Origin of the sequence: Demequina lutea, from assembly GCF_013409005.1 — a bacterium.
GTDB classification, from domain to species: Bacteria; Actinomycetota; Actinomycetes; order Actinomycetales; family Demequinaceae; genus Demequina; species Demequina lutea.
In genome coordinates this window covers 1,546,572-1,775,736 of sequence record NZ_JACBZO010000001.1, presented here as the reverse complement: position 1 = coordinate 1,775,736, position 229,165 = coordinate 1,546,572, and the positions used below count along the sequence as shown (strand labels likewise).

Sequence of the window (229,165 nt, the reverse complement as noted above, 5' to 3'; positions counted from 1 at the left end):
GAGGCCGTGGTCAACGCCGTGGACGCTCCCAGCATCTACGACATCCCCAAGGTGTTGCACTCCGAGGGCCTCGACGCCTACGTGGTGCGTCGGCTCGACCTGCCGTTCCGCGACGTGCAATGGGGTGCGTGGGACGACGTCTTGCGTCGTGTCCATCACCCGGCCGGGCACGTCGAGGTCGCTCTGGTCGGCAAATATATTGACCTGCCGGATGCCTACCTGTCCGTGAGCGAGGCGCTGCGAGCTGGTGGTTTCCACCACAACGCGAAGGTCAACATTCGCTGGGTGGCTTCGGACACGTGCCAGACCGAGGAGGGCGCCAACAAGGCGCTCGGTGGCGTCGACGCGGTGCTGATTCCCGGCGGCTTTGGCGTGCGTGGAGTCGATGGCAAGATCGGCGCGGCCAGGTGGGCACGCGAGAACAAGGTGCCGACGCTGGGCATTTGCCTCGGCCTGCAGGTCATGGTCATGGAGTATGCGCGCACGGTTCTGGGGTTGGCTGGGGCGTCGAGCTCTGAATTCGATCCCGAGACGCCGTACCCCGTGATCGCCACCATGGAGGAACAACTGGAGATCGTCGACGGCAGGGGCGACATGGGTGGCACGATGCGTCTCGGCTCCTATCAGGCCGTTTTGCAGCCCGGTTCCGTGGTTGCAGAGACGTATGGCGCCACGACAGTGGGCGAGCGTCACCGCCACCGCTACGAGGTCAACAACGCCTACAGGGCGCGGCTCGAGGACGCTGGCCTGGTGGTCTCCGGCGAGTCACCCGACAGGCAGTTGGTCGAGTTCATCGAGCTGCCGCGCGACGCACATCCGTATTACGTGGCCACGCAGGCGCACCCGGAGTTCCTGTCGCGACCGACCAAGGCGCACCCCTTGTTCGCTGGCCTCATTGCCGCGGCGATTGAGCGCCAGCGTGCGACGGCCGACGCGGCCCAGACAGCGACCGACGCTGCCGCCGCCGCATCCGCCTCTCTCGCGTGACGGAACTTCTCACGTGAGAGAACTTCCCGGTGGTGGTCCGCTGGCCGATGTGGTGGCGCCGCTACCCATATTGGCTCGGCACGAGCGCTTCAAAGGCCGCGTGTGGAATCTCGTCAGTGACGAGGTGGACCTGGGTCACTCTCAAGTGACGCGCGACTTTGTGCAGCACACCGGCGCCGTGGTGATCGTCGCGCTCAACGAGAACGACGAGTTGTACCTGGTGAGGCAGTACCGCCACCCCGTAGGGGTCGAGTGCTGGGAGCCGCCTGCAGGGTTGCTCGACGTTGTGCACGAGCCGCCGGTCGAGGCCGCCAAGCGTGAGCTTCATGAGGAGGCGGACCTTACCGCTGCGACGTGGCACGTACTGGCCGACTTCTTCCCTTCGGGCGGCGGTAGCTCGGAGGCGGTGAGGGTCTTCCTCGCGAGGGATTTGACCGAGGTGCCCGAGGCCGATCGACACGTGCGTACCGATGAGGAAAGAGACATGGTGGGCGCGTGGGTGCCTCTCGATGAGGTGTTGGTCGCAATCGCCGCCGGAAGGGTGCACGCGTCATCCCTCGTGGTCGGCGCTATGGCCGCAGACCTCGCGCGTCGATCAAACTGGTCGACCTTGCGCCCAGCAGACGCCAAGTGGTTGCTTGCACCAGAAGACCGGCGCCGCCACAACGTCTAGCGAACCCGCGCCTCGCGAACCTACGCGGGCCCCGACCGCAGGCCTGTGAGAGCTCCTTCCGCGAGCACGTGGCCCCTCATCGCGTCCTTGAGGTCCGCCAGCGAGAAGCCCTGCTCGAGGTTGAGCGGCGCATCCAGCGCGTACAGGGTGAACACATAGTGGTGATCGGGGCCGGGAGGGCAGGGTCCAAAGTACGTGCCGTCATACGTTGAGGACAGGGAACTCTTGCCGCCCACGCCGCTCACGGCATCGGATCCGCCGCGGGCGATCGCTGTGGTCGACGCCGGAATGTCGGCCAGCATCCAGTGCACAAAGTTGTGGGCGTCGGGGTCGATCAGGGTCAATGCAAAGCCTTCAGTGGCGGCGGATGGTGACTCCCACGTCAGTTCGGGGTTCGTGTTGTCCCCGGTGCACTGACCGCCGAGGGCGTTGGCCGTCGCCCAGGCCGGCAGCTCGGTGCCGTTCGCGAAGTCGTCGCTCGTGACGGTGAGGGAGGCCTGGACTCCGCCCGCGTCATCGGCGGTTGTGCCGCACCCGGCGACCAGCAGTGTTATGACGAGAGCCGATCCGATGTGACGCCTCATGGCTTCAGAGTGGCTTCGCGTGGAGCGATCCGCAAGCGGGTCGCTCGCAGCGCCTACGAAGTAGCCTGGGCGCGGACCTTTGACCGGTCCCGCTTGAGGAGGTAGTAGGCAGCGGAGTGGGCGGCAGTCAACGCGGCAGCCCCAGCGAGGTGCATTCCCACGATGAGTTCCGGCAGACCGGTGAAGAACTGGATGTAGCCGATAGCCGCTTGGGCCAGCGTCACCGCGACCAGGACCACCCACGCCTTGCGCACCTCGTCGTGGGCTCCCTCCGAGCGGTCTTTGCGCACCTTCCAAATCAAGTAGGCAAGCACCGCGATGAAGACCCACACCACTCCGGCGTGCGCCTTCGCGACCTCGGTGGGGTCGAGGCCCAGGCGTTGGGTGGCCGCGGCATCGCCCGAGTGCGGGCCCGCGCCAGTGGTCAAGGTGCCGAAGACGAGTACAGCGCCCAACAGCAACACGCTGGTGCGCAAGGCCTTCTTGATGCAGATGCGGCTTTCGCGGCGGGGTGCGTCGCGGAACCTGAGCGCGAGCCACACGGCTTGCCATACAAGACCCATCGAGAGCAACAGGTGGGGAGAGACCAGGACCGGGTTGAGTTTGGCGAGCACGACGATGCCGCCAAGGATCGCCTGGCCGATGACACCCAGCAGGGGGAGAAGGCCCCACCAGCGCAGCTCGCGCCTGCTATTCCACATCGCGATGGCAAGCGCGACGGTGACTACGCCCAGGACCCCGGTCAGGGTGCGGTTGCCGAACTCGACGTAGGGGTGGATGTTGGAAGCGTTGAAGGCCTCGGGCGTGAAGTGGCCCGGCTCGCATTCTGGCCACGTGGAGCAACCGAGTCCGGAACTGGTGAGGCGCACGGCGCCGCCAGTCACGATGATGCCGCCTTGGGCGAAGATGTTCGCGATCGTGAGCCCGCGCGTATGGCGCCCCAGGAAGTTGCGGAAGCGGGCGAGTCGGCGGACGGTGGTTGCGGGAGCCTCGATAGTCACGTGGCCAGTCTATGAGGGACGAAGGTTTGTCTCGTGTGCCTTGCCGTCCCATAGTGGGTCACCACGTACCCGCAACGGTGCGGCATCGCGCCCCAGTGGGTCAACGCTTGCCCACGGTCGCGTACGTCGCGCCACATGGGGACGCCGCGTACCCCATACGTGTGCTGAGGCGCCTTCAAGAGGACGTGACGTACCCGAAGCGGCCCGCGACTTCCCCGCCATCGTCCTTCGGGCCCACCCCAAGTAAGGCTTACCTTGCTTGCGCGCGGGCATTTTCGGCACGACACTGTTGTTTAATCTTTTAGACCCACCCGAGGACGTTCTTTTGAGCGCTCGGAGGTGCGGAACAACAGCCGGAAGGAGACGCAATGGCGACGGACACCACGCGTGAGCGAGTGCTCGGCCTGATCGTGTCCGCAGGCCCCATCACGGCTGCGACCATCGCCGAAAAGTTTGAACTCACGCCCGCCGCCGTGCGCAGGCACCTCTCCGCGCTCACCGACGACGGACTCATCGCCGACCATGAGGTCGCAGGCCCGATCGAACGCGGCCGCGGCAGGCCGGCCAAGGCCTTCGTTGCGACCCCCGAGGGCCAGCGCGCGCTCAAGTCCGCATACTCGGACGTGGCTCAAGACGCCATGGAGTTCCTCAAGGCCAGGGGAGAGCTCGCCGCCTTTGTCGCGGAGCACGGCGTCCGGCTCGAGAACAAGATCACAGGGGCGGTCGACAAGACCGCGCCGGTCGCCGCCCGCGTCGGCGCGCTGTCCGATGCCCTTGCGGCCATGGGCTACGCGACGTCAGTTCGCCCAGGTCCGGGCGGCTACACCCTCCAACTGTGCCAGGGACATTGCCCCGTTCAAGAGATCGCCCAGGCCACCCCCGAGTGGTGTGAAGAGGAGACCAAGGCCTTCTCTCGCGTGCTCGGAGTTCACGTTCAACGCTTGTCAACGCTCGCCCAGGGCGCGCACGTCTGCACGACCACCATCCCGCTCACACCCGCCCTCAAGGAAGGATGACGATGAGCACCCCCACTGACACCCCCATCGCTACCCCCATGACTCAAGACGAAACCATCGCCTCGCTCGGAAACTACGAGTTCGGTTGGCACGACTCCGACGCGGCGGGCATGAGTGCCCAACGTGGACTGAGCGAGGCCGTCGTGCGTAACATCTCGGCGCTCAAGAGCGAGCCTCAGTGGATGCTCGACATCCGCCTCAAGGGTCTGAGCCTCTTTGGCAAGAAGCCGATGCCCACGTGGGGTAGCGACCTCACCGGCATCGACTTCGACAACATCAAGTACTTTGTGCGCTCGACGGAGAAGCAGGCCACCAGTTGGGACGACCTGCCCGACGACATCAAGCGCACGTACGACAAGTTGGGCATCCCCGAGGCCGAGAAGCAGCGCCTCGTCTCGGGCGTCGCGGCGCAATACGAGTCCGAGGTGGTCTACCACCAGATCCGTGAGGACCTCGAGCAGCAGGGCGTCCTGTTTCTGGACACCGACACCGCGCTGCGTGAGCACCCGGACATCTTCGAGGAGTACTTCGGGACGGTCATCCCCGTGGGAGACAACAAGTTCGCTGCTCTCAACACGGCCGTCTGGTCGGGCGGGTCGTTCGTCTACGTCCCGCCGGGCGTCCACGTCGACATCCCGCTGCAGGCATACTTCCGCATCAACACGGAGAACATGGGCCAGTTTGAGCGGACTCTGATCATCGCCGACGAGGGCTCGTACGTGCACTACGTCGAGGGCTGTACGGCGCCCATCTACACGTCGGATTCACTGCACAGCGCCGTCGTCGAGATCATCGTCAAGAAGAACGCACGCGTGCGGTACACGACCATCCAGAACTGGTCGAACAACGTGTACAACCTCGTGACCAAGCGTGCCGTCGCCCACGAGGGCGCGACCATGGAATGGGTCGACGGAAACATCGGCTCCAAGGTGACAATGAAGTACCCGGCCATCTTCTTGGTGGGCGAGCACGCCAAGGGCGAGACCCTCTCGATCGCCTTCGCCGGCGAGGGCCAGCACCAGGACGCCGGCGCCAAGATGGTTCACGCCGCGCCCAACACCTCGTCGAGCATCGTGAGCAAGTCGGTCGCCAGAGGCGGGGGGCGCACGTCGTACCGCGGACTCGTGCAGGTGCTTGAGGGTGCCAAGGGCTCGAAGTCCAACGTGCTGTGTGATGCCCTGTTGGTCGACCAAATCAGCCGCTCCGACACGTACCCATACGTGGACGTGCGCGAGGACGACGTCAGCATGGGTCACGAGGCGACGGTGTCTCGCGTGAGCCAGGAACAGCTGTTCTACCTGATGTCGAGGGGAATGGCCGAGACCGAGGCCATGGCCATGATCGTGCGCGGGTTTGTGGAGCCCATCGCGCGCGAACTGCCCATGGAATACGCGCTCGAGCTGAACCGTCTCATTGAAATGCAAATGGAAGGATCAGTCGGTTGAGCACGACGGAGCAGTCATTAGTGACAGACCACTCGCAGGCCACGGCCGACGCTGCCCACGTTCACGGGCAGAAGTACAACGGCACCATCGTGCCGGACAAGTCGCGCGCCGAACGCCTCATGTCCTTTGACCCCGAGGCCTTCGGAGTGCCGAACGGTCGCGAGGAAAACTGGCGCTTCACGCCCATGCGCACGATCGCCCCGCTGCTCTCTCTCGATGGCGGCGAGGGTGGCCTCGTGTGGGACGTTCCCACCCTTCCCCAAGGCGTGACCTTCACCAACGTCCCCGCAGGTGAGGCGTCGCTCCGCTCCGTGCGCGCACCGGGCGACCGTGCGTCGGCCGTGGCGGTGGCCCGATCAAACGGCGCCATGTCTTTGGGCATCGCCCCTGGTACACAGGTTGCGGAACCGATCGTCATCGGCATGTCGGGCAAGGGCGAGGACGTTCGCGGCCACCTGCTGTTCGAGATCGGCGCGGGCGCGGAGGCCACCGTCGTAGTGACGCGCACCGGCTCCGGCAACTACGGCGAATTCGTTTCGGTTGACGTGGGCGAGAACGCGGGACTCAACCTCGTGCTCGTCCAGCAGTGGGAAGCCGATGCCATTCACGTGAGCGAGGTCGTCGCCAAACTCGGCCGCGACGCCAGGCTACGCGGATCCGTCGTGACCCTGGGCGGCAAGGTCGTGCGCCTCAACACGTCCGTCGCCCTCGCGGGCGAGGGTGCGCGCGTCGACCTGTTCGGCTTGTACTTCGCCGACTCGGGCCAGCACCAAGAGCACCAGCTATTCGTCGACCACGTGGCGCCGCATTGCACCTCGCGCGTGACCTATAAGGGCGCGCTCGCAGGTGCCAAGGCGCACACCGTGTGGATCGGCGACGTGCTCATTCGCGCCGCGGCGGAGGGCACCGATACCTACGAACTCAACCGCAACCTGGTGCTCAGCGACGGCGCCCGCGCGGACTCGGTCCCCAACCTGGAGATCGAGACGGGCGAGATCGCTGGCGCAGGGCACGCGTCGGCCACCGGTCGCTTCGACGATGAGCAGATGTTCTACTTGCGTTCGCGTGGAATCAGCGAGGCGCAGGCCCGCAGGCTCGTGGTGCGTGGATTCTTCGCGGACCTCATCCGCGAGATCGGCGTCGAGTCGGTCGAGAAGGGCCTGATGGTTGCGATCGACGCCGAGCTCGAGCAAGTTGCAAGCGAGCAGCGTGCGGCGGGGGAGGAGTGACGTGAGCGAACAATTCGCGTGCAACGTCTCCGACCTCAAGCCAGGCACCTTGGTTCAGTCGTACCTCACCGCCGCCGACGGCAGCGAGGTCGCTGTCGCGGTCGCCCGCTCCGATGACGGCGAGTTCTATGCCATCAACGACATCTGCAGTCATGGCGAGGTGTCGCTAGCCGAGGGCGAAATCATCGGCTGCGAGGTTGAATGCTGGGCCCACGGAGCGCGATTCGACCTGCGCACGGGGGAGGCAACAGAACTCCCCGCAATCGACCCAGTCGACGCCTACCCCGTCCACATCGACGGCGAGCGTGTGCTCGTAGACGTCGACAACCCCATTACTTCCGGCATTAAGGAGAACGCATGAGCACCCTGGAGATTAAGAACCTGCACGTCACCGTCGACACCCCCGAGGGCGTCAAGGAGATCCTCAAGGGCGTCGACCTGTCGATCTCGTCGGGCGAGACCCACGCGATCATGGGGCCAAACGGCTCCGGCAAGTCGACCCTGGCCTACTCGATCGCGGGTCACCCCAAGTACACCGTCACCGAGGGCACCATCACTCTTGACGGCGCCGACGTGCTTGCCATGACGGTCGACGAGCGCGCCAAGGCGGGCCTGTTCCTTGCGATGCAGTACCCCGTCGAAGTTCCGGGCGTCTCCGTGTCCAATTTCCTGCGTACCGCCAAGACGGCCATCACGGGCGAAGCACCGAAGTTGCGCACGTGGGTCAAGGACGTCAAGGTGTCGATGGAGGCCCTACGCATGGACCCCACATTCGCCGAACGCAACGTCAACGAGGGCTTCTCCGGCGGCGAGAAGAAGCGCCACGAGATCCTGCAGATGGAACTCCTGAGCCCCAAGATGGCGATCCTCGACGAGACCGACTCAGGTCTCGACGTCGACGCGCTGCGCATCGTGTCCGAGGGCGTCAACCGCGTCAAGGACAACACGGGCCTTGGCATCATGCTCATCACGCACTACACGCGGATCCTGAACTACATCAAGCCCGACTTCGTCCACGTGTTCGTCAATGGCCGGGTGGCGGAAGAGGGCGGCCCCGAGTTGGCCGACCAGCTCGAGGCAGAGGGCTACGACCGCTTCCTCGTGGAGGCGTAACTCTTCCGATGCGCGCGCTCACCGATATCAGGGCCGACTTCCCGATTCTCACCCGCACGGTGCGGAACGGGAAGCCCCTGGTGTACCTCGATTCGGCCGCGACGTCGCAGCGCCCCCAGCAGGTGCTTGACGCCGTCGCCGACTTCGAGACCCATCACAATGGCGCGGTCCAGCGCGGCGCGCACCTCCTCGCCGAGGAGGCCACCGAGCTCTTCGAGGGCGCTCGTGCGTCCGTGGCGCGCCTCGTGGGTGCGACCGAGGACCGCGAGATCGTGTGGACGGGAAACGCCACGGCGGCCGTGAACCTCGTGGCAAACGGCATGGCAAACGCATCGGCAGGGATCGGCGGCGCGGAGTCGGCCCGCTTCCGGATCGGCCCGGGCGACTCGATTGTGGTCACCGAGACCGAGCACCACGCCAACCTGATCCCGTGGCAGCAGTTGTGCGCTCGCACCGGCGCGACCCTCCGGTGGATAGAGGTCGGCGACGAGGGGCGCATGCGGCTCGAGCAGCTCGCCACGGTCGTGGATGAAACGACCAAGCTCGTCGCCTTCACCCACGCCTCGAACGTCACGGGCCTCGTCACCGACGTTGCGCCCATCGTGGCTCGGGCCCGCGAGGTGGGTGCGCTCACGTTCTTGGACGCTTGCCAGTCCGTTCCGCATATCCCTGTTGACTTTGCCGCGCTCGGCGTCGACTTTGCCGCGTTTTCCGGGCACAAGATGCTCGGTCCCACCGGCATCGGCGCCCTATGGGGGCGTGGAGCCCTCCTTGATGCGTTGCCGCCATCGATCTTTGGGGGAGGGACCGTTCAGGTCGTGACCCTCGAGGAGACCACCTGGACGCAAGCGCCCACCCGTTTCGAGGCCGGCTCGCAGCCGGTCGCGCAGGCGGTGGGCATGGGCGTGGCCGCCGAATACCTCATGGCACTTGGCATGGACAACGTGGCCGCGCACGAGCGCCGCATTGGGCACATCCTGCGCGGGGGCGTCAGCGAGCTTCCTGGAGTGCGACTCTTGGGCCCCGTGGGGGATCCAGACACCCTCGACGTGCTCGGTCTCGCGGCAGTTGTAGTCGACGGAGTGCATTCTCACGACGTGGGCCAGGTGCTCGACGATGCTGGCATCGCCGTGCGCGTCGGCCACCACTGTAACCAGCCCCTACACCGGCGACTCGGCGCACAGAGTTCGACCCGTGCGAGCGCCCATGTGTACACGACCGAGGACGAGGCTAGGCTCTTTGTCGAGATCCTCGCCACGGTGCGACCCTTCTTTGGAATGAGCTCATGAGCGACCTCGAACAGATGTACCAGCAGGTCATCCTCGACCACGCGAGGGCGCGTCACGGCAGCGGCCTCGTGGTCCTCGATGCCTCCTCAGTGGGGGAGTCACACCAGGTCAACCCCACGTGCGGCGACGAGATCACCGTGCGTGTCGCCCTCGATGGCGACAAGCTCGCGTCGGTCTCGTGGGAGGGCCAGGGTTGTTCGATTTCCCAGGCGTCGGCGTCGATCCTCACTGAACTGATGGATGGTGCGGATCTGCGCCGCGCGGATGAGACCATGGAGGCCTTCATGGCGCTCATGCACCACAGGGGAGAACTGCTCGGCGACGAGCGGGACGACCTCCTCGATGATGCCACGGCCTTGGTCGGCGTGGGAAAGTACCCGGCGCGCATCAAGTGCGCGCTGCTCAGTTGGGTGGCATTGCGCGACGCGATCGTGCGTGCCACCGTCGGCACGGAAGGATCGTGACTATGGCAGAAACGACGACCCCCGCGAATGTGGCGGACATCGAGGAGGCTCTCCGCGATGTCATCGACCCCGAGCTGGGTATCAATGTGGTGGACCTGGGGCTCGTGTACGGCGTGCAGCTTGACGAGAACCAGCACGCCGTGATCGACATGACCCTGACGTCGGCCGCGTGCCCGCTCACGGACGTGCTCGAGGACCAGACGCGCGAATGCCTTGAGGGCCTCGTGGACGGCTTCAGGATCAACTGGGTGTGGATGCCGCCGTGGGGCCCGGACAAGATCACCGACGACGGCCGCGAGCAGTTGAGGGCACTCGGCTTCAACGTCTGATTTCGTGAGCGCGCCCACGCACGTGGTGCTCATCCGCGGCATCAACGTGGGTGGCAAGAACCCCGTGCCCATGGCGCGCCTGCGCGACGCCCTTAGCGCACGCGGGTACGGCGGGGTCAGCACCTATATTCAATCCGGCAATGTGGTGCTGGCGGCGCCCGGCGAGGACGAGTCGCGCGTGTCGCGAGCCGTAGAGGGAGTCCTCGCCGACGAGTATGGCGTCAACACCGTGGTCCTCACGCTTTCCTCCGAGACGTTGCGGGCCGCAGTCTCCGATGCCCCCGAGGGCTTTGGTGCGCAGCCGGACGCTTACCACTACGACGTCGCATTCCTCATGCCAGGACTCACAGGCGAGCAGGCGCTGCCCGAATTCGGCATCCGCGAGGGTGTCGATACGGCGTGGGCGGGAACAAACGTCGTCTACTTCAGGCGCTTGTCGGCCGAGCGCACCAAGAGCAAGCTCTCCAGAGTCATGAGCAGCCCGCTCTACAAGGGCATGACCATCCGCAACTGGCGCACGTGCACCACGCTGGTCGGAATGCTTGTGGAGCCCTAGCTGCCCACCACTCCAAACGTGTCGCATGCCGCCACGGTGCCGTTGGTGTAACCGGTCGTGAACGCGTCCGTGCGCTGCTGGGACGTGCCGTGCGTGAACGTGTGCGGGGTGACCTCGCCCTGGATTGTCTGCTGAATCCTGTCGTCGCCAACGGACGCCGCGGCCGCGAGGGCGTTGTCGAGCTGATCCTGCGTGACGGGCTTGAGGAACGGCACGCCGGTATCGGGATCTGGCGTGGTGGCGGCGTGGCCCACCCAGACGCCCGCGAGGCAGTCCGCCATGAGCTCGACCTTGACCGAATCGGAGTTCGCGCCGGAGCCCGAGCGATTCGCGATATCGAAGATGCCGAGCTCGTTCTCGATGTGGTGACCGTATTCGTGTGCCACGACGTATGCCTCGGCAAGATTGCCGTTTTGGTAGCCGAACTGGGACAACGAGTCAAAAAAGGTCGTGTTGACGTACAGGGTTTGGTCGGGAGGGCAGTAGAACGGACCGGTGGACGACGACGCGGTTCCGCACGTGGTGGGCGTGGACCGGTCGAAGACCACGATTCCAGGGAGTTCGTGCGAGAAGCCCGCGGCCGGAAGAGCATCGGCCCAATACGCGTCGAGCGACTCGACGACGGCGAGCACGCGGCAGTCCGCATACTTGTTTGCTGAAGCGCCCGTCATGCAACGGTCGTTGAAGTCCTGCTGAGCGGTCACGTCTTGGACGCCCTGGTTGCCCCCAGTGCCGGAGGTGCCCGCATCCAGGTTGAATAGCGACGGGTCAAAACCGAGGATCAGCGCGAGGATCACGATGATGAGGCCGCCAACGCCGCCTCCGATCGCCAGGCCGCCCGTGGCACCGCCTGGGCCCCTGCGCTGAACACGGTTGGGGTCGAGCCTGGTTCCCTCGTTGAAACTCATGATGCCTCCTCGCGCCTCAACTTACTCGGTGCTTGCGGGGGCCGTCAGGCGGATGCGTCGGCGCTTGGGAGCGTCAGCCAGGGCCTCGTCTCCGATGCCGCGCGCGTGCAGAGCCGCGCCGAGGTCGAGGGCAAATCCGACGGTGCGAGTTGCGGTGGGAATCATGAGCGCCGTCATGTTGCGCCGTATTCCGCGCGCCCTGGCGGCGTCTCTCGACTCGCGCATGATTCTCGAAATTTCCGGAATGGTGCGAAGCATGATGGCGAACATGAGGCCGGGAATCGTGGGCGGAACGATGCGTCGGAACGGGCGCGCGAGACGGGTCGCGAAGTCGAGCATGTCGTTCATCGACGTCGAGCCGGTGACGGCGAGGGAGAGAGCAAAAAGCCCGACGAGGTCGGCGGCGATGTCGATGCCGGCGTCAACGTATCCCCGATACACCTGGTAGAACGCTGTCATGGCCGCAACGAACAGGATGAAGCCGAGTGCTTTGAGCGTCGGCTTTGGTGGAGGGAGAATGCTGATGAGTAGCAAAAGTGCCGCCACACACAGGCCGATGGCGGTCACCGGATCCGTGATGATCATGGTCACCACGGCCCACGCAAACAACGCGAGAACCTTGGACCAGGCGGGCAGGCGGTGCAGGGGCGAGGCACCCGCCCTGTAGGACCCGACGGCCGGATTCACGCGTTTGGCTCCCTCGTCTTACGGAACATCAGGTTGCGATAGTGGGCGACCGCGTCGGAGGGATCCCCGTCGAAGACGACCGATCCCTCGTCGATCACCAGAGTGCGCTGGGCCTTCGTGGCCGCCTCCAGGTCGTGAGTGACCTCGATGAGCTGGATAGGGAGGGCCTGCAGCAGGGCGCCAACGTGGGCCTTCCAACGCAAGTCCAGAAGCGTCGTCGGCTCGTCGGCGACCACCACCAGGGGGGTCGCGGTGAGCACGCCCGCAAGCGCAAGGAGCTGCCTCTGGCCACCCGAAAGGGCGTTGACGGACACGTCGCCCTTGTCGCCAAGGCCGATGTCCTCAAGCGCCGCCATGGCGGCCTTGACGCGTTCGTTCTTGGATCGGATGACGCGCCGGAGCGACAGCATGACGTCCTCGAGCGCGGTGGGCATGATGAGCTGCGCCGAGGGATCCGTGAAGAGGAAACCCACCTTGCGCCGCACGAGAGCCCCGTGCTTGCGGGTGTCGAGGCCGTCGACATGCACCGATCCGGAAACGGGAAGCGCCAAACCGTTGATGAGGCGCGCGAGCGTCGACTTGCCGGACCCATTCGCGCCGATGATGGTGATGCGTGGTTCATCGAGCGTGAGTGTCGTCGGGTGGAGAATGGGAACGCCCGTATCGGGCGCGACGACGGCCGCTTCCTTGAACTCAATCATGGGGTCAAGGCTAGGCGCTACGCGCCCGACTTACTGCCAGCGCTCGTTCCAGTGGCCACGAGGGCCGAGGAGTCGGCCGCGGAGGGAGTGGAGCGTACCGAGCCGAGGAGTTGCGGGTAGGCGCGATGGACGGCCGCCGCGGCGCTGCCCGCAACGAACACCTTGATGATGTCGCCCGCGAGGAACGGAGAGGCGAAGGTCACAGTGTCCGCGAGCGAGGTGTGGAGACGCAACGAGAAGAATCCCCAACCGATGAGGTTGAGCACCACGAGCGAGCCGACGGCGCACGCGCCGATGATTCCCGTGGTGGTGAGCTGGCCGCGAAGTCGCATTCGGCGCACGAGCCAGCCGGTCACGAAGGCCGCGAGCACGAATCCGCCGAGGAAGCCAGCGGTGGGACCCGCCCAGGCCGCGAAGCCTCCGACGCGGCCGGCGAAGATCGGCGCTCCCGCGGTGCCGACCACGAGGTAGAGCGCGACGGCCGCGGCTCCTCGCCACGGCCCGAGGGCGGCGCCCGCGAGCAAGATGGCGAGCGTTTGGAGCGTGATCGGCACGCCGGATACGAGTTCGGCACCCGGCCACAGCGTCGACGCGGCAACCAAGCCGGCGAAGACCGCGATGAGCGCAATATTGGTGGTTGAAAGGGCGTGACGAATGGGCATGGGGACTCCCTGGGATAATGGCTTGGCGGCTACGATACTCGACCCGTCCCTCTACCCCCTCTCTCGTAAGGATTTATTGTGATTGTCGCCCAGCAGGTCGAGATGCGAATCGGCGCTCGCGTGCTGCTCCACCCAGCCACCTTCACCATCGGCAAGGGTGACCGCGTAGGCCTCGTCGGGCGTAATGGTGCTGGTAAAACCACCCTAACCAAGATTCTTGCGGGTGAGAGTCTCGCTTCTCATGGCTCCGTGACCCACAAGGGCACGGTCGGATACCTTCCTCAAGACCCGCGCACAGGAGACCTCGAACAACGAGCGCTCGATCGCATCCTGGCCGCAAGGGACCTCGAGGAGATCATTGCGAAACTGCGCGACGCCGAGAACGGCATGGCCAGCGGGGACCCGAAGGTCGCGGAGAGGGCGATGGACCGCTATCCGAAGGTTGAGGAGAGATTCAGGGCCGCTGGTGGGTACGCGGCGGAGTCCGAGGCCGCGCGAATCGCCGCCAACCTCGGCCTCGATGAGCGCGTGCTCGGCCAGCCCGTTGGCACCCTCTCCGGCGGCCAACGTCGGCGCGTAGAGCTCGCGAGAATTCTCTTTTCCGACGCCGAAACGCTGCTGCTTGACGAGCCGACGAACCACCTCGACGCCGATTCGATCGTGTGGCTCAGAAACTTCCTCTCGAACTACCCTGGCGGCCTCATCGTGATCTCTCACGATGTTGAACTCGTGCGTCAGGTCGTCACCAAGGTGTTCCACCTCGACGCCAATAGGGGAGAGCTCGACCAGTACTCGCTGGGATGGGACCTCTACCTGAAGCAGCGCGAGGACGATGAGAAGCGCAGGCACCGCGAGCGCGACAACGCCGAGAAGAAGGCCGCGGCGCTCATGGAGCAGGCCAACAAGATGCGCGCCAAGGCCACCAAGGCCGTCGCGGCCCAGAACATGGCCAAGCGCGCCGAGCGGCTGCTTGCAGGCACCGAGGCCCAGCGTGTTCAGGACAAGGTCGCCGCGTTGCGTTTCCCCAAGCCTGCCCCTTGCGGAAAGACCCCGCTGCGCGCGTCTGGCCTGTCGAAGAATTATGGCTCGCTCGAGGTCTTCACGGATGTCGACCTAGCGATCGACAAGGGCACGCGCGTCGTCGTCCTCGGCCTCAACGGCGCGGGGAAGACGACGTTGCTCAAGCTTCTCGCCGGCGTCGAGAACCCCGACACCGGCCAGGTCGAGCCCGGCCATGGTCTCAAGATGGGCTACTACGCGCAGGAGCACGACACCCTGGACCTGGATCAAACGGTGCTCGAGAACATGCGTCACGCCGCTCCCGACCTCAATGACTCGGAGGTGCGGGGGACGCTTGGCTCGTTCCTGTTCCAGGGAGACGATGTCGACAAGCCAGCGCGCGTGCTGTCGGGCGGAGAAAAGACGCGACTCGCGCTCGCGACTCTCGTGGTGAGCCAAGCGAACGTGTTGCTGCTCGACGAGCCGACCAACAACCTTGACCCGGCGAGCCGCAGGGAGATCCTGAACGCCCTCAAGACGTACGAGGGTGCCGTGGTGCTCGTGACCCACGATGAGGGCGCCGTCGAGGCCTTGCAGCCCGACAAGGTGCTGCTTCTGCCCGACGCGGTCGAGGACCTGTGGAACCCGACGTACGGCGATCTCGTGTCGATGGCCTGACGGTCGGGACACGGAAGGGCGCTAGAGCGCGTCCTCGATATCTTCGTCGCTCGGGCGAGTGCGTTTCGCAGGGCGGCGGAGAGCCTCGACCTCGACATCCTTCTTTTGCTCTTCGGGAACGGGCGCACCGTTACCGCCGAGGCGTTCGCGTTCGAGGTGCGCGTCGCGGACCGTGAGCCACACGCCGACGGGGGCCGACGCCACGAGCAAGAGCCACCATTGCATGGCATAGCTCAAGTGGGGGCCCAAGGACAGCTCAGGAAGTGGCACCGGCGCTACGCCGTCAAGGCAGCCGCTGCCCCCGCAAGCGGAATCGACCATCAGGTATGCGGCGAGGATGTTGCCGTTGGCGCCGCTCATTTGCGCGGGGGTGATGCGGGTGCCTGGCCTGCCGTTGTCTGAATCAAACGCGCGCACGGTTCCGGTCACGGTGACCACCCCGGAGGGAATGCTGGGAGCGGTCGGCTCGGTCCGGGACGTCCATCCGAGATTCAGCAACACCGCCTGACCCTTTGGGGACGTGTGAATCCAGGCGAGATACTGGATCGTCGCGTTGGTGTCGATCGTGCGGCCGCGCAACTGCACCAGATCCTTCTGATCAATCACTCCCGTGACCGTCACCTTGCGCCAGTCGGCAGCTCCCGGACCCGTGTCGGCAGTCGTCATGATCGACTCGAGCGGAACCGTGGGCAGTCCGGTCGCCGCCTGCTGGGCGTGAAGAGCGTGCGACTTCGTTTCGTAGCGGCCCCACTGCCACCGCCCCGCCACCAAGCCGATTGCCATGAGCGCAAGAACGATCACAACGGTCAGCGCGATTCGGCGCGGCGCGTAAGCGGCGGGACGCACGGTTGGGTGTGTCTCGCGGTCGGAAGTGGCGGTCACACTCCCGATGGTACGGGCGTCGCGAGGCGCTCCTTGCGCGGGGCATCCGCTAGTTTGGGCGCATGACTCGACACGTGGTAGTGACAGGAGCAAACCGCGGCATCGGCCGTGCCATCGCCGAGGCCTTCGTGGCGAATGGCGACACGGTCTCGACGATCTACAGGGGCGGGGACCTTCCCGACGGCGTGACGGGAGCCGTCGCGGACGTGACGGACACCGCTGCCGTCAATGCGGCATTCGACGAACTCGAGGCGGCGCACGGACGGGTGCGGGTGCTCATCGCGAACGCGGGCATCACGCGCGACGGGCTGCTCATGCGCATGTCCGACGAGGATTTCGAGTCCGTCATCGACGTCAATCTCACGGGCACGTTCCGCACCGTCCGCCGCGCCGTCAACTCGATGATGCGCGAGAAGTACGGCCGCATCGTGCTGATCGGCTCGGTGGTAGGTCTCATGGGAAACCCCGGTCAGGTCAACTACTCATCGTCCAAGTCGGCGCTCGTCGGGATGGCGCGGTCGATTACCCGCGAGGTGGGATCCCGCGGGATCACCGCGAACGTCATTGCGCCAGGCTTCATCACGACCGATATGACGGCGGAGCTTGCCGCGGACGTCGTCAAGCAATACGAGGCCACGATCCCGGCCAGGCGTTTCGGCGCGGCAAGCGAGGTCGCTGCGGCTGCGGTCTTTTTGGCGTCCGATGCGGCAGGCTATGTCTCCGGCGCGGTGTTGCCGGTCGACGGCGGCCTGGGCATGGGCCACTGAGTTCTTTCACGGGTAGCTTGACCACGTAGTCTTTCGCACGGAGGAATCATGGGCATTCTTGAAGGCAAGAACATTTTGGTCACCGGAGTACTCACGGAGGGGTCGATCGCGTTTGACGTGGCGCGCTTGTGCCAGGAGCAGGGCGCGACCGTGCTGCTGACCGGCGTCGGGCGCACGCTCAAGGTGACGCAGGCGATGGGCCGCAGGCTTCCCGTCGAGGCGCAGGCCGTCGAGTTGGATGTGACCAACCCCGAGCAGCTCGCGACCCTCGCCGATGCGGTGCGTGAACACGTTCCTCACCTCGACGGTGTGGTGCACTCGATCGGCTACGCGCCCGGATCGGTTCTTGGCGGCAACTTCATGACGGGCCAATGGGACGATGTCGCCGTCGCGATGCACATCTCGGCGTACTCCCTTAAGGCCCTGGCCGGCGCGACGCTGCCGCTCATGACTGGCGGCGGATCAATTGTCGGTCTGACGTTCGACGGCCGCTATGCGTGGCCCGTGTACGACTGGATGGGTGTGGCCAAGTCGGCGTTCGAGGCCGTCAGCCGCTACCTTGCACGCGACCTTGGCCCTCTGGGCATTCGGTGCAACCTCGTTTCAGCGGGCCCGCTCAAGACCACGGCCGCCCTGCACATCCCAGGCTTCGACCAGATGGAGGGCAAGTGGGACGGCCGTGCGCCGCTTGGTTGGGACTCGAGTGACACGGTTCCCGCAGCGAAGGCTGTCACGGCTTTGCTCAGTGACTGGTTCCCCGCCACCACTGGCGAGATGATTCACGTCGATGGCGGCGTGCACGCCATGGGTCAGTAGTGCCTCTGCTCGTGCTGGTGCGCCACGCGAAGGCGGAGGCGCCGCAGGCCGGGCTTGACGATCACGGACGTGCCCTGACACTCGAGGGCCGGGAGGCGTCGGTGCGGTTAGCCGAGCGGCTCGTCGAGGCGGGCGTCGTGCCGGATCTCGCCCTGGTGTCATCGTCCAACCGCACGGTGCAGACGTTTAAGCGCATGGCGACCGTCTTTGGCGATATGCCCATGCGCGTCGAAGATGACCTGTATGAGTCCGCAGGGGAGCGCTACCTCAGCGTGCTCACGCGCGCGGGGGACGCGAAGGTGGTTCTGGTCGTCGGCCACGAGCCCACGACGTCCCACGTGGCCGCGTGGCTCGCAGGGCCGGGTTCCCTGAAGCGTCCGCTCCAGAAGGTTGCCCAAGGGATGACGACGTCGGGTGCCGCGATCCTCGAGTTCGACGGCACGTGGGCGGGGCTCGACCACCGTACCGCTCGACTCGTCGACGTCGTCGACGGCAAGCCCGCTTAGCGGCCGATGTCCGAGTCGCCCGCCGATCGCGCCGAGTTGCGCGAACGATTGTGGTCGGCGCTGCTGGCGATGCAGCGTCTCGCGTGGGAGCAGGGAGCCGCTTCTCAGGCGGCGCTCGACGAGGGCCGGCTCGACCTGGCCCGCGCGATAGCGCGTGACGCGGTCACTCACCAGGACGCCGAAGGGCGCCTCGGCGCCACTGGGGATTCAGGGCTGGTCAACGGTGGTGCTCTCGGCGAGGCCGTGGCTCTCCTTGCCACGGACGGCGACGACGAGGCGGCAGTTGCCCTCGAGCGGCAGCGGTGGTGGTTTCTTCGGTGGTCCCCACGCGACGACGAGGGCGTCGTGTGGCATCTTCGGGACTCGCAGGAGGTCTGGGTCGATTCGATCTACATGGTGGTGCCGCTGCTCATCCTCACGGGTGACGTGGCACCCGCCGACATGCAGTACCGGATGCACCGCGAACACCTGTGGGACGAGGCGACGGGCCTCTACAGGCACCGCGTCAACACCGTGACAGGGGAGCGTGTGCGCGGCGCATTCTGGGCGTCGGGCAACGGGTGGGCCGCCGCGGGAATCGCTCGCGCGCTACGCATCGGCGGGGATGGTGTGCCCACCGACATGCGGGGCCGTTGGCAGGCCCAGACGCGCGGGCTTGTCGACGCAGTCGCGGCGTGGGAAACACCAGACGGCAGGTTCCACAACGTGCTCAACGATCCCGCCACGTTCACGGACGGCACCGCGGGGCTCATGCTCGCCTACGCGGCCCTCACGGGCGTTGCGGATGGCTGGCTCCCCTCGACCTACGCAGACTCCGCCAGGCGGTGGATGATCTCGGCTCTGGCGCTCGTGGATGCGGCTGGCGTGTTGCGGGGTGTCGCCGGAGCGTCAAGCTTTGATCGCGAGGGGACCTCGGCGGAGGCTCAGGCCTTCGCTCTCTTGGCGCTCACCGCGAGCGACGCCGTCATATAGCCGCCGCGCACGTCACCTAGGCAACGGAACGCGCAGCGATCAACGGCCAGGCGACATCGAGCCGGGGCCCATCAATCGCGATATCCGCTCGATCCCTCACCACGGGCTTGGCCGAGAACGCGACCGAGAGTCCGGCGACGTCCATCATGCCCAGATCATTGGCGCCGTCGCCGATGGCGACAGTGTCCTCGATCGCGACGCCTGCGGCACGTGCGAATGCCAAGAGCGCGACCGCCTTGGCGTTGCGGTCGATCACGGGGCCCACGGTGCGCCCCGTCAAGACGCCGTCCAGCACCTCAAGCCGATTGGCCACGAAGTGGGTCACGTTCACGCGTGAGGCAATGGTCGAGACGACCTCTTCGAATCCTCCGGAGACAAGCCCGACCGTCCAGCCCGCCTCCTGGGCGGTCGCCACGAGTTCGGCGGCGCCTGGAGTGAGGGCGACCTCCGCCGCGACGTCGGCGAAGACCGTGAGAGGCAGACCCTTGAGGGTCGCGACGCGCTTCTTCAGGGACTCGGCAAAGTCGAGCTCGCCGCGCATCGCCCGATCGGTGATCGCGGCAACCTCAACGAGCGAGCCCGCCCTCGCGGCAAGTAGCTCGATGACCTCTTGCTGAATGAGGGTCGAATCGACGTCGAGGACGAGGAGACGACCTTCGCTCATGCAGTGATCACGGTGCCCTTGGCAACGACGGTCAAACCGGACTCGGTCACGGTGAAACCGCGGGCGATGTCGGCGTCGCGGTCGATGCCCACGCGTGCGCCCTCGTCCACGAGCACGCCTTTGTCCAGGATCGCGCGGTGGACCTGGGCGTGCCTGCCCACAATGACGTCATCGAGCAGAATCGAATCCGAGACGGTTGACCACGAGTGAAGACGCACGCCTGGCGACAGAATCGAGCCCGTGACCGTTGCCCCAGACACGATCACGCCGGGCGAGACCACGGAGTCCGCGGCGTGGCCGAGTCGTCCCTCTTCCGAGTGGATGAACTTTGCAGGAGGCTGCGTGATGAGTCCCTGGTGCACGGGCCACTTGTCGTTGTACATGTTGAAGACGGGCAGGACGGCGATGAGGTCCATGTGTGCGTCGTAGTACGAGTCAATCGTTCCGACGTCGCGCCAGTAGTCGCGGTCCCTGTCGGTTGATCCGGGAACGTCGTTGTAGACGAAGTCGTACAGTCCGCACGTGCCCTTGTTCACGAAGTACGGCACGAGGTCGCCACCCATGTCGTGCTTGGAGTCATCATTGTCAGCGTCGGCAGCGAGGGCCTCGAGTAAGGCGCCAGCCGAGACGACGTAGTTGCCCATCGACGCCAAGATCTCGGTGGGACTGTCGGGAAGGCCGTCGGGGTTCGTCGGCTTCTCTAGGAATGCGCGCACGCGGCTGTGATCGTCGGGGTCGACGTCGACCACGCCAAACTGATCGGCCATTTCAATCGGCTGTCGAATTCCAGCGACGGTGAATTCCGCACCCGACTCGATGTGAGCATCGACCATCTGAGAGAAGTCCATGCGATAGACGTGGTCGGCGCCGACGATGACGATGATGTCCGGCTTCTCGTCCTCGATGATGTTGACGCACTGGTAGATCGCGTCCGCGCTTCCCAAATACCAATGCTTGCCGCGACGTTGTTGCGCGGGCACGGGCGCGACATAGTTACCGAGCAAGGGCGACATCCGCCACGTGCGCGCAATGTGCGTGTCGAGCGAGTGCGACTTGTATTGGGTCAAGACGATGACCTGCAGATATTGCGAGTTCACCAGATTCGACAGGGCAAAGTCCACGAGTCTATACGTGCCGCCAAAAGGGACGGAGGGCTTGGCGCGGGCTGCGGTCAAGGGCATCAGGCGCTTGCCCTCACCTCCTGCGAGGACGATTGCAAGTACCTTCGGCGCTGACATGGGTCCAGCATACGTGCCGCACCGCCGCGTCGCGGAGGCCACGCCATCGCGAAAGCGATTACGGTGGGACCATGCGCGTCGATATCCTCAGTCGTGAATACCCTCCCCACGTATACGGGGGCGCAGGCGTTCACGTCAGCGAACTTGCCAGAGTATTGCGCGAGCACGTCGACGTACGCGTGCGCGCTTTTGATGGCCCCCGTGACGAGCCGGGCGTCACCGGATACACGGCGCTTGGAGGAGGAGTCGGCGATGCCTCGCTCGACGTGCTCGCCCATAACCTCCCGATGGCGAAGGATTGCGAGGGTGCCGACCTGGTCCACTCGCACACGTGGTACGCGAACATGGCCGGGCACTTGGCCAAGACGTTGCACGGGATGCCGCACGTCCTGAGCGCCCACTCGCTCGAGCCCCTGCGGCCGTGGAAGGCCGAGCAACTCGGCGGTGGCTATCGCGTGTCCAGTTGGATTGAGAAGACCGCGTATGAGGCGGCCGACGGCATCATCGCGGTGAGCGCGGGCATGCGTGCCGACGTGCTGCGTTGCTACCCGGACGTCGACCCCGCAAAGGTGCAGGTGGTTCACAATGGCATCGACGTCGATGCATGGGCGGCGCCCAGCACTGACGAGGAACGCGAAGCGGCGGCCGCAACGGTCGCGAGGCACGGCATCGACCCCACCCGCCCGGCGATCGTCTTCGTCGGCCGCATCACCAGGCAGAAGGGGTTGCCATACCTGTTGCGCGCGGTCGAGAGGCTGCCCAAGGACGTCCAGGTCGTGCTGTGCGCGGGGGCGCCGGACACCAAGGAGATTGCCGTGGAGGTCTCGTCGGCCGTGGCAACGCTGCAAGAGACCCGCGACGGGGTCACCTGGATCGAGCAAATGCTGCCGAGGCCCGAACTGGTGGCCGTGCTCGACGCGTGCACCGCGTTCGTCTGCCCGTCAATCTACGAGCCCTTGGGGATTGTCAATCTTGAGGCGATGGCGGTGGGCCTTCCAGTCGTCGGCACCGCAACGGGAGGGATCCCCGAGGTGATAGTCGATGGCGTGACAGGCGCCCTGGTGCCGATCGACCAGGCCACGGACGGCACCGGAACGCCTACCGATCCCGAAACCTATGTTGCCGACCTCGCGGCCGCCATGACGGCGATGGTGTCCGATGCCGACGCCGCCAGAGCGATGGGGGTCCGCGGCCGAGCACGCGCAACTGAGCACTTCTCGTGGGACGCTATTGCCGAGCGCACCCTTGCCGTCTACGACGCCGTTCTCGGTTAGGGTTATCTGACATGAACGATGTCCTGCGGCTCACTGACGTCACTCTTCGTCGCGGAGAAAACCAGGTCCTCGACGGTGTCACGTGGAGTGTCGCTCCGGCGGATCGGTGGGTCATTCTTGGGCCCAATGGCGCGGGAAAGACGTCGCTCGTCACGCTGTGTTCCGCTCGAGCCCACCCTACGACCGGGAGCGTCGAGATACTCGGCGAACCTCTTGGCGAGACAAATACGCAAGAACTGCGCATTCGCATCGGCTTGGCTAGCGCTGCGCTTGCCGACCGGATCCCGCCAAGCGAGACCGTGCGCGACTTGGTCATGACCGCTGCGTATGGAGTTACTGGTCGGTGGCGCGAAGAATACGAGAGTGTCGACGAAATGCGGGCCGATGATCTTCTTGCGGCCTTTGGAATGCATGCCTTTGCGGATCGCACGTTTGAGACGTTGAGCGAGGGAGAGCGCAAGCGGGTTCAGATCGCTCGGGCGCTCATGACGGACCCTGAGTTGTTGCTGCTCGACGAGCCTGCGGCGGGATTGGACCTGGGCGGGCGCGAGGAGCTCCTCGGCGCTCTCACCGAGCTCGCCGGCGACCGTCGCTCGCCTGCCATGGTCATGGTCACCCACCATGTCGAGGAGATTCCGGCGGGATTCACTCACGTGCTGCTCCTGAGAGACGGCAAGGCGGTCGCTCAAGGGCCGCTCGCCGACAGCTTGACCAGTGCCAACCTATCCGCCGCCTACGGGCTACCCATCCAGCTCTTCGCCCATGAGGGACGCTGGACGGCAAGAAGCGTGTGACGAGTCGTATCGGCGTGTAAAGGACCCGCTGAGGGCCGAATCCGAGCTGCCTGACGCGACCCTCATTCGTGGAGTCCATCGCAGGGACTATTGCCGGGTAAGGACGTCATTCGCACGGCCGATGCGCGCCCCGAATCGCCCTGCTAGGTTGATATGAGAAGGGAGAACCCATGGAATTCATGTGGTGGTTCATCGTGGCTGCGGCGTTGGGTGTTTTCGAGATTTTCACGCTCGACCTCACGTTGCTCATGCTTGCGGGTGGCGCGCTCGCCGGAGGCACGGTGATGCTCCTGAACGGTCCGATCCTCCTCGCGGTTGTCGTCGCTTGCGTCGTCGCATCGCTGTTGCTATTCGCCTTGCGGCCGTGGTTGTTGCGCTCGATGCGCAAGCGTGGGGTCGCATTCGTCGAGACCAACTCGGCGGCGCTCGTCACCATGCACGCCAAGGCGCTCGATGACGTGACCGCCACTGGCGGTCGCGTCAAGTTGCGCGGAGAGGTGTGGTCGGCGCGCATCGAAGAGGGCGCCGACGTTATTCCCGAAGGCGCCGACGTCGTCGTCGTCAAAATCGACGGAGCGATGGCAATCGTCGCCCCAGCAAAGGAGAACACGTCGCTATGACGCCGGTACAAATAGCAGGACTCGTCGTTCTGGGTATAGTCGCGATCTTTGTGATCTCGGCCATCGCCCGATCCATCGTGGTCGTGCGCCAGACCAAGGCCTACCTCGTTGAGCGCCTCGGCCGGTATAGCCGCACGCTTGACGCGGGACTTCACCTTCTGGTGCCGTTCCTCGACAGAGTGCGCGCTCAGGTCGACCTCAAGGAGCAGGTGTATCCCACTCCGCCTCAGTCGGTCATCACGTCTGACAACCTGGTGGTCGACATCGACTCGGTCATCTATCTGCAGGTCACCGACGCCCGCGCGGCTGTCTACGAGATCGCCAACTACTGGATCGGTGTCGAACAGCTCACGGCCACGACTCTGCGTAACATCGTCGGCACCATGGACCTTGAGCAGGCGCTCACCGGCCGCGACCACATCAACGGCCATTTGCGCGGAGTGCTTGACGAGGCGACAGGCAAGTGGGGTATCCGCGTGAACCGCGTCGAGATCAAGGCCATCGAGCCGCCGGTCTCGATCAAGGACTCGATGGAGAAGCAGATGCGCGCCGAGCGTGACCGACGTGCCGCGATCCTGACCGCGGAGGGCGTCAAGCAGTCCGCGATCCTCATGGCCGAGGGCGAGAAGCAGTCCGCGATCCTCATGGCCGAGGGTGACGCGCAGTCCAAGATTCTGCGTGCAGAGGGCGAGGCTCGCGCCATTTTGCAGGTGTTCGACGCGATCCACGAGGGTGACGCCGACAGCAAGCTGCTCGCGTACCAGTACCTGCAGATGCTGCCCGAAATTGCCAAGACGGACTCGAACAAGATCTGGTTCGTGCCCACAGAGTTCACGGGTGCGCTCAAGGCGGTCGCCGCAGGCTTCGGTGGCGCGGAAGAGCCTGAGCCCCTCAACCGTGACCCCGAGCGCGCCAAGCGCAGGACCCCGCTCACTAACGTTCTCACCGATCCACGCGTTGCCCTCGAAGAGGCGCGCCGCATGGCGGAGAGCGTGAGCGCTGACGCGGAGTCGGCCGGTTCCGCTAGTGGTGCAACGTTCGACCCAAACGTCTCGAAGGGTCAACAGCCAGGCTAAGCACCATACCGAACGGCGCGGGGCCCCCAGAAACCGGGGGCCCTTCGTCGTTCCTGCAAATGGCTTGATCCGTACCGTGTCACGGCGCATTCCACCCGCTGGTGGCTGAATTCGTACCGCTTAGCCGGAGGCCTCAGAGCTTGGGTCTCACCGGCTGCGGTACAGATTCGACCACCTTGGGTCGCACGAGCCTCAAATCCGGTACGAATTGAGCCACTGCGCATGGGGGGCGTCGCGCTGCGGGCTTCGAGGCTGGGAGACTGGTGCGGTGCCCGTGATCAAAGTGACCGATCCCGCCGACGAGCGGCTCGCCGACTATCGCGGGCTCACCGACGTCGCGTTGAGGCGCCGCATCGAGCCGGCCGCGGGCCTGTACATGGCGGAGGGCGCGAAGGTCATCTCGAGGGCTCTCGCCGGCGGCCATCGGCCGCGGTCCCTCCTGGTCACCGAACGCTGGCTTGAGTCGGTCGAATCGCTGGTTGACGCTGATACCCCCATCTACGTGGCCCCCGCTGAGGTGCTCGAGTCCGTGACCGGCTACGACGTCCATCGCGGAGCCCTAGCGGCGATGCATCGCCCCGAGCTCGCCTCGGTGGAAGACATCGTCAGGGGTGCCCGGCTCGTCGTGGTGCTCGAGGGCATCGTGGACCACACCAATGTGGGCGCGATTTTCCGGTCCGTTGCGGGCCTGGGGGCGGATGCCATTCTCGTCTCGCCCACATGCGCCGACCCGCTATACCGGCGATCCGTGAAGGTCTCCATGGGCACCGTGTTTCAGGTGCCGTGGACTCGCGTCGAGCCGTGGCCCGCTGCTCTGGACGAATTGCGCGATGCCGGATTCACCGTCGCAGCCTTGGCGCTGGCCGACGATGCGGTGTCCCTGGCGGACTTCGCGGGGGCGGGCCACGAGCGGGTCGCACTCGTTATGGGGACCGAAGGCGACGGGTTGTCACACGCCGCCCTGTCCGCAGCGGATCACGTGGTCACTATCCCCATGGCTGGGGGAGTGGACTCTCTGAACGTGGCTGCGGCATCGGCCGTCGCCGTGTGGGAGCTGCGCCGCCGCTAGGCCGCTCCGGGGGCGACGGACTCAGTGGCTGGGGCTCAATCACGATACTGGGGGCCGTTAAGGACGCCAATCCTCGGGAGGCTGTGCTCCGACATGCTGGACGGTCAGCGCACTTGCTTGAATTCCACTCCTGACCGCGTCGTCGAGCCCGGCGCCTGCGACCAGTGCCGCGGCGAGGGCCCCCGCGAACGAGTCCCCAGCTCCGGTGGTGTCGACCACGGGAACCGTCTCACCAGGAAAGTGCCTTGCAGGGGCGCCATCGGCCACGACCGCACCGTCGCCCCCAAGGGTCACAACGACGGAACGGCAACGCGCCGCGAGTGCCTGGGCGACATCATGAGCGTCTTGGACGGACTCGCACCGGGACTCCGCAAGTGTGGCGGCCTCACCCGCGTTGACGATGAGCGGGTCACAAGCGGCCAACACGGCCTCGGCGACTGGCTGCATGGGGGACAGGTTCAATACGACTCGCGCACCCCGCTCGTGCGCGACCAAGCATGCCCGTTCGACCACTGGCAGCGGAAGCTCCAGTTGTGTGAGGAGGACGGATCCGGGCTCCACCAGGTCGGCGACGGTGCCGCTCACCAGTGCGGGATCCAGTGACGCGCTTGCGCCAGGGGCCACGATGATCGAATTCTCGCCGTCGGCCGAAACCGTGATGAGCGCCACGCCGCTTGGCTGGCCATCGACGCGCGTCACGTGTGAAACGTTGACGCCCTTGGCGGCCAGGTCTGCGAGCAGCTCGGCTCCTGCGGAGTCGTCGCCCACGGCGGACACAAAGGTCACGGCGGCGCCGGCGCGAGCTGCGGAAACGGCCTGATTTGAGCCCTTGCCGCCCGTCCCCGTCTCGTAGGAGTGGCCAAGGATGGTCTGGCCGGGCAGCGGGTGGAGGTCGACGAACACTACGTGGTCGCGGTTGACCGTGCCGAGGACGATCAGCGGCCCGCGCGTGAATAGCGAGTCGGTCCGTGGATCGGTATTCATTCGTTACCCATTTTCCTCTGTATTGACACCGCGCCGCCTTGACATGGGCGAAAGCTTGATGCGATTCGAGGCGCCGCCTTGGGCGGGTGGATCGACGTGCTGATCACCGACCTAGGGACTGCTCACCGGCTAGTTGAGGGTGACTGACGCCCAGACGTGGCGGCTACGGGGCGTCGGGGAAGATGACGCCCTTGTGCAGGATGAAGCAACCATACGGTTGGTCCTCCAGCGTGTGAACCACGGCGAAGACCTCCTTGGCGCGTTCATAGAACCACAATCGCGGCACGATGCCGAACTCGAGGGGCTCGGGGTGGTGAGCGCGCGCGATCTCAAGAACGGCCGCCTGTACGGGTGCGACGATTGAGGGGTCGCCGTCGACCTCCATGCGCTCGAGCGGGTGGTCAAGGAACGTATCCAAAGGCATGACGCTCAAGATGGCGCGGGCCGCGCGCTCCACCCCAATTTCGCCCAGCCTCAAGACGGGCTTGCCCGATGCTGCGGCCGGGTAGTTGCGATCGACGAGCAGGAGTTGGTCACCGTGACCCATGTCGTCCAGGATGTGCAAGAGCTCTCCGTGGAGCACGGGGTCGATTCCCTTGAGCATGCCGGCCTGCCTTCATCGCCATCGTCGTGGACATGACCCATTGTCCTCGCACTCACATCGCGTGAGGTAATGCTGTGCAGGGTTTCGCGAGGTTGAATTTCTAGGCGGAAACTGCGGCGACACCGTCGCGTGCCGCGATGAGCCAGTCGACGAGGTCTTTGATCGCAATGACGGGAACGTCGTCGCGCTCGCCGAGAGCGAGAAGCCCCTCGAGGCGGAGCATCTCACCGTCGTCGCCGACCACCTCGCAAATCGCCGCTGCGGGTTCCAGCCCGGCAAGCAACAACAAATCGATGGCCGCCTCGGTGTGGCCGTTCCTCACAAGGACTCCCCCGTCGACCGCGCGCAAGGGCACGATGTGTCCCGGCCTGGTGAGGGCGCTTGGCGTTGACGTGGGGTCGGCCAGGATACGAAGCGTGTTGGCGCGGTCGGCCGCACTGATGCCGGTCGTGAGGCGGTTCGCTGCATCCACCGTGACGGTGTACGCGGTCCCGCGAGGGTCTTCGTTGTGTTCGACCATGGGAGGCAGCGCCAACCGGTCGGCAATCTCGTTCGTGAGAGGTGCGCAGATGAAACCCGAGGACACGCGCACGGTCCACGCAATCCACTCCTGAGTGGCGTACTGGGCGGCCAGCACGATGTCGCCCTCGTTTTCGCGGTCCTCATCGTCGACGACGATGACGGGGCGTCCCTCTTTAAGTGCCTCGAGGGCGTCGGGAATGGTAGCGAGGCTGATGGCCCGCTCCTCTCGTGGCGTGGTGAAACGTGCTCAACGTTGGCTTTTGCGGCCCAGGCAGGCACAGCCGTGGCCAAGCCCGAGGGAGCGCTTCTGCTCCCATGATATCGGATTGATACGGGGCGGTCGGCGGAGTACTGACGTGTGACGGATGCGGACTGAGTGGGTCTCGCGCATGTCCGCCATCCATGGCAGAATCGAACAAGTGTTCGAATGGCGTGCGGGTTCTCCGCCGCCCTGTCAGCGACCGCTTGGGAGGTGATCGTGGAGACGCAAGGGACTCGCCTGGCCGCCGCCCGCGCCGCCTTGAGAGCGGTCGAAACCCGTATGGGTGCCGACCGCGAGGCGACGGAAGGGCCCCTCCTCGCGCTTGACGACGCTCTCGTTCCGCTCTTACCTCGCGGCCTACGCAAGGGGCAGGTCATCGCGGTTGAGGGTTCCACGTCGCTTGTGCTTGCCCTTGTGGCGCGAGCTTCCCTGGATGGTGCGTGGACGGCGATGGTGGGGATGCCGAATGTGGGCGTGCTCGCGGCGGCGCGGCGCGGCATCGACCTGGCTCGAGTGGCGCTTATCCCGTATCCGGGAGTTCAAGCGCCCGCCACGCTGGGTGTATGCATCGACGACGTGGACGTGGTGATGGTGGGCCAGGGGCTCGCCATTTCTGATGCCGATCGCAGGCGGTTGGCCGCGCGCGCCAGGGAAAGCGGCTGCGTGGTGGTGGCTGCGGGTCGATGGCCTGGGGCTCACATCCAACTGACAGTAGACGGGGTCAGATGGTGTGGCCTTGGCGCGGGCGAGGGCCGGCTGCGCGAGCGGGACATGACCGTGGCGGTCACCGGCCGGTCGACGGGGACCGCCAGGCGGGTCGTTGTCTGCCTTGACGTGGACACCCAGTCGGTGAGGGTCGGAGCCGCCGTCAGGCTCGCAACCTTGGAAGACAGGGCGCTTGGAACGGGTGCCGCATGAGAGTCCCTTTGCGCGATGCGACGGTCGCCACCGTGCGCCGCGTCGTCCTGTGGGTGCCCGACTGGCCAGTGGTTGCTGCCATGGCGCAAGCGGGCATGGGGGCCGATGCCCCCGCCGCAGTACTGCACGGAAAGGGGATGCTCGCCGTCTCTGCGGCGGCCCGAGCGGCGGGGGTGCGTCGCGGGATGCGTAAACGCCTGGCGCAGCGGGCCTGTCCGGAGCTCACGATCCTTTCTCATGACGAGGGTCGCGATGCCCGTGAGTTCGAGGCCGTCGCCGCGGCGGCGGAGAACGTGGTGTCTGGGGTGGAGATATCGCGTCCAGGGCTACTCATGATTCCCTCGGAGGGGGCTGCGCGCTTTCACGGCTCCGAGGAGGCGCTTGCGGAGGCGCTCGTGACGCGAGTGGTGGAGGAGGCCGGTTACGAGTCGTCCGTGGGCATCGCGGACGGTCTGTTGGCCGCCGTGATGGCCGCGAGAGCGAACTCCCTGATTAGGCGGGGTCAGTCCCACGACTTTTTGGCACCCTTGCCGGTCGACACCTTGGTACACGCCACGATGGAGCGCACCCAGCGCGCCGAGGTCGAGCAGCTCGTCAGCGTTCTAGTGCGGCTCGGCCTGACCAGGCTTGGGGACTTCACGGCGCTTCCCTCGGCCGATGTCATGGCGCGCTTTGGACAGGTGGGCGCATGGGCGCAGCGCATGGCGAGGGGCGAGGACGTGGCGCCTCCCGTATTGCGTAGGGCCGAGGGAGACATCGCCGTCGAGTATGTGTTCGAGGAACCCGCCGAGAGGGTCGAACAGCTCGCGCTCGTGGCAGTCCACGTTGCGGGGCAACTCGATGCTGCCTTGTTGGCCGCCGCATCGAGATGCGCACGCGTGCGGATCGGGGCGAGGACCGTCACGGGAGGCGAGTTGGTGCGGGTGTGGCGCACCGACGTGGGAAGCCGCTCGGGGGCCTTCACCAAGCACATGGCGGACAGGGTGCGTTGGCAGCTCGAGGGATGGCTTTCGGGTACTGGCACAGGCACGGCGTCGCCGCAGCCCGCGCCGCTCACGGCGCTGACTCTCACGGCCGAGGACGTGGTGCCGCTCGGGGCCGAGCAGTCGTTCCTGTGGGGAGGAACCTCGGGCGCCGATGCCAGGGCGCATCGGGCCATGGAAAGGCTGCAGGGGCTGTTGGGGCCCGAGGGCGTGCTGGCCGTGAGCGAGCAGGGTGGCCGCACACCTCGCGACAGGGTTCACGCTCTCGCCTGGGGACAGGAGGGAGAGCCTGCGAGGCGAGTCAGCCATCCGTGGCCAGGCCGCGTTCCCGACCCCGCCCCCGCGACGGTCCTCGCGTCTCCGCTCGAGATTCACGTTCTCGATGCGGGCGGGAGTCCTGTGCGGGTGGACAGGAGGCTCGCAGTGAGCGCCCCTCCCACGTGGGTGCGGCTGCAGGCGAACCCAGGGGACAGGGTGGCTCGAGCCGCGCATCGTCACCCGTCGTCCGGTCACGTGGGAGGCAGCGACGGGCCGGTGTGGGGGACGCCTCTTCCCGTTGAGGCGTGGGCGGGCCCATGGCCCATTGTCGAGCGCTGGTGGTCGTCAGAGGCCTCACGGCGAGCATTCCTGCAGGTCGCGTTGCGCGACGACGCCGGGAACAGTGGCCCCGCGCTGCTGATCGCCCTTCACCAGGGGCGTTGGATGCTTGAGGCCGTCTATGACTGAGCGGCAGCGATGAGTGGGCCGAGCGATGAGTGGGCCGAGCGATGAGCGGGCCGAGCGATGAGCGGGCCGAGCGATGACTGAATGTGTCGAGTACGCGGAGCTGCACGCACACTCCGCCTTCAGCTTCCTCGACGGCGCGAGCCAGCCCGAAGAAATGGCCGCCGAGGCGGGGCGCTTGGGTCTGTCTGCCATGGCGCTCACGGATCACGATGGCCTGTACGGCGTGGTGCGCTTTGCCAACGCCGCGCGGTCGGTGGGTCTACCGACGGTGTTCGGCGCTGAACTGCACCTGCCGGCCCCCGAGGGCAAGGCCGGCGCCCCCGTGCTGGATGCGCCCACGGGGATCCCAGACCCGCGCGGCACTCACCTGGTGGTCCTCGCACGGGGGGCGGGCGGTTATGCGAGACTCTCGCGCACCATCGGCATGGCGCACCTTGCCGCGGGCGAGAAGGGGTTGGCCCACTACACGCTCGAGGGCATTGCCGAGGCCGGATCGGGCGAGTTTCTGGTGCTGACGGGGTGCCGCAAGGGATCCGTGAGGAGGGCCCTGGCCGGTATCGGGGTGCCTGGGGTGGCCACGGCGAGCCATGCGCGAGGAGTGACACGTGAGGGCGTGGTCGCGGCGAGGTCGGAACTAAACAGGCTTGTGGCGCTCTTCGGGCGCGAAGGCGTCGCCGTCGAAATTACCGACACGGGGCAGCCCTACGATTCCGAAATCGCCGACGCCTTGGCGGACCTCGCCTTCGACGCGGGCCTACCGCTCGTCGCGACAACGAACGCCCACTATGCGACACCTCGAGACGCCGACCTCGCGTCCGCGCTCGCTGCGGTGCGCGCACGCTCGTCCCTGGACGACATGGACGGCTGGCTGCCGGGCAGCCCAGGGGCGCACCTGCGCAGCACGGGGGAGATGCTGTGGAGACATCGGCGCCACCCGCAGGCGGTCACCACGGCGTCGAGGCTGGGTGCGGAGTGCGCCTTTGACCTGCACCTCGTGGCGCCACACCTGCCGCCGTATCCCGTTCCCGAGGGCCACACAGAGGCGTCGTGGCTGCGGGAACTCACTTATCAGGGTGCGCGCGAGCGGTACGGCCCGCCGGATAGGGAGCGGGTTCCCGGCGCCTGGAGGCAGATCGAGCACGAGCTGACGGTGATCGAGGCGCTGGACTTCCCCGGCTACTTCCTCATCGTTCACGACATCGTGAGCTTTTGCAGGCGCTCCGACATTCTGTGTCAGGGACGGGGGAGCGCCGCTAACTCCGCCGTCTGCTACGCGTTGGGGGTGACAGCCGTCGACGCGGTGACGCACGGGCTCCTGTTTGAGCGCTTCCTTGCTCCCGAACGCGACGGCCCGCCCGACATCGACGTTGACATCGAGTCGGACCGGCGCGAGGAGGTCATCCAGTACGTATTCAGGCGCTTTGGACGCATTAACGCCGCGATGGTCGCCAATGTGATTCAGTACCGGCCGCGATCTGCGGTCAGGGACGCCGCGAGGGCTCTCGGCTACGACGTCGGCCAGCAGGACGCCTGGTCGAAGAGCATCGACAGGTGGTCGACGCTGCGCACCGACCAGGCCGCTCAGCAGGCATGGGCCGCGACGCAGCGCGATGCGATGTGGCCGGAGCCTACGCCCGTGGCCGAGCTCGATCACATACCCACGCCGGTGCTTGACCTGGCGGAGCGGTTCTTGCGCCTGCCTCGCCACTTGGGGATTCACCCGGGCGGAATGGTGCTGTGCGACCGCCCCGTCATCGACGTCTGCCCCGTCGAATGGGCGCGCATGCCCGGTCGCACGGTGCTGCAGTGGGACAAGGACGATTGCGCCGACGCGGGGCTCGTCAAGTTCGATCTGCTCGGGCTCGGCATGCTCTCCGCGTTGCGATACGCCTTCCAGTCGGTGTGGGAGACCGAGGGCCAGGAGATCGGGCTACATTCCCTTCCCCAAGAGGATGAGGCCGTCTATGACCTGTTGTGCGCCGCCGATACCGTCGGCGTCTTCCAGGTCGAGTCGCGTGCCCAGATGGCCACGCTGCCGCGCCTCAGACCCCGCCGGTTCTATGACATCGTCATCGAGGTGGCGCTGATCAGGCCTGGCCCCATCCAGGGCGGGTCGGTACACCCGTATATCAATCGCGCGCGCGGCCGCGAAGAGGTGACGTACCTGCATCCGCTGCTCGAGAAGTCGCTCGGCAAGACACTCGGAGTGCCGCTGTTCCAGGAGCAGCTGATGCAGATGGCGATGGACTGCGCGGGCTTCGACGGATCGCTTGCCGATCAACTGCGGCGCGCGATGGGTTCCAAGCGCAGCCCAGAACGCATGGAGGCACTGCGGGCGCGTTTCATGGTGGGGGCGAACGAGAAGGGCGTCACCGCCGATGTCGCGCACCAGATCTTCGACAAGCTCAAGGCGTTTTCCGACTTCGGCTTTCCCGAGTCCCACTCGTTCTCGTTTGCCTACCTGGTGTACGCGTCGTGCTGGCTCAAGGTACACAAACCCGCCGCCTTCTATGCGGGTTTGCTTGCCGCGCAGCCGATGGGCTTCTACAGCCCGCAGTCCCTCGCGGCCGATGCCAGGCGCCACGGCCAAGTGGTGTTGCGGCCGTGCGTGTCGCGCTCCGACGCACTTGCCCGCGTCGAAAGGCTCGATGCGCCTTTCGATGCCCCGGCGGAGGTCCGCGCCGACCTGAATGCGCTCGTGCACATCGAGCCCCAACTGGCCGTTCGCATGGGCCTTGCCGCGGTCAAGGGCCTTGGCGCCGATGCCGCTCAGGCGATCGTCGACGCGCGAGCGGAGGCGCCCTTCGTCTCGCTTCCGGATATGGCGAGGCGCGTGAGGGTGAGGCAAGGGGGCTTCCAAGGGGCGGTGCAAAGGGCACAGGCACAAGCGGTTGAGGCAACCCTCGAGAGGGTGGGGGTTGGCGGTAGCGAGGCCGGGAATGGCGGCGCTGGGACTAGCGACGCGGCGACGGCCGTTGCGCCGTTCGCCTCGGTGGCAGACGTGGGAACCAGGCCGCTCACCAAGACCCAATGGGAGGCTCTTGCCACGTCGGGAGCGCTTGAGACACTCGGGGTGAGCAGACGCGAAGGGCTCTGGGCCGCAGCACTGATCGCGCTTGAGGGGCCTGACACACTCCCGGGAGTGGTCCCCGGCGTGGAGGCGCCCGTGCTGCCCGTGATGTCCATGGTCGAAGAGGCGATAGCCGACGTCTGGGCGCACGGAGTGTCAGTTGATAGGTATCCGACTGTCTTTGTTCGCGAGGGGCTCGACCGTAACGGGGTGCTCACCGTCGCGGGGGTTCTTGAACACGAGGCGGAGCGGCGCGTGAGTGTGGCAGGAGTCGTGACCCACAGGCAACGGCCGGGCACCGCCAAGGGGGTGACATTCATCTCGCTCGAGGATGAGACGGGATTTCTCAACGTTATCTGCTCGCAAGGTGTGTGGAGGCGCTACCAAGCGGTTGCGCGGCGGGCTCAAGCGCTGGTGATCAGGGGGCGCATCGAGCGTGCCGACGGCGCCACGAACCTCGTCGCGGAGCACCTCGCACCGCTGAGCCTCAAGGTCGCGTCAACGAGCCGCGACTTTCAGTAGCGCGCAGGCTTCAGAGAACGAGAAGGGGCGCCCTCATGGAAGGAGGCGCCCCAAACTCGGTCCGACACACTGGGCCGCGTTACTTAACCTGGCGACTAGACCAGGCTGATCGCGACCGTGACGCCTGCCACGACGATCGCCTCCATCGCCATGAGCTTCACGAGGATGTTGAGTCCCGGGCCCGCGGTGTCCTTGAAGGGGTCGCCGACGGTATCGCCGATGACGGCCGCCTTGTGTGACTCGGAACCCTTGCCTCCGTGGTGGCCCTCCTCGATGTACTTCTTCGCGTTGTCCCACGCGCCACCGGCATTCGCCATGAACATCGATAGCGAGAATCCGGCTGCGGCCGCTCCCGCCAAGAGGCCGAGCACTCCTGGCACGCCGAAGATGAATCCCATGACGACGGGGGCCGCGATCGCGAGGATCGACGGGAGCATCATTTCCCTCTGCGCGGCCTTGGTCGAGATGGCGACGCAGCGTGCGTAGTCGGGGTCCTGCGTGCCCGCCATGATGCCTGGCATCTCGCGGAACTGGCGGCGCACCTCGTCGACCATCTGGCCTGCTGCGCGGCCCACGGCCTTCATCGTGATTCCGGAGAACACGAACGCGAGCATCGCGCCCGTGAACATGCCGATGATGACCTTGGGGTTGATCAGCACCACCTCGTAGTGCGTCATCATTTGCATGAGGTTGAGGCTCTGGAGCTGGTCAGTGGCGGTCGACGCCAGGTGGAAGTGATCGGGGAACGTGTAGCCAAGGCCACGATCGAGGATGTGCTGGATGCCGATCTTGACCTCTTCGAGGTACGAGGCCATCAGGGCGATGCCGGTAAGCGCCGCGGAACCGATGGCGAAACCCTTGCCCGTTGCTGCGGTCGTATTGCCGAGCGAGTCGAGGGCGTCGGTGCGCCGACGCACCTCGGGGTCGAGACCGCTCATCTCGGCGTTGCCGCCAGCGTTGTCCGCGATGGGCCCGTAGGCATCGGTGGCCAACGTGATGCCCAGCGTGGACAACATGCCCACTGCCGCCATACCGATTCCGTAAAGGCCGAGGCTCAGGGTGTCGGTCCCAAAGGAAAATCCAGAACCGAAGAAGTAGGCAAGCCCGATACCGGTCACGACGGCCATGACGGGAATCGCCACCGACATCATGCCCTCGCCGAGGCCGCCGATGATGACGGTGGCTGGGCCCGTCTTCGTGGCCGCGGCGATGCGTTGAGTCGGCGCGTAGCCCTGCGACGTGAAGTACTCGGCCGCCTGACCGATGGCGATACCGGTGAGGAGCCCGGCGAGGAGTGCGAGCCACAGCCCCCACATGTTCTCCAGGCCCATGGCCCGCATGACGAAAATGGATGCGACCGCGATCATGACGGCGGCTCCGTTGACGCCGCGTCCGAGAGCGCCGAGTAGCTGCTTCTGTGTGGCCTTCTCGCCGGTGCGTACAAAGAACACGCCGACCACGGAAAGCAACGTGCCGAGCGCGCCGATCACCATGGGTGCGATGACGGCCTTGAGCTGGATGGTGGCACCCGAGCTGGCATAGGCCGCCGCACCCAGGGCGGCTGACGCCAGGATGACGCCCACGTACGACTCGTAGAGGTCCGCGCCCATTCCGGCAACGTCGCCGACGTTGTCGCCGACGTTGTCCGCAATCGTCGCGGGGTTGCGCGGGTCGTCCTCGGGGATGCCAGCCTCAATCTTGCCGACAAGGTCCGCGCCGACGTCGGCCGCCTTGGTGAAGATGCCGCCGCCCACGCGAGCGAAGAGCGATTGGACTGCGGCGCCCATACCGAAGGTCAGCATCGTGGTGGTGATGACAACCACCTGGTGAGCGTCGTTCGTGCCGTAGAAGTGAGTGAGCACGAAGAACCAGATCGAGATGTCGAGCAGGCCAAGACCCACGACCGTGAGGCCCATGACAGCGCCCGAGCGGAAGGCGACGCGCAAGCCAGCGTTAAGCGATCGACGTGCCGCGTTGGCTGTACGGGCCGAGGCGTACGTGGCCGTGCGCATGCCGATGAAGCCTGCGAGGCCGGAGAACATGCCGCCGGTGAGGAATGCGAAGGGAACCCACGGGTTCTGCATGTGGAAGACGTAAGCCACCACGCAGAAGATAAGAGTCAAGGACACCAGGACGGTGCCGACGACCTTGTATTGCTGCTTGAGGTAGGCGATCGCGCCGGCACGCACGTGCGCGGCGATGCGAGCCATCGTTTCGGTGCCTTCCGACTCCTTCATCATTTCGCGGAAGAAGCCATAAGCGGCCCCGAGCGCCACGACGGAAGCGACTGGGACCAGCCAGAACCAGGCGGGCATTTGAAGACCTTTCGGTGGAACGTGTGGAGAGTGTGGACTACTGGCCGAACGTCGATTGTGCCGAGCGCCACCACGCGAGGTGTTCGCGTTCGAGCGTGTCTCGAGTGGGCAGAGGGAACGCCGTGATGCCGGTGGAGTCTCCGATGAACACGCCGTTGCGGATGGTGCGGAAGAGCACCTCTTGAGTCATTTGCCGCAGCACCGTCTTGTTGGCCTTATCGGGCGCCTTGGCGAGTTCACGCAGGCAGTCACGCAAGTGGCCGATGTTCGGGTACGGAAGATTATCAATGTCGTGATGGTCGGGGTCGTTCTTCAGGTTGCCGAGGGTGAGTTCGGTGAACGCGATGCGTGGCACGTGCACATTGCGGTCTGTGTCGGTAATGAAGCCAGCAAACTCCGCTGGGTTCAGGTGCGAAACGATGCGCGGAGTGACAGGGCAAATCTCCTGGTAAAGGTGGGTTCGTTCCTCGCCGTCCGCGACGAACTCTTGCGGCTGGATCGTGAGCACGCGACCGTCGTCGGTGGCCAGGTGGAGCGCGGTGAGCGCGTCACGCGGAATCCGCTCCAACACACGGTAGATCGACAAATACAGCGAACTCTTGGGCCGTCCGTCGGAGTGCGCGACGCACCTGGCTTCGACGTCGGCCAAAGGGAATCCTGCGTCGGCGATCTTGTCTCGGTCGACGGAAAAGAAGATGGCTTGGCCCCTGGATCGCTTGGCGGATCCGATCGCGTAATAGAGACCGAAGTCATCCGGCGCGAGCATTGACGCCACGAGGGCCTCAGGGATCAATGAGAGATAGAGGTACGTGGACATGTGTGCTCCCGTCGACGGTGACGCCTAATGTGACGGTAAGGCAAGTGGGGCCGTGCGCGCGGGGCCTTTGGTCCGTGGGCGCTCTCGCGCCAAGGGCGGCGGGAGGCCAGGTGGGTCCGATCCGAGGCCGTAGGGAGAGCCTTGGGACGTGCATCAACGTTCGGAAAGTGCCGATCCATCGTGCTAGCATTGCGCTCGCGCTCGGGAGCCCACCACGGCTTCCGAGACCACTCGTCCGGGTGGCGGAATTGGCAGACGCGCTAGCTTGAGGTGCTAGTGCCCGAAAGGGCGTGGGGGTTCAAGTCCCCCCTCGGACACCGAAGTTGATCAATGCATTCCCTGTGGCGCGGCAGGCGCAAACGCAATAACGTGACCGGGGAGGCAGTGTGGCAACCGAGAGCCGTCTAGAGGTCCGCGAGTGGATCCACGGCCGAGTCATTCTTCGCCTGGAGTCGCTAGCGGCACGGTTTGACGACTCGACACGCAGCCGCACCATCCTGGCGCTGATTTACTTGGCTATAGCGACCGCCATTGTGATTCCCGTGATCTTTGGCGGCGGCCAAGCGATGTCACGAATCGACGAGCCGACTCATGCGGACTTCGCCTATCAAATCGCCCACGGCCACATCCCCGCAAAGGGCGATGTCATCGCACCCGAGATCCGCTCCATTTGGGCCTGCATGGGCGAAGAGCGGTATTCCCTGCCTCTGTGTGGCGCCGAACCATGGCCCTGGCTCTTCCCGTACAACGCAGACCAGTACAACTTCTCACACCCTCCGCTGTACTACGTCACGGTGGGATTTCCCGCTCGGGCAGTCTCGGCGGTGACGCCTCTCAATTTTGTTGAGGCCGGAAGGCTCACTGGAATATTGTGGCTCACCGCGGGCATGTTCATGCTCTACGTCGCCTTGCGCCGATGGAAGGTCGACCCGGCGATCGCGATGGTGGCACCCCTGCTTCTCGTGTCGTTTCCCAGGGTTCTCCACGCCTCGACCACCATCAACCCAGACGCCACCGCAGCACTCGGCGGTGCCCTTGCGTTGTGGCTCGCGGCGAAGATTTTTCTTGAGGATGACCACGACTGGGTGCTTCCCGTGGTGCTCACCGGCCTTGTCGGGACGCTGAAGTTCATCAACACGATCCCGTTCGTGGCCTTGGCTGTCTTGGCAATCGCAAGGGCGCTTCGTGATCACGGGTTCAAGGGTCTGAGGAGGGCCCATTGGATACTTCCCTTCGCCGTGGCGGCGTCGATCCTCATCCCTTACGTCGCGTGGGTGCTGTTCCAGGCGCCGAGAGGGGACATGTCCTGGGTCAACCCCCTCATCGGGATTAACACGCGCACAGTGCTTGGGTTGCCCGGCTCCGAGTGGATCGAGACGCTATTTATTGGTTTCAATCTCGCGTCTGACTACTACATACAACCGCCGCTGAATGTGGCGGCGTTGGTGGCGTGGACTCGATTGCTCAACGTCCTGGTCATCGGGGCGATGATGGCCACCGTGGTCGCCTTTGCGAAGGATCCGGCGCGCAGATCACTCGGTTGGCTGCTCGGTACAGGAGCCGTGCTGTACCCATTGGCCGTGCAGATTCAGGCGTACACGAACTCGACGGTGCCGCAGTACTTCCCCGACCCCACGGGGCGCTATGGACTCGCCTTGATCCCCGGCGCCATTGCATGCTTGGTGATGGCGGCCATCCAGGCGGGCTACCGAAGGTTGATCTACCTGGTGACGGTGTCCGGCCTCGTCGTCATCGTGATCGTGATCGCGGCGGGTATCCAGAGGTCCTGACGGGAGCCAAAGGCGCTGGTACTGGCGCGCATCTAGGCCGGTAGCTCGGGCTCCCTATCTGGACTCGGACTCCTGCCGATGGCGGCCGATGGCGCGTCGGGGATGGCGCGTGCGGATGCCGCCAGCGCGGTCAGGGCCGTGACATGGAGCACCGTGCCTGCGAGCATCGGGCCAGGGAGGACTTCTGCCTGAGTCAACGAAATCATCGCTCCGCTGACACCGAGTGCCGGGAGGGCTCGTCGATCCCGGGTGCGCAAGAAGTGCGCGGAGGCGGCGAGCACGATGGCCGCGGTCGTTGCGAAGAGCGGTAGCCGGTAATAGGGGTACGTCTGCGCGTCGGTGATCACCCGCGACCAAGCCACGACGGCAACAGCCACAGTGGCGGCATCTGTGACACCTCGGCCGAAGAACCACGCGGCGATGCTCGCTGCGACAATCACCGTAGCCTGCACCAATCGGGTCTGCCAGGTGATTGTGGTTGGATCGCCCAACAGGGCCTCAATTGGTGTGCGAATGGTGTTGGGCCACGTCATGTCGAACATCCGAAACTGGCCGCTGAAAACGAAGGGAGCCCACACGGCGGCGGTCGCTACGAACGAGATGCCGCCCGCTCGGACCCGCGAGCGCCACGACGGAAGCGCCAGCAGGAGTACCGGCACGGCGAGCACGGCCCAGGTTTCCAGACCGCACGCGGTGCCGAGCAGCAACGCCGTGATCACAGGACGGTCTTGGCGCGCGAAACCTGCGGCAATCAACCACAGCGCAGGGACCCAAAGGTACGTTGGATGCTGATACACGATCAGGTCCGAGAGCTGCCAGGGGATGAGAAGCACGACCAACGCGCCGCTTGCGACCGCGTAGAGCCATCTTGGGGGGGTGTGGCGGGACGCCCAGAGCGGCACGGCGTAAAAGGTCGGCGCCAGCATGGCAATCGCGGATACCGCATAGCCGACGCTCGACGTCGCGTGGAACACGTGCAGAGTAAGCGCAAATAGGCCGGCCCACATCAGTGCGAGCGGGCCGGTCTGCACGGTAGCGGCGTCGTACGCGTGGCCCAGATCGCCCGAGAGGATCGCATGCCCCGCTCGGACAAACAGGGCGAAGTCTCCATACCTCGCTGAAGGGTCTGGCCACGCGCCGCCGTCGGGCTGAAGCCCTGCGTCTTGCACAGATGCGGTCGCAAAGTGTTGCGCCACCGCAAAGCACAGGCTCACGGCCATCGCGACTAGGACCGCCCATCGCCATGAGGGTCGCGCCCCGACCGGCGCGGACATCCATTGACGGATCGCGGCTGCGCGCGCGCCAGCATGGTTGATGAACACGAGAGCCATCCTCATGGATCGGAACGCCCCTTGCCCCGAGTGACTTCGGAGTGTCGGTTGTTGCTGTGCTCGCTGCCTCACCCTCCGTCCGTTCGAGGGGGGTCGCTTGGCCAGTGTGAGGCGTGTCTACGGAGGTAGCCTTGGGGGATGTCAAACGTGACCGTGACCTCGATCGCCCAGGACCTCATTCGCATCGATACCTCGAACTATGGTGACCAGGATGGACCCGGAGAACGGCTTGCCGCAGAGTACGTGGCCGCGTTCCTGTCGGACCTCGGACTGGACCCGGTCATTCGTGAGTCCCAGCCGGGGCGCGCGAGCCTCACGGCGCTGTGGGAAGGCACGGACCGCACGCGTCCGCCGTTGGTAGTCCACGGCCATTTGGATGTTGTGCCGGCCTTTGCGGAGGACTGGTCCGTCGACCCCTTCGCCGCCGAAGTCAAGGAGGGAATGATCTGGGGAAGGGGCGCCGTCGATATGAAGGGAGTCGACGCAATCTACCTCGAGGCCACGCGTCGCCTCATCGCATTGGGCCGCAAGCCCGCGAGGGACATCGTTCTCGCGTTCTTCGCCGACGAGGAGCATGGCGGAGGTCGCGGAGCGAAGTGGATGGTCAAGGAGCATCCGGAAGACTTCAGGGGTGCCACGGAGGCAATTAGTGAGGTCGGGGGCTTCTCGATCCAGATTGGTGACAAGCGCACCTACCTTATCCAGACGGCCGAGAAGGGCATTCAATGGCTCCGGCTCGTCAGCAACGGGGTGCAAGGACACGGATCGCTGGTGCACCGCGACAACGCGGTGGCGCATCTCGCGGGGGCGATGGCGCGCATCGGGGCTCACGACTGGCCGCTCGACGTGTCGCCCACCGTTGACACGCTGCTGCGGGGCGCCGCCGAGCTCTTGGGGCTCGAATACGAGGTGACGGAGGAACGGGTGGCGGAGATCATCGCCGGTTGCGGTCCGGTGAGCGGAATGATCGGGGCGTCCGTAAGGAATACCTCAAATCCGACGATGTTCGAAGCCGGGTACAAGGTCAATGTCATCCCGGACTCGGCGGTCGGCTTTGTCGACACGCGCTTCCTTCCGGGGCAACAGGAGCAGGTATTACGGACGATCGAGGAGCTGGCGGGCACCCACGTGAAGGTGGAGTCCTACATCACGGAGCGGGCCATGGATTTGCCCTTTGCGGTGCCTCTCGTCGACAAGATGATCGCGGCGCTGCACACGGCCGACCCGGAAGCGGCGGTGCTGCCGTACATGATGATGGGCGGCACCGACAACAAGCACCTGGCGTCGATTGGTATCGCGGGTTACGGCTTCGCACCGCTCAAATTGCCTGCCGGGCTCGACTTCTCGGCGCTTTTCCACGGAATTGACGAGCGTGTGCCTATCGAGAGCCTCGAGGTAGGGACCGACGTGATGGAGCAGTTCCTGCTCGATTGCTAGTCGCGCGCGTCGTAGAGCCAGCAGGCTTGTCAGGCGGCGTCAGTGCGCTCGACGCGCATGGCACGTCTGCGTAGCCAAACCCTGCGTGCACCGCCGACGTAGACCAGGCTCCTTGCCAACTCCCAACGGCCATATTCGGCCTGTTCGGCAAGGATTTGCGTGGTCTCCGCGCGGGTGATCGATCGAGGAACGTCGACCACTCGCCACTGAGTGTGCGAACGCGCTTCGGCGCGTTCCATGCGTGGATTGATCACGTGGCCAGCCGCGATGCGCACCGAGTCAGTCATTTTGCTCCCGTCTCACCCTGTTGTCGGAGTAACGTCTTGCCTATGAGCACCCAAGCGCGTGAGGCACTTCGACACCTGACGGCCGCACTCGAGGCGCACCTCGAAGCGGTTGAATCCCGTCGTAGTGCTGAGGATGCCACAGTCGACGACGCTTTTGATGCCGTCGCCGAGGCGTTTGAGAGGTACGAGGACGAACTCGACAGTGGATTCGGTGAGTCCTTGCCGATTGTCCTCGACGACGATCCCGCCGAGGCCTTTGACGATGACGACGGCGACGACGACAGCGACAGCGACGACAGCGACGACAGCGACGACAGCGACGACAGCGACGACAGCGACGACGACAGCGACAGCGACGACGACGATGTCGCCGACGAGGACCTCGACGGACATGCGACGGAGAACGAAGACGAGATGGACGACGACATCGAGTCCTTCGACTTGCGATAGCGCATGGCCACTACCTCCCTTTATTCGTTTGCCATCTAGCGGTGCTCTGGGTATCCAATCTGCGGTTGTGTGACATCGTCGAGTGCGGAGCGAATCTGATCCGGGAGGACGAGGTCCTCGGCAGCGAGGCTCGGCGCCAATTGTTCCGCTGAACGCGCGCCGACAATCGCAGATGCAACGCCCGGTGCATCTCTTACCCACGCGAGGGCAACCTCGTGTGGGGAGCGCCCCAAGCCCTCCGATGCCGTCGACAGCGCGGCCACGATCGCCGCGGCGCGCGGGTTGAGATACGGCTCGACAAAGCCAGCCAAGTGATCCGACGCGGCCCGCGAGTCGGCGGGAATCGCGTGAGCGTACTTGCCGGTCAGTACGCCCCTGCCAAGCGGCGACCACGCGAGTATTCCCATGCCAAGAGCCTTCGCCGCTGGCACAACCTCGCGTTCGATTCCACGTTCTAGTAGGGAATACTCGACTTGAGTGACCGCGGGGCCGACGCCCGCTCGGGCGAGTGTGGCCGCTCGTGCCATCGCCCAGCCGGGAAAGTTCGACACACCCACGTGGCGGGCTCTTCCCGTGGTGAGGGCGACCTCGAGGGCGTGCATCGTCTCCTCGAGCGGAGTGAGGGGGTCGAAAGCATGAACCAGCCATACGTCGACGTGGTCGGTCCCCAGGCGGGCGAGCGAGGCGTCGAGTGTGTCGAGCAGGGCTCCACGCGACGCATCGATCACGCCGCCCTCGGGCGTCCTGCGCACTCCGGCTTTGGTGCACAGCTGAACCTCGGACCGGGAGAAGGAGCCGCCCAAGAGGGAGCCGATGACGCGCTCCGAGCCGCCATCCGCGTAGGTAGCGGCGGTGTCGATCAAGGTTCCGCCCGCGTCGACAAAGGCGCCAAGCAGGCGCGAGGCCTCATCAACGGACGTGTCCCTCGACCACGTCATGGTGCCAAGCGCCAGCCGTGAGACCTCCGCTCCGCGTGCGCCTAGGCGTCGTACCTGCATGCGAGCGAACCTACCCGGGCGCGAGCCGTCCAGAAGTGCGGCGCGCGGGCGTTATGGTGGTCCACATGAACTGGTGGGAAGCCGTTGTCATGGGCCTGGTGCAAGGCCTCACAGAATTTCTGCCGGTGTCGTCTTCGGCGCACATTAGGGTCGTGGGCACCCTGCTGCCGTACGGCAGCGACCCGGGCGCCGCGTTCAGCGCGATCATCCAACTTGGCACCGAGGCGGCCGTGTTGCTGTACTTCCGCAAGGACATCGCGCGGATCATTGGTGCGTGGGTTGCCGCGCTCTTGGGCAAGCACGGCAAGGACAGGGCTTCCCGCTTCGGTTCCGGAGACCCTGACGCGAAGCTGGGGTGGTGGGTCATCCTCGGCTCGATCCCGATCGTCGCTATTGGGCTGCCCTTCAAGAGCGCTATTGAGTCGAGCTTGCGAAACCTGCTGATCGTTGCCGCGGCGCTAGCCATCTTTGGTGTGCTTCTCGGTTGGGTAGACCGCGTGAGGCCTGCCACCAGAGAACTTCGCACGCTTCGGGCGAAGGATGCCGTGCTGCTTGGGTTCGCACAGGCGGGTGCTCTCATTCCCGGCGTGTCGCGCTCGGGTGGAACCATCACGATGGGCCGATGGCTCGGACTTACTCGCGAGGCCGCAGCACGCTACTCGTTCCTGTTGGCGATTCCCGCGGTCCTGGGGTCGGCATCATTGGAAGCCGTCACCAAGGTGAGCGATCTGACCGCACCGGGCGGCACGGGCATTCCGGCCACCGTGATTGCGACCATCATGTCCTTTGTGGTCGGCTACGCGGTGATCGTTTGGTTCATGAAGATCATCACCACGCGATCATTCATGCCGTTCGTGATCTACCGACTCGTCTTTGCCGCGGTCATCATTGTGCTCGTCGCCACGGGCACGATCGCGGCCAGCTAGGCCAACGGCTAAGCCTTTCCGGTGCCGCCCTCACGCCGGCGCAGGAACTGCTCGAACTCGGCGGCAATCGCGTCTCCCGATGCCTCGGGCAGGCTCGCCTCGTCCATGACGGATTCGAGTTGCGCGACGTGGGCGGCGATCTCCTCGTCTTCCTCAGCGAGTTCGTCCGCGCCCCGTTGCCACGCCTCGGCGTCGTCCACGAGGTCGCCAAGGTCAATCCCTGCGCCGATGAAGCGCTCGAGTTGGTTCAGCAGGGCAAGCGTCGCCTTGGGATTCGGCGGATGCGCCACGTAGTGGGGGACACCCACCCACATCGAGAGAACGGTGATGCCCCTGAGTTCCGCCTCGTGCCCGAGCACACCGACGATTCCGGTAGGGCCCTCGTAGTCGGCGGATTCGAGACCGTAGAGCCTGCGCGCGTGGGCGTCCTCCGATGAAACGAATGTGGGCAGCGGTCGTGTGTGAGGAACGTCGACCAAGAGCGCCCCGCACGTGATGAGGGTGGTGACTTCGAGGTCCTCGGCATAGTCAAGAATCTCGCCACAAAACTGACGCCAGCGCATCGAGGGTTCGATTCCCCTGACAAGGGAGATGCGCCTGTCAGGAGTCGACGCCGCCGCACACGTTGACACGACAGTTCCCGGCCACGACACGATGCGTTCGCCGCCCGGCAACCGGGTGAGCGTCGGTCTGCTCACCTGAAAGTCGTGGTAGTCCTCCGGATCGACGGTTCCGTACTCCTGGGCGTTCCAGACCTCTGCAAGGTGATCGAGAGCATGCGATGCGCCATTGCCCGCGTCGTTCCATCCTTCGAACGCGGCAATCATGATCGACTCGAGGGGCGCGCCGCGAGGGGTCGACGGTGGTGAGCTCATGTCTCCAGCCTAGACTGCACGCCGTGACACTTTCTCAGTTGCCCGCAGGCGTCCTGTGGGACATGGACGGCACCCTGATCGACTCGGAACCGTACTGGATCGACGCCGAAATGAACTTGGCCGCACGCTTTGGTGTGCCATGGACCCACGAGGATGGGCTCACGCTCGTGGGGAACCCCCTGGACGTATCGGCCCAAGTGCTGATCGACAGGGGAGTCCATCTCACCGCGGCGGAAGTCATCGACGTGTTGGTGACCGAGGTTGCCGCGAGGGCCCAGGCTTGGATGCCTTGGGTTCCTGATGCGAGGGCACTTCTCGACGAGGTGGTGGACGCGGGCATACCCTGTGCGCTCGTGACCATGTCGATCGGTTCGTTGGTCGACCGGTTCGTGGAGCAAGCGGGCGACGTCTTTTCGGCGGTAGTAACCGGCGATCAGGTAGCGAAAGGCAAGCCCAACCCGGAGGCCTATCTCCTCGCGGCCAAGAGGCTCGGGGTGGATCCCACGCAGTGCGTGGCGATCGAGGACTCGCCGGTCGGCATTCGCGCAGCACACGCCTCGGGAGCCGCAACCATCGCGGTATCCCGGCACACAAAGACTCCAGACATTCAAGGCGTCACCGTCCTCACGAGCCTGGAAGGCGTGGCATTAGGAGATTTGGCACGCATTCTGTGCCAACACGCGGCGATGGTTTCGAGGTAGTCCCGTTCGCTCACGCCCCGCGAGCCCCTGACAGAGGTGGGTCGTGCCTCAACGAGGGGCACCGGCTAGGAGTCGGGCTTGCCTGTGCGGGCCTACGGGGCACCGGCGGGGCGCACACCCGTGACGCGTTCGGCCGCATCGGCGTCGAGATTCGGCAAGGTGCCGCCGAACTCGGGGCACGCCGACTGAAAGGAACACCAGGAGCACAGCCGTGATGGTCGGGCAGGAAAGTTGCCTGCGGAAGAGCGGCGCTGGATGTCGGCCCAAGTGTCACGCACCTGGGCCTCGACCGCCGCAAGATCCGCGTCTGTTGGTTCAAGTTCCTTGACCCCGCCGTCGCGCAAATACAGCAGCCTCATGAGGCTAGGGCGCGTGCCTTGGCTTCGCTCAACGAGCATCGCGTAGAAGCGCATCTGGAACTCGGCCTGTTGGCCGTAACCGGCCCGCGGGGTGGCTCCGGACTTGTAGTCGATGATGCGAATCGCGCCGTCGGGCGACACATCCATGCGGTCAACGACTCCGCGCAGGGCGGGACCGCCCTCAAGCGCGGCGTCGAGGCGCAGTTCACGCCCGGCCGGCGCCAGGCGTTCGGGGTTCTCCAAGGTGAAGTACATTCCCACTCGCGCCCGAGCATCGTCGAAAAACTGGGCGGCGTCGGCCGAATCCTTCACCAGTTCCGCAACGGCGGGCTCCCTGTTGACGAGTCGCTTCCACTCGGGTTGGAGCAGGTCATTCGCGGCGTCTCGCGTGCGCTGAGCGGGCGGCAAATCGAAGAGCCGCTCAAGCACGGCGTGGACCACCGTGCCGAGCGTCGTGGCCCGCTGCGGCGGTTCCGGCAACTTGTCGATCGTGCGCAGGCGATAGAGCAAGGGGCACTGCGCAAAGTCGCTTGCTCGCGAGGGGGAGAGTCCGGGTTCAGGCAACATGAGTCCCAGGGTAGGCCGGGTGTATGACGCGGCGTGGACCGACTAGCGTGATCCCATGAGTGAGCGCAGAACCTCGGGCTTCGTGGCGGGCAGGATTCTTGGTGCCCCGGTCATTGTTCAACCGAGCACGCTCATCATGCTGGCGGTGCTTGCCTACATCTTCGCCTCGGCAGCAGGGCAGACCACGGCACGGACGTTGTCGATCGGTCTGCTGCTCGCGGCCTCCCTCATCGGCTCCGTGTTGTTGCATGAGGTGGCTCACGCGATCGCCGCACGGGCGTTTGGTCGCAAGGTCAGCGAGATCGTTCTCACCCTGTGGGGCGGTCACACCAGTTTCGATGCGTCGGGTCTCACGCCGCTGGTCAATGGCGTGACGGCGGTCGCGGGCCCCGCCATGAACCTGGTGATCGCGGGCGTAGCCAGGTTGATTCTCCAGGTCGCCAACGTCGGCGGGCTCGCGGGCAGCGTGCTCGCGTATGTGGCTTGGGCCAACGTGCTTCTTGCCATCTTCAACGTGTTGCCAGGAATCCCGATGGACGGTGGAAGGGTGCTCGAGTCCATCGTGTGGGGCGCGACAGGCAATCGCAATAAGGGCACTCTGATCGCCGCGTGGGTGGGACGGTTCGTTGCCGTCGCGGTCGTGGTGTACTCGCTCGCAACGCCGATCCTTCAAGGACGCACGCCCGGTCTCATCGACGTCATGGTCGCGGTCATGGTGTTCTCCATACTGTGGCCGGCCGCCTCGTCGGCGATCGCGTACTCCAAGGCGATGCTTCGCCGTGATGGTTTGACCGTCGCTTCCCTCATGATCCCCGCGGTTGGGGTTTCATACACCGTGACCGTCGAGGGTTCACGGAATGCTGCGAAGGCTGCGGGCGTGCGCGAGATCGTCGTCCTTGGTGCCGACGATGCGCCTGCTGGGAGGTTTCCCCTCGACCTGACCGACCAGGTGCCGCCGGACGTGCGGGATGCCACCTCGCTGCAGTCGGTGACCACACCGATTCCTCGTGGCGCGGCCATTCAACAGTCAGCCGCGGCGGACGTGCTCATCCCCGAATTGAGGGAATGGTGGGGTAAGACGGACGTGTTGGTGGTGGTTGACGGCGTGTTGGTCGTCGGGATTCTGAGGCTAGCTGACGTCGTGGCGGCACTGAGCTAGCACCGTAGACTGGCGCGCATGAATCCCCCAGCGCCCGTAGGTGCCGCCGAGCGCCGCGGTCCGCTCCGTGCGGGAGACCGCGTGCAACTGACTGATCCCAAGGGCCGCCACCACACCATCGAGTTGGTCACGGGCAAAACTTTCCACACTCACAGGGGTCAGTTCCATCACGACGAGCTCATTGGCAAGCCTGAGGGCACCGTCGTGCGAAATACGGCGGGTGTCGACTACGTCGCCTTGAGGCCGTTGCTCAGCGACTTCGTCCTGTCCATGGCTCGTGGCGCCGCGGTGATTTACCCCAAGGACTCGGCGCAGATCATTCAATTCGCCGACGTCTATCCGGGTGCCCGCGTCATGGAGGCGGGCGTCGGATCGGGCGGCCTCACCATGTCGCTCCTGCGTGCGGTCGGTGACGACGGTGAACTCACCTCCGTCGAGCGTCGCGAAGACTTTGCCGACATTGCGCGCGCAAACGTCGAGTCATTCTTTGGGGGCCCGCACCCCGCGTGGAGCCTGTTGCTCGGCGACTTTGATGCGAGGGCGATGGAGCGTGCGCCGGGGTCCGTTGATCGGGTGATTCTGGACATGCTCGCACCTTGGGAGAACCTCGAGGCGGCGGCGCACGTTCTCGCGCCGGGAGGCGTCTTCCTCGCCTACGTCGCGACGGCAACACAACTATCCCGGCTTGCGGAGGACCTGAAGGAGACGGGAGACTTTACCGAGCCGCAGGCTTGGGAGAATCTCATCAGGACGTGGCACCTTGAGGGGCTCGCGGTTCGACCCGACCACAGGATGGTGGGGCACACCGGGTTCCTACTGACGTCGCGCCGGATGGCGCCCGGAGTGGATGCGCCCCTCAGGCATCGGCGTCCGGCGAAGGGTTCGTACCCAACGGACGATGATTGGACACCCGAGGACCTCGGGGAGCGACCCGTATCGGACAAGAAGGTCCGGCGGGTGAGAAGAGACGTGACGGTCGGACGGACGGAAGAATTGGGAGCAGTGGAGGAGTGAGCGTGGTTGACCCCCTGGACACCATCGCGGCGCTCGAAAGGCGCAATGCAGATCTGACGCGGTTGTTGGAGACCGCACGCGATTCGCTTGGCGAGATGCGCGTCAAACTCGCGGAGGCGTCCGCACCGCCGCAGACCTTTGCCACGTTTGTGCAGTGGGCGGGCAAGCATGCAGACGTCGTGGCAAACGGCCGAAAGATGCGCGTGGCAGTGATGGCCACCGTCGGCCCGGCTCTTACACCGGGAGACGAGGTTCTCCTGAATGCGATGAGCGTGGTGGTGGGCACGGCGGAACCGGAACGCAGCGGCCAAGCCGCGATCGTGCGCGAAGTGATCGACGACGCGCGCATCCTCGTGGTGTCTCGCGGAGAGGACGAGCGCGTGGTCTCTCTCATGGGAGGAAACGCGGCGGCACGGATACACGAGGGCGACACCGTCATCATCGACCCGCGCACGGGATTCGCCTCGGAGAAGGTCGAGCGCACGGGCGTCGAGGCGCTGCTGCTCGAAGAAGTTCCGGATGTCGACTTCGCGTCGATTGGCGGACTGACTTCCCAGATCGAGCGCATCCGTGACGCGATCGAACTCCCGATCACGCACCCGGAGTTGTACAAGGAGCACTCGCTGCAGCCGCCGCGTGGTCTCCTGTTGTACGGCCCTCCAGGTTGTGGAAAGACGCTGATCGCGAAGGCGGTGGCGCACTCGCTGGGAGTGGCTTCGGGATCGGACCGTAGTTTCTTCCTGTCGGTAAAGGGCCCCGAGTTGCTCAATAAGTACGTCGGCGAAACAGAGCGCTATATACGCACCATTTTTGAACGCGCGCGGGCGCAGGCCCACACGGGCGCACCGGTTGTCATCTTCTTTGACGAGATGGATGCCCTGTTCAGGGCGCGAGGCTCGGGCGTGAGCTCGGACATGGAGACGACGATCGTCCCTCAGCTCCTCACTGAGCTCGACGGCGTTGAGTCGATGGCGAACGTCATCGTCATCGGGGCCTCGAACCGCGAAGACATGATCGATCCCGCCATCCTGCGCCCCGGCAGGCTCGACGTGAAGATCGAGGTGTCGCGACCGGATCGTCAAGCGTCGATCGACATCATGGGCAAGTACTTGACGGAAACGCTGCCCCTGGATGCGGGCGAAGTCGCCGCGCACGACGGGGATCGCAAGGCGGCCGTGAATGCGATGATCGGCGCCTCTGTGGCGCGGCTGTTCCAGGACGACGATGCCGGCAGGTACATGTCGGGGGCGCTGCTCCGCAACGTCGTAGACCGTGCCAAGACACGCGCCATCAAACATGTCATCGGGGGCGGGGAGCGAGGGTTGTCGACGCCGCACTTGTTGGCCGCTTGCGACCAGGAACTCGTCGAGGCTCGATCCGTCGCGGCCAGGGAGTTCGGCGAGTACTGATGCGCGTCGTCGGGATCGAGACCGAGTATGGGATCACGGATCCCCAGGATCCTGGGGCGAACCCCATCCTGTTGTCCTCGCAATTGGTCGCCGCCTGCAGGCAGTGGGCGGGAGACGCGTCGGCCCGCTGGGACTACGGGGGCGAGGATCCGCTCATGGATCTGAGGGGATCGAGGCGGTCGCGAGAACATGCCACGGTCGACATGCTGACCGATGCCCACGAGTACGACCACGATCGCGGTCAGGTGACCTTGCGCCGCCGACGCGGAAGTTGGGAAGACCCTGCCCATCTCAACGCGGTGCTCGCGAATGGCGCGAGGTTTTATGTCGATCACGCTCACCCGGAGTATTCGGGGCCGGAGGTCTCGAGCGCGCGTGATGCCGTCGTGTGGGATGCGGCGGGCGACAAGATCGCGAGGGCAGCCGTCGAGACCTTCAATGCCGACGGTGGTTCGGTGGCGCTGTTCAAGAACAACGTCGACGGCAAGGGCGCGAGCTACGGCACACACGAAAACTACTTGGTGTCTCGCTCGGTCGCCTTCGATGAACTCGCGCGGCGCCTCACCCCACACCTGGTCAGCAGGCAAGTGGTGGTCGGTGCGGGTCGAGTCGGCCTCGGCGCCTACGGCGAGGTTGCGGGTTTTCAGATGTCGCAGCGGGCCGACTACATGGAGGCCGAGGTGGGTTTGGAGACGACCCTGCGCCGGCCCATCGTGAACACGAGGGATGAGCCGCACGCCGACCGCGCGAGATGGCGGCGCCTGCACATCATCATCGGCGACGCGAATTGCATGGAGGTCCCTACCTACCTCAAGGTCGGGACGACGTCGCTCATCCTTGCGGCAATCGAGGCGGGCGATGATCGTCTCGATGCTCTCGTCCTCGCCGACCCTGTGGCAGAGGTGTCCGCCGTTTCCCATGACGTGACGATGCGCCACCGGCTGGCTCTCGCATCGGGAGAGATGGGCACCGCGCTTGATATGCAACGCGCCTTGCTCACCATCGCGCGAGATCACGTTGCCGATGCGGAAGACGCCGCAGTGATCGCGAAATGGGAGGACGTGTTGGAGGCCCTTTCTCGGGACGTGTTCTCGGCCGCGAAGGACGTGGAATGGGTAGCCAAACTGCAACTCATGGGGCGTATGAGGGACCGCTACGGCTCTATGGGCGCCGAGGGGGTTCCGGTGCGTGCAGCTTGGGACGACGACAGGCTCAAGGCGGCCGACGTGCAGTGGAGCGAGGTCGGCGTCGGCCTTGCCTGGCGGCTCGCGGCCGCGGGCGCCGTGACGCGCCTGACGACCGATGCCGAGGTTGAATCGGCGGTCGCGTTGCCGCCGACGACCACGAGGGCGTGGCTGCGAGGGCGCATGGTGGCGAAGCGCCCCGACATCATTGACGCCGCAGGCTGGTCCTCGATCGTCCTTGACCGCGAGACCGATCACGGCCACCTCGAGGTGGTCAATTTGCCCAATCCCATGGCCACGACGCACGAACTGCTTGACTCGTTGATCGACGAGGTCCGCCCAGCGGCTACCGACCCACGACACGACTAGGCTGTTTTCATGCCCCAGACCACATCTTCCTCATCGCCCTTTGAAGACGACGTTCCAGAGCCAGACGCCCCGGTCGCTCCGGCCGCTCAGGCGAGCGTCGACGCCCTCGACTCACTCTTGGACGAGATCGACGACACGATTCAGTCGAATGCCACGCAGTTTGTGCGGTCGTTCGTGCAAAAGGGTGGGCAGTAGCAGGACATGATGCTTGGAGAGGTTCCCACGCCGCTTGACGTCGATCCGCGGCGACGCATCTTGGGTCTTGAGACCGAGTTTGGCTTGCACTTTGATGCACCGAACGCGCGTGCCGTGACCCCCGAAGAGGTAGCGGGACACCTCTTCCACTCCGTAGTCGAGTGGGGACGATCATCGAATGTGTTCCTCACGAATGGTGCGCGCCTATACATCGACGTGGGGGCACATCCCGAGTACGCGACGGCCGAGTGCGACTCCGTCACCCAACTGGTGGCTCACGACAAGGCAGGCGAACGCATTGTCCACGACCTCGTCGCCAGGGGAGAGGCGCGTCTGAGGGCCGCGGGCGTTGAGGGGTCCATCTATCTCTACAAGAACAACACCGACTCCGCCGGTAATAGCTACGGCTGCCACGAGAACTATTTGGTGCGCAGGCGAGCGGATTTCAAGGCCTTTGCCTCGCTGCTCTTGCCCTTCTTCGTGAGTCGCCAGATTGTGACGGGCTCGGGTTGCATCACGCGTACCCCCCAGGGAGCGCATTACAGCTTCTCTCCGCGGGCTGACCACATGTGGGAGGGCATGAGCTCCGCGACGACGCGGTCGCGCCCCATGATCAACACGAGGGATGAGCCGCACGCTCACGCCGACCTGTATCGGCGGATGCACGTGATCGTCGGCGACTCGACGATGGCCGAGCCGACCACCATGCTGAAAGTGGGAGCGACCGACCTCCTCTTGCGCATCCTCGAGGCTCGGCTGAGGTTGCCCGAACTTGCGTTGGCAAATGAGATGCAGGCGATTCGCACCATTGCACACGACGTCACAGGCGCGGCCACGGTCGAGCTCGCCGACGGCAGGCACATGACCGCGGCCGACCTCCAGGAGTCGTGTCTCGAGGCGGTAAGGGATCATCTCGACGGAGTCATCGAACGAACCGACGAGGTTGACGCGATCTTGGACCTCTGGGAGCGAGGCGTGGGCGCGGTTCGCACCCAGGACGCGAGCGGTGTAGACACCGAAATTGAGTGGGCAATCAAGAGACGCCTGATCGAGCGGTATAGGGACCGTCTCGGATGTGCCCTGGACGATCCGCGGCTCGCGCGTCTCGAGATGGCCTATCACGACGTTTCGCCCTCTCGCGGAGTGTTCAATCGCCTGCAAGCCGATGGCCTGGTCAAGCGAGTGGTGTCAGAGCAGGACATCCTCAACGCCCAGACGCAGCCGCCAGCCACGACGCGCGCGGCTCTCCGCGGTCGCTTCGTCACGGCCGCTCTCGCGTCGGGACACGATTACACGGTTGACTGGGTTCACCTCAAAATCTCCGGAACCGATCCGCGCACAGTGCTGCTGAAGGACCCGTTTCGGAACGTAGACGAACGGGTCGACGTTCTCTTGGCGGCGCTCGACGGCTAGCGAGCGCCCCTAGAATGGTGCGCCTGCCCTTGGAGGAAAACATGCGTCGTGTGGTCGTTGCCTTGATGGCTGCAGCGCTCTTACTCTCGGGCTGCTCAAGCAGCACAGGAGTGGACGCGAGCGTTTCGCCATCGGTCGGCGACATTTCACTCATTACGTTGGGTGTGTCCAAGACCCTCTCGCCCAAGGTGACGTGGCCCGCGGGCCTCAAATTCCCGAAGTCACAGTCCAAGGTGGTGTGGCAGGGCAAGGGCGCGACGCTCAAGGATGGACAGCCGCTCTTACTCAACGTGTTCGTGGAATCTCTCAATACTCACGAAGTGCTCAAGAACACGTTCGATCGCCTCCCACAGTCGTATCTGTTGGCTCCAGAACTCCTTGGCAACGACCTGTACAACATCCTCCTCACCGCGCGAGTGGGCACGCGGGTCCTATCGATTGCGCCTCCTCAGGGAGAATTCACGGGTGAACCGGCGATCGTGATTGTGATCGATGTGCTGTCCGACGAGGCGACGGGGGAGAAACTCCCGGTGAGTCCCGACTTCCCCCAGGTGACCTCGCAGTCGACGGGTGAACCGAACATCACGCTCGACCCCAACAAGGCCCTTCCCGTGGAGCTGTCGATCTCCACGTTGATTCGGGGAGATGGCACCCAGGTCAAGAAGGGTTCGTTCATCGTCGCGCAGTTCAAGGCGGTCTACACCGCCGACGGCTCGAAGGGCGGTAAGTCCTGGAAGGCGGGGGACGTCCAGCAGTCGACCTGGCCCCCTGAGCAGGCGCCGTTCGAGGGGCAAATCGGTGTGGGAAAGGCGCTGCAAGCGTGGGATGAGGGCCTGATCGATCAGACCGTGGGCTCGCGCGTGATGCTCATCGTCCCGGAGTCAGCGGGATACCCGGGCGAAGGTACGCTCGTCTATGTGATCGATATCCTCGCCGTCTACAACGAGGACTCGTAGTGGGCGTAGCGATCAGGGTCATTCCTTGTCTCGACGTCGATGCGGGGCGCGTTGTCAAGGGCGTCAACTTCGCGAACCTTCGTGACGCGGGTGACCCCGTCGAGTTGGCGGCGCGTTATGGCGCGGAGGGTGCAGACGAGGTGACGTTCCTCGATGTGACCGCGTCTTCCGCGGGCCGAGCCACGATGCTCGACGTGGTGAGGCGCACCGCCGAGCAGGTCTTTGTCCCCCTGACTGTTGGTGGAGGGGTGCGTTCCACCGACGACGTTGACATTCTCCTCCGAGCGGGAGCGGACAAGGTAGGCGTGAATACGGCTGCAATCGCGCGACCGGAGCTTATCTCCGAGATCGCGCGTAGGTTTGGCAACCAGGTTTTGGTTCTCTCCGTTGACGCGCGTCGATGTGCGGGTGACACGGTCACCCCATCGGGCTACGAGGTCACGACACACGGTGGTCGTCGTGGCACTGGGATCGACGCGGTCGAGTGGGCGCGGCAGGGCGCCGAGTGGGGCGCGGGAGAAATCCTGCTCAACTCGATGGATGCTGACGGCACCACTGACGGATTCGACATCCAGATCATCAAGGAAGTGCGTGACGTCGTGTCAGTACCACTCATTGCCTCGGGAGGCGCGGGCCGCCCCGAGGATTTCATAGCGGCGGCCCATGCGGGCGCCGACGCCGTTCTCGCCGCGAGCGTATTCCATTTTGGAACGCTCTCGATCGGCCAGGTCAAGGAAGCGATGCGCTCGGCCGGCATCGCAGTGAGGTGAGTCGGACCAAGCGGGCCGAGTACGAGTTGAGCGGGTCTTACATCCGAAAGACCTTCCAACTCCTCGGTCACGCTTTGCGCACTGAGCCGCGGCGATTTGCCGTGTCGATTGGCGCCGCGGGAATCTTTGGAATCGTCACAGTCGTGTTCGGATCCTTGCTTGGCATCATCGTCGACGACGTTGTCATCCCCGCTATTCGCCGCGAGCCCATCCTGGGTTGGTTCGGCGAACACACCCAATCAGGGCGCACCGCCATCCTCATTGCCGGTGCCGCCTTCGTGGCCATCGGCCTCATCAACGCCATCCTCATCGCGATTCGCAGGGCGGTTCAGGGCGGGGCAGTGGCTGGAGTGGGCGCGCGTCACCGCACCGTCGTGGCCGATGCGATCGCGTCGCTTCCGCTGGGCTGGCACCGCGCCAACCCAGCCGGGCGAATGCTCTCCGCCATGTCGTCCGACTCCGAAACCGCGACGAATCCTCTGCATCCCCTGGCCTTCACGGTCGGATCGTTCACCATGATGGTCGCGGCAGGCTACCGGCTGGCGGTCATGGATAAGTGGCTGGCCATCACGGCGATGATGGTGATTCCCGCCGTGTTGGCGGTCAACGTCGTCTACGAACGCGTCATCAGCCCGTTGTGGGATGCGGGTCAGAGCCTGCGTGCCGAGGTCTCGACGATCGCCCACGAGTCGTTCGAGGGAGGTACCGTCGTCAAGGCGCTCGGTGCGGAACAGATCGAGTCCGAGCGCTTCGCTGTCAAGGTCGATGGTCTTCGCGACGCAGACACGCGCGTGGGCGCAGTGTCGAGCTGGTTTGAGCCGCTCATGGACTCCATGGTGCCTCTCAGCTCTCTCGCGATCATGATCGTGGGCGCGTACCGCGCGGCTGCAGGCGCGGTGACCGTCGGCGATGTCGTGTCGGCGATCTACCTGTTGGCGTTGCTTGCGGTGCCGATCCGCGGCATCGGGTGGGTGCTTGGGCAGATGCCTTCCGCTCTGGTGTCGTTCCAGAGGGTGTCGCGCATCTCGGCGGCGGCCACTGAGGTCGATGAACCCGGACACCTGACGCTGTCCCGCGAAGGCGCGGGTCACTTGGGCTTCAGGGGCGCGCACGTGGGCGCGGACGACGGGAACGGCAATCCAGTAGTGATCGTCCGCGACGTGACGCTCGACTTGGCGCCAGGCACCGTCACGGCTCTCGTTGGTGCCACCGGAGCGGGAAAGACGACGGTGGCACTCGCGGCCGCACGCCTGTCGCGTGCGATCGAGGGCGCAGTGATCCTCGACGATTCCAACATTGAAGTGATCGAGTCGCTCGGCAGTCACGTGGCACTCGTGCCGCAAACGTCGTTCGTGTTCGCTGGCACGGTGCGCGACAACGTGACACTCGGCGACGACTATTCCGACGAGGCGGTGTGGCTCGCGCTCAAGCGAGCGGCAATCGCCGACGTCGTCGCTGGTCTTCACCAGCACGGCAACGCGCTTGAAGCGGAGCTCGAAGAGCGAGGAATGAACTTGTCGGGCGGCCAACGTCAACGCGTCGCGATCGCGCGCGCGTTGGTGCGCACTCCTCGCGTCCTCGTGCTCGATGACGCGACCTCCGCGGTCGATCCCGGTGTCGAGCAAGAGATTCTCGCGGCGTTGCGCGCCGATGGCGCGGGCCCCACCGTCCTACTCATCGCCTATCGACTCGCGTCAATCATGCTTGCCGACCGCATCATTCACGTCGATGACGGGCGAGTGGTTGACGCGGGATCGCACGCCGAGCTTCTCGAGAGGGACGCCGGCTACAAGGAGTTGGTGACGGCTTACGAGCAGGACACGAAACGAAGGCTAGACGAGCATGAGGGGAGCGCATCATGACCCCGATTGATCTGGAGGCCGACGAACGCGGCGACTTTGTGAAGCGCATCGGCCTGGGCGAGACCCTGCGACGCGGGCTTGCCATCTCGCCGGAGCTGCGCAAGGGGCTGGGCGTGACGATCGCGCTCGCCGCGGTAGCCGCGTCGGCACGGGCGACCATTCCCTACCTCACCCAGCGCGTGACCGACGAGGGCCTCTTGGCGCCTGGCGGCGTGGACCTCACGATCGTTCATCAGCTGGTCGCCGGCGGCGCGGTCGTCGTGCTGATCTCGATGCTCGTCGAGTGGCGAGTGCGAAGGCGCATGGTGATCGCCGCGGAAGCTGGCCTCGCGACGCTCCGCAAGCGTGCATTCGATAACGTGCACAAGCTCTCCGTGCTCACGCAGAACTCGGAGCAGCGCGGGCGGTACGTGTCGAGGGTGACGGGCGACGTCGACACGATGAGGGACCTCATGCAGTGGACAGGCGCGGGCATGATGGTGGCCGCGTTCGAGTCGACCGTCGTTCTCATCGTGATGGCGGTCTATTCGTGGCAACTCGCGCTCGTCGTCGTGGGTTGTTATGTGCCCCTGCTCGCGGTCACGATGCGGTTCCAGCCTGCGATTTCGCGCGCCTTTGGCGACATCAGGGCGAGGATGGCTGATCTCTTGGGACGCACGTCCGAGCAACTCGTTGGCGTGGCGACCATTCGGTCATACGGCGTTCAGGCGCGCATGCGTCAGCGGTTGAGGGATGAGATCGACGGCATCGCCAAGCGCGAACGTCGCGCGGCGTGGCTCGCGTCGTCGAGCTTCTCGATGACGGCATTCGGGCAGTCGTTCGCGACGGGTGCGGCGCTCGTCGTCGGCACGGCACTTGGTGTGAGGGGCACACTGTCGGTGGGCACTGTGGCCGCGTTCGCTCTGCTCGTCTACATGTTCTCGAGTCCGCTCATGTGGATCGTCGAGATGCTCGCCGAGATGCAGCGCGCGCTCGTTGGCTGGCAGCGCGTGATCGAGCTCGTGGACGCCGAGGCGACGGTCGCCGATCCGGACTCGCCCGTGGCGTTGCCAGCGGGCACGTTGGACCTCACGGTCGAGGGCATCAGGCTCACGTATGAGGGCGACGAAGAGGTGCTCAAGGGCATCACCTTCACGGTGCCCGCGGGCAAACGGCTGGCGATCGTGGGGCAAACGGGTTCCGGCAAGACGTCTCTCGCGAGGCTCATGTCTCGGTTCTTCGACCCGACCGAGGGTCGCATCGCGCTCTCAGGCATCGACGTGCGAGATGTGGCCTTCGCGGAGCTGAGGGACCGCCTGGCGGTCGTTCCGCAAGAGGGCTTCCTCTTTGAGGGCACCATTTCGGACAACCTCCGTTACTCCCTGCCAGCCGCGTCGGACGAAGACCTGCACGCGGCCGGTCAGGAAGCGTTCGAGGCGCTCGGCCTCCATACGTGGCTCGAGGGCACGAGCCACGGACTCGACACGGCGGTCGGCACGAGGGGCGAGCTTCTCAGCGCGGGGGAGAGGCAGCTTGTCAGCATCGCCCGCGCTTACCTGACGGACCCCGACGTTCTCATCCTCGACGAGGCCACCTCTGCGGTGGACCCGTCGACGGAGGTTCGCATCTCGCGTGCCCTCGAGGCCTTGATGAAGGGCCGCACCGCCGTGGTGATTGCTCACCGTCTTTCGACGGCGGAACGTGCCGACTTTGTCGCTGTGATGGACAACGGTGAGCTGGTCGAGTTCGGGTCTCACACCGAGTTGGTGCGCGCGGGCGGCACCTACGAGCGGCTTCACCGCGCCTGGGTGTCGCAGACCCGCGATTGACACGGTGCGATATGGCCCGGGTTCTTCGTCGCACCGTGCAAGGATAGGCGCCATGCGTCTGGCTCAAGAGATCGCCCAACAACTCAAGCGCAATGAGGCGGGGCTCGTGTGTGCCGTCGTTCAAGAGGCGTCCACCGGTCGTGTGCTCATGGTGGCGTGGATGAGCGACGACGCCCTTGCCGAGACGCTCGCTACGGGGCGCGGTGTGTACTGGAGCCGCAGTAGGAACGAGATCTGGCGCAAGGGAGACACCTCAGGGCACGTGCAACGAGTCTTGAGCGCCGAGATCGATTGCGATGGCGACGCCATCCTGCTCCAGGTCGAGCAAGATGGCCCCGCGTGCCATACCGGAACGCACTCATGCTTTGACGCGGGCGGAGCGTTGCCTGTCGTCGTTGGCGGCGCGTCGTGACGACCCCGACTGTGGGAGCGACGTCGCTCGAGTGGGGCGACACGTGGCCTAGCAGGGATGAGTTTGTCGCCCTGGGGGCCACCCACCGCGTGGTGCCCGTCGCGAGGCGACTTCTCGCCGACGACTGGACTCCCGTTGCGGTCTACGCCGCCTTGGCGCAATCGAGGCCTGGCACCTTCATTCTTGAGTCCGCCGAGCCCGACGGAACACGCTCGCGCTACTCCTTCATCGGTGTGCGGTCCGGGGCGTCGTTGACGATCGTTGGCGACAACGCGCGGTGGTCGGGAGACGTGCCACTTGGCCTCGCCGATGGCAAACCCCTTGACGTCATCGGATCCGCGCTCGAGCTCCTTGCATCAGAGCACATCGAGGGCTTGCCTCCGCTCACGGGTGGGCTAGTCGGGGCGCTTGGCTGGGACATCGTCAGGCAATGGGAACCCACGCTTCCGGCAGACGCCAAGCGCGAGCTCGACGTTCCCGACGCGCTCCTGATGCTCGCCACCGACCTGGCGGTTCTCGACCACATCGACGGTTCGGTGTGGCTCATCGCCAACGCCGTCAATTCTGACGCGCTCCCCACCGGTATCGATGCCGCCTACTCGTCCGCGGTGTCCCGCATTGACGCGATGGAGGCGGCGCTCGCCGCGGCACCGAGGCTGCCAGCGATGGCGATCGATGCGGCGCTTCCTGAGGGCGCCGTGACCCAGCGGTCTGCCGTCGGCGAGTACGAGAAGATGGTGAAGTACGCCAAGGAGTCGATTCGCGAAGGGGACGTCTTCCAGGTCGTGCCCTCGCAGCGATTCGATGCCGAGTGCTCGGCGAGCGCCTTCGACGTCTATCGCGTGCTCAGGACCCTCAACCCGAGTCCGTACATGTACTACCTGGAGTGTGAGGACGCCGACGGCCGGGAGTTTGCCATCGTTGGTGCTAGTCCCGAATCGCTCGTGACCGTCAAGAATCGTGCCGTGCTGACGTACCCCATCGCGGGATCACGTCCGCGCGGACGCACGCCCGAACTTGACAAGGCGCTTGAGGTTGACCTGCTCAACGACCCGAAAGAGGCGGCGGAGCACGTCATGCTCGTCGACCTGTCGCGCAACGACCTCGTCAAGGTATGCGAACCCACATCCGTCGAGGTCATCGAGTTCATGGCGGTCAATCGCTACAGCCACATCATGCATATTTGCTCGACGGTGGTCGGCACCCTCGAGGCCGATGCGACCGCGCTCGACGCGTTCGTCGCTACCTTTCCTGCGGGAACGCTGTCGGGGGCGCCTAAGCCGCGCGCGATTGCCTTGATCGACGAGCTCGAGCCCGTGCGGCGCGGATTCTATGGAGGAGCCATTGGCTACTTCGATTTTGCGGGAAACATGGATCTCGCCATCGCTATTCGCACTGCGGTCGTGAAGGACGGCGTCGCGTACGTGCAGGCAGGTGCGGGCATCGTCGCCGATTCGGTTCCGACCTCCGAGGCGCAAGAGACTCGAGATAAGGCGGCCGCAATGTTGCGCGCAGTCTCACGCGCAAACCTGTTGGTTCCAGCATCTTCTCGCTAGACTTTCGACCAGTTCCCAAAGGAGTGATTATGCCTGCCTCGAAGATTGAACCCCATAACCTGCCCGATGTCGCGCCCAAGAACCATGGAAGCACGCTGGCCGGTTGGGTCACGAATGGCCTCATTGTTCTTGGTGCGCTCGTGGCCGCCATCGGATTCATGATCCCGCTGTTCCCCCTCGTGTGGGTGGGCGCGGGTGTATTTGTCGTCGCCCTGGCAGTGGGTGCGACGCTGCGGGCGCTCGGTTTCGGGCAACCGCTTAAGTAGGGAGCGCAGGGCGCGCCTCTACCTCTTCAAAGGAGATCGCACATGACTGAAATTCCCCCGCCCCCCTCGATGCCGCCGCAAATGCCGCCGAACATGGGCATGCCGTCCGGCCCGAACCCGACCGCCAAGAACTGGATGGGGATTGTTGCCCTCATCGTCGGTATTCTCGGCATCCTGCTCGCTTGTTGCTGGGGCAGCGGCATCCTCTTCGCCGTCGGCGCAGTAGTGCTTGGCATGCTCGGCAAGAAGGCTGTCTTGTCCGGCGAGGCCAACAACCGTGGACTTGCAAATGTCGGCTTCATCCTAGGCATCGTCGGCGTCGCACTCTCGATTGTGGTCATCATTCTGTCGATCCTGGGAATCGCCTCGGGCAACTCCTTCAACTGGGGCACGAACTAATTTCGTGGTCACGATGATGGTTGACCGCCCCCCTGCGGGAGAGGTGCGTCTTCGACGACTCCTCGCCCCCGCGGGGGTGGCGGCCGCGGCCATTTCTTCGCTTGCCTATGTTGTCGTCAGGAATCCTCATGCGGAGAGGATCTTCCCTCCGTGCATGCTGCTGCACACGACCGGGCTCTATTGTCCCGGTTGTGGGGGCACGCGGGCCATGTATGACCTGGTATCGGGTCACATTGGGCGCGCACTCCATGAGAATGCGTTCGTGGTTCTTTTCGTGGTACCGCCAGCGGCGATCGGCTTCTTGTGGTGGGTGCTGAACTCGTGGGGAGTGCGCGTGCCTCGGGTTCGCATTACGGTTCCGATGGTGTGGGCGTATGTGGGAGTCCTCGGGGCGTTCTGGGTCCTCCGTAACCTTCCGGGCCTCGAGTTCCTCCGGCCTTGACCGTGAGCACGGACTTCCGATTCGGTCCGGTCACTATCCCCACCGCCCCGCGCAGGGACTCGCTCGGTGGCAACCCCCGACGCTTTTGAGCCTTCATCCGCCACCCGCCGCCTTCGTGCACTGCTTACGTCAAAGACGCCCCGGGCTGCGCCCGCGCTCGCTCGGTCGGCGTTCCAGAAGGTCCTAGGACGGCGGTACCATTGACCCTGGGAGGTGGCAAACACATGAGCGTTCTAGATGGCATCGTCGCAGGTGTGAGAAGTGACCTCGCGGCACGTGAAATGGCCACGTCGATGGATGAATTGAAGGCCCGCGCTGCACGGCTTCCGAGCGCAATTGACGCGCTTCAGAAGTTGCAGACTCCCGAAGTCTCGGTGATTGCCGAGGTGAAGAGGTCCAGCCCTTCGAGGGGCGCCCTCGCGGAAATCACCGATCCCGCAGCGCTCGCCACCGAGTACGAGGCAGGTGGCGCCAGCGTCATCTCCGTGCTCACGGAAGAGCGCCGATTCGGGGGTTCTCTCAGCGACCTCGACGACGTGCGCGGCAAGGTCGACATCCCAATTCTCCGCAAGGACTTCATCGTCACCCCGTACCAGGTGTGGGAGGCGCGAGCCCACGGCGCCGACATGGTCTTGCTCATTGTTGCGGCCCTCGAGCAGATGGCCCTCGAGAGCCTTGTGGAGCGCGTTCACTCGCTCGGGATGTGTGCCCTCGTTGAGGTGCATGACGAGACCGAAGTGGCACGCGCGGTCGCCGCGGGAGCCCGTGTCATTGGCGTCAACGCGCGCAATCTGAAGACCCTCGAGGTCGACCGTGGCACGTTCGCCAGGGTGGCACCCCACATTCCCGATGGCATCGTCAAGGTCGCCGAGTCGGGCATCCGTGACAGCCACGACGTCGTTGAGTACGCCCGCATGGGTGCCGACGCGGTTCTGGTTGGCGAAGCCCTGGTCAAGGACAAGGACCCTCGCACCGCAGTCGCGGAGATGGTTGCCGCTGGAGCCCACCCCGCATTGCGAGCGGTGCGTCCGTGACAGATCCGCTTTCCGGCGCCGCCGGTCCTTTCTTTGGCGCGTACGGGGGGCGGTTCGTTCCAGAGGCTCTTGTGGCCGCGCTCGATGAGTTAACAGACGCCTACGACAAGGCCAAGCACGATCCAGCGTTCGCGGCGGAACTCGACAGGCTCGCCCGTGACTATACGGGCCGCCCAAGCATCGTCACTGCGGTGCCGCGTTTCGCGGCCCACGCCGGCGGCGCTCGCGTCTATCTCAAGCGCGAGGACCTGAATCACACCGGATCTCATAAGATCAACAACGTTCTTGGGCAGGCGTTGCTGACGAAGCGCATCGGCAAGACGAGGGTGATCGCGGAGACTGGGGCGGGCCAGCACGGAGTCGCGACCGCGACGGCCGCCGCGCTCATGGACCTCGAGTGCGTCGTGTACATGGGCGAAGAAGACACGGAGCGGCAGTCGCTCAACGTGGCCCGAATGCGCCTTCTTGGCGCGACCGTCGTGCCCGTCACCACGGGATCGCGAACGCTCAGGGACGCCATCAACGAGGCCTACCGCGACTGGGTGACGAACGTCGACACCACCAACTACATCTTCGGCACCGCGGCGGGCCCCCACCCGTTCCCTGAGATGGTTCGTGACTTCCAGCGAGTCATCGGGCGCGAGGCGCGCGAGCAGATGATGGCGCTTGGCGGACTTCCCGATGCCGTGGTCGCCTGCGTCGGCGGCGGCTCAAACGCCATCGGCATCTTCGATGCCTTCCTGGACGACGCCGACGTGAGGCTCATCGGTTGCGAGGCCGCTGGCGACGGGGTGGACTCCGGGAGGCACGCCTCGTCCATTACTGGGGGACGTCCAGGAGTGCTTCACGGCGCGATGACCTACGTCTTGCAGGATGGGGACGGCCAGACCCAGCCGTCGCACTCGATTTCGGCAGGTCTCGACTACCCGGCCGTGGGTCCGCAGCACGCGTACTTGGCGGACATCGGGAGGGCCGAGTACTGGCCCATCACCGATGCCGAGGCAATGGACGCGTTCCGCCTCCTCACCCGCACCGAGGGAATTCTGCCTGCGATCGAGTCCGCGCATGCTCTCGCGGGTGCGATCAAGCTGGGCAAGCAGCTCGGCCCCGAAGCGACGATCCTCATCAACTTGTCCGGACGCGGCGACAAAGATGTGGAATCGGCCGCCACCTATTTCGGCATTCTCGATGGCGGTGGTCAGCCGTGAGTCACCTCACCGATCGCCTCGATGCCATCAAGGCTGAGGGCCGCTCCGCCCTCATCGGGTATTTGCCCGTGGGTTTTCCCACCGTGGAGCGGTCGATACGCGCCATGACCGTGATGGTCGAGGCCGGGGTCGACATCGTCGAGGTGGGCCTGCCGTATTCGGACCCAGTCATGGATGGCCCCGTTATTCAGCGGGCTGCCGAGAAGGCGCTTGAGCGGGGTTCTCAGGTCGCAGACGCCTTCACCGCGGTACGCGCGGTCGTCGACGCGGGCGCGCCCGTGGTCGTGATGAGTTACTTCAACCCGATGTTGCAGTATGGGCTCGAGCGGTTCGCCGACGACCTAGTGTCAGCGGGAGGGTCTGGGGCGATTACTCCTGATCTGACTCCCGATGCGGCGGGTGGGTGGCTCGAGGTGGCCAGGTCACGGTCCCTCGACACGATCTTCTTGGTCGCACCGAGTTCGACGAATGAGCGCTTGCACATGACGGCCCGCGAGACGTCGGGCTTCGTCTATGCGGCCTCCCTCATGGGCGTGACGGGGGAGCGGGCGACCGTCGGCGGGGGAGCGGAGCAGTTGGTGGCGGCGACACGCGCGGCGGGAGCGCCCCGTGTGTGCGTCGGTCTGGGCGTTTCGAATGGCGTCCAGGCGGCCGAGGTGGCTCGCTACGCGGACGGCGTCATCGTGGGATCAGCGCTGGTACGTTGCCTCATCGATGATGACGACGAGAGTGCGGCGCTCGATGCGCTGCGCGCCAAGACTCGCGAGCTGGCACGCGGAGTAAGGCGCGAATCATGATCTTCACGTCCTTCCCCAGCCCACCCGAGAGTTGGGCCGCCTGGTCCGTCGGCCCACTGACGATTCGTGCATACTCGCTGTGGATCCTGGCGGGAATCTTCTTCGCGCTGTGGCTCACTACCAAGCGTTGGGTAGAACGCGGGGGAGACTCCCAGGTGGTCGGCGATGTCGCCTTCTGGGCGATCCCCTTTGGGATCGTCGGCGGCCGCCTCTATCACGTGATCAGCACGCCTGGGCCGTACTTCGGCGCCGGAGGGCACCCGCTCAATGCGTTCAAGATTTGGGAGGGTGGCCTCGGCATCTGGGGCGCGATCGCCCTCGGAACTGTCGGAGCGCTCATCGGCGCCCGCAGGCATCACGTCTCGTTCGTGACATTTTTGGATGCCGCAGCACCCGGAATTTTGGTGGCTCAGGCCATTGGCCGGATGGGTAACTATTTCAACCAGGAACTGTTCGGCAGGCCCACCGACGTCCCGTGGGCGCTGCAGATCGCCCCTCAGTTCAGGCCTGTCGGCTACACACAATTCGCGACGTTCCACCCCACGTTCCTGTACGAATTGCTGTGGAACCTTGCCGGGGCGGCGCTCATCATTTACCTCGACAGAAGGTTTGACCTGCGTGGTAGCAGGACGTTCTGGCTCTACGTGGTGGTGTACGTGTCCGGTCGTTTCTGGATCGAGACGATGCGCATCGACACCGCCGTCCATGTGGGTGGCCTGCGCATCAATGTTTGGGTTTCGATGGTCGTGCTGACGCTCGCCATCGTGATGTTCTTCTTGCTCGGCGCCCGCCAGAAGCGAAGCGACCAAGTTCCTCGAGCCGAGCTTGCGGCAACCCCGCGCGCCGACGTCGTCAAGGACTGAGGCGCCCGTTCGCTACACGCGGACGGGGTAGTCTCAATGATCGTGTGTACACCGGGTCGACGGCGCCCCGAAACGACTGAGGTTCGCGGCTAGGCGCCGGAACGGTAAAGGACGGTGTAATGACGACGCATCACGGGGGTGAATGGCCCTCGGAGGGGCTCTATGACCCCTCCTTCGAGCACGACGCTTGCGGCGTGGCCTTTGTAGCGACTCTGCGTGGACATGCGGGACGTGACATCGTCGACAAGGGGCTCACAGCCCTCAAGAACCTGCAGCATCGCAGCGGGGTGGGGGCCGAGACCGAGACGGGTGACGGCGCCGGCATCCTGACGCAGATTCCGCACGCGTTCTTGCAGTCGGTGACGGACTTTGATCTTCCCGATGCGGGCATGTATGGGGTTGGCATCGCCTTCCTCACACCTGGCAAAGAGGCTCAGGAGGTCGCCGCTTTCGAGGCGGCCGCGAGCGCCGAGGGCGCCGTTGTGCTTGGCTGGCGAGACGTCCCCGTCAACCTGGATCCGATCGGGCCGTTGGCCCGGGCTGCCGCACCAACCTTCCGCCAAGTCTTCGTCGTCGCGGAGAAGCTCACCGGAATTGATCTCGACCGCAGGCTGTACCGAGTCCGCAAGCGCGCAGACCACCAAGGCGGCCCGTTCTTCGCGTCGCTGTCGGCTCGCACGCTCACCTACAAGGGCATGCTCACGACCTACCAGCTGGAGCAGGTGTTTCCTGATCTGCTGGACCCGTTGTTCGCGTCGGAACTTGCCTTGGTGCACTCGCGCTTCTCAACGAACACCTTCCCGTCGTGGCCACTCGCCCAGCCTTTGCGTCTGATCGCGCACAACGGCGAGATCAACACGGTTCGAGGTAACCGCAACTGGATGGCCGCGCGCGAGGGCAAGCTCAAGTCCGATCTCCTCGGTGAGATCAAGGATCTCCTGCCGGTGTGTTCACCCTCCGCATCGGACACGGCCTCGTTCGACGAGGTGCTCGAGCTCCTGCACCTCGCGGGGCGTAGCCTGCCGCACGCGGTGCTCATGATGATGCCTGAGGCGTGGCAGAACAACACCGAGATGGACCCGTCGCGTCGCGCGTTCTATGAGTACCACTCGTCGCTGGTCGAGCCATGGGATGGCCCGGCCGCATTGCACTTCACCGACGGCACCCTGATCGGGGCGACCCTCGACCGCAACGGCTTGCGTCCGGGTCGCTTCTGGGTGACCTCGGACGGTCTCGTGGTGTGTGGCTCTGAGGCTGGGCTGCTCGACATCGACCCCGCCGATGTCGTCCGAAAGGGACGCCTGCAACCAGGGCGCATGCTTTTGGTCGACACCGCGGCCGGCCGCATCGTCGAGGACGATGAGGTCAAGACGGCACTTGCCGCGGAACACCCCTACGAGGAGTGGGTCGAACGCCACGCAGTGCGCCTGGCAAACCTTCCCGACAGGGAACACATCTCGCACTCACGATCTTCCGTGGTGCGCAGGCAGCGCACGTTTGGCTACACGGAGGAAGAGCTCAAGGTTCTTATCGAGCCGATGGCGAAGGCCGGCGCCGAGCCAATTGGGGCGATGGGCTCCGATACCCCGATTGCCGTGCTTTCGAAGCGCCCCAAGCTGCTATTCGACTACTTCACCCAGATGTTCGCGCAGGTGACCAACCCGCCGCTCGACTCGATCCGAGAAGAGATCGTGACGGCCATCGGCGGAGCGATCGGCCCCGAGCCGAACCTTCTCGAGGGCATTCCTGAGCACGCGCGCAAGGTGACGCTGGACTTCCCCGTCATCGACAACGACGAGCTAGCCAAGATCATCCACATTGATGCGGATCCCAAACTTAAGGGCATCTTCTCGTCGCGCCGCATCCAGGGCCTGTACAAGGTCGACGACGGTGGGGCGGGGCTTGAATCGCGCCTCGAAGCAATCTTCGTCGAGGTCGATAAGGCCCTCGACGACGGCGTGAGCTTCCTCATCCTGTCTGACAGAGACTCGGACGCGGACTTCGCGCCGATCCCGTCCCTGTTGCTCACCTCCGCCGTTCACCACCATTTGGTCAGGAACCACAACCGCACCCAGGTCTCCCTGGTGGTGGAGGCCGGTGACGTGCGCGAGGTTCACCACGTTGCGCTGCTGATCGGCTACGGCGTTGGCGCCGTGAACCCGTATTTGGCCATGGAAACGGTCGAAGACCTCGTGGCTCGTGGGTACATCACCGACATCACAGCCGAGAAGGCCGTCAAGAACCTGATCAAGGCGCTCGGCAAAGGTGTTCTCAAGATCATGTCGAAGATGGGCATCTCGACGATTGCCTCGTACCGTGGTGCTCAGATCTTTGAGGCCATCGGACTCTCGCGAGAGCTTGTCGATCGCCACTTCGCGGGCACGCCAAGCCAGATCGACGGCGTCGGTCTCGATGTGATCGCACGCGAGGTCGCGGACAGGCACGCCGATGCCTACCCGGCGTCCGGACAGCGACCCGCTCACCGCAGGCTCAACGTCGGCGGCGAGTATCAGTGGCGTCGCGAGGGCGAGGAGCATTTGTTTGACCCCGAGACGGTGTTCAAGCTTCAGCACTCGACCAGGACGCGCCAATATGCCGTCTTCAACGAGTACACGGAACGGGTCAACAGCCAGGCAAAACGACTGATGACCTTGCGAGGTCTGTTCGAGATCAAATCCGACAGGCCGCCAGTGCCCATCGAAGAGGTCGAACACCAGCGCGACATCTACAAGCGTTTCACCACGGGCGCGATGTCCTACGGCTCCATTTCCAGGGAAGCGCACGAGACCCTCGCGATGGCAATGAACAAACTCGGTGGCAAGTCCAACACCGGCGAGGGCGGCGAGGCACGAGAGCGTCTGTACGACCCGAAGAGGCGCAGCGCCATCAAGCAAGTGGCGTCCGGACGCTTTGGCGTGACGAGCGAGTACTTGGTGAACGCAGACGACCTCCAGATCAAGCTCGCTCAAGGCGCCAAGCCCGGCGAGGGCGGCCAGCTACCGGCCGAGAAGGTATATCCGTGGATCGCGGAAACGAGGCACTCAACGCCCGGCGTCGGCCTCATTTCCCCGCCTCCTCACCACGATATCTACTCGATCGAAGACCTCAAGCAGTTGATCCACGACCTCAAGAACTCGAACCCGAGGGCGCGAATTCACACCAAGCTCGTGTCTGAAGTGGGGGTCGGCACGATCGCCGCGGGCGTTGCCAAATGCAAGTCCGATGTGGTGCTCATTTCGGGATCAGACGGAGGTACGGGCGCGAGCCCGCTCAACTCGCTCAAGCATGCGGGGGCGCCGTGGGAGATAGGGCTGGCCGATACCCAGCAAACCCTCGTGCGCAATGACCTTCGTGACCGCATCGTCGTGCAGGTCGACGGTCAGCTCAAGACGGGCCGCGACGTCATGGTCGCGATACTTCTTGGTGCCGAGGAGTTCGGTTTCGCGACCACGCCCCTTGTCGTGTCGGGATGCATCATGATGCGCGTGTGCCACAAGGACACGTGCCCCGTGGGAGTCGCCACGCAGAACCCCGAATTGCGTGAGCGCTTCAGCGGGAAGCCCGAGTTCGTCGAGACCTTCTTCGAGTTCATGGCTCAGCAGGTGCGTGAGCAGCTTGCGGCTCTTGGGTTCCGCTCGATTGAGGAGGCGGTCGGCCACGTCGAACTTCTCGACACTCGCGCCGCGGTGGACCACTGGAAGGCTCAAGGCCTCGACCTGAGTCCCATCCTGGCCGTGCCCCAGCCGGGGAGCGCATTGCACCAGTCCGTCGCTCAAGATCACGGACTCGACGCGGCGCTCGACGTCGGACTCATCGCGGAGGCGAAGACGGCGCTCGAAACAGGAGAACCGGTCGTGCTGACGCGCGACGTTCGCAACACGAACCGCACGATTGGCACGATGCTTGGATACGAGGTCACTCGTCGCTATAGGGGTGAGGGCCTTCCCGACGACACGATTTCGGTCCAGTGTGTGGGTTCGGCAGGCCAGTCCTTCGGTGCGTTCTTGCCGCGTGGCGTGACCTTGCGCCTCGAGGGAGACGCGAATGACTACGTTGCCAAGGGCCTCTCCGGCGGCAGGGTCATCGTGAGGCCGGATCGATCCGCGGCACTGAACGATGCCCTCGACGTGATCGCGGGCAACGTGATCGGCTATGGCGCGACGAGCGGAGAGATCTTCCTGCGCGGTCAAGTCGGGGAGCGCTTCTTGGTCCGCAACTCCGGTGCGTCGGCGGTCGTGGAGGGCGTCGGCGACCATGCGCTCGAGTACATGACCGGCGGAATCGCCGTGGTGCTCGGTCGCACGGGCCGCAATTTCGGTGCCGGTATGTCAGGCGGCACCGCCTACGTGCTCGACATCAGGACGGAGCGCGTCAACAAGGAGGCGCTCGCCTCCGGCGAACTCACTGTGAGCGCGCTCGATGAGGAAGACACGGTCATCGTCCGTACCTTGGTTGAGAAGCACGTCGAAGAGACTGACTCTCCGCGGGGACGAGAACTGCTTGCCAACTGGGAGAAGTCGGTCGAGCGGTTCAGCCGCGTGCTTCCCGCGCAATATGCGAGGGTTCGCGAGGCGTTGGCGGAACTCGATGCCAGTGGACGCGACCTGTCGGCGCCCGGCGCGTGGACCGAATTCCTGGAGGTGACTCGTGGCTGATTTTCGCGGATTCCTGAAGCATCGTGAAAGGGAGTTGCCTCCTCCCAGGCCCGTTCCCGTGCGATTGCTCGACTGGAAGTACGTCAGGGACGAGCTTGCCGCCGACCCTGAGGCGCTCAACCGTCAGGCGAGTAGATGCATGGACTGCGGCGTGCCGTTCTGCCACCAAGGATGCCCCCTGGGGAACCTCATTCCCGAATGGAATGACCTTGTGCACCGTGGCCAGTGGGAGGATGCCCTCGACAGGCTCCATGCGACCAACAACTTCCCGGAGTTCACGGGGCGCATTTGCCCCGCGCCGTGCGAGTCGAGTTGCGTGCTTGGCATCAACCAACCCGCGGTGACCATCAAGAACATCGAGGTCTCGATCATCGATGAAGGGTTCAGGCGGGGCCTGGTCAAGCCGCTCGAGCCTTCACGTCAGACTGGAAGAACGGTGGCGGTCGTTGGCTCCGGTCCTTCGGGCCTCGCGGCCGCACAGCAGCTGACGAGGGCGGGCCACACCGTTGCCGTGTACGAGCGCGACATTCGCATCGGCGGCCTGATGCGCAATGGCGTGCCCGACTTCAAAATGGAAAAGATCCATATCGACAGGCGCGTCGAGCAGATGGAGGCCGAGGGCACTCGCTTCCGCACCGGTGTCGAGATCGGCAAGGACGTCACATGGGACGATCTGCGGGCCCGATTTGACGCCGTTCTCATCGCTACTGGGTCGACGGTCCCGCGAGACTTGCCTGTTCCTGGGCGACGCTATAGGGGCATCCACTTTGCGATGCCGTACCTGACTCAGGGCAACAAGGTGGCTGCGGGCGACACTGTCGAGCGCCAGATCACCGCAAAGGACAAGCACGTGATCATCATCGGCGGTGGAGACACCGGCTCTGACTGCCTGGGCACCGCGTTGCGCCAGGGAGCCAAGTCGGTGACGACTCTTGCCATTGGTGTGAAGCCGCCGGAAGCAAGGGACGCGCGATCGCAGCCGTGGCCGACGCATCCGATGCTCTTTGACATCTCGTCTTCGCATGAAGAGGGAGGAGAACGTCGCTTCCTTGCATCGACGATTGAGTTTCTCGCCGACGAGGACGAGCAGGTGACGACGATTCGACTTGCTCAAACCCAGATTATGCCCGACGGTTCGCGCGGGCCTGCTCCCGGTTCCGAGCAAGAGATTCCCGCGGACCTCGTGTTGATCTCCATGGGATTCACGGGCCCCGAGCGCGGAACGTTGAGCCAACTCGAGCACATTGGATTTACGCCCCGTGGCACGGTGGCACGCAACGACTCCTTTGCTACTGCGGTCGACGGCGTCTTCGTCGCCGGAGATGCAGGACGCGGGCAGTCTCTTGTGGTGTGGGCGATCGCTGAAGGACGCGCCGCAGCCGCGGCAATTGATACATACCTCACCGGAAGCACCGAGCTTCCGGCGCCCGTGACGGCGAGAACCGTCTCGCTACGGGCCTGAAACACCTAGGTTGGAGAACATGCGAAACGCGAAGATTGTCTGCACCATCGGCCCCGCGACTGCGTCGCTGGACCAGATGAAGTTGCTGGTGGAGGCGGGCATGGATGTTGCCCGTATCAACCGCAGCCACGGCAGCGCCGAAGAGCACGAGCAGGTGTACCGGAACGTGCGTCAGGCGGCGGCAGAGGCCGGACGCAACGTCGCGGTCCTCGTTGACCTTCAGGGACCCAAGATCCGCCTTGCGCGCTTCGTCGATGGGCCTCACGATCTTGCGGTGGGTGACATCTTCACGATCACCACACGCGAGGTTGAGGGCACCAAGGAGATTTGCGGTACGACGTTCAAGGGCCTCGCTGGTGACTGCAAGGCTGGCGACTTCCTGCTCATCGACGACGGCAAGGTCCGCGTCGAGGTCATGGAGGTCAAGGACGGCACAGACGTGGTGACCAAGGTGATCGTTCCCGGTCCCGTGTCGAACAACAAGGGCATCAACCTTCCCGGCGTTGCCGTGTCGGTCCCCGCCATGTCCGAGAAGGATGAGTCTGACCTGCGTTGGGGCCTCAAGCTCGGCGCCGACTTCATCGCGCTGTCGTTCGTGCGTTCGGCGGCCGACTATGCGGATGTGGCGCGCATTATGGCCGAAGAGGGTCGTATCGTTCCCGTGATCGCCAAGGTCGAGAAGCCCCAGGCTGTCGACAATCTCGAAGAGATCGTGGACGCCTTTGACGGCGTGATGGTTGCCCGTGGCGACCTCGGTGTCGAGCTTCCGCTTGAGGACGTGCCTCTCGTACAGAAGCGCGCCATTGAGCTGTGCCGCTCGCAGGCCAAGCCCGTCATCGTCGCGACGCAGGTGCTCGAGTCCATGACTCACTCGCCCGTGCCAACGCGTGCCGAAACCTCGGACTGCGCGAACGCGATTCTCGATGGTGCCGACGCGGTCATGCTCTCGGGCGAGACCTCGGTTGGCGACTACCCGATTATCACGGTGGAGACGATGGCCCGCATCATCAAGAACACCGAGCAGAAGGGGTTCAGCCGCATCGCGCCGTACTTGGCTAGCCCCAAGACCCGCGGTGGCGCCGTGACCCACGCGGCCGCCGAGATTTCCGAGACTCTCGATGTCAAGTACATCGTGACGTTCACGCAATCCGGGGACTCCGCGCAGCGGATGTCGCGCCTACGCCCCGAGACGCCGATGCTAGCGCTGACGCCGAACCCCGACACCCAGAAGCGTCTGGCACTGTCGTGGGGCGTCAGGACCACGATCGTTCCCAAGGCGGAGACGACGGACGACATGGTCAATATCGTTGATTCGCTCCTCAAGGACACGGGCAGGGCCGTCGATGGCGACCTCGTTGTCATCGTCTCCGGTACGCCCATTGGCATTCCGGGCACGACAAACTCGATCGTGGTTCACAAGGTCGGTCAGGTTCGCAAGTAGCAGCCAGCAAACGCTCAAAGGACTCGTCGGTGACAGCCGACGGGTCCTTTGCGTTTGTACACCCGAGACGTCAAGGTCCTAGGGTTGTGGTTCGGGCGAACATCGTGACGGCAGACTCAGGGGAGTGGTTGGAATGGCGCGCAATGCGGTTCAACTCATCACATACGCGGACCGCTTGGCGGGGGACCTCGGCGGATTGACCGCACTGATGGCGAGCGCTCCCTGGAATGGCGCCTTCGGTGGAGTGCACGTGCTTCCGTTCTTCACCCCCTTCGATGGGGCCGATGCAGGCTTTGACCCCACCGACCACACGTCCGTTGACCCCCGGCTCGGCACCTGGGGTAGCATCGGCGCCCTAGCCAGTCAAGGTGATGTCATGGTCGACATCATCGTGAACCACGTTTCGTCCTCCTCTGCCTCCTTCCTTGACTGGTGTGCCAGGGGCGACGAGTCTCCGTACGCGGGGATGTTCCTGACCATGTCCTCGGTGTTCCCCAACGGGGCCACCGAAGCGGACCTTACGACCGTGTATCGGCCCCGACCTGGCCTGCCCTTCACTCCCTACCGCGTCGGTGGCAAACAACGCTTTGTGTGGACGACCTTCACCCCGCAGCAGATCGACATCGACGTCTCCCACCCGGCCGCGCAGGACTATCTGAACGCGATTCTCGAGGCCGTCGCTCAAGCAGGGGTCACCATGGTGCGGTTGGACGCCGTCGGCTACGCCATCAAGACCCCGGGCACCACGTGCTTCATGACCGACGCGACATTTGACTTCATCGCGGACTTCACGGCCAAGGCGCGAGCCAGGGGAGTCGAGGTGCTTGTTGAGGTGCACTCGTACTTCGAGCGCCAGATCGCCATAGGTGCCGCGGTGGACAGGGTCTATGACTTTGCCCTGCCGCCGCTTGTCCTGCATGCGCTCGGCACGGGCGACGGCGCGCCCTTGGCGAGATGGATGGACATCCGGCCGGTGAACGCCATGACCGTCCTGGACACTCACGACGGCATCGGCGTGATTGACGTGGGGGCCGACCAGACCGCGATCGACCGTCCGGGTCTGTTGACCCCGACGCAACTCGACGCGCTCGTCAAGCAGATCCACCAGAACTCCGGCGGGACGAGTCTCTTGGCGACGGGAGCGTCGGCGTCCAACCTGGACCTTTACCAGGTGAATTGCACCTACTTTGATGCCCTGGGCGGCGACGAGAACGCGTACCTGATCGCGAGGGCCATCCAGTTCTTCGTGCCAGGGATTCCGCAGGTCTACTACGTGGGCGCCCTCGCGGGACGCAATGACACCGAGCTGCTTGGCCGCACTCACGTCGGAAGAGACATCAATAGGCATTACTACACGTCCGGCGAGGTCGCCACGGAGGTGAGCCGACCGGTGGTCGCCGCGCTACTCGAACTGTGCAAATTCCGGTCGACGCTTCCTGTCTTCGACGGCGAGTTCGCCTTTTCTCACGACGCGGAAGCTTCCGAGATGTCGATGAAGTGGAGCGCGGGGCAGTCGTGGGCGGTTCTCGAGGTGAACCTCGCTCGTCGTGAAGCCTCGATCACCTGGTCTCACGAAGGAGCGGAGGGTCAGACCTTCGACCTGCTCGCGAGTCCGCCCTCGCTCGACTAGCTCGAGTCGTCTTGTCCTGTGACCCCGCGCCAGTCCCTCTGACCGAAGTCGGGAACTACGCGGTCGTACTGGGTGGCGAACAGGGGGGACGAGATCAGGAAGTCGGCCGTGGCCACGTTCGAGGCCATCGGGATATTCCATACTGCGCCAAGCCGCAGCAGCGCCTTCACATCCGGATCGTGGGGTTGCGCCTCGAGCGGGTCCCACAGGAAGAAGAGCATGTCGATGACGCCCTCGGCGATCTTGGCGCCAATCTGCTGGTCGCCGCCGACCGGGCCAGAAAGGAATCGCTGGACGGGCAGACCCAACTCGTATTCGAGCATCGTGCCTGTGGTGCCCGTCGCGTAGAGGTGGTGGGGCGCAAGGGTGTCCCTGTTGTAGCTGGCCCACTCAAGGAGCTCGACCTTCTTGTTGTCGTGGGCAACCAGCGCAATGTGTCGCTTGGCATCAACCCTGTCGCGGTGCGGTTTCATACCCATGAGTATGACGACCGGCGCGGGCGTGGCGCCAGAGCGACCTCCAGCCTTCCAGGCTTCCCGTCGAGAGTTTGCTGGCGAGTTCCCGGCGTCCCCGGCATCCGTCGGGGTCGTGTGTCGCCCGCCGTGGCGGCGATCGGACTTTTGAAAAGCAAGTAAAGGGTCAGGCGCCGGAACAGACCGGGGTCAAGCGTGCGAGGACGATGCCATGTCGCGTCGCTGAAACAGCCTGCGCAGCCCGCTCCCTATCGCACCCACGGACATGAACACCGATCCGACGACGAACAGCGAAACGGCAAGCATGTGGTACTGATCAAAGGCCTTGTAGAACAGCACCGAGCCCACGACGAACAGTAGGTTCCCCATAATGCCAATGGCGGTATGGATGTGTTCATAGTCCTGGACGAGAGTACGGATCAAGGCGAAATTCCTCCGACGTTCCAGTCGGCGGTTGTGTGACGCAGCCTCACGCCGCTGCCCGCCGATCTGGTCGCGACGGTACCACCTTGGCTTCAATGTGCGAGCAGGTGAGCGTCGTTGTGCGCATCACCGAAACGTGTCATGCAGGCGCGCAGAATGCCTGTCGACCGACGACACAAGGACGCGGTACGTGTGCCGCATCCGGACGCGACACCGGATTCGAATGTCTGGCCAGGCGCAATTTCCGTCGCGCGTTGACACATCGCGGCGCCGACGGTGACGATGAGTTCATGACTTGGTTGCGAGATCGCATGGAATTTCTTCTCTTTGTCTCCTCCACCGCGCTGCTGCTCGCGGGCGGCGGGGCGTGGCTACTCGGATCGATGTCGGTGGCCGAGTTGCTGTGGGGAGCAGGGACGTGCCTTGGGTTGCTGTTCGCGATCGCCTGGACGGTGGCCGCGGTCCGCCAACGTCAGTTGAGCGTCGACGTCATCGCTTTGCTCGCATTGGCTGGCGCCCTGGTGGTGGGCGAGTGGTTTGCGGGGGCGATGATCACGGTGATGCTGGCGACCGGCGTGCTGCTCGAGGCGCGCGCGGGAGCACGCGCGAGGCGGGAGTTGAGCCTACTCGTCGAGCGCGCCCCGCGAACGGCCCGACGTCAGGTAGACGGCCGAGTCGTGGAGGTCCCCGTGGACGACGTCGCCAAGGGTGATCGGATCCTGGTGGGCACGGGAGAGGTGGTTCCGGTGGACGGGCGGCTCATGTCGGCCGGGGTCCTGGATGAAGCGGCGCTGACCGGGGAGTCATTCCCGGTCGAGAGGCCCGCCGGGGATGAGGTGCGCAGCGGGGTGGTCAACGCCGGATCGCCGATAGATCTCATGGCGACGTCGGTGGCGGCAGAGTCAACCTATGCGGGCGTGGTGCGACTGGTGGAGCAGGCGCAGGCATCGTCGGCGCCGTTCGTCCGCGCCGCGGATCGCTTCGCGGTCGTGTTCGTCCCCCTGACGCTGGTGCTCGCTGGTGCCGCATGGGCCCTCAGCGGGGACCCTGTACGCGCCGTCGCCGTGCTGGTCGTGGCCACGCCCTGTCCGCTGCTCTTGGCGGCACCCATCGCCATCATGTCTGGGCTGTCGCGAGCGGCGCACATCGGCGTCGTCATCAAAGGTGGTGGAGCCCTCGAACGGTTGGCCGCTGGGCGGGTGATTCTGTTCGACAAGACAGGCACCCTGACTCAGGGGCAGCCGACCCTCGCCGACGTCGTGACCGCAGGCGACCACATCGACTCAGACGAGATACTGCGCCTGGCGGCCTCGCTCGACCAAGTCTCACCGCACGTGCTCGCCAGTTCAATTGTCACCGCAGCGACGCGACGGGGCCTGCGGCTCGAGATGCCCGAAGATGTGCACGAGGAACACGGCTATGGCTTGGGCGGAAGGATCGGTTCCCACGAGGTGCGGGTGGGCAAGGCCTCATGGATCGTCGACGGCGTGCAGCCCGCGTGGGTGCGCCAGGTGCGCCGTCGTGCAGACCTGGATGGCTCGCTGACCGTCTTCGTCGCGGTCGACGGCGAGCCGGCGGGCGCATTCCTTCTCGAAGACCCGATTCGGCCGGACGCGCCACGGATGGTTCGCGCGCTTCGCGAGGTGGGTATCAGCCGGGTCGTCTTGGTCACGGGAGACCGGGCCGATATCGCGGACGCGGTGGGGCGCATCGTCGGGGTCGACACCGTGCTGGCCGAGTGCGACCCAGCCGACAAACTCGCGGCGATCGAAATCGAGGAGGAGCTGGGTTCGACGATCATGGTGGGTGACGGCGTCAACGATGCCCCCGCCTTGGCGGCGGCAGGGGTGGGCGTGGCGCTGGCTGCGCGCGGGGCGACCGCCTCGTCGGAGGCTGCCGACGTGGTCCTGACCGTCGACCGGCTCGATGCCCTCGCGGATGCGATTCTCATCGCTCGCAGGTCCAAGCGCATCGCCCTGCAGGCGGTCCTCGTCGGGATGGGCCTGTCATTCGTGGCGATGGTCGCAGCCGCAGTCGGACTGCTCGCGCCCGCGATCGGCGCCGTCACGCAAGAAGTCATCGACGTGCTGGCGATCGGCATCGCGTTGCGGGCCGTCCTGCCGGGCAGAGTGCACACGATTGCCATGCCGCCCGCCGACGTAGCCATCGCCCGCGCACTCAAGGTTGAGCACGACGCGGTGCTCGTCGTCGTCGAGCAGATCCGCGCCGTTGCCGACGCTCTCTCGACGAGGGATTGCGACCTTGCGCCGGCACATACGCTTCTCAAACGGCTCGAGGGAGAACTCCTCCCGCACGAGCGCGCCGACGAGGCGCAGCTCGTGCCTCTCGTCTCTCGGGCGCTTGGCGGTACCGACGCGACCGCATCGATGAGCCGCACCCACGCCGAGATCGAGCACCAGGTCAGCAGGCTGCGCCGATTGCTCACGGATCTTGACAACGACAGCGTCCAGCCCGAGGACGTCGTCGAACTGAGGCGGGTTCTCTATGGGCTCTACGCGGTGCTGCGCCTGCACAACGCACAAGAGGAGGAGGGCGCATTCAGCCTCGTACCGGCAGGTCCGGCACGCGGAGCTGCCGCGCGTCAGCCCTGACGGCATCGCTGCCCGCGGGGTTGAGGCCGAAGTTCCCGGAGGACGTGCACTGAATGAGTCCGTCGCGAGCGAGCTTCGTCTGGTTGGCAGACACCGACGACGGCGCCATTGCCCCTGTGGACGCGGTCTTGCGGCCCTCATAAACGCGCGGTCGGCGCCCGCTTGAGCCGATCGACCAAGTCAGCCCACGACTCGACCCTATTCAAGGTTGGGGACCTCGCGGAAACCCCATCCGGAGCGTCGCCGCGCACTCATCTTGTGCGCCAAGCGTGCGGGGTAGCATGAGGGCGATCGAGCGAGCGCGACGAACCGGGCGAGCCGAATTGCGACGCGGCCAGTGCGAGTAGCAAGCCGAGAGAAAGTGGGAGACGTGCTTTCGCACAGGAGCGCAGTCAGGATCGGTCTGCTTGTCAGGCGCCTTGCACAACTCAGGGGCAGCGGTACCGCGTTGCCTGGTCTCGTCGTGGAGCGGCTAGACCCTGGGTTCCTGGCTGCCGCCCTTGCCGGCCTTCCAGAAGGTGTTGTTGTCATCACCGGCACGAACGGCAAGACGACTACGACGAAGATGGTCGTCGAACTATTGCGCGCCACCGGGCTCAAGGTGTTCTCAAACAGGTCGGGGAGCAACTTCACGCGGGGCATCATCGCGGGCATGCTTGGCGAGCTTGACGAGCACGGCAAGCTCAACGCCGACATCGCGGTCCTCGAGCTCGACGAGGCGCACGCGATCCACTTCATCCGAGAGGTTCCGCCGCGGTACTCGCTCCTGCTCAACATCACGCGGGACCAGCTCGATCGCTTCGGTGAGGTCGACTACACGGCACGGTTGCTCGAGAAGGTGGCGCGTGCCACGCAGGTCGGCGTCGTGCTGAATCGCGACGATCCGCTCGTGAGTCGCATCGGGGAAGCCCTGCCCGCCGTGGTGGAGCGCCGGTATTTCGGGTCGGGCAGCTCCGTGCAGCATCTATTCCCCGATGATGGCCACCTGTACGGGGCGGGTCCCGATCCGTCACTGGCGACGGTCGAGCCGGATAACGACGCTGACGTTGTGTTGACCGGACTCGGCGGAAAGTCCGCCACCTACTCTTTCGAAGGCGCGGTGCAGCCGCCAGTCGACCTCGCGATAGACGGCGTGCACAATGCGCTGAACGGAGCCGCAGCGTTGAGCATCGTCCGCATGGTGCTGCGGGACAGGGCCTCGGGCGACGTTCTCCTCAAGGCGCTGGGCTCGGTCGGGCCTGCATTCGGGAGGGGCGAGTCCATCGACGTCGACGGTTCGCCGCTCGAGATTGTCCTGGTCAAGAACCCCTCGGGCTTCCGCCTCTCGTTGCGTTCCTACGCCGAGAATGACGCCGCGACGATGATCGCGATCAACGACCGCTACGCCGACGGCAGGGACACGTCGTGGCTGTGGGACGTGGACTTCTCGAGCCTGAGCGATGTGGCGGTCGTCAGCGGAACCCGCGCGGACGACATGGCGCTGCGGCTTCACTACGACAACATCGAGGTGGCGCACGTCGAAGGCGCGTTGCCAGCCGCGCTCGACAGGTTTCTGGCGATCGAGGGACCCAAACGCATCTACTGCACCTACACGGCGATGATGGCGATTCGAAGCGTCCTCGCCTCGAAGTTCGATCTGGCGGGTATCCAATGACGACGCACAACGCGGCACTGCCTCTGAGGATCGTCCACCTCTACCCAGAGCAGATGAATATTTACGGAGACACCGGAAATGTGCTCACGATGGTGAGACGCGCCCAGTGGCACGGATACGACCCCGAGGTGGTCGTCCACCGCCCCGGCGTGGCTTTTCCGGAGGATGTGGACCTCATCGTTGGCGGCGGCGGGCAAGACTCCGGTCAGGGTTTGGTGGCGGACGATCTACTTGCGCTCGGGGACCACATCCATGGCCTGGCCGATGACGGAGTCGCGATGCTCATGGTGTGCGGGCTCTACCAACTTTTTGGGAACTTCTTCGAGACCGTGACCGGCGAGCGGCTGGACGGCATCGGAATCTTTGACGTGGCCACCTACGGCGGGCCGAAGAGGCTCGTGGGCAACGTCCGCGCAAACACCCAGTTCGGCGAGGTGTTCGGCTACGAGAATCACAGCGGCCTGACGATGTTGGGCGAAGGCCAGCGTCCGTTTGGCGAGATCGCCATGGGCTCCGGAAACAACGGTCGTGACCGGACGGAGGGAGCGATATACAACAACGTGTATGGCACGTACCTGCACGGCTCCGTGCTGCCGAAGAACCCGCGATTCGCCGACGCGCTCATTGAGGCGGCGGCGGTGCGTCGCTACGGCGCGTTTGCCCCTGCGCAGATCGATGACCAACTCGCGGAGCGCGCCCGGTCGCGAGCGCGACAACTGGGTGTGTGACGGCCTCGCGACGGCAGTTCGGTTCACGTTGTCGTCACGGGGATGAGGGCCGCGTTTTCGTGGTTCAGGAGTGTGCCCCGAGTGGGATTCGAACCCACACTGGTACGGGTTTGAGCCGTATGCCTCTGCCGGTTGGGCTATCGGGGCGTGAGCACTAGGCTAGCGCTTGTGAATGACTCCATTGAACCCGCAGAATTCATCGCCACCAAGCGCCGCGCCATCGTTGTCGAAGACGAGGCGCTGATCCGCATGGACATCGTCGAGACCCTTCGCGAGGGCGGCTATGACGTCGTCGGCGAGGCCTCGAACGGCGAGGAGGCCGTCGCGCTCGCCCGGGAGTTCAAGCCCGACGTGGTGGTCATGGACGTCAAGATGCCCGTCATGGACGGCATCACGGCCGCCGAACACATCGCGAAGGAACGCCTCGCTCCCGTAGTGTTGCTGACGGCGTTCTCGCAAATGGAGCTGGTGGAGCGCGCGCGCGACGCAGGGGCCATGGCGTATGTGGTCAAGCCCTTCACGCCTGCCGACCTTCTGCCCGCGGTGGAGATTGCCGCATCCCGCTTCGTGGAGATTCGGGCGCTCGAAAACGAGATCGCCGATATGACCGAGCGTATGGAGACCCGCAAGACGGTCGAGCGCGCTAAGGGCATTCTCATGGAGAAGATGCAGCTCAACGAGCCCGAGGCCTTTCGATGGATTCAGAAGACCTCGATGGACAGGCGTCTCACTATGCGAGAAGTTGCGGAAGCCGTCATCGACCAGATGGGCAAGTAGCCCGCAAAGTGTTTAGCCTGCTAAACACCGGGACTTGAGTCCCAATTCCGCTTCAAAGGTCACAGAATCGTGATCCATGTGACGCACGGATGAAATCCGACCCCAGTACGGTGATGTCAGTTGCCGTCGAGGACCGTCCTCGCGGTGGCCCCGGCGGGCTTGCCCCCGCCGCACCTGTATGGAGGGAAAACCATGGCTCGATGGAACACCATCGCACGCGGCGTCGCACTTGGCGCCGTCGCGTCCCTTGCCCTAGCCGCCTGTTCGTCCGGCGGAGGCACCAGCACGACGTCGGCTAGCTCGGCGATGTCTTCGGCTCCGAGCGCACAAGGCGCGCTCAAGGTCGGCACCTTGCTGCCGTTGACCGGTTCGCTCGCATTCCTCGGCCCGCCCGAGGTCGCTGGTGTCAAACTCGCCATCAACGAGATCAATGCCGCTGGAGGCGTCTTCGGCTCGCCCGTTCAGGAAATTGACACGGACTCGTCCGACACCACTCAGCCGCAGATCACCTCTCAGTCGGTGTCGAAGATGATCGGTGACAATGTTGGCGCGATCATCGGCGCTGCTTCGAGCTCCGTCACGCTCAATGTGGTCGACGACGTGGCGGCGGCCAAGACCGTCATGATCTCGCCCGCGAACACGTCGACGGCGTTGTCCGGCTACTCGCCGTTCTACTTCCGGGTGGCACCGCCGGACACCGTTCAGGGCAACGCGCTCGCAAACGTGATCCTGAAGGACGGCTACAAGAACATCGGCATCCTTGTCTTCAACGACGACTATGGCACGTCTCTTCGCGACGTGGTGGAGAAGACGATTGAGGCGGCTGGCGGTTCGATCACGTACGGCAAGAAGGGCCAGGAGTTTGACCCCGCTGCGTCGAACTTCTCTTCAGACGTGCAGGCGATCCTCGCCACGAACCCGGAGGCCATCGCGCTGATCTCGTTCGACCAGGCAAAGCAGATCATCCCTGAGCTCGTTTCCGCCGGATTCGACACATCGAAGCTCTACCTGGTTGATGGCAACACGTCCGACTTCTCGAAGGACTTCCAGGCCGGCACGCTCACTGGCGCCAAGGGAACCATCCCCGGTGCCAACGCGAGCGCCGACTTCAAGAAGCTTCTTGACGGCGCCAACGGCAGCACGCTCAGCTCGTACGCGTACGGCCCCGAGTCGTACGACGCCACGATGCTTGTCGCCCTCGCGGCGCTCAAGGGTGGTGCGGGTGACGGCGTGACCATTCAGGCCAACATGGCGGCCGTTTCCGGCGCCAATGGCGGCACTGAGTGCACCGGTTGGGTCGCGTGCTCTGACCTGATCAAGAAGGGTGAGGACATCACGTACAAGTCCGTGTCGGGTTCCGGCCCGTTCAACGCCCAGAACGACCCGTCGAGCGCCTACATCGGCGTCTACCAGTACGGCGCGGACAACGTGCCCGCCTGGACCGAGGCAGTGTTCGGCAAGGTGCCTACCGCGTAATTGCGGCGATTTGGCTTAACTGCGAGAGGGCCCCGGCTTCGGCCGGGGCCCTTTTGCGTGCTCATCCTCGACTGATTCGCGAACAAAGCCAGCTCAGTGGCTCAATCTGTACCGTCTACGGCCACTGTCGGCCCCTTAGTGGCTCAATCCATACCGCCTACGGCCGGTGGGTCGATTGGGCCGCCTTGAGCACGCGCACCTGAGCCCGTGAGAATCCACCACCTGTTCGCGGACAGGTTGCATTGCCGTCACCGGAGGAGAGTTTCGCCGACGGCGGTACAAGAAGGGCCACTGGGAGCGCACGGGGCCCTCTGGGCGGTACAAATCAAGCCACCCGCCGCGGGGTTGCCGGAACGCCAGTGGGAACGACGAAGGCCCCGGCCCACGAGGGACCGGGGCCTTCAGCGGATCCGTTAGGCGCCGAGCGTTCCCAGGTACAACTCGATGACCTTGGGGTCTCTCAGCAGCTCCTGGCCGCTCGCGGTGTATGCGGAAGTGCCTTGGTCGAGCACGTAGCCCCTGTCGCAAATCTGCAGGCAGCGCCTGGCGTTTTGCTCGACCATGATGACGGTGACGCCGGTGCGGTTGATGTGACGAGTGCGCACAAATGTCTCGTCTTGGCGCACGGGGGACAACCCCGCACTCGGCTCGTCAAGCAACAGCACGGCGGGGTCCATCATGAGGGCTCGGGCCATCGCCACCATTTGCCGTTCGCCTCCCGAGAGGGAGCCGGCACGCTGACTGCGGCGTTCGCCAAGGACCGGAAACAGGTCAAAGATCTTTTCGAGTTGTTCCTTGTACTTCTTGTGCTGTTGGAACGAGCCCATCTCGAGGTTCTCCTCGATGCTGAGCGAGGGAAACACATTGTTGTTTTGCGGCACGAAGCCGATGCCGCGCTTCACCAGCTCGTCGGCACGAACGTTCGTGATCGACTCGCCACGGAGCTTCACTGTTCCCGAGCGCACGGGTACCAGGCCGAAGAGAGCCTTCAGGAACGTCGATTTCCCGGCTCCGTTGGGGCCGATGATGCCGATGAGCTCGCCCTCCTTGACGGTCATGGAGCAACCGTTGAGGATGTCGATTCCGGGCAGATAGCCCGCGAAAACGTCCGTCGCCTCGAGAACGACCTCCGTCGACGCGGCTGGCCTCTGGATCGGTGACGCGGTCATGAGAGGTCCTCCGACAGGTCGGTGTCGTGATGTGCGCCAAGGTAGGCATCTTGAACGGCAGTGTTCTGCATTACCGTCTCTGGCGGGCCCTCGGCGATGATCTTGCCCTCCGCCATGACCACCACCCAGTCGGAGATGCGACGCACCATGTGCATGTCGTGCTCGACGAACAAGACGGTGACGTCCTGATTCCGCAACTCGACAATGTGCTCAAGGAGCGACTCCGTGAGCGCCGGGTTCACCCCGGCCATCGGCTCGTCAAGCATGACGATCTCGGGATCCGACATCAGCGCGCGCGCCATCTCGAGCAGCTTGCGCTGTCCACCGGAAAGTTCACCCGCGAAGTCGTTCTGCTTGTCGATGAGCTGAAAGCGGGTGAGGAGCTCCTCTGCCTTGATCGTGATGAGGGCCTCCTTGGCCCGCCAGAGGGGCGGCACGAGCGCGGTGAAGAAGGCCTCTCCGCCCTGGCCCGCGGCTCCAAGTCGCATGTTCTCGATGACTGTCATGCGCGACAGTGCCTTCGTCAACTGGAAGGTGCGCACCATACCGGCCCGCGCCACTTTGGCGGGGGAGTGGCTCTGCAAGGACTCTCCGTTGAAAGACCACTCGCCCTTTTGGGGCTTGTCGAATCCAGTTAAGAGGTTGAAGAACGTCGACTTTCCCGCGCCGTTCGGCCCGATCAGCGCCGTAATGGCGTTGCGTTGCACCTCGAGGTGCTCCACGTCGACCGCCGTGAGGCCACCAAAGGTGCGGTGAATTCCATGCGCGACGATAATCGGGTCCACCTTGGCGGCCCCAGGCATAGCGTTGACGTGTGCGAAAGGATCTTCCCTAGCGGTCATTGATCGCCAACTCCCTTCGATCTCCGAGGACCCCTTGTGGTCTGAAGATCACCAAGAGCATCAACGTCACGCCCACGAGCATGAGCGAGAACGGCTCGAGTTGTGTGGGGGCGAGCCAGGTGGCGGGAATGAACATCGCGGCAAGGCCCTTGACGAGCACGAGCGCTGTCCAGAAAAGCGCCGAGCCCAGAATCGGCCCAAAGACCGTAGCGGCGCCTCCGAGAAGCAACAACGTCCAGATCCAGAACGTGGTCGGCCTTCCCATCGAGTCCGGAGCCACCGCGTTGCCGAATGACCACAGGACACCACCCAATGCGCCGATGACGCCACCAAGCACGAGAGCCTGCATCTTGTATCCGTAAACGTTCTTACCGAGCGAACGCACCGCGTCCTCGTCCTCGCGGACGCCCTTGAGCACTCGGCCCCAAGGCGAGCGCGACAGCCTCCAGAACAACAAGGCAGCCACCGCAACAAAGGACCATGAGACGATCACGAGCCACCACGAGGTTGAGACTGAACCGTGCATCGTGAAGGGGCCGATGGTGATCTGACGGTCGGGGAACGGCGACAGGGACTCAAAGGGTCCTTTGAAGTCCTTCCCGCGGATACCGGTGGAACCGCCGGTGAGACCCTGGAAGGACTGCGAACGGCCCAGGAAACGTACCATTTCGGCGGCCGCGATCGTGACGATTGCCAAGTAGTCGCCTCGAAGTTTGAGCGTCGGCCATCCAAGTAGGAGCCCGAAGAGCACGGCGAGAACGATGGCGACCAGAAAGCCGAGAGCGACTGTCGCTCCCGCCGACATGGCGACCCCTAGGAATTGCCCGTTGTTGTTCTCGATGTCTCGCACGGTAATGGCGTACCCGTACATCCCGAGCAACATGAAGCCTGCCTGACCCATGTTGAGGAGTCCGGTAAGCCCAAAGTGGAAGTTGAGCCCGATTGCGGCGAGCGCGAACGCGGCCGTCGTGGGTGCGAACAATTCGCGACCCGCATCGGTGAGTAGTCCGGCGAAGTCCATGGTCTAACCCACCCTTTCCGGTCGTCCGAGTATTCCTTGAGGTCGAAAAAGCAGCACCACGATCAGAATGGCAAGAGCCGTCGCGAACTTGAGGTCTGGCGGCAACCACAGGGTCGATACCTCGACGACGATGCCGATGACGAGAGACCCGACGAGGGCACCGAACGGCTGGCCCAGGCCGCCGAGCGTCACCGCCGCGAACATGAGGAGCAGCATCCGAGAACCAGCGTCGAAGGACGTCGCCTGCTCGTACAAGGCGAGCAGGATTCCACCCACCGCGGCGAGCGCCGCGGCAAGAATCCATACGAGGCGCACGATCGAGTCAACCTTGATGCCCGAGGCTGCGGCCAGCGATGGGTTGTCAGAGACCGCCCTGGTAGCACGGCCAAGGCGCGTGTAGAGCAGGAACCATGACACGGCAAGCAAACACACGATCGCAATGACCATGGAAATGATCGTCTGGTTGCTGATTTCGATCCCTCCCCAATGGTGGCGTGTGTCGATCGAGGTGGTGAGCCGCATCTTGCGGCCGCCCATCCACCACTGGAGGAGATTGACGAGCGCGAGTGACAGGCCGATTGACACGATCATCTGCTGCACGACGCCGACGCGTTTGCGGCGCAGTGGGCCCCACAGGAACTTGTCCTGGAGCCAGCCAGAGCCACCGGCGATGATGACCGCAAGGATCGCTGCGACGACCAGCGGTAGCCCGATGGTGAACTCCTTGGGGATCAGCGGTAGCGAGACCTTGTCGCTGGTCGCCAAGAAGTAGGTGAGGATCGCGCCAAATGAGACTTGCTCACCATGAGCAAAGTTGCTGAGCCCCGTTGTTCCGTAGATCAATGACAGTCCGACGGAGGCCAAGGCGAGCAGCAGACCGAAGGTGACTCCGTTGACGACATTCTGCGCAAGGCGGTTGACATGAGTCGGTGTTGGGTCCGTAGCGGTGGCGACGCCCGTGACCGCACTAGCTTCACTCAATGGGGCGATTGGCGCTTCGTTAATGGCGGTGGTGGAGATGGTGCCCGTCGTCGCTCCGGCCGCCGATATGGCACGGCTGGAATCACTTCCCGCGTTGCCGATAAACGCTGAATACAGCGTCATCGCCAACGCCACGACGACGAGGATCACTCCGGCGCGAACAATGGCACGGGTGTCGAGCGCTGCTCTCACAGTCGTCCTTCCCAGTCGGTTTCGGCCTAATCTAGACCACTGATGTTTCCGCTGTGTGTGCTATGTGTTCCTGATGTAGCAAGTGAGTCGCGCCGTGGCGATCCGCTTTTCGTCCCCGGAAAGTATCGCGATGTCATAGGTTGCGACCGTCCGCCCGAGGTGCGCTGCGGTGGCAACGGCCGTGATCGTTCCTGAAGTCAACGCGCGGTGGTGGGTGATGTTGAGGTCGACGCCGACGGCCATCTGTCCGGAACCCGCATGGGCCATGGCCGCCAGGGACCCCACCGTTTCAGCGAGCGCGGCCGATGCGCCGCCGTGCAGAAAGCCATAGGGCTGGGTGTTTCCCTCGACCTCCATCGATGCCACGGCGCGGTCCGGTGCGACGGACTCCACGGTGATGCCAAGTCTGGCGATGAGGCCTTCGTATGGGTAGTCCATACCCGCTTCGGTGTCGGTCATAAGAGATAGGTTGGCACCTGTGAGCCAATCAGCCAAGGAAACGTTGCTACTAGTTGACGGATTGTCGATGGCGTTTCGCGCTTTCTTTGCCCTACCCGTCGAGAATTTCGCCACGTCGGACGGTGCGCCCACCAATGGCGTCTACGGCTTTACGGCGATGCTCGCGACGCTCCTCGGGGACCGCAAGCCGACGCACGCGGCCGTCGCATTCGACTTGCCGGGTGGCACGTTCCGGACGGAACGATTGCCCAGTTACAAGGGAACTCGCGACGCGACGCCCCCGGAGTTCGAGCCGCAAGTGCCGCTCATGCGCGAGGTGCTGAAGGCGTTGGGAGTGGCCGCAGTCGACAAGCCCCGCTTCGAGGCCGACGATCTGTTGGCCACGTATGCGCGCCTCGGGCGCGAAGCAGGCATGAGGGTGCTCGTCGTTTCGGGGGATCGGGACACGATTCAACTCGTCACGGAAGATGTGACGTTGCTGTATCCGCGAAAGGGCGTCAGCGATCTCATCGAATACACGCCCGAGACGGTGTTTGAGCGGTATGCGGTCGCCCCGCACGAATATCCCGATCTGGCTGCCTTGGTAGGCGAGACTTCGGACAACCTCCCGGGGGTGCCAGGGGTGGGGCCAAAGACCGCGGCCAAGTGGATCGCGACGTACGGCGGCCTCGACGGGATCCTGGCCTCGGCGAATGACATTCCTGGCAAGGTGGGGGAGAGCCTGCGCGCGAATCTCGACACGGTGAGACTCAATAGGGAGCTCAACCATCTGCTGACAGACCTCGAGGTAGACGTCACTCTCGACCAGATGCGCCTGCACGGTGCGGATGCCGCAGCCGTTCACGCGGTGTGCGATGCGCTTCAATTCAGGGGCCTGCGGTCGCGCCTTCTCGCCTTCGTCACCGACCCAAGCACGGGAGTGGACGATGAGGAGGTCACCTCTGCCGTCGACGTCACGGTGTCCGCTCCTGCAGCGGTAGCGGAGGTGGTGGCGCTCACCGGGTCAGTCGCCCTGCACGTCCGGTCGGACGCGGGGGACGCGTGGGCGCTCGGGATCGCACAAGGTGAGCACGCGTGGGGCCTCGACCTCGGCGCGATCGCTCAAGACGAGGACAAGGCGCTAGCGGCTTGGCTCGCGGATGCGGCGGTCGCGAAGGTATTCCATGGAGCCAAGGACGCGATGCACGCTCTCGCGACACGGGGTTATCGCTTGGGGGGGGTGGCAGACGACACGCAGATCGCCACATATCTCGCCGTGCCAGCCCAGGGCCGACTCGACCTCGATGATGTCGCCGAGCGGTTGCTGGGTGAACGGAGCACCGCGGCCGCTGGAGGGCAACTCGATCTTGGGATGGGTGGGTCGGCGCTTGAGGAGGCGGCGAAGAACGCGCATCGAGTGCAGCGTCTCGCGGCGATTCTCGCTGAGGACCTGACGAAGAGTTCGATGACTTCGCTGTATCGCGAGATGGAGATCCCGCTCGTCGAGGCCCTGTTCCGCATGGAAGAGTCGGGGGTCGCGGTCGATGACGGCGAGCTCGAGTCGCTGTCTTCACAGGCGCTGAGCCGTGTGGAGAAGGCCGCCGAAGAGGCGTTTGCCTCGATCGGCACTCGTGTGAATCTTGGGTCGCCTCGTCAGCTCCAGGAGGTGCTCTTTGAGCAACTTCGCATGCCCAAGACCAAGAAGATCAAGACCGGCTACACGACGGACGCCGCCTCGCTCGCCGATCTCTACGAGCGCCAACCGCACCCGTTCCTTGAGGCGCTGCTTGCCCATCGGGACGCCACAAAGCTCGCCCAAATCATTCAGACGCTGCGCGACGCCATCGGCACCGACGGGCGAATCCACACGACGTTTTCTCAGACGGTTGCGTCGACCGGCAGGCTGTCGTCCAAGGATCCGAACCTGCAGAACATTCCTATTCGGACCGAGGAGGGACACCGCATCCGCGAGGCATTCGTGGTCGGCGAAGGGTACGAGACTCTCGTGACGGCCGATTACAGCCAGATCGAGATGCGGATCATGGCTCACCTCAGTGGGGACGAGGCCCTCATCAACGCGTTCAAGGAAGGCGAGGACCTGCACCGATTCGTCGGCTCGAGGGTGTTTGGTGTGCCCCCTGAAGGCGTGACTCCTCAGATGCGTTCTCACGTGAAGGCGATGTCCTATGGGCTCGCTTACGGCTTGTCATCCTTTGGTCTTGCCCGCCAGTTGAGCGTGTCCGTGGGCGAGGCGCAGGCCCTCATGGACGACTACTTCTCGCGTTTTGGCGCGGTCCGCGAATATCTCAGCGGCGTCGTGAAGCAAGCGACGATCGACGGTTATACCGAGACCCTGTTCGGGCGAAAGCGGTTCTTGCCAGACCTCGAGTCATCGAACAGACAGCGGCGCGACATGGCCGAACGCATGGCGCTTAACGCACCGATTCAGGGCAGTGCAGCGGATCTCATTAAGCGCGCGATGCTAGCCGTCGACGGCCGTCTTGCCTCCGAGGGGCTGTCCTCGCGGCAGATTTTGCAGGTGCACGATGAACTGGTGGTGGAGGCGGCGCCCGGCGAGGCGGACGCAGTGGAGACCATCCTCCGCGAGGAGATGGCCCGCGCCGGAGAACTGTCGGTTCCTTTGGACGTGAACGTCGGACGTGGGACCAATTGGCGGATTGCGGGCCACTGATACCGGTTAAAGTGTGGCCATGCGCATCGGAATTTTGACTGGCGGCGGCGACTGTCCTGGACTCAACGCGGCGATTCGAGCCGTGGTCAAGCGGGGCACGTCAGAGCACGGCTGCTCAATCGTGGGCTTTCGCAACGGCTGGCAGGGCGTCATTGATGGCGACGCGCGGCCCCTAACCCGCGATGACGTTTCCGGAATCCTCGTTGTTGGTGGAACGATGCTTGGCACAGCTCGCTGCCACCCCCACAAGGTCGAGGGTGGGATGGAGGCCGTTCAAGAGACGGTCGTCAACGAGAAGCTCGATGGGCTCATCTGTATCGGCGGCGATGGCACCCTCAAGGCTGCTGGCAAGGTGTCGGAGGCCACGGGCATTCCTGTGATTGGGATTCCGAAGACGATCGACAACGACGTCGTGGGCACCGACGCGGCGATCGGCTTCGACACCGCAGTCTCCATTGCGACCGAGGCAATCGACCGTCTACATTCCACCGCCGAGTCCCACAACCGTGTCATGGTCGTCGAGCTCATGGGGCGCCACTCGGGATGGATCGCGGTGACTGCGGGTATGGCAGGCGGCGCGGACATCATCCTGGCACCCGAAGAGCCCTTCGATATCGAGGTGATTGTCAAGAAGATCAAGCATCGGCACAGGTACAAGAACTTCTCAATCGTCGCTGTTGCCGAAGGTGCGGTGCCTGCCGAGGGTTCCAACTGGACGGGGAGCCCGACAATCGACGAGAGGGGCAACCCCATCGCGGGTTCGATTGGCCACGAAGTGACCAAGGCCATCGAACTGATGACGGGATTCCCCACTCGGCTCACGGTGCTCGGTTACGTTCAGCGTGGAGGCATTCCCACCGCATCCGACAGGCTGCTCGGAACCCGTTTCGGCATTGCCGCGATCGACGCAATCGTGGCAGGGGAGTCTGGGAAGTACACAGCGCTCCAAGGCGAAGATATCGTCCTCAAGGACTTCTCGGTAATGATGGGCAAGACCAAGTGGGTCCCCAAGGAGCTGCTCGAGGCTGCGTGGGGTCTGTAACAGTCCGCTAACGACTGCACAATTCGTTTGTGCGCCCGCTACACGCCGGGGTAGGATTTCCGTTGGCCTGTAGCGTCATGCGTTGCTGCCCGCGTACCTTCCATTTTCCATCAAACTCCGGAGTCACTCCCTCTATGTCCGTATCCACCCCCGAGACCACCGCCATCGCGTTCAACGACATCGGCTCGAGCGAAGATTTCCTCGCCGCCGTCGACGCGACAATCAAGAACTTCGACGACGGAGACCTTGTCTCCGGCATCATCGTCAAGGTCGACCGTGACGAGGTTCTGCTCGACATCGGTTACAAGACCGAGGGCGTCATTCCTGCCCGCGAGCTCTCCATCCGTCACGACGCCGATCCCGACGACGTGGTGAACGTCGGTGACACCGTCGAGGCCCTCGTCCTCACCAAGGAGGACAAGGAAGGTCGCCTCATCCTGTCCAAGAAGCGCGCTCAGTACGAGCGTGCCTGGGGCTCGATCGAGAAGATCAAGGAAGAAGACGGCGTCGTCTCCGGAACGGTCATCGAGGTCGTCAAGGGTGGACTCATCGTCGACATCGGCCTGCGCGGCTTCCTGCCCGCCTCGCTCGTGGAGATGCGTCGCGTCCGCGACCTGGGCCCCTACATCGGCCAGCTCATCGAGGCCAAGATCATCGAGCTCGACAAGAACCGCAACAACGTGGTCCTGTCGCGCCGTGCCTTCCTTGAGCAGACGCAGTCTGAGGTGCGCTCGTCGTTCCTGACTGCGCTGGCCCCCGGTCAGGTGCGCAAGGGCGTCGTGTCGTCGATCGTCAACTTCGGCGCGTTCGTTGACCTCGGTGGCGTTGACGGCCTTGTGCACGTCTCTGAACTGTCGTGGAAGCACATCGACCACCCCAACGAGGTCGTCCAGGTGGGCCAGGAGGTCGAGGTCGAGGTTCTCGACATCGACATGGATCGCGAGCGCGTCTCGCTGTCGCTTAAGGCCACGCAGGAAGACCCGTGGGCCGTGTACGCACGCACCCACGCGATCGGTCAGATCGTGCCAGGTAAGGTCACCAAGCTCGTTCCGTTCGGCGCGTTCGTTCGTGTCTACGACGGCATCGAGGGCCTCGTGCACATCTCCGAGCTGGCCGTGCGCCACGTGGAGTTGCCCGAGCAGGTCGTCGCCGCCGACGAAGAGGTCTTCGTCAAGATCATCGACATCGACCTCGAGCGTCGCCGCATTTCGCTGTCCATTAAGCAGGCAAACGAAGGCGTCGACCCCGCAGGCGAGGACTTCGACCCCGCGCTGTACGGCATGACGGCCGAGTACGACGAGGCCGGCAACTACAAGTACCCCGAGGGCTTCGACTCCGAGACTCAGGAATGGCGCGAGGGCTTCGATGTCCAGCGCGAGGCCTGGGAGGCCGACTACGCCAAGGCGCACGAGCGCTGGGAGGCACACAAGGCATTTGTGGCCAAGCAGGACGCTCAGGCGATCGAGGCCGAGTCCGAGGCTCCCGTACAGCGCAAGCGCGCGCGTGCAGAAGACTCGGGTACCACCTCCTACTCGTCTCACGAAGAGTCCGAGGCAGAGGGCGGCACGTTGGCCTCCGACGAGCGGCTTGCCGCTCTGCGCGAGAAGCTCACGGGCAACTAGAACACACTTCACGAGGAGGGGCCCCCGACCTGTTGGTCGGGGGCCCCTCCTCGTTCGGGGACGACAGCGGCGGATCGTGTTGCGTGACGGGTGTTTCCGTGACAGCCTGTCCGCGTGCTACGGATCGGGCTCACGGGCGGCATCGGTGCTGGAAAATCGACTGCAGCGACCCGTTTTGGCGAGTTGGGCGCCCGCGTGATTGACCACGACGTGCTGGCCAGGCGTGTTGTTGAGCCGGGCTCCGGCGCTTTGGCCGACATCGTCGGTGAGTTTGGCGACAGGATTGTCACCGCGGGTCAACTCGATCGAGCGGCCCTCGCGGCGATCGTCTTCACGGACGACCACGCCAGGGACAAGCTCAACGAGATCATTCACCCCTACGTCTTTGCAGCGGCCGATGCCGCCGATCGCCAAGCGCGAAATGACGGCGTTGGGGTCGTGGTGCACGACATTCCGTTGCTTGTCGAGACCGGCCGGGGCGGTCACTTTGACATGGTGGTGTGCGTTGAGGCGCCGGTCGGGGTGCGGTTGGCCAGGCTCAAATCAACCAGGGGCATGACGAGGGAACAGGCCCTGCAACGGATCGGGGCGCAGGCAACGGACGTGGACCGTGCCTTGGTGTGCGACGTCCATCTCGATGGCGCAGGAACCACAGACGCCCTGCGAGCCCAGGTCGACTGGTTCTGGAAGGAGCACTTCCCCTCCTGACCGCCGTGTCGGTGACGCGAGATATCGTGGTGCTATGACTTCAGACCTCAGGCGGGCGGACAATCGTTTCGAGGTCATCTCGCCGTACATCCCCTCGGGTGACCAGCCCAGCGCGATCGAGGACCTCGCCGCACGGATTTTGGCCGGCGAACGGGACGTCGTCCTGTTGGGCGCGACCGGAACCGGCAAGTCGGCGACCACCGCGTGGCTCATCGAGCGACTCCAGCGGCCCACGCTCGTGATGGTTCACAACAAGACCCTCGCCGCGCAATTGGCAAACGAGTTCAGGGACCTCATGCCAAACAACGCGGTCGAGTATTTTGTCAGCTATTACGACTACTACCAGCCCGAGGCGTACGTCCCCCAGACCGACACGTTCATCGAGAAGGACTCTTCGATCAACGAGGAGGTCGAGCGGCTCCGTTACTCGGCCACGAACTCGCTCCTGACCCGCAGGGACGTGATCGTCGTGTCCTCGGTGTCGTGCATCTACGGGCTCGGCACGCCGGAGGAATACATCCAGGGCATGGTGTCGCTCCAGGTGGGCGACGTGGTGTCCCGGCAGTCGCTGCTCAAGGAATTCGTGCAGATTCAGTACGCGCGAAATGATCTCGCGTTCACTCGCGGTACGTTCCGCGTGAGGGGAGACACCATCGAGATCATTCCCGTATATGAGGAGCTCGCGCTACGCATCGAGATGTTCGGGGATGAGATCGAAGCGCTCTATGCGCTACACCCTTTGACGGGCGAAATTGTCGAGCGCAGGGAGATGATCCACATCTTCCCCGCTTCGCACTATGTGGCAAGCCAGGAGCGGATGAGCAAGGCCATCTCGACCATTGAGATCGAACTCGGCGAGCGTCTCGAGGAGCTTGAGAAGCAGAACAAACTCCTCGAGGCTCAACGCCTCAAGATGAGAACCACGTTTGATCTCGAGATGATGCGCTCGGTCGGCACGTGTTCGGGAATCGAAAACTACTCGCGGCACATCGAGCAACGCAAACAGGGCACGCCGCCGCATACCCTCATCGACTACTTCCCCGAGGACTTTCTCACCGTCATCGACGAGTCCCACGTGACTGTGCCCCAAATCGGCGCGATGCATGAGGGCGATGCCGCGCGCAAGCGCACGCTTGTCGATCACGGCTTTCGTCTGCCGTCCGCCATGGACAATAGGCCACTGCGTTTTGACGAGTTCAAGGAACGGGTCGGTCAGACCGTGTACCTCTCGGCGACGCCGGGAAAGTATGAGCTTGCGCGCGGAAACGGCGTTGTCGAGCAGATCATTCGACCGACCGGACTTGTCGATCCGCAGATCGTGGTGAAGCCAACCGAAGGCCAGATTGACGACCTTCTCCACGAAATCAGGCTGCGTGTCGAGCGAAATGAGCGCGTGCTGGTCACGACGCTCACCAAGAAGATGGCGGAGGACCTTACGGAGTACCTCTCCGAGCGGGACGTGCGGGTCGAATACCTGCATTCGGATGTGGACACGCTCCGCAGGGTCGAACTCCTGCGCGAACTGCGCATGGGGCGCTTCGACGTGCTCGTGGGCATCAACCTTCTGAGAGAGGGCCTCGACCTGCCGGAGGTGTCGCTCGTCAGCATTCTCGATGCCGACAAGGAGGGGTTCCTGCGCTCCGGAACGTCGCTCATTCAAACAATTGGGCGGGCCGCGAGAAATGTCTCGGGCGAGGTTCACATGTATGCCGACAGGGTCACCGACTCGATGGCGTTGGCCATCGACGAGACTAATCGCAGGCGGCAGAAGCAGGTCGACTACAACACCGAGCACGGAATCGATCCGACGCCGTTGCGCAAACGCATCGGTGACATTACCGAGATGCTCGCCCGGGAGGAGGCCGACACCGTGGAGACGCTGCGTGAGGTGCGCAAAGGTCAGAGGTCATCGTCTCCGTCCGCGGGCAATTCATCGAAAATGCAGCGCCCCTCCCAGGACCTCGCGACCCTCATCGAGAGTCTGACCGCACAAATGCGCGGGGCGGCGGGCGAGCTTCAGTTCGAGCTTGCCGCCAGGCTCCGCGATGAGATAGGCGAGCTCAAGAAGGAACTACGGCAGATGATGGAGGCGGGCTAACCCCGCCGGTGCCTAGGATGTGCGGGTGACCTCAGCGACCGTATGGGCAATCACCCTGGTTGGGGTGCTGGTTGTCGTGGCGTTCGACTTTGTGGTGGTCGTTCGCCGTCCGCATGAGCCCACCTTCAACGAATCGGTCCGGTGGACCCTGTTCTACGTGGGCCTCGCTTGCCTCTTTGGCATCTCGATGCTCTGGTGGCGGTCGCCCAACCTCGATGGGCCCGATGCCTTCTTCGCCGGTTACCTCACCGAGTGGTCTCTCTCCGTCGACAACCTCTTCGTCTTTCTGGTCATCCTTGGCCGCTTCGCGGTCCCGGCTGTGTATCGGCAGCGCGTCCTGCTCGTCGGGGTCGTCCTTGCCTTGGTATTGAGGGGAATATTCATCGCCGTGGGTGCGGTGGCGCTCTCCGCATTCTCCGCGGTGTTCTACCTCTTTGGCGCTTTCTTGCTGTGGACCGCGTTCTCCGTGGCTCGCGAAGGAGGGGCTGAGGAGGGAGATGTGGAGTATCGAGAGAACCGGCTCATGAGAGTCGTGAAGCGACTTGTTCCCGCGACGGAGAACTATCGGGATGGGGCCGTGACCGTGCGAGAGGGTGGCCGTCGGTTGGTCACGCCGATGCTGCTCGTCATGATCGCCATCGGTTCCACAGACGTGCTGTTCGCGCTCGATTCGATCCCCGCGATCTTCGGCCTCACCAAAGACCCCTACCTTGTCTTCGCGACGAATGCCTTCGCGCTCATGGGTCTGCGCCAACTCTTCTTTGTGGTCGAGGGGTTGCTCAGGCGCCTCAGGTACCTGTCGTATGGGCTTTCGATCGTTCTCGCGTTCATCGCCGTGAAACTCATTTTCGAGGCACTCCACGCGAACTCGTTGCCATTCATCAATGGAGGACAAGGCGTGGAGTGGGCCCCCGAGATCCCCACCTGGCTTTCCTTGGTGGTCATTGTGTTCGCCATCGGTGGTGCCGGAGCGGCGAGTGTCATTGCTACCCGAGGATCGGAGGCCGCCATGCCGGCCGCGGAAGAATGTGACTAGGACGGCCCGTCTTGAGGCTCCTCGGAGAGGATCCTGCTCGCCTGCCACGAGGGGAAGAGGCGGCCCTCCCAGCGTCGAATACGCATTTCCTTGACCGCTCCGACGCAGACATACGGGTCGCCGGAGACCAAATCCTCGACGTGTGCTCTGCTTGAACCCGATGCGATCAGTAGTTCGCCGTTGCCGTCCTCGCAAGGACCGAAGGCGATCATCGCCCCCGCATCGGCGAGTCCAGCCAGATACCAAGAGTGGTCGTCGAGCAGCGAGGCGCGCAGTGCCTCCCGCTTGTCATACGTGTACTCGATAATCCATAGAGACATGAGACCATTCTGCGCGGTAGGAACAGCCTTGGGCTCGTGACTGTTGTCCCGTATTGTAAAGACATGGTGATTCGAACACACGTTCGACTTGCATCACGTAGGGTGGTTGTGTGAACGACAAGTTGGTGGTGAGGGGTGCGCGCGAGCATAACCTCAAGGGCATTGATCTCGAGCTCCCTCGTGACGCGCTCATCGTGTTTTCCGGTCTGTCAGGCTCCGGCAAGTCTTCGCTTGCATTCGACACGATCTTCGCGGAGGGTCAACGGCGGTATGTCGAGTCGCTGAGCGCCTATGCGCGCCAATTTCTTGGACAGATGGACAAGCCAGACGTCGACTTCATTGAGGGCCTTTCTCCCGCCGTGTCGATCGATCAGAAGTCGACCAACCGCAACCCGCGGTCGACGGTGGGGACCATCACCGAGGTATACGACTACCTCCGCCTCTTGTACGCGCGTGTGGGTGTGCAGCATTGCCCCGTATGTGGCGAGATCATCACATCCCAGACCGCGCAGCAGATTGTTGACTCCGTGCTGGAATTGCCAGAGGGCACGCGCTACCAGGTGCTGGCGCCCATGGTGAGGGGAAGAAAGGGCGAATACGCCGATCTCTTTGCCGATCTGCAGCAACAGGGCTTTGCCCGCGCCCGTGTGGACGGCGAGACGATTCAGCTGGCCGAGCCACCGCTGCTGGAGAAGAAGCTCAAGCACGACGTGGAGGTGGTGGTCGACAGGTTGGTAGCGAGAGACGGCATTCGTCAACGCCTTGCGGATTCGGTAGAGACTGCTTTGCGTCTCGCGGAGGGGCTCGTGATCATCGATCCCGTGGAAGGCGAGATCCCTTCGCGGCGATACTCCGAGAAGAGGGCGTGCCCGAACGACCACGTCCTCAGCCTCGAAGAGATGGAACCAAGGACGTTCTCGTTCAACGCCCCGTATGGCGCGTGTGCCGAGTGCACAGGCATCGGCATGCAGCTCGAGGTGGATCCCGAGCTTGTGGTGCCGGATCCGGCTCGTTCGCTTGCTGAGGGTGCGATCGCGCCGTGGGAGGCGATGGCGTCCGACTATTTCGGCCGCATGGTGAAGGCGCTCGCCGAAGACATGGGTTTCTCGATGACGACGCCTTTCAAGGACTTGAGTCAAGAGGTCAAGGACTCGCTGCTGACGGGCAAGGACTACGAGGTTCATGTCCGGTTCAAGAACCGGTATGGCCGCGAAAGGCAATACACGACCGGCTTCGAAGGCGCCATCACCTGGCTGGAGAGGCTTCACAGCCAGACCGAATCGGACTACTCGCGAGACAAGTACGAGCAGTACATGCGCGAGATCCCGTGCCCGGTGTGCAAGGGCGCGCGCCTCAAGCCCGAGGTTCTTGCCGTCACCGTGGGCGGTTCATCGATCGCCGAGCTCTGCGAGATGTCCATCCGCGAGGCACGCTCGTTCCTGGGAGGCGTCGAGTGGGACGAGCGCTCCCGCCACATCTCTGTGCAGGTCCTCAAGGAGATCGACGCGCGCCTCGGGTTCCTTCTGGACGTTGGCCTCGACTATCTCAGCTTGTCCCGGGCAGCCGGAACCCTCTCGGGTGGCGAAGCGCAGCGCATTCGACTCGCCACACAGATTGGTTCGGGCCTCGTCGGCGTCCTGTATGTGCTTGATGAGCCGAGCATCGGGCTCCATCAGCGAGACAACAGGCGCCTGATCGAAACCCTGACGCGACTGCGCGACTTGGGAAATACGCTGATCGTCGTCGAGCACGACGAGGACACGATTCGCACGGCAGACTGGGTCGTTGACATCGGGCCAGGCGCAGGCGAGCACGGGGGAGAGGTGGTCCACTCGGGTACGTATGCCGATCTGCTCCTCAACGAGCGCTCCCTGACCGGGGCGTACGTTTCCGGACGCAAGCGGATCCCGGTACCCGCGACTCGGCGAGCGATCGACGCTTCCAGGCAAATCACGGTTGTCGGTGCGCGCGAGCACAACCTCAGGGACATCGACGTGACCTTCCCGCTGGGCGTGTTCACCGCAGTGACGGGGGTGTCTGGTTCGGGCAAGTCGACCCTGGTCAACACGATCCTGTACACGGCTCTCGCAAACGAACTCAACCGCGCGCGTCAAGTTCCGGGTCGCCATACCCGCATCGACGGCACGGCTCAGCTCGACAAGATCGTCCACGTTGACCAAGGGCCCATTGGGCGCACACCGCGATCGAACCCCGCGACCTACACGGGCGTGTGGGACAAGGTGCGGAAACTGTTTTCGGAGACCCAGGAGGCGAAGATGCGTGGGTACGGCCCCGGCCGGTTCTCGTTCAACGTCAAGGGCGGTCGCTGCGAGTCATGTCACGGCGACGGCACGCTCAAGATCGAAATGAACTTCCTTCCCGATGTTTATGTCCCTTGCGAGGTATGCAAGGGAGACCGATACAACCGGGAAACCCTCGAGGTCCACTTCAAGGGCAAGAGCGTCGCGGACGTACTCAACATGCCGATCGAGGAGGCGTCCGAGTTCTTCGAGGCCATCCCAGCGATATCCAGACACCTCACGACGCTCGTCGAGGTGGGTTTGGGTTACGTCAGGCTCGGCCAACCGGCGCCGACCCTGTCGGGCGGCGAGGCGCAGCGCGTCAAACTCTCGTCCGAGCTGCAACGCCGATCGACGGGCCGCACCATTTATGTTCTCGATGAGCCGACTACGGGCTTGCACTTTGAGGACGTGAGGAAGCTTCTTGGCGTTCTCGAGGGACTGGTCGACAAGGGCAACACGGTGATTGTGATCGAGCACAATCTCGACGTCATCAAGTCGGCAGACTGGGTGATCGATATGGGGCCTGAAGGGGGATCCGGCGGCGGACTTGTGGTCGCCGAAGGCACGCCAGAAGACATCGCGGAGCACCCCGATAGTTTCACCGGCGTGTTCCTCGCTGATCTCCTCCGGGCGCAACTGGCCGCGGCGGCCCCGGCCTAGGCTGACGTCGTGGCCAATCCCGCCGACTATCGCCCCGCGCAGGGGACGATCCCCACTCAACCGGGCGTCTATCGCTTCCGCGATGCACACGGCCGGGTCGTGTACGTCGGAAAGGCCAAGAACCTCCGGCAGCGACTGCAGAACTACTTTCAACCGCTGAGCGCGCTTCATCCACGCACGCGAACGATGGTGACGACGGCCGCGTCGGTCGAATGGACAGTGGTGCGCAACGAGGTCGAGGCGCTCGTCCTTGAGCACACGTGGATCAAGGAGTACGACCCCCGCTTCAATGTGGTCTTCAAGGACGACAAGTCCTACCCGTTCCTCGCGGTCACCATGAACGAGGCCGTTCCTCGCATGCAGGTCATGCGTGGAGCGCGCAAGAAGGGCGTGCGCTATTTCGGGCCGTACGCCAAGGCGTGGGCGATTCGCGAGTCCGTGGATGCTCTCCTGACCGTCCTGCCGATGCGCACGTGTGCGCCAGCCGTGTTTCACAAGGCCGAGCGCCAGGGGCGACCGTGCCTCCTGGGGTATATCGACAAGTGTGCGGCCCCTTGTGTTGGCAAGATCGGGGAAGCCGAGCACCGGTTGCTTGCGGAACGGGTGTGCCAGGTGCTTGCGGGCGATGCGAAGCCGCTGATCCGCGACCTGACGGACACCATGGTCGCGGCGTCCGAGCGCGAAGACTTCGAGGTGGCCGCGCGGGCGAGGGACAGGCTCCGTGCGCTCACGAGTGTCCTCGAGCGAAACGCGGTCGTCCTTGCCCAGGGCACGGATGCGGACGTCTTCAGCCTGGTGGACGACGAATTTGAGGCCGCGGCGCACGTGTTTTACGTCCGCGACGGTCGCATCGTCGGAGAGCGCGGTTGGGTGGTCGACAAGCCCGAACCGTTGACCCCGGCCGAAATGGTGAACGCCTTGCTCCAAGAGGCGTACGACACCGCAGAATCCATCCCTGCCGAGGTTCTCGTTCCGTGTGAACCCACCGACGGCGAGGTGATTGGCGCCTATCTTCGCGGCTTGAGGGGCGCGTCGGTGTCCATCAGGGTGCCTACCCGCGGCAAGAAGGCCGAACTTGCTCAGTCCGGTGCGAAGAACGCGCAGCAGGTGTTTGACCAGCATCGGCTCAAACGTGCGTCAGATCTCACGACGCGCTCGGCGGCCCTTCGGGATCTTCAGGATCACCTCGGCTTGGTGGAGGCGCCATTGCGGATCGAGTGCTACGACATCTCGCACACTCAGGGCACCCATCAGGTGGGGTCGATGGTCGTGTTCGAAGACGCATTGGCCAAGAAGAAGGAGTATCGGCAGTTTTCGGTGGCTGACGCTGTCGACGACACGGCGGCCATGACCGAGGTGCTGACCAGGCGGTTTGCGCGCTACATCGAGGAGGCGCGACTCTCCCCGGAGGAGCGGGAGACGGCACGGTTCGCCTATCCGCCGCAACTCGTTGTCGTCGACGGAGGCCCTCCTCAGGTCGCGGCGGCGCGCAGGGCGATGGACGCCGTGGGTGTCCCTGACATTCCCGTCGTCGGCCTCGCGAAGAGGCTGGAAGAGGTCTGGCTACCTGGAGAGGAGTATCCAGCGATCCTGCCCCGTGGATCGGAGTCGCTCTATCTGCTCCAACGGGTCCGTGACGAGGCTCACCGCTTCGCCATCAAGAACCACAGAGCCAAGCGAGGAAAGGCCATGACTGCCTCGACGCTCGATGAGATTCCAGGCGTGGGCCCCACGCGGTCGATCGCATTGATGCGACACTTCGGTTCGCTGGCGGGCCTCAAGGAGGCCTCGGCGGAGCAAATTGCGAGGGTGCCAGGAGTCGGAGAGGCCACGGCGCGGGCGATTCACGCGAGTCTTCACGGCCGGGATGGCATCCTGGAGACATGACGGACGAGCCGAACCCGGTCACGTATCCCTCGGGCTTCCCCAAGCCCAGTTTCGACGCGCCCACCATTCCGCCCGAGGTGATGATTCTCACCGGCATGTCGGGTGCGGGACGAACCCACGCAGCAGGAGTGTTGGGCGATCTGGGTTGGTATGTGGTGGACAACCTGCCTCCACAGCTTCTCGGTGGCCTCGTGGCAATGGTGGGGAGAGAGCCACATGACCGGGTCGCCGCCGTCGTGGATGTGAGGGGAGGGGAGTTCTTCCAAGACCTCGACGCCGTCGTGGACGACCTCTCAGAACGAGGCATCCCCGTTCGATTGGTATTCCTCGACGCGTCTGACGAGGTGTTGGTGCGGCGCTTCGAGGAGGCAAGACGTCCCCACCCTCTGCAACGTGACGGAACGCTGCTCGAAGGCATCGCGAGGGAACGTGCGTTGCTTGGAACGCTGCGCGACCGAGCCGATCTGACCATTGACACGAGCAAACTCAACGTCCATGAGCTTCGCGAGACCATCACCTCGGAGGTGGGCCTGCACGATATTCCGCTGACGGTCAACGTCGTCTCCTTCGGGTACCGCAACGGTCTTCCGTCCGATGCCGATTTCGTCGCTGACGCCAGATTTCTCCACAATCCGCACTGGGTTCCGGCCTTGCGGCCGCTGACCGGCCTCGATCCCGCCGTGAGGGATTTCGTGCTCGGCTCTGAGGGTGCGCAGGAGTTTGTGACGCAATATGCGTCCCTCTTGGGCGAGGTGTTGGCCTTGTATCGCTCGTACGACAAGCACTCGGTGACCATAGGGATCGGTTGCACCGGCGGCAAGCATCGTTCGGTCGCCATCGCCGAGGCATTGGGTGAGGCCCTTCGGTCACAGGGACTCCACGTCCGGGTGACTCACAGGGACAGGCCGATGTCGTGACTGGGCCGCGCGTCGTGGCCCTGGGCGGCGGTCACGGCCTCTTTGCGAGTCTCAGCGCTCTTAGGCCACTCACCGAGCGGCTCACCGCGATTGTGACGGTTGCCGACGACGGGGGCTCGTCTGGGCGACTTCGAGAGGAAATGGGCATCGTGCCCCCCGGCGATCTTCGGATGGCGCTCAGCGCATTGTGCGATGACGGCGAGTGGGGTCGTACGTGGCGGGATGTTCTGCAAACACGCTTCTCCACGCCCGGGCCCCTCAACGGACATTCGCTGGGAAATTTACTGATAGCTGGCCTTTGGGAACGCACTGGGGACGTGGTTGACGGCCTTGACTGGGTGGCAAAGCTCCTCCGCGCTCAGGGCAGGGTTCTTCCCCTCGCGATTGAGCCCCTGGAAATCTCCGCCACGGTCGAGGGCGTTGACGGTCCCCGTCTCGTCAGGGGTCAAGTGGCGGTCGCGACGGCGAATGGCATCGTGTCGGGGCTAGGCATCCACCCTTCATCGCCGCACGTTCCGGCCGCGACACTTGAGTCGATTCGAAACGCGGACCTGGTAGTGCTCGGCCCCGGCTCTTGGTACACATCGGTCCTGGTGCATTTCTTAGTGAAGCCGGTCGCAGACGAATTGGTGGCGGCGTCGGATCGCACGATCCTTGTTCTGAATATTGCATACGACGATGTCGAGACCTCGGGCGCGGATCGCGCCGACGACGTGCGCGCCTTGCGGAGGATCGAGCCTAGATTCCGGCCCGCAGTCGTCCTCGCGGATGTCTCGCACGGAGCCGATCCGTTGCTCAAGGTCGAAGTTGAGGCGTGGGGTTCGAGGCTCGTGTTCGCCAACATGAAGCGGGCCGATGCCACCGATCGGCATGACGTGGATCGCCTCGCGAGGGAGTTCTCTCACCTCATCGAGGAGCTTGGGGCGGCGGGTGCACCCCAGGGGATGAGAGGATAGTCCCCATGGCGCTCACGGCACAGGTGAAGGACGAGCTCGCGCGCGTCACGGTAGAGAAGGTTTCCGCACGCAAGGCGGAAATCGCCACCACGCTGAGATTCGCTGGTGGTCTCCACATCGTGTCCGGACGCATCGTCATTGAGGCCGAGCTCGACACGGCAGCTTCTGCGCGTCGGCTGCGCACCTTCATCCACGAGGTGTACAACCTCGGGTCCGAAATCATCGTCGTGTCCGGTGGTGCGCTCAAGCGTGGAAACCGTTACGTGGTTCGCGTCGTGAAGGAGGGCGAGTCGCTCGCGAGGCAGACCGGACTGCTCGATCACCGAGGCCGTCCGGTCAGGGGACTGCCTCCTCAAGTGGTGAGCGGCTCAATCGAGGACACTGTGGCCGCGTGGCGTGGGGCTTTTCTCGCCCACGGCTCGCTCACGGAGCCCGGTCGTTCTGCGAGCCTCGAGGTCACGTCGCCCGGCCCGGAGGCCGCGCTGGCGCTGGTCGGCGCTGCACGCAGGCTCAGTATCACCGCGAAGTCCCGCGAGGTCAGGGGAGTGGATCGGGTTGTGATTCGTGACGGCGACGCGATCTCGGCGCTGCTCGCACGTCTCGGGGCGCACGACTCGGTGCTCGAGTGGGAGGAGAAGCGCACACGGCGTGAGGTGCGTGGTACCGCCAACAGGCTCGCGAACTTCGACGATGCAAACCTGCGCCGCTCGGCTCAAGCCGCGGTCGCCGCGAGCGCACGGGTCGAAAGGGCGTTTGCGATTCTCGGCGACGAGGTGCCGGAGCACCTTCGCGAGGCTGGAACCTTGCGGATCGCGCATCGCGATGCGTCTCTTGAAGAACTCGGAAGGCTCGCGACGCCGCCACTGACAAAGGACGCGGTGGCGGGGCGAATTCGCAGGCTGCTCGCGACGGCAGACAAGATGGCCAAGGACCTCGGAATTCCCGACACCGAGGCCGGGATCAGCCCGGAGTTTCTCCGCTAGCGCGAGGCTGTTGCGAGTGCGTTTGAGTGCTCGCATTTTGGGGACTTACGTCGCACCGGCCGTGGACGCTCCGTAGTAAGGTTGCAGCAGTGGCACCGCTTCGGTGGCGCCCCGCGCACAGAAGCGCTGCCCCCACATCCCCAACGCGCCATGTCGCGCGAACCGAGGAGAAAAAGTGACCATCAAGGTCGGAATTAACGGCTTCGGCCGTATTGGACGAAACTTCTACCGCGCGATCGTCGCGTCGGGCGCAGACATCGAGATCGTCGGTGTGAATGACCTGACCGACAACAAGACTCTCGCGCACCTGCTCAAGTACGACACCGTTCTTGGCATCTTCCCGGGCACCGTCACGTTCGACGACAACAACATCATCGTCGACGGCAAGGCGATCCGCGCCCTCGAAGAGCGCGACCCGAGCAACCTTCCGTGGGCCGAGCTCGGCGCGGACATCGTGATCGAGTCCACTGGCTTCTTCACCGACGCGACCAAGGCCGCCGCCCACATCGCTGCAGGCGCCAAGAAGGTCATCATCTCGGCCCCCGCGTCGAACGAGGACGGCACGTTCGTCGTCGGCGTGAACCACACCGACTACGACCCCGCCACGCAGCACGTCATCTCGAACGCCTCGTGCACGACGAACTGCCTCGCGCCCGTCGCGAAGGCCCTCAACGACGCCATCGGCATCGAAAAGGGTCTCATGACTACAATCCACGCCTACACGGGTGACCAGAACCTGCAGGATGGCCCCCACAAGGACCTCCGTCGTGCACGTGCGGCCGCGCAGAACATCGTCCCCACCTCGACCGGTGCCGCCAAGGCTGTTGCGCTGGTGCTCCCCGAGCTCAAGGGCAAGCTTGACGGCTTCGCGATGCGGGTTCCCGTCATCACGGGTTCCGCCACCGACCTGACCTTCACGGCTTCGCGTGAGGTCACCGTCGCCGAGGTCAACGCGGCCGTCAAGGCTGCGGCGGATGGCGCCATGCTCGGCACGCTCGAGTACACGGAAGACGACATCGTGTCCTCGGACATCGTCGGTAACCCGCACCAGAGCATCTTCGACGCCAAGCTGACCAAGGTCTCCGGCGACATGGTGAAGATCGTTGCTTGGTACGACAACGAGTGGGGCTACTCGACCAGCCTCGTGAAGCTGACGTCTTACGTCGGCGAGCGCCTCTAACATTCCAGTGAAAAACGTCCGTACACGCACCATGCGTGTGCGGACGTTTTTCTGTCACGACGAAGGAAGATTCACATGCTGAAGACAATTGACAGCTTGGGTGACCTGACCGGCAAGAAGGTCCTGGTTCGCTCCGACCTGAACGTGCCGCTCGACGGCACCACCATTACCGACGACGGCCGCGTGCGCGCCTCCGTCGCGACCATCGAGAAACTGCTCGCCGCGGGCGCCTCCGTCATCGTGACGGCGCACCTCGGTCGCCCCAAGGGCGAGCCCGAGGCCAAGTACTCGCTGGCCCCCGCCGCCGCTCGTCTTGCCGAACTCCTCGGCAAGCCCGTCACGCTCGCCGATGACCTGGTCGGCCCGTCCGCCAAGGCCACGGTCGCAGCGCTTCAGCCCGGCCAGGTGGCCATGCTCGAGAACGTGCGCTTCGATGCCCGCGAAACCTCCAAGGTTGACGAGGAGCGCGAAGCGCTCGCCGCCGAGCTCGCCGCGTTTGCCGACGTGTTCGTCTCGGACGGTTTCGGCGTTGTTCACCGTAAGCAGGCGTCTGTCTATGACATCGCGAAGGTTCTTCCCGCAGCCGCTGGACTGTTGGTCCAGAAGGAGGTCGAGTCGCTCAGCAAGGCAGTGACCGACCCCGCCCGTCCGTACGTCGTCGTTCTCGGCGGCTCGAAGGTCTCTGACAAGCTGGGCGTCATCGCCAACCTGCTGACCAAGGCGGACCGCATCCTCATCGGCGGCGGAATGGTCTTCACCTTCCTCAAGGCCAAGGGCTTCGAGGTGGGCAAGTCTCTGCTCGAAGAGGACCAGCTCGACACGGTCAGGGGCTACCTGGCCACGGCCGAGGAAAAGGGCGTGGAGATCGTTCTCCCGACCGACATCCTTGCCGCGACCGGCTTCGCCGCCGACGCCGAGTTTGACGTGGTGGCGGCCGACGCTATTCCAGCCGATCGCATCGGCCTGGACATCGGTCCTGACTCGGCGGCGCTCTTCGCCTCGAAGATCGTCGACGCGAAGACCATCGTGTGGAACGGCCCCATGGGCGTGTTCGAATTCCCCGCTTTCGCGGGAGGCACCAAGGCCGTCGCTCAAGCCATGATCGACTCCGACGGATTCTCCGTGGTTGGCGGCGGCGACTCTGCCGCAGCGGTCCGCATCCTCGGCTTCGACGAGGCCGGCTTCGGCCACATTTCCACGGGTGGCGGCGCGTCGCTCGAACTGCTCGAGGGCAAGGTCCTTCCCGGCCTCGCCGTTCTGGAGGGCTAGACCATGGCACGTACACCGCTCATTGCAGGCAACTGGAAGCTGAACCTCGACCACCTCGAGGCCACGCATACCGTGCAGAAGCTCGCTTGGCTTTTGCGTGACGCAAAGCATGACTTCACCAAGGTCGAGGCCGCCGTCATGGCCTCCTTCACCTCGCTGCGGTCGGTGCAGACACTGATCGACGCCGACAAGCTCGAGATCAAGTACGGCGCCCAGGACATTTCCGAGCACGCGTCCGGTGCGTACACCGGTGAGGTCTCCGGCTCGCAGCTGGCCAAGCTCGGCTGCGACTACGCCGTCGTCGGCCACTCCGAGCGTCGCGAATACCACGGCGAGTCGGATGCCACCGTTGCCGCCAAGGCCAAGGCCGCGTTCGACAATGGGATCGTCCCCATCGTGTGTGTGGGTGAGGGTCTCGACATCCGCAAGGCAGGCGACCAGGTGTCCTACACGCTCGCTCAGGTCGAGGGTTCGCTCGCGGGCATCCCGGCCGAGCAGGCCAAGGACGTCGTCATCGCTTATGAGCCCGTGTGGGCCATCGGAACTGGTGAGGTCGCGACCCCGGCAGACGCTCAGGAAGTGTGTGGAGCGATCCGCGGCAAGCTCGCGGAGCTCTACAGCCCCGAACTTGCTGCGGGCGTTCGCGTTCTCTATGGCGGCTCGGTGAAGTCGAGCTCGATCGCGCAGCTCATGGCGGAGCCCGATGTCGACGGCGGCCTCGTAGGTGGCGCAAGTCTCGACCCCGAGGAGTTCGCGAAGATCGTCCGTTTCTTGGAGCACGTCACGGCCTAGCGTTCGCACCCTGCCGCGTGCCAGGTTGGGCGCGGCAGGGTGCCGCTCGCGGCCCAGGCGTGAGCGCGGCGCTGTACGTCGCGTATCCTGTAGCCAATGTCTTGTGAACGAGGAGAATCGTGCATATTCTTTCCATCGTCTTGTGGGTGCTGTTGCTGCTGACGAGCGTGCTCATTGTCGCCCTAGTGCTGGTGCATCGCGGGGGCGGTGGAGGCATCACCGATGTGTTCGGTGGAGGCATTGCCTCGGGCATCCAGAGTTCGGCTGTCGGTGAGCGCAACCTCTCTCGCATTACGTGGGGGGTCGCGGTCGTATGGGGGATGTCGATCGTGCTGATCGGCCTCATTCAAAAATACGCGGGCTAACCAGCCCCAGACGCATCAAGGGAATACACCATGGCAGGTGGTAGTGCTATTCGTGGGTCGCGCGTCGGCGCCGGCCCTATGGGCGAGGCAGAGCGCGGCGAGTCCGCACCCCGCGAGGTCTTTTCGTATTACTGCGCGAAGGGCCACGTGACGAGACCCAGCTTCGCCGTGGGCGACGACCGGGAGATCCCTGCCGAGTGGGACTGCACCCGTTGTGGGCTCCCTGGTGGGCTGGATCCCAACAACCCGCCTGAGCCCCTGCGCAATGAGCCCTACAAGACCCACCTTGCATACGTGAAGGAGCGTCGTACCGAGGCGGAGGGGCAGGAGCTCCTCAACGAGGCGCTCGACGCACTGCGCGCGCGTCGCGGCTTCGTCGCCGCGGAGTAGCGCGCGCCAGTCGTCTGGCGTATATCGCGCGGCCGTGGGAATGCGATCTCGACTTTCGTTGCTGTCCCCTGTGGAGGTACGACATGAAGATTGAGATCGAATACTGCGTCCCGTGTGGATATCTGCCGCGAGCAACGGAGGCACAAACCCGGTTGCTTGAGGAGTTTGGTGGCCGCGTCGAGTCTGTGGCGCTGAAGACCGGCAGCAGGGGGGTCTTCACCTTCCGAGCCGACGGTGAGGAGATCTACTCCAAGCCGGATGAGTTCAACATCGATGCCATCGTCGCGACAGTGAACTCACTCATTCCTGCGGCGGACGGAGTGCAGGTCGACGGCCGTGAGCTGCTGATGGGCAAGAAGCACTAGTCCACGATTCGCAGGTGCGGCGTGCAACACGGCGGGCGCGAGCGCGAGTAGCCGCGAGCCTGGCCGGGACCTGCCAGCGCGCCTCAGGGGAGCCGCGCTAGATCTCGGTGGAGGCCGACGCGTCGATGAGCCAAAGAGTGCGCTCGGTTCCCGCGACCGCTGCCACGGGGAGGTTTTTGTCGCCCGCAAGTCCGCCGGACACGGCAGCGGCCTTGGCCTCGCCCGCAGCCACGACCCACACCTCTCGAGCGCGATTAATCGAAGCGAGACTCAGGCTGACACGGTTGGGCGGTGGCTTGGGGGAGTCGTGCACAGCGACCGCCTCGACCAGATCCGCGGCCGCATAGACGGGATGGCCCGGAAAGAGCGATGCCACGTGGCCATCGGGACCCACTCCCAACAACAGCACATCCCACGCGGGGGTGCCGTGGGCGGCGACCTCGGCCGCATAGGCGGCGGCGGCGCTTTCGGCGGTGGGGAATTCGTCGGCGGAACCCATCCGATGGATATTCTCCTCGGGAAGGGGCACGATGCCCAGGAGCACGCGTTGAGCCTGGCCCTCGTTGCGGTCTGCGTCACGAGCGCCGACGAAGCGCTCGTCGCCCCACCACACGTGCACGCTGGTCCAGTCGATGAGCCCCACGAGGGGTGAGGACGCAAGGGAGGCGAGGAGCCCGATGCCCACGGTTCCGCCGGTGAGCACGACGTGCGCGACGCCGCGTTGCGCGATCACGTCGGAGAGGGCGACGCCGAGGCGCGCACCCGTTGCGTCTGCAACGGCCTGCTGGTTGGCGTAGACCACGACGCTCCGCATCAGCAGTTCACAACCCGTCGCAATGCCTCGCCGTAGACGGGATCGTTGTCCATGCGGCGCAGTTCTTCGGCGAGGCACTCGCCTTGAGTGCGCGAGGGCAAGGTGATGATGTGCGGAGGTTGGCCCGGCTGGGTCAGGGTCGCGTTGTGCCCATCGGGGCGGTCGATCTTGATCGAGCCCGACGGGGTATCGAGACACACCGAGACGAGCCCCGTCGCCTCTGGATCGTAGATAGCCTCGAACTCACAGCCAAGAGCCCCCCGGAGCCACGCGCCCATCAGCAAGATTGACGGCGAGTTCACGTCTCCGTGCAAGCGCGCCTTTGTGACGCGCTGATCCGAGACCTGCTCGAGCGCCGAGGCGAGCAGAGCACGCCAACGCGTGATCCGGGTCCACGAGAGATCCGTGTCGCCGGGCGTGTATGCGTCCGCCAGGGCGCACAACACGGCCGGCGGGTTGAAAGCACCCTTGGCGTCGGTAATGCGCCGTTGCGCCATCCCACCGATGCCGGTCGCGGAGGGCACGAGGGGAACGACAGATGCCCACCACGCGACGATCGGCGCATCGGGAAGCAGTAGGGGAGTGATCAGGGCGTCCGCATGGTCCATCGCGCTGAGCGGAGGCTTCAACACGATGACCTCGGATGCGCCCGCGTCGCCGCCCACCCGAATCTGGCCGCCGAGATCCTCCGATTCCTCTTGCGGGGACAACACGATGATGCGGCAAGGGTGTTCTCGCGACGCGACGTTCGCGGTGCTGATGGCCTCTTCGGCATCGGCGTCCGTGGCGTCGATGACCAGCGTCATGACGCGGCCGATCGTGACGACGCCGCCCTCCTTTCGGAGTCTGAGAAGCTCGGCGTTGATGTCCACCGTGGTGGTGCGAGGAAGGTCAATGATCATGGTCGCCTCCATGTGCGTCCGTCGCGTGCCATCATGTCATCTGCACCCACCGGGCCCCACGTGCCCGAACGGTACTGCTCGGGCTGTCCCTGAGTGGCCCAGAAGGCGGTGATGGGATCCAGGATCTGCCATGACGACGCGACCTCTTGGTGCCTGGGGAACAGGGGCGGGTCTCCTAGCAAGACGTCGAGAATGAGCCGCTCGTACGCCTCGGGTGACTCGTCGGTGAAGGCATTGCCGTAGGCGAAGTCCATGGTGACGTCGCGCACCTCCATCGTGGTTCCAGGCACCTTCGAGCCAAACTTGAGCGTGACGCCCTCGTCGGGCTGGACGCGAATGACCAGCGCGTTCGTGCCCACGTCCGATCCCTCGATCTGCTGGAAGTATGGCGAGGGCGCCTTCTTGAATACGAGCGCGATCTCGGTCACCCTGCGACCCAGGCGCTTGCCTGCACGCAGATAGAACGGCGTGCCGTTCCAGCGGCGGTTGGGGATCTCGACCTTGATGGCTGCGTACGTCTCCGTGATGGAGTCAGGGGCGATGCCGTCCTCCTCGAGGAAGGCGCCCACTCGCTCGCCGCCCCGCCAGCCGTCCGTGTATTGGCCCCTGGCGGTCGACACGGAGAGGTCAGGAGGAAGGGTTACCGCGCGAAGGACCTTCTCCTTCTCCGCGCGAAGATCGGCGGCATCGAACGACGCTGGTTCTTCCATGGCGGTCAAGGCCAGTAGTTGCAAAAGGTGATTCTGGATCACGTCGCGCGCCGCACCGATGCCGTCGTAGTAACCCGCACGACCGTTGATGCCGATGTCCTCGGCCATGGTGATCTGCACGTGGTCGATGTACTGCGAGTTCCACATGGGCTCAAAGAGTTGGTTGGCGAATCGCAGGGCCAACAGGTTCTGCACCGTCTCCTTGCCCAGGTAGTGGTCGATGCGGAACACCGCGTCCGGGGGAAAGACCTCAGACACCACCTCATTGAGGGCGTTGGCCGTCTTGAGGTCGGAGCCAAAGGGCTTCTCGATGACTACACGGCGCCACGTCCCCTCTTGGGGGTCTGACAGGCCGGAGTCGCGCAATTGGCCGATCACTTGCGGGAACGCCGACGGCGGGATGGACAGGTAGAAGGCGTGGTTTCCGCCCGTTCCCCGGCGCTCATCGAGCCGCTCAACGGTCCGCTTCAGTTCGGCAAACGCCGCAGGGTCGTCGAAGGAACCCTGCACAAAGCGAATCCCCTCGGACAGTTGATCCCAGGTCTCTTGGCGCCATGGCGTGCGTGCGTACTTCTTCACCGAGTCGTGAACCACTTGCGCGAAGTCCTCGCGACCCCACTCACGCCTGGCGAAACCCGTGAGCGCGAACGCGGGCGGCAACAGGCCCCTGTTCGCCAGGTCATAGACGGCGGGCATCAGCTTCTTGCGGGCGAGATCGCCAGTGACCCCGAACATCACGAGTCCGCACGATCCTGCAATGCGGGGCAGTCTACGATCACGCGGATCGCGGAGGGGGTTGACCACTATCTAGCCTCCAAAGCTGAGGTGCCGCGCGCGCCTGAAATCGCACGCGGTGCAAGCGGTGCGGGGGACACCGCGGTGGTGGTGGGGGACAAACGTCGGAGGGTTCGATTCACATCCAATCGAACGTGGACCGTCGGCCATTATTCCGACTCTGCTGGGATTATCAGCCATCTGTAGTCGGATTCCGAGTCGAGCGCGGGCCTCGCGTTGGGGCCCGCGCTCGCAACGGGCGCTCAACGCGCAGACTCGAGGCTTTCCTTGGCCTTGGCGACCACGTTCTCGGCCGTGAAGCCGTACTTCTTCATGAGTAGGGCGCCAGACGCGGACTCGCCGAAGTGGTCAATGCCGATCACGCGACCTGCGTCGCCGACGACGTCCCGCCAGCCAAGCGGGGAGCCCGCCTCGATGCTCACACGGGCCTTGACGCCGCCTGGAATGACCGAATCGCAGTACTTCGCGCTCTGACGCTCGAAGAGCTCCTTGCACGGCATGGAGACCACGCGGGCCTTGATGCCTTCGGCCGCAAGAAGTTCGCGAGCGGCCACACAGTGCTGGACCTCTGAGCCCGTGCCGACGAGGATCACGTCGGCGTCCTCGCCAGCGCCTGCCAGCACGTACGCGCCCTTGGCGAAGCCCTCGGCCGATGTTCCCTCAAGAGTCGGAACGTTTTGACGCGTGAGGATGAGGCCACAGGGACGGTCGAGGGTCTCCAGCGCGTGCTTCCACGCCCAGGCGGTCTCGTTGGCGTCCGCGGGACGAACGATGTCGATACCTGGAATGGCCCGCAGCGTCGCCACCTGCTCGATGGGCTGGTGAGTGGGGCCGTCTTCGCCGAGCCCGATCGAGTCATGGGTCCACACGAATGTGGTGGGAATCTTCATGAGGGCCGCGAGCCGCACCGCACCACGCATGTAGTCGGAGAACACCAAGAAGGTGCCGCCATACGCACGGGTCAGGCCGTGGAGCGTAATCCCGTTAAGAATCGTGCCCATACCGAACTCGCGGATCCCGAAGTGCAGCGTGCGGCCGTACCAACTCGCCATGGGATAGGACTTGGTGGCGCGGTGCGGGGGCAGGAACGAGGGCTCGCCATCCATCGTGGTGTTGTTGGAACCGGCCAGGTCCGCCGATCCTCCCCACAACTCGGGAAGCACCGGCGCGAGCGCGGTGAGCACCTTGCCCGACGCTGCACGGGTGGCAATCGACGTGCCGGCCTCGAACTTCGGCAGGGCGTCGGTCCAGTTGGCTGGGAGTTCCTTTGAGACCAGACGCTCGAGCAGCGCCGCGCGCTCGGGCTGCTCGGATTGCCACTTGGCAAACTCGCCATTCCATGCGGAGTGTGCGGCCTGCCCACGCTCGCGCGCCTTGAGCGTGTGCTCGTAGACGGCGGGCTCCACCACGAATGACTGCTCGGGATCGAAGTCGAGCGCCTGCTTGAGGCCCGCGACCTCCGTGGCGCCAAGGGCCGATCCGTGCACCCCACCGGTGTTCTGCTTGGTGGGGCTCGGCCAGCCGATGATGGTGCTGAGCGCGATGATCGATGGCCTGGTCGTCTCCGCCTTGGCGTCCTCGATCGCGGTCAACAGCGCATCGGGGTCCTCCTTGTAGCCCTCGGGTGTGACCCAGTCGACCCGCTGCGTGTGCCAGCCGTAGGCCTCGTAGCGCTTCAGGACGTCCTCGTCGAACGCGATGTCGGTCTCGTGCTCAATCGAAATCTTGTTGTCGTCCCAGATCAGGATGAGGTTGCCAAGTTCCTGTACGCCGGCGATCGCCGCGGCCTCGTGGCTCACCCCCTCTTCCATGTCGCCGTCCGACGCGATCACATAGATGTGGTGGTCGAAGACGGACTCGCCGGGCGCGGCATCGGGGTCCAAGAGACCGCGCTCTTTGCGAGCTGCCATCGCCATACCGACGGACGAGGCGAAGCCCGAGCCAAGGGGGCCTGTCGTGATCTCGACGCCGGGGGTGTGACCGTATTCGGGGTGCCCGGGAGTCTGCGAGCCCTCGGTCCGCAGTGACTTGAGGTCGTCGAGGCTCATGGGGTAACCCGCCGCGAAGAGCTGCAGGTAGAGCGTGAGTGAAGAGTGCCCGCAAGACAACACAAAGCGGTCACGTCCCAGCCACTTTGGGTCTGCGGGGTCATGCTTCATCACGTTCTGGAACAGCAAGTATGCGGCGGGCGCGAGCGACATCGCCGTGCCCGGGTGGCCGTTGCCGACCTTCTCCACTGCATCGGCGGCGAGGACACGAAGTGTGTCGATCGCGCGGGTGTCCAGGTCAGTCCATCCAGTGGTCACGGTTCTCCCTATAAAACGAGTCTGACAACTCTCTTAGCCTAGCGGCGCGGCGGAGCGAGAGAGCGCGACCATCGCCGCGATTGTCGTCGCCGCATCACTATCCACGCCGCCGCCACGGACCCGGTGCCCGTGGCACCAAGGACCAACGTCGTGCCACGTACAATTGGGGCATGCCGGCGGAATCGAAGACCCATACGGAGATTCCGGCACCGTCCGTGGGCAGAGTCCTGGGTGCGACACGAGTGCTCAAGGCCTACCTTGCGCTGACCAAGCCGCGCATCATCGAACTTCTGCTCATTACGACACTTCCCACCATGGTGTTGGCCGCAGGTGGATGGCCAAGCCTGTGGCACATGGCGGCGACGCTCATCGGTGGCACGCTTTCCGCGGGCTCTGCCAACACCTTTAACAGCTACCTCGACCGCGACATCGATGCCGTCATGAAGCGGACGCAGGGTCGGCCCCTCGTCACGGGTGCGGTCAAGCCTCGCGCGGCGTTCATCTTCGCGTGGGTGCTGGCCCTGGCGTCGACGGCGTGGTTCTACTGGATCGTCGACTCGCCCCTCGCGACAGTGCTCAGCATCATCGCGATCCTGTTGTACGCGGTGGGTTACACGATGCTGCTCAAGCGGCGTACCTCCCAGAACATCGTGTGGGGTGGGGCCGCCGGATGCATGCCCGTGCTGATCGGATGGGCCGCTGTCACGCAGTCGTTGTCGTGGACGCCCGTGGTGCTATTCCTGATCATCTTCTTCTGGACGCCGCCTCACTATTGGCCCCTCGCGCTGAAGTTCCGCAACGACTACGCCCATGCCGAGGTGCCGATGCTTCCCGTGGTGGCCACGCCCGTCAAGGTGGCCAAGGAGATGATCCTCTACGCGATCGCGATGGTGGTGGTCTCCCTGATCCTGGTGCCACTCGCGGGAATGACGTGGATATACGCGGTTCTCGCTCTTGGTTTTGGTGTGTGGTTCATCGGCGGCTGCTACGCGTTGTATCGCCGCACCATGGACGGGTCAAAGCTGCATTCGATGCGCCTGTTCCGTGACTCAATCCTGTACCTGTCGGTCGTCTTCGGCGCGATTCTCGCCGATCCGTTCTGGCCAGACACGCTCACGGTGTGGCAACGCTAGGGCTCGAGCGAGAGCTCGCCGTCTATTTAGCTCACGTGACGGTCGAACGCGGCCTATCGGCGAACACCGTCTCGGCGTACCACCGGGACTTGTCGCGCTATTGCGCCTTTCTCGAGTCACGGGGGATTGAGTCTCTCGCTTCCACACCCGCACTCGTCGTGGCCGAATTTGCGGAGGCGATCTCGGCCGGAACCGATAGCGGCGCCCCCTTGGCCCCCGCATCGGCGGCGCGAACCGTCGTTTCGGTTCGAGGTTGGCACCGGTTCGCCGTGGCGGAAGGCTGGGTGGGGGACGATGCCGCCGTCGACGTCAAGCCGCGAGCCACGCCCGCGCGACTGCCCAAGGCGTTGACGACCGACGAGGTGGCGGCACTACTCGACGTCGCTGCAGTCGGGGACGGTCCTGCGGCGTTGCGTGACAGGGCCCTCTTGGAGGTGCTGTACGGGTCCGGTGCCCGAATTTCGGAGGCGACGGGGCTCGACGTCGACGATATTGATCTGGGTGAGGGTCGCGAATCGGTGCTGTTGCGAGGCAAGGGCCGCAAGGAGCGCATCGTCCCGCTTGGCGGCTACGCGAGGGAGGCGCTCGACGCCTACCTGGTGCGAGCGAGGCCCACACTTGCCATGAACGGCAACGGGACACCCGCACTGTTTCTCAACTCCCGTGGCGGGCGCCTCAGTAGACAGAGTGGCTGGACCATTCTGAAGGCCGCCGCCGAGCGCGCCGGCATCGGCGATGTCTCCCCGCACACCCTGCGCCACTCGTTCGCGACTCATCTCTTACGGGGAGGAGCCGATATCCGTGTGGTCCAAGAACTGTTGGGACATGCGTCGGTGACGACCACCCAGATTTACACGTATGTCACGAGGGACGCCTTGCGCGAGGTTTACCAGACCTCTCACCCGCGAGCCCTCGACAAGCCCATGCCACGTCCGGAGTAAGGTGAGGCCCGTGACCGAGTTCCCTGTACCGCCGCCCCTGAGTGGAACCGGCCCGGCCCGCATCATTGCCTTGTGCAATCAAAAGGGCGGGGTGGGCAAGACCACGACATGCGTGAACCTCGCCGCGGCCCTTGCTGAATACGGACGCAAGGTGCTTCTAGTCGACTTCGACCCGCAAGGCGCGGCATCGGCCAACTTGCGCGTGAACTCGAACGACTTCGAGACCACGGTGTACGACCTCTTGCTCAGCTCGAAGGTGCAAACCAAGGACGTGATCGTGTCGACCGCGGTCGAGGGCCTCTTCGTGCTTCCCGCCAACATTGACCTGTCGGCGGCCGAGGTGCAGCTGGTGGGCGAAGTGGCGCGCGAGAGCGCGTTGGCCCGTGCACTGCGCCCCATCGTTGACGACTACGACGTCATCCTCATCGACTGCCAGCCCTCCCTTGGCTTGCTGACCGTCAACGCACTCGTCGCCGCGCACGGTGTCGTGATTCCGTTGGCGTGCGAATTTTTCGCGATGCGCGGCGTGGCCCTCCTCGTCGACACGGTGGGGAAGGTCCAGGACCGTTTGAATCCGCGCCTCGCGCTCGATGCGATCGTTCCGACGATGTACGACGCCCGCACGCTTCACGCGCAAGAGGTCGTTTCTCGCGTGCGCGAGGCCTTCGGTGATCGTGTCACCGAGACGATGATTGGGCGCACCATCAAGTTCCCCGACGCCACCGTCGCAGCAGAGCCGATCCTGACGTTTGCCCCGACGCACGTAGGTTCTGAGCAGTACCGTCAGTTGGCGCGCGAGCTCGTTGCCCGCGGGGTTTCGGCCTGACGTGACCACCTCCGTCGACGGGACGAAGGCGTCCTTCGAGGTGACCCTGCCCAACTTCTCCGGGCCGTTCGACCTGCTCCTCAGCCTGATCGCCAAGCACGAGCTCGAAATCACCGAGGTGGCCCTCGCCGTCGTGACCGACGACTTTTTGGGCGTAGTGCGCAATCGTGATGTCGAGTGGGACCTCTCGGTTGCGTCCGAGTTCTTGGTTGTCGCCGCCACCCTGTTGGACCTCAAGGCGGCAAGACTCTTGCCGCAAGGCGAAGTCGAGGACGCCGAGGACTTGGCACTCTTTGAGGCGAGAGACCTGCTGTTTGCCAGGCTTCTTCAATACCGTGCGTTCAAGGAGGTCGCCGCGAGCTTCGCGACGCTCTTCGACGCGCCGCGCCGGGTTCCCCGTGACGTCCATCTCGAACCGCACTTCGCGATGCTGCTGCCCGAATTGGTGTGGAGGGCCTCTCCGGAAGACCTCGCGCGCATGGCCGCCCATGCGTTTACCCGCACGCCCCCTGAGCTCGGAGTGTCTCTCGCTCATCTGCACAACCCACCGGTGAGTGTGAGGGAGCAGGCCGCGATCGTGTCGATTCGGCTTCAGCGCCAGGGTGCCGCGACGTTCCGTTCGCTCGTGGCCGATGCCGATCACGTGGGCGTTGTTGTGGCTCGCTTTCTCGCCTTGCTCGAGTTGTTTCGTGAATCCGTGGTCGCGTTCGAGCAGGTACGCTCGCTCGGCGAGCTCACCATTCGTTGGACGGGATCCACGGACGATGTTGAGGTGAGCGGCGAGTTTGACGGAGTGGTGGAAGGAATGGACGAGTGATGCGGCACCTTCACGCGGGAATCGAGGCCATCATGATGGTGGTCGACGAGCCGGTGGCCTCCGTCGACCTGGCGACCGCACTCGACGTGCCCGAGCCGGAGGTCGTCGCGGCCTTGAGGGCCTTGCGGGACGACTATGCCAACCCCGACTCTCCGCGCGGCTTCGAATTGCGTGAGGTGGGTGGCGGCTGGCGAATCTATTCCTCGCCGCTGTTCGCCGATGTCGTGGGTACCTTCATCATCGAGGGACACTCGGCACGGCTGTCTCAAGCGGCCCTGGAGACACTCGCGGTGGTCGCATACCGCCAACCCGTCACACGTGGACAGGTTTCGCAGATCCGCGGCGTTAACGTTGACTCAGTGATGAAGACGTTGTTGGCCAGGGGATTGGTGACCGAGGTGGGGGAGGCCTCTGGTGCGGTGCTTTATGGAACGACGACGGAGTTCTTGGAGCGGATTGGCCTTGAATCGCTCGATGGACTACCTCCATTGGCTCCCTACCTTCCCGACTTAGCAGATGTGGACGAGGCGAACTGATGGCCGACCTATCGATTTACCGGCCCGAGGGCACGCGCCTGCAAAAGGTGCTCGCCCAGGCTGGCGTGGGCTCACGCCGCAAATGCGAAGAGCTCATCGAGGCGGGCGCAGTAACCGTCAACGGGCAAGTGGTCGAAGAACTCGGCATTCGCATCAATCCAGACGAATGCGTGATCGAGGTCCTTGGCAAGCGGGTCTCCGTTGACGAGAACCTCATCACCGTCGTCCTCAACAAGCCCAAGGGCGTGGTGAGCACGATGTCGGATCCCGACGGTCGCCCGGCGCTGGATAAGTACGTCATCGGCTTCGAGGAGCGGCTCTTCCACGTGGGCCGCCTCGACGCCGATACGACGGGTGTGATCCTGCTGACAAACGACGGCGAGCTGGCCAATAAGTTGGCCCACCCGACGCACGGCGTGTCAAAGGTTTATGTGGCCAAGGTGCAGGGTCGCGTCACGAAGGCCCTGGTCAGCCAGTTCCTCCAAGGAATCGAGCTGGACGATGGCCCCACGCGCGCCGTGGAATGCCGCATCATCGACGCCTCGGACTCCGCGTCGCTGGTTGAGGTGGAGATGCACGAGGGACGCAACCGCATCGTCAGGCGCATGTTTGACGCGGCAGGCCACCCCGTAATCGACCTCGTGAGGACGCGTTTCGGTTCCGTCACTCTGGGTACCCTGCAGCCCGGCGAGATGCGCACACTTACGAATGCCGAGATCGGCGAGCTTCAAAAGGCCGCCGGACTCTAGACGCACGTCCGCTCGCGGCGGCGAGCGACCGGTAGCATGTGCGCATGGCCGTACGTGCGATTAGGGGAGCAACCACGCTCGAGATTGATGAGCGAGAGCATTTGCACGCGCGCACTCAAGAGCTTGTCGAGGCGATGCTTCAAGGGAACGAACTCACCTCTCGCGACGTGATTTCCGTCTTCTTCACGTGTACTCCCGACATCGTCAGCGATTTCCCCGCGGCCGCCGCCCGCCAGATGGGCTTTGGATCGGTGCCTCTCATGTGCGCTCAGGAAATGGCAGTGCCGGGCGCCCTGCCCATGGTCGTTCGAGTGATGATGCACACCGAGATGGAACGCCCCCGCGACATGGTGGCCCACGTCTACCTCCATGAGGCAGTGTCACTCAGGCGGGATCTCGCCCAGTAATGACCACCACGCCGCTCACCCACATCGTTGGGGCGGGTCTCATCGGCGCATCCATCGGAATCGGACTTAGCGCCGAGGGATGGCGCGTCACGATCTCCGATGCCGACCCCGAGACCGAGCTTCTCGCGCGCAGCATCGGCGCCGGAGGCGCGCCCGATCGCAACGAGCCCGACCTTGTCATCGTCGCGACACCTCCCGGTGTGACCCCTGACGTGGTCTCGAACGCCCTCAACACCTGGCCCAACGCGGTCGTTGTCGATGTGGCGAGCGTCAAGGCTCCCATCGCCGAGGTCGCGGCGCGCTCGGGCCAGGGCCACCGTTACGTGGGTTCTCACCCCATGGCGGGCCGCGAGATTTCGGGCGCGATGGCCGCGCAGGGCGACCTCTTCAGGGCGCGGCCCTGGGTGATCTGTCCCGGGATCGCTTCGGCGAAGGCCGTCGCGATGGTCCGTAGCGTCGCCGATGCACTCCTATGCGACGTGGTGGAGATGGACGCAGAGGCGCACGATAGAGCCGTGGCCAGGGTCTCGCACGCTCCGCAAGCCGCCGCCTCTGCAGTGGCGGCCGCGCTCGGCCCCTTGGTTGAGAACGACATAGCCCTCGCGGGTCAGGGCCTGCGGGACGTCACCCGGATCGCGGCCTCGCACCCGGCCATGTGGGCGGATATTGCCCGCCTCAACAAGCGTTCGTTAGTCGAGACCCTCGATCACATCGTTGCCGAACTCGATGCGGTCCGGAAGGCCGACGACATCGGGGCCGCAATGACGGCCCTCATCGACCGCGGTAGGCGCGAGGTGGCGCGGATTCCCGGCAAGCACGGGGGAGCGAAGCGCGAGTGGGAAGCGGTCACGGTGATCGTTCCCGACCGCCCTGGGCACCTCGTGCGTTTGCTCTCCGATGCCGCAGCCGTTGGCGTCAACGTCGAGGACCTGTCGATCGAACACTCTCCGCGTCAGCCAGTGGGTCTCACGACCCTCTGGGTGCTCCCGCAAAGTGCGAGCGAGCTAGTTGAAGCCCTGGAAAAGGGTGGTTGGGTGGTTGCAGGATCATGAGCATCGTCATCGCTATCGACGGCCCCGCGGGGACGGGTAAGTCGACCGTTGCGCGTGCCGTGGCCGCGAAACTTGGGCTCGAGTATTTCGACACGGGCGCGACGTACCGTGTGGCCGCACTGCACTGTTTGCGCGAGGGCATCAACCTCAACAACACCGACGATGTGGCCGCCATGGTGTCCACCATGAACGTCGAGATGCGACTCGACCCGGCCAACCCCGTCGTGGTCCTGGACGACGAGGACGTGTCGCGACTGCTGCACACGGACACGATCTCGCTCATCGTCTCCGATGTGGCCACCAATCTCGCCGCGCGTGCGGTGCTCGGCGACATGCAGCGGCGCGTCATCGCCGCATCGCGCAAGGGGGCCGGCATCGTTGCCGAGGGCCGCGACATCACCTCGGTGATTGCGCCAGAGGCCGAGGTGCGGGTGTTGCTGACCGCCGACGACGAGGTTCGGGTCGCTCGCAGGGCGGGCGATGGCGCAGATCCCGTCACGGTGCGTGAGGCGGTCCTTGGCAGGGACCGCAAGGACGCCACCGTTGTCGAATTTCATACGGCCGCCGATGGCGTGGTCCAGATCGACACCACTGACCTCACCATCGATGAGGTCGTTCTTGCCGTGGTGCGACTTGCCGAGGCGCAACTGGCCGAGGAGGCTTCCGAATGAGTGACGATAACGACGACTTCGAACTTGAGCTACCTTCCGCATCGGACCCCGAAGAGAGCCTTGACGCGATCCGCGAGGCCGCATTGCGCGCGGGACTCGCAGAGTACGAACTCAACGAGGACGACCTCGCGGCGCTTGCCGACGACGTGGTCGAGCAACGCGAGGCCCTGCCGATCATGGCGATTGTTGGGCGGCCGAACGTCGGCAAGTCAACTCTCGTCAACCGCATTATTGGCAAGCGGCTCGCCGTGGTCGAGGACACCCCTGGGGTGACTCGGGACCGCGTGACGTACACGGCCGAGTGGGCCGGAACCGACTTCATCCTTATGGACACGGGCGGCTGGGAACACAACGTCACCGGAATCGATCTGTCGGTCGCCCAGGGAGCCGAGGTCGCGATGGAGATGGCCGACGCCATCATGTTCGTGGTGGACGCGACCGTGGGTGCCACCGCCACCGACGAGAAGGTCATGAAGCTTCTTCGTCGCACCAAGAAGCCCGTCATCCTGGTTGCCAATAAGGTCGACGGCCCGCAGGGCGAGCTCGAAGCGGCCGCGCTGTGGAACTTGGGGCTGGGGGAGCCTTACCCGGTCTCCGCGCTGCACGGCCGCGGCATCGGCGACTTGCTCGATGTGGCCGTCGCCGCGCTGCCGAAGGAATTGCCGCTGGTCGACGACGAGGGTGCGATGCGTCGCGTCGCTCTCGTGGGCCGCCCCAACGTGGGCAAGTCGTCGCTTCTCAACAGGCTCGCTGGTTCGCAGCGCGCCGTGGTCAACGAGATCGCGGGCACCACTCGCGACCCGGTTGACGAGATTGTCGAGGTCGATGGCGAGCTGTATACGTTCATCGACACCGCCGGTATCCGCAGGCGAGTGCACCTGACGAAGGGCGCCGACTACTACGCGTCGCTGCGCACATCGGCAGCCATTCACCGCGCCGAGCTTGCGCTCGTGCTCCTTGACGGCGCGACGCCCTTGTCCGACCAGGACTTGCGAATTCTGTCCGAGGTGGTCGACGCCGGCCGCGCCATCGTCATGGTCGTCAACAAGTGGGACCTGGTGGGCGAAGATGAGCGATTCCTATTTGAACGCTCGATCGAAAAGGACCTCAGCCACCTCACGTGGGCTCCGCGCATCAACTTGTCCGCGCTCACGGGCTGGCACTCCAACCGCCTTAAGCGCGCGATGGATGTGTCGCTCGGCAACTGGGATAGGCGCATCGCGACGGGCAAGCTCAACACGTTCCTCGGTGAGCTCGTGGCCGAGCACCCGCACCCCGTGCGTGGAGGCAAGCAGCCCAAGATCTTGTTCGCGACTCAGGCCGCGACGAGGCCGCCCAAGTTCGTGCTGTTCACGTCCGGATTCCTGGACCCCCAATACCGACGCTTCATCGAGAGACGCCTGCGCGAGTCGTTCGAGTTCACGGGCACGCCCATCCACATCTCGGTGCGCGTGCGCGAGAAGCGGAAGCGCAAGTAACGGCTCCGAAATCACGTCCGCCAATAGACTCGAGTGACGACGCGGAACATCCGCACCCTCTGTGTCATGACCGATCGGGTACACACATGACCGGGCTCACCCCCGCACGCAAGCGACTGGCCATGTTGGCTCTGGCTCTCGGCGGCTTTGGTATCGGGTGTACCGAGTATGTCGCGATGGGCCTGTTGCCGGAGATTGCTCGCGACCTGCTTCCAGACCTCCACGCGACCAACCCGGATGCTGCCATTGCGCGCGCGGGCTGGCTCATCACGGCCTACGCCATCGGGGTGGTTGTGGGCGCCCCCACGATCGCCGCGGCCTCGGCACGCTTCCCTCGCAAGGGACTGCTGGCGACCCTGACGGTGGCTTTCACAGTCGGATCCGTCGCATCGGCGCTGGCACCGACTTTCGGGACCGTGTTGGCCGCCAGATTTCTCGCGGGGCTTCCCCACGGTGCGTACTTTGGCGTGGCCGCTCTGGTGGCCGCCAAGTTGTTGGGCCCCGCCCGCAGGGGACTCGCGGTCTCGCTCGTGTTGGTGGGTTTGACCATGGCGTCCGTGGTCGGCGTGCCTTCGATCACGTTCCTTGGCCAGCACGTTGGCTGGAGGTGGGCCTATGTGGTCGTTGCCGTCGTGTTCGCCCTCACGACGGCGTTCATTCTTGCGGTGATTCCCAAAGAACCGGGGGATCCGCACGCGACGGTGAGGCGCGAGCTCAGGGCGTTCAAGCGTCCGGCGGTGTGGTTCGCTCTGCTCACTGGGGCGCTCGGCTTCGGAGGCTTCTTCGCCGTGTACAGCTACGTGGCGCCGCTGTCGACCGAGGTCACTGGGACGTCGTCGGGGTTCGTCCCCATCGTTCTCGTGGTGTTGGGCGTGGGCACCACGGTCGGCATTCTCGCAGGCGGGCGGTTGGCAGACAGAGGCGCGGTCCGGGCCATCTTCATCCTGTTCGGGGCGTTCTCGGTGTCACTGTTGTTCCTTGCGCTGACTGCTCACACGGTCGTCGGCCTGCTCGTGGGGGTCTTTGCGGTGGGCGCTTCCGCGCAGGCCATCGCACCCGCGATTCAGACACGCCTCATGGACGTTGCTGGCGAGAGTCAGACGATTGCAGCCGCCGTCAATCACTCGGCACTCAACATCGGGAACTCACTCGGGGCCGCGCTCGGCGGGGTCGTCATCGCTGCGGGCTTTGGCTTCGTCGCGCCCACGTGGGTGGGCTTGGCGCTCTGCGTTCCCGGGGTGGCCTTTGCGCTTGCCGGGTGGTCGGTCACCCGTCACCGCACGAGCCCCGGCGCGGTCGATGCCAAAGCGGACGCGTCGGTGTAGCCGAAAGGCTCACGCGTGCTGGTGCGCATATTCGGGACCTTTCGTCTATGCGAGACATACCCCAGGGGGTATAAGGTGTTTTCAACAGAGAGGGGTCCCTCATGGGATTCGTAGCATTCATGAGTTCAATGGCCGGAAGGGTCACCCGCGCGGTTGCCGGTGTGGCACTCGTCGTGGTTGGCGCGGTGCTTGGCGGGGGCTGGCTCGTGCTCGCCCTCGTGGGCCTGGTCTTCATCGCGGTGGGCGTCTTTGACGTGTGCCTCCTGGCCCCGCTGTTCAAGCAGCCGTTCTCCGGCAAGGCAGTGCGCGCCAAGCTCAAGTAGGACCTTTCGACACGCGCCCGCGCGGCCCCGATGTGGTGCCGCGACGGGCGCTTGTCCGTGTAAACTTGCCGACGGCCTCAAAGCGGCACGAAAGTGACCACTAGGGACCGGACGGGCTGTGGCGCAGTTTGGTAGCGCACTTGACTGGGGGTCAAGGGGTCGCAGGTTCAAATCCTGTCAGCCCGACCAAGTAAATCTCCTGGTATGAGGCCGTTTCGCCACTTGGCGGGGCGGCCTCTTGCTTTGTCATTGTTGAGTTTGAACCACTTTTTGAACCAGGTTTTCACCTCCTAGGGCCATATCCGGGAGCGAGAGAGCGCCCCCAAGCCTGTCCAGCGCATCCGCTGCGATGTCCGGCGCCACATGCCCGTAGACGTCGCCCGTGATCGCCACCGATGAGTGACCGAGCACCTCAGACACCACCTTGAGCGGCACGCCATTCGTGAGCATCACGGAGGCCGCGCTATGGCGCAGCGTGTGAAGCCCGACGCCCCCCAGCCCGACTTTCTTGGCCGCGACTGTGATCGCCCGGAGCGCGTTGCGGGGGTCGCTTGGCTCTCCGAACTCCGTCGTGAACACGTAGCCCGTTTGGTGCCACACGGACCCCGATGCGAGACGTTCGGCGGCCTGGCGAGCCTTGAGGCCCTTGAGGATGCGTTCCACAGTGGGGGAGACGTGAACCACGCGCCGAGACTTCGCCGTCTTAGTGTCTGTCACGACTAGATCCCCGTCGACACGTGTCAAGGTGCCTCGCACTCGCAACGTTCGCTCGTCCAAGTCGATATCGCGCCACATCAGCGCGAGCGCCTCACCGCGCCGCAGACCGGTGTTCACAAGTAGCTCGAACAATGGCGCATATCGCGACGAGGACGCCGCCCCTAGCAACCGTTGAACATCGGTCGGGGAGAGGTATGCGGCCTCTCTATGGGCCACCCTGGGCCGCTCTACGGCATCTGCGGGGTTGCGTGCGATCATGTCGTTTCGCTGCGCGAAGCGGAGCACCATCTTGAGCACTGTGAACGTCTGTCGCGCGGTCGACGGAGCCAGCCCGGCGCGGCGCATCTCCACAAGCCACGCCTGAATGGTCGCGGGCTTGAGTGCCTTGAGGGACACGCCGCCTATCGCCCGTCCCACGATGTGCTTGCGTGCGAGCGTCGAATACGTCGCTTTGGTCGAGGCCTTGCGATCCTCGGACTCGAGCCCGGTGGTCAGCCATAGCGCCGTGACTTGGGCAACAGTCGCGCCGTCATCCGACGCGGGCAACCCTTCGCCGAGACGCCGACGCACCTCGTCAACCCTGTCGCCGATTTCAAGTTCATTAGGGGCATAGACCGCGACCCGCTGAATCTGGCCCCACTCGTCCCTGTAGGACACCTTGGCACCCCAGCGACCATCCGCGAGCCTGTAAGGCTTGGATGAGCGGGTGCGCCCGTTTGCGTACTTGTCAGCCATTGCTCACGCCTCCCGACGTTTTTGGCCCGTTGACTGGCGTGGGCGCGACGTGATGAGTCCGTCTGCAGTGGCCTCGTTGATGTACCGAATCGCGGTGGACTTGGAGACGTTGAACGCGGTCGCGACGGCTTCAATACCGCCGGAATCGTGCGCCTCGTATATCTCGGCGATGCGCGCCTTGAGCACCCCGGTGATTCGTCTGCGCTCGCCCCTCCTGGACCGACTTATCGAGCGCATCCCCTCTCGAATATCTACGTCCGTGTCACTCGAAACTGCGGCCCACTTGCCGCCATTGCGTTCGGTGACTTTGAACGACATGACGGTAATGAAGGACTCCAGCCAGTCGTCCAAGCGAATCGCCCGCAGGTCTTTCTGTTTGACCTCTCGGCCGTCAGGCACGCGATAGACGCGCACATCGGTCCAACGCGGCACGCCCGAGATGACCTCGATGCGACCTTCGAACGCCGGTTGCCCATCGACACCTTGGAACTCAACCTCAAGCAGGGGCGGGACGGCCCTGTCGCCAACGATGACCATTGGCTTCGCTAGGTCGTATTTGAGCGTGCCGAACGGTGTCTCAGTCGTCATCCACATTCCTGGTGCCATTAACCGTACCTCCGTGAGACTAGAACGAGGTGTCGTTCAAGTGCGACTATATACGTATTCAAGCGAACGCGCAAGGCCCGAGCGGACACGAGCGGACGCAACGAATAGCACGCCAACCAGACAACAGGAAGGGGGTCGCGCCGTGAACGTACAAGCCACAGACGTGAAGCCCGCACTATTCGACGTGAATGCCTCGACGGCATACCTCGGCGGCATTGGCCGCACACAGTTCTACGCGCTCGCAAGTCAAGGCGACATTCGGACCGTCAAGATCGGCAGGCGGACGTTTGTCACGCGCGACGAACTTGACCGATACATCGCGGCGCTCGGACTCACCCACAGTCAGGCGGTCGATGCCCGGTGACCGACACAAAAAAACTGACCCCTCACGCCAATGAGGGGCCAGCAGATGAAGCAAAGACTTGGGAGTCCAGTACCTCAACGTTAGCACCGTTGGACCATGAACGGATAGAGCGTATCCGCAGGATCGAAGCCGACGAGCAAAGCCGCAAGGCCTCCCGTGAGCTTGATGACTTGATCGCAGAGATGGAAAGGCGACCACGGACAGACAACGCCCCTCTGGCGTTCTCTGAGGCTCTGAACAGGCGGACGGCGAATGACCTCGCGTCGCGGGGGTTCGACCTCGGCTATCTGGCGAACCTCTTCGGCCTGCCACTCACACACCGGGCGACCGCGCTCTCAAGGATCAGTGATGCAGCATGAACGGCCCGCAGGTTCTCGACTCCGTGCGCGCCCACCTTGAGCGGTTCGTCGCATATCCAAACACGTGGGCCGCCGACGCTCACACGCTTTGGATTGCCCACACACACCTAATGCTCGTCTGGGAGTCCACGCCGCGTATTGCGTTCCTCTCGCCGGAGCCCGGCAGCGGCAAGTCGCGCGCTCTGGAGGTGACTGAACCACTAGTCCCTCGCCCGGTCTACGCGGTCAACACATCGCCCGCCTACCTGTTCCGCAAAGTCTCAGACGAGTCTGGCCCGCCCACGATCCTCTACGACGAGATCGACACGGTGTTTGGCCCCAAAGCCAAAGACAACGAGGACATTCGCGGAATGCTCAACGCGGGACACCGCAGGGGCGCCACCGCCGGGCGTTGCGTAGTTCGCGGCAAAGAGATATTCACCGAGGAATTACCGGCTTACTGTGCCGTCGCCCTCGCGGGCCTGAATGACCTGCCCGACACGATCATGACTCGAAGCGTCGTCATTCGGATGAGGCGCCGCGCAAAGCATGAACGCGTGGAGCCGTGGCGGTTGCGCATCAACGGCCCAGAGTCTCACGTGATCTTCGATCACCTTGCACGGTGGGCGGCCTCTGTCGAATCCAAAGCGGCGGTGCAGTGGCCCGACATGCCCCAGGGTGTCGAGGATCGCAACGCCGACGTGTGGGAGGCCCTAATCGCAGTCGCGGACCTCGCAGGCGGTGACTGGCCACAACGCGCACGTGTAGCGGCTGTAACGGCTGTAACGGACCTGTCGCGTCAAAGGGGGGAAAGCCTAGGCATTCGACTATTGAGCGATCTTCGCTCGGTGTTCGCTGCGCGTTCGCGTATGTCCACTATCGAGATACTCGACGCGCTCAACGGGATGACAGAGTCCCCATGGGGAAACCTACGAGGTAAAGAGCTTGACGCACGTGCGCTCTCCAGGTTCCTAAGCAAGTACGAAGTGCGACCAAGACTTCTACGGATAGAGGGAGAGAACGGACCGCTACACGGCTACGACGCCGCCGACCTCGCCGATCCGTGGAGCCGGTACGTCGCCCCCGTGCCGCTCCAGGAACCCGTTACAGCCGTTACGCCCGTTACATCGCCCCCAGTAGAGCCGTGCAGTGTTTGCCACGAGCCGATGTCTTTTGACTCGGGCACCGGCGTCCACGTCACATGCGAGGCCGTGGTATGAGCAACCTGCCCACAATGCCCAAAAGTCTCGCGCACGACTGGCGAGGCATCACGGCGCTGATCGAAGCCACCGCGCTGCGCCAAGTGGTCCCGTGCTTCAACGGCGACGAGACTCCCCACGAACTGTGGACGAGCGACGACACGCAAGAGCAAAAGGCAGCGGCGACCGCATGTGGCCAATGTCCCGTGCTCGAACAATGCCGCCAATACGGAATCGATCACCCCAAAGAGTCCGGCGTGTACGGCGGCCTAACCGAGCGGCAACGCACCCAAGCGGCACGGGCAAACACCAAAGCAAAGAGGAACTCATGAGTGCTATCAGTTGGCCTACACACAAAGCAAAGAAACTCAAGGCAAGACGCAGGCGCCCATTCATGCTCAGGAGAACGCCACATGACACGCAACGCTAAACACAGCACGACGAGAGGGCACCTAGGTAGGGCCGTTTCATCACGCCAGCATGACGCGGGTAGCCCGTGGAGGTAACGACGCGCGGAGCGAGAGCCTTCACAACCATTTCCGGTAGCGACAGGAAGGGATAAAAATGCCAAATAGGAGAGCGGTTCCGGTAGGTGGTCAAGAGAAGGTCTTTCGCTTTGCCACGGATGCGAGAGTCGGCGGGTCGGGTCTTGATTTCGAGGTCGTGCCCGCGATGCTCGACGATGCTGGGCGAGCGGAGTTTGTGCGCTTGGGTGAGGTGTTCGCGGACCAGCCGACACGGTTCAGGGAGGGCGACAGGGCCATCCTGACGGCCTATTGCCTAACCTGGTCGCTGTATGTCATGACCGCCGCCGAGTTGGCGTCTACGGGCATCCTGGTGCAAGGGCGGAGCGAGTCGGATCGGTCTCGCTCGGTGAAGAATCCGGCACTTGTCGCCCTAACCCAGACGTCTTCGCAACTGCGCTATCTGGCTCGTGAGCTTGGTCTGACACCGGACGCGCGTGGCCGGATGGGCCTCAAGGATGAGCCGAGCGACGATGACAGCGAGGCCTGGTCGTGACGCCGCCGGCGCCGCCGTTCACGCGCCTGTCGTTTCGGCGGTCGCCTCGTATCGGACGATTCCTTCCCTGTCTCGATACGGACAAGCGCCGCACGTTGGTGGCGACTGTCGACGCGCTGGGCCGCGTGGTTATCAGCGACTTCGCCAGCGCCTTCGCGGGTACCCGACTGATCGGCTACACGCTGGGCGAGCCTTCATCCATGTATGACCCTGCGGACGGTCTCAAGTGGCTGTCTGCCCTTTCGAAGGAGATCCGATGACTAATCCGATGCTAGATCCGATGTATCAACTAGCGCGCATTGACGCGGCGGCTGATTTGGCAATGACTCTCTGCCCGCATTGCAATGCACGGCGGGAGGTTGACGCAATGGTGGGCAACCTGCCACGGGCGCTGGGTGTAACCCATGAGTTTGGGTGTCCAGATTTTCTTCCCGATTAGGCGAGTCGTCCTTGTGATTCACTCGTTCTCGTCATACAATTGAAAATGTAGCTGGAGATTCTTCCGGAACACACAATTTCACCCGTACCCGCAGAGATTGCCCCGCCGCTGCTGTTGCTGAGAAATCGGCCGCCGCACCCGCCGCGCAGGATATGCCGCTACCGCTGTTGTTGTGTGAGATACCCGGTCCCTCCGAGACGCGAGATTTATCGCGTCGGTTACTCCCAATCCAACGCGCTACCGGCGCATCCACAATTTTGGAGTCATCCTCATGTCTAATGTCATTTTCGCAAAGAACGCAATACGGGACCTCGCCACCAAGGCGAAGGAGACCGTCGCCAACGAGTCCCTCTCAACCGCGCAGAAGAAGCGCATCCTCGACGACATCGACGTCGACCTCAAGACCCACGCCGCGACGGTCGAGCTCCACAAGTCCGCACAGCGCCTCATGGGCGGCGGGGAGTCGCTAGAGAGCGGTTACGGGTACGGCGTCGAAACCGGCCGCGCGGTTAAGGGTCTGGCAACCCCGAGCCTGTCCCTGGCACCCGATGAGCAGCAGGGCCTCTTCCTGGCCGCGAAGTCGGGCCAGAACCTCACGCTTCACCTCAAGGATGCGGCGTCCTCAGATCTCGCACGGACTCAACTGCCCGCCCAGTTCATCGGCTTGGTGGATCGCAAGTTCGAGCCGAGCAGAATCCTCGATCACATCCCGAGCACCACCATGGCAGGCCCAAGCGTCGAGTGGATCACCCACACTGCGAACACGGTTGCCCTACCCTCGCCGGTCATCACCCTGGGCACGGCGGCATCAGGTGGCACGTTCGCCGCTGGCGACTATTTCTGGAAGTTGACCGCGACCAACAGCGGCGGCGAGACGGTGGGCTCTAACGAGTTGACCGCGACGCTGACCGCGAGCCAGAAGCAGCCGATCAACTGGACCGCTGTCACCGGGGCCAACGGCTACCGCCTGTACCGGGGGATAGCGGCTGGCGCTGAGAACGTCCTAGTTGCCGTCATCTCCGACGGAACAACCGCGACATACACCGACCTCGGCGGGGCAGGCACGAGTGCCACGGTCCCGACCGTGGACCGCACCGCAGGCGCCGCAACGGTGCACGCGGGTGGGCAGATGCCCGAGACGTCACTGACGCCCGTGCAGACGATCCTGACAGCGAAGAAGCTCGGCATCTTCACCACCGTCGTGGATGAGATGCTTCAGGACTTCCCGACGTTCGCGGGGTACACGCAGGTCGAGCTACAGCGTCAGATCACCGATGCTGAGAACTGGCAGTTGCTGAACGGCGACGGCACGGGAGATAACCTGCTCGGGTTGCTGAACACGCCGAGCACGCTGTCGCGGGTCAAGGGGTCCGGGGATGCGGCGCTGGACGTCATCTCGGCGGGAATCTCGGACCTGCGTACCGGGCCGAGTTACTGCGAGCCGGACGTCATTGTGATCAACCCGACGACCTGGAACACGATCCGCACGGCGAAGAACTCGCTCGGGAACTACATCCTGGGCGATCCGGGACAAAGCACCGTTAGCGAGGTGTGGGGCGTGCCCGTCGTCCAGACCTCGCAGATGCTGCCTGGGACCGTCGTGCTGGCCAACCTCGAGATGGGCGCTCAGGCGTTCGTCCGCGAGGGCATCACCCTGGCAATGACCAACTCGTCTGATAACGACTTCACCAACGGCAAGGTGAAGATCCGCGCCACCGAGCGCCTCTGCCTGGGAGTCTCCCGGCCGACCGCGATCAACATCCTCACCGGCTTCTAAGACCCCGCGTCAACGTCACCGCCCGGCCAGCATGTCTTAAAACAGCCGGGACCTACGGAATCGAAGGTGAGCGAGGCACCCTTTCTGGCCGATGACCTCACCTGCGCGAAACAGTAAGGCCCGCCCCTAGGCTTCGGGGCGGGCCTTCACTGCGTTACGGCACGGCGGGGGCGGCTTCATCCTGCGCGCGGGTACCCCCCTAAGAGGTCGGGGGGGGAAAGGCCATTCCCTTCATGGTGTACCGGGGTGATCCTGTTTCATGATGGATTGACCCCTCTGAGACGGATCTGTGCGAGGCCGTTTGCGTATGACAACGCCCCGCCGAGCACGAGGCCAGGCGGGGCGCCAGTGTGTGAGCGAGTGCTACACGTCGCGCGGTGTGGGCAGTAACTCGGACGGGCTCACGTCGAGCGCTTCGGCGAACATGACCAACTCGGCCATGCCCACCTCTGCCTTGCCGCTAAGGATCGCTTCGAGCCTCGCCACCGGAATCTCTGTCCGGTCCGCAAGTCCCGCCACGTCCACGTCGGCGGCAGTCATGCAGCGGTTGAGGTTCTCCACGAAGCCCGTGTTGAGTGCAGCCGTGCGTAGTTCGTCCCAAGCGTCGGCCGCGTTGAGCAAGTGCGCCGCAAGCATGCGCATCTGCCCAGGGTTGGACCATTGCTGGTCCGTGGCGTTATCGACCACATAGACGTTCCCGCTATCGAGGATCAGTTGAGCCCGCCCAGTCTGCGAGCCCGTCGCCGTGGCGATGGTGGTGGGCTTGGTGAGGTCGCGTGCGAACCATCCGCCGCTCTCGTCATCCGTCGTCTCGTAACGCGTTGCCCAAGCCGGGGCGTCCTTCATCTTGTCTGCTGAGATACTCATCATTCCTCCATGTTTGAACCACTTTTTGAACCACTTTTTGATTGTCCGTGGCTGTCCGCAGATGTTCGCGAATGCCATTTACCAGGGAGAACGGACAACGGTGAACACGGGCGTACCCGTGGCCGATGCCTGGGGGTCAAGGGGTCGCAGGTTCAAATCCTGTCAGCCCGACTGAAACAAAGGGACCGCTGAGGCGGTCCCTTTGTCATTCCCGACAGCGGAGGCGGACCGCGTCGTCGGCACGGCGAGACCAATCCAGAACCACGGAGTGCTCTCCGGTAGCGCAGGGTTGCACGGGTATCGGCCGGCTCCACTTGCCAAATGGAAAGTACATGCTAACCTGCCGATATGACCGACTCCGGGTTTGAGTATGAGGCACCGACTGACGTGAACCTCGACGCGTCGGCCGCCGCGAGGCTCCTCGCCGATGCGGAACGGGTGGGGGCTCGCACTCTCGCACACACCGACTTTCGCGCGCATGCTGTGATTCAGGGGTGGGTGGCGGCGGCGCTCTTCGTCTACGTGGGGACGTACCTGCTGCTCTTCTTCAACCCAGGTCCCGAAGGTTCGGCCGTCTTCCACGCCTACAACTATGTGGGCCTCGTGATGGTCCCGTTTCTGTTGCTCACGCAACTTGTTCAGGGGGCCCGGAATCGGCTGCTCATCTCCGTCGCGATGCCTCGCGGGGGATTGAGGCTACTACTGATGCTCCCGGGCCTGATCGTCTTCCTGGCGGCGATGGTGGCCTCGGTCGCCGATGTCGGATACCCATGGTGGGCGAACCTGGTGGCCGCGGCGTTCGTGGCGGTGCCCATGGGGGTCCTCGCGTTTGGCACGGCCAGGAAGGCAGGCGGCATGTCATCGCATCGGCGCCCCGCAACGCCATCCGCGCCACTGGGAAGGGCGGCGGCAACGGCTACTGTGACACTTGGAATCAGCTTCGGCGTCATCGCCGCGCTGACACCCTATTCCTGGTACTTCTGGGTCACAGTGCTCCCCCTTCTGGCGGTCATCGTGCTGTCGTTTGGCTCGGGCTCCCGGTGGGGTTTACCCAGCATCGGCTCGGAGTGGGGCCAATCCCAGTGGTTCGCGTTCGGCATCACTTTCACCCTGTTGTTCGCGCTCGCCGTGGTGGCCGCGAGGACCTCCTGGGACACGCCCCTGGTGGCAACACTCAGCGGCGTCGCGGTAGCCGTGCCTCTGGTGTGCACCACGCTCAGAACGTATCGACGGACATGACCGAGGAGCCGGCCTTCACCCATCCACGGCACCACCTGGACGATGCCCTCCTCACACCCGTGCGCTATTCGGCCATGGCCGCACTCGGCAACGGGTCGGAGGTGGACTTCGCCACCCTGCGCGACCTCATCGAGACCGACGACTCCTCGCTCAGTAAGGCCGTCTTTCGACTCGAAAGAACTGGCTACGTCGCCGTGCGAAAGGGGTACGTCGCCAACAAGCCACGGACCTGGCTCCGCCCAACGGCGGCGGGGCTCAAGGCCCTGCGAGTGCACAGCGCAGCGCTGCAGGCCATTACGGAGATTCAGGTCACGCCGCAAGTCGACGGCGAGGGCCACTGAACGAGCGGCTGACGACTGACTCTTGGCGAGGAGGGTCGCTGCTCAAACAATGTGCCCCATGCCGAGTCGATCGGCCCGGGGGCGCGCCGCTCTCCAGCACCAACCGCTTCTCAAGAGGCCCGATGGCCACGCCCTGGCCGCGGTGGGCCTGACGCTTGGTCAGCTAGTCGCCGCAAGCCGGAACCGCGCCCACAGGTCGATGCCCGAATCGACGGCGTGAGCGTCGATCGCGGCCAGGTCGGTGTTGGTGAATTCGAGGTTGGCCAGTGCACCCAGATTCTGCTCGAGTTGGGCCACGCTGCTCGCACCGAGCACCAAGGAGGTCATGCGCTCGTCACGAAGCGCCCACGCGAGCGCCATCTGCGCGAGCGACTGGCCCCGGTCGGCGGCGATCTCGTTCAAGGCGCGGACGTGCGCCATCGCGTCCGCAGAGATCAAGTCGGTGGACAGCGAGGAGTGCTCCGCGGCGCGCGAGCCGGCCGGAATGCCTTTCAGGTAGCGGTCGGTCAGCATGCCTTGGGCTAGCGGTGAGAACGCGATGCAACCGGCGCCTACCTCGTCAAGCGCGTCCAGCAGCCCGTCGTTCTCTATCCACCGGTTGAGCATCGAGTAGGAGGGCTGGTGGATCAGCAACGGAGTGCCGAGCTCGGCAAGGATCTGCGCGGCCCGGCGAGTGTCGGCGGCGGAGTAGGAGGAGATGCCTGCGTAAAGCGCGCGACCCGACCGCACCGCGGTGTCGAGCGCACCCATTGTCTCCTCCAGGGGCGTGGCGGCGTCGAAGCGGTGGGAGTAGAAGATGTCGACGTAGTCCAGCCCCAGCCGGGCCAGTGACTGGTCGAGAGAGGCCAGCAGGTACTTGCGCGATCCGCCGCCCTGACCGTATGGGCCCGGCCACATGTCGTAGCCGGCCTTGGTCGAAATCACGAGCTCGTCGCGGTGTTGTCCGAAGTCCTCGCGCAGCACCCGGCCCGCGTTGACCTCGGCCGAACCGTAGGGCGGACCATAGTTATTCGCCAAGTCGAAGTGCGTGATGCCCCTGTCGAAGGCGGTACGCAGAATGGCGCGCTGGGTCTCTAACGGCTTGTCGTCCCCAAAGTTGTGCCAAAGGCCAAGGGAGAGCAGCGGCAGGACAAGTCCCGAACGGCCGGTGCGGCGGTAGGCCATCGTGTCGTAGCGGTCGGCGGCGGGTAGGTAGGGCATCGGTGCTCCTCTTGTGGCGCGGGACGCACCGCAGGTGGCGGCGCGACCGTCGTCGCTTCTCCCTGCATTGTGGCACCCGCGTCGTCTGCGGGTCGTCCGAGGACGACACGGACCGAATACGCGAACCGGCCCGGCCGGTGACCGTCAGGCATCCCAAGACTGGGTGTCGCCACATCCTGCATTACCACCGCTGGAGTCATACGCTGGTTGCAGAGGAGGTGCGTGTCGTGGGACTCGCGCGGGTGTCGTGGGGTGCTGCCGTGGTGCTGTTGCTCGGGGCGGGGTTGTCCGGCTGCGAGCCGTACCTGCACGCGGTGGACGATGGCGTGTACGGCGCACTGGTCCCTACGGCGCAACAGTGGGCTGACCCGGGTTCGCAGGCGATCCCGGGCGGCTTCGCCGCACTCGGCACAGATGGCGTGAAGCGCGTCGTCGTGCGCATCTCGGGCGATACGGTGACGTTCGAGTTGGACGGCCGCACCGCCGTGACCCGCAATGTCGTGGAACGCCGCAGCATCCAAGATAGCGAGGGCTCGGGACCATTCAAGGCCCAGACTCAGGTTCTCGCCCTTGGGGACGAGCCGCTTGTTCTGGGTTCTTTGACGATTGCCACACCGGTGATTTGGTACTCAGGCGGCTATTCGAGCACCGAACTGGTCGCCATCAAGCCGTGGAACCCCAATGAGCGAGGGCCGGTCACCCAGTGCACTGCCGAGGACAAGCAGTGCCTGGAGTTGCCGGTCGGTGACACGCTCGTCGGGAACCCGATAGGTGCCTATTCGAACCGGAACGCCCCGGGTACCGCAGAGAACCCGGTGGCCAACATCCGGGTGACCGCCACGAGCATCGTGTACACGCTCAACAACGGGCAGGAGGTGCGCAGCAGCCGTGAGGGAGAGTCGCTCATCCGGGCATGTGTGCTCGGGGAGTCGGTTGTGTGGCCAGTACCGGCCGAGGTCGGCCTCGCCTTCAATGACCCTGTACTCGTGGATACCGGTTGCGCCCTGCCCACCGGTAATGCACCCACCCTGACCGTGATGGAACGGGCAGCGCTCCCCGTCAACGCGCCGCTGGCGCCGCAGTGGGGCGGGCAATGGTGCCAGCCCGGACCGGCGTGCCTTTGGTTCGTCGATGAGCAGGGCGCCGAGGGCTGAGCGAGGGAAGGACTGAGCGCGGTAGCGTCCGCCGGGCCGCCGATGCCCTTCCACGGAGAGTCGCTCCCGTTCCGAATCAGATGCGGATGCCCGAGAAGCCGAACGACACGAGGTTGAGCGCCGCGATCAGGATGATTGCGAAGAAGAACCTCCGCGATGATGGGTCGCGGAACGCGAGGCGCGTGGCAGCACACGTGATGAGCACGGCCGCACCGAATCCGGTCCAACGCCACGATCCCAAGTGCCCGGCCGGGCCAAAGAGGATGACCGCAGATGCAGTGAGCAACATTGCGGTTGCGGTCAGTGCCGTTGCCCTGGCGCCGATCTTATGTGCCAGTCCGTGGATTCCGGTGGCGACGTCATCGCCGAGGTCCGGTAGTACGTTGCCGAGATGTGCGGCAACGCCGAGGAGCACACCCACGGTCAACACCCAGGCAGCCGGCCACCGAGGGGGCGAGGCCGACAGGGTCGCGATCGCGGGGGACAACCCGAAGGCAATCGCGTACGGCAACCAAGACAGGATCGTTGCCTTGAGGCCCAGGTTGTAGGCCCAGGCGGTGAGCACGGTAATCAGTGCAACGGCGCCGCCTGGCCAACCGAGCAGCGTCGACAGGGTGAAAGTGGAGACGAGCGCCACCGCAGTGGCAATGCCGACGATGCGCGGCCGGACTGCACCAGTAGCGAGGGGTTTGTCGGGCCTCAGCACGGCCCGGTCGCGCTCGGCATCGAGGTAGTCGTTCGACCAGCCAATCGACAGCTGGCCCGTGAACACCGCGGCCGTCACAAGCGCACCGCGGCCGACGGGGAGCCCGGCGAGGGCTGCCAATCCAGCACTCATCGCCGTCACGGCCACCGAGGGAATGGGGTGACATGACAGGGCAAGCGCACGGATCAGCCGCCATGAGGACATGACGTAAGGCTAGGTGACCCGGACGTCGCGGGGCACCGGTGTCATCACGATGTCCACGCTCAGGGACGCCTGCGGTCGAATCAGAGCGTTTGGCTAGAATCCTCTGCGTGCAGTGAGTGACCCAGCAGTTCCGCTACGCGATCGCCGGCGACAGCAGGCATGAACAGGTAGCCCTGGCCCGTCGCGCAACCAATTTCCTGCAAGAACTCAAGTTGTTCGCCGGTCTCGACCCCCTCCGCCACCACGGCTATACCCAGCGCCTTGCCGAGCTTCACCAGGGCGGAGATCAGCTCGACGCTGTTGTCAGAACTCGTCAGCGTGCGGATGAATGATCGGTCGATCTTGAACGCGTCCACCGGAAACCGGTGCAGGGTCTCGAGGGAGGAGTACCCGGTTCCAAAGTCGTCAATGTGAAGTCGCAGACCAGCCTCGTGCATCTTTTGCATTAAGCGCAAAGCCAACTCGGGGCGGCGCATCAGCACGCTCTCGGTGATCTCGAGTGTGATCCGGTCCGGCGCGAGCCCGTGGCGCCCGACGGTCGCGAGGACGCGCGTCAAAAGGTCTTGGCTCCAGAATTCCTTGTCCGAAATATTGACGCTCACGCTCACGACCTCGGGGCCCCACTCCACGAGTTGGCGGCAAACCTCGGCCATCACCCAGTGGCCGAGTTGGACGATGAGTCCGGTATCCTCCATCGAGGGCAGGAACTCATCGGGTAGGAGTTGCCCGCGCTCGGGGTGACGCCAACGCACAAGTGCTTCAAAACGATCCGTGCGACCGGAGGCCAGGTTGACGATCGGCTGATATTGAAGTTCAAACTGATTCTCCCGCAGCCCCTGATCGAGTTCGTTGGCCAACGCGGTTCTGCGCAACGCGCTCACGTGCATTGGAGCGTCAAAGAATGCCACCGTCCCCGGCTCGGCCGTCTTCGCCCGGTACATCGCGGTGTCGGCGTCGTGCAAGACCTCCTCCGCGGACGTGTACTCGATGAGGCTGGTTGCGATTCCTATGCTCGCCCGAGTCACGACCTCGTGGCCGTCGAACTCGTGAACCTCCGCAAAACGCGCCTGCACCCTCTGGGCTACAACCAGCGCGCCGGCAGCGTCGGTGTCGGTGAGCAGGATCACGAACTCGTCGCCGCCGAAACGAGCTCCCGTGTCCACCGAGCGCAACTCTCGCGTGATGTCGGCCCCGACTGCGATGAGCACGCGGTCGCCCATTTGGTGTCCGAGCGAATCGTTGATGAGTTTGAAGCCGTCAACGTCGAGAAAGAGTACGGAAAAGGGGGTGTGGGAACGTCGCCACAACGCAAGGGCATGTTCCAGCTGCGTGACGAAGAGTTGCCGGTTTGGCAGTCCGGTGAGGGCGTCAAACAGGGCACTTCTGCGCACCACCTCTTGGAGACGCTGTGACTCCAAGGACGCGCACAGTAGTTCAGCCCAGTGTTGAAAGGTCTCACGCGCAGTGGTCGGGTCGATCTCTGCGACAACAGCGAGTAGACCCCAGTCGCGTTCCTTAGTGCTTACCGGGACGACCACGCACACTTCGCGGCTCCCTTTCGTAGCACTGACGATGAGCTGTTCCGGGGGGAAGTGCTCGCTCGACAGGAGGGTGTCGACGAGTTTCGGCTGGACATTGGCGGGGTCGTATGTGCCCACGATCCGTAGTTGACCGGATGACGGCTTGCCCTCCCACAGTGCGAGAACTCCCGCCTTGACGCGGGTGCCGGTGAGCCAGCGAAGGTCGCGCGGATCGGAGTCGCCGGTGTCGAGTAGCCCCGCGTCAACGACATACTGCTCGGCAATCGCCTTGTCGGTGACTTCCGCCTGCTGGAGGGACGCCGCCGCCTGCACCTTCCACAGCGCGGCGGCAACTCGCGCAGACACGGCGGACCTTCCGTCCGTCGCACGCGCGGTCGAGGAACCGGCCCGCTGGGCGTGGTCGACTATCGCGTCCGTAAAGCGACGAAGTGTATCGGGGCGGGATGTGAGACTTTGCAACGATGTCGTGAGGGCCTTGATTTGCGCGGCGCTGACGTTGTCGCCTTGCTCGACGACACGCACCGCGTCAAGAGCGATTGCCGTTACCGCATGTTGCGATCGATTGTCGACGACCGCGTCTCCGGTGAGCAGTTCCCGTTCGAGCACGTCCTGGAGTTCGTCACGCAAGCGCTCTATTGGCGCAACGGACAACGAGTCACCCGCCCGGCTTTCGCTGTGTTGCGCTTCAATGTCGCACCCACACGATTCCCGCACAATGAGGGCGGCTGACTCTGATTCGAAGGTGATGTCAGGCACGGCACCGCCGCGCATCTTCGCCAGGATGAGTCGGCCGGCGAGCGCGCCGACCTTGTCGAAACTTTGGTTGACACTCGAGAGCGTGGGAGCGCTGAATGTCCCGGCTGCAATGTTGTCAAACGCCACGATCGCTAGGTCGCGCGGAATAATCAGTCCTGCATCAGTTAGCGTACGGATGACCCCCATCGCGTTTTGGTCCGTGGCGACCATCAGCGCAGTTGGACGTTGCGGTGCGTCGAGAAGGCTGCGGGCCGCGACGGCACCGCCCGTCTCGGCATTCTCGGGCGCCGCAAACATGAGCGCGGGATCTGCCGTGAGGCCGTGGGCTGCGAGCGTTTGGCGGTAGGCGGCGAACCGCTCACGGATGTCCTGCTGAGCCAGGTTGCCGACGAACCCTATGCGCGTGTGGCCGTGCTCGATGAGGTGTTCGACGGCGGCAATGGTGCCCCGGCGATTATCTGGCCTGGCGACCGGCGCGTTGAAGTCAGCCATCTGGGTGCTCGATACGAGCACCACGGGCTTTCCGGCCGCGCGAAGCTGCTGCAGGTAGCCCGCGCCCACTGCCGTCGTAATCGAAATGACCCCGTCCACTTGCGACCAAGCGACCCGGGTGGCGAAATCGCCCTGCTCGCCAGCTTCGTCGCGGGGCGCGGCCGCTTGAAGGGTCTCAACGAACACCAGGCGCCCGTCCGCACCGACGACCTCCCGGGCGATGCCAGTGAAGAGGTCCCCGAAGAAGTTTCCGCCGAGGCTTGGAGTGAAAACGAGTACGGTCAGCGGGTGCGTCATCTTCGGCCGCACCTGATGGATGAGCTGCCATGCATGTTGTCACTTCGCCTTAGTCATATGTAGCGCGGGGGGCTTCGCCCGATCAAGCCCCGGGTTGCGAGGCAGATCTCTCGGCCTGGTGTTCCGCAGTTCGTTCGCCCTAGTTCTCACTATGCCGTACGAGGTGTGCATCAGTCAGTTTCCCCCTCCTTGAACCGACGCCCGCGGATCAACTCGCGGCAAACCTCCACCGAGCCGAGGAACGCGGAGAAGCCCTGGGCTTCGGCGCGCGGCTTGACCAACCTCGCCCCCATACGGGCGACTCGACCTCACACCACACTATTCGGCAGCCGCGCGGCACCGATGAGAGCTCGAGGTGCTCGTATCGACACTGAGGGCATGGTGTTCAGCAACGAACATTTCCGCAGCTCACTCGAGGTTGTGACGTCGCGCGAGCGATTGAACGGATGGGAAGCGTTCGGTCTGCGGTTTTGCTAACGTCGCGAGCGAAGGAGGATGCGCATGCCACAAGAACCGAAGCCATTCGAACTGCACGAGTCGGGCGCCTATCTGCACGGGACGAAGGCCGATCTTGACGTTGGGGATCGTCTGGTGCCCGGCTACGCATCGAACTTCGAGGACGGCCGCATCTCAAATCACATCTACATGACGAAGACGCTCGACGCAGCGACTTGGGGAGCCGAACTTGCCCTGGGTGAGGGGAACGGTCGCATCTACATGGTGGAGCCCACGGGCGAGATCGAGGATGATCCAAACGTCACGGACAAGAGGTTTCCCGGCAACCCAACCCTGTCGTTTCGCACCAAGGAACCTGTGCGCGTTATCGGCGAACTCGTTGACTGGATGGGGCACACGCCCGAACAGGTGAAGGCGATGAAAGACGCCCTCGCGGCACTCAGAACACGCGGCGAGGCCGTGATCTACGACTGATCAAGCGGCGGCGCAGATTGAGGCCAGAGTCGCAGGGAGGCCCTCTGGCTTTGTCCTTGCAGGGCTCCACATTCGGGCAACATTTACGGTGTTGTTGCGACCGACGATCACACTGCAGGATTGGTCTTCCGCGCTTGGAGTCGGCGCGACACGCTCCCATTGTTCGGCTGGGCGCATTTAGGTGCCAGGGGAAGGAACTCAGTGGTCGCGCGGCTTGCCTTAGCGATGGCGGCGGTCAAGGTCGTCATGGACGCGGCGTTCTTCAGAAGCCAGACGTGGTTCGGGGAGTGGCGGGCGGCAAATGTCGGCGTTCCCCATGAAACGGCCTGGCGATCTCGCGTGACAGGGCTCCGAGCTGCGTGACAACTTCCGTGCACAACACGTGGTGAGACGAATTGGCGGCGACGACCACTGTCGCCACCGACGCCAGGCGTCTTCTCGGTTCGGCCGACGCGCAACTCTTTGCTTCTCGCCGACGCGGCAGGGTTCCGCTGTCCGCAACGTAGATCACCGACGTCAGTGGCCGGGCGAGCTCGAACTCTGCCTCACCACAGCGCCGCCGACGGGCGCAGACACGTGGGCGCCGATCACGGGGCACTTGACCTGCAGTAGACAGAACACCCGCGGCCCGGCCTCGCTCAGTGTTTCGTAGTTGGCCTGACCCTTGGCGATGATCAGCGGGGCCTCGTCGAAGACCTCTCGAAAATCTGTGGAGCAGAGATCGAGAATGGTGCCAGGTGCAGCGGATCCGTTATCGACGATGGTGGCGCAGGTGTCAAGTCCCGCGGCGAGCGCGTCCTCCAAGGTGGCATCGTTCAATACGGGTCCGCCCTTGACGGCGTAGATCACTCGCGGTGCCAGTTGTTCGATGAGAACCCTGTCGAAGACGGTCTCGCCCGCGTTGTCGGCCAGGTAAAGCACGTGGTCGGCGGCCGCGAGAGCGGCACGCAGGCTCGCCAGATGGTTGATCGCGAGCGGGGCCGCAATGACGCGCTCGACGGTTGCCCGCAGATCCGGAATGTCATCGCTGACACCGAAGTCGATGATGTTCCCTGCGATGCTGAGCCGCACCGCGGTGCCGAGCGGATCCTCGCTCCGAGCGACCCGGGCCTTGAGCCGCGGGTATAGGGCGAGTGCGGCGCGGGTGCTCTCGGCCTTGGCGACACGGTAAGGGTCGCTATCGCCCAGTCGCTCTCGCACGATTCCGTGTACCGCGAAGGTGATCTCGGGAGGGGTGGAGCCTGGCGGCAGTTTCTGCAGTAGCGCGAGCGTCTCCGTCATCACCCCGAGATGGGCCGATTTGTCGTCGGTGACCATGCGGGCGGCGGTCAGCGCCTGCCGAAGTACGCATGGGTAGCAATCGAGGTAGGTCTGCACCTGACAAATGGTCCTCTTGGTGTGGGCCGCGCGCCGAGTCGAAGGTCCTTGGCGGGTTGCCCCAACTCCCGCGATACAACCGAACGGCCGTGAGATGTCGGTGCGCACGGCTACTCAAATCGGCGCACCGTTCGTCGCGCGCCGGTCAGAAGGTGCGAGGCTCACCGAAGGTTCTACCGGCGTACGCACGAACTTCAGTTCGACGTGTTCCTCAACACACCTTGCTGTCCGTCATTGCACACGGAACGGCTCGGCGTCACTGAGCCTGAGCGTCAAACCGTTGCCCGGAGCATCGGTGGGACGAAGCACCCCACCAAGCGGATCAAGAGTGCCATCGAAAAAGAGAGACTCTATCCGGACGTGATCGTGGAACCACTCCAGGTGCCGCAGATTCGGTGTGGCCGCCGCGACGTGAACGTGCAGGTGCGGGGCGCAGTGGCTGGACACCTCGAGGCCGTAGGAAGCCGCAACCGCCGCAGCTCGCATCCATTCGGTGATGCCCCCGCAGCGGCTTGCGTCCACTTGCAGGCAGTCGACCGCCTTCGCTTCGCACATTCGGCGAAAATAGGTGAGGTCGAAGCCATACTCCCCAGCGGCGACGTCGGCGTCGACCGCGTCACGGACCTCGCGTAGCCCGTCGAGGTCGTCCGAGGAGACGGGTTCCTCGAACCAGACCAGATCGACCTCGGCCGCCTCGCGTGCCACCCGGATGGCCTGCTTCCGCGTGTAGGCGCCGTTCGCGTCGGCATACAACTCGACCGTCTTGCCGATGATCTCCCGCGCCTGGCGCAACCGCGTGAGATCCCGCGCCGGATTCGATCCCCAGGATTCGCCGATCTTGATCTTGACTCGCGGAATGTGTTGCTCGTGAACCCAGCCGCCCAATTGGTCCGCGAGCCGCTCGTCGGAGTAGGTCGTAAACCCACCGCTGCCGTACACCGGTACCGTGTCGCGGACCGCGCCCAGCAAACGGTGCAGGGGCAGTTCCAGCAGTCGTGCTTTCAGGTCCCACAGTGCAATGTCTACCGCCGAGATGGCGTAGCCGATTGCACCTTGCCGACCGCTGTTGCGTACCGCCTTCACCATGGAGTCGAAGCGGGCGCCGACATCCATCGCGCTGCGACCGATCACGAGCGGCGCCAACGTCGATCTCACTGTGGAGCCGCACTCCGCTGGGCCGTAGGTCCACCCGGTCCCCATGGTCGTGCCAGAGCGCACACGCACGAGCACCATGGTCGTCGAATCCCATGCGAGCGTGCCATCTGCTTCGGGCTCGTCGGTCGGAACGGTGTAGACGCGAACCTCCACGTCATCGATCAGCGCATCGCTCATTCGTCCGGTCCCGTCACCCATCCGTCTCGGTGCGATCCTGGCCGATGTGCAACGTCCCTTTGACCCTTTCGATGCCTTCGGTAACGAGCGCCTTGGCCGAATCGCGGATGACGTCCACCCCGTGAGGATCGCCCTTGAGCAACGCTTCGACGGTGTTCTTCGCGAACTCGCGAGTGATGTGTGGCGGTAGCGGCGGCACGTTCGTGCTCGTGTAGGCGTCGATCAGGGTGACGCCCTGGTGGGCGAACGCCGCGTCCCACGCGGCTTCGACCTCGTCGTCGCTCCTGACTCGAATCCCCTTGAAGCCGACGAGTTCGGCCCAGCCCGCGTAGTCGACCGATTCGACGTCCTGCGACCCCGGCCACAACGGGTTACCGTCTTCGGTGCGCATTTCCCAGGACACCTGGCCGAGGTCGTCGTTGTGAAGCACCATGATGATCAGTTGCGGGTTGTCCCACTCCTTCATGTACTTCTTGATGGTGATGAGTTCATTCATGCCGAGCATCTGGAAGGCGCCATCCCCGATGGTGCAGATCACGGGCCGATCGGAGTAGGCAAACTTCGCCGCCACCGCATAGGGCATGGCGGCGAGCATGGTGGCCAGTCGCCCTGAAAGGTCACCCATCATGCCGCGGCGAAGACGGATGTGGTGTCCGTACCAGTCCGCCGTTGTCCCAGCGTCGGCCGTGACAATCGCCTTCTCCGGAAGCCGCTTGTTGAGTTCGTGATAGACGCGGCGCGGGTTAACGCCGTCTTTGAAACTCAGCATCGCCTGCGCTTCCATCTCGTTTTCCCACTCGATCATCTCGTCTGAGACGGTGGTCTGCCACGACAGGTCGGTCTTCTGCTCAAGATGCGGGATGAGGGCGGCGAGCGTGGCCTTTACATCGCCCCATAGGTTGAGTTCCGTGGGGTAGCGCAAGCCCATCTGCTCCGGCTTCAGATCCACCTGAATCGCCCGCGCCTGCCCGCTTTCCGGAAGGAACTGGCTATACGGATAGTTGGTCCCCAGGAGCACGAGCGTGTCGCATCCGCTCATCTGATGGAGGCTAGGCAACGAGCCAAGGAGTCCCAGCTGCTGGGAGTGGTAGGGCACCTCGGAGGGAACCACTTGCTTCCCGCGCAATGCGGTGATCAGGCCCGCCCCGGCCAGCTCGGCAGCTTTGAGAACCTCGTCGGTGGCACCATTCGCGCCATGCCCGACGATGAACGTGACCTTGCTGCCCGCATTGATGATGGCCGCCGCCTTCACGATCTCGCTTTGCGGCGGGACGATCGAGATGGACGGTGCGACCGCACTCGAACGGGACACCCAGTTCGCTGGGGCCAACTCCGGCATTTCCATCCCTTGCACATCGTGCGGAATGACGACGACAGCAGGGCCCAGCCGTACCCGCGCGGTGCGGAACGCGGTGTCGATCACGGCCTGCGCTTGCTGCGGAGACACGATCGTCTGGACGTAAACCGCCACATCCTCGAACGTCCGTTCGAGATTGTTCTCCTGTTGGGTAAACGTGCCCAAGGCGTTGAGACCCTGCTGGCCTACGATCGCCACGACCGGTTGATTGTCCATCTTGGCGTCGTACAGACCGTTCAACATGTGGAATGCACCCGGGCTGGACGTGGCGATGCACACCCCGACCTCTCCGGTGAACTTGGCATGCGCGGTCGCCATGAGCGAACAGATCTCCTCATGCGTCGGCCGCACGTATTTCAGGCCCTCGCCCGCGCGGTCGGCCTTTCCGAGGGCTCCGTCAAACTCCCCGATGCCGTCGCCAGGGAAGGCGAACACCCGACTGACGCCCCACTCTTGTATCCGTTGGATGACAAAGTCGCTGACTGTTGCCATGCTGGGTTCCTCCTAGGTGTCTTTGTCGATGTGTGAATGTGCGGTCAATCGGTCTGCTGCACGAGCGGCAACAGCCATGATGGTGAGAGCGGGGTTGGCGCTGCCCTGGGTCGGCAGCACGCTGCCGTCGGTGATGAGGAGATTCGGCACCGCGAAACTACGGCAATCAGCGTCCACCACCCCCTCCGTTTCGGTAAGCGCCATCCGGGCGCCGCCGACCAAGTGCGCGTAGCGATTGATCGTGATCACTTCGTCCGCCCCCGCGCTCTTCAGGATGTCTTCCATCACCCCGGTTGCCGCGCCCATCAGCGCCTTGTCGTTGTCGCATTGTGTGTAGTCGAATCGCGCAATCGGCGTTCCGTGACGGTCCTTCTCGGCCGCGAGCGTGACCCGATTCTCAGGCTGCGGAAGAAACTCGCAGAGCGCGCCGAGGCATGCCCAGTGCACGTAGTCGCTCATGTAATTGCGGAGGTCCGCGCCCCAGTGACCCTGAGCCATCACGTGCTCGGCCCACGCAATCGGAAGGGGCGATACGGTCTGAATGGAGAAGCCACGCTTATACGGCTTGGTTGGGTCGGTCTCGTAAAAGTCCTCGGAACTGACCTCGGGTGGGGGACCCTTCCACATCCGCACCTCGCCGTCGAACCGGCCGGCCGTCTGCGGAGCGCCCTGCACCATCAGATACCGCCCGACCTGGTCGAAGTCGTTGCAGAGGCCGTTCGGAAATCGTGCGGACGTCGAGTTCAGAAGCAGACGCGGTGTCTCGATCGAATATCCCGCCACCGCCACCATCGCGGCTCGTTGGAATCGGGCGACTCCGCCGCGAACATAGTGGACGCCGGTCGCGAGCCCGGTGCGCTGGTCGACCTCGATGCGGGTCACCATCGAGTCAGGTCGCACCTCGGCGCCGTGCGCCAGCGCATCCGGAATGTGCGTGATGAGCGGGGATGCCTTCGCGTTGACCTTGCAACCCTGCAGGCAAAAGCCTCGATAAATGCAATGTGGCCTGTTGCCAAAACGTCCGCTGGTGATGGCAACCGGGCCCACCTTGGCCGTAATGCCACAGGCAAGGGCCCCTCGTTGGAACACCTCGCCGTTGCCCGAGACGGGGTGCGGGCCGTACGGATACGAGTGGGGGTCACCCCATGGCCAGTTCTCACCAGAAACCGGCAACTCGCCCTCGATCTGCTCGTAATAGTGCTTCAGGTCGGCGTATTCGATCGGCCAATCCGCCCCAACGCCATCATCGGCCCTGGTGCTGAAGTCACTCGGGTGGAAGCGGGGCGTGTAGCCGGCATAGTGGATCATCGATCCGCCGACGCCGCGGCCGGAATTGTTGGACCCGAGGGGCACCGGATCGTCGCCGCCGATCTCGCGCGGCTCCGTCCAATAGAGCCCGTGCGAGCCGGCCTCGTCGCTGACCCAATCGGTCTCCGGCTCCCAGAACGGGCCCGCGTCGAGCGCGACAACCTTCGCTCCGGCCCTGGCCATGCGTTGCAGCAACGTCGAACCACCCGCGCCGCACCCCACAATGACGAGATCGACCTCGTCGTCGTCGAAGCGGCGCATGCCTTCGCGCAACCCTGGCTGGATGCGCGATCCATCGCTCGCCATCAACCACGCGGATTGATTGCGTTCTCTTACCTGGCTCATCTGTCGCCACCCGCGAGGGGATCGTCCGCCGGATGAGCGTCGCGCGCCTCGAAGGATTCCAGCTTGTCGACGCCGAGATTCTTGTATCCCCTTGGATAGGCCGGCCCATCGAAGCCGATCTCGTTCCACGCCCACGGATGGGAGTAGAACGCCGTACATGCGTATCGGGTCCACAGGCTCCACACCTGGGCGGCGGCCATGCCGTGCCAGTCGTTCGATCCGCCATCCTGGACCGCCTGAACGAGCTCCGACTGCTCATCCCAGTCGCACTCCGCGAATGCCTTCTCGTGAGCTTCCGTTGCGTCGGCATCCAGGCCCGCAAGCGATTGTCGCCACGCCCGCCCGTCTGGGGGCATCGTGCTGTAGTGCCAGCCGTCCGTCTGGTCCTCGGCGAGGCGCGCGTCGACCATGTGCACCACCTGAACGCGCGGCTCGGCGCGCTGATACAACAACTGATCAAAGAGTGCAGTCGCCGTTGCCTCCTCGGGTTCGGAGAAGAATCGCACCGCCGGCGGTCGCGCCAGGCGTCGCTCGACGGCCGCGCGAGTGGTGACATCCCAATGCTTCGCCTGACCGGTCACATCGAAGCCTGGGTAGCGCCCGCCGCCGTAGGCTGGCTCGAGTGGAAGCGTGCTCACTTCTCGCGCCTCAGGACTGCGGCGAGCAATCCCATCCCGCCCACTAACGTCACCAGCAACGGGGCCATCAACGGCGGGCCCATCTCCATGTTGTAGCGGAAGTTCTTCCACCCGCCGGGCTTCTGCTTGATCCCCCTGCCGTGTAGCCACAACCCCTGCAGGCCATTCGCGACGATCGTCGCCGATGCGAGCGGCAAGAAGGTCTTGGCCGCGCGGTGACTCGCGAACCCCGCAATTCCGGCGACCGCTCCGACGGGGCCGAGGATTACGGGCGCCCACATCCAGTTGTTTCCAAAACTGGCTCTGTCGTGTTCGAAGAAGATCTCCACCGTCGTGACTATCGCTCCACCCGCGGTCAGCACGGCCAAACTGCGTTCGAACCGACCAGTGCGCACATTGCGCACCATGCGATCTAGCGCTTGTGGCGTGTCGGCGGTGGTGCTGGCTCTTCGACGTGGCGACATGGATTCCTCACATTCGTTGCATCGCAAAAATGGGTGGCTCCTCAACCCAGCATGCGTTCGAAGGACACAAAAGACAAATTGCGTGCGCGAAGACCTCACCAGAACCACGAGGTCATTCGAACGCCGACTCGGGAACTGTCGCGCTGCGCTCGATCGGCCACGCGACACGCGGGTCGCGACTGACCGGGACACAGGCACCGACGTGGGGCCGTGGGGATGCCGTCTCTTCGTCACGGTGTCCCTTGGGCGTGGAGGCCAGCCAGTGACACCGTGACTAGAGGTCGTTCCCCGCGTACGAGAGGTTGAAGCTCTTGTTGATGACGGGGAAGTCCGCGACGATCATGCCGCGCAGCGCGACCGGCAACGCCGGCCACGTGAGGAATGACGGGTCCACCACTGCGAGCCGCGTCAGACACCCGTCAGGGCCAATTTCTATGCGGTGCGCGATGGTTCCTCGCCACCCCTCGACCAGCCCCGACCCGGCCGCTCCGGCGGCTCCCGCAGGGTGGGCAGGCACCTCCGCCACCCACCGCCCGGAACGCAGTTCCGGGAGCAGGACCCTCAGCAAGTCGACACTCGCCCGCACCTCGTCGGCCCGCACGGAGAAACGTGCCAACACATCCCCTTCGGTCCGCAGTGCCGGCGGCACGCTCACGGTCGCCGGGTGTGAAGGGTGGTCGCGCCGCGCGTCGACGTCGAGACCGCTGGCCCGGCCGACGTACCCGAGGACGCCGATTTCGCGGGCGTTCGCGGCGGTGAGCAACCCGGTCCCGGTGAAGCGATCCACCACGACCGACTGGCGCAGGGCATGGTCGACGATCTCCGTGACATCGTCGGCGATTCGCGTGAGTTGTGCGGCGGTCGGCACCGCAGCCAGCGCCGCGCCACCCAGTACGACGCCGCCGCGCATCAGCCGGTGGCCGGTCACCTCGGCGCCAAGCCGCAACACGTCCTCACGCACCCGCTGCGCGTGCACGTTGAGGATTCCGTAGCCAACGTCCATGCAGAGCGCGCCGAGGTCCGCCACGTGGTTATATAGCCGTTCGAGCTCGAGCAGGGCCGCGCGCGCGGCGCGGGCGGGCTCGGGTACGTCAACACCCAGAGCATCCTCAACGGCGCTACAGAACGCCGTGGTGTGGCCCACCGTGGTGTCCCCGCTGATGCGTTCGGCTAGCGGAAGCGCCTCTGCCGGAGTGCGCCCCTCGGCGAGCTTGGTCAGTCCCTTGTGGGTAAACCAGAGCCGAGCCTTGAGCTTGAGGATGGACTCGCCGACAACGGAAAACCGGAAGTGGCCGGGACCGATCATGCCCGCGTGGACGGGACCGACGGGAATCTCGTACACCCCGGGCCCCTCGACCCTCAGGAAGGGGTAGGCGCCCTCCGTCGGCCCGAAAGGCGGGGGAGAGCCCGCGTCGGAGCGCATGGGGTACCAGCCTGTCGGCCAGTGCTTGTGCCGCACCATCCGGCGTGGCAACGGATGGTCGATCGGCACGATGCCGTACAGGTCGCGCATCACGCGCTCGAAACGCCCCGCGGGGAACGATAGGCGTGCGAGGCTCGGCACGGTTGGCGCGTCGAGGCTCGTGCGGAGGGCAAGCTCGACACGCCGGTTGCCCGAGCCGGTAAGGAGGTAGACCACTCGGAACGCGTCGGAATCCTCGTGCGCAGCAACCAGGGCCAGGCGCAGGCCGTCGTCGAGCAACCCCTGCACCTGTCCGCCCAGTTCGGTTGCGGTGACGTCCCGCCGATCGACGGCGCTCATCGGGTCCCCACGATCGCAGCGGCCGACTGGAGCAATCCGTCCAGCGGTGCCGCCACGCCGAGGGCGACGAGCGCCACCAGACCCAGCGCTAACGGCACGATCGACGGCCATCGGCGGGCGGTAGCGGCGCCGACGGATGCGGGATGTTCGTGAGTGTCACCGTGGTCAGCGTGACCGCGATCAGTGGCGTCGTACGGCCCGAACAGCATCCCCGCCACCGGCCTTGCGATAGCCACGAAAACTACGAGCAGCAGCACGAGCGCGACTCCGACGACCCAGGAAAGCCCGGCGCCTGCGGTCGCCCGTGCCAAGGCGAGCTCGCTGGCGAACAGGGAGAAGGGAGGCAGCCCCAGGAGTGCCGCGATGCCGAGAGCGAACACCCCCGCGAGCGCGGGCCGGCGCACGAGCAGCCCCCGGACGCCATCCATGCGCGTGGTACCCGTCAGCTCCAACACCTGGCCCGATGCGCAGAACAGCACGGCCTTTGCGAGTCCGTGGCCGAGCACGTGCAGCAGCAGGGCGGCGATTGCAAGTGGCGTGCCGACCGCCATGCCGATTGTCACCAGCCCCATATGCTCCATGCTCGAGTAGGCCAACAGGCGCTTGTAGTCGCGCTGCGCGATCATCATCGATGCGGCGAACACGACCGACCCGATCCCCACCACCAGCAGGAGGGCCCGGACGAATGCTGGGTCGAGGGCCGCGACGGCGATCACCCGGTAACGCAGCAGCGCGTACCCGGCGACGGAAAGCAGCACGCCGGACATGAGGGCGGAGACGGGTGCGGGCGCCTCGCTGTGCGCGTCGGGCAGCCAACTGTGTAGCGGCACCAGGCCTACCTTGGTGCCAAAACCAAGTACCAGCAGCACGACGGCGATGCGCATCACCCCTGGATCCAGCCGGTCCGCATGCGCGACGAGCGTGGTCCAGTCGAGCGTCCCCTTGAGCCCGTCCGCGCCGCCCGAGTGCTGGGAGGCGTAGTAGACGAGCACCGTACCGAGGTACGCGAGGGCAATTCCCACCGAACAGATGATGACGTACTTCCACGTTGCCTCGACGGCGCGACGCCCGCCGTGGTGACCTACCAGGAACGCGGTGACGATCGTGGTGGCCTCGATTCCGGCCCACATCACCCCGAGGTTGGCGGCGAGAACGGTGCCGGCCATGGTGGAGATAAAGAGCGCCACAAGGATCGCGTATCGGCGCGCACCCCTGGCGGTCGTCTTCTGGGCCCCAAGTTCTCCACCGATGTACTCGACGCTGGCCCAGGTGGCGATCACCGAGACGCCTCCGATGACCAGCAGCATCGCGGACGTGAGCGCGTCCGCCCGGAGCACGCCACCCACGGCAAGCACGGATCCGTCGACGGTGGCGACTGCCGCCGCGATGCCCGCGACAAGGACTGCCGCGGAAGCCGCGACCGCTACCCAAGCAACCCAGCGGCGCCAACCGAGCACCGCTGCGAGCCCCGCCGCGAGTGCGGGCACGACGACGGGCACCAGCAGCACCACCGCAGCCGTCACGCCCCGATCGGGTAGTGGTCCTTGGGGCAGAAGCCCGTTCGCCATCAACATCGCCATCGCTGTTCCCGTCGCCATCAGTCGCGCAACTCGCTCAGGCCGTCAAGGTCGGTGCTGCCGAACGCCATCCGCATGCGGGCGGCGACAATCTGCAGCACGATCACCACGAGGAGGACGTCGAGCGAGACCCCAAGCTCGACCACGAGCGGCACGCCCGAGGTGGCGAGGAAGGCCGTCGTCGTGATGCCGTTGTCAAGGAGCAGGAAGCCGATCACCTGGGAGAGAGCGCGTCGGCGGGTCACGAGCATGAAGAAGCCCAGCAGCACGACGGCGATGCCGACTGGGAGTGCTCGGGTCGCCGCCGACGGCGCGAGGGCGACGAGGGGTCCGCTCAGCACGTAGGCCAACAAGGTGAGCACCGCGGCGGCAAGGAGGGACGCCGTCACGTTGACGAGCGGCGCGGTCTCGCGCACCTCGCCGCTGTCGGCGAGCACTCGACGCAGGATGGCGGGGAGCACGCCCGCCTTGAGGACCGCTACCGCGAGGGCCGCGAGGCACAGCTCGCCGCTACGTTCAGTGACACCAAGGAGCAGCGCCAGGCCCGCGATAAACACTCCTTGAATCGCGAGAAGCCGGATGATCGCCGCGAGGTCGCGGCGCCAGAGCGTCAGGACGGCGGTGAGCAGGATGGCGCCGCTGATGACGTCGAGTAGTTGGGTGGACACGGCGGCGCTCATGCGAGGAAGTACGAGGCGGCGACGGCGAGCAGGGCGAAAAGCAGCGATCCGGCGAGAAGTTCGGGCACGCGGAATAGGCGGAGCTTGGCCATAAACACCTCGATGACGGCGAGTGCCACCCCGACCAGGGCGACCTTGACGATGAGCATGACGATGCCGAGCAGGAGCGCGAGAGGAGCGAGGCTCGTCGCGACACCCCACGGAGCAAACAGGTTGACGCCGAGTCCCAGCAGCAGCGCGAGGCGCATCGATGCGGCCAGTTCGACCATCGCGAGGTCCCTGCCGGAGTACTCGAGCACCATTGCCTCATGGATCATGGTGAGCTCGAGGTGTGTCGACGGGTTGTCGACGGGCAGGCGACCCGCCTCGGCGACGATCACCACGGCGAACGCGACCGCAGCGAGAAGGCTGGCAGGGGAGAGCACCTGCGAGGGTGACGCGAGGGTGCCCGCGACGATATCGGTGAGGTTGGACGAGCCCACCCGCACGGAGAGGGCGAAGATGGCGAGCAGGATCGTCGGCTCGACGAGCGCGACGATGGTGACCTCGCGGCTGGCGCCGATGCCACCGAACGCCGTGCCCGTGTCTAGGCCGGCGAGTGCGAGCGAAACCGTCCCGAGCAGGAGGATCGCGACCACCGCAAACAGGTCACTGACGCCGCCCACCGCGGCGATCGTTGACACGAACGGGATGACGGCGGCGAGGAAGACGGCCGAGGCGAGCATGATCAGGGGCGCAGCGGCGAACACCACGCTCGTACCCTCGGGCCTGGTTGCCTCCTTACGGAACAACTTGCGCAGGTCTCGCATGGGTTGGCCGACGCCGGCCCCCGCACGGCCCTCCATGCGAGCCCGCACCTGACGCATTAGGCCGGCGAGGTAGGGCGCACCGACCACGATGAGGGCCACCTGAATGCCCGCGGCGGCGACGGCGACGGCGGTCTCCGACGCGGTCATGTGGTCACCGCGACGACGACGAGTGCACCAAGCAGCCCAAGAAAACCGTACGCGAGGTAGCGGTGCACCCGCCCATTGGCCATGCGTCGGGACCATTCACCCCACGATGAGAGGGTCGCCAAGAGCGGGGGATAGATGGCCGCCTCCAGGCGGTCGGGAACCCGCTGGCGGAAGGTCACAGACTCGATGAGATAAGAGGACTCCGCGTAGGGCGTGATGTCGATGTCGTGCTCAGGCCGCAACACGTCGTCGAATACGCGGGTGAGAGGCTCGGCGAAGGATGTCGCGGTGAGCTCCTGGCGGGAGTCGCGCTCCGTACGGCCGTTGGCCCAGACACCCACTACGCGGCGCGGCGCACCGCCCGTCAGACGACGCACGACGCCGAACACCACGAGCGCGGAGAGCGCCAGTCCGCACGCGATTAGCAGCGGCGACATCGAACCGGCGATGCCGGCCAGGCGCAGGGTCACGGCGCTGTCGGCGAGCGGGGCCGTATTGCGTACGGCCGGGAGTACGTTCAATACCCGATCGAGCGCGCCGCCCGCAACTGCGGGCGCGACGCCGAGCACGACGCACGTCGCCCCGGCGATACCCATCCCGACGCGCATCGGCATCGGACTCTCGGTCGCCGTGGCCGCAGCGGTCGACCGCGGCTGGGCGAGGAAGCCGACGCCGAAGGCCTTGACGAAGGTCGCGACCCCAAGCCCGGCCGTGAGGGCAACGACGCCGACGGCGACTGGAATACTCACCGCGACCACTGGCGCTGCGGAAATGCCCTCGTGTATCGAGTGGATGAGGCCTTGCAGGAGCACCCATTCGGACACGAACCCGTTCCCAGGCGGCAGTGCGGCTGCGCCAAGCGCGCCGATCCCAAAGAGGGCAGTCGTGAGCGGCATGCGGCGCACGAGGCCCCCGAGCGCGTCGAGGTCCCGCAGCCCGGTGGCCCGCAGCACGGACCCTGCACCGAGGAAGAGGACGGTCTTGAAGGCGGCGTGGTTGAGGGCGTGCAGCACTGCGGCGGCCATCAGCACGCCGGCCAGGGCGCGATTGCCGTCCGCGGCAAATACTCCGGATGCGCCGATGCCGATTGCCATCAGGCCGACGTTTTCGGTCGTCGAGTAGGCGAGGAGTCGCTTGAGGTCCGTCGCGACGCTGGCCTGCAGCACACCGAACAGCGCGGAAACGGCTCCGATCGCGAGCACCAGCAACCCCCACCATCGGGGACCGCCGCCGAGGAGGTCGAAGCCCACCCGGATCAGGCCATAGATGCCCAGCGACACCATTGCGGCCGACATCAGCGCCGACACGTGGCTGGGAGCCTCGGGGTGGGCCCGCGGCAGCCAGACATGCAGGGGTACAAGTCCCGCCTTGGCACCGAAACCGATGAATACCAGGACGAACACCGTGGAGCGCGCAGCGGGCGACAGGTGGGCCGCCCCGGCGCGCAGCGCGTCGAACGATTCTCCGCCGGCACCGGACGCGAAGACGACCAAGCCGGTCATGATGGCCACCAGCCCGGCGTGGGTCATTCCCGCGTACCAGAGGCCGGCGTCGCGGACCGATGGGCGGAGGCGGTGCTCCGTGAGCACGAGGACGAGCGATGTCAGGGCCATCAGCTCCCACACCACGAGGAGCGTCGTGACGCTGGCGGACGCGGGAACGAAGATCATCGAGGCGACGAACAGCGGGACGGTCGCTTGCGTCGTGCGGGAGCCTGCCGGGTTCGCGTGGCCCGCGCCGTCGGCGGTGTAACCAATGCCATAGACCCCGGCGGCGATCGCGACGGCGCCGACAAGGAGCAGAAACACACCGGAGAGAGCGTCGACACTGAGGCGAGCCTCACCGAGGGGCAGGAGCCCCGGCGCGATGCGTGTCCACGCTGCTCCACCATGTGCGCCAGCGCCGGTGAGGCCGCCGATGCCGGCAAGCACGCCACCCACTCCGACGCCGGCCGTCACCAGGCCGCCGACCAGGGGCCGCACGCGCCGGGGGACGAGGGCGATGGCGAGGGCGCCGAGCAGCGCTCCTCCTGCGGCCAGGAACAGGCCCATCTCGATCAGGTTCATCGGCCGGTCAGTCCTCGCAACGCGGCGACGATGTCTTCCGGCGAGGGTGGGCAGCCACGAACCTCGACGTCGACGGGGATGATGTCCGACACCGGTCCCTCGACGCCGTAGGCGCCTGCGAATACGCCACAGTTGCGGGCGCAGTCACCCAACGCAATCACGCGCTTGGGCGCCGGTGTCGCTTCGTAGGTGATCCGCAAGGGATCGGCCATATTCCGCGTGACGGGACCGGTGACGAGCAGCACGTCCGCATGCCGAGGCGAGGGGACCAGGCGTGCGCCGTAGCGCTCGGCGTCGTAGACGGGACCGAACGCTGCGGCGATCTCGACCTCGCACCCGTTGCATGACCCGGCGTCCACGTGCCGGATCTGGATGGAGCCGGACCACGGCAGCGGTTCGGCCGTCGGGGCTTCAGGCGACGGCGGTGCCACTGGCGCCGGCAAAGCGATCCGGCCGACGCGCAGCATCGTGCGCAGGAGTCTCAACATGGCGCGGTCAGCTGTTCCGTAACTCTGCGTGCAGGGCCGATGTGTCGTCGGCGGAACCAGCGGTGTCGTCCTTGGAGTCGGCATCTTCTTCCGCGCGCAGATCCGTGAGCATGTCCACCTGAAGCGAGAGAAGGTCCGCACGAAGCTGCCGTCCGACGGCGAGCAGGTCGGCGACCCGCGGTGAGGTGACGGAGTAGTACACGGCAGAGGCCTCGCGCCGAGCCAGCACCAAGCCAGTACCGCGGAGTACGCCAAGTTGTTGGGACAGCGCCGAGGCACCGACGCCAAGCTCGACGAGCATCTCGCCGACGGAGCGTTCGCGTTCACAGAGAAGCTCGAGCACCCGGATGCGCATCGGGTTCCCCATCGCCTTGAACAGGTCGGCCTTCATTTGCTGGAGGGGTGCGGTCATGCCATCCCACCCGCGCTCGGCCGCCTTGTCATGTGACAAACGGTATCACCACATCAGGACGTTGTGATTTCACGAAGTCCTAAACCCGCATTCGCGTGCGGAGGCTCTCGGCCCAAGCGGACAAAGAGATACGGTCCGGGTCCTGCCGACCTCCAGCAGGACCCGGACCGTATCTCTTGTTGTGCATCGACGCTCGATATGAGCACCGTGCGCGTTGTCAAACAACGGTATTGACGCGCGCTACTTCTTCTTGTTGTTCTGCCTCCGGTAGTAATCCCGCCAGACCAACTTGTAGACGGGGATCTTTTCCGGGATTGCTCGCAATCCGGGCAGGAACGGCAGGAAGAGGAAGCCCAGCACGATGATCACGGTCGCGCCCCAGACGAGTGCGTCGCCGTTGTCGGAGTTACCGAGCGCAGGAATCTGATACCAGAAGGTCATCATCCCCAGCCACACCTGACCCGGGAAGTTGCCAGCCTCGTTCATCATTCCCCACTGGTCGCCGCCCAGGCTACGTGCACGGGCCTGGTCCTCCATGTAGGAACCGTCCGCGAGCAGCAGCAGCTGCTTGGTACGGTCGCCGCCATAGAAGTTTGGCGAGATGAGTTGCTCCAGGCCGCCTGCGTTCGCGAGCGTCAGGAAGGACGACGCCATGACGGGCACCGGCCCGTAGTCGCCGCTCGCCACAGTGGTGGGATCGCCATCCGGCGTTGCCGCGAGGGCGTCACCGTAGGAAGTGGCCCACGCGGTCTGCTGGTCGGCGTTGGCGGCCTTCCATGTGGTCAACGCATCCGCGAGTGCGGCATCAGGTGTGCCGCTCTCGAGAGGCGTCAAAACCAGGTCCTGCGCGGAGTTCACGGGGATGCGGATGCCGCCCCACTTCTGCAGCGCGAGGGGCCCCAACTTCTGGCCTTCGCTGGCGTTGTTGTATGGCGGGCCATAGCCAGCGCTGTCAGTGGTGCCCGCGAGTTCGCCAGTGGCGGTCGCGACAACGTCGAAAGGCGCCGCCTTTGCCCAGCTCTGCAGGGTGATGGCCTTCTCGTCGAGCGAACCAAAGCCGGCCGCGAGCGCGAGGGCGACGAGTAGCAGGATGACGCCTGCGACCACCATCTCCTTGACGAGGTCGTACGGCCTCGTGGGGAAAGAGTGAGAGTCGGGTGTGTAGCGCTTGCCGCGCGTTGACGGTGTGGTCATGATGTGGGCTCCTCCGCACCGATGGGCGGGACCACGCCGTGGCGTCTCACCAGGATGACGTGCATGATAACGATGGCGCCGACCGCGAGCGGTAGCACGACGATGTGAAGAGTGAGCGCGGTCGCCGGGTTGAGCGCGTTGAACCACGCACCGAGGCCAACCGAGTTCAAGCCGTCCTTGGCTTGCGCACCGATCCACTGGGAATCGAAGTTGGTCTGGCTGAGGTAGCCGGTAAACCCGGTACCCACTGCGGCGAGCAAAGCGATCATGCCCGTCATCCAGGTCAGGGACCTACCGCCGCGCCATGCCGCCATCCAGAACTTGCCCCACAGGTGGATCGCCATCACGGCGAAGAAGATCTCAACACTCCACAGGTGCACGGAGTTGACGTAGTGGCCCACGTTGGACGTGTGCCACCACTCGGAACCGCCGAGCGCGAGCACCACTCCAGAACCGATCACAATAAAGAGGGAGACCAGCGTGGCCATGCCGAAAACGTAGATCCAGGACGCCATATACGAGGGCTGCCGGTCGGGAAGCCACTGGCCCTCTGGAACCATGTGCGTAATGCGATAGCGCACCCAAGCGCTCCAACTGGTCCTGGGGGGGGAGTCCACCTTGGCCGCCGTGTCCTCGACGGCGCTCACCGAGAGACCTCGTCGTCCGCGTCGTGATGGGGGAACGGTATGACAACCGCCAAGATGAAGATGACGATCATTGCTCCCATGATCAGCGCATTCGTGACCGAAATGTGGAAGATTCCGAAGTTGAGGTAATTACCAGCACCTTCGGCCAATATCTGTGTACCTGCCATGGAGCAAACTCCCCGTTCTAAATGTGTGACGCGGGTATGGGTCGCGTGGACAATTCTTGCCTACTCTAGTCGGCAGAAATTCCCCCACACCCTCAACTCTGCTCGAACTCTGCGGGTCCTCTGCGCAAACTCTGAGCCACCGGGACCTATGTCCCGGAAGCCGCTTCAGGGGGTTCAACCTAGACCGTAGTCGGGGTAGTGGGCGACGCTTGATCCGGGGAGGTTTCCGCGCTGCACGGCGAGCCCGGGTTTCCCATGCCGAATCCCTATCTCCACCTTGGCGCCGAGGTTTTCCGCTCCGCTTTCAAGAATCCGTGGGCATAGAGCTCCTGGCGGGCCCCCTTGGTCTGTCCCAATTTTCCACGAAGCGATGGGTGCCGTGTTTCAGATGGCGTGACTGTTCCTGGATCGAGCACCGAGGCCGCTCCCGTTTGCAATCACCACTCCAGCGTGTGACGATAGCGATATGTCGTTCGCTATCGTTAGCGACGCGCCTATAGGAGGTAGTCATGGGTAACTCATTCCGTCCCGGCGGTTCCAGCAACTCTGGTCCCGGCCAGGCGGCCGACGCCATGTGGCAGGCCATGAACCACTTGCGCACCTCCTTTGACAAGAAGGTCGGCACTCGCATGGGCCGTGGAGACGTGCGCGCGGCAATACTTACGCTCCTTGCCGAAGAGCCGAAGCATGGCTACCAACTCATTCGTGAGATCGAGGAACGCACCGGTGGCAAGTGGAAGCCAAGCGCCGGCTCGGTTTACCCCACGTTGCAGCTTCTCGCAGACGAGGGCCTCGTGACCACCGAGGTGTCCCAAGACCGGAAGGTCTACTCGTTGACCGAGGCCGGTCGCGAAGAGGCCGCGGCGGCAGCGGGATCGGCCGCGTGGGAGAACACAGCGCCGTTCGACACCAATGCGCTGGGTGCCGTGCCGAAGGCCGGCATCGAACTTGCACAGGCGGTCGCCCAGGTCGTTCGGACTGGAACGTCCGAGCAACACCACAAGGCCGCCGAGGTGCTCAACGAAACCCGACGTAAGATCTACTCGATCCTCGCGCAGGACTGACGGGTTTGCCGTCGGACCGTCGGGGTCAAGGAGATTTGATGCCCGACGCCGTATCAGGCCGCGCCCGCTACCGGCGCATCCTCCGCTTTGCCGCACGGAATCTCGCGGTGACCTGGTGGTACGAGATTCTCCTCCCCACCATTGGGCTCCGCGGCGTCGCCGAGCGCACAAGGCCCGCCCGCATGAAGCGCTTTGCGCGTCGATTCCGCGTGCTCGCGGTAGATCTCGGCGGGCTCATGATCAAGCTCGGTCAGTTCATGTCCTCGCGACTGGATGTGCTGCCACCGGAGGTCACCAAGGAACTCGAGGGCCTCCAAGACGAGGTGCCCGCAGTGCCTTTCGCCGCCATCCGCGCACTCGCCGAACAAGAGTTGGGTGTGCCGCTCGAGCAAGTCTTCGCGTCCATCGACGAGACTCCGATCGCCGCCGCCTCCCTTGGGCAGGTCTACCGTGCAAGGCTCTCGCGGCGCGATGCTTCGGACGTGGGATTCGACGGCGCGGTCGTCAAGGTGCAACGCCCAGGCATCGGCGACATTGTCGCCGTCGACTTGGCAGCCTTGCGCAAGGTCGGCGGATGGCTGAGCCGGGTGCAATTGGTATCCAAACGCGTCGACGCGCCTGCGGTCGTGGAGGAGTTCGCGCAAACATGCCTCGAGGAGATCGACTACCTCCAGGAGGGGGCGAATTCCGAGCGTTTCGCAGAGAACTTCGCCCAGAACGACCGCGTGCGGGTCCCGGCCGTCGCGTGGGAGCGCACGACGCGCCGCGTGCTGACGCTCGAAGACGTGACCGCCATCAAGATCACCGATACCGCAGCGCTACGCGCCGCAGGCATCGAACCCTCCGACGTCGCATCGGCGTTCGCGGAGGTGATGTTCGACCAATTGTTCCTTCATGGCTTCTTCCATGCGGATCCCCACCCGGGAAACCTCTTCGTCACTCCCGCCGTGCCGGAACACGAAGGCCCGCCATGGACGCTCACGTTCGTCGACTTCGGCATGATGGGCGAGGTGCCGACGAGCCTACGTGGCACCTTGCGCGGCCTTATCATTGCGGCGGCTGCGCGCGACGGCAAGGGCATGGTTAAGGCGATGCAGGAGGTGGGGGTGCTGCTGCCCTCCGCCGACACCGTGGACCTCGAGCGTGTCATGACGTCGCTGTTCGCCAGGTTTGGCGGCATGGGATTTGCCGAGTTGCGAGAACTGGACCCGCGGCAGTTCCAGGACTTCGCGGTGGAGTTCAGCGACGTGGTGCTGACGCTTCCGTTCCAGCTGCCGGAGAACTTCCTGCTGATTATCCGCGCGGTGTCTCTCACCTCGGGGGTGTCCAGTTCGCTCTACCCGGCGTACAACCTGTGGGACTCCGTCGAACCGTATGCGCAGCAATTGCTGCGAGACGAGGGCGGCAACCTGGTCGCCGACCTGGGGCGGCAGGCCCTCGACAACGCGGGGCTGCTCTGGCGGATGCCCTCGCGGCTCGACGCGGTCCTTGCCCAGATCGAAGACGGCTCGTTCCGTGTCACCGCGCCACGCTTGGAGCGCAGGATCGCCCGAATAGAACGCGCCGGGAGGCGCTTGGTGTCGACTGGACTGTTCTCCTCGCTGCTTATCGCCGGCGCCCTGGTGCGTCCCGACGACTCCGGGCTGGGCACGTGGCTCATGATCGCTTCCAGCCTGCCCCTGCTGCACGCGCTACTCGGGGGCCGACGCGGGCACTAGGGTCGATTTGACTCTCGTCGGAAGGAGACGCCCATGCCGACCATGGCGATCATCGGAGCAGGACCGGGGCTGGGTGCAGCGGTTGCGCGCAGGTTCGGACGCGAAGGCTTTTCAGTTGCTCTCATCGCTCGTGACCAGTCCAAGCTCGACTCTCTGGCGGCCGAGCTGCGCGAGTCGGGCGTGGAGGCCCGCGGTTACGCGGCGGACGTGCGAGACGCCGCGGCCCTCGAAACGGCGTTGGCGCGGGCCGCCGCCGAGCTCGGCCCCATCTTGGCGCTCCAGTACAGCCCCTTGCCTGCGCGTACCTACCTCAAACCTGTTCTGGACCTCACCCCCGAACTCGCGCTCGAGGCGTTGCGGTTCTCTGCGTTGGGACTGATCCACGCAGTGCGTGCCGTGCTACCCGCCATGCGGGAGGCCGGTGACGGCAGCATCGTCCTGATCAACGGCGGCACCTCGGTGAAGGCGCGCGCCGGATTCGCGGGAACGTCGGTCGCGTTCCCCGCGGAGAGTGCCTACGGCGAGATGCTTCACGAAGCACTCGCCGACGAGGGTATTCGCGTCGTCCAACTCGTGATCCCTGGCGCCATCCCCAAGCTTCAACTCGACAACGGCATCGATTCTGTCGCCCAACGCATCTGGGAGATCCACAGCGCCCCCGGCGAGTTCCGGACCATGCTGATTCCGCTGGAGGCCGGTCGCGAGTGAGCCTCAGGGGTCGCTGAACCCGCCCTAGAACCTGCGGCGTGACACGATGGCGCCATGCGCCGCAATGTCACAGCACACCTGACGATCGATGTGACGTCCCCGAGCGAGTTGGCGATGTCGATCGGGGCGGCGTCCCGCAGTGGAGACATCGACGAGAGGCTGGATGTGCGGCTCGATGGCGCGCCGCTTCACGCGAGAGTGATCGGTGATGCACACGGCACGCGGCTCCACGCGATAGGAGCCGACGTGGGTCTCTTGACTATCGACTACGCGGCCACCATCGAGGGCCGCGAACCGCCCGCGCCATCTGTCCCGCGAGACCTCATTCGCTACCTTCGTCCCAGCCGATATTGCGAGTCCGATGAGTTGGCGGCGACGGCCAACGCCGAGTTTGGCGGGCTGACTGGGCACTCCTTGCTCTCAGGGGTGAGCTCGTGGGTCGGCACTCGGTTGGAGTATGTGTCCGGATCGAGCCTTCCCACCGACGGCGCCGTGCGAACCCTGTTGGCGCGCAGGGGCGTATGCCGCGACTACGCACACCTCTGTGTGGCGCTCTTGAGAGCGAGCGGCGTTCCCGCCCGGCTCGTCTCCGTGTATGCGCCAGGCCTATCTCCGATGGACTTCCATGCCGTGTGCGAGGCACATGTCGAGGGGGAGTGGTGCGTCGTCGACGCCACCGCGCTGGCGCCCCGCACCTCGCTGGTGCGCATTGCGACCGGCAGGGATGCCGCGGACACGGCCTTCATGACGGTCGTTTCGGGCCACGCCGAATTGATCGAGTTGGCGGTGAGCGCGGTGGTCGACGCGTTGCCACACGACGACCTTATGGACGCCATCCACCTGGGCTGAAGAGCTTGTCGCCCAGAAGACGCGAACGGACCGAGTCATGTTTCCATCCAGGTGGCGCCAACCTTGACGCTGCGCAACCTTCTCATAGAGACGTTCCTGCCACAACGACGTCCAGGCTCGATGCGGGGCAGACTCTGCGGCGCATCACCAGGTGGGATACTGGATGCAAATTACCTTGGGAGGACCCATGAGCGGCGACTCCAGTGAGATGGCGCATCCGAAGTTTCGGATATGGCTCCGCCCCGACGGCATCGCGCAATGCGTGTGGGCTTCTGGGGTGGCGACGACGCTGGAAGACGCGATCGCGTCGACAAGTGCGTTGGTCGAACTTACTGGCGGGCGACGCGTTCCCCTGCTGGTGGAGCCGGGCGAGGCAGCAACACAGGATCGGGCCGCGCGACTTGAGTTTGCGCGCCAGGCCGAAAATGTGTCGGCCCTCGCCCTGATCGTCCATAGCCCACTCAGCCGAATCATGGGAAATTTGTTCGCCAACGTGCACCAAGCGGTGGCACCTACACAACTATTCGATGATGAGGACTCCGCCGTCGCCTGGCTCAAACAGTTCACCGCATGACCGCGATGCTGGAGCGAGGGGTGATGAAGATCACCTCCACGGGGTCTCGTAAGGTGCAACACTGGAAGTAAACCACCCTGGGAGGACCGATGAGCGGCGACCGCAGCGAAGTGGTGACCCCGAGGTTTCGGATGTGGCTCCGCCCCGACGGAATCGTCCACCTCGTCTGGAATCAGGGAGTCTCGATCGTGCTGGAAGACGCGGTCGCGTCGCACAGTGCGATGATGGCACTCACCGGTGGGGTACGGGCACCACTACTCGTGGACGCGCACGATTCCCGCCCCCAGGATCGGGCCACGCGCCTCCATTTTGTGGAACGGAGCGACCTCGTGTCGGCCGTCGCCCTCATCGTCAACACCCCCCTCGGCCGAACGATGGGAAAGTTGTTCCTCAACGTGAGCGAGCCAGTGGCCCCCACACGACTATTCGGGGATGACGCCTCCGCGATCACCTGGCTTCAAGAGTTCGTCCGGCGAGCCCCTGATGGCGACCCCTGAGTCCGGAGTGAGACCGGCCACCCCGCGCGGAGCGCCGACGGGTGCGAGACTGGGCACAACCCACCTTGGGAGGACCGATGAACGGCGGGTCCAATAAAGTGGTGCACCCGAGGTTTCGGATATGGCTTCGTCCGGACGGCATCTTGCAACAAGTGTGGGCTCCAGGGATTTCAATGGTGCTCGAGGACGTGATCGCGTCGGGCATAGCGACGGAGGAGATCACTGGCGGGCGAAAGTTTCCCCTGCTGGTGGACGTGCATGATGCCCGCTCACAGGATCGGGCCGCGCGCCTCGAGTTGGCGCAGCGGGGCAACAAGGTGTCGGCCGTTGCCGTGATTGTAGGCACCCCACTCAGCCGGATGGTGGGGAACTTCTTCGTCAACGTGAGCCAACCGGTCACACCCACGCGGTTGTTCGACGATGAAGCCTCCGCGGTCGCTTGGCTCCAAGGGTTCATCCGGTAATCGGCTGAACCCGTGACAGCGGCGCCTGAGTCCGGAGTGATACCGGTCGCCCCGCGCGGAGTCCCCACAGGTGCGAGACTGGAGACGACCCACCTTGGGAGGACCGATGAGCGGCGACTCTACTGAGACTGCGCACCCGAAGTTCCGGATATCGCTCCGCCCTGACGGCATCGTGTACCTGACCTGGGCGCCGGGGGTTGCGATCGGGGTCGAGGACGCGGTCGCGGCGACCGAAGCGATAGCGGGGCTCGGCGGCGGACAACGGGTTCTCGCCCTGATATGTCTGGGAGAGGGCTCCACACAGGATCGCCCGGCGCGCCTCGAGTTTTCGCGGCGGGACGACCTCGTGACGGCCGCCGCACTAGTTGTTCGTACCCCGGCACTCCGGGTCATGGGCAACCTCTTTGTCAACGTGAACCGACCGAAAACGCCCATACGCGTGTTCGACGATGAAGCCTCCGCTATCGCCTGGCTCCAGGAGTTCACCCCGTGACCTCCATGCCCGAGCAGAGGTGACAAAAATCACCCCCGCGGAGTCTCGTTAGATGCGAGAATGGAGGCAACCCACCTTGGGAGGACCCATGAGCGGCGAGTCCACTGAGATCGTGCACGCGAAGTTCCGGATGTGGCTCCGCCCTGACGGCATCGTGTACCTCGTCTGGGGTTCGGGTGTTGCGATCGGGCTTGAAGACGCGGTCGCGGCGACAAGTGCGATGGCGGAACTCACCGGCGGGAAGAGGGCTCCGCTGTTGGTGGACGCACACGATATCCTCACCCAAGATCGGTCGGCGCGCCTCGAGTTTGTGCGCAGGCACGACCTCGTGGCGGCCGTAGCGCTGATCGTCGGCACCCCCGTCAGCCGACTGATGGGGAACTTTTACCTCAGCGTGAGCAAACCAGCGGCCTCCACACGACTATTCGATGATGACGCCTCCGCTATCGCCTGGCTCCAAGGGTTCGCGGGATGAGCGGGCAAGGGGACGAGAAGTCCTCGCAAGTCTCCGGTGAGCAAGATCCGGTTTCCCCGGTATCGCCCATCGGCAGGGACGACGGCGGGGTTCGGGAGATCGAGCGGCGGCTTGGTGACATCGTGGGCACCATCCAGGAGTACGCCTCGCTTCGGTTCGACGCCCGCACGCCGATCGGCCCCGACGGCGACATCGTGGATGCCGTCGCGGCTGGGGTGAACTTTCTTGGTGAGGAGCTTGAGGCGTCATTCAACGAGATCGAGAATCGGGTCGCTGTGCGAACCGGAGAACTCGCGATGGCCACGGAGGAGCTCAGTCACAGAGCGCTCCATGACCAACTGACCGGCCTCGCGAACCGCACCCTGCTCTGGGACCGTGTTACCCACCGCTTGGGCTCGGCGGACAGGCGCACTGTCGGCTTCGCGGTCCTATTTCTCGATCTCGACAAGTTCAAGGCGGTCAACGACATTTGGGGCCATGCCGCTGGCGACAAGTTGCTGGTGGAGGTCGCGGGCCGTATTAGCGCCGAGGTGCGGGTGGGCGACACCGCCGCCCGGATGGGTGGGGACGAGTTTGTCGTCCTCCTCGATGAAGTCGTCTCCGCGGAAGAGGCGATGGCCACCGCGTGCCGGCTCTGCATGGTTCTCCGAGCGCCATACGAGATCGGGTCTCATCAAGAGACGGTGATGGCCAGCATGGGCGTCGCCTTCGGCCCGGCGAGATTCGAGACTGCCGACGCTGTCATCGCGGCCGCCGATGCCGCGATGTACGACGCAAAACGACGCGGCCCGGGACAATGCGTGGAATACGACGAGGATGTCCACGGCCAATTCGGGCCCCCCGTCTCAGGGGTGGGAGAGGTCGTCGCCCCAGCCAGAGAACGGACCTAAGCCATGTCGCAAGTGCCAAAGCCGTTCGAGGCCCACGAGTCTGGCGGCTACTTGCACGGGACCAAGGCCAATCTGGCCGTCGGCGATCTCTTGGCCCCCGGACACTCTTCGAACTTCGAAGAGGGACGTGTCGCGAAACACATCTACCTCACCAAGACGCTCGATGCTGCCACCTGGGGAGCCGAACTCGCACTCGGCGAGGGGAGGGGAGGGGAGGGGCAGAATCTACCTGGTAGAACCTACGGGCGCGCTCCAGGACGACCCGAATCTGACAGACAAGAAGTTCCCGGGCAATGCGACCAAGTCCTACCGCACCAAAGAGCCCGTGCGCGTTGTCGGGGAACTCGACGACTGGGTGGGGCGCACTCCTGAGCAGGTGCAGGGGATGAGGGACGGACTCGAACAGCTCAGGCTCCGGGGCGAGTCAGTAATCTACGACTGAGTGCTTCTGGCTCACAGGCCCGTGTTGTTATGTGGCACTGTCCCGTTCCGCCGAAGCGGCGGCCGGGTCCACTGTGTCGACTAATCACACGAAGGCGTCCGCTGGTGATGTCCGAGTGTGTGAACTACGTCTTGGTGCGCGTCGGTCGAAGGCGCCTTCGGTGCGGACGGGGGAGCGGTAGGCGGGCCTGCGTCCGGGCCAACTGCGCGCCGCGATATCGGCTACCCCCGTCCGCGTCATCGAGCCAAGCGAAGTTCCCATCACGAGTGAAGCGGTCATCATGACCGTGCGCCTCGTGGTTGCTCCTTGGATTGCAGCGCTGGAATGGCACCCGGCTTCAGGACAAGACAACGAGTTACGACCCAAGCCGCGCAGGTGTCAAGACCGGTGAACCCGATGACTCACCGAAATTGGTCACCATCTCGGCCGAGACGGGTCAGCGCGTGTCGCTACCGCCCTTCAGCACTGCGGCGCGCCCGGCCTCGAGCCGCGCTACTGGAATACGGAACGGCGAGCACGAGACGTAGTTCAGGCCCACCTCGTGGAAGAAGTGGATCGACTCGGGATCGCCCCCGTGTTCGCCGCAGACACCCAGCTTGATGTCCGGGCGGGTAGAGCGGCCCTCCTCGATGGCGATCTTGATGAGGCGGCCCACCCCCAGTCGGTCCACACTCTCGAAGGGCGACACGCTGAACACGCCCTTCTCCGTGTAGGGGTTGAAGAACGCGCCCTCGACGTCGTCCCTCGAGAAGCCCCACGTGGTCTGGGTCAGATCGTTGGTGCCAAAGGAGAAGAACTCGGCCACATCTGCCATCCGGTCAGCAGTCAAGGCGGCACGTGGAAGTTCGATCATGGCGCCCACGGGGATGTCCAGTTCCACGCCCTGCTCGGCCGCGACGGTCGCCAGGATCGCGTCGGCCTCGTCCTTCACGAGGTGTAGCTCCATCACCGACGCCGCGAGCGGGACCATGATCTCCGCATGCGGCTTACCGCCTGCCTTGATCCGCGCGGCCTGAGCCTCGGCGATCGCCCGCATCTGCAACGTGAACAGGCCGGGGATCACAATCCCGAGGCGCACCCCGCGCAAGCCCAGCATTGGGTTCGCCTCGTGCATGCGCACCACCGCAGGGAGCAAGAGTGCGTCGCGGTCTACCTCCGGGCCGGTCTCCCCGCGCTCCTTGGCCAGGGCCACCTTGACGGAGAGCTCGGTGAGGTCCGGCAGGAACTCGTGAAGCGGCGGATCGATGAGCCTGATGGTGACCGGCAGGCCGTCCATTTGCTCAAGGATCCCAATGAAGTCCTCCCTTTGCAGGGGGAGGAGCGCGTCGAACGCCGCTTGCCGCTCGTCGTCAGTGGTAGCCAAAATCACGTGCTCGATCAGCTCGCGCCGCTCGCCCAGGAACATGTGTTCCGTGCGGCACAGGCCGATGCCCTCGCCGCCCCACGTGCGTGCCCGCTTCGCATCGTCGGGAGTGTCCGCGTTCGCGTACACCCCCAATCGCCTCGCCGCGTCGGCGTGGCTCAGGATTTCGTGGACTGCAACCACCAGGTCGCGAGTGTTTTCGTCGTCCTCCGCGAGCTCCGACAGCGCAACGTCGAGACCCTCCTCGAGGTAGCGCACCACGGGGGAGGGTGTCACCGGCACGCTACCGAGGAACACCTCGCCGGTGGAGCCGTCAATCGCGATGATGTCGCCCTCTTTGACCACTCGGTCGCCCACGGTGACGGTCCTGGCCTCCGCATCGACGAGGAGTGCCTCGGCGCCGACCACGCAGGTGGTGCCCATGCCGCGCGCCACCACGGCCGCGTGGGACGTCTTGCCACCCCTACAGGTGAGAACGCCGACGGAGGCGATCATGCCGCCCAGGTCGTCGGGGTTGGTCTCACGACGGACGAGGATCACGTCCTTGCCCTGCTCGGCCCACTCTTGAGCGGTGGACGAGGCGAACACGGCCGCACCCACGGCGGCGCCGGGGGAGGCCGCCATGCCCGTAGCCAACAACTTGCGCTTGGCCTTGGGGTCAAACTGCGGGAACATCAACTTGTTGAGTTGTTCGCCGGTCACCCGCTCGAGCGCCTCGTCCAAGGTGATGATGTGCTCATCTACCAGCTGATTCGCAATCCGGAACGCGGCGGCTGCGGTGCGCTTGCCCACCCGGGTTTGCAGCATCCACAGCTTGCCCCGCTCCACGGTGAACTCGATGTCGCATAGGTCTCGGTAGTGGCTCTCGAGCCTGCGCATGGCTTGACGCAACTCGTCGAAGGCTTTCTTGTCGAGCTGCTCGAAGTCGGCCAGGGACAGGGTGTTCCTGATGCCGGCGACGACATCCTCGCCCTGGGCATTCGGTAGGTAGTCGCCGTAGTCGCCGACCATGCCGGTCGCAGGGTCGCGGGTGAAGCACACCCCGGTTCCCGAGTCCTCGCCGAGGTTGCCGAAGACCATTGCCACGACGTTGACGGCGGTACCGAGATCGTCGGAGATGCGCTCGCGTCGGCGGTAGAGGCGCGCACGATCGGTGTTCCAGGAATTGAACACCGCTTCGATCGCGAGGTCGAGCTGCTCACGCGGTTGTTGGGGGAAGTCTCTGCCGGACTCGGCCTTCACGATGGCCTTGAACTCGTCCACGAGGGCGCGCAGGTCCTCGGCGGGAAGTTCCGTATCGGCCATGACCCCGCTAGCCTTCTTCTTCGCATCGAGCGCGTTGCTAAACAGGTCGCCGTCGATGCCGAGTACCGTCTTGGCGAACATCTGGATCAAGCGGCGGTAGGAGTCCCAGGCGAAGCGTGCGTCTCCGGCGAAGGTCGCGAGGCCTTCGACCGAGGCGTCGTTGAGTCCCACGTTGAGGACGGTCTCCATCATTCCTGGCATCGAGAACTTGGCGCCCGAGCGTACCGACACGAGTAACGGATCGTTGGTGTCACCCAACAGCCGTCCGAGCGAGTCTTCGAGACGCCGTAGCGCCATCGTGACCTGCACACGCAGTTCAGGCGGGAGCTTGGTGGTTTGCATGTACGTACGACACGCGTCGGTCGTGATGGTGAAGCCCGGGGGCACAGGTAGCCCCAGGTTCGTCATCTCCGCAAGGTTCGCGCCCTTGCCCCCGAGGAGATCCTTGAGATCCCGGTTTCCCTCGCTGAAGTCATAGACGTACTTCTCCACGATGCACCTCCGCGCGCAAGTCCCGGCGCCATTGCCGGGACGCATTCAGTCTCTCCACGCGCGGCGCGCTCGAGGGGGGTCTTAGGGCCCGGATAGACAATTCTCAACGGCGGAGCCCGGCCCCCACTGCGCGCCCTCCGCCTTCGTCGCCAGTAGTGTGCTTGCAGGAAACCTGCGCGTACGCGAAGGACGAAAGGGCACACATGGCGAAGCTGTACTTCCGGTACGGGGCGATGAACTCGTCCAAGTCCGCCCTGCTGCTCACCGCCGCGTACAACTACGAAGAACGCGATCAGCACCCCGTGCTCGTCAAGCCGGGCATCGACACCAAGGCCGGCCAGTTTGTCTCATCGCGCATCGGGGTCGAAAGGCGTGTCGACATCCTGTTGGGCCCCGACGATTCGTTCCTCGACGCGCTGGAGTTGCATCGGCCCCTCGACCAGATCGACGCCGTGTTTGTCGACGAGGCGCAGTTCCTCACGCCTTCACAGGTGGACGAGGCGTTCATGGTCGCCGTCACGCGTGGAGTACCCGTGCTTTGCTACGGGCTACGGGGCGACTTCATGACGCGATCCTTCCCCGGTTCGCTGCGACTCATGGAGATCGCGCACTCGATCGAGGAGCTCAAGACCATTTGCCGATGCGGATCCAAAGCGATCTTCAACGCCCGCATCGTGGGCGGCGCCTTTGTCAGCCATGGCGCACAGGTCGCGATCGACGGCCAGCAGGCGACGTACGAGTCCCTGTGCGGTCGGTGCTATCTGGAAAAGGTCGGGCCGCTCACCGCAGTCAACAACTGAGCCCGCCCCACGGCTCGCTCCACGCTCACGCCACGCGCCCCTGGGTGAGCGAGCGAATTCCCGCACCGCCCTCCGCCAGCATTCGGTAGATGCGCTCATAACCGGCAGCCATGACCGGCAGATCGAAGCGCTCCTCGGCGTCTCGGCGGCACTCGGCGGGATCGATCTCTCCAGCCCGCTGGACGGCGGCGCACAGCGAGTCGACGTCGTCGGCGATGAAGCCGGTGTGGCCGTGGCGGACGATCTCGGGGACGCTTCCGCGGCTGGTAGACACCACGGGCGTGCCGCACGCGAGAGCCTCGACCATCACCATCCCGAAGGGCTCCTCCCACTGGATGGGGGACAGCAGACACGCGGCCATTGAGAACAGCTCGCGCTTGAGGGTCGCGTCCGCCTCTCCCACGAACTCCGTGTCGCGCCCAAGCATGGGCCCGATGACGCGATCGAAGTACTCCCTCTCGGGACGTTCGTTGAGCTTGCCTGCCAGAATGATGTGCTTGCCAGCCTTGCGCGCTATCTCGATCGCGAGGTGGGCGCCCTTATCCGGGCTGAAGCGGCCGATCCACAGCACGACGTCGCTCTTGTCCCTGCGAAAGGGGAACGACGCCACGTCGACCGCGTTGTGCACGGTTCCGACCCAATTGAGGTCCGGTGCCTGCACACGCTGCGCATCGGAAATGGCGACGATGTCGATCGTGGGACCCAACCGGCGAAAGTAGTCGCCATTGGGACCAGCCACTGGGCCGTGCATCGTCACGACAGTGGGTAGCCGTCTGCCACGCGCGAGCAAGGGACCCGCGGCCGAGTGGTCGTGGATGAGGTCCAGGTCCAGGACCGACAGGGCTCGGCTCGCCTCCGCCGCGTGTACGAGTTCGGGCATGGCATCGGATCCGAGCAGATGCGAGGGAGGCTGCTCATGGCTGCAAATGAAGTGTTGTGCCTTCGTGCCGGGGTTGCCCGCGGCGATAAGCGTCACCTCGTGGCCACGGGTGACCAACTGATCGACGAGCGATGCGACCACCGCTTCCGTGCCGCCGTATCCGCGCGGAGGTACCGTGAACCACGGCGGGGCGACCATCCCGATCCTGAGGGGCCGACTGGCGGCGCCCGCACGCGATGCGTTCTCTATTTCGGCGATCTGCGACATTCGGACACCTCCCCGCGTCGCGCTGCCCCGGGGTGGGCGGCGATTACGAAGACGAGGCCTGGTTGCCAGCATAGGCTCTTTCCGGATACAATCGCAACTTAGAGTTGCGCTGGCCAGACACTTGCTTCTCCAGGGTGCTTGGGGAAGGGGATGATCGCTTAGTGATTGACCCCATCGCCGCGCCACGAACGGCCGCCTTGAAGCAGGACCACTCCAGGCCAAGCGGCATCGGCTCGGTTCCGCATATTGAAGCGGTCGTCACCCTCATGGAGGGCTCCACGTTTTGCGTGTCGCAAACGAACGGCGACATCATGCCTCACCAGGCTGACGGTTTGTTCGTTCAGGACACGCGCGTGCTGTCCAGGTGGCAGCTGCGCATCGATGGTCACGAGATCGAGCCGCTCAGCGTCCTGTCGGCCGAGCCGTACGAGTGCCGGTTTGTGGGTCGCATCCCCGCGCGACCGGGGAGCACCGAGCCGACCGTGATCGTGGCCCGCCACCGCATGGTGGGGCAGGGAATGCGCGAGGACATCGCGATCGCCAACTATGGGCACGAACCCGCGGGTCTGGATATCGCGTTGCACGCTGACGTCGACTTTGCCGACCTTTTCGAGGTGAAGGAACGCAGGGCGGTGCGACCCCTCGCCGTGATCTCGGCCGTGGACCGCAACGAGTTGAGTTTCCGCGTCGCGGCCGTGGCGACGGACGAGCGCGGCGTGCGGATAGGATCTCCTGACGGCCAAGCGGTCCCCGGTGCCCTCACTTTCCGAGTCGTGGTCCCGGCTCACGGGGAGTGGCGCACAAGTGTCGAGGTGCTCCCCACCGTCGCAGGAATCGAACTCGCCGCCACATATCCACTCGGCCGCCCCCTCGAGTCCACCGAGCCCGCCCGCCGCATGCAAGATTGGCACGACGCGATGCCAACGGAGTCGGTCGACAACACCGTGCTCGCGGCGGCGTTGTCCACGAGCAAGCGCGACCTTGGTGCGCTCCGCATCATCGACCCCGCATATCCGGAAGACGACGTGGTGGCCGCCGGTGCGCCGTGGTTCATGGCCCTGTTTGGACGCGATTCCCTCCTCACGAGTTGGATGATGCTTCCCTTCGCGCCCGACTTGGCGCTCGGGACTCTGCGCACCCTTGCACGCCTGCAAGGTACGCGAGAGTCGCCCATGACGGAGGAGCAGCCTGGCCGGATTCTCCACGAGGTGCGGCTGGGTGCCGACCAATCGCTCGCCCTCGGAGGCGACCGCGTTTACTACGGCTCGATCGACTCGACGCCACTCTTCGTGATGCTCGTCGGCAGGGCGTATCGCTGGGGCGTGCCCTTGAGCGAGCTCGCGGTACTGCAGCCCGCCGTCGACAGGGCGATCGCCTGGATCACAGACCACGGAGACCGCGACGGCGACGGTTTCGTCGAGTACATGAGGGGCACCGACCGTGGGCTCCTGAACCAGGGTTGGAAGGACAGCTCCGACTCGGTGGCGCACAGCGACGGCAGGAATGTCGAGCCGCCCGTCGCACTGGCCGAGGTCCAGGCCTACTGCTACGCGGCCTACCTGGCCGCGGCGGACCTCGACGAGGCAAACGGCAACACCGAGAGGGCGGAACACCTTCGGGGCCGAGCCTCGGCGCTGAGAGCGCGCTTTCATGAGTCGTTCTGGATGCCTGACGAGGGCTTCTACGCGCTCGCTCTCGACGCACACAAGGAGCAGGTGCGTGTGGTGACCTCGAACATCGGGCACTGCCTGTGGTCTGGCATCGTCCCAGAGGAGGTGGCCGACCAAGTGGTCGACCGCTTGCTCGAGCCTGACATGTTCACGGGATTCGGCATTAGGACCCTGTCTTCGCAGTCACTCCGCTACAACCCCGCCAGCTACCACAACGGCTCGGTTTGGCCGCACGACTCCGTATTGACGGCGGCAGGGATGGCCCGTTACGGCAGGCGCGATGCGGCCGTGAAGGTGACCACCGGGCTGCTAGATGCGCTTGAGGCCTTCGGCGGTCGGCTGCCTGAGTTGTTCTGTGGGTTTCCGAGGTCCGATGCGTCCGTCCCCATTCCGTATCCGACATCGTGCTCTCCGCAGGCATGGGCCGCAGCCACGCCCTTCGAAATGTTGCGAATTTGCATGGGCATGGACGCGGATGTTCCACGGGGCGCCTTCAAAGCGTGCGCAGTGCCCGCCGTGATCGGCAGAGTGCGCCTGCGAGGCCTGTCCTTGGGTGACATTGAGGTCGACATCGACGCCGACGAAACGGGCGCAGTGGTGACCGGGCTCCTTGACGGGATGGGGACCTCGTGCGGCGATGGGGCACTGACGGCGCCAGTTGCGGACGTCTCTGGGGCGGCGTGGCGCCGGTAGGTGGAAGCAACCTGCCAAAATGCCCATAGGTCCCGCTCAAAAAGGTCCACAATGGGAACGTGACTGACCCAGTGTTGCTCGTCATTGTCGTGGTGACGGCCCTCGCCTTCGACTTCACCAACGGCTTCCACGACACGGGCAACGCTATGGCCACGTCCATTGCGACGCGTGCGCTCAAACCCCGGCAGGCCGTCCTGCTTTCCGCGACTCTCAACATGGTGGGCGCCTTTTTGTCTCTCACTGTCGCCGCAACGATCGCCAAGGGGATCGTCGACGCGGGGGTCATCACGCTCGACGTGGTGCTCGGGGGCCTGGTCGGCGGAATCGTGTGGAACCTCGTCACATGGGTCTTGGCGATCCCGTCCAGTTCCTCCCACGCCCTCGTCGGCGGGATGGTGGGAGCCGTGTTGGCGGCGTCGGGGACCGACGGTGTGCTGTGGCACGGACTGGTCGCCAAGGTGCTCATTCCTGCCCTCCTGGCGCCAGTGGTGGCGATCATGGTGAGCTCGGTTGGCACGCGGTTGGTGTTCCGCTCCACCAAGGACGTTCCTCAACGAGAAAACGACCGCATGTTTCGGTGGGGCCAAATCGGCTCAGCCTCGCTCGTGTCGCTCGCGCACGGTACCAATGACGCCCAGAAGTCGATGGGAATCATCCTTCTCGCCCTGATCGCCGGCGGAGCGGTGGGTCAAGACTCTTCGGTGCCGTTCTGGGTCATCATTAGCTGCGCGATGGCGATGGCGCTTGGAACGTATACGGGCGGCTGGCGCGTGATTCGCACCCTCGGCAAGGGCCTCGTGGAACTGGAGTCGCGCCAAGGCCTCGCCGCCGAAGCTTCGACCGCCACCGTCATCCTGCTGTCGAGCCACTTCGGCTACTCGCTGTCGACAACGCACGTGGCCACCGGCTCCGTGTTGGGCTCAGGTGTGGGCAAGAAGGGCGCTTATGTGAGGTGGTCAGTGGCGGGACGCATGCTCACAGCATGGCTCGTGACCGTCCCCGCAGCGGGCTCTGTAGGTGCAGCGTGCTATGGACTCGACCGACTAGCCGGCCCGTACGTCGTCTTCGCCTTCTTGCTCGTAGCCGCAGGCGCCCTTTATGGGCGGTCAAGGCTCAGGCCCATCAACCACGCCAACGTCAACGACGCGTGGGACGGGCCGTCCGACGCGACATCGACGATAGGGGAGTCGATCGTCGACCACGACCCGACGCTGCTCTCGCACTCGCCAGAGGATCACACCGAACCGATGGCACAAAGGTAGGTTTGCCATGACCGGCTATATCGAATGGGGCGCCCTCGGCAAGATCGTGGTCGTCGGGCTCGTCGTCGGCGCGGGCCTGCCTGCGCTATTCGCCGTGGGTGTGCGCTCGCTTGCCGGTCCCGGGTCCACGAACGACGTTGGGCGCCGGCCGCGTTCTCGTATCGCGTTGGCGCTGGCCTGCTTCGCGGTGATCGTCGGCGCGATCGTGACCGCCATCGTGATCATTGGCAGAGGCGGCCACTAATTTCTCCTCGTACGCAGGCATAATCGCCTGTTCGGGTGATTTGGCGGAGATGCGTTCGCCGACGGGCGTCGAGAACACCACCGCGATGCGCGCACAATTCACCGCCGGGCCCTAGGCTCGACATGTGCTTGACCTAGAGACGTTGCGCGTCGTACAGGCAGCCGTCGCCGTCTGCGCGTTCGTGCTGGTGTTTCTGGGCACGTATCGCACCACGCGCGCCCCCTTTGCTGGGTGGTGGAGTGCGGCGCTCGCCGCGTCCGGGCTGACCACCGTGATCCTCATGACGGGCGAGGCGTCCCTTTCCGTCGGATGCGCCGCGTTCGGCAACGCGATTTCCGTGGTGGGGGCCCTCTTCACCTGGGTGGCCGCACGTTCTCTGCGGCAGAGACGCCTCCCTTGGTGGGTACCCGTCGTCGTTGGCGTTGTAGTGGCAGTGGGGACGGAAATCGAGCATCCTAGGGGTGACGCGTGGCCTGGTGGCGCTGTCCTCTTGGTGGGGATGTCGCTCTTTGTGGGTCTTGCAGCGAGCGAGCTATGGGCCCTCCGTCACGAAGATAAGCGAGCGGCGAATCGAAGATCGGCCGACGGGGAAAAGATCGCGGCAATCGTCTCGATGGCGGTCGCATCAACCGTGTTGTCGGCGTTCTACGCCATGCGGGTCGTGGCGTACGCCACCGTCGGGCCAGCGTCGTGGTTTTACGAGACGTGGGCGGGTCCGTTGATGACCACGTTCCTCATGACGTTGGTACTACTCGTGGTCACGTATAGCGTGACAACCCTCAGCAACGACAGGTTGGCCCGCCACTGGCAGCAACGGGCGATGAACGATGACCTCACGGGTCTGTTGACGAGGACCGAATTTGGTCAACGTGCTGGGAGCGTGCTGAGAGCCGCGCCGGGTGGCACCGAACCGGCGGTGATCGTCGCCGATCTCGACCACTTCAAGGCCATCAATGATCGTTTTGGCCATGCGGCCGGCGATAGGGCTCTGGTGTCGTTTGCCGACGCCGTGCGGCAGACCCTGAGCACACAGGACGTCGCGGCGCGCTTTGGCGGCGAGGAGTTTGTGTTTCTGATCGCTGACGCGGATCGACAGCGCATCGGCGAACTGGCGCGCGACATCGATCAGGCCTTTGCGGCTGCAGCTCCGGACCCTGAGGTCTGGCCAACCGTGAGCTACGGCGCGGCCTTGTGGGATCGTCGCGACTCTCTAGACCAACTGATCGTCAGGGCAGATGGCGCGCTGTACGAGGCCAAAAGGCGAGGGAGGGCACAGACAGTGATCGACGAGGGCTCTGGCGTCCGCTGAGGTTTTCGCTGGGGTTTCGTTTCAACTGCGAACCCATGGCCGGACGTCCCGCGCGAAGCAGCTTCATCGCCGCTAGCGTCGATGGAAATGATTCCCTTCTATGACCCGCAGCGCACGTACGAGGACAACTACGCCCTTGGTCCCTTTGGGGCCTTCCGCGCGTCCTCGCCCTTTGTGCGCGCCGAGCAGCCGCGGTCGAGGTTTTTGGGCCAGCCCGTCACCCGCCCATTTGGCATTCCGGCAGGACCTCTCCTGAACGCGGCGTTTTGTGCCGCGGCCTTCGGTCACGGCTTTGACGTCAACGTCTACAAGACCGTCCGCACCCGCGCACATCGCGCCTACCCCTTCCCAAACACCCTGGCGGTTCACGTCGACGGTGCCTTGACGATGGAGCGCGCCGCGCGCCCCGTCACGGCCGATTCCGACTTCCGACACGTTGAAAGCATCACCAACTCCTTTGGAGTGCCATCTCGCGATCCCGATGAATGGCAGCCCGACATGGCCAAGGCCGTTCAGTCCGCCGGTTCGGGCCAGGTGCTCGTGGGATCGTTCCAGGGGACACGCTCCGATGGCCATTCAGCCGACCGTATGGCGGCGTACGTGGCGGATCATGTGCGCGCGGCGACTCTCGTCGCGGAGACGGGCGCGAAGGTACTTGAGCTAAACCTCAGTTGCCCCAACGAGGGCGCCTCGAACCTCTTGTGCTTCGACACGCCGACGGTGGTGAAAATCGTGGAAGCAATTCGCAACGCGATTGGTGACATGCCGCTAGTGCTGAAGTTGGCGTATTTCGCGGAGGACCCGCCCCTCGCGAAGCTGGTAGCGGCAACGAGTTCGTTGGTGGACGGATACGCGGCCGTCAACACCATTCCCGCCACTCTCGTCGGCGCCGACGGAGGCCAGGCTCTGCCAGGCAAGGGACGCGAGGTGGGCGGAGTATGTGGTGCCGCAATCGCGTGGGCTGGCCTCGAGATGACCGAACGCCTGGCCACCCTGAGAGACCGTGGCAACCGCGACTTCGCCATCGTCGGCATCGGCGGTGTGAGAACGGAACACGACTACGCGACCCTACGTCACGCGGGCGCGGACGCCGTCATGAGCGCGACTGGCGCGATGTTCGACCCCCTGCTTGGGGTGCGGATACACGGCGTCGCCGAGGCATCCCGTCCCGCCTGACGGCGCCGCCACGGACCAAAGGCCCACATCCGCATCGGTCCCACATTTAGTGTTGGTGCATCGCGCTTTGCACTACATCTAGTGTTTAGCGCCCCCAAGGGTGTGACCTGAGTCCCGGGTGCACCCAAGCCAAGACCCCACTCGAGGAGAGCCATGAGCATCACCGAAGTCGACCCTGCGGCACAATCCTCGAAGGCATCTGCTCGAGCCACGCTCAATGTCGTCAAGCGCGATGGCCGGACGCTTCGCTTTGACGACAACCGCATCCGTTCCGCCGTGCACAAGGCATTCGTTGCGGTCCACGGCGACCTCAACGAGATGCACGTCCGCACGATCCGCGGTCTCATCGACCAGATCGACGCCGAACTCGCCGAGCGCTTTCCAACATCGGTCAAGATTTACGAGATCCAGTCCGTGGTCGAGCACGTGTTGCTCGAGGCACGCGAGTACGACGTGGCGCGCGCCTACATCGACTACCGAGTCCAGCGCGACTTCGCACGCAGCAAGTCCACCGACCTCAATCATTCGATCAACCGCCTGCTCGACAAGGACCAGGCCGTTGTCAACGAGAACGCGAATAAGGACTCGGACGTCTTCAACACCCAGCGCGACCTCACGGCGGGCATGGTGGGCAAGGCCATTGGCCTGCGGCTACTTCCCGAGCATGTGGCGAACGCCCACCAAAAGGGCGACATTCACTACCACGACCTGGACTACCACCCCTATGCGCCGATGACTAACTGCTGCCTCATCGACTTCAAGAACATGCTTGCCGGGGGCTTTCGCATCGGAAATGCCCAGGTCGAGCCGCCCAAGTCGATTCAGACTGCCACGGCGCAGATCTCGCAGATCATCGCGAACGTCTCATCCAGCCAGTACGGCGGTTGCACCGTCAACCGCATCGATGAGTTGCTGTCTCCATACGCCGCGCTCAACTTCGCGAAGCACGTCGCCGATGCCGAGGAGTGGGTGACGGACCCCGAGCGCCGCAAGGAGTACGCACAGTCGAAAACTCGCAAGGACATCTACGACGCGATGCAAAGCCTCGAGTACGAGATCAACACGCTCTTTACCTCCAATGGTCAGACCCCATTCACGTCGGTCGGCTTCGGCCTTGGCACCGGCTGGTACGAGCGCGAGATCCAGCGCGCGATTCTCAACATTCGCATCAAGGGCCTGGGGAGTGAGGGTCGCACCGCGATCTTCCCCAAGTTGCTCTTCACGGTGAAGCGGGGCCTGAACCTTGAGCCAGGAGACCGCAACTACGACATCAAGTCCCTTGCGGTCGAGTGCGCCACCAAGCGCATGTACCCCGACGTGCTGAACTACGACAAGATCGTCGAGCTCACGGGTTCCTTTAAGGCACCCATGGGTTGCCGCTCGTTCCTGCAGGGCTGGGAGGACGAGGCCGGCAATGACGTGGTCGAGGGCCGAATGAACTTGGGCGTTGTCACGCTCAATCTGCCGCGTATCGCGCTGGAGGCGCGGGGGAGTACCGAGGTGTTCTGGTCGCTTCTTGAGGAGCGTCTCGAGATCGTCCACGATGCGCTCGTTTACCGTGCGGGACGCTGCACCGAGGCCGTTCCAGGCAACGCGCCCATCCTGTACGTCCACGGCGCGTTCGGGCAGAGGCTTTCGCCGCTCGACAGCGTCGACACGCTCTTCAGGAACAGGAGGGCGACCATCTCGCTCGGCTACATCGGCCTGTATGAGGTGGCGACCGCCTTCTTCGGCGGTGCATGGGAGTCCAACCCGGAGGCCAAGGAGTTGACGGTCGACGTCCTGAAGAATTTGCGGGCCCACGCGCTGGAATGGACGGACGAGACCGGCTACTGGGTCAGCGTCTACTCGACGCCCTCCGAGAGCCTGACGGACCGCTTCTGCAGGCTCGACAAGGAGCGCTTCGGTGAGGTGGCGGACATTACCGACAAGGACTATTACACGAACAGCTTCCACTACGACGTGCGCAAGAACCCCACGCCGTTCGAGAAGCTTGACTTCGAGGCCGAGTATGCCCAGCACACCTCCGGCGGGTTCATTCACTATTGCGAGTACCCCGTGCTGCAACAGAATCCCAAGGCGCTCGAGGCGGTGTGGGACTACTCGTACGACCGCGTCGGGTACCTGGGCACCAACACGCCGATCGACCGATGCTACGAGTGCGGATATGCGGGCGACTTCGACCCGACCGCTCGCGGATTCAAGTGTCCTGGCTGCGGTAACGAGGACTCGCGCACGTGCGACGTCGTCAAGCGCACCTGCGGCTACCTGGGCAACCCCCAGCAGCGGCCGATGGTGCACGGGCGTCACACTGAGATCTCGGCCCGCGTCAAGCACATGGCGGACGACATTCGCGTGCCGCTTTCCGCCACCGACTAGGGGGCCGTAGCGATGTCGCTCACGCCGATACCTCGCCTGTGGGTCGCCGAAAAGGTGAGTCACAGCCACGTGGCCGAGTACAAGCCGTTCTCGTTTGTTGACGGCGAGGGCGTGCGATGCAGCCTTTATGTGAGCGGCTGCCTCTTCAAGTGCGACAACTGCTTCAACGAGGCGGCATGGAGCTTCAAGAGGGGCGCGCCGTTCACTCGAGAGCTTGAGGATCGCATCATGACCGATCTGGCGCACGAGTCGGTCGCCGGGCTGTCGCTCCTGGGCGGCGAGCCCTTCCTCAACACACAGGTGGCGCTGAGCGTCGTCAGGCGTATACGCGCGGAGTTTGGAGCCTCCAAGACCATCTGGAGCTGGACCGGCTACACGTTTGAGGAACTCGTGGGCGAGAGCGCGGACAAGCAAGAGCTCTTGAGCCACCTCGACGTCTTGATCGATGGCCGATACGAGCATGAACAACGCGACCTGACGCTGGCATTCAGGGGAAGCCTCAACCAGCGGGTCCTCGATGCGCGCGCCTCGCTTCAAGCGGGCGAAGCGGTGCCGTGGGAGCGCTCGGTCTGAGCCAAACCGAGGCGCGCGCGGCCCGTCGAACCAAACAGGCGTACGGTGAAGTAAGGGCGCCCTAAGCGCCCGGACCCCTCCGACTTCCCGCCTGGGTTCTCGCTCAAGAGAGCAGGTCGTTGAAGACGACCAGATCGGTCAGCGTCATGACCATCGCACCTGGAGCACCGCTCGGCCGCAGCAACGAAGCGCCCGACGCGACAAACATGAAGGCCCTCGTCTACGAGGGACCCGGCAAGAAGGCCTGGAAAGACGTCCCAAGGCCGGTCATCACCAGCCCCACCGACGTCGTCGTCAAGATGATCGCCACAACCATCTGCGGCACCGACCTCCACATCCTCAAGGGCGACGTGCCCGAGGTTGAGGTGGGCCGGATCCTTGGCCACGAGGGCATCGGAGAGATCACGGAGGTGGGGGAGGGTATCACCCAACTGGCCGTCGGCGACCGCGTGATCCTCTCGTGCGTCAGCTCTTGCGGGAAGTGCGCGAATTGCCGCCAGGGCCTCTACAGCCACTGCCTCGACCCGGAGGGAATCGCCGGCATCGGCTGGATCCTCGGCTACATGATCGACGGGACGCAGGCGGAGTATGTGCGCGTGCCCTTCGCCGAAAACTCCGTGTACAAGTTGCCCAAGGGCATGACCGACGCGGAGGGCATCCTGCTTTCGGACATCCTGCCGACAGGCTTCGAGATCGGCGTGCAATACGGACAGGTGAAGCCGGGTGACGTGGTCGCTGTGATCGGCTCGGGGCCTGTTGGTCTCGCGGCCGTCATGACTGCGCGGCTATACGGACCTTCGAAGATCATCGCGGTGGACCTCGATTCTGCCCGGCTCAAGCGCGCGGCGGGCTTCGGAGCGACGGACACCGTCAACTCCGGAGACAAGGACTGGAAGAAGCAGGTCCTTGCGCTGACCGACGGCCAGGGCGTGGATGTCGCAATCGAGGCCGTGGGAATTCCGCTGACGTTCACCATGGCGACAGAAGTTGTGCGCCCCGGAGGTCACGTCGCCAACATCGGCGTGCACGGCAAGCCCGTGGAACTGAAACTCAACGAACTCTGGATCCGCAACATCGGCATCTCGATGGGGCTCGTCAACACGAACACCCTGGGCATGCTGCTCAAGCTCGTCGCCGAGCACAAGCTCCCGGCCAAGAAGTTCGTTACCCACGAGTTCACGTTCGACGAGATGCTTAAGGCGTACGACGTCTTCGGCAACGCGGCAGGGAACGACGCGCTCAAGGTGCTCATTCACTAGAGGCGCACAGGGAAGGGCATCCCTAGGGAACAACGCACCCTGGGGCAATCGCCCGAGGTCGCGGACTCCCGTCAGGAGCGCCTACGAGTGACGCGGCTTGCGACCCTGGCCATCCCCATAACGGGGCCGATCCCCCTTGGGCGCGTGGTCGTGGCGGGGCGGACGCCCGTCCCCATAGCTCGACGAGGTGCCACCGTCGAGCTTGATGTCAATGAGCACGCCGCTGATGCGCGTGCGAGCGAGCTTGCCAAGCACATCGCCCGGCAGGTTCGCGGGGAGGTCTACAAGAGAGAAGTTGGGGTGGATCTTGATCGCTCCGAAGTCACCACGGCTCAGGCCGCCCTCATTGGCGATGGCGCCGACGATCTGGCGCGGCTCGACCTTGTGGCGCTTGCCCACGGCGATGCGGTAGGTGGCGGTCGGTCCCGCAGAGTCGCGGCGGTAGCGCTCAGCCTTGGGACCATCCTGACGCACGCCGTGCAGCGGGCGCTCCTCCCGCACGAACTGCGGCGCACGGGCCTCCTCGGCGGGGTCGAGCAGCAGGGGAGTGTCGCCTTGGGCGACGACGGCGAGGGCCGCGGCCACGTCGCCCTCGGGAACGTCGTGGTTTGCCACGTAGTGGCCGACGATGTCGCGGAACGCCTGGATCCGATCGCCCTGAGCGAGCGCCATCGTGATGCGATCATCGAAGCGTGCGAGGCGGGTGGCGTTGACGTCGTCGACGCTGGGCAGGAACATCTGCGTCAGCGGCTGCCTCGTCGCACGCTCGATCGAGGTGAGCATGCGGCGCTCGCGCGGCGTGACAAAGCTGATGGCATCGCCCGTGCGACCCGCGCGGCCCGTGCGGCCGACGCGGTGCACGTATGACTCCGTGTCGATGGGGATGTCGAAGTTCACGACGTGGCTGATGCGGTCGACGTCGAGCCCGCGGGCGGCAACATCGGTCGCGACCAGAATGTCGAGTTTGCCATCCTTGAGCTGCTTGATGGTGCGCTCACGCTGGGCCTGCACCACGTCGCCGCTGATCGCCGCCGCCGCATAGCCCCTGGCACGGAGCTTCTCGGCGAGCGTCTCGGTCTCGTTTCTGGTGCGCGTGAACACGATCATCCCCTCGAAGTTCTCGACCTCGAGGATGCGGGTGAGAGCGTCGACCTTCTGGGGATAAGAGACCACGAGGTAGCGCTGCGTGAGGTTCTCCGAGGTGGTCGTCTTCTCCTTGACGGTGACCTCTTGAGCGTCGTGGAGGTACTTCGCGGAGAGCCTGCGAATCTGCTGGGGCATCGTGGCGGAGAAGAGAGCAACCTGCTTGGTTTCGGGCGTTTTGGCGAGGATGATCTCGACGTCCTCGGCGAAGCCCATCTTGAGCATTTCATCGGCCTCGTCGAGCACCAGGTACTTCAACTCGGAGAGGTCCAGGGTGCCCTTTTCAAGGTGGTCCATGATGCGGCCGGGTGTGCCGACCACGATGTGGACGCCGCGGCGCAACGCCGACAGTTGCTGCCCGTAGCCCTGACCGCCATAGATGGGGAGCACGTGTACGCCCGCGCTGTGACCCGCGTACTTCTCGAATGACTCGCACACCTGCAGGGCCAGCTCGCGAGTGGGCAGGAGAACGAGGGCTTGAGGGTTCTTCTGAGCGCGGTCGAGGTGTTCGAGGATCGGGAGCGCAAAGGCGGCGGTCTTTCCGGTGCCCGTCTGCGCGAGGCCGACGACGTCGCGCCCAGCAAGGAGGTGGGGAATCGTGGCCGCCTGAATCGCGGATGGCGTCTCGTATCCGGCCGCGCGAAGGGCCTTGAGAACTGCTTCACCCAATCCGAGTTCGGCAAACGTGAGGTCGTGGTGGGACTCGACGGCCGTATTAGCGTCGGCGGAATTATCGGAAGGCATACCCTAACGGTAGTGCGTCGGCGCGGCGGCGGCTCCCTCAAGCGTCCCGGGCGGTGAGTTCAGCGCCCCCGGCGCCAAGTGGACGACGAGTTTCCCCGTCGCCCACCAGTCACGATCAAATGCGCCTACTTTTTGCTTCCGAGTGTGGAGTACAGCGCCAGAACGACGCCAACGACAAGCACGACGAGCTTGACCGAGAGATCGAAGCCGGACCCGCGAAGCATGTCGACAACCATGATCACGGTGATGGTCGATGCGGCAATGGCACAGTACGAGGCATAGACCCGATTGCCGATGATCAGCAAGAGGGCCACTCCTAGGCCTACGACCAACAGCACGAGCGAAGTGGTGTCCTTGAGGGAATCGGTCGCGAAGTTGAGACCAGTTCCTGTGAGGAGCACTGCGAATGCAATCAGTAGGCCACCGAGGACCCCGAAATTCTTGCGGCTCATGAGCCACTCCTTTGCCTGCTGGGCTCGTGCGACGAGGCCGCATGCGCCCGTGCTACAGACGTAGCTACTCCACGCTAGCAGCGGTGCTGCGCCGGTGGGCCGGGGACTTGTCGCGCGGGGCGTGCGCGGGCGACTTAGCGGTGAGAGGATGCTGAAATGGACAAGCGAGTTTTGGGCAATGGCCTGCCGGGCGGCGGCCTCGAGGTCTCTGCCATCGGGTTTGGCTGCATGGGCATGAGCATGGCTTACGGTCCGGGTCCGGACCGTGCCGACAACATCAAGCTGTTGCGGGACGCGGTCGAACTTGGCGTCACCCTGTTCGACACCGCCGAGCTCTATGGCCCCTTTCACAACGAGGTGCTCGTGGGGGAGGCGCTTCGTCCAGTGCGAGACCAGGTCGTCATCGCCACGAAGTTCGCCTTTGACATCACGCCCGACGGCAAGAACCACGGCCCTAACAGTCAGCCCGAGCACGTAAAGAGGGTAGCCGACGAGTGCCTGGCGCGCCTCGGCATCGACGCGATCGATCTGTTCTACCAGCATCGCGTCGATCCGAACGTCCCCATCGAGGACACCGCGGGGGCCGTCAAGGATCTCATCGAGGCAGGCAAGGTGCGCCACTTCGGGATGTCCGAGGCCAGCGCGGCGACGATCCGCCGCGCGCACGCGGTCCATCCCGTGACGGCCGTGCAGGGCGAGTACTCGCTGTGGGAACGTGGCCCTGAGGGCGCGGTACTGACAACACTGGAAGAGCTGGGCATCGGCTTTGTCGCCTACAGCCCACTCGGGCGGGGCTTCCTTACGGGGAAGATTGCGGTGGACACGGAGTTCGCCGCAGGCGACTTCCGCAACAGCGTCCCTCGCTTTGCCGCCGAAAGCCGCTCCGTCAATATGGCTCTCGTGGAGCTCATGGCCGACATCGCGACCAGAAAGGGCACGACGACCGCCCAGATCGCGCTCGCCTGGCTGCTCGCGCGGAAGCCGTGGATTGTGCCGATCCCAGGGACCCGCCACCTGGACCGGCTGACCGAGAACCTGGGGGCGGCCGACCTAGTGCTCACGCCCGACGACCTTGCGGAGATTGCGGCCGCCTCCGACGCGGTGACCATCCAAGGCGCGCGCTACCCCGAAGCCGCGATGAAGTCGCTGGGGTTGTAGGGGGAGTCACCCTCCTCAAACGGGTGTGCCGTCAAAGGAATGGCACCCTGAGGGCCCGGACGTTCCCGTCGTCGTCAAGAGGCTCTTGCCTTGGGACGCCTTTGGCGACGCCGCCGAGCACGACGCGCTCAAGGTGCAGATTGACTTGTGGTGGGTTTGCGCGGATCGGTCTGCCAATCCCGGGCGACGCGGGGGCTCACGTCCACGGCGACGTACAGGTTGGCGCCCTCCGGTGCTGGGCTGGGCGACGGAGTGCTGTAGCCCTTGTAGTGCGGTGCGCCGGGGCTGATCGTAATGTCGACGTACGCGTCGCCGGTAGTGACGCTCGAGAGGAAGGCCTCTCCGCGGGGTGCGCAGCAACCCTCCCCGATGGCGTACTCCGGAAAGGCGGAGAGGTAGAAATTCCGCACATCGTCGATCGAAGCGGTTGTCGCGTACACGACGGTGATGCTCGGGTCCCGGGCGGTAATGGAGCTGTCGCTGCCCAAGTCCTCGGCATAAGCGACCCGCACCCCTTGCGGCGGCGGGGACGTCACGATATCGAGCGCGGCCAGCCGCTGCACTGTCTCCTTCGCACCGGGTGGAGGCCCATCGCACCCCGCGACCGCGAGGATCACGCACAACGCGGCGATCGCCGCCCGAGGCGCCGAAACGGGCAAGAGCGCAAGTCCGCGTCGCAACATCTGGTCCCCCAAAGGTGATGCCGATTCTTAACGCAGACCCTATCCGGATCGCCGCCGATTTATGCGGTGGGCGTGCGGTCACGCCTCCCGTGCGGCGAGTGCACCCTCGGTAGCTGCGATGATCGCGGAGTCATCGGGCTTGACGGTCGGCTGGAATCGGGAGACCTTTCCGTCCGGCGGCACCACAAACTTCTCGAAGCTCCACTTGATGCGCCCTGTCTTGCCGTTTTCGCAAGGGAACGACGTGAGCACCTTGTACAGCGAGGGCCCGTGGTGGGGCGGGCCCTAGCGGTTCTCGCGCAGCGCCAGCGCGCCCTTGAGGGAGACCTTCTTGCCGTATTCGATGGAGCCGTACTTGAAGATCCGCACGGCGATCTGTAGTACGACCGCGGAGAGCCCGTAAAGCACCACGATGTCGATGATCGCGACCCATAGCGGCAGGGAGCCCAATGCGTTGCGTACCAGGGCGGTGACCGGTGCGGTATACGGGAAGAACGTGAACGCCTGCACGATTGGTGCCTGTGGCGACGTCACGATAAGGGACACCGCATAGATGGGAAGGAAGAGCGTAATCACCATGCCGGCGAAGAACGGGGCCGCGTCCTTGACCGTCGGCATCGCCGCACCGATGGCCACAAGCGTCGCGGTGAAGAGGGCAAAGCTGCCCACGAGGAGCAGCGCCCCGATGATCATCGGGCCCGCCTGAAATTGAAGTGTCGACAGGTCGACGTTGGGGATGCTCAGCTTGTCTCGGAAGGCCATGTAAGCAATTCCCACAGGGATTGCGAAAGCGACCATCTGCACGAAGCCGATGACGAAGAGCGAGACCACCTTGCCGACGAGGAGGGTCTTTGCCCTGATCGTGGTGAGGATCATTTCCGTGACCCTGTTCTCCTTCTCCTCGACGGTTGCCGACAGCATCTGATTGCCCATCAGGATGATCACGATGTACAGCAAGACCAGGTAGAGCATCGGCGGAATCACCGACTCGATCCCCCCTGCGACGCGACCGTTCTCGAACGTCGTGCTGTGGGTCGTTGCGGCGCCCTGAACAATCGCACTCAATTCCGGTGAGCCGATCTTTTGGGTTGCGCTGGCCTTCAGAAGGTTGATGGCCGCTGTCGAATACTTGCCGTTTCCGAAGACGCCGTCATTGACGCCATAGACCTCAATGGGCTGCTTGCTGGGGTCCTTCGGGTACACGAAGAACGCGGTCACCGAGCCCGACTTCACATCCGCCAGGCCCTGGTCGGCACTGCTGACGACTGTGCCCTCGGCCGCCTTCGCCAAAGCCGGATCGATGAGGTTTGACTCGTCGACGTACTCGAACGTGAAGCGCGAACTCGATTGCGCTTGAGTCGCGGCGTTGGAGGAAGTCCCCGAGAGGAACGAGATGGCGAAGATGACCACCAAGAGCCCGGGAACGAGCAGAGTGGCGAGCCAGAACCGCTTCTTGGAAAGCGTTCGTCGCACCTCAAAGCCAACGACCTCGCGGAGAGCATGCCTGCGCATCATCACTCGACTCCCGTCGCGTCGGCGCCGTAAATTTCGATGAAGATGTCGTCCAAGGACTTCAGCGTTGGCGTGAAGCTCCGCACCGCGATCCCGGCAGATACCAGGGAGGAGAGGATGGTCGAGGTGTCGACGTCGTTGCCGACCTCTAGCTCGGTGCGACCCGGCGACGTGGCGACGATGCGGTAGGCATCGGAAGTGGGGACCGTCCCATCGGTGTCGATATGGATACGCGTGCCGCCGAACTCGGCCCTCACCTCATCGACAGTGCCGTACGCGCGCGCCTTGCCGCCCTTGAGGAGCAGGATGCGGTCACACAGCCGCTCGACCTCCTCCATCTGGTGGGTCACCATCATGACGGTCGCCCCGGCGCGCTTCTGGTCCTCGATGATTTCCATCAGCAGTCTCCTGTTGACGGGGTCGAAGCCCTTGGTCGGCTCGTCGAGGATGAGAAGCTCGGGGCCATTCATGATTGTGACGCCCAGCTGGACCTTTTGCTGCTGGCCCTGCGACAACTTGTCGATGCGAGCAGCCGCCTTGTCGGCAATTCCCACACGTTCGAGGTAGTCCAGCGACCACTTCCTGGAGGCAGCGTGCCCGAGGCCCTTCAGCCTGCCGAAGTACATCATCACATCGACGACGGACTCCTTCTGATACAGGCCGCGCTCTTCCGGCAGGTACCCGAGCCGATCCCCGTTATCCGGGCTAAATTCCCGTCCGTCGATGTGCAGCAGCCCGCGAGTTGGCTGGTAGATGCCGAGCAGCGCCCGAATAGTGGTCGTCTTGCCCGAGCCGTTGCTGCCGAGAAAGCCGAAGGTCTCTCCGCGCCTGATCTCAAAGGACAGGTCCTGGATGACCTCCGTGCGACCGAAGCTCATTCCGAAGTGTTCAACCCGCACGAGTGGATTGCTGGTGGTCGAACTCGCGGCAATGCTCATGACGTCCATGCTAGGTCCGGTGATGCCTGGGAGATTGCCGCGCTACAGCGCTAGCCCTACCAGCCGGAGGGCTTGTAGTCCTTGAGGAAGACCCCGAACAGGTCCTCGCCAGCCTCGCCACGAACGATGGGGTCGTAGACGCGCGCCGCGCCGTCCACTAGGTCGAGGGGCGCGTGGAAGCCCTCTTCGGCGAGGCGGACCTTGGTGGGGTGCGGCCTCTCGTCGGTGATCCAGCCCGTGTCGACGCTCGTCATGAGGATGCGGTCGGTCTCAAACATCTCGCGCGCGCTCGTGCGCGTGAGCATGTTGACCGCGGCCTTCGCCATGTTCGTGTGCGGGTGGCCTGGGCCCTTGTAGCCGCGGCCAAAGACTCCCTCCATCGCCGACACGTTGACCACGTAGGCGCGTCCATTGCGCCCCGCGCGGGCGGCCTCCGCGAGCCTGCCTCGCAGCTTGCTGATCAGAATGAACGGCGCGGTCTCGTTGCACAACTGCACCTCGAGCATTTCAAGCGCGTCCACCTCACCCACGGCCTGCACCCAGCTGTTCGAGTGGTGGAGATCCGGGAGAAGGCCGCCCGCGTCGATCGCCGTGCCATCGGCGAGGCGCGCGAGCGACGACGAGCCCGCGGTGAGGGCCATGTCGGTGAGCGTCTGCGCGTTCAGACGCGCCGCCGAGGCCCCGTCGGCAGGAAGCGCGGCTGCGGCGAGAAGCGGATGTGCCTTGACCGAGTCCTCCAGCGCGTGAGGGTGAATGTCCCTCGTGTGTCCGAACGTCAGCACGGTCGGCCCTCGCCCCTCCGGCCAGAGGTTCGGCTCGATGGGGACGGATTCGGCGTCCGCGAGGGGGGCGTAGGCGCCGGGGGAGCGACGCACTGTCTGGGCGGCGTTGTTGATCAGGATGTCGAGCGGACCCTCGGCTCCCACCGCATCGGCCAGCGCGACCACCTGAGCGGGGTCGCGCAGGTCGATGCCGACCACATGCAGTCTGTGCAGCCATTCCGCGGCGTCGTCCATCGCGGCGAAGCGACGTACCGCGTCCTTTGGGAAACGTGTGGTGATGGTGGTGTGGGCTCCGTCCCGCAGCAGGCGCAGGGCGATGTGCATGCCTATCTTGGCGCGACCACCCGTGAGGAGGGCGCGCTTGCCCGTGAGATCGGCGTGGGCCTCGCGCTTGGCGTGGCTGACGGCGGCGCACTCGGGACACAACTGGTGATAGAAGGCGTCGACAAGGCTGTACTTCTGCTTGCAGATATAGCAGGCGCGCGGCTTGAGGAGAGTGCCTGCGGTAGCTGCCGAGGCACGTGCCTCGAGCGTGAGGCCCCTGGTCTCATCGTCGATCCGGTCGGATGCACCGGTGGCCGTGGCCGCGACGACCTCCTTGTCGGCCTCCGCGATGGCCGAGCGCTTCTCGCGCCGACGCTCCTGCTTCACGGCCTTGAACATGTGGGACGTGCCCTGGCGCACCGCGATGAAGTCGGCGTGGTCCTCGCTCAACCCGCGCAAGCTGGCCAGCACGCGCAGCGTCGTCGCAAGGTCTTGGGGGTCGACCGAACCGGCGACGTTTTCGGGGGGGTCGGCATCGGTGGGCACGGGAAGGAGCCTACCCAAGCGCCTTGCTTGAGGCATTCTCTCGGGACACTCCGAGTGCACTCGGCGAACTCTGGGGGAGCCTCTGCGTGAACTCCCAGCAAATCTGGCGTTAACTTGGGGCAATCGCCGCCAGCATCGTGCATAGCGCGGCTACACGAGTCGCCGACGGCGGGAGAATTACTGATGAGTTGGACCTTCAACGGGTTGCCCTTGCATCCACTCCTTGTGCACGCGGTAGTGATGCTGGCTCCCTCAGCGTCGATCGCGGCCATTCTTGGAACGGTGTGGCCCGCCGCCCGACGCAAGTTGGGGATCGTGACGCCCATCCTCACGCTGGCCGCGGCGGCGAGCGCCGCGATCGCCATGCAGGCGGGCGAGTATCTCCACGCGCACGTGACGGATACCAAACTCATCGATGCACATATTCACGGCGCCCAGGCCGTTCCCCCATGGATGATCTTCATGGTGGCCGCGGTGTGGGGCCAGTGGTATTGGTTCCGGTATCAGGCAAAGCGGGCCGCAGCGGGGCAGGCGCCTGCGTTGAGCGCGTTACTGAGCCGAGCAACGACCTGGGCGCTCGGCGCCCTGGTCATCGTGGCATCCGTAGGCGCCACCACCATCATCGCGCTGGTAGGAGACGCGGGAGCCAGAGCCGTGTGGGAAAGCACATTCCACTAGTCGGTCGAACACACGCTCAAGGGGGCCTTGGCATCAACTGCCGGGGCCCCCTTGGCGTCGACGCTCGCAACGCCGTCCAAAGGGCTCAGCGCAACGGCGGGGTGGGGGAGTGCGGGTGGCCCCTACGCGCGATACGCTCGCGCGGCCTGAACGAAGCCTTGGTAAAGTCTCGCGCCGCCCGGGTCTTGCTCGGGATGCCACTGCGCTGCAATGCAGAACGTCAGCGAGGGGTCCTCGACGGCCTCGATCACGCCATCGTCGCTCCAGGCAGACACCACGAGACCCGCCCCGAGGGCATCGATCGCCTGGTGGTGATAAACGGGAACCTCGCGTGAAAGGGGGTGAAGTGTCGCGAGCAGGGTGCCCTCGATGACGCGCACGGGCACCTTCGCAAAGACGCCGTTTTCACCCTGATGTCGAGGCGAACCCACCACATCGGGAAGATGCTGGTGAAGCGTCCCGCCCCGCAGCACGTTGAGCACTTGCGCCCCGCGGCACACCCCGAGCACCGGCATATCGGCTTCGAGGGCCGCCGCTAGAAGAGCAAACTCCCACGCGTCCCTGTCGTTACGCGGCGCATCGGTCTGGGGGTGCGGGGAGTGACCGTAGGCGGCCGGGTCAACGTCGTATCCGCCCGAGACACACAGGCCATCGAGTCCGTTGAGGATGCGCGACACCGCTTCGGGGTTCACCTCTTGGGGAGGCAGGACAACGATGCTCGCACCAGCGGCGGCAATCGGCTTCACATAAGAAGTCGGCAAGAAGACGGCGGGTACATCCCACACGCCCATCGTCGCTTGCTCGAGGTAGCTAGTGACACCGATGATCGGTCGGCTCGCGCTCACTCCCACCGTCCGATAGCTACGAGGACCTCTTTCAAAACGTCAGCCCTGTCGCTGACGATGCCGTCAACGCCCATCGCGATCAGCCGTTCCATCTCGGCCTTGTCGTTGATGGTCCACACATGTACCTGCTTGCCTGCCGCGTGCGCGGCGGCGATGTGGCGCGCGGTGAGTATTCGTACGGCCCCCAGCTTGACGGGAACCTGCACCGCGCCGACCGCAACGAGGGGCGCCGCCATGTTCGCGCCAATGAAACCGCCCGCAAAGAACGCGGCGGCCTCTCGGGTACCGGCCGATGTCGCGACGGGCTTGCTGAGCAGCGCGACGGTCGCCTCTCGCCTGACGGTCGAGAACGATGCGAGGCACACCCTGTCATGAGCACGAGTCCGTTCGATGGCGTCGGCGGTGGCGGCGATGCCCGACGTCCCCTTGACGTCGATATTCACCCTCAATGTGGGCCACGTGCCGAGCAGGTCCTCGAGCAGCGGGACCGGCTCGACGCCGCCGATCTTCGCGCCCTTCACCTCGGCCCAGTTCAGATCGGCGACGTCGCCATGACCATCGGTCGTGCGGTCAAGGGAGGCATCGTGCAGGGCCACCGCCTTGCCGTCCTTGGTGCCGTGAACGTCGGTCTCGACGTAGCGAAAGCCCAGGTCCACCGCTGCCCTGAAGGCCGCCATGGAGTTCTCGAGCCCGTCGAGCGAAAAGCCCCTGTGTGCAAGCGCGACCACGGTTCCGCCGTTGTCAAAGTAGCCGTTGCTCGTCATGCCGCCACACTATCGAGCCATTCAAAGACTCCCTGGAAGTAGTAGGCGCGCGGCTCGTCACGCGAGAGGCTCAACTCGTGAACGCCTCCGGGAACCACGAGTTCGGTGACGCGCTCACCCAGCAGGGGAGCCATGAGCGCAATGTGGGCGACATCGAGGACGGTGTCCTGGGAGTCGAGCAGAGGATTGGAGGCGACGTCTGGGCCCGAAGAGTCCGAACGGGCCACGAGAACGGGCACCGACAGTCCGAGCCCCCTCGCAATGCGCGCCTCCGCTACCCGCACCGCGTTCGCCCACGCCACCCTTGCGGGCAGGCCGTGCGGCCGCTTCCAGGTGACATCAAAGTCCCAGCGACCGCCCCCGCTCACGTGTTGGTGGGTCGCGTACACGGAGGGCCCATGCGATACGACGCCGCGGGGCCTCAAGGTCGACAGCACGGGCAAGGCGTGCGAGCCCGCGCGCTGCAACGGACCGTAGCGCTTGCCGAAGAGCGGCGAGTCAAGGATGACGCCTGCCAATGCGGGGTGGCCGCGGTCGGCGGCCCATATCGCGGAGGTCAACCCACCCGTCGAGTGTCCGTGGACCACGATGGGTAGGCCCGGATGAAGGTCCGCGATCGCACGAACCGCGGCATCGATGCCGTCGCCCTGCTCGGCCACGTCCGCCATGTAGTGGGGAATATCGCCCGCAAGAAGCGACCGACCCGCTCGGGCGAGGTCTACCGCGTAGAACACGCGCCCGGAATCCACGAACGCGTTGGCAAGGTGTGTTTGGAAGAAATAGTCGTTATAGCCATGCACGTGGAGGACGGCCGACTTAGGGGCGTCGGGCTGGTCATTAGGACGCACAAGGGTCGCCGTTCCCAATCGGGTTCTTGAGAACCCCGTGAGAACGTCCTCGGTCCAATCCGCGTCCACTATCCCCATGAGTTCAGGCTAGCCGTCCTTGCCCGGAGAGAAGGCGCGGCGCAACCTCTCGTTCACCAAAAACGTGCAGACTATGCCCATGAGCGATGGCGCCGAAGAGATTGACCTGCCCTCCATTCGTGATGTCACGATCGATCCGGCCGACTTGGGGGTACCCATTCCCCGGAAACGAGTGGTCTCGTGGGCCCTCTGGGACTGGGCAACGCAGCCGTTTAACTCGGTGATCATCACCTTCGTCTTTACCGCGCTCTACCTGACGTCGGACCAGTTCATCGATCCAGCTATCGCGAAGCTGGGAGAGGGCAATAAGCAGTACGACGCCGCCATCGCGCACCTCACGTCGGGCCTAGGCCTGGCGATCACCGTTGGCGGCATCTTCGTTGCCTTGCTTGCGCCGGTTCTTGGACAGAGGGCCGATGCGACCGGTCGCCGCAAGGCGTGGCTCGGCGTGACCACGGCGCTGCTCGTCGCGTCCATGCTGGGGCTCTTCTTCGTTCAGGCCGCACCAGGCTACTTCTGGCTTGGAGCGAGCCTCATCGCCTTCGGGTCGGTCGTGTCCGAGATCGCGGGCGTGAACTACAACGCGATGTTGACCCAGGTGTCGACGCCTTCCACGGTTGGGCGGGTGTCCGGCCTCGGATGGGGCCTCGGCTATGTCGGCGGCATCGTCGCCCTCGTGATTGTCGTCATTGCCGACGGCGCCAACTGGTGGGGGATGGACACATCGAACGGCATGGCCTACCGAATCATTGCCGTGGGTTGCGCCGCTTGGGTGCTGGCCTTCGGCTGGGCGGTCTTCGTCTTCGTTCCCGAGGTGCGTCCAGTCAAGGAACGCGCCAGCACGGTCTCGTTGTGGGCGCACATGGTTCTGTGGGTCAGGGGCTACGGAGTCCTGTGGCGTGACTTGATGCAGCTGTGGCGAACCGCGCGCCCCACGCTGTGGTTCCTCTTGGCATCCGCCGTCTACCGCGATGGTCTCGCGGGCGTCTTTACGTTCGGTGCCATCATCGCGTCGAAGTCCTTCGGCTTCTCAAACCAGGATGTGATCCTGTTCGGAATCGCCGCCAACCTCATTGCGGGCATCTCAACCATCATCGCGGGACGGTATGACGACCGCTTGGGACCGCGCGCGGTCATTGTCACCGCGCTGAGCCTCATCACGATCTCGGGCGTCATTGTCGTCGTATTCCACGGAGTGGGCTCCGTGATCTTCTGGATCTTTGGCCTGGTATTGAGCGCATGCGTCGGCCCCGCTCAGGCGGCCTCGCGATCCCTGCTGACGCGCGTCAGCCCGCGAGGCAAGGAGGCCGAAATCTTCGGCCTCTACGCCACCACAGGCAGGGCGGCGTCGTTCATGGCGCCCGGAATGTGGACCCTCATGATCACGATCACCGGCGCGACCATTTGGGGCACTCTCGGAGTGATCGCCGTGGTCGCGGTGGGCCTCGTGTTGTTGCTCCTCGTGCGAACTCCCGCCGATCGAGGCACGATCTAGGGAACACCGCGTCACCCCGAGGGGTTCACCCTCTGTATGCCGCCTTCTACCGTTAGGAAACAAGCATGAGCGTCGTCAGCACTGCACAGGCAACCTGGTCGGGAACGCTAGCGGAGGGCGCGGGTTCGACGAGCCTCATCTCTTCTGGCCTCGGCACCTTTGCGACCAACTGGAAGGCGCGCGCAGAGGGCGCCGACGGTACCACGACACCCGAGGAGCTCCTGGGCGCCGCGCATGCCGCGTGCTACTCCATGGCGATGGCGCATGGCCTCGCCGAGCAGGGACTCGTCGCCACCAGGATCGACGTCAAGGCCGACGTGACGTTCGTCCCAGGCGAGGGAATTACCGGCGTGGCGCTCACCGTCATAGCCGAGATCCCCGGGATGGACCAGGCCGCCTTCGCGACGTTCGCCGAGGTCGTCAAGGGCGATTGCCCCGTGTCCAAGGCACTCACGGGCACCACGGTAACGCTCACCTCGGCCGCACTGCTCTAGCCGCCATCCACATACCCCATGGGGTATGGTCTCTTCATGAGCGGACTACTTCACGACCTGAGGCAATGGCCCGCGCGGCGCTGGTGGTTCGCGGCGGGGACCGCCATCGCCACCTACCTCTTCATCGCGATCCCCACGGACCTTATCGACAACCCCGTGTTCGGCCGCGACGTGCCGCCGACCCCGTGGTCACGGACGGCGCTGGCGATCAGCTCGGTGCTGGCGGGGCTCGTTGCAGCCACCTACGTGGCGACTCCAGACTCCGCTCCGCGTGCCCGTGAGGGAAGGCTTGGCGCCGCAGGAGGCATGGTCACGTTCTTTGCCGTGGGGTGCCCCGTGTGCAACAAGCTCGTGCTCCTCGCCTTGGGATACTCCGGCGCGATCAGGTTCTTTGGGCCCTTGCAGCCGTACCTCGCGGTGGGCGCGATCGCCCTGCTCGGCTGGGCATTTGTCGGCAGGGTCCGACGCGAGAAGTCATGCAGACTTCCAGGAGCGACGGCGGCGCCCGCAAAGACCACCGCCGTGGTGATCGGACCCCTCAGCCGGTAACTTTCCGCTATGCGCGCCGTGGCCGCCCACACCGCACGCTACGAGTACATCAGTGCTCGTCTCGGTCGCGATCAAACACTCATGTACTCATTGGCTCCGGTCGAGCATGTTCCGCCAAGGTGCCCTTATCGACGCGGTCGAGCGAAGCGATCAACAACGCCACCTCTACTTGACAAGAGTTCGGGTACACATGCGCGCCAATGCCGAGCACCTCTCGAGCCAGGCTCACGCCGCCGTCCGTGGCGGCCAGCTTGCCCAGTTGCGCCCGTATTGCAGCGTCGTAAGCGGGTGTGGCCGACGCAATTGCATCCGCACCCGCGTCGGTAAGGCCAACCCAGGTGCCCCGCAAGTCGTCCGCGCAATTGAACCGTTCGATGAGCCCCTTGCGCTCCATCCGCCCCACTTGGTGGGAGATTCGGGACTTTTCCCACGCAAGCATCTGACCCAGCGCACCAGCGCGCGCCCGGCGATCGGGCGCCGCGGCGAGGGCACTCAGAATCTCGAACTCGGGAAGCGAAATACCGGCCTCCGCGTGGAGCCTGTGCTCAACAACGACCGTGAGTTGGCGCGCAACGAGAGTGAGCGCGCGAAAGAGCGTGATATCGAGACCGTCGGTGCCCGCCATGCAGTCAGCGTAATCGCCGAAGTTCCCGTGTCTAGTAGTCGATCGAAAACGTCGAGAAGATGATTAAGGTAAGCGCATGCCGATTCGCCGCTTGGTCGCCCGCACATCGCTCACCCAACTCGAGCACCGCTTTGCGGAAATTCGGTCGGATGAGGGCATTCACGAGGAACGATCGGCTGGCGTGTTGGCCGAGCTTGCCCGGGGCGGTCGCGACGAGGAGCCCGCGCACATCGAAGGCAAGCGGGACGACCTCACTGACGTGTCGTTCGTCACCATCGACCCCGAAGGCTCGACCGACTTGGATCAGGCGGTACTCGTCGAGGTCGATGGCCAGGGTTGGCGCGTGCGCTACGCGATTGCAGACGTCGCGGCACACGTGGTGCCCGGCGGGGCCATCGATACTGAGGCGTGGGCGAGGGTCGAGACGACCTATTGTCCCGACGAGCGCATCGGGCTTCACCCGCTGGCCATGTCCGAGGGATACGCGTCACTGTTGCCCGGCCAACGCACCAAGGCCGTCGTGTGGGACCTTGGCGTCGACGCCGCGGGGGAACTGCGGACCATTGACATGCGGCGCGCCTGGGTTCGGTCCACGCACAAGTACTCCTACGAGCAACTGACGACCGCCCCTCCGAAGGACGCCATGCAACTCCTCACGAATCTCAAGAAGCTGGGAGACGCACGGCGCTCGTCGCTGGCCCGCGCGGGCGCCGTCAGCCTGCCAAAGCCCAGCCAGGAGGTCGTGCGCAAGGGGGACGAGCTCACCCTCGAGTTCCGCGCCGGGCGCCCGATCGAGGATGACAATGCCCAGGTCTCGCTGCTGACAGGCTCTGCGGCCGCTCGGCTGATGTTGGAGGCAGGGGTGGGCGTATTGCGCACGATGCCACCCGCATCGGAGGCCGCGCTCCAGCGGCTTCGGCACCAGGCGGCCGCGCTGGGAGTCGAGTGGGCACCGGATGAGTCGTACGCGCACGTGTTGACGACCCTCAATGCGGAGAGCCCACGTGGCGCCGCATTCCTCACCGCTGCGGTGTCGCTCTTTCGTGGAGCGGCGTGGCAACCCTTCGACGTTGCGGGCGGCATGCCGGTGCCAGATCCCGTGACTCACGGCGCCCTTTCGGCCCCATACGCACACGTGACGGCGCCACTGAGGCGGCTCGTCGACCGGTACGGCACCGAGGTGTGTCTGGCCCACGCGGCGGGACGTCAAGTGCCCGACTGGGTGGTCACGGCGCTGCCCGGTCTTGGCACCGCGATGGAGACCGGTGTGAGGCGCGGAAGCCGGGTTGACAGGGCTTGTGTTGATGCGGTCGAGGCTGCCGTGCTCGCGCCACACGTGGGGGAGATGTTCGAGGGTGTTGGGCTTGACTCGAACACCGTGCAACTGTCCGCACCCGCCGTCGTCGCCAAGTGCTCCGGAACGGTGACGGTGGGCCGACGGCAACACGTGCGACTCGTCAGCGCCGATGCGGCGACGGGCCCCAAGTTTGAAGCGGCATCGTGAGCGACACAGAGCCGCGCGTGACCTGGGAGGCACGCTATGGCGCCTCTCCGGTATGGAGCGGAAGGGTTAACGACACCGTCCGGGCGTGGGGCGACGCGCATCCGCCCCACCCAGGCGGCAAGGCTCTCGACCTCGCTTGCGGCGAGGGCGGTGACGCCCTGTGGCTGGCTCAGGCTGGCTGGCAAGTCACCGGTGTCGACTTCGCGTCGGCCGCAATCGCGCGTGCCAAGCAGGCCGCCGCTGAAAGGGGACTCACCGTCACGTGGTTCACCGCGGATCTTGCCACGTGGGCGCCGGACGGGGCCTACGGCCTCGTCTCCCTGTCGTTCTTCCACGAGTCCCGCGAGACGCGTCACGCAGTCTGGCGGGTGGCCGCTTCGGCGGTGGCCCAGGGGGGAAGTCTGCTCATCACCGCTCACGCGCCCGATGCAGACCCCACCGCGCCCGGACCCCCCGCTCACAGGCGATTCGGCCTGGACGAGTTGGTTGACTGCATCGGCGAGGGGTGGACGCTGAACTATCGCGAGGCAAGCAGGGAGGCCGTGGGCCACCACGCCGGGCACGTAGTCACGGACATGGTCGCCGAGTTCCGCCGTGAGATCGCGCCCGGCGCTCCAAACGCTCGGTGAATTTTGTCTCTCAGAAGGTGCCAAAGTCGCGCATTCTCTGTAACGTCGAAAGTGCAGGAAAGGAGCCGTCATGTCAGACACCGAAAACACGGTCAGTAGGCACGAAGTATTCGAGGAAATCCGCGCCAACGAGTTGGCACGCGGGGCCACGGAAGACGACGCGGCCCGGATTGCCGCCGAGCGCGTCGACCAGGTGATGGACCTGAAAAAGGCCGAGTAGGAGCACCGCAGCACCGCGACTCTACGATGGGGCCATGGAATCAACGGTCCGACCGGGCATGTCGGTGCGGGAGCAGGTGACCCTGCCCAACCTCATCACCGTGGCGCGCATCGGGCTCGCCGTGGCGTTCGGCCTGTTGCTCGTCAGGTCCGTCGACGGGTGGGCGATTGCCGTGCTCTTTGTCGCGGGAGCGAGCGACTTCCTCGACGGCTATCTGGCGCGCAGGCTCGGTCAGACATCGGCCCTTGGTCGGGTGCTTGATCCCGCCGCCGACCGGTTGCTCACTGCCGTGGTCATTCTCGGGCTTGCGTGGCGAGACATCATTCCGTGGTGGCTCGTCGCGCTCTTGCTTGCTCGTGACCTCGTGATGGGGGCCGCCCTGCTGTGGTGGAGACGGCGCGGCACGGCGACGCCGCAGGTGACGTTTCTTGGAAAATCAGCAACCTTTGCGCTCTACGTCTTCTTGCCGTTGTCCTACCTCGCGTACGGCCGCTGGGACGGCGTCCACACGTTTGCCATCGTCGCGGCGGCGATCTCGTCGATCGCCTATTGGGGCTCCGCCGTGCAATACCTCGCTCAGTTGCGAAAGTCTCGATCCGCGGCGCCGTTGGGAGCATAGGATGTGCACAAAGGAGGCGCCATGACGTATGACGAATCGCCGGTAGAACGGACGATGTCCCTTGCAGCGCACATCACCGGTGACGACACGGGACCGACGCGCCTAGGGGCTCAAGAACAGATCGCCGTGGACGCGCTTGCCGCGGACCACGCGTTGCTGATCGTGCTCCATGGGCCCAACGCCGGCGCTCGCTTCCTTCTGGACGTCGACGTCACCGTCGCCGGCCGGTCCGTGTCATGCGACATCTTTCTCGATGACATCACCGTGAGTAGGGAGCACGCCCACTTCTTGCGCACCGGCACGGAGTTCCGGGTGCGCGACGCAGGCTCGCTCAACGGTACGTATGTGAACAGGGACCGGGTCGCTGAGGCAGTGCTCGAGGCTGGCGACGAGGTGCAGATTGGCAAGTACCGACTCACCTTTTATCCCGGCGCCGCCAAGTAGCCTCGTCGTGGCAGAACCCACACCGCGCGAATCCCTCGGAGCTGCGGCCCCGCAATTGGGGCACGCGCCCCGACAGGGGCATTGGCCCCATCAGTTGTCTCATCAGCCGACGCTGCGCGTTGGCGACGTGATGGGTGCCCTTTCGCATGACTTCCCCTCGCTCACGACGTCTAAGGTTCGCTTCCTGGACACTCAGGGCCTCGTGGTGCCTCAACGCACCCCGGCGGGCTATCGCTTGTACTCGGCGGCGGACGTAGAGCGCTTGCGGTACGTACTCCGTCAGCAACGGGACGCCTATGCGCCGCTCAGCGTGATCCGTGAACGCCTGGAACTTCTCGACGTGGGCGCGGCGCACGAGGCGCTATCACTCGCGGCCGTCGGCTTCGAGCGGTCCGATGTCGTCTCGATCGAGGAGGCGGCCCGCCTGACAGGAGCGACCGCGGACATGATGGCCCTCCTGGCCTCCGAGGGCATCGTCGAGCAATCGGCCCCTGGTCGCTTCGACAGGTCCGATGTTGCCCTTCTCGGTGCCTGTGTGCACTATCTCGCCGCGGGCGCGGACGTCCGACAATTGCGGGCCCTTTCGAGAGTCGCTCAACGCGAGGTGGAGGCGGCGGAGGTGCTTTCCGCACCGCTCAAGCGCCAAGACGATTACCGGGATGCGACCTCTTCCAGGCACGCTCGACTCGATGCCGCAGCGGACGTATTCGCGGCGTTTGTGCGACGCACCGAAGTGACACGCCCCTGATCATGGGGCGAAGCAGCGACACGCGGTACCGTGAATAGCGATGGTCGTTGATTTGAGGGTCGCGAAACCCTAACGTTGAGGTCGAAGGTAAAGGAGGGGACATGGCAGACACGGACTTCCCGGCACGCGACCAAGGCGTGCTGTTCAACGACGGACTGACGCCCCTCGACGAGAACGCCGGATACCGGGGTACGTCCGCGTGCAAAGCGGCCGGAATCACGTATCGTCAACTCGACTATTGGGCCAGAACCGGGCTGGTAGAGCCCACAGTGCGCCCCGCGACCGGTTCAGGGACTCAACGTCTCTACGGTTTCCGCGACATCCTGGTACTGCGCGTAGTGAAGCGACTCCTTGACTCGGGAGTCTCGCTGCAACAGATTCGTACCGCGGTGGAGCACCTGCGTGAACGCGGCGTCGATGACTTGTCCCGAATCACCCTCATGTCCGACGGTGCTTCCGTGTATGAATGCACGTCGGATGACCAAGTGATCGACCTTGTTCAAGGCGGCCAGGGTGTGTTTGGCATCGCTCTTGGCAAGGTGTGGCGTGAGCTCGAAGGATCGCTCGCGACGCTGCCATCCGACCGAGGCCACGAGCCGCCAACCATCGCCGTGGTCGACGAACTTGCCGAGCTGAGGGCCAGGAAGGCCACGGCCAGCTAGTTTTCGTCGCGATCGCCGCCCCGCCATTGCGACACCAGCACGGCCGCTGTTTTGGAGTGTCGCGGGGCCTGGGCCCAACGTCCTGCACTAAAGGCGCCTACGAGCCCTTGGAAAACTGGCAAGATAAAGCCACCGTCGAAGGGAAGTCAATGTTTTCTAAGGTCCTCGTTGCCAACCGCGCCGAGATCGCGGTACGAGCGTTTCGCGCCGCATTCGAGCATGGGGCCAAGACCGTTGCGGTCTTTCCCTTTGAGGACCGCTTCTCCGAGCACCGCCAGAAGGCTGACGAGGCATACCAGATCGGGGAGATAGATCACCCCGTACGCGCGTACCTCGACATCGACGAGATGATCCGTGTCGCCAAACTGTCCGGCGCCGATGCCATTTACCCCGGTTACGGCTTCCTCAGTGAAAACCCCAACCTGGCGCGCGCTTGCGAGGCCAACGGCATCGTCTTCATCGGCCCTCCCGCGCACGTTCTCGAAATGTCAGGGAACAAGAAGACGGCAATCGACATGGCCAAGGCGGCGGGAATCCCCGTGCTCGCATCGACCGAGCCGGGGACCGACGTTGAGTCGCTCATCTCTCAGGCCGCCGACATCGGCTTCCCCTTGTTCGTCAAGGCAGTAGCGGGCGGTGGGGGACGGGGAATGCGCCGTGTCGAAACCGCAGCAGACCTCCCGGGCTTCCTCCAGGCAGCCATGCGCGAGGCCGAGGCCGCATTCGGCGACGCGACCGTCTTTCTGGAGCAGGCCGTCATCCGGCCTCGCCACATCGAGGTCCAGATCATCGCCGACGCGACGGGCAACGTCGTGCACCTGTACGAGCGCGACTGCTCTCTCCAGCGTCGCCACCAAAAGGTCATCGAGATCGCGCCCGCCCCCAACCTGGATCCCGCCATCAGGGAGGCGATGTGCAGGGACGCCGTGGCCTTCGCCAAGAGCATCGGCTACGTGAACGCGGGAACCGTCGAATTCCTGCTTGATACCGAGGGTGAGCGTGCCGGAAAGCACGTCTTCATCGAGATGAACCCGCGCATCCAGGTGGAGCACACGGTGACGGAGGAAGTCACTGACATCGACCTCGTCGGCACCCAATTGCGGATCGCGGCGGGGGAGACCCTTGATGAGATCGGCATCTTCCAGGACCAGATTCGCACCAACGGCTTCGCGATTCAGACCAGGATCACCACCGAGGATCCCGCCAACGGCTTCCAGCCTGACACGGGGCGCATTGTCGCCTACCGCAGCCCCGGAGGCGCGGGCGTCCGCCTGGACGGTGCGACGGGCCTCGCCGGCGGCCGAGTCACCGGTCACTTCGATTCGATGCTCGTGAAGTTGACGTGCCGCGGAAGAGACTTCCCGACTGCGGTGAGTAGGGCAAGGCGCGCGCTCGCCGAATTCCGCATCAGGGGAGTGGCCAATAACATTCCATTCCTGAGGGCAGTGCTTGAGGACCCCGAGTTCCTGGCGGGTGATTTCTCGACGCGCTTTATTGAGGAGCGCCCCGACCTGGTCTCGGCGTCGCAATCCCAAGAGCGTTCGACCAAGTTGATGGAGTTCCTGGCCCTCGTGTCGATCAACCGGCCGAACGGCGATCCGCCCCCGATGATCAGGACTGCCGCCAAGCTTCCGAAGATCGATACGAAGACTCCGGTTCCCGATGCCGCGCTCCAACACCTGCGTGCCGTAGGCCCCGCCCGCTTTGCTGCGGACTTGAGAGCGCAGAAGGCACTCGCCGTCACGGAAACGACCTTCCGTGACGCCCACCAGAGCCTCCTTGCGACGAGGCTGCGGACGTACGACATGCTCGTTGTCGCCGACCACGTGGCGCGAACTACGCCTCAGTTGTTGTCGGTCGAGGCATGGGGCGGCGCCACCTATGACGTGTCGATGCGATTCCTGAGCGAGGACCCATGGATTCGCTTGGAGGCGCTGCGCGACGCCCTTCCCAACGTGCCTATTCAGATGCTCCTGAGGGGCCGCAACACCGTTGGATACACGCCGTATCCCGACGAGGTGGCTCATGCCTTCGTCCAGGAGGCGGCCGCCACGGGCGTCGACATCTTCAGAATCTTTGATGCACTCAACGACATCGACCAGATGCGGCCCGCGATTGACGCGGTGCTCGAGACCGGCACCGCAGTCGCCGAAGGCACGTTGTGCTACACGTCCGACCTGACCAACCCCGCAGAGAAGCTTTACACCCTCGACTACTACTTGAAGGTCGCCGACCAGCTGGTCTCGGCAGGCGTGCACATGCTCGCGATCAAGGACATGGCGGGTCTCTTGAGGCCCGCCGCCGCCGGGACGCTTGTGCGAGCGCTCCGCGATCGTTTCGACGTGCCCGTGCATTTGCACACTCACGACACTGCAGGCGGCCAACTCGCCACGCTCATGGCCGCGGCGGAGGCGGGGGTAGACGCCGTCGACGTTGCGAATGCGGCAATGGCGGGCACCACCTCCCAGCCGTCCATGTCCGCGCTCGTCGCCGCTCTCGAGCACACTGAGAGGGACACCGGGCTGTCGCTCAACGCCGTGACAGACCTGGAGCCGTATTGGGAGGCCGTGCGCAGGCTATATGCACCGTTCGAGTCCGGACTTCCCGGTCCCACGGGACGCGTGTATCGCCACGAAATTCCGGGCGGTCAACTGTCCAACCTTCGCCAACAGGCGCTGTCGCTTGGGCTGGGGGAGCGCTTCGAGGACATCGAGAACATGTACGCCGCGGCCGACCGCATTCTTGGTCGCCTAGTCAAGGTCACCCCGTCCTCAAAGGTGGTCGGCGACCTTGCGCTCTACCTCGTGGGCCTGGGTGCCGATCCTGTCGACTTTGCGGAAAACCCCGGTTCCTACGACGTTCCCGACTCCGTCATCGCCTTCTTGAGGGGCGAGCTTGGTGATCCTCCCGGCGGTTGGCCGGAGCCCTTCCGCACCAAGGCGCTCGAAGGCAGGGGCACGACGCGTCAGATGACGGTGTTGTCAGACTCGGACCGCGAACTCCTTGCGGGCTCTGGCCCGTCACGGCGCCGCGCACTCAACCATTTGCTCTTCCCGTCTCCCGCAGAGGACTTCGATAAGGCTGTCGAGAAGTATGGCGACATCTCGGTCATCGACACCTACCACTACCTGTATGGCATGACACCCGGCAGTGGGGAAGAGGTCACGATTCATCTGGAGCGAGGTGTCACGATGCTCGTGACGCTCGAAGCCGTCGGCGAGCCCGACGATCATGGGCTTCGCTGGGTCATGTTCAACTACAACGGACAGATCCGACCGGTACAGGTGATGGACCTGTCTGCGGAAGTGACGGTGCATGCCCGCGTGAAGGCCAACCCGGACATTCTCGGGGAGGTCAGTGCTCCATTCGCCGGCGCGGTCACTCCGTTGGTGGCTGTAGGAGATGTGGTCGAGCTTGGGGCGAGCGTCGCGACAATCGAGGCCATGAAGATGGAGGCATCGATCACGGCGCCGGTTTCCGGAAAAGTGGTTCGATTGGCAATTTTGGGCACCGAGCCGCTTCAAGGCGGGGATCTCGTGCTTGTCATCGACGCCAACTAGCAACCCACCGATGTCACGCATTGTCGCAGGTAAATCACCATCATCTAGGACCCCGGGACCTTTGACCCCGAGGTCAGCAAGAAGGTCGAGAGACCATGTGTTGCAAGGAGGTGTGTCATGAAGGTTCTGGTCGCAGTGGGGTCAAAGTACGGTTCGTCGCGCGCAGTTGCGAAGACGATTGCCGAGACTCTGGAGGGTCAAGGCTTCGAGGTCGACTTTCAAGATGCAGCCGATGTTCGCTCGGTCATGCCGTTCGACGCGGTGATCCTCGGATCCGCCGTCTACGGGGGACTGTGGAGGCGGGACGCATCCGCCCTAGCAAAGGAGCACCGCGAGGCGCTTCGCCTGCGTGATGTGTGGACCTTCTCCGTGGGCATGGAAAACGTCGTTGTCGAGGGTCAGCCCAAGGACGAGGCTTACTCGATCGCCGACGCGATTGGTGCACGCGAGCACAAGCGTTTCGCGGGAGCGCTCGACCCTGACAAGCTCAACATTGGTGAGCGAGCGCTCATTCGGGCCTTGGACCCGCCGCTTGGGGACTTCCGCGACTTTGATGAGGTCAAGTCATGGGCCGAGTCGGTCGCGCTGGAACTGAGCGAGGCCGCGATCAGCTGAGCCCCAATCGTCGTGTCGGCCCTGGGCAATACAGTGGAACCGCACGCGGCACACGGGAGGCTCCCCAAATGACTATCCTCGACAACCGACCCCATAGCGCCGTCGTCGTCATCGACGTTCAGGTGGACGTGATGGCGGCCGCGCATGAGCGCGCAAACGTGATCGCTTCAATAGGAACGCTTGTGGAGCGCGCCCGTGAGTCGCAGGTTCCCGTGTTCTGGGTGCAGCATTCCGATGCCGACATGGCACAGGGGAGCGAGGGCTGGCGGATCGTCCCAGAGTTGTCTCAACAGCCCGACGAGCCCGTGGTTCACAAGCGATACGGCGACGCATTCGAGGACACGACCCTGGAAGACGAGCTCTTGAAGCGCGGCATCGGACGCCTCGTGATCGCGGGTGCGCAGACGGATGCGTGCGTGCGTTCCACACTTCACGGGGCCTTTACACGTGGCTACGACGTCACGTTGGTTCACGACGCACACACGACTGAAGACCTCAGTTCGTGGGGCGCGCCACCGCCCGCCCAGGTCATTGCCCACACGAACTTGTACTGGGCACACCAAACGGCGCCGGGGAGAGTGGCCGCGGTGGGCTCAGCCGCGGGTGTGGAATTCGCCTCGTAGGCGCAGGAAGCGACACCACTCGAAGAGGGTGCCCGCAGGTTACCGACGTAGGGTGGACGTTACGGACACCACACACGAGTCTGCGCACCTCGCACTTCTGTGAGCAGTGCAGCGCCCGGTGGTCCGCAATTGCAGGGAGACGACTATGAAGGTCATCATCAACACCGGTCACAACATCCCGCTCTCCGAGGATTCCATCGCGGAGATGGAGTTGCTCGTCGAGTCAACCCTCGAGCACTTCGCGGCGCGCCTGACCCGGGTCGAGGTTCACCTCACCGATGGCAGCGCCGGTCGCAGCACAGGCGACGACATTCGCTGTCGGCTCGAGGCCCGCCCCGAGGGCTTGAACCCCGAGTTCGTCTCCGATGACGCCTCGACCGTCGACGCCGCGGTGAGCGGCGCCCTGCAGAAGCTGACGCATGTGCTCGACACCACCTTCGGACGCCGTGATGACAAGCACCGGGGCGGCAACTGATCCGCCGCGTCGCACGGCTTTGAGTCGGGGAGAGGGCTTCCCGCCGAACGTCTCGTCAGTGACAAATAAGCAACTGGGGTTGACAATTCCCTATAGGCAACATAAGTTGCTTATATGACGAGTCGCGAACGACAGCCGATGGGTGACATCGCCAACGACCTCGCAGCAGTCCTCGCGCTGAGGACCATGGCAGACACCCTCGAGGATGCCGGCGTCGAGCGCGCCATGCGAGCAGGCTGGTCGTGGTCGGAGGTTGCCGAGGCGCTCGGCGTGACACGTCAAGCAGTGCACAAGAAGCATTCCGCAAGGCTCATAGCCGCCGATATCGATCTCAGGAGACGCCATGCATGAAGTCGTTGCCCCCATGAGCACGCGCGACGTGGCCAAGCAAGCGAGGGGACTGGCTTCGGAGTTGAACGCTAGAACGGTAGAGGCCGAGCACCTGCTTCTCGTCCTGGCGGGCCCTTGCGATGAAACGGCAAGAATCCTGAAGCCAGTCGCGCTAGACCGAGGCCGTGTAGAGGCCGCGCTCCGTGAGGAGCGCCAGGCGAGCCTCGCGGCGGCCGGGGTGGAGCCGTTGACCGCCGAAAGGGCAACGAGATCCGGTCGCACGCGCGCGCCACAATGGGGAGCATCGGCGAAGTCGGCATTGAAGCGCGGCCACGAGATCGCAAGGAGGGGTGGGCGGGCGGGGGAGACGCCCACCGATCTCCTGCTCGGGGTGCTACAGGCCGAGCTGGGCACGGTTCCGCGCGCGCTCGCCATCACGGGAGCCGATCGTACCGCGCTCATCGCACATATCGGCCGACGCCGTTGACGCCACGGCCGATGAACCCACGAGGGGCTTGCTACAACGCGGGCCGGGTCGTTGCGCCAACGTAGGCCGGGTCCTTCCAGGGCAACATTCTCATTGTGGCTGTACAGCGAGACCCAAGAACTCCACGTTCACGCGGGGAGCGCGGTCTCGAGGGCGTTGCTATCGCCTATCGGACATAATGTGCATTATCGGCGTTTGGCCGAAAAGTCAAGCCAAGCGCCTGCTACCAGGTGGGATGCGTCGCTTGACGTAACGACCAGAGCCTGTGTCCCTTGCGCGATCGTGGGCCACCATCGCGGCGCCGATGTCGTCAACGAGGTCGGCACACCTGAGTGCCACGCGCACCACGAATTCTCCATCCTGGCTCACACACAACAGCGCGAGATCGTGCGGGCCTGGGCCTCTGACGGCGCCGCTGTCGGCATCCTCACGATGGTCGCCGCATACCGCGAGCACGACCCTGCATGGTTCGATCGGTGCCGACCCACGGCGGCGGAACTGTGAACTTTGAGGCCTGGCTGACCGTTGCCGAACCTTTCGTGTTCCTCGGCTTTTTGCTTGTGTGCGTGCTGCTGGTCGCGGTGATCATGGTGCGGGACGCGCTGCGAGGCGAGTCGTGAAGGGCTTCTGCGGCGGTGTGCTCGGCGGCGTGGCCGTCGTGGCGGGGGTGGTCGTGTTGTCGGTGTACACGGTTGTCTCGGCGGTTGAGGCGGAGCACCGTGCGTGGTTGCGCTCGCCTGGGGTGTCCCTGTGATCCGCGCCCTGGTCTTTACCGTGCTTGGTGCGGTCGCGATTGCTGTTCTTCCCGTCGCGGGTAGTGCGGTTCTGATCCGGCTGCTGCGGCTTCGCCTGCTGTGGCGTGTCCGTGGTCGTCTGCGCGCTCGACGTGACGCAGCTGCTCTGTCGCGGGCCGGTGTGCTGTGATCGGCGCGGACGGGTATCCCACGGACTGCGGGACCGGTGATCCGTTGTCGTTCGTGTCCGTCTCGGCTGCCGCGACACGGCACGACGCGATTTGCGCGTTGGCGCACAACGCGGACGCGGGCGTCCTCTTCGGCGTCGTCGTGGGCTGCACGCTCGTGTTCCTCGGTGTGGTGCTGGTGGTGTCCAAATGGATGCGGTAGTCGCGCCGATTGGCGGTGTCCTCGGTGGCGACATCGTGAGCCGCCTCCTTGGCCAGATGGTCGCCGGAATGCTTCCTGAGGTGCGGCTTCTCATGCCCGCGTTCATCACGATTGCTGGTGCTGGCCTCGTGTTCTGCGCCTGGTGGCTTGTGCGCTTCTGGCGCTCGGGGGTCTGACGTGGACCTGATGAAAGTGCTCGCTGCGGGTGTCGCGGTTTTCGACTTAATGATCTGGCTCGTGTCGCACGTGCTCGCCGCAATGTCGCGGAAGTACGGCGCATGACCGGCTGGGTCGAGGTTTACCTGTCCGCAGTCGCGGCGGGTCTGTTGGTGGGCGGGTTTCGGGCCGTTCTCGCCATGACACAAGGAAGGAGATAAACAGATGCCTAGCCCTATTGCAGATGTTGGTACCGCCCTCAGCGGTGGTGTCGACACGACCGTGTCGGCGTACACCACGTACGTAATCCCGGCGCTCATCACGCTCGCCGTGATCGCTGCGGTCGTTGGTGCCGTTCTCGGCGCGATCCACTCGCGTCGCAACCGCCCCAAGGCTTAACGGCGAGCGGGAGTGTGTGCCATGCGCGGGAGCGCTTCGGCACACACTCCCTCTCCCCCGTCCGCTCATCATCACCGTTGCCTCCCTGGTGTTGGTGGGCGGTCGAGGAAGGAGGCCTTGCTATGGATCGCACAACGAAAGTACTCGGGCAGCTCGGTGTGGCCGCGTTGGTCGCGGGACTGACCGTGCTCATCATCATGCTCGGCGGCGGTGTCGCACAAGCTGCTGGCAGCGTGCGCACGATGGGTTACCCGTGTCCCCCTGGTGCTCCGGATGACTCGTCCCTGTGTAGTCCTGCGGGTTGGGCGATCATGGCGGACGCGATTTCTGAGGGCGTGGGTACGTTCTCCAGTGCATCGGTTGCGACTTCGGCGGCGGGTACGTCGGTCGCGGCGGGTGGCGCTGCGGCGCTCAGCGCGGCGGATCTTGCCTGGACCGGTGTCTCTGCGGCTGCTGGCGGTGCGATCGCGGTGGGCATGACAAAGGTCGCGGCTGGGGAGTTTTATGCTCCAAAGGGGTCGACTTCGCTGGTACAGACTCCGGGCTTGCCGGAGGGGTTTGGTGCTCCGACGTCTACGGGTCCGTTCGGTTGGCAACAGGCTTACTTTTCGATTTCGAATGACCTGATTGTGTACGGCGGGTATGGCGGTGCGAACGTGTCAGCGGTGGGGGTTATGACGCTGGCGTCGACGGTTGATTCTGGGTCTGACTACATTCAGGGTTCCACGGCGGCAGACGCGTATGTCTATTGCCAGCCTGTCGGTGGTGGCGCGTTGGTGCAGGCGGGCAACGTTGGGGAGGGTGGTATCGGGTTAGGAAATCGGCGGTGGGCGTCCAATTACGTTACGACCGTGAATCTGTCCGGCGTTGTGGATTGTCCGGCGGGTACTGGGTTTGATCATCTGGAGTTCTGGGGGAATGTGAGGCGTGACACGTCTCCCTCTAGTAGCGTCACTGTGGTGATCCCGTGGTATCCGCCGGGTCACGTTGACTGGCATCCGGCGCAACCGGACGGCTTGACGGGGACCCTCGTCACTACTGCGGATTGCGTGTCTGCCGCTGGCACGCGGTCGTTCTCGACGTCGGTCGCGGCTGCTGGTGTTGGTGACGGTGCGCCGTTGGAGTGGCCCGGGGTGAGTTGCAACGCTGGGGAGACGTTGGGTCATTTCGCCGTGGATTGGGTGACGCCCTCGGGGACACAAAGCGTTTACTCGTACACGGCTCCGGGCTGGGTCGTGACGATGCCTGTCGAGTACCCGGGTTGTGAGTCTGGCGGTTGTCAGGTCGAGTTGTGGAAGGTGTTTTCGGGGTCACCGTCGCTGTATTGCGGGGTGGCTGCTGTTGGGTGTCCTGAGTGGGTGAGTGATTCGGCTAAGGCCTCCGACTATCAGTGTCGGTTCGGTGGGTACGATGCGCCGCTCGGGCTCTGTTATGGCATGTTTCGTGACCCGGGCAAAGTGTCGCCGAATACGACCGTCAAGGTCGACCCTGTGACTGGTGTCGTGACGGGCACGACGGATCCGATCATTAGCACGGACCCTGTGGCTTACGTGGATACGCCCGTCGTCACGGACCCTGTGCCCCAGCCTGATCCTGTGCCGCCCGTGCCCGGTCCTGTGGACACTCCGGATCCTGTTCCGTCGTCGGACTCGACACAGTGTTTTCCCCATGGGTGGGGTGTGTTTAACCCTTCGGAGTGGGTTCTGCAACCGGTCAAATGTGCGTTCGCGTGGGCTTTCGTGCCCCGTCCGGGGGTGATTCAGACGATCACTAGCTCGGGCATTGCGGCGGTGTCTGCGGACCCGCTTCTGGGTGCGGTGCTGCAAGTCGGTGTGAGCCTGCGATCCCTTCCGACGGTTGTCGCTGGCGGGTGCACCTCTGAGGGTGTCGTGTTCGACACGACGGGTGTTCCCGCTCTTGGCGACTTTCGTGCGGTGATCCCCTGCGACCCGGCGACCGTGATCCCCCAGTGGACCATCGCGTATCACCTCATGGAGTTGTCGATGTCGGTGGGGACCCTGCTCGGGGTGTTCTACATCGTGCGCCCCTACTTCGTGTCAAAGGCGTCCGACTGATGATCGTTGAATCCCTGTACTCGGGCGCGGTTGCGTTCGTCGTGTGGCTTGCGAACCTGCTTCCCAATGTGTCCGTGGCTGCACTCGATCCGACGTCGATCGCGCAGTACGTGACCTACCTCACGGGTGGGTTCGGTCCCCTCGCCGGTTGGGCTCCCATGGCCCTCGCGTTCGCCTGCCTAGGTGTGCTCATGGCTGTCGAGGGCGCGGTCACCGTGTGGGGCTTCGCCGTGTGGATCTACCACCAGTTTTGGGGTGCGTCGTGAGTATCCGGCTGGAGGGCTTGTGGCCTGGCATGATCCGTGGCGTCATCGGTGCCATGGGGTCCGGTAAGAGTCTTGAGGGTGTCAAGCGTGCTGTGGGCAAGCACCGGGCCGGGGTCGATGTGTACTCCTCGACGCCTTTGACGATCGACGGCGAGGACTGCCCAGTTGTGACCCCTGAAAATCTCATGAAAGTGAAGAACGGGTTCATCCTTCTCGATGAGGTTCACCTGTGGTTGCCGTCGCGCCGGTCCCTCAAGACGCCGCTGGTGTGGCTCGAGTGGATGAGTCAGATCCGGAAGGAGGGCGTGCGCGTAGAGATCCTGTGGACTGCTCAAGTGTGGAACCGGCTGGACGTGGCGCTGCGCGATTTGACGCTGTACGTGACGAAAGCCGAACGGTGGAACCTGGGCCTTGTTGAGGCGTACGTGTACAAGACCTTCGCGGAGGACCAATTCCCGCGCGGCAAGTACATGAAACGCGAGATCGTGCGCCGCTCCCGCACCGCGTCCGGCGCGTACTCGACTGACTACAAGATCGAGCGTGCCGGTCACCTGCGCGACGAACGCGACCCCTACGACGGTGGTGCCCGCGACCGTGCCCAGGAACAACTCAAGGCGCTCCTGGATAAGACTCGCGCCGCAGCTGCGGCCCCGGCCGTGGCTCCTGTCGCGGTTTCCACATCACCTACCACCACTGAATGGGGCTACTAGTCATGAGCGCTTACAACGAGTCCGGGGGCCTCTGGGATGAGGAATTCGACTACCTCGACGATGAGGACGATTACGACCTGCACGGTGAGGCTGCTGAGGACGTGGCTGCCTGGGCTGACGAAAACGGTGTGGACCTGGCGGACGTGGAGGACTTCCTTGACGCTGACGGGTCTGAGTTTGAGCGGCACCTGGACGATAACGAGGGCGTCGACCCGGACGAGATCGACTACGAGGTCGCCATGGAATCGATCGATGGTGCGACCGATCTCGACGCGCTCGATATCGCGGAGCTGCTCGATGCTGCCCAACTCGCGGGCGTCGATCTTGCCGACTTGCTCGACCTTGTCGACGGTGTGAGCGAGACTCTGCTGGGCGATGACGGGTGGGACGGTGACGACGACGAGGTCGAGGCCATCGTGTACGAGGTGCCCGAGGACTCTTTGCCGAATGAGATCGGTGAAGTGCCTGAGATTGGTGACGATCCGGTCGATGAGCCGGACTATTTCTGGAATGCCTACGTGGAAGGAAAGTGGTCGTGATGGGTGAAAAGGTGTCGGATCGGGTTGCTCGGGGTCGTGCGCAGTGGCGTACACGTGTGGTCGTGTATGTGGGGATGGGTGGTTACGCGGGTGCGGTGGTCGCTGCGGTGTGGGCGCATGCGACGTCTGGCGGTGTCGCTGTCGGGGTGGTGTTGTTCGGGTTGGTGGTGTTCTGGCTCGGGCGGCGTTCGGCTCTTGAGTCCGCTTCTGCTGAGGCTCACGCTTGGGCTGTTGCGACGGCGACGGCTAACGCGACGTCGAACTCGTTGGCTGCGGTGCAGGTGAACGTTTCCCAGGATGGGCGCGCGGTTGAGTTGACGGATGGTACGGGTTTGCATCGTCGTGTGGTCGAGGCTGGCCTTGGTGACGGTCGCCTCTCCCCCGGCGCCATTCCGATAGCGAGCAGCAATCCCGCACGAGTTGGCGCAGTCAACCCCCCTTACCTCGTCACTGATGGGCAGCAGGCGCGGAGCGCGTCCCGTGACCACATGTTCAGCCATGGGGTTGACGGCGACGACGACGCGGGTACGTTGCCCGCTCGGGACGGCACCGGGTCCCCCCTGTACGACCAATGGCCCTTTGTGTCCGACGACCGATTTTCGCGTGTCACGTCCGGGTCCGGAGGTGTTGAGACTCCCCCGCAAGGGGGTGGTGTCGTGGGGTAGATCGGGCTCGAACTCTTTGCAGGACCCGCTGGAACGGGTGATCACTACGGAGGACGAGAGTGTCTATTTCTACGACGGCGGGACCCGTTGCACGTGCGGTCGCGATGGGTCCCGCCACCTTGCCCGGGCAGGCTTTCGGGTTCTCGACGCGCGCGGTCGTTGACGCGACCGCTGACGCGGTACGCGAACTGATCGGATACGAGCCAACATGGCTCGGCGCTGACGCTGACATTCCGGCGCTTTTCCGTCGCGGTCGTGGCGCTGTCGCGGAAAACACGCGTGTGACCGACCGGTACACGCTGACGATCTCGGGCGGCTCGATCGCTTTCGCCGTGAAGTACGCGAGGCCGTGGGACAACGATTCGGCGCCCTGGCGCGACACGCGCGCGACTAGGAACGCTGCGGGGCAACTGGAGATTTGGGGCGACGATGAGGACGCCGACGACGAGGACGGCACACTGCACCGGGGCACGATCAAAAAGTGGTCGGTGCGGTCACGTCTGCGCATGATGAAGGCACTGGCGGACATCGACCACGACTCGTGGAGTTCGCCACAGCTGCGGCTTTCAATGGTGACCTTGACCCTGCCCGACGACTGGCGCGCGGTGGCACCTCGAGGCGCCGACTTTAAGCGCATGGTTCGCAAGTTCCGGTGGGCCTGGGAGCGTGAGGCGTCCCTGCCTTCGTGGCAGGTGGTTTGGAAGTTGGAGTTCCAGCACCGGGGCGCGCCGCACATGCACTTGATGATGAGGGTCCCTGACGAGGGCACGGTCGTGCGCGGGCAGACCTTCCGGCGTTGGCTCTCGTCGACGTGGGCGGCGTGCGTCGCGGCGGACAACTGGGCGTGCCACGCATGCGGCGACGGTGCTGAGGGTCAACGCTGTGATTGCCCGGCCCCGGACACGGAATACGTGCGCAACTTTGCCGCTGGTACGAACGTCGATTTCGGGTTCCGGGGCACGGACCCGCAACGCATCGCGGTGTACTTCCTCAAGCACTCGTCCAAGACCAGCGACGACAAGGAATACCAGCACGACGTGCCGCCGGAGTGGTGGGAGGAGGACGCCGGTCCTGGCCGTTTCTGGGGCATCAGCGGCCTGGAACGGCTAGAGGTGCAGATCGAGGTCCCCAAGGCCCTTTGGCAGGCCGCGAAACGGCTCGCACGGCACCTTGTCAAGGCTCGTAACGCGCGCGCTGCGCTATCCCGCCGCGCGCATGTCGTAGATGGTGTGAGCGAGGCGACTAGGCGCGCCACGCTTGACGACCTGGGGATGTTCGGGCGGCGCCGGTCTCGGGTGCTCAGCGACCCTCTCGGCGGCGGCTGGATTCTGAGCAACGACGCCCCGGCCCTGGTGTACCGCATCGCGGTATTCCTCGCCGGTCGCCCGCCGGGCAACGTGCCCGAATAGGTCCGAGAAGTACAGGGCGCCGCGCAGATCGTTCGCGGCGAGCAGAGCCATGCCCCGGCGAGCGTATTCGTCGCCCAAATCGGCGTATTTGCGCCCTTCCGGGAGGTCGATCCGCCACGGAGCGCGCAAGTCGTCGTCGATCTGGACAAGTTGCGCGCCAGTGAGGCCCCACCACGGCGAACGGACCGTTTTCATCACGAAGATGTTCATCGGCGCGGGCTTGAGCGGCAGGCGCTGCGCTTCGCGGGGTCTTGTGGGAATCCTCTAGGCCGGCTCGCGCAGCTCCGCGGCCGCCGGCGTCCGCCAATGTGGCATTTACCAGGTACGATGAAAATCGTCCGCGCGATCGCCGATTGGCGGTTTGTAAGGTTCCTACAGTTCCACGCGCGTCGCGAGTTCGCAGCTGCGCGGGTGGGGTCCGGCGCCGGGCTCGTCCTGTATTCCATAAGTGTGCGCAGCGTGTCGGTTGCGGGGTTGCGCGTGTGGGTGTATGAATTGCTTGCGGGAGTTCCCCGCCCGGCTGGAACCGGAGATCACTAGGAGATACCTCATGGCTACTATGACTAAGATCGCGTCCGCACTTGTGCTGGATCGTTTCCGGGATTCGTTCAAGAATGACAAGGGCGAAACGGTGGAGTACGCGCAGGCGCGGCTCTTCGACACGGTCACCCGTGAGTTCACCGTCGTGAGCACGCTGGACATCGCTTCGCTGGTCAACCTGACTCCCGGCGAGACTGTGGGGCCGCTTGAGTTCGAGTTCGTCGAGAACTTCAACATTCGGGCGCAAAAGGTTCGCCCCGTGGGTAACGGTGGCCGCGCGGCGGCTGAGCGCTTCTAGAAAAGGACGAGCCCCGGGCCGCTGGAACGGCTACCGGGGCTCTAGTCCACTCCCGGATCACTGAGGACAGGAGGAACCTGATGTCAACGGTACATGAAAACGCCCGCAATGTGCATTATCGGCGTTATCCATCGGGGCGCTGAACAGACGGGAAAAGCCCTCAATCAGTTCTGCTGGAGTGTCTGCACGATGTACTCGAGCTGCTCGGCGGTCAAGGTGCCCGCATGGCGGACAAGCAGCGTGCCGTCTGGCCCGATGATTGCCGTGAACGGCAAGCCAGGAACCCGGTATGTGCCGGAGGCCGTCCCGTTCGCGTCGACCACCAGGGGGTACGTCACACCGCTCGTGCGGGCGAACGCCGCGGCGGCGCCGGTCGGATCGGCGATGTCGACCCCCACGAACGCGACGGAGTTGCCGAGCGCCTGGTGCGCCTTCTCCAGAGCAGGCATCTCCTGAACGCACGCGCTACAGGTGCTCGCCCAGAAGTTCAGTACGGTGTACGAACCGGGCGTCCCCGCGATCGACGCTTTAGTTGACGTGTCCCCAAGCACCGGGAGTGTGAGCGCCGGCGCGGGGGCATTGAGCGTTGCCGCGACGGCCGCACTGCTTTCCGTCGGTCCGGCGACAGGCGTGCGGGAACCCGGTGGCAGCAGGTCAACGGCCATCTGCGCCATCGCGTGAGCGTAGAGCGCGGTGCTGGCCGATCTCGTCCCGAATTGCCCGATCCCGACCTCCTGGCCGTTCGGGTCGATGAAAAACATCTCGACCCCGTGACCCACCGACTGGGTAGCGGGATCGGCGTTCACCGACACGTGGTAGCTGTCGGCGACCTGGGCTAACTGCGTCGTTGACCCCGTGACGAATTCCCAATTGCTGCTGCCGTGCAGGCCGTGTTGATCGGACCACGCTGCGACATCGCTCACGGCGACGTGGAACGGGTTCACGTTCACCCCAAGGAATACGACATTCTGCGCGGCCGCACCCAGGTCCTTGTCCGCGACGACGATGTCTTGGGCCAACAGCGTGCACAGGTCCGTGCATTCGTCGTCACCAAACGTCAGCACCACGGACTTGCCGCGGTACTGCGACAGGCTCACCGGCTGACCGTTCTGATCGGTCAACGTGAAGGCCGGTGCGGCATAGGCGGGCGGCGGGAGGACGTCGAGCTGCAGAAGGTCGGCGGCGGCCGCGTTGATCCCTGGCTCGACCATGGGGTCGGATGCCGCCGACGAGTGCGGCAGCCCGATCGCCACGATCAGGGCGACCGCCGCGACGACGATGAAGCCTGCACTTGCCCAGACAACTGCGGTTCCACGACTGGTCGGCGGAGCATCGGGACGTGGTTTCTCGGTCATAGGTCGGCAGTACCTCTCTTGGTTGTGGTGCGCTCACCTGGGGCGGTGTCGGCAGGCGGGTATGGGGCCACTCCCCCACCAGACGCGGACATCGAACGTCGCACCACGATGACAAACGCCCCCAGCACGATCACACCCAGCACGATTGCCGAGCGGACGGGATCGGTCCCGACGGCGGCGGTAAGGCCCGCTTGCAGGTGGCCGATCGTCGTCGTCAAGGGGGCGTTGACGGTTGGACCCCGCAGATCGGTCACCCAGTAGTAGACGAGATATGCGCCCGAGGCGGTGAGGACGAGGCCCGAGACCACTGGAAGTATCCGTGACGCGGCGTGCACGCGCCGCATTGCGCCCGCTCCCGCCATCGTCGTGACCACGGCGGCCGCGGTGACGAAGAGGCCCATTCCAAGGGTGTACGCGAGGTACGTAGAGAGCCCCGCCCAGGCGCCTCGGCGCGTGAACGAACTGCCGACAGCCGCGAGGAACAGCGGGAGGGAGCAGCTGAGGGAACCGATCGCATAAACGGCTCCATAGCCGACCATGGCGAGTGCCGAGCGACCGGGCCTGACTCGCGGTGTTGGCAGGCGCAGGCTCGGACCCCTACCCATGAGGGTGAAGACACCGGCGACTGTCATCCCGAGGGCGACGACAATCATGACCCACGGTAGCCAACCAGCCACGAGCTGCACCCCGCTCTCGACAATGAGCCCAAGGATGCCGAAGACGGCGACGAATCCCCCGCTCACCCCCGCGCCCGCCAACAGGCTCCGCGCGATCCTGGCCCCATTGGGGCCGGACGGCCGCCCCGCGAACAGTGCCAGGTAGGCGGGCAACATCGGCAGGCCGCACGGGTTCACGGCGGCGACGAGCCCAAGTGAGAAGGCGTACAGGACTTGAGCATTCCCTGGCTGTGATGACATCATTTCCGTGCCCTCAAGTCCGGGCTTGTCGCATGGCCACTACCCCACCTCACTGCTCCGCTCGATCGGTGCGGGCGAGAGTCTGCAGGTAGGCGTTGTAGTCGGTGAGTTCGGTGTCGTCTCCGCGAGCGAGCCTTCGGCCCGCGGCCCTCGTGCTGCGCTCTTCGGACCGCCGCCATGTCACGATGAGCGCACCGAGAACCAGGAGGGTTGGGATCTCGGTGAACGTCCACGCGATGCCGCCGCCGGTTCGTTGATCCGCGATCGGCACGATGTGCCAGCCGGGCATGGGCATTGCGTAGAAGCGGACGAGCAGGGTCGTCGCCATCATGACCGCCACGCCGAAGAACGCATGGAACGGCGCGGTCGCCATGATCTCGAGAACCGAGACTGCGGGCCCCGGCATCGAGAATCGTCCACGGCGTGAGTTTCGCGGGTTGGGATCGACGCCCAAGACTCCCCAGAAGTAGAGGAAACCGATCAGCACAAAGTGCACGAGCATGAGGTTGTGGCCCCACCAGGTGCTCATGAGTTCGTCGAAGATGGGCGTGAAGTACAGGCCATACAGGCTCACGATGAACAACACGAATGCGACTACCGGGTTCGTAAACACCCTGAGCACCCGCGAGTGCAGAACCCGCAACACGACTCGACGCACCCCGCCGCGCCGCCCAACATCGGTGGAGAGCGCGCGTAGCAGCAGTGTCACGGGCGCCCCAAGCGCGAGGAAAACCGGTGAAAGCATGCTCAGCACCATGTGCTGCACCATGTGCGCGCTAAAGAGCTCCATGCCGTAGCCGTCGACACCGGTGGCGGTGACGATTAGCAAGGAGGCCACTGCCGCGAGCCACCACACCGTGCGGTGGACTGGCCAGCGGACGTTGCGGCGGCGTAGCACGACGACGCCCCACACGTAGAGGGCAAGCAGTGCGAGCGCGATCACCGGCAGAATCGGGATCGGCTGGGGATGCCAGGCCAACAGTCGTGCGAGCGTGGGCGGCTGCATCGGCATCCACATCGGGCCGTTCATCGCCATCGGTCCACCCGACGACGGAGTTGGCGCCGCCATCAGCCAAAGCACGCGTCAGACCCCCGCCGCGAGGGGACGGGCCGCGACGAGTTCACCCGAAGCGCGGGCGAACCGCTCGAAGCCCGCTCCGGTGACATCCTGCTGAGTGGCGAAAGACACGCTTTCCATAGTACATAGCGGCAATCCGTGTTCCTCCGCGTAGTCTGGGTTCCAACGACCGAACCCTCCTCACGACAACTCGTCACACCTCACCAACACGCGCTACCGGTTCTCAGTGTGCGACAAGCAGGAACAATCCGACCGCATGGAGCGTTCAGTTGCGGAGGGCCACAAGCCCCATACTAAGGAGGCTCACCATGGCTGATCGAGCTTTGCGCGGTATGCGCTTGGGAACACAGAGCAAGGAAAGCGCCGTAGGCATGGAACTCGCGGAACGTCGCGAGGCCGTTTACGACTGCCCCAACGGGCACGTGCTCGCGTTCCCGTTTGCCATCGAGGCCGACGTTCCCTTGTCATGGGAATGTCACTGTGGAGCCGCTGCTCTGCTTCGCGACGCCATTCAGCCCGAAGCCCGCGAGGAACGCCACCAGCGCACGCACTGGGACATGCTTCTGGAGCGTCGCTCCATCGCCGAACTTGAGGACCTTCTCCAGGAGCGCCTGGGCGTGCTGAGGGCGAGCCGCGGAGCCTAGGCTTTCGCCCGCGACGACTGACGGTCGGCCGCACCGCGATTCTCTAGCGACCCGCGCGGAACACCTTGTGCCAGACCCGCTGAATTCCCCACTCGGTGACTTTAGTGAGCGCCTCGCGGATAATTGCGCCGCTCATCTTTGACGCACCAAGGTCTCTCTCAACGAAGGTGATCGGCACCTCGGCCACGCTGCCACCGGCCAGGAGTGTCCGCCATGTCATGTCGACTTGGAAGCAGTATCCCTGAGACTCGACGGCCGCCAGGTCTAGTTGACGTAACGTCGCCGCCCGATACGCCCTGAATCCCGCGGTGGCATCCTTCACCTTGATCCCGAGCGCCAGGCGCACATAGCGGTTGGCGTTCGTCGACAGGAACTTGCGATGGAACGGCCAGTTCTCCACCTGGCCTCCACGCACCCATCGGGACCCGATCACGAGGTCGTGGTCCCCCGCTTCCGCCAGGAGCAGGGGCAGATCCTGGGCCCGATGCGAACCGTCGGCGTCCATTTCTACGATCACTTCGTACTGGCGTTCCAGCGCCCAAGCGAAACCGGAACGATACGCGACTCCGAGCCCCTGCTTTGCCTGCCTGTGCAGGATGTGGACGTGCTCATCCGAGTGGGCAAAGGTCTCAGCCCACTCCCCCGTGCCATCAGGCGATCCGTCATCGACCACGAGGATGTGTGCGTCCGGCACCGCCAACCTGACGCCCGCCACTTGCCTCGGCAGGGACTCGATCTCGTTGTAGGTAGGAATGATCACGAGAGTCTTCAACTGCGGCGCCTCCTCTTGCTGGTACCAATCGCGAGCACGGCAATGAGGCCGCCAAGAATTTCGAATCCCAACTCGATGAGCCCACCCCAATGGGTTGCTGGCGTGAGTGACGACCGCAGCGGAATTTGCGCGATCCCTGCGGCCCTGGTGAAGAGCTTGGTGCGATCGACGACCCGTCCCGTGGGCGAGATCACCGCACTCACCCCTACCGTCGAGACCTGGAGGGTCGCCCGGCCGGTCTCGATCGCCCTCAGCCTCGACATCGCGAGTTGCTGGGTGCTCTCAGCGGTCACGCCAAACGTCGCGTTGTTGGTCTGAACCGCCAAGAACTCGGCGCCGTCGCGGACCGCCTGCCGCGAGACCCAGTCGTAGGCAACCTCGAAGCAAATGATCGGCCCCACGTCCACGGTGCGTCCAAGAGAGGCGATCGGAATTTCCATTCGAGACGGATTCTTGCCTGGTAGAACGTCGGACGTGACCAGATCAACTTCCTTCGAGAAGATCCGAACTATGGACCGGTACGGGATGTATTCCGCGAAGGCGGCGGGCACCTGCTTGCGATACACAGCGCCGGCAAGCGCCTTTCCGCTCGGGAGCCACACGAGCGACTCGTTGTACCGCCCATTCACGGGCGTGTAGTCGTTGGTTCCGAGCATGATGGGGGCGCCGAGCGCCTGAGCCGCGGCCGTGACGTCTGCCGCGGTCTCCGCGTCGGTGCGGGGGTCGATGTCGGAGGCGTTCTCCGGCCAGATCACGAGGTCGATGTGCGCGCCTGGGTTCTGTTTGGCCAGTTCGATGCTGGCGTCCCGATGGTTCGCCGTCACCTCGCGGGCACGGTCGAAGGAATCGAGACCTTTGTTCGCGAGGTTTCCCTGCACCCACGCTACGGACATCGTCCCCGTCTGGGCCCTGCCGTCGAGAGGTATCCCCATCGGAGCAACCATCAGGCCCACAGCCACTGCCGCCGCAAAGGCGGGAGCAAGCACCCGCCTATTGCGCGCGGCCAGTACGCCCGCGCCGATCACCGCTCCGGTAAGCACCACGGCGAACGAGACGAGCGGCGCTCCCCCGAGCCACGCAAGCGGCGCATAGGGAGAATCAACCGCCGAAAAGGCGACCCTCCCCCACGGAAACCCTCCAAACGGCCACGCCGAACGCAAGAGCTCGGCGCCGACCCACAGCACCGCGAAGGCTACTGGCTCTAGCCATCGGGCCCGAGCCAAAAGATCGGAGCGCGTTAGACGCACAAACAGCATACCTACCAGGCCAAATGCTATTGATTCGGCAGCGGACAGTGCTACCCAGGGAACCTGTCCGACCGCCACAAACGCCCACCACAGGTGCGGCAAGAAGAAGGCCATGCCCATCAGCCATCCGTAGCCGAAGCCGCCCCCGGCGCTCACCCTCGCGAGGAGCATGTAGAAGGCGGCAAACGCGATGGGCGCGGTCACCCACCAGCCGACGTCAGGGAACGCCAAGAACAAGATCAAACCACTGGCTACTGCCACCAGGAAACGACGCGCTCTTGACACCGGTCCAGCGTACGCGGTGGATTCAGTAGGCAACGACGCCACGGCGCATCGCTGCGATTGCCGCCCGCGCACGATCACTCGTCGACGACTCCGGGGCCGACTGCGCAATCTGGTCGAGGGCATCGATGACCTGCTTGCACCACCGGACCATGTCTCCTGGGGCCACATCGGTTTTGCTGATGACGGCATCGAGGCTCTTGCCTTGGGCCCAACCATGAATGGCGTTCACCAGGCCCCAGTGGGGCGCGGGCAATGGGGGCAGGTCCCTGACCTCGTGGAGTTCGGCGAATCGCGACCAGACACGCTGCGTCTGTTTCAGCGCCTCGGTGAGTATGCCTTGCGGCCCGCCCGGAATACGAGGCGTCGAGTCGCCGTCGTCTCGACGCGCCGAATACAGCAGCGTGGAAACGGCCGCGGCGAGGCCGGCGGGATTGAGTCGCCCCCACACGTCCTCCCGCAAGCATTCGGCCATGACGATGTCGTTTTCCGCGTACAGCGTCTTGAGTGTGGTTCCCGCGGCCGTCACAACGGTCTCCTCTCCTTCCCCAGAGAGGTAACCGCACTCGCGCAGCACCGCGCAGCGCCTGTCAAAGACAGCCGCGATCGACCCCGTGGCACGCTGAATCTCCGTGGCGATCCTGTCCTTGTCCCTCAGGGTCCGGAAGTACCTCTCGGCCCACCGCGCGTGATCCTCGCGCTCGGGGCACGAGTGGCAGGGGTGGTTGCGCATCGCCGCTCGCACGGCATCGGCGTCGCCTTGAGACTGTCGCGGGCGCCGCTGCGTCCGCTCCTTGTCGCGGGCGACCCTGGCCTCCCCCAGTGCCCGGACGCCAAGTTCCTTCCGCGCGCGTGCATCCTGTGCGTTGAACTTTCCGGGGATCGTCAACCGTCCCACCGTGTCGAGACCCATCGTGAGATCGGCTACCGACAGGCGCGTGGCCCTGCCAGCGTCTGTCACGACCGTGGGGCGAGGGGCCTTCGGATCGTCGTCCGACGCGATGACGACGGCTACACCTGATCGCCTTCCCCCAAGGATGCGCACCAGGTCGCCGCGCCGCAATTGGCTCAATTGCGAGACCGTCGCCTCACGAGTCGCCCTCCGCGCGGTCTGCGATGCGTCCTTCTCGTTGCGAGACAGTTTTTCCCGCAGCCCCGCATACTCGCGAAAGTCGCCGCGATCGCACCGCATTGCCTCGCGAAAACCTTCAAGCGCGCCGTCAAGCTCGCGCACCCTGCGAGCCTTTCCGACGACCGATGCATCCGCTTGAAACTGCGCAAACGACATCTCGAGCGCATCACGGGCCCTCTGTACGCCCGAGCGGCCCACCAAGTTGATAGCCATGTTGTAGCTGGGCTGAAAGGAAGATACCAGGGGGTACGTGCGCCGCGACGCGAGGCGAGCCAGTTGGCCCGCATCGAATCCGGGGTGCTCGATGACGACGGCGTGTCCCTCGACGTCGATGCCCCGCCGGCCCGCGCGCCCCGTCAGCTGGGTGTACTCCCCCGCCGTGAGGTCCTTGTGGGACTCACCGTCCCACTTGACCAACTTCTCGAGGACCACTGAACGAGCCGGCATGTTGATGCCGAGCGCGAGCGTCTCGGTGGCGTAGACCACCTTGATGAGTCCCGCGGCGAAGAGCTCTTCCACCACCTCCTTGAACAGAGGGATGAGTCCCGCATGGTGGGCGGCGAGGCCCGCCTCGAGGTTGTCTCTCCAAGCCGTGAAACCCAGCGGCCCCAGGTCCTCGGGGGGCAGGGCCGAACATCGCACCTCGATGATCTCGGCGATCCGCCGACGTTCCTCGTCCGAGGTGAGCCGGATCCCTGAGGCCTTCACTTGCTCGACCGCGTCCTCACATCCCGCCCGGGAGAAGACGAACACGATGGCGGGCAGCAGGGCTTGGGCGTCGAGTTGGTCGATGACCGCAAACCTCGGTGGGCTGCGCCTCGGCTTGGGCTGGCTGCCCCTCCCGCCTCGATATCCGGAGCGCGCGGGCCGGTTTCCCTGTTCGTCGTGGCGGGATCGCTTCGCCACGGCCTCCAGTTCGGGATTGATGCGCGGGTTGGGCCCTAGGTCGCTCGGATCGGTGCCCGGCGCATAGAGATCGAATAGCCCCTCACGGAGCATCACGTGTGGCCACAACGGCACCGGTCGGCGCTCGCTCACGATGACCTTGGTGTCTCCCCTGACCTCCGTCAGCCACGCGCCAAACTCCTCGGCGTTCGACACCGTCGCGGAGAGCGAGACGATCGAGGTCGCCGCGCCGACGTGGACGATGACCTCTTCCCACACCGAGCCCCGGAAGCGGTCGGCCAAGTAGTGGACCTCGTCAAGAACGACGACGCCGAGGCGATCGAGGCTCGACGAGCCCGCATAGATCATGTTGCGCAGCACCTCAGTGGTCATGACGACGATGTCGGCGTGCGGATTGATCGAGGTGTCACCGGTGAGTAGCCCCACCTTTTCGGGCCCGTAGATGGCCCGCAAGTCCCCGTACTTCTGGTTGCTGAGAGCCTTGATGGGCGTCGTGTAGAACGCCTTTCGTCCCCTCCGCTGTGCGTGTGCTACCGCGAACTCGCCCACCACCGTCTTGCCTGCGCCAGTTGGCGCCGCGACAAGGACGGAGTGTCCATCCGCCACGGCCTGGCAGCCATCCCTCTGAAAGTCGTCGAGCGCGAAGGAAAGAGTCGCCTCGAAGTCCACAAGGTCCGACGAGCGAGAACGCTCGCGCGCCGCCGCGTAGCGTTCCGCTGGGCTAGTCACTCAGCCAATCTAGCTCGGGCGCGCGCCGAGAACGCGCAACGCCTTGGGTGCTACCTCGATTGTCATCGGATCGCCGCCCACTAGTTCACCATCGGCAAAAGCCGGTGGCAGCTTCGCGCCGCTCTCGGCCTGCCCGATCGTAATCTTCTTGGCGCGCACGACCCTGACCTTCGGCTCGCCCAGAATCGAACCGTCATAGAGCTTGGGGAACAGTTTGCCGATCTCGAGCTTGCCAAGGGGCTCCGTGATAACGAGTTCGAGCATCCCGTCGGTCACTCGCGACTCCGGCGAGATGATGAGCCCACCGCCGAACACCGGAGAATTGGCGACGGCGACCAGCGTGCAGGTCTGCGTCCATGTCTGATCGTCCGCCGTGACCGTGACGCCGTAGGGCTTGTAGCGAGGAACCTCGCGGATGGTCGCGACCTTGTATTTGAGCGGACCTCGCGGAAAGTTGATCTGCCGCGCGTACGACGCGATCGCTGCGTCGATACCTGCGGAGAGCACCGCGAGGAAGTACCTGGGCGCGGCCGGCAACTCGATACGCCGCCCAGAGATCTTCCCGAGATCGACGTGGGCGACCTCTCCGGCAAGCCCATCCTCGATGCGCTGGACGGCCGCGGGGATGTCGTGGATGGGCAGGTCAAGCGTGATGGCGCCGTCGTTCCCCGAGCCCGCCGCAACGATTCCCAGCGGCAGTTTGCGGTCGGCGCACACCTGGATTCCCAGGTGCACCATGCCGTCACCACCCACGACGACGAGCGCGTCAAGCGATCTGCGCGCCTTCATCGCGGCCTCGTAGGAGCCCGCCCACGACCCCATATTGAGGTCCACGATCTGGTGCCCGCGAGCGGCCAGAAGCGACAGCGCCGCTATTCCCCACGCCCTGCCCCTTCCCGACCCCGATGTCGGGTTGGTAATCACGCCAACTTTGCTCACTCTTCGCCCTTCGCGCGCGGTTTGGCGCGCAAGGCGCCGATGCCAATGGCGCCAAAGTACAGGGCGCACATCGGAATTGCCATCACCGTCATCGTGATCGCGTCGGGCGTAGGGGTCATTGCCGCCGTGAAGACAAAGATCAGGAGCACCGCCCAACGCCAACCTTTGAGCCACACTCGCCACGGCACGATGCCCACCCACGTGAGCGCAACCATCACCACGGGAAAGACGAATGCGAGCCCAAAGGCCACGAGAAGCCGCATCGCGAAGGTCAAGTACAACTCAGCGTCAAGGAGCTGCTCGCTTCCGTTTGGCCGGAAGTCCGCGAGCAGCGTGACCGCGCGCGGGAACATCGCCCACGCAACGGCTATCCCCGCGAGGAAGAGTGGCACGGCCGATGCCACGAAGCCCACCGTGTAGCGCTTCTCCTTGCCGGTGAGGCCCGGGGCGATGTACGCCCAGAGCTGGTAGAGCCACCACGGGGAGCTGATGATCATCCCCAAGAAGAGCGCGACCTTCAGTCGAAGGTCGAGAGCGCTCGCGATTCCGGAAAAGTTGACCGCGACGAGCGCGTTGTCCTTGGCGGCCGCAGCGAGTAGAGGGCGCTGGAGGGTCTCGAACGTGGGTGTGAAGAGAAACCATCCCCCAACCGCACCCACGGCCATTCCGAGCGCGGACAGGAGGATACGATTTCTGAGTTCCGCGAGATGCTCTCGCAAGGGCATGCGCGCGTCAGCCGCGCCGCGAGCCCTCCTACTTGTCGTTGGCCTCATCCTCGACCATGGGCTTGCTGGAGTCGTCATCCGACGTGAGGGCCTTTGCCTCCTCCTTGAGGATGCGCAACGACTTGCCCAGGCTGCGGGCGAACTCTGGAAGCTTGGGGGCGCCAAAAAGGATCAGCACAACAACAAGTACCACAATGACATGAATTGGCTTCATGACGTGTTCCTCCGAACGTCAGTTGGTTCAGTCTAGGCCTGCGCGGCGAGAACTGCCCGCGCCTGGCGTGCCACCTCTTCGGCGAGAGCGGCGGGAGCGATCGTACGCAAGTGCGGCCCGAGCCCGAGCAGCCTCGCCGCCATCACCGGCGCATCCGCTACGCCGAAACGCGCCATGACGAGCTCTCCGTCGTCGTCGATGACGGTTCCTGGGAAGGACTCCAGGAGCCAGCGGGCCGACCTGTGCGCATGGACGACGGCCTGGAACTGCGGAACAAGCGAGAACCCACCGTTCTCACTAGGCCGCGTCACGACAGGATCCGATCCGGGCACGGCCGCCTTAATCCGGTCCAGTCGGAGCGTTCGATAGTCCTGGGCGCGCCTGCAGAAGCACTCCACGTAGGTGGCACCGTCGATCACGACCAGTCGGTGCGGCTCGATGACCCGCGCCGTCTTCTTGTCGTTGGCGTCGACGTACTCGAGTTCCACGATCACCGCCGCGTCGATCGCATCTCGTAGGGTCGCCGCGAGCACGGGATCGACGGTAAATCGCGCCAGAGTCCGCACCGCGTCCCCGTCCCCCACCGCTTCACGAAGT

Annotated in this window: 221 protein-coding genes, 3 tRNA genes and 2 pseudogenes (2 of these 226 only partly in view); 149 read left to right on the top strand and 77 right to left on the bottom strand. The window is 64.7% G+C overall.

The genetic code is table 11. The annotated features are described in order from the left end of the window. Both pyrG and BKA03_RS08635 read left to right on the top strand, forming a co-directional pair. A protein-coding gene (gene pyrG / locus BKA03_RS08640; RefSeq protein ID WP_179397994.1) for a CTP synthase crosses the window boundary here: on the top strand, nt 1-987 show its 3' portion. Its footprint begins 732 nt before the window's first position; the window shows 987 of its 1,719 coding nt (coding positions 733-1,719); its start codon lies beyond the left edge, outside the window; its stop codon occupies nt 985-987. Nucleotides 988-1,000: 13 nt separating this feature from the next. Next, on the top strand, nt 1,001-1,660 hold the full coding sequence (locus tag BKA03_RS08635; protein ID WP_179397993.1) for an NUDIX domain-containing protein: 660 nt from the start codon (nt 1,001-1,003) through the stop codon (nt 1,658-1,660). A gap of 20 nt (nt 1,661-1,680) precedes the next feature. Here the strand turns inward: BKA03_RS08635 and BKA03_RS08630 are convergent, their stop codons facing one another. Continuing rightward, the gene (locus BKA03_RS08630) at nt 1,681-2,244 is read right to left on the bottom strand and encodes a YbhB/YbcL family Raf kinase inhibitor-like protein (RefSeq protein ID WP_179397992.1); all 564 of its coding nucleotides are present in this window, start codon (nt 2,242-2,244) and stop codon (nt 1,681-1,683) included. A 53-nt stretch (nt 2,245-2,297) separates the two neighbouring features. Continuing rightward, entirely contained in the window at nt 2,298-3,245 is a 948-nt protein-coding gene (locus BKA03_RS08625) for a COX15/CtaA family protein (protein ID WP_179397991.1), read from the bottom strand. Between the two features lie 368 nt (nt 3,246-3,613). Between BKA03_RS08625 and BKA03_RS08620 the strand changes: the two genes are divergently transcribed. Genes BKA03_RS08620 through BKA03_RS08580 form a run of 9 tightly spaced genes read left to right on the top strand, consistent with a single transcriptional unit; the run spans nt 3,614 to nt 10,686 of the window. Beyond that, nucleotides 3,614-4,261, top strand: a complete 648-nt coding sequence (locus tag BKA03_RS08620) for a helix-turn-helix transcriptional regulator (RefSeq protein ID WP_179397990.1) — start codon at nt 3,614-3,616, stop codon at nt 4,259-4,261. Then, nucleotides 4,258-5,706: a Fe-S cluster assembly protein SufB gene (sufB, locus tag BKA03_RS08615; protein WP_218856013.1), complete on the top strand. Its 1,449-nt coding sequence runs from the start codon at nt 4,258-4,260 to the stop codon at nt 5,704-5,706. The genes BKA03_RS08620 and sufB overlap by 4 nt, the downstream gene beginning before the upstream one ends. Then, entirely contained in the window at nt 5,703-6,935 is a 1,233-nt protein-coding gene (gene sufD, locus BKA03_RS08610; protein ID WP_218856012.1) for a Fe-S cluster assembly protein SufD, read from the top strand. Before sufB ends, sufD begins: the two co-directional genes overlap by 4 nt. A gap of 1 nt (nt 6,936) precedes the next feature. After that, complete coding sequence (locus BKA03_RS08605; RefSeq protein WP_179397988.1) at nt 6,937-7,296, top strand: non-heme iron oxygenase ferredoxin subunit; 360 nt, start codon at nt 6,937-6,939, stop codon at nt 7,294-7,296. After that, the gene (gene sufC / locus BKA03_RS08600; RefSeq protein ID WP_179397987.1) at nt 7,293-8,048 is read left to right on the top strand and encodes a Fe-S cluster assembly ATPase SufC; all 756 of its coding nucleotides are present in this window, start codon (nt 7,293-7,295) and stop codon (nt 8,046-8,048) included. Before BKA03_RS08605 ends, sufC begins: the two co-directional genes overlap by 4 nt. Nucleotides 8,049-8,056: 8 nt before the next feature. After that, nucleotides 8,057-9,337: a SufS family cysteine desulfurase gene (locus BKA03_RS08595; RefSeq protein WP_179397986.1), complete on the top strand. Its 1,281-nt coding sequence runs from the start codon at nt 8,057-8,059 to the stop codon at nt 9,335-9,337. Then, the gene (sufU, locus tag BKA03_RS08590; protein ID WP_179397985.1) at nt 9,334-9,801 is read left to right on the top strand and encodes a Fe-S cluster assembly sulfur transfer protein SufU; all 468 of its coding nucleotides are present in this window, start codon (nt 9,334-9,336) and stop codon (nt 9,799-9,801) included. Before BKA03_RS08595 ends, sufU begins: the two co-directional genes overlap by 4 nt. A 2-nt stretch (nt 9,802-9,803) precedes the next feature. After that, nucleotides 9,804-10,130, top strand: a complete 327-nt coding sequence (locus tag BKA03_RS08585) for a metal-sulfur cluster assembly factor (protein WP_179397984.1) — start codon at nt 9,804-9,806, stop codon at nt 10,128-10,130. Between the two features lie 4 nt (nt 10,131-10,134). Beyond that, entirely contained in the window at nt 10,135-10,686 is a 552-nt protein-coding gene (locus BKA03_RS08580) for a DUF1697 domain-containing protein (protein ID WP_179397983.1), read from the top strand. Here BKA03_RS08580 and ypfJ read toward each other — a convergent pair. From ypfJ to BKA03_RS08560, 4 genes are read right to left on the bottom strand one after another with little or no spacing between them, the layout of a single operon-like run. Next, the gene (gene ypfJ / locus BKA03_RS08575) at nt 10,683-11,594 is read right to left on the bottom strand and encodes a KPN_02809 family neutral zinc metallopeptidase (RefSeq protein ID WP_179397982.1); all 912 of its coding nucleotides are present in this window, start codon (nt 11,592-11,594) and stop codon (nt 10,683-10,685) included. The two genes, BKA03_RS08580 and ypfJ, sit on opposite strands and share 4 nt — an antisense overlap. Nucleotides 11,595-11,615: 21 nt before the next feature. Continuing rightward, nucleotides 11,616-12,281: an energy-coupling factor transporter transmembrane component T family protein gene (locus BKA03_RS08570; protein ID WP_179397981.1), complete on the bottom strand. Its 666-nt coding sequence runs from the start codon at nt 12,279-12,281 to the stop codon at nt 11,616-11,618. Further along, entirely contained in the window at nt 12,278-12,982 is a 705-nt protein-coding gene (locus tag BKA03_RS08565) for an energy-coupling factor ABC transporter ATP-binding protein (protein ID WP_179397980.1), read from the bottom strand. Before BKA03_RS08565 ends, BKA03_RS08570 begins: the two co-directional genes overlap by 4 nt. 17 nt (nt 12,983-12,999) lie before the next feature. Beyond that, entirely contained in the window at nt 13,000-13,644 is a 645-nt protein-coding gene (locus BKA03_RS08560) for a biotin transporter BioY (protein ID WP_179397979.1), read from the bottom strand. A gap of 102 nt (nt 13,645-13,746) precedes the next feature. On the opposite strand from BKA03_RS08560, the gene BKA03_RS08555 reads away from it, so the two are divergent. After that, on the top strand, nt 13,747-15,321 hold the full coding sequence (locus BKA03_RS08555; RefSeq protein WP_218856141.1) for an ABC-F family ATP-binding cassette domain-containing protein: 1,575 nt from the start codon (nt 13,747-13,749) through the stop codon (nt 15,319-15,321). A 21-nt stretch (nt 15,322-15,342) separates the two neighbouring features. On the opposite strand, the gene BKA03_RS08550 is transcribed toward BKA03_RS08555, so the two are convergent. Beyond that, entirely contained in the window at nt 15,343-16,203 is an 861-nt protein-coding gene (locus BKA03_RS08550; RefSeq protein ID WP_179397977.1) for an SURF1 family protein, read from the bottom strand. Nucleotides 16,204-16,265: 62 nt separating this feature from the next. Between BKA03_RS08550 and fabG the strand changes: the two genes are divergently transcribed. From fabG to BKA03_RS08530, 4 genes are read left to right on the top strand one after another with little or no spacing between them, the layout of a single operon-like run. Next, a complete protein-coding gene (gene fabG / locus BKA03_RS08545; protein ID WP_179397976.1) occupies nt 16,266-16,970 on the top strand; it encodes a 3-oxoacyl-ACP reductase FabG in 705 nt (234 codons plus the stop codon). A 48-nt stretch (nt 16,971-17,018) separates the two neighbouring features. Further along, entirely contained in the window at nt 17,019-17,786 is a 768-nt protein-coding gene (fabI, locus tag BKA03_RS08540; protein WP_179397975.1) for an enoyl-ACP reductase FabI, read from the top strand. Next, a complete protein-coding gene (locus BKA03_RS08535; RefSeq protein ID WP_179397974.1) occupies nt 17,786-18,292 on the top strand; it encodes a SixA phosphatase family protein in 507 nt (168 codons plus the stop codon). The genes fabI and BKA03_RS08535 overlap by 1 nt, the downstream gene beginning before the upstream one ends. Nucleotides 18,293-18,298: 6 nt before the next feature. Continuing rightward, nucleotides 18,299-19,264 carry a glycoside hydrolase family 88 protein gene (locus BKA03_RS08530; RefSeq protein ID WP_179397973.1) on the top strand — a complete coding sequence of 322 codons (966 nt, stop codon included), beginning with the start codon at nt 18,299-18,301 and terminating at the stop codon, nt 19,262-19,264. Between the two features lie 16 nt (nt 19,265-19,280). On the opposite strand, the gene serB is transcribed toward BKA03_RS08530, so the two are convergent. Further along, nucleotides 19,281-19,928 carry a phosphoserine phosphatase SerB gene (gene serB, locus BKA03_RS08525; RefSeq protein WP_179397972.1) on the bottom strand — a complete coding sequence of 216 codons (648 nt, stop codon included), beginning with the start codon at nt 19,926-19,928 and terminating at the stop codon, nt 19,281-19,283. After that, entirely contained in the window at nt 19,925-21,166 is a 1,242-nt protein-coding gene (glgC, locus tag BKA03_RS08520; protein WP_179397971.1) for a glucose-1-phosphate adenylyltransferase, read from the bottom strand. Before glgC ends, serB begins: the two co-directional genes overlap by 4 nt. Nucleotides 21,167-21,237: 71 nt before the next feature. On the opposite strand from glgC, the gene glgA reads away from it, so the two are divergent. From glgA to BKA03_RS08495, 5 genes are all read left to right on the top strand, one after another. Then, nucleotides 21,238-22,440, top strand: a complete 1,203-nt coding sequence (gene glgA, locus BKA03_RS08515) for a glycogen synthase (protein WP_179397970.1) — start codon at nt 21,238-21,240, stop codon at nt 22,438-22,440. An 11-nt stretch (nt 22,441-22,451) separates the two neighbouring features. Next, a complete protein-coding gene (locus tag BKA03_RS08510) occupies nt 22,452-23,234 on the top strand; it encodes an ABC transporter ATP-binding protein (protein WP_179397969.1) in 783 nt (260 codons plus the stop codon). A 170-nt stretch (nt 23,235-23,404) separates the two neighbouring features. Continuing rightward, nucleotides 23,405-23,854 carry an NfeD family protein gene (locus BKA03_RS08505; RefSeq protein ID WP_179397968.1) on the top strand — a complete coding sequence of 150 codons (450 nt, stop codon included), beginning with the start codon at nt 23,405-23,407 and terminating at the stop codon, nt 23,852-23,854. Further along, nucleotides 23,851-24,930 (top strand): SPFH domain-containing protein, encoded by a 1,080-nt coding sequence (locus BKA03_RS08500; RefSeq protein WP_179397967.1) that lies wholly within the window; start codon nt 23,851-23,853, stop codon nt 24,928-24,930. Before BKA03_RS08505 ends, BKA03_RS08500 begins: the two co-directional genes overlap by 4 nt. 268 nt (nt 24,931-25,198) lie before the next feature. After that, nucleotides 25,199-25,999, top strand: a complete 801-nt coding sequence (locus BKA03_RS08495; protein WP_179397966.1) for a TrmH family RNA methyltransferase — start codon at nt 25,199-25,201, stop codon at nt 25,997-25,999. 57 nt (nt 26,000-26,056) lie between these two features. On the opposite strand, the gene BKA03_RS08490 is transcribed toward BKA03_RS08495, so the two are convergent. The 3 genes and pseudogenes from BKA03_RS08490 to ribB all read right to left on the bottom strand — a co-directional run. Further along, the gene (locus BKA03_RS08490) at nt 26,057-26,983 is read right to left on the bottom strand and encodes a ribokinase (protein WP_179397965.1); all 927 of its coding nucleotides are present in this window, start codon (nt 26,981-26,983) and stop codon (nt 26,057-26,059) included. Nucleotides 26,984-27,146: 163 nt separating this feature from the next. Beyond that, nucleotides 27,147-27,587, bottom strand: a complete 441-nt coding sequence (locus BKA03_RS08480) for an RbsD/FucU family protein (protein ID WP_179397964.1) — start codon at nt 27,585-27,587, stop codon at nt 27,147-27,149. 139 nt (nt 27,588-27,726) lie between these two features. Beyond that, nucleotides 27,727-28,323: pseudogene (gene ribB, locus BKA03_RS08475) on the bottom strand (3,4-dihydroxy-2-butanone-4-phosphate synthase); the annotation flags it as partial. Nucleotides 28,324-28,587: 264 nt separating this feature from the next. On the opposite strand from ribB, the gene imuA' reads away from it, so the two are divergent. From imuA' to BKA03_RS08460, 3 genes are all read left to right on the top strand, one after another. Beyond that, entirely contained in the window at nt 28,588-29,289 is a 702-nt protein-coding gene (gene imuA', locus BKA03_RS08470) for a DnaE2-dependent mutagenesis accessory factor ImuA' (RefSeq protein ID WP_179397963.1), read from the top strand. Next, nucleotides 29,286-30,998 carry a DNA polymerase Y family protein gene (locus tag BKA03_RS08465; RefSeq protein WP_218856009.1) on the top strand — a complete coding sequence of 571 codons (1,713 nt, stop codon included), beginning with the start codon at nt 29,286-29,288 and terminating at the stop codon, nt 30,996-30,998. The genes imuA' and BKA03_RS08465 overlap by 4 nt, the downstream gene beginning before the upstream one ends. Nucleotides 30,999-31,071: 73 nt before the next feature. After that, nucleotides 31,072-34,590 (top strand): error-prone DNA polymerase, encoded by a 3,519-nt coding sequence (locus BKA03_RS08460; protein ID WP_179397962.1) that lies wholly within the window; start codon nt 31,072-31,074, stop codon nt 34,588-34,590. A gap of 95 nt (nt 34,591-34,685) precedes the next feature. Here BKA03_RS08460 and BKA03_RS08455 read toward each other — a convergent pair whose 3' ends face one another. Next, on the bottom strand, nt 34,686-36,905 hold the full coding sequence (locus BKA03_RS08455; protein ID WP_179397961.1) for a sodium-translocating pyrophosphatase: 2,220 nt from the start codon (nt 36,903-36,905) through the stop codon (nt 34,686-34,688). A gap of 37 nt (nt 36,906-36,942) precedes the next feature. Then, complete coding sequence (locus BKA03_RS08450) at nt 36,943-37,722, bottom strand: hypothetical protein (RefSeq protein ID WP_179397960.1); 780 nt, start codon at nt 37,720-37,722, stop codon at nt 36,943-36,945. A 233-nt stretch (nt 37,723-37,955) separates the two neighbouring features. On the opposite strand from BKA03_RS08450, the gene BKA03_RS08445 reads away from it, so the two are divergent. Together BKA03_RS08445 and BKA03_RS08440 are read left to right on the top strand one after the other, a co-directional pair. After that, nucleotides 37,956-38,039: transfer RNA gene (locus BKA03_RS08445), tRNA-Leu, on the top strand. 69 nt (nt 38,040-38,108) lie between these two features. Next, a complete protein-coding gene (locus BKA03_RS08440; protein ID WP_179397959.1) occupies nt 38,109-39,512 on the top strand; it encodes a glycosyltransferase family protein in 1,404 nt (467 codons plus the stop codon). A gap of 32 nt (nt 39,513-39,544) precedes the next feature. On the opposite strand, the gene BKA03_RS08435 is transcribed toward BKA03_RS08440, so the two are convergent. Beyond that, on the bottom strand, nt 39,545-40,849 hold the full coding sequence (locus tag BKA03_RS08435) for a hypothetical protein (RefSeq protein WP_179397958.1): 1,305 nt from the start codon (nt 40,847-40,849) through the stop codon (nt 39,545-39,547). Between the two features lie 132 nt (nt 40,850-40,981). On the opposite strand from BKA03_RS08435, the gene BKA03_RS08430 reads away from it, so the two are divergent. Further along, nucleotides 40,982-42,280 (top strand): M20/M25/M40 family metallo-hydrolase, encoded by a 1,299-nt coding sequence (locus BKA03_RS08430; protein WP_179397957.1) that lies wholly within the window; start codon nt 40,982-40,984, stop codon nt 42,278-42,280. 29 nt (nt 42,281-42,309) lie between these two features. Here BKA03_RS08430 and BKA03_RS08425 read toward each other — a convergent pair whose 3' ends face one another. Then, nucleotides 42,310-42,567, bottom strand: a complete 258-nt coding sequence (locus BKA03_RS08425; RefSeq protein WP_257020123.1) for a DUF5703 family protein — start codon at nt 42,565-42,567, stop codon at nt 42,310-42,312. 42 nt (nt 42,568-42,609) lie between these two features. On the opposite strand from BKA03_RS08425, the gene BKA03_RS08420 reads away from it, so the two are divergent. Next, entirely contained in the window at nt 42,610-43,017 is a 408-nt protein-coding gene (locus BKA03_RS08420; protein WP_179397956.1) for a hypothetical protein, read from the top strand. Between the two features lie 35 nt (nt 43,018-43,052). On the opposite strand, the gene BKA03_RS08415 is transcribed toward BKA03_RS08420, so the two are convergent. After that, nucleotides 43,053-44,015 carry an aldo/keto reductase gene (locus tag BKA03_RS08415; protein WP_179397955.1) on the bottom strand — a complete coding sequence of 321 codons (963 nt, stop codon included), beginning with the start codon at nt 44,013-44,015 and terminating at the stop codon, nt 43,053-43,055. Nucleotides 44,016-44,080: 65 nt separating this feature from the next. Between BKA03_RS08415 and BKA03_RS08410 the strand changes: the two genes are divergently transcribed. Continuing rightward, on the top strand, nt 44,081-44,941 hold the full coding sequence (locus BKA03_RS08410) for an undecaprenyl-diphosphate phosphatase (RefSeq protein WP_179397954.1): 861 nt from the start codon (nt 44,081-44,083) through the stop codon (nt 44,939-44,941). An 8-nt stretch (nt 44,942-44,949) separates the two neighbouring features. Here BKA03_RS08410 and BKA03_RS08405 read toward each other — a convergent pair whose 3' ends face one another. Next, nucleotides 44,950-45,816 carry a PAC2 family protein gene (locus BKA03_RS08405; RefSeq protein ID WP_179397953.1) on the bottom strand — a complete coding sequence of 289 codons (867 nt, stop codon included), beginning with the start codon at nt 45,814-45,816 and terminating at the stop codon, nt 44,950-44,952. Between the two features lie 23 nt (nt 45,817-45,839). Here BKA03_RS08405 and BKA03_RS08400 point away from each other — a divergent pair, with 23 nt between their 5' ends. Then, complete coding sequence (locus BKA03_RS08400; RefSeq protein ID WP_308477968.1) at nt 45,840-46,517, top strand: HAD family hydrolase; 678 nt, start codon at nt 45,840-45,842, stop codon at nt 46,515-46,517. Between the two features lie 92 nt (nt 46,518-46,609). Here BKA03_RS08400 and BKA03_RS08395 read toward each other — a convergent pair whose 3' ends face one another. Further along, entirely contained in the window at nt 46,610-47,443 is an 834-nt protein-coding gene (locus tag BKA03_RS08395) for a RecB family exonuclease (RefSeq protein ID WP_179397952.1), read from the bottom strand. A 55-nt stretch (nt 47,444-47,498) separates the two neighbouring features. On the opposite strand from BKA03_RS08395, the gene BKA03_RS08390 reads away from it, so the two are divergent. From BKA03_RS08390 to gtfA, 23 genes are all read left to right on the top strand, one after another. Continuing rightward, the gene (locus tag BKA03_RS08390) at nt 47,499-48,602 is read left to right on the top strand and encodes a site-2 protease family protein (protein ID WP_179397951.1); all 1,104 of its coding nucleotides are present in this window, start codon (nt 47,499-47,501) and stop codon (nt 48,600-48,602) included. Between the two features lie 18 nt (nt 48,603-48,620). Next, nucleotides 48,621-49,616 (top strand): tRNA (adenine-N1)-methyltransferase, encoded by a 996-nt coding sequence (locus BKA03_RS08385; protein ID WP_179397950.1) that lies wholly within the window; start codon nt 48,621-48,623, stop codon nt 49,614-49,616. A 2-nt stretch (nt 49,617-49,618) separates the two neighbouring features. Next, nucleotides 49,619-51,025, top strand: a complete 1,407-nt coding sequence (arc, locus tag BKA03_RS08380; RefSeq protein WP_179397949.1) for a proteasome ATPase — start codon at nt 49,619-49,621, stop codon at nt 51,023-51,025. After that, the gene (gene dop, locus BKA03_RS08375; RefSeq protein ID WP_179397948.1) at nt 51,025-52,578 is read left to right on the top strand and encodes a depupylase/deamidase Dop; all 1,554 of its coding nucleotides are present in this window, start codon (nt 51,025-51,027) and stop codon (nt 52,576-52,578) included. The genes arc and dop overlap by 1 nt, the downstream gene beginning before the upstream one ends. 9 nt (nt 52,579-52,587) lie before the next feature. Continuing rightward, nucleotides 52,588-52,773 carry a ubiquitin-like protein Pup gene (locus tag BKA03_RS08370; RefSeq protein WP_179397947.1) on the top strand — a complete coding sequence of 62 codons (186 nt, stop codon included), beginning with the start codon at nt 52,588-52,590 and terminating at the stop codon, nt 52,771-52,773. A gap of 6 nt (nt 52,774-52,779) precedes the next feature. After that, nucleotides 52,780-54,186 (top strand): Pup--protein ligase, encoded by a 1,407-nt coding sequence (gene pafA / locus BKA03_RS08365; protein ID WP_257020121.1) that lies wholly within the window; start codon nt 52,780-52,782, stop codon nt 54,184-54,186. 164 nt (nt 54,187-54,350) lie between these two features. Continuing rightward, nucleotides 54,351-55,142 (top strand): FKBP-type peptidyl-prolyl cis-trans isomerase, encoded by a 792-nt coding sequence (locus tag BKA03_RS08360; protein WP_179397946.1) that lies wholly within the window; start codon nt 54,351-54,353, stop codon nt 55,140-55,142. Beyond that, nucleotides 55,142-55,912: an imidazole glycerol phosphate synthase subunit HisF gene (gene hisF / locus BKA03_RS08355; protein ID WP_179397945.1), complete on the top strand. Its 771-nt coding sequence runs from the start codon at nt 55,142-55,144 to the stop codon at nt 55,910-55,912. Before BKA03_RS08360 ends, hisF begins: the two co-directional genes overlap by 1 nt. Nucleotides 55,913-56,013: 101 nt before the next feature. Further along, nucleotides 56,014-57,774 carry an ABC transporter ATP-binding protein gene (locus BKA03_RS08350; RefSeq protein ID WP_179397944.1) on the top strand — a complete coding sequence of 587 codons (1,761 nt, stop codon included), beginning with the start codon at nt 56,014-56,016 and terminating at the stop codon, nt 57,772-57,774. Continuing rightward, nucleotides 57,771-59,582 carry an ABC transporter ATP-binding protein gene (locus BKA03_RS08345; RefSeq protein ID WP_179397943.1) on the top strand — a complete coding sequence of 604 codons (1,812 nt, stop codon included), beginning with the start codon at nt 57,771-57,773 and terminating at the stop codon, nt 59,580-59,582. Before BKA03_RS08350 ends, BKA03_RS08345 begins: the two co-directional genes overlap by 4 nt. A gap of 52 nt (nt 59,583-59,634) precedes the next feature. Continuing rightward, nucleotides 59,635-59,994: a phosphoribosyl-AMP cyclohydrolase gene (gene hisI, locus BKA03_RS08340; protein WP_179397942.1), complete on the top strand. Its 360-nt coding sequence runs from the start codon at nt 59,635-59,637 to the stop codon at nt 59,992-59,994. Then, a complete protein-coding gene (locus BKA03_RS08335; protein ID WP_179397941.1) occupies nt 59,991-61,550 on the top strand; it encodes an anthranilate synthase component I in 1,560 nt (519 codons plus the stop codon). The genes hisI and BKA03_RS08335 overlap by 4 nt, the downstream gene beginning before the upstream one ends. Before the next feature lie 29 nt (nt 61,551-61,579). Further along, complete coding sequence (locus BKA03_RS08330) at nt 61,580-61,816, top strand: HGxxPAAW family protein (protein WP_179397940.1); 237 nt, start codon at nt 61,580-61,582, stop codon at nt 61,814-61,816. 42 nt (nt 61,817-61,858) lie between these two features. Further along, nucleotides 61,859-62,215: an NfeD family protein gene (locus BKA03_RS08325; RefSeq protein WP_179397939.1), complete on the top strand. Its 357-nt coding sequence runs from the start codon at nt 61,859-61,861 to the stop codon at nt 62,213-62,215. A gap of 154 nt (nt 62,216-62,369) precedes the next feature. After that, a complete protein-coding gene (locus BKA03_RS08320; RefSeq protein WP_179397938.1) occupies nt 62,370-62,657 on the top strand; it encodes a DUF2752 domain-containing protein in 288 nt (95 codons plus the stop codon). 224 nt (nt 62,658-62,881) lie between these two features. Further along, nucleotides 62,882-63,691, top strand: a complete 810-nt coding sequence (gene trpC / locus BKA03_RS08315) for an indole-3-glycerol phosphate synthase TrpC (RefSeq protein ID WP_179397937.1) — start codon at nt 62,882-62,884, stop codon at nt 63,689-63,691. After that, entirely contained in the window at nt 63,688-64,899 is a 1,212-nt protein-coding gene (gene trpB, locus BKA03_RS08310) for a tryptophan synthase subunit beta (RefSeq protein ID WP_179397936.1), read from the top strand. Before trpC ends, trpB begins: the two co-directional genes overlap by 4 nt. Then, entirely contained in the window at nt 64,896-65,696 is an 801-nt protein-coding gene (gene trpA / locus BKA03_RS08305) for a tryptophan synthase subunit alpha (RefSeq protein WP_179397935.1), read from the top strand. The genes trpB and trpA overlap by 4 nt, the downstream gene beginning before the upstream one ends. Then, nucleotides 65,693-66,559, top strand: a complete 867-nt coding sequence (gene lgt, locus BKA03_RS08300) for a prolipoprotein diacylglyceryl transferase (protein ID WP_179397934.1) — start codon at nt 65,693-65,695, stop codon at nt 66,557-66,559. Before trpA ends, lgt begins: the two co-directional genes overlap by 4 nt. A gap of 119 nt (nt 66,560-66,678) precedes the next feature. After that, nucleotides 66,679-71,214, top strand: coding sequence for a glutamate synthase large subunit (gene gltB, locus BKA03_RS08295; protein ID WP_179397933.1), 4,536 nt, complete (start codon nt 66,679-66,681; stop codon nt 71,212-71,214). Then, nucleotides 71,207-72,676, top strand: coding sequence for a glutamate synthase subunit beta (locus BKA03_RS08290; protein WP_179397932.1), 1,470 nt, complete (start codon nt 71,207-71,209; stop codon nt 72,674-72,676). The genes gltB and BKA03_RS08290 overlap by 8 nt, the downstream gene beginning before the upstream one ends. A 19-nt stretch (nt 72,677-72,695) precedes the next feature. Continuing rightward, nucleotides 72,696-74,117, top strand: coding sequence for a pyruvate kinase (gene pyk, locus BKA03_RS08285; RefSeq protein WP_179397931.1), 1,422 nt, complete (start codon nt 72,696-72,698; stop codon nt 74,115-74,117). Nucleotides 74,118-74,250: 133 nt separating this feature from the next. Next, a complete protein-coding gene (gene gtfA / locus BKA03_RS08280; protein ID WP_179397930.1) occupies nt 74,251-75,747 on the top strand; it encodes a sucrose phosphorylase in 1,497 nt (498 codons plus the stop codon). Here gtfA and BKA03_RS08275 read toward each other — a convergent pair. Next, nucleotides 75,744-76,220 carry a methylglyoxal synthase gene (locus BKA03_RS08275; protein WP_218856008.1) on the bottom strand — a complete coding sequence of 159 codons (477 nt, stop codon included), beginning with the start codon at nt 76,218-76,220 and terminating at the stop codon, nt 75,744-75,746. The two genes, gtfA and BKA03_RS08275, sit on opposite strands and share 4 nt — an antisense overlap. 189 nt (nt 76,221-76,409) lie before the next feature. Beyond that, nucleotides 76,410-76,643, bottom strand: coding sequence for a YrhK family protein (locus BKA03_RS08270; RefSeq protein ID WP_218856007.1), 234 nt, complete (start codon nt 76,641-76,643; stop codon nt 76,410-76,412). Between the two features lie 290 nt (nt 76,644-76,933). Between BKA03_RS08270 and BKA03_RS08265 the strand changes: the two genes are divergently transcribed. The 3 genes from BKA03_RS08265 (at nt 76,934) to BKA03_RS08255 (ending at nt 81,637) form a co-directional block, all read left to right on the top strand. After that, nucleotides 76,934-79,255, top strand: coding sequence for a heavy metal translocating P-type ATPase (locus tag BKA03_RS08265; RefSeq protein WP_179397928.1), 2,322 nt, complete (start codon nt 76,934-76,936; stop codon nt 79,253-79,255). Between the two features lie 370 nt (nt 79,256-79,625). Further along, nucleotides 79,626-80,909 (top strand): Mur ligase family protein, encoded by a 1,284-nt coding sequence (locus BKA03_RS08260; RefSeq protein ID WP_179397927.1) that lies wholly within the window; start codon nt 79,626-79,628, stop codon nt 80,907-80,909. Then, nucleotides 80,906-81,637 carry a type 1 glutamine amidotransferase gene (locus tag BKA03_RS08255; protein ID WP_179397926.1) on the top strand — a complete coding sequence of 244 codons (732 nt, stop codon included), beginning with the start codon at nt 80,906-80,908 and terminating at the stop codon, nt 81,635-81,637. The genes BKA03_RS08260 and BKA03_RS08255 overlap by 4 nt, the downstream gene beginning before the upstream one ends. A 73-nt stretch (nt 81,638-81,710) precedes the next feature. Here the strand turns inward: BKA03_RS08255 and BKA03_RS08250 are convergent. Continuing rightward, a tRNA-Leu gene (locus BKA03_RS08250) sits at nt 81,711-81,784 on the bottom strand. 21 nt (nt 81,785-81,805) lie between these two features. Between BKA03_RS08250 and BKA03_RS08245 the strand changes: the two genes are divergently transcribed. Both BKA03_RS08245 and BKA03_RS08240 read left to right on the top strand, forming a co-directional pair. Then, entirely contained in the window at nt 81,806-82,414 is a 609-nt protein-coding gene (locus BKA03_RS08245; RefSeq protein WP_308477967.1) for an ANTAR domain-containing response regulator, read from the top strand. A gap of 192 nt (nt 82,415-82,606) precedes the next feature. After that, nucleotides 82,607-83,890, top strand: a complete 1,284-nt coding sequence (locus BKA03_RS08240; protein WP_179397924.1) for an ABC transporter substrate-binding protein — start codon at nt 82,607-82,609, stop codon at nt 83,888-83,890. Nucleotides 83,891-84,303: 413 nt separating this feature from the next. Here BKA03_RS08240 and BKA03_RS08235 read toward each other — a convergent pair whose 3' ends face one another. The 5 genes from BKA03_RS08235 to BKA03_RS08215 are packed head-to-tail and all read right to left on the bottom strand — an operon-like array spanning nt 84,304 to nt 88,554. Beyond that, nucleotides 84,304-85,059 (bottom strand): ABC transporter ATP-binding protein, encoded by a 756-nt coding sequence (locus BKA03_RS08235; protein ID WP_179397923.1) that lies wholly within the window; start codon nt 85,057-85,059, stop codon nt 84,304-84,306. Continuing rightward, nucleotides 85,056-85,901: an ABC transporter ATP-binding protein gene (locus BKA03_RS08230; RefSeq protein WP_179397922.1), complete on the bottom strand. Its 846-nt coding sequence runs from the start codon at nt 85,899-85,901 to the stop codon at nt 85,056-85,058. Before BKA03_RS08230 ends, BKA03_RS08235 begins: the two co-directional genes overlap by 4 nt. Beyond that, complete coding sequence (locus tag BKA03_RS08225) at nt 85,891-86,922, bottom strand: branched-chain amino acid ABC transporter permease (RefSeq protein WP_179397921.1); 1,032 nt, start codon at nt 86,920-86,922, stop codon at nt 85,891-85,893. The genes BKA03_RS08230 and BKA03_RS08225 overlap by 11 nt, the downstream gene beginning before the upstream one ends. Before the next feature lie 3 nt (nt 86,923-86,925). Continuing rightward, complete coding sequence (locus BKA03_RS08220; RefSeq protein ID WP_308477966.1) at nt 86,926-88,095, bottom strand: branched-chain amino acid ABC transporter permease; 1,170 nt, start codon at nt 88,093-88,095, stop codon at nt 86,926-86,928. A 60-nt stretch (nt 88,096-88,155) separates the two neighbouring features. After that, the gene (locus tag BKA03_RS08215) at nt 88,156-88,554 is read right to left on the bottom strand and encodes a PaaI family thioesterase (protein WP_179397920.1); all 399 of its coding nucleotides are present in this window, start codon (nt 88,552-88,554) and stop codon (nt 88,156-88,158) included. On the opposite strand from BKA03_RS08215, the gene polA reads away from it, so the two are divergent. The 6 genes from polA to BKA03_RS08185 all read left to right on the top strand — a co-directional run bounded on the left by polA (nt 88,544) and on the right by BKA03_RS08185 (nt 97,731). Beyond that, complete coding sequence (gene polA / locus BKA03_RS08210) at nt 88,544-91,225, top strand: DNA polymerase I (RefSeq protein ID WP_308477965.1); 2,682 nt, start codon at nt 88,544-88,546, stop codon at nt 91,223-91,225. The two genes, BKA03_RS08215 and polA, sit on opposite strands and share 11 nt — an antisense overlap. Nucleotides 91,226-91,244: 19 nt before the next feature. Further along, complete coding sequence (locus BKA03_RS08205) at nt 91,245-92,267, top strand: 6-phosphofructokinase (protein ID WP_179397919.1); 1,023 nt, start codon at nt 91,245-91,247, stop codon at nt 92,265-92,267. A gap of 134 nt (nt 92,268-92,401) precedes the next feature. Next, the gene (gene rpsA / locus BKA03_RS08200) at nt 92,402-93,889 is read left to right on the top strand and encodes a 30S ribosomal protein S1 (protein WP_179397918.1); all 1,488 of its coding nucleotides are present in this window, start codon (nt 92,402-92,404) and stop codon (nt 93,887-93,889) included. 114 nt (nt 93,890-94,003) lie between these two features. Beyond that, on the top strand, nt 94,004-94,597 hold the full coding sequence (gene coaE, locus BKA03_RS08195) for a dephospho-CoA kinase (RefSeq protein ID WP_179397917.1): 594 nt from the start codon (nt 94,004-94,006) through the stop codon (nt 94,595-94,597). A gap of 34 nt (nt 94,598-94,631) precedes the next feature. Continuing rightward, nucleotides 94,632-96,695 (top strand): excinuclease ABC subunit UvrB, encoded by a 2,064-nt coding sequence (uvrB, locus tag BKA03_RS08190; protein ID WP_179397916.1) that lies wholly within the window; start codon nt 94,632-94,634, stop codon nt 96,693-96,695. 25 nt (nt 96,696-96,720) lie between these two features. Beyond that, nucleotides 96,721-97,731, top strand: coding sequence for a TerC/Alx family metal homeostasis membrane protein (locus BKA03_RS08185; RefSeq protein WP_179397915.1), 1,011 nt, complete (start codon nt 96,721-96,723; stop codon nt 97,729-97,731). On the opposite strand, the gene BKA03_RS08180 is transcribed toward BKA03_RS08185, so the two are convergent. Further along, entirely contained in the window at nt 97,728-98,051 is a 324-nt protein-coding gene (locus BKA03_RS08180) for a YciI family protein (protein WP_179397914.1), read from the bottom strand. The genes BKA03_RS08185 and BKA03_RS08180 overlap by 4 nt on opposite strands. A 110-nt stretch (nt 98,052-98,161) precedes the next feature. Between BKA03_RS08180 and uvrA the strand changes: the two genes are divergently transcribed. From uvrA to BKA03_RS08125, 11 genes are all read left to right on the top strand, one after another. Further along, the gene (gene uvrA / locus BKA03_RS08175) at nt 98,162-101,014 is read left to right on the top strand and encodes an excinuclease ABC subunit UvrA (protein ID WP_179397913.1); all 2,853 of its coding nucleotides are present in this window, start codon (nt 98,162-98,164) and stop codon (nt 101,012-101,014) included. Between the two features lie 9 nt (nt 101,015-101,023). Then, the gene (gene uvrC / locus BKA03_RS08170) at nt 101,024-102,901 is read left to right on the top strand and encodes an excinuclease ABC subunit UvrC (RefSeq protein WP_179397912.1); all 1,878 of its coding nucleotides are present in this window, start codon (nt 101,024-101,026) and stop codon (nt 102,899-102,901) included. Further along, nucleotides 102,898-103,818, top strand: a complete 921-nt coding sequence (gene rapZ, locus BKA03_RS08165) for an RNase adapter RapZ (protein ID WP_179397911.1) — start codon at nt 102,898-102,900, stop codon at nt 103,816-103,818. The genes uvrC and rapZ overlap by 4 nt, the downstream gene beginning before the upstream one ends. Continuing rightward, entirely contained in the window at nt 103,815-104,774 is a 960-nt protein-coding gene (locus BKA03_RS08160; RefSeq protein WP_179397910.1) for a gluconeogenesis factor YvcK family protein, read from the top strand. Before rapZ ends, BKA03_RS08160 begins: the two co-directional genes overlap by 4 nt. A 5-nt stretch (nt 104,775-104,779) precedes the next feature. After that, nucleotides 104,780-105,757, top strand: coding sequence for a DNA-binding protein WhiA (gene whiA, locus BKA03_RS08155; RefSeq protein ID WP_179397909.1), 978 nt, complete (start codon nt 104,780-104,782; stop codon nt 105,755-105,757). A gap of 175 nt (nt 105,758-105,932) precedes the next feature. Continuing rightward, nucleotides 105,933-106,937, top strand: coding sequence for a type I glyceraldehyde-3-phosphate dehydrogenase (gene gap / locus BKA03_RS08150; RefSeq protein ID WP_179397908.1), 1,005 nt, complete (start codon nt 105,933-105,935; stop codon nt 106,935-106,937). Between the two features lie 78 nt (nt 106,938-107,015). Next, a complete protein-coding gene (locus BKA03_RS08145; RefSeq protein ID WP_306457135.1) occupies nt 107,016-108,206 on the top strand; it encodes a phosphoglycerate kinase in 1,191 nt (396 codons plus the stop codon). Nucleotides 108,207-108,209: 3 nt separating this feature from the next. After that, a complete protein-coding gene (gene tpiA / locus BKA03_RS08140) occupies nt 108,210-108,998 on the top strand; it encodes a triose-phosphate isomerase (protein WP_179397906.1) in 789 nt (262 codons plus the stop codon). Between the two features lie 119 nt (nt 108,999-109,117). Beyond that, a complete protein-coding gene (secG, locus tag BKA03_RS08135) occupies nt 109,118-109,363 on the top strand; it encodes a preprotein translocase subunit SecG (protein ID WP_179397905.1) in 246 nt (81 codons plus the stop codon). Between the two features lie 30 nt (nt 109,364-109,393). Next, nucleotides 109,394-109,753 carry an RNA polymerase-binding protein RbpA gene (locus BKA03_RS08130; protein WP_179397904.1) on the top strand — a complete coding sequence of 120 codons (360 nt, stop codon included), beginning with the start codon at nt 109,394-109,396 and terminating at the stop codon, nt 109,751-109,753. 83 nt (nt 109,754-109,836) lie between these two features. Further along, the gene (locus BKA03_RS08125) at nt 109,837-110,118 is read left to right on the top strand and encodes a SelT/SelW/SelH family protein (RefSeq protein ID WP_179397903.1); all 282 of its coding nucleotides are present in this window, start codon (nt 109,837-109,839) and stop codon (nt 110,116-110,118) included. Nucleotides 110,119-110,215: 97 nt separating this feature from the next. Here the strand turns inward: BKA03_RS08125 and pgl are convergent, their stop codons facing one another. From pgl to tkt, 4 genes are all read right to left on the bottom strand, one after another. Further along, on the bottom strand, nt 110,216-110,932 hold the full coding sequence (pgl, locus tag BKA03_RS08120) for a 6-phosphogluconolactonase (protein ID WP_179397902.1): 717 nt from the start codon (nt 110,930-110,932) through the stop codon (nt 110,216-110,218). Then, nucleotides 110,932-111,834: a glucose-6-phosphate dehydrogenase assembly protein OpcA gene (locus BKA03_RS08115; RefSeq protein ID WP_179397901.1), complete on the bottom strand. Its 903-nt coding sequence runs from the start codon at nt 111,832-111,834 to the stop codon at nt 110,932-110,934. The genes pgl and BKA03_RS08115 overlap by 1 nt, the downstream gene beginning before the upstream one ends. Continuing rightward, a complete protein-coding gene (gene zwf / locus BKA03_RS08110; RefSeq protein WP_218856005.1) occupies nt 111,831-113,279 on the bottom strand; it encodes a glucose-6-phosphate dehydrogenase in 1,449 nt (482 codons plus the stop codon). The genes BKA03_RS08115 and zwf overlap by 4 nt, the downstream gene beginning before the upstream one ends. A 302-nt stretch (nt 113,280-113,581) precedes the next feature. Next, complete coding sequence (gene tkt / locus BKA03_RS08105) at nt 113,582-115,645, bottom strand: transketolase (protein ID WP_308477964.1); 2,064 nt, start codon at nt 115,643-115,645, stop codon at nt 113,582-113,584. 170 nt (nt 115,646-115,815) lie between these two features. Between tkt and BKA03_RS08100 the strand changes: the two genes are divergently transcribed. The 13 genes from BKA03_RS08100 to BKA03_RS08040 all read left to right on the top strand — a co-directional run bounded on the left by BKA03_RS08100 (nt 115,816) and on the right by BKA03_RS08040 (nt 126,092). Beyond that, complete coding sequence (locus BKA03_RS08100) at nt 115,816-116,778, top strand: heme o synthase (RefSeq protein WP_179397900.1); 963 nt, start codon at nt 115,816-115,818, stop codon at nt 116,776-116,778. Beyond that, nucleotides 116,766-117,719, top strand: a complete 954-nt coding sequence (locus BKA03_RS08095) for a site-specific tyrosine recombinase XerD (protein ID WP_179397899.1) — start codon at nt 116,766-116,768, stop codon at nt 117,717-117,719. Before BKA03_RS08100 ends, BKA03_RS08095 begins: the two co-directional genes overlap by 13 nt. Further along, nucleotides 117,637-118,545, top strand: a complete 909-nt coding sequence (locus BKA03_RS08090; protein WP_179397898.1) for a ParA family protein — start codon at nt 117,637-117,639, stop codon at nt 118,543-118,545. Before BKA03_RS08095 ends, BKA03_RS08090 begins: the two co-directional genes overlap by 83 nt. 1 nt (nt 118,546) lies before the next feature. Beyond that, nucleotides 118,547-119,362 carry a segregation and condensation protein A gene (locus BKA03_RS08085; protein ID WP_308477962.1) on the top strand — a complete coding sequence of 272 codons (816 nt, stop codon included), beginning with the start codon at nt 118,547-118,549 and terminating at the stop codon, nt 119,360-119,362. After that, the gene (gene scpB / locus BKA03_RS08080; RefSeq protein WP_179397896.1) at nt 119,362-119,898 is read left to right on the top strand and encodes an SMC-Scp complex subunit ScpB; all 537 of its coding nucleotides are present in this window, start codon (nt 119,362-119,364) and stop codon (nt 119,896-119,898) included. The genes BKA03_RS08085 and scpB overlap by 1 nt, the downstream gene beginning before the upstream one ends. After that, nucleotides 119,898-120,647 (top strand): pseudouridine synthase, encoded by a 750-nt coding sequence (locus BKA03_RS08075; RefSeq protein WP_179397895.1) that lies wholly within the window; start codon nt 119,898-119,900, stop codon nt 120,645-120,647. Before scpB ends, BKA03_RS08075 begins: the two co-directional genes overlap by 1 nt. A gap of 44 nt (nt 120,648-120,691) precedes the next feature. Then, the gene (aroH, locus tag BKA03_RS08070) at nt 120,692-121,054 is read left to right on the top strand and encodes a chorismate mutase (RefSeq protein ID WP_179397894.1); all 363 of its coding nucleotides are present in this window, start codon (nt 120,692-120,694) and stop codon (nt 121,052-121,054) included. Then, a complete protein-coding gene (locus BKA03_RS08065; RefSeq protein ID WP_179397893.1) occupies nt 121,054-122,106 on the top strand; it encodes a prephenate dehydrogenase in 1,053 nt (350 codons plus the stop codon). The genes aroH and BKA03_RS08065 overlap by 1 nt, the downstream gene beginning before the upstream one ends. Further along, on the top strand, nt 122,103-122,777 hold the full coding sequence (gene cmk / locus BKA03_RS08060; protein WP_179397892.1) for a (d)CMP kinase: 675 nt from the start codon (nt 122,103-122,105) through the stop codon (nt 122,775-122,777). Before BKA03_RS08065 ends, cmk begins: the two co-directional genes overlap by 4 nt. Further along, nucleotides 122,774-124,255 (top strand): ribosome biogenesis GTPase Der, encoded by a 1,482-nt coding sequence (gene der / locus BKA03_RS08055; RefSeq protein WP_179397891.1) that lies wholly within the window; start codon nt 122,774-122,776, stop codon nt 124,253-124,255. Before cmk ends, der begins: the two co-directional genes overlap by 4 nt. A gap of 86 nt (nt 124,256-124,341) precedes the next feature. After that, on the top strand, nt 124,342-125,580 hold the full coding sequence (locus tag BKA03_RS08050) for an MFS transporter (RefSeq protein ID WP_179397890.1): 1,239 nt from the start codon (nt 124,342-124,344) through the stop codon (nt 125,578-125,580). 101 nt (nt 125,581-125,681) lie between these two features. Continuing rightward, the gene (locus tag BKA03_RS08045) at nt 125,682-125,903 is read left to right on the top strand and encodes a YgaP-like transmembrane domain (RefSeq protein WP_179397889.1); all 222 of its coding nucleotides are present in this window, start codon (nt 125,682-125,684) and stop codon (nt 125,901-125,903) included. 112 nt (nt 125,904-126,015) lie between these two features. Continuing rightward, nucleotides 126,016-126,092: transfer RNA gene (locus BKA03_RS08040), tRNA-Pro, on the top strand. A 57-nt stretch (nt 126,093-126,149) separates the two neighbouring features. On the opposite strand, the gene BKA03_RS08035 is transcribed toward BKA03_RS08040, so the two are convergent. Together BKA03_RS08035 and BKA03_RS08030 are read right to left on the bottom strand one after the other, a co-directional pair. Continuing rightward, nucleotides 126,150-127,355 (bottom strand): tyrosine-type recombinase/integrase, encoded by a 1,206-nt coding sequence (locus BKA03_RS08035; RefSeq protein ID WP_179397888.1) that lies wholly within the window; start codon nt 127,353-127,355, stop codon nt 126,150-126,152. A 3-nt stretch (nt 127,356-127,358) separates the two neighbouring features. After that, nucleotides 127,359-127,943: a helix-turn-helix domain-containing protein gene (locus BKA03_RS08030; protein ID WP_179397630.1), complete on the bottom strand. Its 585-nt coding sequence runs from the start codon at nt 127,941-127,943 to the stop codon at nt 127,359-127,361. Nucleotides 127,944-128,103: 160 nt separating this feature from the next. Here BKA03_RS08030 and BKA03_RS15725 point away from each other — a divergent pair, with 160 nt between their 5' ends. The 6 genes from BKA03_RS15725 to BKA03_RS08000 all read left to right on the top strand — a co-directional run bounded on the left by BKA03_RS15725 (nt 128,104) and on the right by BKA03_RS08000 (nt 133,098). Further along, complete coding sequence (locus tag BKA03_RS15725; protein WP_218856004.1) at nt 128,104-128,325, top strand: helix-turn-helix domain-containing protein; 222 nt, start codon at nt 128,104-128,106, stop codon at nt 128,323-128,325. A 355-nt stretch (nt 128,326-128,680) separates the two neighbouring features. Beyond that, nucleotides 128,681-129,883 (top strand): DUF3631 domain-containing protein, encoded by a 1,203-nt coding sequence (locus BKA03_RS08020; protein WP_179397886.1) that lies wholly within the window; start codon nt 128,681-128,683, stop codon nt 129,881-129,883. Beyond that, complete coding sequence (locus BKA03_RS08015) at nt 129,880-130,194, top strand: WhiB family transcriptional regulator (RefSeq protein WP_218856003.1); 315 nt, start codon at nt 129,880-129,882, stop codon at nt 130,192-130,194. The genes BKA03_RS08020 and BKA03_RS08015 overlap by 4 nt, the downstream gene beginning before the upstream one ends. A 232-nt stretch (nt 130,195-130,426) precedes the next feature. Beyond that, nucleotides 130,427-130,882 carry a phage terminase small subunit P27 family gene (locus BKA03_RS08010; protein ID WP_179397885.1) on the top strand — a complete coding sequence of 152 codons (456 nt, stop codon included), beginning with the start codon at nt 130,427-130,429 and terminating at the stop codon, nt 130,880-130,882. Next, the gene (locus BKA03_RS08005) at nt 130,879-131,142 is read left to right on the top strand and encodes a hypothetical protein (RefSeq protein WP_179397884.1); all 264 of its coding nucleotides are present in this window, start codon (nt 130,879-130,881) and stop codon (nt 131,140-131,142) included. Before BKA03_RS08010 ends, BKA03_RS08005 begins: the two co-directional genes overlap by 4 nt. A 450-nt stretch (nt 131,143-131,592) precedes the next feature. Further along, nucleotides 131,593-133,098 (top strand): phage major capsid protein, encoded by a 1,506-nt coding sequence (locus BKA03_RS08000; RefSeq protein WP_179397883.1) that lies wholly within the window; start codon nt 131,593-131,595, stop codon nt 133,096-133,098. Between the two features lie 363 nt (nt 133,099-133,461). Here the strand turns inward: BKA03_RS08000 and BKA03_RS07995 are convergent, their stop codons facing one another. Beyond that, nucleotides 133,462-133,965 (bottom strand): helix-turn-helix domain-containing protein, encoded by a 504-nt coding sequence (locus BKA03_RS07995; RefSeq protein WP_179397882.1) that lies wholly within the window; start codon nt 133,963-133,965, stop codon nt 133,462-133,464. A 348-nt stretch (nt 133,966-134,313) separates the two neighbouring features. Here BKA03_RS07995 and BKA03_RS07990 point away from each other — a divergent pair, with 348 nt between their 5' ends. Both BKA03_RS07990 and BKA03_RS07985 read left to right on the top strand, forming a co-directional pair. Next, nucleotides 134,314-135,204 carry a hypothetical protein gene (locus tag BKA03_RS07990; protein WP_179397881.1) on the top strand — a complete coding sequence of 297 codons (891 nt, stop codon included), beginning with the start codon at nt 134,314-134,316 and terminating at the stop codon, nt 135,202-135,204. Beyond that, nucleotides 135,201-135,545: a transcriptional regulator gene (locus BKA03_RS07985; RefSeq protein ID WP_179397880.1), complete on the top strand. Its 345-nt coding sequence runs from the start codon at nt 135,201-135,203 to the stop codon at nt 135,543-135,545. The genes BKA03_RS07990 and BKA03_RS07985 overlap by 4 nt, the downstream gene beginning before the upstream one ends. A 159-nt stretch (nt 135,546-135,704) precedes the next feature. On the opposite strand, the gene mgrA is transcribed toward BKA03_RS07985, so the two are convergent. Continuing rightward, the gene (gene mgrA / locus BKA03_RS07980) at nt 135,705-136,745 is read right to left on the bottom strand and encodes an L-glyceraldehyde 3-phosphate reductase (RefSeq protein ID WP_179397879.1); all 1,041 of its coding nucleotides are present in this window, start codon (nt 136,743-136,745) and stop codon (nt 135,705-135,707) included. Nucleotides 136,746-136,972: 227 nt separating this feature from the next. Here mgrA and BKA03_RS07975 point away from each other — a divergent pair, with 227 nt between their 5' ends. Further along, nucleotides 136,973-137,899, top strand: a complete 927-nt coding sequence (locus BKA03_RS07975; protein WP_179397878.1) for a hypothetical protein — start codon at nt 136,973-136,975, stop codon at nt 137,897-137,899. Between the two features lie 76 nt (nt 137,900-137,975). Here BKA03_RS07975 and BKA03_RS07970 read toward each other — a convergent pair whose 3' ends face one another. Together BKA03_RS07970 and BKA03_RS07965 are read right to left on the bottom strand one after the other, a co-directional pair. Continuing rightward, nucleotides 137,976-138,809 carry a UbiA family prenyltransferase gene (locus tag BKA03_RS07970; RefSeq protein WP_179397877.1) on the bottom strand — a complete coding sequence of 278 codons (834 nt, stop codon included), beginning with the start codon at nt 138,807-138,809 and terminating at the stop codon, nt 137,976-137,978. 80 nt (nt 138,810-138,889) lie between these two features. Beyond that, a complete protein-coding gene (locus BKA03_RS07965; protein WP_179397876.1) occupies nt 138,890-141,895 on the bottom strand; it encodes an EAL domain-containing protein in 3,006 nt (1,001 codons plus the stop codon). A 501-nt stretch (nt 141,896-142,396) separates the two neighbouring features. On the opposite strand from BKA03_RS07965, the gene arr (BKA03_RS07960) reads away from it, so the two are divergent. Beyond that, on the top strand, nt 142,397-142,825 hold the full coding sequence (gene arr, locus BKA03_RS07960; protein WP_179397875.1) for an NAD(+)--rifampin ADP-ribosyltransferase: 429 nt from the start codon (nt 142,397-142,399) through the stop codon (nt 142,823-142,825). 516 nt (nt 142,826-143,341) lie between these two features. On the opposite strand, the gene BKA03_RS07955 is transcribed toward arr (BKA03_RS07960), so the two are convergent. The 16 genes from BKA03_RS07955 to BKA03_RS07880 all read right to left on the bottom strand — a co-directional run bounded on the left by BKA03_RS07955 (nt 143,342) and on the right by BKA03_RS07880 (nt 160,087). Beyond that, complete coding sequence (locus BKA03_RS07955) at nt 143,342-144,202, bottom strand: damage-control phosphatase ARMT1 family protein (protein ID WP_179397874.1); 861 nt, start codon at nt 144,200-144,202, stop codon at nt 143,342-143,344. Between the two features lie 231 nt (nt 144,203-144,433). After that, nucleotides 144,434-145,534 (bottom strand): enolase C-terminal domain-like protein, encoded by a 1,101-nt coding sequence (locus tag BKA03_RS07950; protein ID WP_179397873.1) that lies wholly within the window; start codon nt 145,532-145,534, stop codon nt 144,434-144,436. A gap of 13 nt (nt 145,535-145,547) precedes the next feature. Beyond that, entirely contained in the window at nt 145,548-147,383 is a 1,836-nt protein-coding gene (locus BKA03_RS07945) for a thiamine pyrophosphate-requiring protein (protein WP_179397872.1), read from the bottom strand. A 12-nt stretch (nt 147,384-147,395) separates the two neighbouring features. Continuing rightward, entirely contained in the window at nt 147,396-149,036 is a 1,641-nt protein-coding gene (locus BKA03_RS07940; RefSeq protein WP_179397871.1) for a GMC family oxidoreductase, read from the bottom strand. Continuing rightward, entirely contained in the window at nt 149,033-149,674 is a 642-nt protein-coding gene (locus BKA03_RS07935) for a gluconate 2-dehydrogenase subunit 3 family protein (protein ID WP_179397870.1), read from the bottom strand. Before BKA03_RS07935 ends, BKA03_RS07940 begins: the two co-directional genes overlap by 4 nt. Beyond that, on the bottom strand, nt 149,671-150,069 hold the full coding sequence (locus BKA03_RS07930) for a hypothetical protein (protein WP_308477961.1): 399 nt from the start codon (nt 150,067-150,069) through the stop codon (nt 149,671-149,673). The genes BKA03_RS07935 and BKA03_RS07930 overlap by 4 nt, the downstream gene beginning before the upstream one ends. Nucleotides 150,070-150,412: 343 nt before the next feature. Beyond that, nucleotides 150,413-151,900, bottom strand: coding sequence for a hydrogenase large subunit (locus tag BKA03_RS07925; RefSeq protein WP_179397869.1), 1,488 nt, complete (start codon nt 151,898-151,900; stop codon nt 150,413-150,415). Beyond that, the gene (locus tag BKA03_RS07920) at nt 151,897-153,498 is read right to left on the bottom strand and encodes a proton-conducting transporter transmembrane domain-containing protein (protein ID WP_257020118.1); all 1,602 of its coding nucleotides are present in this window, start codon (nt 153,496-153,498) and stop codon (nt 151,897-151,899) included. The genes BKA03_RS07925 and BKA03_RS07920 overlap by 4 nt, the downstream gene beginning before the upstream one ends. Next, nucleotides 153,498-154,157, bottom strand: a complete 660-nt coding sequence (locus BKA03_RS07915) for a hypothetical protein (RefSeq protein WP_179397868.1) — start codon at nt 154,155-154,157, stop codon at nt 153,498-153,500. The genes BKA03_RS07920 and BKA03_RS07915 overlap by 1 nt, the downstream gene beginning before the upstream one ends. After that, nucleotides 154,154-155,113 carry a respiratory chain complex I subunit 1 family protein gene (locus BKA03_RS07910; RefSeq protein WP_179397867.1) on the bottom strand — a complete coding sequence of 320 codons (960 nt, stop codon included), beginning with the start codon at nt 155,111-155,113 and terminating at the stop codon, nt 154,154-154,156. Before BKA03_RS07910 ends, BKA03_RS07915 begins: the two co-directional genes overlap by 4 nt. Further along, nucleotides 155,110-157,179, bottom strand: a complete 2,070-nt coding sequence (locus BKA03_RS07905) for a proton-conducting transporter transmembrane domain-containing protein (RefSeq protein WP_179397866.1) — start codon at nt 157,177-157,179, stop codon at nt 155,110-155,112. The genes BKA03_RS07910 and BKA03_RS07905 overlap by 4 nt, the downstream gene beginning before the upstream one ends. After that, nucleotides 157,176-157,667, bottom strand: a complete 492-nt coding sequence (locus BKA03_RS07900) for an NADH-quinone oxidoreductase subunit B family protein (RefSeq protein WP_179397865.1) — start codon at nt 157,665-157,667, stop codon at nt 157,176-157,178. The genes BKA03_RS07905 and BKA03_RS07900 overlap by 4 nt, the downstream gene beginning before the upstream one ends. A 7-nt stretch (nt 157,668-157,674) precedes the next feature. Then, nucleotides 157,675-158,079: an ArsR/SmtB family transcription factor gene (locus BKA03_RS07895; RefSeq protein WP_179397864.1), complete on the bottom strand. Its 405-nt coding sequence runs from the start codon at nt 158,077-158,079 to the stop codon at nt 157,675-157,677. A 240-nt stretch (nt 158,080-158,319) separates the two neighbouring features. Continuing rightward, a complete protein-coding gene (locus BKA03_RS07890) occupies nt 158,320-159,273 on the bottom strand; it encodes a hypothetical protein (protein WP_179397863.1) in 954 nt (317 codons plus the stop codon). Continuing rightward, nucleotides 159,270-159,920, bottom strand: coding sequence for a cytochrome b N-terminal domain-containing protein (locus BKA03_RS07885; RefSeq protein WP_308477960.1), 651 nt, complete (start codon nt 159,918-159,920; stop codon nt 159,270-159,272). The genes BKA03_RS07890 and BKA03_RS07885 overlap by 4 nt, the downstream gene beginning before the upstream one ends. After that, a complete protein-coding gene (locus tag BKA03_RS07880) occupies nt 159,917-160,087 on the bottom strand; it encodes a hypothetical protein (protein ID WP_179397862.1) in 171 nt (56 codons plus the stop codon). Before BKA03_RS07880 ends, BKA03_RS07885 begins: the two co-directional genes overlap by 4 nt. A 509-nt stretch (nt 160,088-160,596) precedes the next feature. Here BKA03_RS07880 and BKA03_RS07875 point away from each other — a divergent pair. From BKA03_RS07875 to arr (BKA03_RS07825), 11 genes and pseudogenes are all read left to right on the top strand, one after another. Further along, nucleotides 160,597-161,151: a PadR family transcriptional regulator gene (locus BKA03_RS07875; RefSeq protein WP_179397861.1), complete on the top strand. Its 555-nt coding sequence runs from the start codon at nt 160,597-160,599 to the stop codon at nt 161,149-161,151. A gap of 38 nt (nt 161,152-161,189) precedes the next feature. Further along, nucleotides 161,190-162,869, top strand: coding sequence for an ABC1 kinase family protein (locus BKA03_RS07870; protein WP_179397860.1), 1,680 nt, complete (start codon nt 161,190-161,192; stop codon nt 162,867-162,869). Nucleotides 162,870-162,902: 33 nt separating this feature from the next. Next, on the top strand, nt 162,903-163,577 hold the full coding sequence (locus BKA03_RS07865) for an SDR family NAD(P)-dependent oxidoreductase (RefSeq protein WP_179397859.1): 675 nt from the start codon (nt 162,903-162,905) through the stop codon (nt 163,575-163,577). 54 nt (nt 163,578-163,631) lie between these two features. Beyond that, a complete protein-coding gene (locus BKA03_RS07860; protein WP_179397858.1) occupies nt 163,632-164,426 on the top strand; it encodes a transglutaminase-like domain-containing protein in 795 nt (264 codons plus the stop codon). A 187-nt stretch (nt 164,427-164,613) separates the two neighbouring features. Continuing rightward, a complete protein-coding gene (locus BKA03_RS07855; RefSeq protein ID WP_179397857.1) occupies nt 164,614-165,000 on the top strand; it encodes a DUF7793 family protein in 387 nt (128 codons plus the stop codon). A gap of 89 nt (nt 165,001-165,089) precedes the next feature. Further along, on the top strand, nt 165,090-165,497 hold the full coding sequence (locus BKA03_RS07850; protein ID WP_179397856.1) for a DUF7793 family protein: 408 nt from the start codon (nt 165,090-165,092) through the stop codon (nt 165,495-165,497). A 77-nt stretch (nt 165,498-165,574) separates the two neighbouring features. Next, nucleotides 165,575-165,961, top strand: coding sequence for a DUF7793 family protein (locus BKA03_RS07845; RefSeq protein ID WP_444546585.1), 387 nt, complete (start codon nt 165,575-165,577; stop codon nt 165,959-165,961). Between the two features lie 106 nt (nt 165,962-166,067). Continuing rightward, nucleotides 166,068-166,454 carry a DUF7793 family protein gene (locus BKA03_RS07840; RefSeq protein WP_179397854.1) on the top strand — a complete coding sequence of 129 codons (387 nt, stop codon included), beginning with the start codon at nt 166,068-166,070 and terminating at the stop codon, nt 166,452-166,454. An 88-nt stretch (nt 166,455-166,542) separates the two neighbouring features. After that, the gene (locus tag BKA03_RS07835) at nt 166,543-166,929 is read left to right on the top strand and encodes a DUF7793 family protein (protein WP_179397853.1); all 387 of its coding nucleotides are present in this window, start codon (nt 166,543-166,545) and stop codon (nt 166,927-166,929) included. Then, on the top strand, nt 166,926-167,819 hold the full coding sequence (locus tag BKA03_RS07830) for a GGDEF domain-containing protein (protein WP_179397852.1): 894 nt from the start codon (nt 166,926-166,928) through the stop codon (nt 167,817-167,819). Before BKA03_RS07835 ends, BKA03_RS07830 begins: the two co-directional genes overlap by 4 nt. Before the next feature lie 3 nt (nt 167,820-167,822). Beyond that, a pseudogene (gene arr / locus BKA03_RS07825) lies at nt 167,823-168,261 on the top strand (NAD(+)--rifampin ADP-ribosyltransferase). Nucleotides 168,262-168,697: 436 nt separating this feature from the next. On the opposite strand, the gene ppdK reads toward arr (BKA03_RS07825), so the two are convergent. Then, on the bottom strand, nt 168,698-171,421 hold the full coding sequence (ppdK, locus tag BKA03_RS07820) for a pyruvate, phosphate dikinase (RefSeq protein WP_308477959.1): 2,724 nt from the start codon (nt 171,419-171,421) through the stop codon (nt 168,698-168,700). Nucleotides 171,422-171,624: 203 nt separating this feature from the next. Here ppdK and BKA03_RS07815 point away from each other — a divergent pair, with 203 nt between their 5' ends. Beyond that, nucleotides 171,625-172,221, top strand: a complete 597-nt coding sequence (locus BKA03_RS07815) for a thymidine kinase (RefSeq protein ID WP_179397850.1) — start codon at nt 171,625-171,627, stop codon at nt 172,219-172,221. A 25-nt stretch (nt 172,222-172,246) separates the two neighbouring features. On the opposite strand, the gene BKA03_RS07810 is transcribed toward BKA03_RS07815, so the two are convergent. Beyond that, on the bottom strand, nt 172,247-173,368 hold the full coding sequence (locus BKA03_RS07810; RefSeq protein ID WP_218856001.1) for a glycosyltransferase family 4 protein: 1,122 nt from the start codon (nt 173,366-173,368) through the stop codon (nt 172,247-172,249). A gap of 161 nt (nt 173,369-173,529) precedes the next feature. Between BKA03_RS07810 and BKA03_RS07805 the strand changes: the two genes are divergently transcribed. From BKA03_RS07805 to BKA03_RS07770, 8 genes are all read left to right on the top strand, one after another. Then, a complete protein-coding gene (locus tag BKA03_RS07805; RefSeq protein WP_218856000.1) occupies nt 173,530-175,731 on the top strand; it encodes an amylo-alpha-1,6-glucosidase in 2,202 nt (733 codons plus the stop codon). A gap of 59 nt (nt 175,732-175,790) precedes the next feature. Continuing rightward, nucleotides 175,791-176,993, top strand: a complete 1,203-nt coding sequence (locus tag BKA03_RS07800) for an inorganic phosphate transporter (protein WP_308477958.1) — start codon at nt 175,791-175,793, stop codon at nt 176,991-176,993. Nucleotides 176,994-177,000: 7 nt separating this feature from the next. After that, on the top strand, nt 177,001-177,237 hold the full coding sequence (locus BKA03_RS07795) for a hypothetical protein (protein ID WP_179397849.1): 237 nt from the start codon (nt 177,001-177,003) through the stop codon (nt 177,235-177,237). A gap of 124 nt (nt 177,238-177,361) precedes the next feature. After that, nucleotides 177,362-178,546 (top strand): GGDEF domain-containing protein, encoded by a 1,185-nt coding sequence (locus BKA03_RS15555; protein ID WP_179397848.1) that lies wholly within the window; start codon nt 177,362-177,364, stop codon nt 178,544-178,546. Between the two features lie 87 nt (nt 178,547-178,633). Beyond that, nucleotides 178,634-179,722 (top strand): beta/alpha barrel domain-containing protein, encoded by a 1,089-nt coding sequence (locus BKA03_RS07785; protein WP_218855999.1) that lies wholly within the window; start codon nt 178,634-178,636, stop codon nt 179,720-179,722. A 153-nt stretch (nt 179,723-179,875) separates the two neighbouring features. Next, complete coding sequence (gene nrdD, locus BKA03_RS07780; RefSeq protein WP_179397846.1) at nt 179,876-182,101, top strand: anaerobic ribonucleoside-triphosphate reductase; 2,226 nt, start codon at nt 179,876-179,878, stop codon at nt 182,099-182,101. A gap of 12 nt (nt 182,102-182,113) precedes the next feature. Further along, a complete protein-coding gene (gene nrdG / locus BKA03_RS07775; RefSeq protein ID WP_179397845.1) occupies nt 182,114-182,674 on the top strand; it encodes an anaerobic ribonucleoside-triphosphate reductase activating protein in 561 nt (186 codons plus the stop codon). 206 nt (nt 182,675-182,880) lie between these two features. Next, on the top strand, nt 182,881-183,933 hold the full coding sequence (locus tag BKA03_RS07770) for a zinc-dependent alcohol dehydrogenase family protein (RefSeq protein ID WP_179398151.1): 1,053 nt from the start codon (nt 182,881-182,883) through the stop codon (nt 183,931-183,933). A gap of 81 nt (nt 183,934-184,014) precedes the next feature. On the opposite strand, the gene BKA03_RS07765 is transcribed toward BKA03_RS07770, so the two are convergent. Then, nucleotides 184,015-185,820: a DEAD/DEAH box helicase gene (locus BKA03_RS07765; protein ID WP_179397844.1), complete on the bottom strand. Its 1,806-nt coding sequence runs from the start codon at nt 185,818-185,820 to the stop codon at nt 184,015-184,017. 125 nt (nt 185,821-185,945) lie between these two features. Further along, entirely contained in the window at nt 185,946-186,272 is a 327-nt protein-coding gene (locus BKA03_RS07760; RefSeq protein ID WP_179397843.1) for a hypothetical protein, read from the bottom strand. A gap of 156 nt (nt 186,273-186,428) precedes the next feature. Between BKA03_RS07760 and BKA03_RS07755 the strand changes: the two genes are divergently transcribed. After that, nucleotides 186,429-187,430 (top strand): aldo/keto reductase, encoded by a 1,002-nt coding sequence (locus BKA03_RS07755; protein WP_179397842.1) that lies wholly within the window; start codon nt 186,429-186,431, stop codon nt 187,428-187,430. 128 nt (nt 187,431-187,558) lie between these two features. On the opposite strand, the gene BKA03_RS07750 is transcribed toward BKA03_RS07755, so the two are convergent. From BKA03_RS07750 to BKA03_RS07730, 5 genes are all read right to left on the bottom strand, one after another. Beyond that, nucleotides 187,559-188,113, bottom strand: a complete 555-nt coding sequence (locus tag BKA03_RS07750; RefSeq protein WP_179397841.1) for a hypothetical protein — start codon at nt 188,111-188,113, stop codon at nt 187,559-187,561. Between the two features lie 78 nt (nt 188,114-188,191). Next, on the bottom strand, nt 188,192-188,365 hold the full coding sequence (locus BKA03_RS07745) for a hypothetical protein (RefSeq protein ID WP_179397840.1): 174 nt from the start codon (nt 188,363-188,365) through the stop codon (nt 188,192-188,194). A 33-nt stretch (nt 188,366-188,398) separates the two neighbouring features. Next, the gene (locus BKA03_RS07740) at nt 188,399-189,628 is read right to left on the bottom strand and encodes an ABC transporter permease (RefSeq protein WP_257020117.1); all 1,230 of its coding nucleotides are present in this window, start codon (nt 189,626-189,628) and stop codon (nt 188,399-188,401) included. Then, a complete protein-coding gene (locus BKA03_RS07735) occupies nt 189,628-190,563 on the bottom strand; it encodes an ABC transporter ATP-binding protein (RefSeq protein ID WP_179397839.1) in 936 nt (311 codons plus the stop codon). Before BKA03_RS07735 ends, BKA03_RS07740 begins: the two co-directional genes overlap by 1 nt. Nucleotides 190,564-190,619: 56 nt before the next feature. Then, entirely contained in the window at nt 190,620-192,191 is a 1,572-nt protein-coding gene (locus BKA03_RS07730; RefSeq protein WP_179397838.1) for an SDR family NAD(P)-dependent oxidoreductase, read from the bottom strand. A gap of 147 nt (nt 192,192-192,338) precedes the next feature. Between BKA03_RS07730 and BKA03_RS07725 the strand changes: the two genes are divergently transcribed. Then, nucleotides 192,339-192,833 carry a DUF2231 domain-containing protein gene (locus BKA03_RS07725; protein ID WP_179397837.1) on the top strand — a complete coding sequence of 165 codons (495 nt, stop codon included), beginning with the start codon at nt 192,339-192,341 and terminating at the stop codon, nt 192,831-192,833. A gap of 122 nt (nt 192,834-192,955) precedes the next feature. Here the strand turns inward: BKA03_RS07725 and BKA03_RS07720 are convergent, their stop codons facing one another. From BKA03_RS07720 to BKA03_RS07710, 3 genes are read right to left on the bottom strand one after another with little or no spacing between them, the layout of a single operon-like run. Continuing rightward, nucleotides 192,956-193,678 carry a gamma-glutamyl-gamma-aminobutyrate hydrolase family protein gene (locus BKA03_RS07720; RefSeq protein WP_308477956.1) on the bottom strand — a complete coding sequence of 241 codons (723 nt, stop codon included), beginning with the start codon at nt 193,676-193,678 and terminating at the stop codon, nt 192,956-192,958. Further along, nucleotides 193,675-194,442, bottom strand: a complete 768-nt coding sequence (locus BKA03_RS07715) for a glycerophosphodiester phosphodiesterase family protein (protein ID WP_179397836.1) — start codon at nt 194,440-194,442, stop codon at nt 193,675-193,677. Before BKA03_RS07715 ends, BKA03_RS07720 begins: the two co-directional genes overlap by 4 nt. After that, nucleotides 194,439-195,368, bottom strand: coding sequence for a serine aminopeptidase domain-containing protein (locus BKA03_RS07710; protein WP_179397835.1), 930 nt, complete (start codon nt 195,366-195,368; stop codon nt 194,439-194,441). Before BKA03_RS07710 ends, BKA03_RS07715 begins: the two co-directional genes overlap by 4 nt. Nucleotides 195,369-195,447: 79 nt before the next feature. Here BKA03_RS07710 and BKA03_RS07705 point away from each other — a divergent pair, with 79 nt between their 5' ends. The 3 genes from BKA03_RS07705 to BKA03_RS07695 all read left to right on the top strand — a co-directional run bounded on the left by BKA03_RS07705 (nt 195,448) and on the right by BKA03_RS07695 (nt 197,906). After that, nucleotides 195,448-196,863 (top strand): MFS transporter, encoded by a 1,416-nt coding sequence (locus tag BKA03_RS07705; protein WP_257020116.1) that lies wholly within the window; start codon nt 195,448-195,450, stop codon nt 196,861-196,863. A 65-nt stretch (nt 196,864-196,928) separates the two neighbouring features. Then, nucleotides 196,929-197,357: an OsmC family peroxiredoxin gene (locus BKA03_RS07700; protein WP_179397833.1), complete on the top strand. Its 429-nt coding sequence runs from the start codon at nt 196,929-196,931 to the stop codon at nt 197,355-197,357. Nucleotides 197,358-197,393: 36 nt separating this feature from the next. Next, a complete protein-coding gene (locus BKA03_RS07695) occupies nt 197,394-197,906 on the top strand; it encodes a hypothetical protein (protein ID WP_218855998.1) in 513 nt (170 codons plus the stop codon). A 79-nt stretch (nt 197,907-197,985) separates the two neighbouring features. Here the strand turns inward: BKA03_RS07695 and BKA03_RS07690 are convergent, their stop codons facing one another. Next, nucleotides 197,986-198,531, bottom strand: coding sequence for a MarR family winged helix-turn-helix transcriptional regulator (locus BKA03_RS07690; RefSeq protein WP_179397831.1), 546 nt, complete (start codon nt 198,529-198,531; stop codon nt 197,986-197,988). 76 nt (nt 198,532-198,607) lie between these two features. Here BKA03_RS07690 and BKA03_RS07685 point away from each other — a divergent pair, with 76 nt between their 5' ends. The 25 genes from BKA03_RS07685 to BKA03_RS07565 all read left to right on the top strand — a co-directional run bounded on the left by BKA03_RS07685 (nt 198,608) and on the right by BKA03_RS07565 (nt 217,628). Further along, nucleotides 198,608-200,035, top strand: a complete 1,428-nt coding sequence (locus BKA03_RS07685) for an RNB domain-containing ribonuclease (protein WP_179397830.1) — start codon at nt 198,608-198,610, stop codon at nt 200,033-200,035. After that, nucleotides 200,032-200,664 carry a class I SAM-dependent methyltransferase gene (locus BKA03_RS07680; RefSeq protein ID WP_179397829.1) on the top strand — a complete coding sequence of 211 codons (633 nt, stop codon included), beginning with the start codon at nt 200,032-200,034 and terminating at the stop codon, nt 200,662-200,664. Before BKA03_RS07685 ends, BKA03_RS07680 begins: the two co-directional genes overlap by 4 nt. Nucleotides 200,665-200,734: 70 nt before the next feature. Further along, nucleotides 200,735-200,884 (top strand): hypothetical protein, encoded by a 150-nt coding sequence (locus BKA03_RS07675; RefSeq protein WP_179397828.1) that lies wholly within the window; start codon nt 200,735-200,737, stop codon nt 200,882-200,884. Nucleotides 200,885-200,918: 34 nt separating this feature from the next. Further along, nucleotides 200,919-201,503, top strand: coding sequence for a CDP-alcohol phosphatidyltransferase family protein (locus BKA03_RS07670; RefSeq protein WP_257020115.1), 585 nt, complete (start codon nt 200,919-200,921; stop codon nt 201,501-201,503). A gap of 54 nt (nt 201,504-201,557) precedes the next feature. Then, nucleotides 201,558-201,947 carry an FHA domain-containing protein gene (locus tag BKA03_RS07665; protein ID WP_257020284.1) on the top strand — a complete coding sequence of 130 codons (390 nt, stop codon included), beginning with the start codon at nt 201,558-201,560 and terminating at the stop codon, nt 201,945-201,947. 7 nt (nt 201,948-201,954) lie between these two features. Further along, nucleotides 201,955-202,695, top strand: coding sequence for a transcriptional regulator FtsR (gene ftsR / locus BKA03_RS07660; protein ID WP_308477955.1), 741 nt, complete (start codon nt 201,955-201,957; stop codon nt 202,693-202,695). Between the two features lie 101 nt (nt 202,696-202,796). Next, on the top strand, nt 202,797-203,357 hold the full coding sequence (locus BKA03_RS07655) for a MerR family transcriptional regulator (protein WP_179397826.1): 561 nt from the start codon (nt 202,797-202,799) through the stop codon (nt 203,355-203,357). A gap of 149 nt (nt 203,358-203,506) precedes the next feature. Beyond that, nucleotides 203,507-206,917: a pyruvate carboxylase gene (locus tag BKA03_RS07650; protein WP_179397825.1), complete on the top strand. Its 3,411-nt coding sequence runs from the start codon at nt 203,507-203,509 to the stop codon at nt 206,915-206,917. A gap of 117 nt (nt 206,918-207,034) precedes the next feature. Beyond that, nucleotides 207,035-207,532: a flavodoxin domain-containing protein gene (locus tag BKA03_RS07645; RefSeq protein WP_179397824.1), complete on the top strand. Its 498-nt coding sequence runs from the start codon at nt 207,035-207,037 to the stop codon at nt 207,530-207,532. A gap of 68 nt (nt 207,533-207,600) precedes the next feature. Then, nucleotides 207,601-208,155, top strand: coding sequence for an isochorismatase family protein (locus BKA03_RS07640; protein ID WP_179397823.1), 555 nt, complete (start codon nt 207,601-207,603; stop codon nt 208,153-208,155). A gap of 145 nt (nt 208,156-208,300) precedes the next feature. Further along, on the top strand, nt 208,301-208,630 hold the full coding sequence (locus BKA03_RS07635) for an HPF/RaiA family ribosome-associated protein (protein ID WP_179397822.1): 330 nt from the start codon (nt 208,301-208,303) through the stop codon (nt 208,628-208,630). Between the two features lie 114 nt (nt 208,631-208,744). Next, a complete protein-coding gene (locus BKA03_RS07630; protein ID WP_179397821.1) occupies nt 208,745-208,981 on the top strand; it encodes a hypothetical protein in 237 nt (78 codons plus the stop codon). Beyond that, nucleotides 208,974-209,447, top strand: a complete 474-nt coding sequence (locus BKA03_RS07625; protein WP_179397820.1) for a Clp protease N-terminal domain-containing protein — start codon at nt 208,974-208,976, stop codon at nt 209,445-209,447. The genes BKA03_RS07630 and BKA03_RS07625 overlap by 8 nt, the downstream gene beginning before the upstream one ends. 282 nt (nt 209,448-209,729) lie before the next feature. Then, nucleotides 209,730-209,951, top strand: coding sequence for a hypothetical protein (locus BKA03_RS07620; RefSeq protein WP_179397819.1), 222 nt, complete (start codon nt 209,730-209,732; stop codon nt 209,949-209,951). Nucleotides 209,952-210,063: 112 nt separating this feature from the next. Continuing rightward, complete coding sequence (locus BKA03_RS07615) at nt 210,064-210,201, top strand: hypothetical protein (protein ID WP_179397818.1); 138 nt, start codon at nt 210,064-210,066, stop codon at nt 210,199-210,201. Between the two features lie 223 nt (nt 210,202-210,424). Further along, a complete protein-coding gene (locus BKA03_RS07610; RefSeq protein ID WP_179397817.1) occupies nt 210,425-210,571 on the top strand; it encodes a hypothetical protein in 147 nt (48 codons plus the stop codon). Further along, a complete protein-coding gene (locus BKA03_RS07605; RefSeq protein WP_179397816.1) occupies nt 210,559-210,747 on the top strand; it encodes a hypothetical protein in 189 nt (62 codons plus the stop codon). Before BKA03_RS07610 ends, BKA03_RS07605 begins: the two co-directional genes overlap by 13 nt. A gap of 205 nt (nt 210,748-210,952) precedes the next feature. Next, nucleotides 210,953-211,126 carry a hypothetical protein gene (locus tag BKA03_RS07600; RefSeq protein WP_179397815.1) on the top strand — a complete coding sequence of 58 codons (174 nt, stop codon included), beginning with the start codon at nt 210,953-210,955 and terminating at the stop codon, nt 211,124-211,126. Between the two features lie 122 nt (nt 211,127-211,248). After that, nucleotides 211,249-213,201, top strand: a complete 1,953-nt coding sequence (locus BKA03_RS07595) for a hypothetical protein (protein WP_179397814.1) — start codon at nt 211,249-211,251, stop codon at nt 213,199-213,201. After that, complete coding sequence (locus BKA03_RS07590; RefSeq protein WP_179397813.1) at nt 213,201-213,467, top strand: hypothetical protein; 267 nt, start codon at nt 213,201-213,203, stop codon at nt 213,465-213,467. The genes BKA03_RS07595 and BKA03_RS07590 overlap by 1 nt, the downstream gene beginning before the upstream one ends. Then, on the top strand, nt 213,464-214,177 hold the full coding sequence (locus BKA03_RS07585) for a zonular occludens toxin domain-containing protein (protein WP_179397812.1): 714 nt from the start codon (nt 213,464-213,466) through the stop codon (nt 214,175-214,177). The genes BKA03_RS07590 and BKA03_RS07585 overlap by 4 nt, the downstream gene beginning before the upstream one ends. A gap of 2 nt (nt 214,178-214,179) precedes the next feature. Further along, nucleotides 214,180-214,716 (top strand): hypothetical protein, encoded by a 537-nt coding sequence (locus BKA03_RS07580; RefSeq protein ID WP_179397811.1) that lies wholly within the window; start codon nt 214,180-214,182, stop codon nt 214,714-214,716. Further along, complete coding sequence (locus BKA03_RS07575; RefSeq protein ID WP_179397810.1) at nt 214,713-215,381, top strand: hypothetical protein; 669 nt, start codon at nt 214,713-214,715, stop codon at nt 215,379-215,381. The genes BKA03_RS07580 and BKA03_RS07575 overlap by 4 nt, the downstream gene beginning before the upstream one ends. A gap of 59 nt (nt 215,382-215,440) precedes the next feature. After that, entirely contained in the window at nt 215,441-216,790 is a 1,350-nt protein-coding gene (locus BKA03_RS07570; RefSeq protein WP_179397809.1) for a rolling circle replication-associated protein, read from the top strand. A 550-nt stretch (nt 216,791-217,340) separates the two neighbouring features. Then, on the top strand, nt 217,341-217,628 hold the full coding sequence (locus BKA03_RS07565) for a hypothetical protein (RefSeq protein WP_179397808.1): 288 nt from the start codon (nt 217,341-217,343) through the stop codon (nt 217,626-217,628). A 164-nt stretch (nt 217,629-217,792) separates the two neighbouring features. On the opposite strand, the gene BKA03_RS07560 is transcribed toward BKA03_RS07565, so the two are convergent. From BKA03_RS07560 to BKA03_RS07550, 3 genes are read right to left on the bottom strand one after another with little or no spacing between them, the layout of a single operon-like run. After that, a complete protein-coding gene (locus tag BKA03_RS07560; protein WP_179397807.1) occupies nt 217,793-218,983 on the bottom strand; it encodes a redoxin domain-containing protein in 1,191 nt (396 codons plus the stop codon). Then, the gene (locus tag BKA03_RS07555) at nt 218,980-219,903 is read right to left on the bottom strand and encodes a cytochrome c biogenesis CcdA family protein (RefSeq protein WP_179397806.1); all 924 of its coding nucleotides are present in this window, start codon (nt 219,901-219,903) and stop codon (nt 218,980-218,982) included. The genes BKA03_RS07560 and BKA03_RS07555 overlap by 4 nt, the downstream gene beginning before the upstream one ends. Nucleotides 219,904-219,949: 46 nt before the next feature. Further along, on the bottom strand, nt 219,950-220,936 hold the full coding sequence (locus tag BKA03_RS07550) for a cytochrome c oxidase assembly protein (protein ID WP_179397805.1): 987 nt from the start codon (nt 220,934-220,936) through the stop codon (nt 219,950-219,952). 350 nt (nt 220,937-221,286) lie between these two features. Here BKA03_RS07550 and BKA03_RS07545 point away from each other — a divergent pair, with 350 nt between their 5' ends. Further along, nucleotides 221,287-221,622: an RNA polymerase-binding protein RbpA gene (locus BKA03_RS07545; RefSeq protein ID WP_179397804.1), complete on the top strand. Its 336-nt coding sequence runs from the start codon at nt 221,287-221,289 to the stop codon at nt 221,620-221,622. A gap of 43 nt (nt 221,623-221,665) precedes the next feature. Here the strand turns inward: BKA03_RS07545 and BKA03_RS07540 are convergent, their stop codons facing one another. The 7 genes in view from BKA03_RS07540 to BKA03_RS07510 are tightly spaced (at most 32 nt apart) and all read right to left on the bottom strand, a layout consistent with a single transcriptional unit that may run on beyond the window. Next, on the bottom strand, nt 221,666-222,382 hold the full coding sequence (locus BKA03_RS07540) for a polyprenol monophosphomannose synthase (protein WP_308477954.1): 717 nt from the start codon (nt 222,380-222,382) through the stop codon (nt 221,666-221,668). A gap of 8 nt (nt 222,383-222,390) precedes the next feature. Further along, nucleotides 222,391-223,926, bottom strand: coding sequence for an apolipoprotein N-acyltransferase (gene lnt / locus BKA03_RS07535; RefSeq protein WP_179397802.1), 1,536 nt, complete (start codon nt 223,924-223,926; stop codon nt 222,391-222,393). Nucleotides 223,927-223,948: 22 nt separating this feature from the next. Further along, a complete protein-coding gene (locus tag BKA03_RS15720) occupies nt 223,949-226,690 on the bottom strand; it encodes a DEAD/DEAH box helicase (RefSeq protein ID WP_179397801.1) in 2,742 nt (913 codons plus the stop codon). A gap of 9 nt (nt 226,691-226,699) precedes the next feature. Next, nucleotides 226,700-227,629 (bottom strand): diacylglycerol/lipid kinase family protein, encoded by a 930-nt coding sequence (locus BKA03_RS15715; protein ID WP_179397800.1) that lies wholly within the window; start codon nt 227,627-227,629, stop codon nt 226,700-226,702. Beyond that, on the bottom strand, nt 227,626-228,354 hold the full coding sequence (tatC, locus tag BKA03_RS07520) for a twin-arginine translocase subunit TatC (RefSeq protein WP_179397799.1): 729 nt from the start codon (nt 228,352-228,354) through the stop codon (nt 227,626-227,628). Before tatC ends, BKA03_RS15715 begins: the two co-directional genes overlap by 4 nt. A 28-nt stretch (nt 228,355-228,382) precedes the next feature. Next, on the bottom strand, nt 228,383-228,568 hold the full coding sequence (gene tatA / locus BKA03_RS07515) for a Sec-independent protein translocase subunit TatA (RefSeq protein ID WP_179397798.1): 186 nt from the start codon (nt 228,566-228,568) through the stop codon (nt 228,383-228,385). 32 nt (nt 228,569-228,600) lie between these two features. Beyond that, on the bottom strand, nt 228,601-229,165 hold the 3' portion of the coding sequence (locus tag BKA03_RS07510) for a helix-turn-helix transcriptional regulator (RefSeq protein WP_179397797.1). The gene runs 353 nt beyond the window's last position; 565 of the gene's 918 nt are visible here — the last part of the coding sequence; the start codon falls outside the window, past its right edge; its stop codon occupies nt 228,601-228,603.

Bases quoted from the DNA above. Each gene is read 5' to 3' on its own strand.
- BKA03_RS07565 (WP_179397808.1), top strand. From the start codon at position 217,341: ATGGCTACTATGACTAAGATCGCGTCCGCACTTGTGCTGGATCGTTTC.
- serB (WP_179397972.1), bottom strand. From the start codon at position 19,928: ATGAGCGAAGGTCGTCTCCTCGTCCTCGACGTCGATTCGACCCTCATT.
- BKA03_RS07815 (WP_179397850.1), top strand. From the start codon at position 171,625: ATGGCGAAGCTGTACTTCCGGTACGGGGCGATGAACTCGTCCAAGTCC.
- mgrA (WP_179397879.1), bottom strand. From the start codon at position 136,745: ATGCCCTACCTACCCGCCGCCGACCGCTACGACACGATGGCCTACCGC.
- BKA03_RS08045 (WP_179397889.1), top strand. From the start codon at position 125,682: ATGGGATTCGTAGCATTCATGAGTTCAATGGCCGGAAGGGTCACCCGC.
- BKA03_RS08075 (WP_179397895.1), top strand. From the start codon at position 119,898: ATGGCCGACCTATCGATTTACCGGCCCGAGGGCACGCGCCTGCAAAAG.
- BKA03_RS07875 (WP_179397861.1), top strand. From the start codon at position 160,597: ATGGGTAACTCATTCCGTCCCGGCGGTTCCAGCAACTCTGGTCCCGGC.
- BKA03_RS07770 (WP_179398151.1), top strand. From the start codon at position 182,881: ATGAAGGCCCTCGTCTACGAGGGACCCGGCAAGAAGGCCTGGAAAGAC.
- whiA (WP_179397909.1), top strand. From the start codon at position 104,780: ATGGCGCTCACGGCACAGGTGAAGGACGAGCTCGCGCGCGTCACGGTA.
- sufB (WP_218856013.1), top strand. From the start codon at position 4,258: ATGACGATGAGCACCCCCACTGACACCCCCATCGCTACCCCCATGACT.
- BKA03_RS08560 (WP_179397979.1), bottom strand. From the start codon at position 13,644: ATGCCCATTCGTCACGCCCTTTCAACCACCAATATTGCGCTCATCGCG.
- BKA03_RS08430 (WP_179397957.1), top strand. From the start codon at position 40,982: ATGTCAAACGTGACCGTGACCTCGATCGCCCAGGACCTCATTCGCATC.
- BKA03_RS08265 (WP_179397928.1), top strand. From the start codon at position 76,934: ATGACTTGGTTGCGAGATCGCATGGAATTTCTTCTCTTTGTCTCCTCC.
- BKA03_RS08420 (WP_179397956.1), top strand. From the start codon at position 42,610: ATGAGCACCCAAGCGCGTGAGGCACTTCGACACCTGACGGCCGCACTC.
- pyk (WP_179397931.1), top strand. From the start codon at position 72,696: ATGCGAAACGCGAAGATTGTCTGCACCATCGGCCCCGCGACTGCGTCG.
- BKA03_RS07830 (WP_179397852.1), top strand. From the start codon at position 166,926: ATGAGCGGGCAAGGGGACGAGAAGTCCTCGCAAGTCTCCGGTGAGCAA.
- BKA03_RS08585 (WP_179397984.1), top strand. From the start codon at position 9,804: ATGGCAGAAACGACGACCCCCGCGAATGTGGCGGACATCGAGGAGGCT.
- BKA03_RS07655 (WP_179397826.1), top strand. From the start codon at position 202,797: ATGGCAGACACGGACTTCCCGGCACGCGACCAAGGCGTGCTGTTCAAC.
- BKA03_RS08555 (WP_218856141.1), top strand. From the start codon at position 13,747: ATGCGAATCGGCGCTCGCGTGCTGCTCCACCCAGCCACCTTCACCATC.
- tpiA (WP_179397906.1), top strand. From the start codon at position 108,210: ATGGCACGTACACCGCTCATTGCAGGCAACTGGAAGCTGAACCTCGAC.
- gltB (WP_179397933.1), top strand. From the start codon at position 66,679: ATGACGACGCATCACGGGGGTGAATGGCCCTCGGAGGGGCTCTATGAC.
- der (WP_179397891.1), top strand. From the start codon at position 122,774: ATGAGTGACGATAACGACGACTTCGAACTTGAGCTACCTTCCGCATCG.
- dop (WP_179397948.1), top strand. From the start codon at position 51,025: ATGCGCGTCGTCGGGATCGAGACCGAGTATGGGATCACGGATCCCCAG.
- BKA03_RS08385 (WP_179397950.1), top strand. From the start codon at position 48,621: ATGAATCCCCCAGCGCCCGTAGGTGCCGCCGAGCGCCGCGGTCCGCTC.
- BKA03_RS08020 (WP_179397886.1), top strand. From the start codon at position 128,681: ATGAACGGCCCGCAGGTTCTCGACTCCGTGCGCGCCCACCTTGAGCGG.
- BKA03_RS07860 (WP_179397858.1), top strand. From the start codon at position 163,632: ATGCGCCGCAATGTCACAGCACACCTGACGATCGATGTGACGTCCCCG.
- BKA03_RS07700 (WP_179397833.1), top strand. From the start codon at position 196,929: ATGAGCGTCGTCAGCACTGCACAGGCAACCTGGTCGGGAACGCTAGCG.
- BKA03_RS07560 (WP_179397807.1), bottom strand. From the start codon at position 218,983: ATGACCGAGAAACCACGTCCCGATGCTCCGCCGACCAGTCGTGGAACC.
- BKA03_RS07640 (WP_179397823.1), top strand. From the start codon at position 207,601: ATGACTATCCTCGACAACCGACCCCATAGCGCCGTCGTCGTCATCGAC.
- BKA03_RS07740 (WP_257020117.1), bottom strand. From the start codon at position 189,628: ATGATGCGCAGGCATGCTCTCCGCGAGGTCGTTGGCTTTGAGGTGCGA.
- BKA03_RS07970 (WP_179397877.1), bottom strand. From the start codon at position 138,809: ATGTCCTCATGGCGGCTGATCCGTGCGCTTGCCCTGTCATGTCACCCC.
- fabI (WP_179397975.1), top strand. From the start codon at position 17,019: ATGGGCATTCTTGAAGGCAAGAACATTTTGGTCACCGGAGTACTCACG.
- BKA03_RS08405 (WP_179397953.1), bottom strand. From the start codon at position 45,816: ATGAGCTCACCACCGTCGACCCCTCGCGGCGCGCCCCTCGAGTCGATC.
- BKA03_RS07545 (WP_179397804.1), top strand. From the start codon at position 221,287: ATGGCTGATCGAGCTTTGCGCGGTATGCGCTTGGGAACACAGAGCAAG.
- BKA03_RS08395 (WP_179397952.1), bottom strand. From the start codon at position 47,443: ATGTTGCCTGAACCCGGACTCTCCCCCTCGCGAGCAAGCGACTTTGCG.
- BKA03_RS07920 (WP_257020118.1), bottom strand. From the start codon at position 153,498: ATGGCGACGGGAACAGCGATGGCGATGTTGATGGCGAACGGGCTTCTG.
- BKA03_RS08465 (WP_218856009.1), top strand. From the start codon at position 29,286: ATGAGAGTCCCTTTGCGCGATGCGACGGTCGCCACCGTGCGCCGCGTC.
- BKA03_RS08000 (WP_179397883.1), top strand. From the start codon at position 131,593: ATGTCTAATGTCATTTTCGCAAAGAACGCAATACGGGACCTCGCCACC.
- fabG (WP_179397976.1), top strand. From the start codon at position 16,266: ATGACTCGACACGTGGTAGTGACAGGAGCAAACCGCGGCATCGGCCGT.
- BKA03_RS08100 (WP_179397900.1), top strand. From the start codon at position 115,816: ATGCCGGCGGAATCGAAGACCCATACGGAGATTCCGGCACCGTCCGTG.
- arr (WP_179397875.1), top strand. From the start codon at position 142,397: ATGCCACAAGAACCGAAGCCATTCGAACTGCACGAGTCGGGCGCCTAT.
- BKA03_RS08450 (WP_179397960.1), bottom strand. From the start codon at position 37,722: ATGTCCACGTACCTCTATCTCTCATTGATCCCTGAGGCCCTCGTGGCG.
- tatC (WP_179397799.1), bottom strand. From the start codon at position 228,354: ATGCCCTTGCGAGAGCATCTCGCGGAACTCAGAAATCGTATCCTCCTG.
- BKA03_RS08620 (WP_179397990.1), top strand. From the start codon at position 3,614: ATGGCGACGGACACCACGCGTGAGCGAGTGCTCGGCCTGATCGTGTCC.
- BKA03_RS07635 (WP_179397822.1), top strand. From the start codon at position 208,301: ATGAAGGTCATCATCAACACCGGTCACAACATCCCGCTCTCCGAGGAT.
- BKA03_RS07895 (WP_179397864.1), bottom strand. From the start codon at position 158,079: ATGACCGCACCCCTCCAGCAAATGAAGGCCGACCTGTTCAAGGCGATG.
- BKA03_RS07900 (WP_179397865.1), bottom strand. From the start codon at position 157,667: ATGTTGAGACTCCTGCGCACGATGCTGCGCGTCGGCCGGATCGCTTTG.
- BKA03_RS08630 (WP_179397992.1), bottom strand. From the start codon at position 2,244: ATGAGGCGTCACATCGGATCGGCTCTCGTCATAACACTGCTGGTCGCC.
- BKA03_RS08410 (WP_179397954.1), top strand. From the start codon at position 44,081: ATGAACTGGTGGGAAGCCGTTGTCATGGGCCTGGTGCAAGGCCTCACA.
- BKA03_RS08490 (WP_179397965.1), bottom strand. From the start codon at position 26,983: ATGAATACCGATCCACGGACCGACTCGCTATTCACGCGCGGGCCGCTG.
- BKA03_RS08390 (WP_179397951.1), top strand. From the start codon at position 47,499: ATGAGTGAGCGCAGAACCTCGGGCTTCGTGGCGGGCAGGATTCTTGGT.
- BKA03_RS08035 (WP_179397888.1), bottom strand. From the start codon at position 127,355: ATGGCTGACAAGTACGCAAACGGGCGCACCCGCTCATCCAAGCCTTAC.
- BKA03_RS08230 (WP_179397922.1), bottom strand. From the start codon at position 85,901: ATGACCGCTAGGGAAGATCCTTTCGCACACGTCAACGCTATGCCTGGG.
- zwf (WP_218856005.1), bottom strand. From the start codon at position 113,279: ATGTTCGGGGTCACTGGCGATCTCGCCCGCAAGAAGCTGATGCCCGCC.
- BKA03_RS07750 (WP_179397841.1), bottom strand. From the start codon at position 188,113: ATGTTGCGACGCGGACTTGCGCTCTTGCCCGTTTCGGCGCCTCGGGCG.
- BKA03_RS07845 (WP_444546585.1), top strand. From the start codon at position 165,575: ATGAACGGCGGGTCCAATAAAGTGGTGCACCCGAGGTTTCGGATATGG.
- BKA03_RS08115 (WP_179397901.1), bottom strand. From the start codon at position 111,834: ATGATCATTGACCTTCCTCGCACCACCACGGTGGACATCAACGCCGAG.
- BKA03_RS08235 (WP_179397923.1), bottom strand. From the start codon at position 85,059: ATGACCGCGTCACCGATCCAGAGGCCAGCCGCGTCGACGGAGGTCGTT.
- BKA03_RS08595 (WP_179397986.1), top strand. From the start codon at position 8,057: ATGCGCGCGCTCACCGATATCAGGGCCGACTTCCCGATTCTCACCCGC.
- BKA03_RS07910 (WP_179397867.1), bottom strand. From the start codon at position 155,113: ATGACCGCGTCGGAGACCGCCGTCGCCGTCGCCGCCGCGGGCATTCAG.
- BKA03_RS08425 (WP_257020123.1), bottom strand. From the start codon at position 42,567: ATGACTGACTCGGTGCGCATCGCGGCTGGCCACGTGATCAATCCACGC.
- BKA03_RS07645 (WP_179397824.1), top strand. From the start codon at position 207,035: ATGAAGGTTCTGGTCGCAGTGGGGTCAAAGTACGGTTCGTCGCGCGCA.
- BKA03_RS08500 (WP_179397967.1), top strand. From the start codon at position 23,851: ATGACGCCGGTACAAATAGCAGGACTCGTCGTTCTGGGTATAGTCGCG.
- BKA03_RS07840 (WP_179397854.1), top strand. From the start codon at position 166,068: ATGAGCGGCGACTCTACTGAGACTGCGCACCCGAAGTTCCGGATATCG.
- BKA03_RS07715 (WP_179397836.1), bottom strand. From the start codon at position 194,442: ATGACGAGCAACGGCTACTTTGACAACGGCGGAACCGTGGTCGCGCTT.
- BKA03_RS07855 (WP_179397857.1), top strand. From the start codon at position 164,614: ATGAGCGGCGACTCCAGTGAGATGGCGCATCCGAAGTTTCGGATATGG.
- BKA03_RS08320 (WP_179397938.1), top strand. From the start codon at position 62,370: ATGCTGCTGCACACGACCGGGCTCTATTGTCCCGGTTGTGGGGGCACG.
- BKA03_RS08240 (WP_179397924.1), top strand. From the start codon at position 82,607: ATGGCTCGATGGAACACCATCGCACGCGGCGTCGCACTTGGCGCCGTC.
- tatA (WP_179397798.1), bottom strand. From the start codon at position 228,568: ATGAAGCCAATTCATGTCATTGTGGTACTTGTTGTTGTGCTGATCCTT.
- BKA03_RS07990 (WP_179397881.1), top strand. From the start codon at position 134,314: ATGACCGACTCCGGGTTTGAGTATGAGGCACCGACTGACGTGAACCTC.
- BKA03_RS07625 (WP_179397820.1), top strand. From the start codon at position 208,974: ATGCATGAAGTCGTTGCCCCCATGAGCACGCGCGACGTGGCCAAGCAA.
- BKA03_RS08415 (WP_179397955.1), bottom strand. From the start codon at position 44,015: ATGCAGGTACGACGCCTAGGCGCACGCGGAGCGGAGGTCTCACGGCTG.
- sufU (WP_179397985.1), top strand. From the start codon at position 9,334: ATGAGCGACCTCGAACAGATGTACCAGCAGGTCATCCTCGACCACGCG.
- BKA03_RS07760 (WP_179397843.1), bottom strand. From the start codon at position 186,272: ATGAGCCGCAAGAATTTCGGGGTCCTCGGTGGCCTACTGATTGCATTC.
- BKA03_RS07685 (WP_179397830.1), top strand. From the start codon at position 198,608: ATGCCGATTCGCCGCTTGGTCGCCCGCACATCGCTCACCCAACTCGAG.
- BKA03_RS07590 (WP_179397813.1), top strand. From the start codon at position 213,201: ATGATCGTTGAATCCCTGTACTCGGGCGCGGTTGCGTTCGTCGTGTGG.
- BKA03_RS07675 (WP_179397828.1), top strand. From the start codon at position 200,735: ATGTCAGACACCGAAAACACGGTCAGTAGGCACGAAGTATTCGAGGAA.
- BKA03_RS08565 (WP_179397980.1), bottom strand. From the start codon at position 12,982: ATGATTGAGTTCAAGGAAGCGGCCGTCGTCGCGCCCGATACGGGCGTT.
- BKA03_RS07695 (WP_218855998.1), top strand. From the start codon at position 197,394: ATGAGCGGACTACTTCACGACCTGAGGCAATGGCCCGCGCGGCGCTGG.
- BKA03_RS08010 (WP_179397885.1), top strand. From the start codon at position 130,427: ATGCCAAATAGGAGAGCGGTTCCGGTAGGTGGTCAAGAGAAGGTCTTT.
- BKA03_RS08205 (WP_179397919.1), top strand. From the start codon at position 91,245: ATGCGCATCGGAATTTTGACTGGCGGCGGCGACTGTCCTGGACTCAAC.
- BKA03_RS07835 (WP_179397853.1), top strand. From the start codon at position 166,543: ATGAGCGGCGAGTCCACTGAGATCGTGCACGCGAAGTTCCGGATGTGG.
- BKA03_RS08065 (WP_179397893.1), top strand. From the start codon at position 121,054: ATGACCACCACGCCGCTCACCCACATCGTTGGGGCGGGTCTCATCGGC.
- glgA (WP_179397970.1), top strand. From the start codon at position 21,238: ATGCGCGTCGATATCCTCAGTCGTGAATACCCTCCCCACGTATACGGG.
- BKA03_RS07765 (WP_179397844.1), bottom strand. From the start codon at position 185,820: ATGCCTTCCGATAATTCCGCCGACGCTAATACGGCCGTCGAGTCCCAC.
- BKA03_RS07995 (WP_179397882.1), bottom strand. From the start codon at position 133,965: ATGAGTATCTCAGCAGACAAGATGAAGGACGCCCCGGCTTGGGCAACG.
- BKA03_RS07690 (WP_179397831.1), bottom strand. From the start codon at position 198,531: ATGGCGGGCACCGACGGTCTCGATATCACGCTCTTTCGCGCGCTCACT.
- BKA03_RS08505 (WP_179397968.1), top strand. From the start codon at position 23,405: ATGGAATTCATGTGGTGGTTCATCGTGGCTGCGGCGTTGGGTGTTTTC.
- uvrB (WP_179397916.1), top strand. From the start codon at position 94,632: ATGACTTCAGACCTCAGGCGGGCGGACAATCGTTTCGAGGTCATCTCG.
- pgl (WP_179397902.1), bottom strand. From the start codon at position 110,932: ATGCGGAGCGTCGTGGTCTACGCCAACCAGCAGGCCGTTGCAGACGCA.
- BKA03_RS08370 (WP_179397947.1), top strand. From the start codon at position 52,588: ATGCCCCAGACCACATCTTCCTCATCGCCCTTTGAAGACGACGTTCCA.
- BKA03_RS07580 (WP_179397811.1), top strand. From the start codon at position 214,180: ATGAGCGCTTACAACGAGTCCGGGGGCCTCTGGGATGAGGAATTCGAC.
- BKA03_RS08325 (WP_179397939.1), top strand. From the start codon at position 61,859: ATGACTGAAATTCCCCCGCCCCCCTCGATGCCGCCGCAAATGCCGCCG.
- nrdD (WP_179397846.1), top strand. From the start codon at position 179,876: ATGAGCATCACCGAAGTCGACCCTGCGGCACAATCCTCGAAGGCATCT.
- hisI (WP_179397942.1), top strand. From the start codon at position 59,635: ATGCGTCTGGCTCAAGAGATCGCCCAACAACTCAAGCGCAATGAGGCG.
- trpC (WP_179397937.1), top strand. From the start codon at position 62,882: ATGAGCGTTCTAGATGGCATCGTCGCAGGTGTGAGAAGTGACCTCGCG.
- ypfJ (WP_179397982.1), bottom strand. From the start codon at position 11,594: ATGAGTTTCAACGAGGGAACCAGGCTCGACCCCAACCGTGTTCAGCGC.
- gtfA (WP_179397930.1), top strand. From the start codon at position 74,251: ATGGCGCGCAATGCGGTTCAACTCATCACATACGCGGACCGCTTGGCG.
- BKA03_RS07795 (WP_179397849.1), top strand. From the start codon at position 177,001: ATGACCGGCTATATCGAATGGGGCGCCCTCGGCAAGATCGTGGTCGTC.
- BKA03_RS07965 (WP_179397876.1), bottom strand. From the start codon at position 141,895: ATGACGCACCCGCTGACCGTACTCGTTTTCACTCCAAGCCTCGGCGGA.
- glgC (WP_179397971.1), bottom strand. From the start codon at position 21,166: ATGTCAGCGCCGAAGGTACTTGCAATCGTCCTCGCAGGAGGTGAGGGC.
- BKA03_RS08330 (WP_179397940.1), top strand. From the start codon at position 61,580: ATGCCTGCCTCGAAGATTGAACCCCATAACCTGCCCGATGTCGCGCCC.
- BKA03_RS08015 (WP_218856003.1), top strand. From the start codon at position 129,880: ATGAGCAACCTGCCCACAATGCCCAAAAGTCTCGCGCACGACTGGCGA.
- BKA03_RS07735 (WP_179397839.1), bottom strand. From the start codon at position 190,563: ATGAGCATTGCCGCGAGTTCGACCACCAGCAATCCACTCGTGCGGGTT.
- BKA03_RS07945 (WP_179397872.1), bottom strand. From the start codon at position 147,383: ATGGCAACAGTCAGCGACTTTGTCATCCAACGGATACAAGAGTGGGGC.
- BKA03_RS07630 (WP_179397821.1), top strand. From the start codon at position 208,745: ATGACGAGTCGCGAACGACAGCCGATGGGTGACATCGCCAACGACCTC.
- BKA03_RS08255 (WP_179397926.1), top strand. From the start codon at position 80,906: ATGACGACGCACAACGCGGCACTGCCTCTGAGGATCGTCCACCTCTAC.
- BKA03_RS07915 (WP_179397868.1), bottom strand. From the start codon at position 154,157: ATGAGCGCCGCCGTGTCCACCCAACTACTCGACGTCATCAGCGGCGCC.
- BKA03_RS08125 (WP_179397903.1), top strand. From the start codon at position 109,837: ATGAAGATTGAGATCGAATACTGCGTCCCGTGTGGATATCTGCCGCGA.
- BKA03_RS08530 (WP_179397973.1), top strand. From the start codon at position 18,299: ATGTCCGAGTCGCCCGCCGATCGCGCCGAGTTGCGCGAACGATTGTGG.
- BKA03_RS08275 (WP_218856008.1), bottom strand. From the start codon at position 76,220: ATGAAACCGCACCGCGACAGGGTTGATGCCAAGCGACACATTGCGCTG.
- BKA03_RS07710 (WP_179397835.1), bottom strand. From the start codon at position 195,368: ATGGGGATAGTGGACGCGGATTGGACCGAGGACGTTCTCACGGGGTTC.
- BKA03_RS07605 (WP_179397816.1), top strand. From the start codon at position 210,559: ATGGATGCGGTAGTCGCGCCGATTGGCGGTGTCCTCGGTGGCGACATC.
- BKA03_RS07985 (WP_179397880.1), top strand. From the start codon at position 135,201: ATGACCGAGGAGCCGGCCTTCACCCATCCACGGCACCACCTGGACGAT.
- BKA03_RS08480 (WP_179397964.1), bottom strand. From the start codon at position 27,587: ATGCTCAAGGGAATCGACCCCGTGCTCCACGGAGAGCTCTTGCACATC.
- BKA03_RS08225 (WP_179397921.1), bottom strand. From the start codon at position 86,922: ATGGACTTCGCCGGACTACTCACCGATGCGGGTCGCGAATTGTTCGCA.
- BKA03_RS08180 (WP_179397914.1), bottom strand. From the start codon at position 98,051: ATGTCTCTATGGATTATCGAGTACACGTATGACAAGCGGGAGGCACTG.
- sufC (WP_179397987.1), top strand. From the start codon at position 7,293: ATGAGCACCCTGGAGATTAAGAACCTGCACGTCACCGTCGACACCCCC.
- BKA03_RS07650 (WP_179397825.1), top strand. From the start codon at position 203,507: ATGTTTTCTAAGGTCCTCGTTGCCAACCGCGCCGAGATCGCGGTACGA.
- BKA03_RS07890 (WP_179397863.1), bottom strand. From the start codon at position 159,273: ATGACCACACCGTCAACGCGCGGCAAGCGCTACACACCCGACTCTCAC.
- BKA03_RS07870 (WP_179397860.1), top strand. From the start codon at position 161,190: ATGCCCGACGCCGTATCAGGCCGCGCCCGCTACCGGCGCATCCTCCGC.
- BKA03_RS08130 (WP_179397904.1), top strand. From the start codon at position 109,394: ATGGCAGGTGGTAGTGCTATTCGTGGGTCGCGCGTCGGCGCCGGCCCT.
- BKA03_RS07600 (WP_179397815.1), top strand. From the start codon at position 210,953: ATGCCTAGCCCTATTGCAGATGTTGGTACCGCCCTCAGCGGTGGTGTC.
- BKA03_RS07940 (WP_179397871.1), bottom strand. From the start codon at position 149,036: ATGAGCCAGGTAAGAGAACGCAATCAATCCGCGTGGTTGATGGCGAGC.
- BKA03_RS08215 (WP_179397920.1), bottom strand. From the start codon at position 88,554: ATGACCGACACCGAAGCGGGTATGGACTACCCATACGAAGGCCTCATC.
- lgt (WP_179397934.1), top strand. From the start codon at position 65,693: ATGATCTTCACGTCCTTCCCCAGCCCACCCGAGAGTTGGGCCGCCTGG.
- BKA03_RS08435 (WP_179397958.1), bottom strand. From the start codon at position 40,849: ATGAGGATGGCTCTCGTGTTCATCAACCATGCTGGCGCGCGCGCAGCC.
- BKA03_RS07730 (WP_179397838.1), bottom strand. From the start codon at position 192,191: ATGCCTCAAGCAAGGCGCTTGGGTAGGCTCCTTCCCGTGCCCACCGAT.
- BKA03_RS07595 (WP_179397814.1), top strand. From the start codon at position 211,249: ATGGATCGCACAACGAAAGTACTCGGGCAGCTCGGTGTGGCCGCGTTG.
- rapZ (WP_179397911.1), top strand. From the start codon at position 102,898: ATGACGGACGAGCCGAACCCGGTCACGTATCCCTCGGGCTTCCCCAAG.
- rpsA (WP_179397918.1), top strand. From the start codon at position 92,402: ATGTCCGTATCCACCCCCGAGACCACCGCCATCGCGTTCAACGACATC.
- BKA03_RS07550 (WP_179397805.1), bottom strand. From the start codon at position 220,936: ATGGCGATGAACGGCCCGATGTGGATGCCGATGCAGCCGCCCACGCTC.
- pafA (WP_257020121.1), top strand. From the start codon at position 52,780: ATGATGCTTGGAGAGGTTCCCACGCCGCTTGACGTCGATCCGCGGCGA.
- cmk (WP_179397892.1), top strand. From the start codon at position 122,103: ATGAGCATCGTCATCGCTATCGACGGCCCCGCGGGGACGGGTAAGTCG.
- BKA03_RS07555 (WP_179397806.1), bottom strand. From the start codon at position 219,903: ATGATGTCATCACAGCCAGGGAATGCTCAAGTCCTGTACGCCTTCTCA.
- BKA03_RS07865 (WP_179397859.1), top strand. From the start codon at position 162,903: ATGCCGACCATGGCGATCATCGGAGCAGGACCGGGGCTGGGTGCAGCG.
- aroH (WP_179397894.1), top strand. From the start codon at position 120,692: ATGGCCGTACGTGCGATTAGGGGAGCAACCACGCTCGAGATTGATGAG.
- scpB (WP_179397896.1), top strand. From the start codon at position 119,362: ATGCGGCACCTTCACGCGGGAATCGAGGCCATCATGATGGTGGTCGAC.
- BKA03_RS08460 (WP_179397962.1), top strand. From the start codon at position 31,072: ATGACTGAATGTGTCGAGTACGCGGAGCTGCACGCACACTCCGCCTTC.
- BKA03_RS08050 (WP_179397890.1), top strand. From the start codon at position 124,342: ATGACCGGGCTCACCCCCGCACGCAAGCGACTGGCCATGTTGGCTCTG.
- BKA03_RS07905 (WP_179397866.1), bottom strand. From the start codon at position 157,179: ATGAACCTGATCGAGATGGGCCTGTTCCTGGCCGCAGGAGGAGCGCTG.
- BKA03_RS07810 (WP_218856001.1), bottom strand. From the start codon at position 173,368: ATGTCGCAGATCGCCGAAATAGAGAACGCATCGCGTGCGGGCGCCGCC.
- BKA03_RS07880 (WP_179397862.1), bottom strand. From the start codon at position 160,087: ATGGCAGGTACACAGATATTGGCCGAAGGTGCTGGTAATTACCTCAAC.
- BKA03_RS07925 (WP_179397869.1), bottom strand. From the start codon at position 151,900: ATGAGCGCCGTCGATCGGCGGGACGTCACCGCAACCGAACTGGGCGGA.
- BKA03_RS08345 (WP_179397943.1), top strand. From the start codon at position 57,771: ATGACCCCGATTGATCTGGAGGCCGACGAACGCGGCGACTTTGTGAAG.
- nrdG (WP_179397845.1), top strand. From the start codon at position 182,114: ATGTCGCTCACGCCGATACCTCGCCTGTGGGTCGCCGAAAAGGTGAGT.
- BKA03_RS08030 (WP_179397630.1), bottom strand. From the start codon at position 127,943: ATGACGACTGAGACACCGTTCGGCACGCTCAAATACGACCTAGCGAAG.
- BKA03_RS07670 (WP_257020115.1), top strand. From the start codon at position 200,919: ATGGAATCAACGGTCCGACCGGGCATGTCGGTGCGGGAGCAGGTGACC.
- BKA03_RS08510 (WP_179397969.1), top strand. From the start codon at position 22,452: ATGAACGATGTCCTGCGGCTCACTGACGTCACTCTTCGTCGCGGAGAA.
- BKA03_RS07785 (WP_218855999.1), top strand. From the start codon at position 178,634: ATGATTCCCTTCTATGACCCGCAGCGCACGTACGAGGACAACTACGCC.
- BKA03_RS07755 (WP_179397842.1), top strand. From the start codon at position 186,429: ATGGACAAGCGAGTTTTGGGCAATGGCCTGCCGGGCGGCGGCCTCGAG.
- BKA03_RS07850 (WP_179397856.1), top strand. From the start codon at position 165,090: ATGAGCGGCGACCGCAGCGAAGTGGTGACCCCGAGGTTTCGGATGTGG.
- BKA03_RS07665 (WP_257020284.1), top strand. From the start codon at position 201,558: ATGTCCCTTGCAGCGCACATCACCGGTGACGACACGGGACCGACGCGC.
- BKA03_RS07725 (WP_179397837.1), top strand. From the start codon at position 192,339: ATGAGTTGGACCTTCAACGGGTTGCCCTTGCATCCACTCCTTGTGCAC.
- BKA03_RS07705 (WP_257020116.1), top strand. From the start codon at position 195,448: ATGAGCGATGGCGCCGAAGAGATTGACCTGCCCTCCATTCGTGATGTC.
- BKA03_RS08455 (WP_179397961.1), bottom strand. From the start codon at position 36,905: ATGCCCGCCTGGTTCTGGCTGGTCCCAGTCGCTTCCGTCGTGGCGCTC.
- BKA03_RS07950 (WP_179397873.1), bottom strand. From the start codon at position 145,534: ATGAGCGATGCGCTGATCGATGACGTGGAGGTTCGCGTCTACACCGTT.
- BKA03_RS08090 (WP_179397898.1), top strand. From the start codon at position 117,637: ATGTCACGAGGGACGCCTTGCGCGAGGTTTACCAGACCTCTCACCCGC.